The following is a 230,686-nucleotide window of genomic DNA, read 5'->3' as shown; positions in this document are numbered from 1 at the left end:
ATTTGAAAAAATACTCCTAACCTTAGGTCCCATATAAACAGAATAATTATCAGTTATAGATGAACCCTTTTTAATATTATGTTTAGAAACTAAATTAGCTATATGAAAATCATTTCTATATTCATTACTTGAAGGTTCAGAAAATGTCATAGTTTCAAAAACTGTGTCATTTGAATTTACAGGAGATGAAATAATAGCAAAATATCTATTATTTAATGCTGCCCATTTATCTTCTCCCTCATATATACGATATCTCATTTGATTAGTTTTAATTCCTCTGCTTGAAGAACCAAATAATCTTGTTATTATATTATCTTTTACTATATCTCCTGTAAGCAGTATCTTAGCTTTTCCATTCCCTTTTGTCAAATATTGGGCTCTGGTTGCATCTTCTCTTATAGAATTTTTATCAGTTCTATAAGGACCTATGCCTGTACCTAAAAAGTATGAATAAAACATATCCAAATCTTTTTCACCAATATTTTCTATTGTTACAGAATTTTTTAATTGATAAGGGTCCTCTCCAAAACTAAAAGTTTTTGTTATTCTTACAGCTGCATCATTTATAATAGTATCAGCAGCATAGCTTACAGAATTATCATTTGCAGAAACTAATTCATAATTTAAATTTTCAGGAACAGCAATAGAATTGGAAAGATTTTGAAAAGTTACTGTAAAAGGATATATATTTTCATATACCTGTTCAACCATATCTATAATTTCATTGGTATAATCTCTTCCCATATCCTGAGGATAATAATTTTTTAATTTATAAGAGTAAAGAGAACCATTTTGAAAAGCTGCTATAACATATTCATTTTCTAAAACTTTTTTAGTATCTGAAATAGTATTAGTATTTTCAATTTTTACGACTTTCTGCATTTGTGAAGTATCTAACAATGGATTTATATTATTACTAGCCGTATTTGTATTATTAACAGCAGTCGAATTTGAACTATATACAGGCTTAACTGTTTTAGCCTGATAGAACATATATAGAAAAAGTATTATAGCTGAAAGCCCAATTGCTATAACCATCCTTTTATTATTGCTCATAAACTATTTAAGCTCCTTAATCAATTATAAAAAATACAATATAACTACAAATAAGCAATTAAAAAATGAATATGGCTAGCATATAAAAAATTATGGCACTGGGTCATAAATTTTTTTTGCTAGAGGATTACATCTAAGTACTCTGGCAATTGCAAGAAAACTGCCTTTCACAGCCCCATGTTTTATCACCGCTTGTTTAGCATATTCAGAACATGATGGTATAAATCTGCATGAAGGCTTCAAATAAGGGGAAATAGCCTTTTGATAGACAAAAATTAAGAATAAAAGAACACTTTTCATAATTTAAACCTTCTGAAATAGTTTAAGCAAATTCTTTTTACAATTATTAAATGAATAGGAATGACTATCATCAAATTTATTAATAATAATAAAGTAATCATACCCCATTGGAATTTTACTCTTTTCCAGTCTATATACTTCTCTAACGATTCTTTTAGCTCTGTTTCTGCATACAGCATTAGCTTTATTCCTTTTAATAGCTGCAGCAAATCTAGAATATGAACGATTATTCTTTAATATAAAAATAGTATAATAGAAATTACTTAATCTCTTAATACTATTTTTTTTATTAAAGAATACTGATATATCATTTCTAAGTTTCAATCGTTCTTTACTATATAATTTTAATGAGTATTCCCTATCACAGTTTCCCATAAGTACTGTTTTGTCATTGCTTAATATTCTTACTCATCGGCAGCTGTTAAGCGGTATCTGCCTTTTCTTCTTCTGCGTTTCAAGACATCACGTCCATGTTTTGTTGCCATACGTTTAAAAAAGCCGAATTTTCTTGCACGACGCAACTTACTTGGCTGATAAGTTCGTTTCATTTTGTCTCCTTAAAGATTTGTATTTATTTTTTAATTATTTATCTTTATCAAAAAATTTTAAATGCAAATATATTATGTTCATTTTACTTTATAATAATTCTTTTGTCAAGTACATAATAAAATCTATAATATCATAGAAAATAGGCATAAACTATAAATTTGATATTATATCATTATAGTGCTATAATATTAGAAAAATTTTTAGGTATAATTGTGAAAGAATATATTCTTGAAAACAAATTAGAAGATATAACTCCTGTTATAGAAAATATATGCTATGAAGTAAAGAAATATATTAAAAGTGATGAAATAGATTTATTTGCTGCTGCATTGTATGAAGTTATAATGAATGCAATAGAGCATGGTAATTTAAATATATTATATGAAATGAAAAAAGAGTGGTTAAAAAAAAATATATATCATAAAAAATTAAATGAGCTTCTAAAAACTGATAAAGCAAAAAAAACGCATGTAGAAATTGCACTCAATGTAGAAGAAAATCTAATAACTATAAATGTTAAAGATCAAGGTTTGGGTTTTAAACCTAAACAGGAAATGAAAAAAATAAGCAATGAAGGATTTGCCAGAGAAAACGGAAGAGGAATGATGATGATTAAATCATATTTTGATGAAGTTAAATATAATAAAAAAGGCAATTCTGTAACGCTGATAAAATATTTAAAAAATCAATAAGAGTTTCTGATATGGATAATAATGATAATAAAAAAAAATCAAAAAGTGTAAAAGATACAAAATTTTTTCATAAATCTCCACCTATTAAATTGGATACGGGTTTTGTTAATTTGGAAAGATTTGTAGCTATAAATGAATATGATGACGGATCTTTTTCAAGAGAATATAATTGCGATATAATCAACAGAAAAGGACGGGATGCTGTTATAATAGTGCCGTATACATATATAGATAACCAAATACATGTTCTTATGATTAGCACATTCAGACCTGTTGTTTACTATAGAGAAAAAGTTATGACAGAAAAAAAGCCTGAAGATATAGATGAACATATAATGAGATTCTTAGAGTTTCCTGCTGGAATGCTTGAAGAAGATGAAATGAATGATAAAAATCCAAATCAGGGCGTTAAGAAATGTGCTCAGAGAGAACTTGAAGAAGAAACTGGATATTCTGTGCCGTTAAAAAATATAAATGTATTAGGACATAGGTATTACAGCTCTTCTGGAATTATCACAGAGAGAATAAACATTGCAACATGCGATATAACAGGAATAACTCCGAAAAAAGATATAAAAACTGACGGCTCTGTTATGGAAGAAACAATAGAATCTTTTTTTGTTCCTTTTAATAAGGCTATAGAATGGTGCAAAGATGGGGTTATAAAAAATGCTGGTACAGAAATAGGACTTAACAGACTTTATTTCTCTATACTATATGAGCATCAAAAAAATCATAATCTAATACTTCAGAAAAGACTTCATACTCTTTTAAACGAAATTAACTCGCTTAAAAAGAGTGCTGAACATTATAATAAACTTATAAGAGAGTTTAAGGCTACTGTTTCGCATGAACTTAGGCATCCTTTTACTGAAATTATGGGGTATATAAATTTATTAAAAAGGAATAATATAACAGAAGAAAGAAGAGAAGAGGCTTTTAATATAGTTTCAAGAAGCGTAAAAAAACTGTATGATACAAATAATAACTTAATACAAATAGCACTTAAAGATGATGAAAATTCAAAATATATATCAGAATTTAATACGGAAGAAGAAATAAATATAATAGTTGAAGGATACAAATTTATTTATCCCAAAAATATAAATGTTGAAATTAATATAGAAAAAAATTGTTCAGTTCTTATAGGATACCATGAAAGATTTAGGCTCATCATGGAAGGAATTATATCAAATGCATTCAAATTCACAAAATCTGGAACAATATCCATTAACATAAGAACTCTTGATACAATAGAAAAAAAAGCACTGGATTTCTCCCCAGATTTATTTAACTATCATACAATGCAGAATATAATACCAAATGAAATAGAAATAATGGTGAAAGATACTGGAAAGGGAATAAAACAAAGCCAATTAAAAAAGATATTTATACCATTTTATCAAGGAGATTCGAGATTTGAAAGAGAGTATGGCGGCATAGGTATAGGCTTATCAGTTGTAAAAGATTTGCTTGATACTATGCAGGGTACTATCAGCATAGACAGCTCTGAAGGTGCAGGTACAATAGTAAAATTAAGAATGCCCTTTGGAATACCAACAAAAAATTAACTCTGTTTAAATTTGTGTTTTTATATATCAAATATTATACTTGTTTCAAAAGTACTAGACAAGATCAACTGTAAAATTATAGATATAATGTTTTTATATGCTGTCAGCTGCCGCTATAAAAATTATTATATAATAACATCATAAAAAACTGCATATAAATTATTCTTCTCTGTCTTTTAACCCTTCAACCATATCCAATTTATTTATATAATGGGCACTCATAATAGACACCAATAATATTACAGTAACAAGTAAAATTATAGCAAGTCCATAGCTGGAGCCGTATACATGCGGAACAAATGAGAATAATTTGCTTGAGAATGGTCCTTTTACTAAATACAATATGCCGTATCCTGCAGCTATTCCAAGCGGTATTGCAGCTATAACCTGAGTTATAGTTTCTTTTAATGAAGCTATCATTATTTCTTTTGTGGTATATCCCATAACTTTAAGCAGCGTAAACTCATACCTTCTTGTAGCAAGAGTAATTACTCCGACACCGTAAAGAGATGTAGCACCAAGTAAAAATGCTATAAATATAAGTATTTGAACTAGAAGATATATTGTTGCTATTTGATTTTTATATGCCTCATACTCATCATTTCTAAAACTGTAATAAGAAACCTCTTTGCTGTCATCTAATATATTTTTAACATCTGAAATTGGAGTATTATTTGTTGTTGTAAGAAATAAAGTATTGTAAACATCCTGAATATCAAATGTTTTTTCAGCAAAATCCTTATCCATATAAACATAGAACATACCCTGCTGATCAACAAATTTGCTTACTTTAACTCTTCTTGATATACTGTTTCCAAGAGTATACAACTCTATGCCTATATAATCATTTTCTTTAACTTTAAGTTTATCCGCCAAATATTTAGGTATCATAACAGAATCTTCAATATCATCATTACTAGGTATATCAAGTGAAGAAAAACTGTCTTTACATATAAGTGTAGGTATATATAAACTTTCAGCATCATCTCTAAATGCTGGGTAAATTCTTGATTGATAAATGGCTGCTTTATCAAAATACTGTATGCATCTATTTGTTACTATATCAGAATTGCTTTCCCATTTCATAGGATTAATAGTAGCAGTGGCATCATACAAAGCAAATTTTTCATATAAAGTATACAAGAAATAATCAAAAGAATTATTAAACCCCTGAGCAAATACAGTCATACTAATAGCAGCAAACATCCCCCAAAGAGAAGCTAAATATCTAGTCTTACTCCTAGATGCATTTTTTATTGCATATCTAGTATTAAAAGAAAATTTATTCCATATTTTTAATTTCTCTATAAATGTTTTTCCGCCGCCTTTAGGAGGTTCTCCTCTCATAGACTGTGCAGGATTAAGTTTCAATATTGATAAAGCTGCCAAAAGATTAGAGAATATACATACAAGCAATATTATCACAGTAGATATAATCCATAAATCTATATAAACATTATATTTAAAATTAGGCATATCAAATATATTTCCAAGTGCCTTAAATATAGGAGGCAAAAGGAATTTACTTGCTATAAAAGCTAAAAGTATACCGAAAAAAGATACCAAAAAAGAATATTTTATATACATAAACATTATAGAAAAATCTGTAAGCCCTATAGCCTTCATTATACCTATCTGCTTTCTTTCAACAGCAACATTTCTTCTCTGTATTATATAAAGTAAAAGTATAGCCATAAATAAAAGTATTGAAGGACATATATAAGAAAAAGAATCTATCTGAAGTAAAGTCTGCTCATAATTCACATAATTAACAGACTGCTCTCTGTCAGTGAAGAAAAATATTTTCTGTTTTAACTTAGTTCTAATTAAGTTTTCTACATTTCTTTTATCAGCACCCTCTTCATACTTTATATAAATTGAATTATAAGGTATATAATTAAAATGATCTTCGTTAACTTCTATAACAGCAAAATCCTTAGCTTCAGAAGCAGTACTCGCCCCATCTTTAAAAAGAAATACATAATTAGGATAAGATACTAAAGCAGCTATTACAAAAGAATTAGTCTTATCATTAAATACCAATTCCACAGTATCGCCAATATTTAAAGAGTTTGCAATAGCAAAATTTTTATTTATAGCTATTTCATTTGTTTTTAAATTAGTGCTTCCTTCATATATAAAAGGCTTATTAATTCTATTATTGCTGTTATCTGTTCCATAAATAATAGCATCTATATTATTTATTTTACCCTGAAATCTATGCTTAGCCTCTACTTTATCAATACCATTTATTTCTTCTAATGTATCTATATCATTGGTATTAAACATTCCAAATAAAACTAAATCATCCAGCATATTATCTTCAAAATAATTCTCTGCAGACAATTTAAAATCTCTATATACAGTTTTTACAGCAACAAAGAAAAGAACAGCAAGTGTTACTATAAAAACGGCCGACATAAATATAGCTAATTGCTTATTAATTTTTCTGAATAAAAGTTTAGTTTTTATATTTACCATTATTTTATCATCTTATCCATTATTATTTATTACCACTCTATATTCTCTGGATTTAGAGGATTTTCTACATCATATTTATCAATAACTTCACCGCTTAGTATCTTTACAACAGTATCAGCCATTTTAGCTATTTCCTTACTATGAGTTATTAATACAATACTAGTTCCTAAATTTATATTCAAATCTCTAAGTATTTTTAATGCCATAACGCCAGTTTTATTATCCAATGCCCCAGTAGGCTCATCACATAAAACAACTTTCGGCTTCTTAGCTATAGCACGTGCAATACTCACACGCTGCTGCTCTCCTCCTGACAATTCTGTAGGATAATGTTTTACCCTATTTTCAAGTCCTAATAATTTTAAAGCCTCAGCAGCATTATCTCGTGAAAGACCTGTTATCTCAGTTGAAAACTCTACATTTTCTATAGCTGTTAAATTAGGAAGCAAATTATAGCTTTGAAAAACGAAACCAATATTTTCTCTTCTAAATTTAGCAAGCATTTTATTATTATAATGAGAAATATCCTCTCCCAAAAATAATACCTGTCCGCTGCTCGGTTTATCTAAAGCCCCTAATATATTGAGCAATGTACTCTTACCAGAACCGCTAGGTCCAAGTATAGCTGTAAGTTTTCCCTCTTCTATTGTAAGGTTAACTGATTTTAATGCCTGAGTAGCACCGCCCCCATGTCCGTAAACCTTACTAATCTCTTTTATTTCATAAAGATAACTCATCAATTAAATCCCGTCATTATAATTTCTTTTTGTCTATATATTACAACTGTTTTTTCTTCCATTCTTCAACAGCAATACTTACTATTTCTTTAGCACATTCCTTTTTACTCAAAACAGGAAATTTTTTATATCTCCCATCACTAAAAAAAATAGTTATTTTATTAGTGTCTTTTCCTATAGCATCTTTTATATTATTAGCCACTATCATATCAGCACCCTTCCTATTCATCTTATCAATAGCATAATTTTTAAGCTCATCATCAGTTTCCGCAGTTTCAGCAGCAAAAGATACTATCAATGTATTCTTATTTTTTTTATCTTTAGTAGAAGCTAGTATATCATCATTTGCAATTAATTCTACACTATTAATATTTTGTTTTTTTACTTTTTTGTCATAAACTAAAGATGGTCTGAAATCTAATGGAGCTGCAGCCATAAGAAGTATATCTGTATTAGGAAGTTCATTTAATACATTATCCTGCAAATCTTTTGTAGTATCTACTTTTATTTTTTTATCTTTAGATGATACAGATAAAGGACTATTAACTTCTCCCTCTATATATGCAGATATTCCCCCATGAGCATATATTTCCTCATATAAAGAAGCACCCATTTTACCGCTGGAATTATTTGTTATATATCTTATAGGATCTATCCACTCTTTAGTAGCTCCTGAAGTTATTGTAAATCTTATATTATCATATTCATTCGAAATGCTTGTTATCTGCCCTATTATAGTTTCTATATTGGCAAGTCTTCCTACTCCGTCATCCTTACAAGCCATAGAACCTTTTTCTGGCTCTATTAATTCATATCCTAAATCCTCTATCATATATTTAACATTCTTCTGCATTGCTTTATTAAGCCACATATAAGGATTCATGGCAGGTGCAAAATATTTTTTGTTTGTATATGCTAAAGCTATTGTGCTTATGCTGTCATCACATATACCATTGGCTATTTTACCTATAATATTAGCATCTGCAGGTGCTATAAGGAGAATATCTGTTTCTTTGTTAATATTTATATGAATAAGAGGATCATCATCTTTCCATATATCTGTTATAACATGATTGCCGCTCATAGTTTCTAAAGCCTTTACTCCAACCATATTTTCAGCATTTTTTGTAACGGCACAAATTACATTATGACCTTGTTTTTTTAACATACTAACTAACATGGGAGTTTTATATGCAGATATAGAACTAGTTATTGCAAGCAAAATTCTCATAACAATATACTTTAAAATATTATCCTTAATTAAACTTTGTAGTTAAACAACTATATAAATTATATAGTACTATAAATAAAAAAAATAGTCTATATATTTTTATAATTTTTTTATTATTATTTTTACATAATAATTATATATATAATATAAAATCATTTAATTTTAAATAAAAAAAAGAGCAAAGATTATTAATCAATGCTCTTTATAGTATAATAATAATTTTTATATATTAATTACTCTTTATAAGCATAAGTGAATTTATGCATAGATAAGGCATCATAATAAACATCTTTTAATTTAGGAGAAACTAATAATGGTTCTGTATAAAAATACATAGGTATTATAGCAAAACTATTTACAAGCAATTCTTCCGCTTTATGCATAGCATCCATTCTTACTTTTTGATCTCCTGTAGTTAAAGCTGTTTGAATATAAGCATCATACTGGGCATTACTGTAAGAACTGTAATTGTTAGGCGAATAGCTTGTATATAATGCCAAGAAGTTTACAGGATCATTAAAATCTCCAAACCATCCTCCGCGGCACATTGTTAAATTTTTATCATATCTTGTTTGTAAAAATACAGCCCATTCTTCCTGTACTATTTTAGTATCTATTCCTAAATGTTCTTTCCACATCTGCTGTACTGCTTCAAATATAGCGATATGAAATCCAGGATCTGCTTTAAACTCAAATACTGGAAAACCTTTTCCGTCAGGGTATCCTGCTTCTGCCATTAATTTTTTAGCCTCTTCTACATTTTTTTGATAATTATCAGGATTTATATCAAAATATCCACCGCCGTTTTCTCTAAAACTGCCCTCAGCATCATTTACACCATAAGGAACAAAAGCATTGGCAGGTGTTTCGACGCCTTTAGTAACCTGTTCTACTATATAGTTTCTGTCTATTGCTAAAGCTAAAGCCTTACGTACTCTTACATCGCTTAACACTTCATTAGTAATATTTAAACAATAAAAATATGAAGCAAGCATTGGTTTAATCTGTAATAATCCCTCTTCTTTTAAAGCTGGTATATCCTGTGTAGGTAATACTTTAGAAAAATCTATAGAGCCTTCTTTTATTCCTGCAACAGAAGCTGTTTCATTTTGCATAAGTATAAATTTTAACTGCTCAGGTACAACTTCTCCTGCATTCCAATAATTAGTATTTTTTACCATTATAATACTTTCATCCTGATTAATTTCAGCAGCAACAAAAGGACCATTTCCTATATATGTTTCAGCCTTCAAACTCCAGCTATCTCCGTACTGATCAACTATGTCCTTTCTAACTGGGTAGAATGTAGGAAAAGCAACTAAGTCTAAGAAATAAGCTGTAGGTGCTTCTAAAGTTACCTCTAATGTATAATCATCTATAGCTTTAACGCCTAGAGAATCAACAGGCATTTCCCCAGCAGTTATTGCTTTTGCATTCTTTACTGGCTCATGCTGGAAACTATATTGGCTTCCAACTGCAGGGTCTACTACTCTTTGCCAGCTGTAAACAAAATCTCCTGCTGTTACAGGCTTTCCGTCAGACCATTTGGCATTTGTTCTTAAATGAAATATATATCTAGTTCCATTATCAAACTCTTCCCAGCTCTCAGCTGCACCGCCTACTATTTTGCCTTCTTTAGATTTTGTAGTAAGTCCTTCAAAAGCATGCATTACATAATAACATGCATCCAATGCTGTATTAAGACTAGGGTCTATTGTTTTCGGCTGCGGTCCTGCATTTATAGTGATAACATTTTTATTATCTTTGCTGCCACTTCCTCCGCAGGATATCATAATAAATGACATTGCTGCAAAAAACAATATAAATATACGCTTACTCATTTTATGTACTCCGATTATTATAGTTTTGATTATTATATAATACCGATAATTACTGTCAATAATATTTTTTTATTAGTAAATTTAATTAATTAAAAGTATTAGATTTTTTTTTATATATATTGACAATACATATAATTTTGTATACTATTATAGATATAATTTATAATTTAATGAGATATAAAGGAAAAATACAATTAATAAAAAAATATTAGATAATAAAGTTAAATTTAAAGATAATGAATCTTTTATTTCAATATGCGGTATAAATGATAAAAATCTTGAAATATTAGAGGATAAATTTAATGTTTCAATATACCCCAAAGGAAATGAATTAACCATAGAAGGTGATTCAAATAAAATAGAGGATACTTTAAAAGCTTTATATACATTAAAAGATTTGTATAATTCTTCTGCTGAAATAACAGAGCAAAAAGTAGCAAGCATAGCAGATAATATACATAAAGATAAAGAAAGCCAATTAATATCAATGCGTATAAAACTGCCTTATCTAGGCAGAAATATAGAAATGAAAACAATATCGCAAGGGGAATATCTATATAAAATGCAAATAAATGATATAGTATTCTCTACTGGGGCTGCTGGTACTGGAAAAACTTTTCTCTCAGTTGCTTATGCTATAAATTTATTAGCGGAAGGCAAAATAGAGAGAATAATCATAACAAGACCTGTTGTAGAAGCTGGGGAGAGTTTAGGCTATTTGCCGGGGGATTTTAAAGAAAAAATTTCTCCGTATATGCGTCCTATTTATGATTCCTTATATAGTCTTCTATCAAATGATATAATATCAAGATATACAGAAGAAGGTAAAATTGAAGTTGCTCCTCTTGCATATATGAGAGGAAGAACTTTAAGCAAGGCTTTCATAATTCTTGATGAAGCACAAAACACAACTATATCACAGATGAAAATGTTTTTAAGCAGAATAGGAGAAAAGTCAAAGGCTATTATTACAGGAGATATTTCTCAAAGCGATTTGCCTAAGGATATAGAATCAGGACTTAAGCATGCTTTAAAAATATTAACTAATATAAAAGGTATTGGTTTTCATCATTTTGAAAAGAAAGATGTTATAAGACATTATTTAGTTTCTAAAATATTAGAGGCTTATGAAAATAATAATTAAGGGTATTTTATTATGAACACGAATAAAAAAATAATGAAATCAGTTATAAATAAAACTCCGAATATAGAAAGAATTTTTCAGGCTGTAATAGCTCTAATAATGTATGCTTTTACATTATTTTTAGTTTTTCCTAATTATATGCAAAAAGCAGATATACCTCCTGTTGGAAATATAGTTACAGAACCTTTAATAATAAAGCGTAATGTGAGATATGAAAATAAAGCAGAAACAGATAAAATAATATATTATGCTAAATCCGCTGTAGCACCTATATTTGATATGCCTAAAAATATAGAATATGAAACTATATCTAAAATAAGCAATATGTTTTCTTTTATTAGAATATCTTATGACAATAACGTTCCAATAGAAGATATGTACAATGAGTTTTTAACAAAATATAATGAGCCTATAAATAAATCTGTATTTTCAAATGCAGTGATTAATGATCTTAATATAGGTTATGAAAATAAAGTTATAGAAATAGTAAAAGAATTATTCGATATAGGTATAATATCAAGAGAAAATTTAAACTCAGATACATTAAGTTTGATATTAGATAATGGAATATTTTTATACAGATTTGATAATTATATCGTAGAAGAGAGAGTGCTTCCAAAAAATAGAGTATTCTTTTTAGAAGATTTAAGAATGGAGCTGCCTTCTATAGTAGGAGCAAAATATAGAAACTTAAACATTAATCATATAAATACTATATCTTCTATAGTTAATGCTTTTTTACGAGATAACTTAATATACAACTCTGCAAAAACAAAAGAAAAAATGGATGATGTATCTTCTTCCATACAGCCTGTATATAACACAATTAAAAAAGGATTCCAAATACTAAAAGTTGGAGAAAGAGTTACAGAGGATAAATATGAATTAATAAGATCATTATTCGGAAACAATTTTGAAAGCTATAATGTATATATATTATTAGGTCAGGCATTATTTATACTTCTCATATTTATATCGCTTGGATATATTATTTTTAAATATAAAATTCCTTTTTATATACATTTAAAGAATTATATATTGTTTTCTATAGAATATGTATTAATATTATCTATTACATACATTTTCCATAATCATATATCATACATGCTGCCTCATTATATACCATTTTATATATACACTTTTATACCAATGTTTGCTATGATTAATTCGCTTCTTGGTGCAAGAAAAGGCATATCTTCAATAATTACATTATGTATAACCATATTAGCTGCAAACGTTGCCCAAGCTAATTTGTTTGAAACATCTTCATTATTTATAATATCTATATGCGTATCAATATTATCTAAAAAAATAAACAGCAGAAATGCAGTTTTATGGATAGGATTTTATATAGGAATATATTTAAGCATAATGTCATTGATAGGAATGCTTTTAGATAATAACATGAATATAAATTATTTAACTTTTGTATTAGCATTTGCAAGCGGATTTATTCAGGCAATATTAGTTATGATATTTTTACCTATATGTGAATATATGCTCGAAACAGCAACTATATTCAGGCTTCAGGAACTTGCTGACTTAAATAATCCTCTTCTTAGACAGCTGCAGATGAATGCTCCGGGAACTTATCACCATTCTATAACTATGGCTAATTTAGTTGAAACAATAGCAGAAGAAATAGGAGAAGATGCAAGACTTGCATGCGTATCTGCATATTACCATGATATAGGAAAGATGGAAAACCCTCTCTATTATATTGAAAACTCTAATATAAACGATAACAGGCATAAAAAATTAAAACCTACATTATCTGCTTCAATAGTAAAAGCACATATAAGATTAGGTGTCGAAATAGCAAAAAAATACAGACTGCCTAAAGAGGTTATTGCTGCTATTAAAGAACATCATGGTACAAGTTTAATAAAATATTTTTATGTAGAAGCACTCAAAGAAAATCCTGAAGTTGATATTAATTTGTTCACATACCCTGGTCCTCGTCCTCAGTCTAAAATTACAGCTATTTTAATGATATTAGACTCCATAGAAGCTGCAAGCAGAAGTTTAGATTCTCCAAAAAGAGAAGATTTAGAGATGTTAATAGAGCATATTGTAGATGATAAAATGTCCCATGGCGAATTAAATGACAGCGGATTAACATTAAAAGATATAGAAATTATAAAAAGAATATCATTCCAAAAAATAATAGTTTCTTTGCATGAAAGAATAAAATATCCTGAACTTCCTGATGAAAAAAATGAACGAGAGGAAAAAGAAGCCAAAGAGATTAAGGATAATAAAGAAAACAAAGAGATTAAGGAAGTAAAAGAAAGCAAAGAAGAAAAGAAAGATACAAAGGATAATAAAGACAATAAGGAAGATAAAAAAGAGGAGAAAAAACAAACAGCAAAAGAAAGTAAAAAAGAAGAAGAAAAAATAAAAGAGAAAATTGCTAAAAAAATACCAATAAAACATAAAAATGAAAAAGAAGAATTAAAATATAATAATACTAAGGATACTGTAAAAAAATAATTATATTTATGAAAGTTAATATTTTTAATGAAACTGATTATGATATAAATTTAAAATATTATAAATATTTTCTGTACTGTTCATCAAAGACTGCAGGAATTGACGGAGATATAAATCTGCTCTTTTGCGATAATGAATACATAAAAATGCTTAATAATAAATTTAGGAATAAAAATAAAGCTACTGATGTATTAACATTTCCTATGGGAGATATTAATGAAGGCGGTGATATAGTTATTTCTTATGAATGGGTAAAAGAAAGGTACAAAGAAGAAAAAATAAAAAAAACTATATTAAAACTTATTATTCATTCTATACTGCACTTAAAGGGCATACATCATAATTATAGTAAAAAATCATTAATGGAAAACAATCAAAAAATGAAAGAATTATATTATGAAGTCATAAAATATATAAAGTTAGAGAAAAAAAAGAATCAATAAAGTAATTAAACAAGGATGTAAAAAATGCCTATAAAAAAATTAATATCTAAAATAATGAAGAAAAAAGAGGATGAAGAAGAAGAAAGCAGCTATATAAATCTATCAACATTAAGCGAAGCAGAAAGAGAAATTATAACTAACACAATAGCATTAAAATCAAAGAATGTAAGAGAGATTATGGTTCCTAGAGTGGATGTATGCATGATATCTATAGAATCTTCTTATGATAAAGTTATAAAGGCTTTTAATAAGGAGAGAAACTCAAGAATACCTGTGTATAAAGACGGCATAGATGATATAGTTGGGGTATTATATGTTAAAGATTTGGTAGAAACTGATGAGAAAACTTTTAGCTTAAAAAAGATGCTTCATAAACCATTGTTTGTTCCAATATCAATATCATTAATGGAATTATTAAAAAATTTCAGAGAGAAACAAATACATATAGCTATGGTAGTAGATGAATACGGCGGTTTTTCTGGAATAGTATCTATGGAAGATGTTTTAGAGCAGATTATAGGAGATATAAGAGATGAATACGATGAGGAAGATGAAGAGGTAAAAAGCAATGATGACGGCAGCTATCTTGTAGATGCAAGAGCAAGAATAGAAGATTTTAATAAATATGAGATACTTCCTCCAATACCTGATGATGAGGCAGACACTGTAGGGGGATTTTTATTCTCTTATTTAGGAAGACTTCCAAAAAGAAATGAGGCTATAGAATATAAAGATTATTCATTCACTGTTGTTGGAAAAAGCGGAAATATAGTAACAAAAATAAGAATAGAAAAATTAAAAAAAGACAAAAATAAAGAAGAAAATAGTAAAAATAATAATGAAGATGAAAAATAATTAATCTTTAATAACTTTAATAAGATAAAAAAGCCCCGTCTGTTTATAGGCGAGGCTTTATTATTTATTACTCTAAATAAGCATAATGAAATTGATATTCAAGCAACGGAGTTAATACATAATCTTTTAATCTTTTACTTACTAATATAGGATTTGAAGGATTATATATAGGTATAAGCAGATTATCCTCAGCTATTAATAATTTTTCTGCTTCATGCATTGCTTTCATTCTAACATTCTGATCAGATGTATTTCTAGCTGTTTCAATATATTTATCAAACATAGCATTGCTGTAGCCTGAAGAGTTTTGAGATCTGTAGCTTAAATAATTTTCTAAAAAAGTCATAGGATCGCTGTAATCTCCAATCCATAATGTTCTTATAAGCTGATAATTTTTTTCGCTTCTCATCTGTTGGTATGCTGCCCATTCCATAGATGATATTTTCAAATCCACTCCTAAATTTGATTTCCACATCTGCTGAATAGCCTCTGCCACTTGTATATAAACTAAATCAGCAGTAGTTTTATATTCTAATACAGGAAAACCCTCTCCATTTGTGTATCCAGCCTCTGCCATCAATTGCTTTGCCATCTCAACATTATTTGAATAAGCCTCTTTTGATAAATCTATATACTCTCCTCCATTCTCTCTGAAATCTCCTTCTACATCATAAGCCCCAACTGAAACCCAAGCACTTGTAGGAGATTTAGCAGTAGGAACAACATTTTCTACTATATAGTTTCTGTCTATTGCTAAAGATAATGCCTTTCTTATTCTAACATCTTTTAGAACTTCATCAGCAGCATTAATTCCAAAAGCAGCTGTAGAAAAATAAGGAGCAATATAAACTATTCCTTCAGCTTTCAATTTATTCAAATCCTGCTCTACAATATATACAGAAAAATCTAAAGAACCATCCTTAATGCCTGCAAGTGCTAAAGTAGGATCCTTCATCATAACAAATGTAATCTTTTCTGGAATTATACTGTCTTTATTCCAATAGTTAGTATTTTTTATCATAACTATTTTTTCATCAGGATTTCTCTCTGTCATAATAAAAGCTCCGTTTCCTATATAGCTTTCAGGATTTAAAGACCATTCATCCCCATATTTTTCTATTATATCTTTTCTTACAGGAGCAAATATAGGGTAAGTTAAAATATCTAAAAAATATCCAGTAGGTGCCTCCAAAGTAATCTCTAATGAAGCATCATCAATAGCCTTAACCCCAAGCTGTTCTAAAGGAAGTTCTCCAGACATTATTTTTGATGCATTTTTTACATATTCTAAAAATGAAGTATATTCAGCACCGCTTTCAGGATTTGAAGCCCTTTGAAGAGCATAAACAAAATCATTTGCTGTTACATTTTGACCGTCAGACCATTTTGCATTTGCTCTTAAATGAAATGTATATGTAAGTCCGTCTGCAGATATATCCCAGCTTTCTGCAGCTCCTCCCTGAAGGCTTCCGTCTTTGCCTTTAATGATTAAAGTTTCAAATACATGCCTAGGATATACAAAATCATTTCCTGAAATAGTAGGGTCTATAGTTTTAGGCTCTTCGCCTGCATTAATAAATAATTCTTTTGAAGTACGTTCTTTATTATTTGAAGAGCATGAAATCAAAAAAATATAAATTAAAGCACTTACAATTAATAAAATTTTTCTAATCATAGTAAAAAACCTCTTAAATATTATTAGTTATCATAATACTACAATAGTAAATATAATGCAATAAAATAATATTTTTATCATAATTATGCTATTGAAAAACGTATAATAAATATATATAATCTATAGCAAAAAAATTATGGATGGATACTAAAATGAAGCTAATAAAACAGTTTACAGTTATATTTTCTGTGTACTCAATAGCTGATATATTAAGCAAATCATTAAAACTGCCTATACCGGGAAATGTTATAGGAATGATACTTCTGTTTATACTTCTTTTAACTGGAATAATAAAAGAGCATCATATAGATGAGGCAAGCGATATATTAATAAATAATATGTCATTACTTTTCATACCTGGTACATTAGCTATAATGGATGAATATAAATATGTTAAAGATGAAATTATACCTTTTGTAATTATATGCGTATTTATGGTAGTAGTAATAATGGCTTCTACTGGCTTATCAGCACAATTTTTTGAAAAAGTATTTTCAAAATTAAGGAAATCAAAATGAAAGAATTATTTATTCAAAACCCTATAATACCAATAGTAATAACTTTAATAGCCTATATTATATCGTATATTATTTATATAAAAACAAAATTCCCAGTTTTAACTCCATTAGTAACCAGTGTAATATTGGTTGGATTTTCTCTGTACTTTATGCAGGTTCCTTATAGCGTTTATAATGAAAGCGGAGGAAAATTCATAAATGCTATGGTAGGACCAGCAACAGTTGTCTTGGCTCTTCCTATATATAGAAACCTTCCTATACTCAAAGCTAATCTCGCTGTTATATTAATAAGCATAGCAATAGGAAGCTCAATAGGAATAACTGGAATATTCATATCCGCTAAACTTATGGGAATATCTGAAGCATTATTTCCTTCGCTGCTAACAAAATCTGTTACTACGGCAATAGCTGTGGATATAACTGCAAACATAGGAGGAATGAAATCAATAACTGTTTTATCGGTTATAATATCAGGGGTTGTTGGAGCTATAATTGCCCCATTTGTATGCAGGATATTTAGAATAAAATCTCCTCTTGCTATAGGACTTGCTATAGGAACTTCTTCCCATGCTGTAGGTACAAGCAAGGCTATAGAACTTGGTGAAACAGAAGGAGCTATGTCTGGACTTGCCATAGGAGTGGCAGGAGCATTAACAGTTGTACTTCTTCCTATTCTTTATAAACTGCTTTTAATGATATGGGCTTAAATATTATCTTATATCAGATTCCATAATATTAACTATATCATTATTTCTAAAATATACATTAAATGCGGTATCCTCATCCCCGCATTCTATAACAGACTCTATACTAGAATCTTCATTAACTTTTATTAAAACTTTATATATATCTATAGAATTATACCAATCATCATCTACATCTTTAAACATGAAATCGCCGTATGCATTTTTTAAAGATTCCTTTGAATCAGACAATGTTGCAACATGTTCTTTTAAATTATCAATTATATCATCAAGTTTCAAAACTTTATGCACACCTATATCAAATAATGATTCTAATTTTTGTCCAAAAACATTCATAGGCTTAAATACCTTATACAGTTTCCAATCATCCTCCGATATATTTGCCTCTTCAACATCGAATAAATCTTCTTTATCTATCATAAATTAATCTCCATAAAATTATCTTAATCTATTTTTTTATTTATGATATACAAACATGGCAAAACAATACTAGAAAATAGTATGAAACTATAAAATATACCTTCTGCATCTATTTCGTAAGTATATCCAATATTTATAACAGTATTCTCTTTTCTAAAAGGAGTTGGTTTGCTATCCCCATCAGGTCCTTTGCACTCCTGCTCAGAAAATAAAACTAAAAGTATAAAAGGCAGTATTAATAAGTATTTTTTCATAAAAAATAATCTCTTTTTTAGTTTTTTCTATATAATTTTTAGTATATTAAAAAAAGCAAATAAGTCAATAGATTACTTTTGATAAAAAATATAAATTAATTTGCGATAATTAATAAAAAATAATTAGCAGAGTGTAAAAATGGTTAAAAAAATATTATTTTCATCAGCATCAGTTATACAAGTTCTATTTATGATATTGGCATTTACTTTGCATATATTATCAAAGAAAAAAATGGGGGTAATGAGGCATTTTGTATATACTAATAATAAATTAAACAGTATGCATAACATGGAAAATATTATGAATATAGCTTTATTTATAGTTCTAATAATAGTGATATTCTCTATACTGATGTTTTTTAGAATGGTATACAGCAGCAGAAGATTTAATAATGGTAAAATTTATACAAGCAGATATTTATATATATTAAATATTTCATTATTTTTACTTGGAATATTATTAATGATATTTATAAAATTATTCTCTGCAGCTACATTATTATCATATTATTATATGTCTTTAATATTTTTTATAGTTTATATGATAGAGTTTATAAAAACATGTATTTATTTTTTAATAAAAAAGATAAGTTCAAATACATAAATTTTATAATAATAAGCGGACAGTAAAAAATATGCTGCCCGCTTAAAAAAATTAATTATTTGTATTTTCTCTAGGATCTCCTAATTGAATAGGAAGTTCAGGATTCATCTGCCATACATACCATCCGCCGTCAAATAAAGTTACATTAGTCCATCCTTCCTGATAAGCTATTAAAAACGGTATAGCAGCTCTCCAGCCTGTTCCGCAATAGAAAGATATTTCATTATCTTTTGTTACCCCCCATTCATTCCATATATTTTGTGCTTCTTCTATACTAATAATTTTTCCATTATCATCAACATAATCAAATTCATCTTTTCCCCATACAGCACCTTTAGGTTCTCCTACTCTTTCAATATAACTATAACCGCTTACTTTTCCAGTAAACTCATCCCAGCTTCTTATACTTACAAGTTTAAAATTAGGGTCTTTCTGTTTTTCTATAATCTCTTCAGGCAATGATATAATATATTCAGGATGTGCTGGAACAGTAACTCCTACATTATCTATAGGCTGAGCTTTTTCAGTATTGCTTGAAGTAGCATATCCCATATCCGTCCATGCTTTTAAATTACCATCTAATACATGAACCTCATCAACACCAGCCCAAAGAAGAGTAGTAGCAACTCTTGCTGCAGGAGAAGGCTCTCCGTATACTATAACAGCAGTATCTTTTGATATCCCAAAATCTTTCATAACCTGTTCTATCTCTGCTGGAGTTCTTACATTCCAATAATTAGGTTCTTCTATCAAATCAGTATTTATATGCAAGGCACCAGGTATATGAGCTTTTTTATAATCAGCACTTGCCTCTCCCCAAGATGCTTCTAAAATTACATAATTTGATGACTGAGCCTGATTTCCGTCTATGACACTTTTTACCCAATCAGCATTTACATATACTCTATTCTTTTCTACTGGAGCTGCTGTTTGAGAAGATGTTTCAGTCGGAGCGGATGAAGTTTCTGTTTTGCCGCATGAAAATATAAAAATTAAAGATAATACAAAAATTAAAGATAATTTTTTCATTATGTTTTCTCCCAAAAAATATTTGTATATTGGAGTATTATATTATAATTAGTTATATTCGTCAATGATTAATAGTTAAATGTTATATAATTAATTTTTATAATTTATATATTTTTGCTTATAAACTCTAAATAATGCAAGATGTTTTTAAACTTTTTGCTGTTCAAACTTTCCTTTTTCTACACCTTCATTAAAACCTTTTTTATTTAATAAAAAACATTTCACATATTATTAGCATTTAAAGCAAAATCATTTTCGCTGTCTTTATCTTTTTTATCATAATCCTTAAGAGGTATTCTATTTCTTATTGCTGCGTAAATAGTAGGTACTATTATCAATGTAAACATAGTTGAAACAGAAAGTCCTCCAAGAAGTGCTGTAGCAAGAGGCTTGTACATTTCATTTCCGCTTCCTATACCAAGAGCCATAGGAAGTATACCTAATATAGTTGTAAGAGTTGTCATAAGAACAGGTCTTAATCTTCTTGTTCCTGCAATAACAGCAGCTTCATTTCCGTTTATATGTTTTTCATGCATAAGCTGATTCATATAATCAATTAAAACTATTCCATTATTAACTACAATGCCTATCAAAACAATACATCCTATAGCACTATAGGCACTCAATGTAGTGTTAGTAATTAATAATGCAATAAGAGATCCTGCAAAACCAAAAGGTATAGCAAAAGCTATAACGAAAGGGGCAATCAATGATTCAAACTGACTAGCCATTATTGCATAAACTAAAACTAATGCCAAAACCAATGCCTGTATCAGCTGCATAAAAGCTTCATTCATCTCTTCAAAATCGCCGCTGTAATTAATAATAAGTCCGTTTGGGACAAAAACATTTTTTTGTATGCTCTCTTTCACATCTGCTATTATTTCATTTAAAGCTCTTCCGTATGTGCTTGCTATTACAACTGTAAACCTTTTTCTGTCCTTTCTTTCTATTCTATTTGGTCCGTAACTTTTTACTATATCAGCTATTGATGATAATGGTATTAATACTCCTTTTACTGGTATGCTTATCTTTTCTACATCCTCTATGGTAACTCTTTCTATATTTTCTAATTGAACATTAACATCTATATCAGTATAATCAGAATTTTCAGGTGTAATTGTAGTAGCTGTTTTTCCTGCAAAACTAGTATTTATTATTTTTGCAACATCATTAACTTTAAGTCCCATTTTTGAAGCAATATCTCTATTAACATAAACCTGCAGCTCTCTGTTAGATTCATCTATATCAACCATAGCCCCCCTTATACCTTCTATATTGGATATGGCTGAAACTATTCTATTTCCAAGCTCCTCCGCCTGTACAATATCATCTCCGAGAATCTCAATCCTTATAGCTTCCCCTCCGCTTGAACTTGACATAGAACCTAAAAGCCTTACATTAATTTTAGCAGGATATAACTGCAGCTTTTCTCTAGCTCTTTCAACATAATCTTCTATATCTCCAACTCTGCCTGCATTTTTTCCTTTTAATTGTATTCTTATATTAGCACTATTAGCCTCGCTTCCTTTTCTTATTCTTGACTGAATCTTTTGCAAATCATCTTTTATAATCTCTCTTATATCATTCTCCATTAGGCTTACAAATGATTCAGTTTGTTCATATTTTGTACCTATAGGCATAGTTACCTGAACCATAAACTGCCCTTCATCAGTTCTTGGAAAACCCTCTTTACCTATAAACTTTAATCCTATTAATATAATAGAAAATACCAATATCATAGACGGTATTAATACAGTTTTTTTCCTTTTAATTGAAAATGATAAAAGTTTTGAGTATACAGCATTTATATTATTATGTATATATTTATTAGTTAAAATTTCCAACTTACCTAAAAGTTTTAATCTCTTATTTGTAATAAGTCTTGCACCAAACATAGGAACTATTAAAAGAGCAACAAGCAAAGAAGCAATCATTGATATTGTAACAGTAATACATAAATCCCTAAACATTTGACTTGTCATTCCTTCAATATAAAGGAAAGGAAGAAATACAGCTATAGTTGTAAAAGTAGAAGCAGAAATTGCAAGGGCTACTTTTGAAGTTCCGTTAATAGCAGATGAATATTTACCGTATCCGTTATTTCTATAATAAAATATATTTTCAAGCACTACAATAGAATTATCAACCATCATTCCTATTCCAAGAACTAATCCAGAAAGAGATATAACATTCAAAGTTATTTTCATAAAATACATTAATGTAAAAGTTACTATTATAGAAAGCGGTATTGATATAGCTATTATTGACACCGTTCTTATATTCCACATATAAAGCATAAGAACTATTACCGCAAAAAGCCCTCCCTGCCAAGCAGCATCAAGTACTCCGATTATAGCTTCATTTATACTGTCAGCTGTATTAAACATTATCTGATATTTTACACCATTTGGAAAATTATATTCTTCTAACTGGTTTATAACATTCCTTGATACTTCAACCGTATTTGCCCCTGATTCTTTACTTACAGCTATTGATATAGAATTCTCTCCGTTTACTCTTATAATATTAACATCATCATCATATCCCTCATAAACTTCAGCTAAATCCTGAACTTTTACTATTGTGCTTATATCCCCGTCAGTTTTTAAAGTAATAGCAGTATTTTTTATATCATCAATACTTGTTATCTCTCCCATAGTTCTTATTGTATATTTATAAAAACCCTGATCTGCCTGCCCTCCTACAAGATTATTATTATCACGTGAAAGAGCAGAAGCTATATCATTAATATCAATATTATATGCCTTTAATCTATTAAGATTAACATCTATTTTTATCTGAGTTTTTAATCCGCCCAAAACTTCAGCCTGTGCTACTCCTTTAGCCTGCTTTATCTGGGGAGCTATTTGATTGTCGGCTATATTGTATAATGTGGCTTGATCATCTATACCATAAATGGCAACTTCCATTAATGAAGTATCATCCATATCAAATTTTCTTATAACTGGCTTATCAGCATTATCAGGAAGAGAATCCGCAACCTGCTCTAAAGCCTCCCTAATATCCTCTGTTGCCTCTGTTAAATCTACACCCCAATTAAATTCTATTAATACATTTGAAGAATCTTCCCTAGATGTTGATGTAATATTTTTTATATTATTTACCGTAGCAACAGCACCTTCTATAATCTTTGTAACAGACTTCTCTATCTCTTCAGGTCCTGCATTTTTGTATCTTGTATTTATGCTTATATAAGGAACCTGCATACTAGGCATGAAATCTATTGAAAGCCTTGATAAACTTATAAGCCCCAATATCAATATTGAAACTATCACCATGAGTACAGTTACTGGTCTTTTTACTACTGTTTCTATTATTTTATTCATAAATATATTTTCTTATAATTATTAATTTTTATAATATATAATATTAAAAATGAAAGCTAATTATATATTATATCATGTTAGACGAATAATATGTAAAAAAAGTTTTAAATTTTCATAAAGGCAAATATAATTATTATAATAAATTGCTTTAATATTAAGAAATATAATAAAATATAGGCATAAATAATAAATAAAAATTTAAAGAGTTATACAACATATAAAACATTACATTTATATAATGTTTATAAGTAATCTTGTAAAGATAAGTCTAATAAATAATGCAGAGCTTTTTATTATTTTATCTGGTGAATAATTTGATAAATCTTTCTCTATATTTATAAGCTAATAGTTTTTTATTGTATAATTCAGCCAATCTTTTTATTTCCGTATCATCCATATTATCAGTGTCTATAGCATATATATAGCTGTCTTCTTTAAATCCTTTTATCATAATATTTAAATAATTATCGAACTTCTTATTTAAGAAAAATCTAAAGAAAAGTATAGAGCATGTTAATATTAATGAATTAACTATCACATATATAATTATAAACATATAGTAAGGATAAGTAAATTCCTTTCCGCTTCCTATAAAGAAAAATCCGTTTCCCTGCATAATAGCCGTTTCAAATAGTAAATGTCTGCTCTCAAAATCTTCCCAATCATCGCTTCTGTATTTAAGCTCATTATCATAATAAAGTATAGCCATATTATAGCTCTTAGCAAATCCTTCATATTCTAATTCATCAATATTTCCCTCTTTTGAGAAAGCCATTTCAGCTTCATATATTATATCATTTTTCTTATCAGCATAAGATGTAACTATTTTATTGTCAAAAACCCAGTTAATTATGGCATAAAGCACAACAAATATTACAGCCATAAGAATAGATACAACTATAATATAATAAGATGTTATCAAAGAATAAAAAGTATTTTTATTCTCTACAGAAAATAAATAAAAGAAATATATTATATGAGATATATAAAATATAAATAATACATGATATCCTCTTGTAAGAAAAGAAGATATTAAGTTCTCTCTTAAAAATACTCTATTTAAAGAAAAAAAGTTAGTTATATAAAAAAGTCCTAATATTGAAAGTATAAAAGGAATCAAATAAACTGTAAGATAAAAAAACATCTCAGTTCTTGAGTACTTTTTCATTTTATAAAAAAATACAGAAACAAAATAGAAAGAACATAAAAATTCCACAAACATCAATATTCTCATAACCGCAGTATTTACATTAACTATCATATAAGCACACATTGATATTATAGTTAAAGATGATACCGCAGATACTATGAAAGTAATATTGTATTTAGCTAGTTTCTCCACTTTATTTCTCCTGTTTTCGCTTTATCATATATCACCCTAATCATCTTATAATCCAAACCTAAAAATGATGCATTATTAACCAAATTATACACAGCACTTAAAAATATAGGCTGAGTATTTTCTATTATTTTATCTGTATACGGATATGATGCCATTATCCTAGAAAGATTAAAAAGTACTGCTATTAATTTAGATGAACTTGAAAGCTCATCATTTGTTACAGAATAAGGCAGTACACTCTTAGCAGCTATTGCTATGAATATTGGATTTATATGCTCCAATGTAGAAATATTTTCTACGGAATTATTTATCATATCTTTTGCTTTATCATAAAATTCTTTCTGGTCATATTTGTATTCATTGAATATTGGAAGAGATGCTATATAGCTTGTATGCATTATATCTCTAAGTATCAATAGTACAGATATGTAATTAACTAACTCATCATTTGAAAGTCCGAATTTGTCATCACTGATTATTCTTTCTTCTATTCCATTAGGCTTAATCCATGATATAGAAATGAGCTGATTTATAATATCATTTTCTAATATGGTATATGTATAGGATATATAATCTAAAAAAGCCTCATTTTTATTAAGACTTTTTATTAATCTTATTATAGACTGCCTCTGACTTTCTGCATCATCATCAAAACCCGGAATATGAGATAAAAACTCAAAATTTATTTTTTCCTGCAGATGTATTAAAAATTGCTCATAAGCATCATTTCCAAAAAGCACTTTATAATATCCTAAAATAATATTTTGTATTATCTTCGGAAAATTAAGAAAAATCACTAAATATTTTAAAAATTTTACTAGTTGATTTATTTAAATTTTATGATATTTTATTATAAATTACATTGATGAGATTTCTTATATGGATAATGAAAAATATAATCTTAATAATGATGAAAATGATGAATATGAAGAGATTAAAACTAATAAACATAGAAAAAAAATAAAGAAGAGAAGAAGAAAAAAAATAAAGAAAATCATCAAAAGAAAAAGAAAGCAAAAAAGAATCAACTATATAAACAGCATTCCATTAATAAAGTTCATGTCAAAAATAGATGACAAACTATTTCTAAAAATATTTAAAGATAATAGAAGAGGACCTGTAAAAAGCTTTATGAAATTTATGAGCAGAATGGGAGACGGCTATGTATGGGCTATGCTTTATTTGATATTTTATATGTTTAGAATAGATTATGCAGTTTTATATTTTTCAAGGGCAATTTCAGCTATATTTATATGTATTTTTCTATTTTTATATATAAAAAGTTTTTTCAGCAGAACACGTCCGTACAAAAAGCATGACAAAATACCAATAATGTACCCTCCTGATAAACATTCTTTCCCATCAGGGCATACTATGGTTGCATTTGCTGTATCTTTTTGTATGGGAAGCTACAGTGTCGGATCTGCTCTGCTATTCTATCCTATAGCATCTTTAATAGCTTTCAGCAGGGTGTACGTAGGACTTCACTATCCGCTTGATGTGATATGCGGTATAATATTCGGAACTATAATAGGATTTCTATCAAATTTAGCATTTTTTCATATAACAGGACTTCCTATATTCGGACATTTATAATTTCTTATTCATCTTAATTTCTTTTTTTAATCTATGTTTAATCTTATTTGAAGGAATACTATTACGTTTTTCAGATATAAATACATAGTATCCATTCTTATTTATTATTTTAACTCCTCCAAAAATCGAAGTTAATTTATTTTTATACCAATCCAGACGCTTAGTTACCATTACAAATCTGCCGTTAAGTATAAGTTTATAAAATCCTGCTTCTATAAAATGTTTAGGAACAGAAAAATCTGCATGATAAGGAGGATTAGATAGTATAATAGAAAAATCATTATAATATATATTTTTTAAACCATCGCTTTTTAAAACTTCTATATTTGCCTCATCATTTAAAACAGCATTATTCCTTGCAGTATTAACAGCATTATCATCTATATCACACATAACGACATTATTATCTCCTATAATTTTAGAGGCATATATACCAACAATTCCATAGCCGCATCCTAAATCTAAAACCTTGCTTTCTGAAGTAAAATCTATTTCTTCAAGCATAGACAATGTTCCCATATCTGCATTTCTAGGAGAAAAAAGTTTATCATTAGTATTTAATTTTAAATCAATATTATTAATTGAAACATCTATAATCATGCTTATATGATATAAGTGTTTTTGCAAATTGTCAATTTTTGATTTTTTGATATGGGCATATAAATTCAATAAAACCTCTTTCCGATAATTAATACATGTTTAAAGTAGATATAATATTAAAAGGAAGAGTTCAGGGCGTAGGCTTTAGATACTATGCAAAACAAGTAGGCGATGAAATGAAAATAGGCGGAAAGGTATGGAATAACTATGACGGTTCTGTGGAGGTTATAGGATACCTAGAAACAAAAACCGAGATTGAGGAATTTATTGAAAAAATACAGAAAGGTCCTCAAATGGCTAGTGTTAAAGAATCTGTAGTTACTGTTACGCCTGTTGATCCTCTTGTAGATGTAGTTTTTGAAATAGCTAATTAGATGCCTTTATTTGAACTGTAATAATTATGAAAAACATTCTTAAATATGCATCCATTATAGGATGTACATTTGCCTCTGTTAATTTTGGGGCTAATTATATAGATTATAAAGTAAAAAACGGCGATACTTTATACGGCATAGCATTCTCACATGATATGAGTGCAAGCGAATTCCTAAAACTAAATAATATTGATGATCCTGATAAATATAATCTAAAAATAGGAGAAACTTTAAAAGTAAAAGAAGCTGGATATAAATTAGTATATGATTCTGAAAATAAAATGTACGGATTAAAAGGAGAAGAATCTAAATCCTATAAAGATTATAAAGTAAAAAATGGAGATACTCTATACGGCATAGCTTTTGCACATGGTATGACTGCAAATGAATTCTTGGCTATAAACAATATAAAAAACTCAAGTGAATATAATCTAAGAGTAGGAGCGATTTTAAAAGTAGCTAATAATGATAAAACATCAGCAAATAACAATAATATATCAAATATAAATAATGATAATGAAAAAAAATCTTATGATACATATAAAGTAAAAAGCGGAGATACTCTATACGGCATAGCTTTTGCACATGGCATGACAGCAAGCGAATTCTTAAAAATTAATAATATTGATGATCCTAATACCTATAAATTATATGTAGGAAAAACAATGTATGTTGCAGGATCAAAAAAGGATAATACTTCTTCTTCTGAAAATAGAACATACAGCGATTCAAAAGAGATAGAATATTATACAGTAAAAACAGGCGATACTTTGTACGGCATAGCTTTTGAAAATGATATGAATGTTAATGATTTTTTGAAAATTAATAATATTGAAGACCCTTTAAAATACAAATTAAGATCAGGAGAAAAATTAAAAATATATGCTAAAAATAATAACTCCAATTCTTCAAGCAAAACTATAAAAACTTACAAAGTAAAAAACGGAGATACACTTGGAGAGATAGCATTAAAAAATTCAATGTCATTGAAAGAACTTCTTGAATTAAACAACCTAAATAATAATTATGTGCTTAAAGTAGGAGATACTTTAAAACTATATGACAATGTTAATATAAATACATCAAAACCTGCATACACAACTATAGAAAATTATAAAGTAAAAAGCGGAGATACTTTAAGTGAAATTGCCGTAGCAAGAGGAATGGATTTAGTTGAGCTTTATTCTATAAATAATTTAAATAATAATTACGTACTTAAAGTAGGAGATACTTTAAAGGTATATGCAAGCCCTAAAAAAACAAGCACTTTAGTTACATCAACATATAAAATTAAAAGCGGTGATACTTTATATTCTATAGCTAGAAATCATAAAATGGATTTAAGAGATTTAATGAGGCTTAATAATATAAAAAACGCCAATGAATATAAATTATTTGCGGGCAATTCATTAAAGGTACAAGTTTTAAAAATGATTCCTTATTCATTTAATGATGACAGCATTCTTCCTGAAAGTTCATTTATATGGCCGTATAAAGGTATAATAATATCAGGATACGGTGTTACTTCTGATAAACTTGCAAACAGAGGCGTTAATATATTAGGAGATGTTGGGGATAAGGTTGTAGCTGCTGATGACGGAATAGTTGAATATGCAGATGATATTAGAGGATTCGGCACTGTTATAATATTGAAGCATAAAAACGGATATAATACTTCTTATGCTCATCTATCAAAAGCAAATGTTAAATTAGGAGATGTAGTTTCTAAGGGTGAATATATAGGCAATATAGGGGACACTGGAATGATAAATAAAAGCGAATTATACTTTAAAATATCATATCAAGGAAGGGCGATAGACCCTGCTAAGCTGCTCCCTAGAGGATAGTAAATTAGACTTGTTTCAAAACTAATTTTATTCATTAATTGTTATGACTAGCCCTGTGAAGGACTGCATATTTATATACCAAAACAACAAGTTATACAACATATAAAACATTATTTTTATAATTTACAAATTACGAAAATTTCATATATAATCTGTCAAGTAGTTTTAAAACAAGTCTAATAACTTTTTATAACTTAAAACTCATAATGCTAAACAGCAAATAAATTTAAAAAATATATTGACATTTTTTTCATAAATGATATTATACAATCATATTAGCTCTTTGAAAGGGGATGCTCCGGCTTCGACTGCGATGGTTGGAACGTATTTTGCATAGCCGTGCTAGGTGTATGCACGTTAATATCATACTAAACAATAAGTGCAGACGAATACGCACTTGCAGCTTAATTAAAGCTGCCGCTGATTAGATGATTTGTCTATGGGTTATCTTTTCGGTGTCGAAACACATAGAACTTGTATTAGGTGCCGTATGAGCCTGATATTACGTATACTCATGCTAGTCTTATAGTTTTTCTGCTTGTCTTCTACCTATAAGGCGAATCTTTCGAAGATAAGCTATGCTATGTAGACGAATGCGGTACGCTTCGTAGGACGCGGGTTCGAGTCCCGCCATCTCCAATATTTATAATATAAAAATAAATAATCATTCAATTAATATGAAGCCTGAAGAGAAAGCAAGAGAAGAAATAGATAAACTGCTAATCAATGCAGGTTGGGAAGTTCTTAATAAAGATGAATTTGATATAACATCGAATAAAGGCATTGCATTAAGAGAGATTGTAATGTCAGATAATGGAAGAGCTGATTATATACTTATATATAAAGGCAAGGCATTGGGTGTTATAGAAGCTAAAAAATACGGAACTTCTTTAAGTATTGTAGAAGAGCAGTCTAAAAGATATTCTAATAAATTACCTAGTTATATAAAATCATATTCTGAAGAACTTCATTTTATATATGAAAGCAATGGCAAAGAAATATATTTTAGAGATACAAGGGATATAGATTATCGTTCAAGAAAAGTATTTGCATTCCATAAAGCAGAAACATTATTAAAATATATAAAAGACGATTCTACTTTAAGAAACAAATTAAAAAATAACATGCCTGTATTAGAGATTGGGGATTTAAGAGAATGCCAATTTAATGCAATAAACAGCATAGAAAAGTCATTAAGTGAGAATAATACTAGAACATTAATACAAATGGCCACTGGGGCAGGTAAAACTATAATGGCTATTAATTTATTTTATAGGCTTATTAAACATGCTAATGCTGAAAGAATTTTATTTTTAGTTGATAGAAATAATTTAGGAAGTCAGGCAAAAAATTCATTTGATGATTTTTATATTGAAAACAGAAAATTCTCTGAATTATATGGAGTACAGCATTTAAAAAGTAATGTCATAGATTATAAGAACAGCAAAATAGTAATAACAACAATACAAAGACTTTATTCTATTTTAAGTAATGAAGAGGAATATGATATTGCAAATGAAGAAAAATCATCTTTTGAAAATGCTGACAGTGATATAATGCATGATGTTTCTTATAATTCAAATTTACCTATAGAACTTTTTGATTTTATAGTAGTTGATGAATGTCATAGAAGCATATACGGAGAATGGCAGAAGGTTCTAAATTATTTTGATGCATTTGTTATAGGGCTTACTGCAACACCTTCAGCAAATACTATAGCTTATTTTAATGGTAATTTAGTTTATGAATATCCTCTTGAACGTTCTATAATTGACGGTATCAATGTAGGTGAAAAAGTATTTAGAATAAAAACTCAAATAGGGGAGCATGGAGCAACACTTAAAGAAAAAACTTATGTTCCTATTGTAGAGAAAAAAACAAGACGTGAAATATACGAAACTCTTGAAGAAGATATTATTTATGAGAAAAAAGATTTAGATAGAAAAGTAGTATCAGTTAATCAGATAAGAACTGTACTTGAAGCTTATAAAAAATCTTTATTTACTCAGCTTTATCCTGATAGAGAACCGACTTTTGTACCTAAAACTTTAATATTTGCTAAAGATGACAATCATGCAGAAAATATAGTAAGAATTGCAAGGGAAGTATTTAATAAAGGAAATGAGTTCTGTAAAAAAATAACCTACTCTTCAGATAATCCGCAGGGTTTAATAAAAGATTTTAAAAATGAGCCTAATTTCAGAATAGCAGTAAGTGTGGATATGATAGCCACAGGAACGGATATAAAACCTTTGGAAGTATTGATATTTATGAGAAATGTTTCATCTTCCGTATATTATGAGCAGATGAAAGGACGCGGAGTAAGAACTATAGATAATGAAACTTTAAAAACAGCTACACCAAATGCTAAGAGCAAAGATTTTTATTATTTAATAGATGCCATAGGAGTAACAGAAACAGAAAAAACACTTTCTCAGCCTTTAGATAGAAAAAATAGCTTAAGCACAGAAAAAATTATAGAGATGGTTAAATACGGCGGAGATGTAGAAGAAGATGTTTTAACTACATTAGTATCAAGAATTACAGCTCTTCAAAATAAAATAAAAGAAAGCGAGCATAAAACATTAAAAGAACTTGCAGGCGGAAAAACCTTGCATGAAATATGCAGCGATATTTATAATACTGTTGATGCTGATATTATAAAGGATAAAACAGAAGAAGAAATTTCTGATATGCGTTATGAAGCATTAAAGCCTTTTTATAAACCTGATTTTAGAAATGAATTGATAAAAGCCTTTAAAAATGCTTATCTTATAATTGATAATATAAATTCAGATGAAGTAATATTTACAGATTTTTCCGTAGAGAATGCTAATAAAACAGTAAAGAGTTTTAAAGATTTTATAGATAGCAATAAAGACAGTATAGAAGCATTAAAAATAATATATTCAAGCGATGACAGAGCCTTAACTTATGAAATATTAAAAGATTTGAGAGAAAAACTTCTTAATAATATGCCTCCTTTAAAAACTTCTATGATATGGGAAGCATATTATTTACTTGATAAAAAAAGAGTAAAAAGCAAAAAGCCTGAAGATATAATAACCAATTTAATTCAGTTAGTGCGTTTTGTGATAGGTAAATATGATGAATTAGAAGATTTTAGTATAACTGCAAATAGAAGATTTGAATTATGGAAAGGCAGACAGAAAAAAAATTATAATATAGAGTTCAGCGAAGAAGAGAATATTTTACTAAATATATTAAAAAATTATATTATAAGCAACGGATATATATCAGATAAAAAAGAAATACATGAAGCATTGACAGATGAGAACCATAGCTATAAGGAAGCTAAACTTTTATTTGAAAAACTTTACTCTTCTAAACATATCACTTTAGAAGAAATAGTATCAGATTTATCACTTAATTTGATATCATCTAAACTATCTTAAATAATTAGGAAAAAATAATGAGCACAAAGAAGTCGGTCAAAAAACAATCTGAAATGAAAACAGAAGCAGAGATAAATTCAGATGAAATCCCTTTCAAAATACCAGATAATTGGAAATGGGTAAGACTTTCATCATTAGCTGATATATATACAGGAAATAGTATTAATGAAGAAGAAAAAAAGAAGAAATATACAGGTTTATCTTCAGGGTATTATTATATTGCAACAAAAGATATAAGTTTTAATAATGAAATAAATTATGACAATGGAGTTCGAATACCTAATTCAAATACTAAATTTCGTATAGCACCTAAAAATAGTACTCTGCTTTGTATAGAGGGAGGAAGTGCTGGAAGAAAAATAGCTATTACAAATCAAGATGTTTGTTTTGTAAATAAATTATGTTGTTTTTCTCCATATGGAATAGATCATATATTTTTATACTATTATTTGCAAACTCCAACCTTCTTTTTTATTTTTAAAAAAAATATAAATGGTATTATTGGTGGAGTAGGGGTTAACAAATTAAGAGATACTATTTTACCTCTACCACCGCTAGAAGAACAAAAACTCATAGTAGAAAAAATAGAGAGCGAATTCCAAAAAATAGACAATGCTTTGAATAAATTAAATATCATAAAAGAGCAAATCAAACAGTATAAGCAGTCAGTTTTGAAATACGCATTCGATGAGAATAACAGCTTCGCTAAAGGCAGCAATTATGAACCTTATGAGTGGGAAGAAAAAATTTTAGATGATGTTTGTTATATAAATCCAACAACAATAATTCCAGAAGATTTTAATGATGATACAGAAGTATCTTTTTTACCTATGGCTAATGTAGAAGCTTGTACGAATAATTATACAGAAAATATTGAAAAATATCAAAAAGTAAAAAAAGGTTATACAAAATTTCAAGAAAATGATATTTTATTTGCTAAAATTACACCTTGTATGGAAAATGGAAAAATATGTGTTATAAATAAATTAAAATCAAAAATTGGATTTGGTTCTACAGAATTTCATGTAATAAGAAATAAAGATAATGTTTTTATAGATTTTATTTATTATTTTTTATCTAGTGAAGAATTTAGAATGAATGCTAAACAGAAGATGACAGGTGCCGTTGGACAAAAAAGAGTTCAAGCAGGTTATTTAATTAATCATATAATAAAATTACCTAATATAGAATTGCAAAAAACTATAGCCGATAATATACAGAATATTTTTGATAAAGTTGATAATATAGAGAATAATATAAATGAAAATATTGATAAATTAAATGTTTTAAAGCAGGCTGTTTTGAAAAAGGCTTTTGAGGGAAAATTAATTTAATTTTATTGAACAATTATTACTTGTTAATTTTTTATGATTTATATAAAAAATTATAAACTGTTGTAAAATATTATAACTATAGAGTAAGTCTTAAATTGTAAGAATGCAGTCCTTTTGCTTCTCGACGCAGGCGGGCTGTGCCTGGGTCACCACCGAGTAGGTGCCTATTCGGCAAAAGAAGTAGGGGGTTCGGGGACTAGTCCCCGAAAATAATAAAATATAAAATGTTTTTAACAAACTTAAAAATTTTTAGTATATAAGGATTTATTATGAATGAAAGCAGTTTAGTTACTAAAGTGTGGAATTTTGCTGAGGTGTTAAGACAAAGCGGTATGGCTTATACCGATTATGTTTCGCAGCTTACTTATATGATTTTTCTTAAAATGGATTATCAGAAATTTGAAGAGGGCTATGAAGAATCCATTATACCAGATGAATACAGATGGGATAAATTAAAAGAAAAAGAGGGTGAGGAATTAGAAAAACATTATGCAAGCACTTTAGAAAATCTTTCAAGGCAAAAGGGTATACTTGGAGTAATATTTTCAAAGGCTCAGAATAAGATTGATACTCCCGTTCATATTAAAAGAATGGTAAATCTTATAGATGGTATTGATTGGGTATCATTAAGTATTGATGTGAAAGGTTCTATATATGAGGGACTTTTGGAGAGAAATGCTACAGAGTCTAAGGCTGGTGCTGGACAGTATTTTACGCCTAGGGCTTTGATTAAGGCTATTGTTGAGGTGATGAGGCCTGATATAGATATGAATATAATTGATCCTGCCTGCGGTACAGGCGGATTTTTGATTGAGGCTTATGATTATATAAAAAAACATATAGGAAAAGACAAAGATAAAATTAAAAAATTAAAAGAAAATACATTATTTGGTATAGATATTACTCATATAGTTGTGAGTTTATGTGCTATGAATTTGTATTTGCATGGATTTGGAGGCTCTGAAGGAAATACCACAGTAAAACAGGGAGATTCTTTAGCTAAGAGAACAGATACATTATATAAAATGGTTCTTACAAATCCGCCTTTCGGTAAGAAAAGTGCTTTTAAGGTTTTTAGTGATGACGGTGAAGTTACAACAGAAAAAGAAGATTATATAAGAGATGATTTTACTGTAACAACATCAAATAAACAGATAAATTTTTTACAGCATATAATGAGTATTTTAGCCATAGGCGGAAGAGCGGCAGTTGTGCTTCCTGATAATGTTTTATTTGAGGGCGGTGCTGGAGAGAAGGTAAGAAGAAAGTTATTAAACAGCTGTAATTTGCATACTATATTGAGACTTCCTACAGGCATTTTTTATGCTCAAGGTGTTAAGGCTAATGTTTTATTTTTTGATAAAGTTACACCTGTAGAAGGTGCTGTAGCGACGAAAAATATTTGGATTTATGATTTTAGAACAAATATTAATTTTACTTTAGTTACTAATCCTTTAACTTTTGAAGATTTAGAAGATTTTATAAAATGCTATAATGCTGATGATATTAGCAAAAGAAAAGAAACTGACAGATTCAAAAAATTTTCTTATGATGAAATAATAAAAAGAGATAAAGTTAATTTGGATATTTTCTGGATAAAAGATGAAACTTTAGAAGATTTGGATAATTTACCTGAACCAGATGAACTATTAAAATCTATAAAGGAAAATTTTAAAGATACTATGGATATAATTGATAGTATTGATATTTAAGCACGGGCTACTGTAAGCAAACCTATTTTTTTAATGCATTCTAGTTTCTTAATCTCTTTAGAAATTTCATTTAAAGTGCTTCCTGTGGTAAGTACATCATCTATTATAAGAAGATCTATTTTATTATGATCTCTGTAGTCGGTATTTATCACAAAAGCATTTTTTATCATATTTAGTCTTTCTGTTTTACTGTTTAAAGAACTTAATGCTTTGGTTTCTTTTTGCCTGAATATTATATCATCTATTAATTTTATATTTAGAATTTTAGATATTGTTTCTGCTATTATTTCACTTTGATTGTATCCTCTTTCCAAAAATCTATTTTTACCAAGAGGCACAAAAGTAACGGCATCATAATTTTTTATGTAGTCTTTATAATAATAACTAAGCATAGCAGCAAAGTCTTTACAAATTAAATATCTATGAGAGAACTTCATTTTGTGAATCAAATTTATTGTATGATTATTATAATAAAGCATAGATTTACATTCATCAAAATAAAGTTCTTCATCTTTGCAAATGCATATTGATTTTTCACTTTCTAAAACTTTACCGCATTTAGGGCACCTTATATATTCATCTTTATGTATATAATCCAAATTTTTATTTATGCAGTCAATACAAACATAATTCATATTATTACTTTGCATTAACTCTCCGCATATTATACAATGATTAGGAAATATTAAAGAAAATATATTATTTATAATATGCTTGTAAAGTTTCATTTATTATTTAATTATTTTACTTGTATCATAGGGGTAACACCAGAGCCTGAAACCTGCGGCATTTTACCATCCCATTTCTCTATATACATTCTCTGTATTAAAAGAGGAGTTAAAGATTCCTGCATTATTCTGTTGGCTTCTGCTATACCTTTAGCTTTTGTTATTTCAGCTTCAGCTTCATATTTTACTTTTTCCAAATCATTTTGAGCAGTTAATGCATTTTGTGAAGCTATCAATTTTCTTTCTATTGCTTGATCAAATTCATCAGAAAAATCATGTTCTATAATAGAGCATGCAGCAACTGTGATGCCGTAATCTTGAAAATCACTCATAACTTCTTTTAAAAGCTCTCCAGCCATTTCATTTCTTTTTGTTATGAATTCTTCTATAGTGTATCTTGCAGAAACAGCATTCAAACTCTCTGATATTCTAGGATTAACTAATTTGTTTTTATAATCTGTTCCAAATTTTCTAAATAAATCCAAAGCATCTCCTGTTATAGAATACTGAACATTTAAAGTCATAGATATTGTCTGCATGTCCTTTGATGATACAGAATATGTTTTTTCAACAGTCTGTTCCCTCACTTCCATAATTTTCATAGTGTCTATAAAAGGAACCTTAAAATGAAGTCCAGGTTCTTCCTGAGCTATTGCTTTTCCAAGTCTGCTTCTTATACCTACCTCTCCAGTAGAAACAATAGTTACACTTGAAAATAGCAGAAACCCTACAACTAATACTACAGGAAGTAATATAAAAAGTATAGAATGCAATTTGTTTGAATGAATATTAATAATTCTCATAAACAACTCCTTTGGTAAATACTACTATATAAACAACTTTTTTGCAAGCAGTATAATAATATATTTATTAATCATTAGACTTGTTTCAAAACTAATTTTATTTATTGATTGCCTGCTACCACATATTTATTTTGCAGACACTGTCTGACTTTGGTGTTGTCAAGCGAAATACATATTATACAACATATAAAACGTTATTTTATAATTGATAAATTACAAAAATTTAATACATAATATTATCAAGTACTTTTTAAACAAGTCTAATATATGTTTTTAATATTATAAAATTTAGTTTTGAAGCAGTCTAATAAATAACCTTCCTACACATTTAAAAATTAATGCCGCAATATAAAAAATAAAACTAATAAAAGAAAAAACATAATCAGCAATAAATACATACAGATAATCAACTATAAAAACACATACAGAATAAGCAAATACAAATACACATATTATTAACATAAAAATAAAATCTACAAATAACTCTCTAAACTCTTCAAATAAAAATAATGTTATGATAGAAGATATAAGAATTATTAAAAGCATATAGGCAGTACTCCTTATTATAAAATTAATAATAAGAGTATAAGTAATTATAATGACAAAAAATGACGCATAAAATTTTTTTTGAAATTTTATTAAAATATTAGAAATTATTTATATAATTACATTATGTTTATATAAAATAAAAAAATATTGCAAAATTTATAATCTCATATATAGTATAACTTTCATAAAAAACTATGTTAAAATTATGAAAAAGAATATTAAAGGATATATTTATGGAAAAGTTTTTTAGGCTAAAAGAACATGGCACTAATGTAAAGACTGAAATCATAGCAGGCTTCACAACATTTATGACTATGGCTTATATATTAGCTGTAAATCCTGATGTGCTTTCAAGTACAGGAATGGATAAAGGGGCTATATTCACTGCTACAGTTGTTTCATCAATAATAGCTACATTAATAATGGGATTATTTGCTAATTTGCCTTTTGCTTTGGCACCGGGAATGGGATTAAATGCTTTTTTTGCTTATTCAGTCGTGCTTGGAATGGGATACAGCTGGCAGACTGCTTTAACTGCTGTATTTATAGAAGGTGTTATATTTTTAATATTAACTATATTTAATGTAAGAGAAGCAATAGTTAATAGCATACCTGTTAATATGAAAAGAGCTATTTCAGTTGGTATAGGATTATTTATTGCATTTATTGGATTGCAGAATGCTAAAATCATAATCAATAATGATGCTACATTGCTTGGAATAGGAAATATTACTTCAGGAAGTGCATTGCTTGCTATAATAGGGCTTATAATTACAGCTGTATTATTATCATATAATGTAAGAGGAGCTATTTTGCTTGGCATTCTAATAACAACTGTAATAGGAATACCTATGGGGCTGACTAAACTATCACCTCATGCTAGTTTTGTACCGCCTTCTTTGGAACCTATAGCTTTTAAACTTGATTTCAGTAATATATTAAGCCCAAACATGTTTATAGTACTATTTACTTTCCTTTTTGTAGATATGTTTGATACTGTAGGAACATTGGTTGGAGTATGTACTAAAGCTAATATGCTTACTAGGGGCGGAGAAGTTCCTAGATGCAAACAGGCTTTATTTGCCGATGCTGTTGGTACTGTTGTAGGGGCTTGCTTAGGTACTTCTACAGTTACAACTTATGTTGAAAGTGCTTCAGGTGTTGCTGAAGGAGGAAAAACAGGACTTACTGCTTTAGTTGTTGTTATACTATTTGCTGTATCATTATTCCTATCTCATATATTCTTAGCTATACCTAGTGCTGCTACTGCTCCTGCATTAATAATAGTAGGATTATTTATGATGACTCCTATATTAGAGATAAATTTTGCTGACTATACAGAATCTATACCAGCATTCATATGTATAATATTCATGCCTTTTGCATACAGTATAGCTGAAGGTATTACTTTCGGTGTATTATCATTTACTATATTAAAATTAATGTCAGGTAAAACAAAAGATATATCAGTATTAACTTGGATATTATCAGCTTTATTGCTGTTAAAAATATTCATGCCTTTAATACAAGGTGCTTTAGGATAATAAGTAATAAAATAAAAAAATAAAAAGGGTGGAATTATAAAATAATTTCACCCTTATTTATACAAGCACTATATAATCATCATATTATCTATCATACTACTTTTTATTTATTAAAATCTATAAAAAACAAAATTAACATAATTATTTTATTGACAAAACAATTTATATATAATACTATATTAGAACAGTTTATAATTGAACTTTATTTTTGTTTAAGGCTATTAATATACATGTTATATGAAATTTTTTATCCATTAAGAGAAACATTCTTTGGTTTTAATATATTCAGATATATTACATTCAGAACTGCTGGGGCTGTGGGTACTGCTTTAATATTAGTTTTGGTATTTGCACCAAATATTATAGAAAAATTAAAAAAACTCCATTTTGGGCAGGTAGTAAGAGATGACGGACCTGAAACTCACTTGGTAAAAACTGGAACTCCTACTATGGGGGGGATATTTATAGTTGGCAGTATTTTAATTAGTATATTATTATGGGGAAAACTGGATAATTTAAAGATTATACTCCTTAGTGTTTCTTTAATAATACTATCTATATCAGGATTTCTTGATGACTTCCTAAAAATAAAATATAAAAATTCTAAGGGACTTCCTGGTAAATATAAGATATTATTTCAAACTTTAGTAGGAATAATTATAGGAATTTATCTATACTATTTTGATAAATCTACATTTTTAATGACATTTGAGCTTAATCAGGGTATAGGAGTACTGGAGGCTGTAAAAGTGGCACAAGTACCCTCTTCTACTATATTCATTCCATTTGCAAGTACAATATATATAGACCTTAAATTGCTATATATACCATTTGCAGCATTTGTTGTTGTAAGTATGAGTAATGCTGTAAATCTTACAGATGGTTTAGACGGACTTGCAATAGGATTATTAGTAATAATGTCTATGGCTTTAGCTGTTCTCTCTTATGTATCAGGAAACTCACTAATAGCAACTTATTTAAAAATACCATTTATAGCGGATGCTGGGGAAGTTACAGTATTTGTTGGTGCTTTGATAGGTGCTGGTTTAGGATTCTTATGGTTTAATGCTCACCCTGCACAAGTATTTATGGGAGATGTAGGAAGCCTATCTCTTGGCGGAGTACTTGGAATTATAGCATTATTTATTAAGCATGAACTTCTGCTTGTTATAATAGGAGCGGTTTATGTATCTGAAGCATTTAGCGTAGTTTTGCAGGTATTTTCATATAAGATGTTTAAAAAGAGAGTATTTAAAATGGCTCCATTACATCATCACTTTGAAAAATCTGGATGGAAGGAAACGCAGGTTGTATTTAGATTCTATATTATAGGTATAATAGCTGCAATTATAGGGATAGCAACTTTAAAAATAAGATAATTTTTTATAGGGGTATAATATATGGCTGGAAAATTAATCGTATTAGAAGGTATTGATGGTTCTGGAAAATCTACAAATGGAATCATGCTTACCGATATATTAAATAATGCTGGTATAAAATCAATATATACCTTTGAGCCTACTCATGCATATTTTGGAACTAAATTAAGAGAAAGCATGTTTTCAAAAGATTTAAAACCAGAAGAAGAATTATCTCTTTTTATAGCCGATAGAAAAGAACATATAAAGCACATGATAAAACCTGCAATTGATGACGGTTATATAATCGTATTGGATAGATATGTATACTCTTCTGTGGCATATCAGGGTGCTAAAGGTATTGATAAAGAGTATATACAGGATTTACACAAGGACTTTATCATAGAACCTGATTTAGTATTCATTTTTCATTTACCTATAGAAAATGCTCTCAATAGAATCATGCAAAAGAGAGGATTCGTAGACAGATTTGAGAACGAAAACTATTTAAAAAAAGTAGATGAAATTTTCTCTTCTTTCAATGCTCCTTATATACACCATATAGATGCAGACAGAGATGAAAAATCTATCAATAATGACATTATAAAAATAATAAAGGATTCTAAAATACTTCCTCAAGACTTTCCTCTATAAAATCGGATACCATTTGATTATTTGCTGTATTTCGAGTATAAGTATTTTTTTCTGCAGATTTTTTATCCAAATTTTTTATTTCTAGTGCTAATATATAAATAGAAGTCTTTTTATTTCCTTCTTTAGAAATATATGAATTCTGTCTTAATTCTCCGTTAATTAGAACATGTCTGCCTTTAAACAAAGTAACAGCAGCCTTATCCGCATTATATCCCCAAGCTATAAAATCAAAAAAGTAAACTTCCTTTTGCAAAGAACCATTCATATAATAATATCTATTATTGGCTATAGAAAATTTGCATAAAGATTTACCATTTTTTGTTTTCATATAAGTAGGGTCTTTTGTTAATCTTCCTTCTATTACTATTATATTAGCATTTCCAGACATAATTATTTTCTCCTTAAAAGTAGTATACTAATAGTTAAACAAATTTTTTTTTATTTTAAGCCTAAAACTTAAATTTTTTTGATATTTTTACATTTTAATTATGTAAGCAGCATTCATTAATAAAATTATTTATTGCATTAAAGATGAAATGCTATATAATTTTTCCTAATTATAATAATTACTTAGAATATTCGGAGTATTTTATGAAGATGCTGAACAGGGTACTGATATTAGATGATGGTCATAGAATGTACACATATTTTTTTATTCCTGATTCAAAACCTAAAGCAATAGTTCAAATAGTTCATGGTCTTGGAGAGCATGCTGGAAGATATAGTGAATTCGCTTCAAAATTAACTGATGCAGGATTTTTAGTTTGTGCTGATGATCATAGAGGTTTTGGAAGAAGTACCGTAAGCAAGGATCAAATAGGACATATTTCTGACAAAGATGGTCATAAATTAATAATAGAAGATTTAAAATATTTAATGATGAATACAAAAGCCGATTATCCTAATATACCATATTTTATGTTCGGTCATAGTATGGGATCATTTTTGACAAGAGGATTTCTAATAAAATACCATAAAGATTTGGATGGTGCTGTAATAATGGGTACTAGAGGAAAGCCTAAAGGAATTGAAAATCTAGGAAAAACTATAGCTAATATTCAAAAATCTATATTCGGAGGAAGAAAAAGAGCATATCTTCTTGATAAATTATCGGTAGGAGGATACGGAAAAAAATATTTCCCTGAAGATAATTCCCCTCATGCTTGGCTTACTTCAGATAAAAAAGAGATTAATAAAGTACTAGAAGATGAATATTTTGCTGACAAGCCTGCAAGTATAGAAACATATATACAATTATTTGAGCTTATAGATAAAATTTCTGATAAAAATAACTATTCTTCTATGAATAAAAATTTTCCTATACTTTTAATCTCTGGAGATAAGGACCCTGTAGGAGATATGGGAAAAGGAGTCAAATGGGTGCATGAAATGTATCAATCATTAGGATTTAAAGATGTTAATATCAGCCTTTACAAAGACGGAAGGCATGAAATACTTAATGATGTTCAAAGAGAGGATGTTACAAAAGAAATTATAGATTGGCTTAATAATCATATAAAATAAACTATTCTTATAAATATAATAGAGAAGTGCTGCAGATATAACAGTACTTCTCTTTTTTATTTAACACAATAAAGAAATTTAGGGGCGGGTGGGCGGGCTAATTAGATTAATAAAAAAATAGCATGCTTTTTATTAATTGTAGCCGTCACTTCTTCCGAAAGATATTCCTAAAACCAAGCCTATTGAAAGATCAGAGAAATTATACTTATTATATACATTATATCCTATATTATTATTAATAACATCCGTTTTATACTGCATACCAAAATTGTACATAATGTATCCGCCTATATTAACAGCAAAATTAGGAAATAAATATAAAAATCCTTCAACAGTAAGTTTTATATAAGGCATTATAGGAGCTTTAAATAGATTTCTCATATCATTAACATTCCAATTATCTAAATCAGGTGCTGCCATAACTCCGCCGTATTTACTTGATGCCACAAGAGTGTATAAAGGAGCTATTATTCCTGTACCTAATCCTATAGACATTTTACTGAAATTTAATTTTACAGTAGCTCCAACACTCATAGAATAAAATGCCATCATTTCTGTATACTTTTTATCATTTTCTTTATAATCTGACATCAAAGCATTAATGCTGAAGCCTATATCACCGAATAAACTCACACCTTTTATAAGGCTTGTATAATCATTTTCAAATAATTTGAAATAATTTCCTATTTGAAAAAATACATTTCCTTCAAAACCTAAAGTGCCATCAGGACTGTCATAAATAGTATTTTTATAGCCGTCATTTACCTTTATAGAATTAAAAGGAAAAGCAATTCCATAATGCCCTTGAAAATTAACCTCTAAACTTGCAAATGCATTGTATGTAATTGCTGCAATCAAAACATTCACAAATAAAAAGTATTTTAATATTCTCATAACAGTTTCATAAAATCAGTAAAGATGCATAACTTTAATTAAAGCCGTAAAGCTAATCATTATAAATCTTAAAGAACTCAATGCTGCTTTCCAGAAACTTAGCTTTTTCAACCAAACTTTTTGATATTTCGCTTGAGTTTTCGGCTAAAGCGGCATTTTGAGTGGTAGCACTTTCCATGCTATTAACCTCATTGCTTATTTGATTGGTGCCTGATTCCTGTTCTAAAGCATTTGCAGTAATATCTTCCATAAGTTTTGAAGTTTCTGATACTTTATTTTGCAAATCTACAAATATTTCCTGAGATTGCTTTGCTGTTTTAGTTGCAACATCTATTTTCTGAGAGGTATTATCAACCAATGCTGTAATATCTTTAACTGAAGCCTGAGTAGTTTGAGCCAGATTTCTTACCTCAGAAGCAACAACAGCAAAACCTTTACCCTGATCTCCTGCACGTGCCGCCTCTACAGAAGCATTTAATGCAAGTATATTCGTTTGAAAAGCAATGTCTTCAATAATTTTAGTAATATCTTTTATCTTTTCACTTGAATGATAAACTTCTTCTATATTTAATGCAGTCTGTTTTATTATATCTGCAGCTCCTTCTATATATTTCATTGATTCTGACATCATCTCCTTACCCTGAAGAGATTTTTCTGCAGATGTTTTAATATTAGAAACCATTTCTTCTATGCTTGCTGCTGTTTCCTCCAAACTGGATGACTGCGAATCTGTTCTTGATGATAATTCGCTGCTGCTTTCCATCATATTTTCAGCTGCTGTAATTATTTCCCTTGAAGCATCATTGACATTTGAAACTACTTCGGCTAATCTATTGCTCATAATATCAAATACTTTTTCTAACTCTCCAAATTCATCTTTACTATAGACAGATCTGCTATTAATTTTTATATGTCCCTCTGATATACTTGTAGCATGCTGCATCAAAACTTTAAGAGGATGAGTTACTTTTTTAATATAAAGAAAAGCAAATACATTTATAGAAATAATAGATATTATACATATAATAATAGATATTTTTATAGAATCATTATTGGCCTTATAAATTACACTGTCATCCATAGCCATAATTAAATACCAAGATAAATTCTCAATTCTGCTGTAAACCGCTGTTCTAGAATCATGGCTTACAGAAGATATATAATTCATAACACCTGATGAAAGCCCTCTTTTTATAATATCTCCATAAGCCTCATTAGCTTTTGTATTAATCTCATTTTTAGTATCTAAAACAACCGTTTCATCATCATCAATTGCAAATATTCTAGTTCTCTCGGGAAGTTTAAGCTCCTGCAGCTTCATAGCCAAATCTTCCCAGTCTAAAATCATATATACATTTCCTATATACTCGCCATTATATTTCACTCCTGAAATAGCAGCCAATGACCATTTATTATCGGCACTTGATCTCTGTATGCTGTCATCGAAAGATGCACCATTATTATTATTTTTCAGTATATTTAATATATTAGGTCTTACTGTGGTGATATTCTCTCCTATTTTTACATTATTAACATTATCTAAAATTATTCCATTAGTATCAGTAATGCCTATATCAAGTACATATTCATTAATTAATTCAAACTCTGTAAGCGTAGTACGAATATCTATACTTCTATCTAATAAATAATTTCTTACTATGGGAGATACAGAATATGTCTGCACCAAATTTCTATTATCATCAAGCCAAACATCAAGCATATCATTATAGCCATTAACTGTATTATTAAAACCATTCAATGTTGCATCCTTAATTATAAGATGCGATCTATATGATAATATAACAACTATTAAAACTAAAAATATTGTGCTTAAAATACTGATTGCTATAGGCATCTTGACTCTTATAGAATGTCTTTTTTTCATATATTTTCCTCTTTTTTAATATATATTAATTAATAAAATTACAATAAATAGAATTTATATAAAAATACATTTAAATAATACTATAATAAGTTTGAATATTTTGATGCATTATAAATTATAATAATATAAAGTCAAATAAAAATATATTTTTTTTACCTTTACAGTATATAGAGTAAATTTATTTTAATAATTTCATATAATCTATAAAAAAGCTGCCCAACTAATTAAAGTCAGACAGCCTATATATATTAAATAAATTAATTACTTAACAATTTGATCAGCTATACCTAGCAGAGCCTGAATTTTTGGTGAGAATGAAACTACAGCACCTGCAAATACAACACTTATCAAGCTCATTAATTTAATAAGAATATTAATTGAAGGCCCTGAAGTATCTTTGAATGGATCTCCTACAGTATCGCCTATAACAGCAGCAGCATGGTTAGGGTTAGTAATTTTTTCTCCAGTTTTTGGATCTATGATTTTTTTACCGCCAAAATTACCAGCTTCAATGTATTTTTTAGCATTATCCCAAGCACCGCCTGCATTAGACATCATAACAGCCATAGCAAATCCTGCTGTTAATCCTCCTACTAACACACCTATAACAGCAGGTACTCCGAATAAGAAACCAACTATAACAGGTACTATTATAGCAAGTACAGAAGGAACAATCATCTCTTTCTGAGCTGATTTAGTACAGATTTGAACAGCTTTTTCATAATCAGCTTTTACACCTTTTTCACCAGCAAGTAAGCCTTTAATTTCTCTAAACTGTCTTCTAACTTCTTCCACAACACCTGCAGCAGCACGTCCAACAGCTTTCATAGTTAAAGCACAGAAGAAGAATACTAACATAGCACCAATAAATATACCTATTAATACTTTAGGATTCATCAAGTGAATATTAAAAGCATTCATAAACTCATTCATACCTAAACTATAAACAACTTTGTCGTATAATTCTTTAGCACTGTTAGCAGTATATTGAACAGTACCTATATCGATAGAAGTAAGGTTTCCGGAATTAATCATTCTTCCTAAAGCAGTTTTAATTTCCTCAATATAAGCAGCAATTAAAGCCATAGCAGTTAAAGCAGCAGAACATATAGCAAAGCCTTTGCCAGTAGCAGCAGTAGTATTGCCTAAAGAGTCTAAAGCATCTGTTCTTTCTCTAACACTTTCTGGAAGACCAGACATTTCAGCATTACCGCCTGCATTGTCAGCTATAGGTCCGTAAGCATCAGTAGCCAATGTAATACCTAAAGTAGATAACATACCAACAGAAGCTAAGGCAATACCGTATAAACCTTGAGAGAAAGAAGAAACTTCAGTACCGAAACCGCCTGCAAAACCAAATGAAAGCATTATTGATATAACTACTGTAACAACAGGTATTAAAGTAGACTGCATACCTACAGCAAGTCCGCCTATAATAACAGTAGCAGGACCAGTTTTAGATTGTTCAGCTACCCATTGAGTAGGTTTGTACTCAGCAGCTGTATAATATTCTGTGAAGAAACCAACCACATTACCAGCTATAAGTCCTACAATTATGGAAACAAATAATCCCAAATTGTTTGGAAGAAGTGCTTTTACAAGCAGGAAAGAAACAACTATAATAATAGCACTGCTTACATAAACACCAACTCTTAAAGATTTTAATAATTCTCCCATAGTAGCACCTTCTTTAGTTTTAACAAAGAATACACCTACAATAGAAGAAAGAGTACCAATAGCAGCAAGTATCATAGGAAGAGATACAGCATATATCGGGCTTATATCAGGGTTAATATATCCGAAAGCAGCAGAACCCAAACTCATAGCAGCAAGTATAGAACCAGCATAAGATTCATAAAGGTCAGCACCCATACCAGCAACGTCGCCTACGTTATCTCCTACGTTGTCAGCTATAACGGCAGGGTTTCTAGGGTCATCTTCAGGTATTCCTGCTTCAACTTTACCAACCAAGTCAGCACCAACGTCAGCAGCTTTAGTAAATATACCGCCTCCAACACGTGCGAATAATGCTTGGAAAGAAGCACCTACACCAAAGCTAAGCATTGTAGTAGTTACAAAGTGCATTTTAGCAGCAGTGTATTCTGCAGTACCTTTAGCTATTCCAGTAGCAGCTAAATTTAAAAAGTCTGTGCCGAATAAACTATTATCAAGCCATAAATTTAATACTATAAACCATAAAGAAATATCAAACAAAGCAAGACCAACTACAGTAAGTCCCATAACAGCACCGGAACGGAAAGCTATTGTTAAACCTTCATTTAAAGACTTGCTTGCTGCATTTGCAGTTCTTGCTGACGCATAAGTAGCAGTTTTCATTCCTAAGAATCCAGATAAAGTTGAGAAGAAACCGCCTGTTAAAAAGCCTATAGGAATAAAAGGATTTTGAACTTTTAATGCATAAGAAAGAATAGCAAAGATAATGAAAGCTCCTGCAAAGAAGAAAGCTATAACTTTATACTGTTGTTTAAGATAAGCTATAGCACCAGAGCGTACATGCGAAGCTATTTCTTTCATTGTGTCTGTACCTTCATCCTGTTTACGCATCCATTTGTAAAAATAGAAGGCAAAGGCTAATGTTAAAATCGCCGCTGATATTGTAAAAAAGCGGGCATTTTCAGCTAATATTTCATAATTCATACATATACCCTATTTTTTGAATTTTGTTAAAAATTGTATGGTTTTGGATTATATCATAAATTCATTATGCTGTCAATCAAATTTATGATTATTTTTAATACATACCGTACCTATATCAAAATTATTTTACATCTATATAAATAAAATATTATTGAAAAAAAACAAACTGCTATTATAATACTAATATATTTATGGAAATAAAAAGTTGGAGCGTTATTATGAGAATTTTATTTGTACGTCATGGTCAAACACAATTAAATGCTGAAGGAAGATGGTTAGGTTCTACTGACGCACCTTTATCTGAATCTGGAAAAAAGGCTTTAATAGAGAAAAAAGAAATTATAAATAAATATAAGCCTATTCAGAAATTATACTGCAGCCCTATGAAGAGATGCTTGGAGACTGCTGATATATATTTTGAGGGTATGAAAAAAGAGATTATAGATAATTTAAAAGAAAGAAGTTTCGGAGATTTTGAAGGTAAAAATCATGATGAATTAAAAGATAACCCATATTATAAAGAATTTTTTAAAACAGATTGGCAAAGCAACGTTCCTAATGGAGAAAGCTCAGAAGATTTTTTCAAAAGAACAGAAGAAGCATATCTCTATATAATAGATGATATGAAAAAAAATAATTTAGATTATACTGCTGTTGTACTGCATGGAGGCGTTGTTATGTCAATATTCAGCAGATATGATAATAAAAAACTTGGATTTTATGAATATTTGCTTAAAAACGGCGGAGGATACTATACAGAAATAGATGATAAAAATAATATAAATATTATAGAAAACTTTTAATTTTACGATGATTATTAGTAATAACTTTTATTGGAATAAGTGCTATGAGAATACTATTAATATTACCTATATCTTTTCTGCTAAATATATTTGTAGAAAAGTTTAAATTTGATCCTTTTGTTTTTATAAAAAGAATACATTTTATTGCTGAAGATTTATTTAGAAAAAAAATAGTAAATAAAAATAATATAATAGAATTTACTGTAGGCACTTTATCATCCATAATAATAATGGCTGTAATTTTTTTAATTCCATTTTTTATTCTAATGCTTTTATATAAAGTTCATTTTCTCCTTGGTTTAATAATAGAGCTTGCTTTATCATATATTATAATAGGAATTAGAAAACCTTTAGAGATAAGTTCACATATAAACAGAAGTCTTCAAAATAATGACATGAAAAAAGTAAAAGCATTGCTTAAAGAAAATGCTGAAATAGATACTGAAGATTTAGAAGAAGAACAAGCTGTTAAAAATACTATAGAATATACTGCTATAAGTATTGCTGAAGATTATATATATCCTGCAATATTTTTAACTTTGGGAGGAGCTCCTTTATGTTTATTATATAAAGTTATTTATGTTCTCTCTGAATCTTCATCAGATACTGTATACATAGATGAAGATAAAACTAATGATCTTTTTTCAATATTTAATGTTAAATTATGCTATATAATAAATATAATACCTTCTGTGCTTACTTCTCTAGTTTATATACTTGGCTCCGTATTCTTTAGATATGAATACAAAAATGCATTTTCTTCTTTAATAAAAGACGGCAAAAATAATAAGGCAAGATTGGAAGCAAGCATTGCTGGTGCATTAAATATAGAGCTAGGCGGAGAATATATGAAAGACGGAGAGATATATGACAGACCGCTTGTAGGAGAATATTTAGAAGATTTATCACCTCGTCATATAGAAAAAGCAAATAAGCTAATACTCACATCAGCTATATTTGCCTTATCTATAATGCTTATATTAAAACTTTTATCTATGGCAATTTTGGCAATTATTTTTTAATTACTCATTTTGATAAGCTATTTTATTAACAGCATTATTGTTTCTTTTGTTTGTAGCATAAAATATTATAATAAACAATAATATTAAAATAAATTGAGAAGAAGGCACAGCAATCCAAATACCATTGAGATTAAAAAATAAAGGCAGAATCATAATACATATAGGACTTACAACAAAAGGGTCTATATATGTTAAAATACTTGAATATATGCTTTCACCTGATGAATAAAAATATGCTGTTCCAAGTCTTACTATAGGCTGAAGTATAAATGCTATAGATATTATAGGAAGCCCTACACTTATTATATCATTAGTTTCTATAGAAGCACCAAATAATATTCCTAATTTATTTCTAAGTATGAATACTATAATTATAAGTATTAAACCTAATATAAAATTAAATAAAAGCCCTTTTTTTAATACTTTTTTCATAAGATCATTTTTGCAGGCACCTTTAAAATAACTAATCATAGGCTGGCATCCTTCTGCAACACCTTCAAATAAATATATAATAGAACCATAAATATAATTAATTACTGAATAGGCTGTTGTTCCTAAATATCCGCCGTATTTTATGCATTGCCAATTATTAAATATAACTATAAGAGAAGGTGCCATTACCATACCGAATGGAGATAAACCTATCTGCATGGCTCTTTTAGTCATAGATAAATTAAAATCCGATAATTTTATTTTTGTTCTATTTTTCTTTCTTATAAACAAATAATAAACGGAAATCAAAGCAACTATTGCCTGTGCTGTTATTGTAGCTAAAGCAGCACCGAACATTTCTAATTTAAAAACAATTAAAAATAAATAATCAAGAATAATATTTGTTACAAGCCCTAAACCCATAAAACTCATAGCATGTATAGTTTTACCCAAATTTCTTATTATAGGCATGCTTCCGAATGATATTATCTGAAATCCTCCTCCTAGAATTATAGTTGTAATATAAGCATCCGCATGATGAAAAACCTCCCCCTCAGCACCAAGCAGAACTATTAATTTATTTTTTAATAAAAAAAGCAGTGCTGTTAATATAATGCTTGCTAGAATTAAACTTATAAATGTATTATTTTTAGCCTTATTAAATCCTTCTATATTTCCCTCTCCTAAATATATGGACATTATTACAGAGCCTCCCATTCCAAGCATTACAGCTGCAGCCATAATCAAAGTACCTACTGGGTATATTAAATTAATAGCTGTAAGACCAATATCTCCCATAGAATTTCCTATAAAAAAACCGTCTACAACTATATAAAGCCCGCCTAGCATAGTAGAAACTATAGCTGGAATGATATACTTGAAAAAAGATTTTTCCATGATTTCTACAGTCATATTTTATATTCCTCCGTTATAGTACTGTACGATAATGGACGATTATATACGCTTTTTTATTTTTGTCAACAGAAAAGTACGGAATTTTACTTTTTATTCAATTGTATTTATTGAAGTATTTTGTTTTTAAATATATTATTAATATATAAGGATGAAATATAAATATGATAAAAAAAATAATATTATTAATTATAATATATATGATATCTGCTTCATTTATTGGATTTGATGATGGAAATGGATTAGAATTTATACCTTACAAATATTTACCTAATAAAGTTCAAGATTTTGTGAATAAATATTTTGAAGAATATGAAGTACATAGTGCTGCTCTTTCCTCATATTATATAGTGATTTTTAAAGGCGGATCATCAATATATTTCGATAGAAAATGCGAATGGAAAAGTATAATAGGAAATAGAAAAATAATACCAATTAATACAGCTGAAAAGTTTATAGACGGTAAAATTATAAATATAATCAAAGAAAGATATACAAGCATAAATAATATATACAAAAGAAGAAAAGGCTATGAGTTTAAAGTTGATAATAAAGAATATATTTATATAGGCTATGATGGAAATATAATAAAAATAAAAAAAGTTTAAAACAGAGGTAAAATTATGGATATTATCCCTTATAAAAAACTGCCTGAAAAAGCAAGAAATTTTATAGAAACATATTTCTCTGATTATTATGTATTTAAAGTAACATTTTCATCATCATATAGTACTGTATTTAAAGGAGGAAGCTCAGTAAATTTTAATACAAAAGGAGAATGGAACTCTATAATAGGAAACGGAAATGAAATAGTATTTAATATAATAGAAAAACTTGCAGAAGATGGAATTATAGAAAAAGAAGTAACAAAAACTATAAAAGAAAAATATAATAATATTAATATATACAGAATATTAAAGAAAAATAATAAATATGAAATAGAAATAAATGGCAGTATAATTATTATAGATAACAAAGGCAGTATCATTAAAATAAAAAATAAATAATTATAAATTACAATATAAGAAGCATATTTTTATCATTAACTATTATCTTTCTCTCCTCTATATTGTCTATATCATTAATATTCAAATCTGAAAGTATAGCATTATTAACATCATAATTTTTTAAAATATTTTTAGAATTAGCATAACAGTATATGCATCCGTTCTTACATGTATTATAAGAACCTATATCAATACTTTCTGCACAATTACACAATTTTCTCTGAGATTTATCTTTTTTCTCTTTTATGCTATAGCCTAATATTTTTTGTATTCTCTCTTTGTCTATACATGATGCTTTTTCTGTTAAATTAAAATCCTGAGAACATGACTTTAATTTAATATTATTTTTATCTGCTATATCTTTTAAACTATTTATTAAAAAAATTTTATCATTATCATCTACATATATATTTTTGATATTATTTTTTATTTTGCTGTATATTTGAATAAAACTAAATATGCATTCATCAGTGCAGGCATTTAATTGAGAGGCAAAGTTATTAAAATTATTTATATGATAATTAATATCAAATTCATCATTTAATATAATAGGATCATATCTCCAAACTATACTGTCTTTTCCAAATAAACTGCTTATATCAATAAATTTTTTTATTAATACATCCTTATTTGGAATATTTTTTTCTATTGTTTTGCCGTAAGGAGTTATAGTAAAATGAATATAAAACTTATATCCTAAATCTCTTACATTCTTTAAAAAATCAATATTGGGGTTTTTAGACCAAAATACTATTATGTCAGTGATATCTTTATTTAAAGGTATTCTGTAAAATTTATTCTTATTTATAGGGTTTTGCGTAATTATATATTTTTCTTTTAATCTATTTAAAAACCATTCGGTATGCAATGAAGGAATATCAGTTCTTCTGCTTGCACTTATTATCATTTATCAATAATCTTAAAAAACACCCATTTTCTTTCTCTGAGAAAGTTTGAATCCGTAAGCCTCATGTCCAGGGTATAATAATGTATCATCATCCAAATTAAATACCTTTTCTTTTATGCTCTTCTCTAATTCATTATAATCTCCAGTAGCTAAATCAGTTCTTCCTATTCCGTAAGCAAATATAGTATCTCCGCAGAATAAATGACCTTTTGTATAAAAACAAACTCCTCCCCTAGTATGTCCGGGAGTATGTATAACTTTAAACTCTATATCTTTTAATTTAAAAGTATCTCCATCATTGAATTTCTCTTCAGGGCTTTTGCATACTAAAACTTTTCCTAAATAAGCACTTACATTCAAATTAGGGTCTTGGAAAAAATCATAATCCAAACTATGAACACAATGAGGAGCATCTGGATATTCCTTTCTTATATCATCAGCACCAGATATATGATCGAAATGCCCATGAGTATATATTACTCTTACCAGCTTTTTGCCGTCTAATAATTTTTTATAATCATCATATCCGAATGATAAACTGGCTATATCTATAATCATAGCTTCGTCATCGGCAGATACTATATAAGAATTCATGCCGTACATATTTATATTTATGCAGTCTACTTTTAACTCGCTCATTATTTTATCTCCTATTTTTTATAATTATTTCTTTTCAGATGATGTAAGAAAAACATCCATAGTATCAAGCATTCCAGAAAATGTATTGTACTTTATTATCTTTCTGGTTTTATCATTCTCTTCTATATAAGCTGTTATTTTAGGCAGAAATATAGCAAAAGGTATGCCCTCAACTTTTATTTCCATTTCATAGCATTGTTTATCTTCGCCGTTTATTTTTATCTTTTTTACTCCGTTATTTAGAATTGAAACATTTATCTTATTATCTTTAGAGGCAGTAGGCATTATAATATTCATTTCATTAGTCATATCAATAGGAAAAGTTCTAGCTATCTGATATGCTCCGTACATAGAAAATATTGCTAATGAACCTTCAGCATTTGTATAATTTATTTTTCCTCTTATATCAAATGTATTTTCCATTGTGCCGAAATCATAATAGTCTATAGTTTTATTATAAACTGTACGCATATTCTCTAAATCTATTATAGAATGCATTTCAGATTTTCTAATATTTGTCATCATGCTTTCTTCTAATTGAAACGGATCTTTTAATTTGCTATTTGTTACAAAACCTCTTATATAAGTTTCTTTAATATTCCAATATCCGTTATTATCAATGGAAGTTTCAGTATATACTATAAGTGCATTATTCTTCTTACCCGATATGCCCTTATGAACTAAATACTCGTTACTTTGAAAAGCTGGTATATTAGTATAAGAATAATACTGGGCTAATAAAAATGAGTTTAATATAAAAAAAATTATTAATATGTTTTTCATACTTATATAATAAACTTAAAAATACAAATTTCAATAGATATATTATAATAAAATATTAATTATATATCAATATAATAGCTTGAATATAATTATAAAAAATAATATTATATACTTTATATTATAATATTATTAATTATGGTAATGTAAATGTTAAAAGAAACTGAAAAATTTTTGATAAGAAATATAGATAATATAGAAGGCAAAACTTTGGCTGTTGCCTATTCTGGAGGAATAGACTCTCAGGTTATGCTTAATTTAGCATACAGATTAAAAGAAAAATTATCATTTAACTTAATTATCATACATGTTAATTATAATCTAAGGGGCGAAGATTCAATAAATGATGAATTATTTGCACGCAGTATGGCTAAAAAATACAATATAGAAATATATGTAAAGGAAATAAAACCAAACAGCTATGATGGAAAAAATGTACAGCTTGAAGCTAGAAATGACAGATATAATTTTTTTAAAGAATTATATAATAAAAAAATATATGATTATTTGCTTATAGCACATAATAGGGATGATTTAGCTGAAACTATAATTTACAGAATGATTAAAGGGGCTGGAACTAATGTTTATAAAAGCCTTAGAGAAAAAAATGGGTATATTTTAAGACCTATTTTAAATTTTTATAGAAAAAACATTGAAGTATATGCTAAAAATAATAACCTTGAACATAGAGAAGATTATTCAAATAAAAAAAACTATTACGCTAGAAATAAAATAAGAAATTTAATAATACCAATGCTTGAAGAAATCAATACTAAAGCAAAAACAAATATTATAAGGTTTGCAAAAAGAAGCTATGATGAAAGTACAATATTAAGAAAAAAAACTAATCTTTTATATAAAAAAAATATTTCAAATAATAATAAAACTCTTAATATAGAAAAAATAAAAGACATGAATGATATTTTTACAAGCAGGATAATTATTAAACTGCTGGCAAAAAATAATATAGAAATAACTGAAAAAAGAGTTTCTGAAATAATAAATATAATAAAATCAAAAAATAACAATATAAAATTAAGACTTGATAATTTTTATTTGATAAAAGATTATGATTTTATTAATATAAAAAGTATAGAAAAGTTATCTGATCAAAATATAGATAATGACTATATAAAAATAGAAAAAGATGGAATATATAATTTTTTAGATAAAGAAGTTGAAATAAAAACTATTTTAAACAAAAATATTAATTATAAAGATAATTTTTATATAAAAAGAAAATACCCTATAATAATAAGAAAAAGAAGATACGGAGATATTTTATTTGCTTATCCTCATAATCGTAAAAAAAGTTTAAGGAAGATTTTTATAGATTTGAAACTTTCTTATAGAAAAGAAAAAATACCAGTAATAACTTCTGAAGATGATAATAATATACTGGCTTTATATTTAGAGCCTTACGGATTAAACAGAATATCAAATGAAGCGGCATGCAGCAAAAAAGATGAATATATATTAGAAATAAAATTCAATAAAAAAGAGGATACAGACAAATGGCATTTTCTACTAATGAAAGAATGATATTTGGCAAAGGTGTCGGATGTGTTGTTATAAAAGACGGCAAGGTATTGCTCGGACGTCATAATTACGGAAGAGGAAACGGACTTCTCATAATACCGGGAGGATTTATCAATGAGGGAGAGCTTCCTGCTGAAGCTGCAGAACGCGAGGTATTAGAAGAAACTAATGTGAAAGTTAAAGCATTAGAAATAGTGTCAATGCGTTTTACTGCTGATGATTGGTATTTAGCATTTAGAGCCGAATATATTTCTGGCGAGGCTAAAGTTAATGATGAAGAAAACAGCGAGGTTATTTGGCTTGATATTGAGGAAGCATTAAATAGAAAAGATGTTCCTCCTCTTACAAAAGAAGCTTTAAAATCATGTTTAAAGTTTATAAACTCTAAAGAAAAATATTCTATGAAATTAAAAGAAGATTATGATGCTTCAAGAGAAAGAGGAGTGTATGCTTATTATGACTGATTTATTATAAATGTATGATATGATTACTAATACAAAAAAAATCTAATATATTTAAGCAAAAAAATTAAAAATTTCTTCTTATATCTTGCTTGATAAATTTCAATATATAGTATACTATATATTTTGATAATCAAAAAATTAGGAGGTACTAACAATATGACAGATCAAAAAATAGAATTGTTTGAAAACTATCCCGTGTCAAAAGCTCTAATTACGCTAGCACTTCCAACTATACTAGGAATGTTAGTAAATGTTTTTTATAATATGGTAGATACTTTTTTTGTAGGACAAACTGGAGACCCCAATCAGGTAGCTGCAGTATCACTTTGTATGCCTATATATCTGCTTCTTATGGCTTTCGGTAATATTTTTGGTATAGGTGGAGGTTCTTATATATCAAGAAAATTAGGAATAAAAGATTATGACAGCGTAAAAAAAATATCTTCTTTTTCATTTTATGCAAGCATAATAGTTGGTTTTGTATCTATGGCGATATATATAATATTTATGAAAGATATATTAAAAATATCAGGGGCAAGCCCTAATACTTATCAATTTTCTAAAGATTATCTTATGATAGTAGCATTTGGTGCTCCTTTTGTAGTAAATCAAATGGCTATGGGACAGATTGTACGTGCTGAAGGCTCTTCAAAAGAGGCTATGATAGGTATGATGATAGGTACTGTAGTTAATATAGTATTAGACCCTATTATGATACTTTATATGAATATGGGAGTTGCTGGTGCCGCTCTTGCTACAATAATAGGTAATGCATGCTCTACTTTTTATTATATTTATCATATTGTAAGAAAGAAATCTTTTCTATCAATACATGTTAAAGATTTTTCTTTGCATCAAGATATACTTATCAATGTATTTTCTATAGGAATACCTGTTTCTATAAACAATATACTTATGAGTGCTTCAAATGTTCTTATTAATAATTTTGCAGCTGCATACAGCGACAATGTTGTAGCAGGTCTTGGTGTGGCACAAAGGATATTCACTCTTGTTATACTTGTATTCATAGGGCTTTCTCAGGGTCTTCAGCCTTTTGTAGGGTATAACTTTGCCGCTAAAAACTATAAAAGAATGAACTCTGCTATAAAATTATCTTGTGTTATAAGTGTCATAATAGGATTTTTACTTTTAGGATTATCATTAATATTCGGAAGATGGTCTGTAAGTGTATTTATTAATAATGAAGAGGTTATAGATTACGGATTTAAATTTTTAATAGCAAGTTATGCAATAGCTCCTATTATAGGATTTCAATTTGTATTTATGTCTACATTCCAAGCATTAGGAAAATCTATACCTTCTTTGGTGCTTTCATTAAGCAGACAGGGCATAGCATTTGTTCCAACTATATTGATAGGAACAAAACTCTTTGGAATTAATGGAATAATATGGTCGCAGCCTATAGCTGATATTGTCAGTGTAGCATTAGCAACTGTTATGTATATCTATATATATAGAAAAATGAAGAAAAAAGCTATGGAAGAAGAAAATAATAATACAGAACCTGCTTATGCTAATTGATTATAAATAAAAATAGCATGCCATTTTTATTTAATTAAATACTTGACATTTTTATTATAGCATGTTAATATATTTACACATTTCAATGAAAGGGCGATTAGCTCAGCTGGGAGAGCGGGTGCCTTACAAGCACTAGGTCGGCGGTTCGAGCCCGTCATCGCCCAATCTTTTATATATCCCGTTACTATCATTAATATTAATAAATATTACTATTTAAGTATTAATATTTTTTAACGATAATTAATAATTTAATTGAATTAAATTATAATATATGTTATTATTATGTTAACTTGATTTAACAAAAATTAGAGAGACTTTAAATATAATTTATGGAAATTTTACAATATGTATTATTAATAGCAGTTATACTAGTTATAATGGCACTTATAAGTTTTATTTTAAAAGCAAGTTCAGGATTCAAGTACAAACTTATAATTATAATATTAATAAGTATAGTAGTATCTTCAATAACAGCTGTAGGTGTTATATATATGAATAATACCGTAAGCATACTTCCTAATATAGCACTCGATATAGAGCAGAAAAAAATAGAAGAAGAAAAAAAGAGAATAAGACGAGATATGATAATAAGACCAGGTGCCATAGAAACTATATCTCTGCATTTGGCTTATTCAAATAGAATATCTCCGCCTATGATAAAAAATAGAGAATTAGGATTCTATTTAGACGGAATATGGTTTAATTGGGCTAATGGAAAATTACTTACAGATGAGGATATGACAAATCAGGATAGGTATATACCATTTGGTTTTTATCCATATCCAGTAAATGGTATGCCCGAACTCCAAGAAGAAACTCCTGAAAGAACAAAGGAACTTGAAGATTATTATAAAAAAAGAGTTAATAATAGAAAATATATAAACAATAAATTTTTAGATACATTATATGACGGAACAACAGAAAGAAGCATGATTAAACATATAAATACAGTAAGTATTTTGGGATATAAAGTAAGGGTGCATGATTATGTTTATGAACCGCTTTCAAATGTAAGTATGGAAGTAAAACTTATCGCACAAACAAATAAAGAAGTTGATGAGTTTTTAGATTCTTTAAAAATCGTAAGCGGATACGTTTGGAAAATAATATCAAAAAGTTCAAGCAGAAGCTATCATAGCTATGGTGTGGCATTTGATACTTTGCCTAAAAAGAATTATGGAAAACAAATATACTGGGTTTGGACAAGAGTTAATAATAAGGCTTGGTATGCTGTACCTTATGATAAAAGATGGCATCCTCCTAAAGAGGTTGTAAAAGTATTTGAGAAATATGGTTTTATATGGGGCGGAAAATGGCATAATTATGATACCATACATTTTGAATACAGACCTGAATTAATTATATATAATAAATTAAAAGATGATGAAGATTCCATATATGAACTTATAGAAAAGTATGGCATATTCTGATATAGCCAGAGCCTAAGATGAATAATAATATATTTAATAATAATTTAAAAGAGCTTCAAAAAAATAAATATAATTTTAGAGCTGTAAATAAGTTAAAAGATTATAAAAGTAATAATGAAAAATATAAAATTAAATTAACAAAGAATAATTTAATAAGCATATTATTCAATAACAAGCCATTAACATCAACTTATGCTCCAATTGAAGAAGCTAAAAAATTAATAGAACAATTTATAAAAGACAATAATACGCATATAGGAATATTTTTATCCATTGCTTCTTTTTATCATATAGAATATTTCTTATCCCTTAATAAAAATAATAAAGCTATAATAATAGAAAAAGATATCGAAATTGTAAAACTCATTTTAGAAAATATAGAATCAAAATATTTATGCAATGTAATTATTATCCTAAACGAAGATATAGAAACTACACTGGCATTTTTTAACTTTTACATGAATGATACAGACACAAAAAAAATAGTATATATAAGACATGTAAGAGCTTCAACTATAGATAAAGAAACTTCAGATTATTATGACAGAATTAATATATATTTAGCAAACAGCATAAAAGAAAAATTAATGTCGCTGACATCAAATTATTATTTTGCTCCTATATGGTCAAGAAATATATTATATAACATGCATTTCAATTCTGGGTATTCTATAAAAACATATCATAATATATTAAAAAAAGAAGTGCCTCTATTATTGATTTCAGCAGGTGCCTCTATAGATAATCATATAGAAGAGATAAAAGAATTATCAAAAAATCATTTTACTATTGTGCTGTCCCATGCTTTCAATACACTGATTAATAATAATATAAAACCTGATGCTGTAGTTTCAACAGATGGAGGATTTTATTCATCAATACATATAATGAATCTAATTAAAAAGCAAAATAGAGATATAAAAATATTTACAACGCATAGTGCCTACCCTTTTCCTTTAACTGATATTGAAGATGAAAGAATATTCTATTTCTCGCATGATGAGAGTTTAGAAAAAATTTTATATAATATAGATGACAGTGATGATAATAATAATATTTACTTCTGTATGGAAGGAAGTGTTATAATGCCTGCATTAAGAATAGCTTATATGCTTAATCCTAAATACATACTTCTTGCAGGGTGCGACTTTTGTCATATAGATGATAAAAGCCATTCATTATATTCTAATGCCATAGCACTAGATTTAATTAACAGCAATAAATTAAAAACTTTTGAAACTCTTAAATACAAACGTCTTAATGATAATCAGAAGCAGGAATGTTATGATAATGTTTTTAGAAGCACATCTTCTTCTTTAATGAGCTACAAAAACCATTTTGAATCATTAGTACAGGAAATTATTAATACAGTAGAAATATTTACCTTAACAAAAGAGTCCGCAAAAATAAATAATGTTAAAATATACAATTTTGATTATAAAGTATATGATAAAAATAATATAAAAATAGAAAATTACATAAAAGAAAATGTTAATAAAAATGAACTTATAAAAAAAATAGAGAATTTCATTGATAATGTTAAAAAAGGAAGCATAAATAATATTGAAGAAATAAAAGAATTAGGAAATATGATTTCACCATGGCATATAGATGAAATGGAGAAGTCAAGAATGGAATATTCGGATTTTAGAAAATACATTCTAAATTGGCATAATGATATAAAAAAATTATTATATTAATACTTTGACAAAAATAAACGAAAATTATACAATATAGTATATAATTATGAGGTTTATAAAGAATGAAAAAATTATCATTTATATTAATAACATTATTTATATTTAGTATACAATTATTTCCTGCAGCAGTAACTACATATTACAATAAATGGAAAGTAAGAAGTATAACTTATGATAATACTACCACAAAGACAGTTACAATGTCTTTTGATATTGATAAAATGCTTGAGCTTTATATAGCTTCAAGAAATAATCAGCTTAATATAACTTTGACATGGTATAAAGAAACTATAGATGAAAATGATCCTATAGTACAATATAAATTTGATGATTCTCAGTATTATTCTGTAGAGCCTATAATGAGATCAGCAAAAGATAGTTTTGATATTCTATATACTATTTCTCCAGCATTCGGATTAGTTCAGGAAAAAGAAACAATAGATTTCTTCAAAAAATTAGTAAAAAGTACAAATATGTCAATAAGACCTAATAATTACGGAGAGGAATATAATATTGATTTAACAGGATTAAAAGAAGCTTTAGAAAGCACAGATTTTACTGGAACTTTATTTGAAAAATATAAAAACAGCATATTAGAATAAAAAATTAAATTGCTGCAAAAAGTTTACAAATACTTTTGCAGCAATATTTAATTTTTAGAATCCTAATTCCTCATCTATAAATATAATATGTATTCTTTCTTTTATATGGCATTTATTAATTATAATTGTATAAGAACATAATCTTTTATCTATATCACAATTATTATTACAAATCATATCATTTACGCAGCATGGATTATCAGCCTTAAATCTTATAGAATTTTCAGCAGCAGCAATATTTTTGGCTCTTTTCAAAGCATCTTTTTCACTATTGCAAACCTTATTTCTTCCTACAACCAAAAATACTTTTTTAGGTCCGTAAATCATAGCAGCTACCCTATTACCAGTTCCGTCTATAGCTATAACATCACCATTTTTTGTTAAAGCATTGGCAGAACATAAATAAACATCACTGCTGAAAGACTTTAATTCAGCTTCTGCTTTTATATCTTTATTGTTTCTGTCAATAAAATTTTTATAGCTTTTTAATTCCTCAAGTATTCCCATCTGATTAACGGATGTGCTTCCGCCGAAAGTTATCACATCATCTTTTTTTATAAGAGATATAATAAACTTTTTAGCTTCTTCTTTATTAGGAAAACTATCAAATGCAAAGCCCTTACTATTGAATTTTTCTTTTAATATTTTTGATAAATTGGCAAAATATTCTTCTTGAACTGTCATAATAAAATCCTTCATTTATTAAAAATTAAACCATATCACAAGTTATACAAAAAAGGAGTCTTAAAGACTCCTTTTGATATTATATAAAAAATTAATAATTATTTTTTTGTAGATTTTTTAGCACAAGGTTTTCTTGTTGTTTTTTTAGCAGCAGTTGTTTTTTTAGTATCTTTTACTGCTTTTGAATCTTTATTTTCTAATTCCTTTAATACTAGCTCTGCTATCTGAACAGCATTTGTAGCAGCACCTTTTCTAATTTGATCTCCTGCACACCAGAATGTTAAAGAGTTTTTAGCACTTATATCATCTCTAAGTCTTCCTACAAATACTAAATCCTGATCTGAAGTATCAAGAGGCATAGGATATTTTTCTTTAAGAGGATTATCAACTACTTTAACTCCTGCAGCTTTTTCTAATAATTCCCTTGCTTTTTTAGCAGATATTTTCTTTTGTGTTTCTACTGTTATAGATTCGCTATGACTTCTTTCAACAGGAACTCTTACGCAAGTACAGCTTATAGCTATTTTAGGATCATGAAGCATTTTTCTTGTTTCATTAGTCATTTTTAATTCTTCTTTAGTATACCAATTTTTTTCATCGAAAGAATCTATACGCGGTATCAAATTGTATGCTATTTGATATGGGAATGTTTTTATAGTAGGTTTTTTACCTTGACTAAGCTCTTTAATTTGTTCTTTCAATTCATCCATACCAGCCTTACCAGCACCTGATACTGCCTGATATGTAGAAGCTATAACACGTGTGATTTTACCATATTTATGCAATGGTGCTAATACAACCAAAGCTATTATTGTAGAACAGTTTGGATTAGCTATAATTCCTTTTTTTCTATTAGCAATATCTTCAGGGTTTACTTCAGGAACAACTAGAGGAACATCTTTATCCATTCTAAAAGCACTGCTGTTATCTATAACTATACTTCCTGCTGCAGCTGCTAATGGAGAATATTTTTTACTTTCATCTGCTCCAACAGCAACCAATGTAATATCCATGTCTTTAAAAGAATCTTTAGAAACTTTTTCAATAGTATAACTCTCTCCCTTGAAAGAAACTTTTTGACCTGCTGAACTGTTTCCCAATAATTTTAATTTTTCAATAGGAAAATTTTTTTCTTCTAATACCTTAAGCATCTCTTGACCAACGGCGCCTGAAGCACCTAATAAACATAAATTGATTTTTTTCATAATAGTTACCATTTACTTTTAGATTTTTATTTTTTTTATTATATAACAATTAAATATTAAAAGCAACAATTTTATAAATTATGCTTGTAATTTTTATTAATATAAATTATGATTTTAAATTAAATAAAAACTTAAAAATAGAGAATAATTAAATATGGTAAAAATGAACATAATAATAGAAGAAGTAAAAAAGAAAAAAATATATTTTATAGCAGCTTTATTAATATTTATAGCTGATACTGTTTCAAAATATTTTATAGATAAATATTTGCAGGAAACTGTGATTAAAAGAGTTATAGGAGATGTATTGATATTTATATATACAAGAAATTACGGCGTGTCATTTGGAATTCTTAATAATGTACCTGAAGCCATAAGGCATATAATACCTGAATTATTAAAAGTTATAGTATTTGCTGCAATGATCATAGTTTTCTTTATTATGATATCTATAAATGTAAAAAATCAAAAGCTGTCTATGATAGGATTTACTATGGTTCTTGGAGGAGCTATGGGAAATTTGGTTGATAGAATTATGAGAGGATATGTAACAGATTTCATAAGTATGGGATTCAATGAAACTATCAGATTTCCTTATAATTATAATATAGCCGATGCATCTATAACAATAGGTATATGTATAATAGCAATAGGCGTATTTATATTCAAAGAAGATTTTGACAAAAAGAAAAAAACTGTTTCAGAAAATAATAATTAAAATATGAACGATGAAATTAATAAACAATCATTTATCATTACAGAAGAAGATGCTGGAAAGAGATTAGATATATTTATAAGTGAAAAAATAAATATTACAAGAAGCCAAGTAAAAAATTATCTCTCTTCTATAATGGTGAATGATTCAGAAAAAAAATTATCATACTCATTAAAACATAATGATAAAATTATAATTAATTTAAATGATATAGATGATGAAGAAACAGATATAGAATCTCCAATGCCAGAAAACATTGATTTAGATATAATCTATGAAGATAAATATTTGCTTGTAATAAATAAGCCTGCTAATATGAGCGTACATTGTTCATCATCAGAAATGAATGGTACTTTAGTTAATGGGCTTCTTTATCATGTAAAAGATTTTGATTTTATTGGAAACAAAAGCAGAGCTGGAATTATACATAGACTCGATAAAGATACTTCGGGGATTATGATTGTAGGGAAAAATGCTGACATAGTTGCAAAAATGCAGGAGCAATTTAAAGAGCGGACAATAAAAAAGATATATCATGCTGCTGTAATATCAGTGTTAAAAGATAATTTTCTTGAAATAAATTTGCCTATAGGAAGGCATCCTGTTTATAGAAAAAAAATGACTGTTAGAGAAGATGGAAAAGATGCTTTAACATATATAAATGTTCTAAAAAGATTTAAAAATCATACTCTAATAGAAATAAATTTAAAAACTGGAAGAACCCATCAAATAAGAGTGCATTCCTCATATAAAGGCTTTCCTGTTGCTGGTGATAAAATATATTCAAAAAGCTATAATAAATATAAGGGATTAATGCTTATAGCTAAAGAAATAGAGTTTAAACATCCTATTACACAGGAAATAATGAAATTTGAAATAGATTATCCTGAATATTTCAAAGAATTTCTATATTCTGATTATATATAATAAAAGAAAATATTTTTAAAATTATGTATTTATACGTCATTTTTTGTCATAATTATAACTTAATATATTTATATTAAAGGTGTTTTATTATGAGTTTTAATGATATAGATTTTAAAAGAATAATTGATTGGGCAATTAAAAATGATGCTTATAACATAGCTGATATGACTAAAGAAGATATTATAAATGCAAAAGAAATTAATTTAAGTAATTTGGATATAGAAAGTATTCCAAAAGAATTTTTTAAGCTTACTAATATAGAAAGCATGTATTTGTCTTTGAATAATATTGAAAAAATACCTAAAGAAATAGAAAATCTTAAAAATTTAAAAAATATTGATATTTCTGCTAACAGGATAAAAACTCTTCCTATTGAATTTTATAATTTAATTAATCTTGAATATTTAAATATATCAGAAAATTATTTAAAAAAAATAGATAAGCATATATACAAACTCATTAAATTAAAAGAACTTTATATAAGCGGATGCAATATTACTTATTTATCTAAAGAGATATTTTGTCTGTACAATCTTGAGTTTATGGATATATCATATAATAAAATAAAAAGTATAGACAAAGAAATACAAAAACTAAAAAAGCTGGAAGAAATAATAATAAACAATAATAAAATAGAAGCAGTACCAAAAGAGATTAAGGCAAAGATTATAAGCAGTTAATAATATTATCTTTTTTTATTAGTCTTTTTTATATTTTTCTTGTTTGATTGAGCTTTATTCTTTTTTGCTATTTTATCAAATGTTTTTTCTGCTGAAGATTTGCCTTTATATGTTTTTAATTTTGTGGTTAATCTTTTCTTTTTAGGTTTAGCTTTAGCCCATTTCGATTTATCATGTTTTTTTACTGGCTTATCTTCTGATATTTCATTTTCTATACTAATTTCTTCTTCTGTAATACTATCGTCATATTTATAAGCATCAGCAAATATATTCTCTATATCCTTTAATTTCTTATCTTTCTGTTTGAAGAAAAATTCTATTTCTTCTTCTGTAAGATCTCTAATATGTCCTGCCTCTAATGTACCTGATATTTCATTATATTTACTCACGCATCCTACAGATATTCTCTCCAAATCAATAACCTTGTATCCAAGATAATCAAAGATTTTTCTAATCTCTCTGTTTTTTCCTTCATTTATAGTAAGACGTATTTTACTTTGTATTCTTCCTTTAGAGAGTATTTTAAATTTAAAAGGAGAATAAGTTACATTTTTTATAGTAATACCTTTGCTTGCTTCCAATAACTTCTCAGAATCTATTTTTCCATTAACTGTAACATCATAAACTTTTAATATTTCATAGGACGGATGCGTAATAATATTAGCAAACTCTCCGTCATTAGTTATTATCATTATTCCTCTTGATTCAGAGTCAAGCCTTCCTGCATAGAATAAACGCTCTTTAATACCCTTAAAAAACTCTGTTATTATTCTTCTGCCTGGCAAATATTTTGTAGTGCTTACTACTCCTATAGGCTTATATAATGCCATGTATCTTTTAGTTTGTCTGTTTATTAAATTCTTATCAATAGAAACACTGTCTTCTTCTTTTACTCTGTAGGCAGGGTCTAATATAACCTGATTATTAACTCTAACTCTGCCTGACATTATAGCTTTTTCGCAGTTTCTTCTGCTTGCAAAACCAGATTCTAGTATAACCTTTACAAGTCTTACAGCCTCTTCATTCTCTTTCTTTTTCATTATTTATATATTAACTCCGTAATTTTATAGCTGTTATAATATACTAAAAAATCTATATTATGTCAAAAGTTTATTAATTATTTTTTATATTTATATTTTCTTATCATTTCTTCTATCTAAACAATCTAAACAATACATTCATTATATTTATTCGTATCGTACTTTTTTATCTCAAAAATAAATATCAATATTTTTTAATAAATCAAATTAATAAAACATAATTATATAATCTTTATTATCAGTAATATTGACTTCTTTATTTTAAATATATTTTATAATTAATTACACTCTTTTTTAAATCGCACGCAGATTAGAATTATAAATATATATTAATTAATAATCAAATTTTAACAGTAAGAAAATTATTGATCCAACGTGCGTTAATAGAAACTGTAAATTTAATTTCAGCTTGGGTGGGTATGCTTTTAATAATTAAACTTTAAATATTAAAAAAGTTATAATTTTAAATAAAAATAAAAAATTTTAAAGGGCGGGGTATGTAATTAAGTTTTAAAATTTATTTTGAATCCCACCCTTTATGCTTACTATTTTTATTTGTAATTATAATCTTTCATTTCTTTTTTATTTTATCTGTTATTTTTACTACCCACCCAAGATTTTTTTAAATTTATAATGCATTCACCGCACGCAGAGAAAAACTAAAAAGATAAATTTATTCGACATTCTAATTTTATTTACCGTGCGTAAAGTCATTTCAAACCATATTTATTTTGAATATTTTTTATATTATTTTTAGCTATGTTATTATTAGAATCTAATTCCAAAGCCTTTTTATAATCTTTTAATGCATCTTTATACTGTCCTAAATTTTCTTTAGATACTCCTCTGTTATTATAAACATCGCTATAACTAGGGTTTAACTCTATAGATTTATCAAAATCTTTAATAGCTTCTTTATATTGTCCTAAACTTCCTTTAGCAAGTCCCCTGTTATTATAAGCATTACTATCATTAGTGTCTAACTCTATTGCTTTATCATAGTCTTTTATAGCTTCTTCATACAGTCCTAAATTTTTTTTAGCAATTCCTCTGTTATTATAAGCATCACTATCATTAGTGTCTAACTCTATTGCTTTGTTATAGTCTTTTATAGCTTCTTCATACAGTCCTAAATTTTTTTTAGCAATTCCTCTGTTATTATAAGCATCACTATCATTAGTGTCTAACTCTATTGCTTTATCATAGTCTTTTATAGCTTCTTTATACTGTCCTAGATTATATTTAGCAATTCCTCTATTATTATAAGCATCACTATTATTAGTGTCTAACTCTATTGATTTGTCATAGTCTTTTATAGCTTCTTTATACTGTCCTAAATTTTCCTTAGATACTCCTCTGTTATAATAAGCATTACTATAATTAGGGTCTAACTCTATTGCTTTATCAAAAGATTCTATAGCTTCTTTGTATTTTCTCTCTTTATGATAATTAATACCTTCTTTATAATATTTTTCTGACGATGACATATTTTACCTCAAATAATTTTTTATTATAAAAATAATATATTTCGTTTTTTAGTATTTTTCAAGTTAATATTATTAAAAATCCTACCCTCTATGCTTATTATTTTTATTTGAAATTATGACTTTTTATTTCTTTGATGTTTAAAAGAAATTGTTAACGCCCACCCAAGATTTTTTTAAATTTGTAGCGTATTCACCGCACGCAGAGTAAAGCTAAATATATAGATTTATTTGCAATTCAAATCTTATTATATTGTTAATTTTGTTTACCGTGCGTTAAATAATTTTTAAATCTAATCAAAACTTGGTCAGGTACTGAAATTTATAATTATGAGTTTTAAAGTGATAAACGAGCAACAATAATAAATTAAATATACTTGCTTGCTTCTTTGATGCTTAGATTAGCCATATTATCTTTATGTCTTTCTATAAAATCTCTCACCCAGTCTGAATTAGTTTTGCTGTAATCTCTTAATGACCAGCCTATTGCCTTATTTATAAAAAATTCTTTGCTGTCTAAATTATTTAGCATGATTTTTTCTAATAATTCTATATTGGTTTTTTCTTTTCTTAAAAGCTGATGATTTATAGCTATTCTCCTAAGCCAAATATTATCAGATAAAGACCATTCTAAAAGTATGTCATTAACAGTTTCGCTATATCACCGATAATTCTATCTAAAAAATCTATAGTATCCCACCAAGATTTTGTGAGTGCATATTCTTTTAATTTTTCTATATGTGTTTTATTTAAATATTTATTTTTTAAAATAAGATAATCTATTGCAGCATACTGAAATTCTCTGTATTTATTATTATAGCATTTGTCGGTAAAACTAAAATCAATATATTCTTTTTCATCTTTTGGAATTGTTTTAAATACTTTTTTCTCAGCTTCCTTTCTCTCTTTTGAATGAATACCCAAAAACTCAAAATTATTCTTCATATACTTAGCTTCTTTATCATTTTTTAGAATATAAAATTCTTTTGAAATGCTTTTGTATAGATCAATCATTTAATTATCACTAAAGTTTATTTATCAAAAATATAATTATAAATATGCTCAGGTAAAGGTATTCCTTCTTTTAAATAATTATAAGAACAAGCCTCTTTTCTTTCACCTGGTACTGATATAGTTTCCCCATCTTTTAAAGCAGGCTCTTTTCTTATATCATCAATAAATGACTGAACCGTATTTAAATATGTATCTAAATCATTATAAACAGCAGGGTCTACAACAAGCATGAATGTAGAAAGATTCCTTTTTTTGTCCATATCTCCGTACATCTTGACTAAATTATTGCAGTAAGCCTGACCTATTAAAAGCCCAGTAAAAGCTTCAACCATAGTCATTATTAAATATCCTTTAACCCCACCGAAAGGCACAACATATTTTATCTCATGCGGATTAGAACTAGGATTACCGTTTTCATCAACACCCCAATGCATAGGCACTGTTTCATTATTCTCTCGTGCTGTGAATATGCGTCCCAATGATACCTCGCTTGTAGCCATATCACCAAGTATAAAATCTTTTTTGGCAGGAAATCCGTAGCTTATAGGATTAGTACCGAAGAAAGACCTTTTTCCTCCAAAAGGTATAACGCATGGATCTGTATTAACCATTATAAGAGAAACTTTATTCTGATCTATTGCCATTTTATTATAGTATCCTAAAGCCCCAGCATGACTATTATTCTTTATTCCTATTAAAGCTATTCCTTGTTTTTCAACAGTTTCTAAAGCCCATTCCATAGCATACTGACTTGCCACATGTCCGAATCCTCCGTCAGCGTCCATTAATGCAAATGACGGTCTTTTTGTTTCTATATTAAATTCAGATTTTAAATTTATTCCGCCTTGTTTTATTCTATTTATGTAATGCTCTACTCTTATTACCCCATGAGAGTGTATACCCCTTATATCCGCATAAATAAGTACATCTGTTACAATACCAGCATGTTCATTTGGCACACCTGCTGATTTGAATTTATTATATACAGCACCCATTAATTCTTCTGCTTTAACTCTAATCATAATAGAAAACCTTTTAATATTTAATTAACATAAACAAAGTTTACATAATTATAAATATAATGTCAATAACTATTAATCATATTAAATAAAAAAAGACAAGAAGATTATTTAATTTCTTCTTGTCTATTAGAAAAATCGAGTTTCTTATATGATAAAATCAATCATCATACTCTCTGCCTAAAAAAGCACCAGAACCGCTTATATAAAGCTCCATTCTATTATTTAATTTTAATTCAAAACGTCCGTTATCTCTCTCAGCTTTATATATTACAGCATTAGGATAATATCTTTTGGCTGTTCTGTAAACTGCAGGAGGAAATGCGGATGCTGGTATTCCATTATAACTTTGAATTTCTTTCCAATATCCTGAAGGATGATATTCTATTTGAGTACCATCTGATAGAGATACTTTTATCTCATCCCAATCATCATATCCTACATAACTTACTTGTTTATTAGGGAAAGATTTTTTTATATTATTTTGAACCACTGCTGGAAGAGAACTAAGAGCATCATAATTATTTGCTGCATAATAATCTGTAGTATCAGCAGTATAAGTATTATTATTTGTTGCTGCAGGTGATGAAGTATTATAAGGATAACTGTAATAAGGGTCATTGTTATTATAATACGGATCATTGTTGTAATAAGGATCGTTATTATAATACGGATCATTATAATAAGGATTATTATTGTTGTTATTAGGTCCGTTTACCTGATTAGAGTTATTTAATAAATTAAGCTCTACAATATCTTTCATTATTCCTTTATAAGAATTATATGTATTTGTATTAGTGCTTGAATTATTATTAATTTTATTAGTATCTGATGCTGCCTGTACTACACTATTATTGCTTTGAACATCTGTATCGAAACCGCTTGCTACAAAAGAAGTATCAGGTACATTTGCATTAGCTGTAGCATCAGCATTAAATAAACTTACTTGATTATTATTCATCATACTGTTTATCATATTAAGGTCATCTTCTGCTGTATATGTTTCTACATTAGAAGAATCTGAAGTATTTTCATTATTCTGATTGCTTGGTGTAATACCTGCTATTGATTCTGTTTTTTCTGTAACATATTGTAATCCTTCTCCAAAAGGATCATAATATAAATCACCTTGGTTAGTTAATACTGTATCAAATGGTCTGTTTTCTCCGTATTCTCCTCCGAAAGGATCATAATAAACATTTTCTTCTACAGGCTTATGCTCCTCATTCAATGTTGTATCATTAGTATTAAGAAGTTTAGATGTGAGATTAGTAAAATTTGTGTATGCTGTAGAACTTTGATATTTAGCAACAACAATACTGCATACCAAAATAATTACAGATAGTACTAATAAAATTTTTGATTTATCCATAAATAACCCCTAAAAATTGCTATTATAAGGTAAAGCCTTAATTACTATTGCTTTACCTTATTAAAAGATAATGAAAATTAATCAAAATCCTGACCTAATAAATTACCAGCTTTATCAATGTACAATTCCATCATATTGCTCATTTTTACTTTATAAACATTATAATGCTCCATTTCTACTGCCCAAATCTGTGCCTGCGGATATGTTTGTCTAGCTCTTGATATTACTGCCTGAGGAACTTGATTCAAAGGTATGTACCAATCAGCAAATAAAGCTGAAGAACCTAAAACTATTAAAGCTACTAATAAACAAAGTATTCTTTTCATTTATAAACTCCTTTTAATTAATATTAATCGTCCCATTCCTGACCTAATAAATTACCAGCTTTATCAATGTACAATTCCATCATATTGCTCATTTTTACTTTATAAACATTATAATGCTCCATTTCTACTGCCCAAATCTGTGCCTGCGGATATGTTTGTCTAGCTCTTGCTACTACTGCCTGAGGCACTTGATTCAAAGGTATGTACCAATCAGCAAATAAAGCTGAAGAACCTAAAATCGTTAAAGCCACTAATAAACAAAGTATTCTTTTCATTATAAAATCCTCCTATTTTTTTATAATTAATTTTTTATTTTTTATAATTAGTCATCCCATTGCTGACCTAATAATTGTCCGTTGCTGTCTATATATAATTCCATCATATTATTTAATTTTACTTGGAATGTAGTAAATTGCTTTTCTATTTTTACTATAGCTGCATTCGGATAAGTTCTTTTTACTGTATTCATAACATTGGCAGGAAGTATAGTATTAGGCATATTTCCGTAACATTTTACTTCTTTCCAATCTCCGTTAGGGAAGAAATCTATTTGAGTTCCGTTTGCTAAATAAACTTCTATATCATCCCAATCTCTTTCTATGAAAGTTACTTCAATACCTGAAAAATGTTGTTTTATAAAGTTTTGGGCATTCTGAGGTATAGATGATAATTGTACCCCATAACCATATTGCGGACTTCCTCCTTGCTGAGGCTGCTGACCATAAGGATTTTGAGCTGGAGGCTGACTATAAGGGTCTTGATATCCGCCTCCTTGTCCTCCCTGCTGCTGATCATAATATCCGTTATATTGAGCAAATAATAAACCTGAGCATATTGATAAAACAAAAGCTATTGATATAAATCTTTTTATAGCTGTCATAATAATCTCCTTATATTAAATTCTTATTATTTGTAAAGATACCTCATATAGAGGTAAATTATCTTTACATTTATATTATAGTATATTATAAATTATATGTCAAATTTATTTACTCTTTTTTTACTCAAAATTTACAGATTTTTTATATTTTTTTACAATTTTTATATATTTCATTCTAATTTTTATAAATTTATCAAAATATATTTATATTAAGAAATATTCATATTTAAAAATAAAGTAAAAATGAATAAATGGATATCTACAGAAACAATAGACCTCTGTTTTTAACAAAAACAAACATATAAAAAATTGTAATATTAACCAAAAACACCTATTAAAAACTATAATAGGTGTTGAAATAATTTTTTACTTTATAAAATAAGATTTTACTGTTCCGTATATTGACGAAGTAAATCTCTTATTAATTTCTAAAGGATTTATATATTCTTCTTCATTGCAGCTGCCATTTTCATCTAGTCTGTGGAAAGCAATATTTTTAAATGTTACTTTTTCGCTAGCCTCTATTCCAAACCACATATATTCAAAACTTATACGGCATGCAATATTTAATATAGAATCTTTTAATTCATAATAAGTGTAGCTTCCTCCGTCTTCAATATCTCTGCTTCTTTCAAATGACATTTTATTTGCCATTGACATTATTTCGCCTGCTGTTATTTCGCTATCTTCAAAAGAAATGATTTTGTTGTTTTTTATATACTCTTCTTTCACTTCTTCAAATAATAAATCAAGCTGATTTATAGGCTGTGATATTTCATAATCGCTTAATTGAGTTTTCCATTTTGATAATTTTTCACTATCCAATTCTATAGGGTGAATCAATGTAATATTCTTTTTATTTTTAATAGCATCATCAAATATATATTCCTCTTCATCATAAGTATTGAAACTTCCGTCTTCCATATATCTGAAACTCTCTATTAAATTATTTTTTTCATCATAAACACCCCATATAAGTTTTAAAGCAAATATATTCATTATAGGGTTATCAACAAAAAGCTCGGTAAAAGTTTTATAAGACCATTTACGAGCGTTTAATAATACTTTATTTAATCTTGTTATTTGATTAGAACTTATCATTTTAATATTTTTCTTTATCAAAGTTAATTCTTTTTTAGCTGCATCCGCTTTTTCTTTATCATCTTTACTGTTTGGAGCAGGAAGCGATTTTAAAACTTTATCGTTTGAATCTGTTAATTCTATAGTGAAATCATTTTTTATTTGAAGTTTAAATACTCTGTCGGCTTCTCCTCCATAATGAAGTTCTCTTACCCCTTTTTTATCAAAATCCAAATCTGGAATTATTTTATCTATAAGTTCATCTTCTGAAATATCTAATGCTTTGGCAGTCTTTTTTAATGCATCTTTAGCAGCATTTTTAACCTGATTATTTTTAACTTTTACAGACATAGTATCAACTAAAACTAATGCAAATTTGCTTGCTTTTAATGCTATAGCATATACGGAATATGCTGCTAATGCTCCTCTTGCATTCAATGCCCATTCTTCAATCTGAGCCTTTAACTTTAAGAGTTTATCTTCAGTTTGAAAAAGACAATATGGAATAAGTATATTTTTTAATTTTGTATCTGCCTTATTATCAAGCCAATTTGAGTATATATCATCAAGTGCATTTCTAAGTGAATCAATATCAAAAAACTCTGCTATTTTGTTGCAGTCTTTTAATATTGAAGGCTCTTTTAAAGCAATATATTCCATAAACACATACTTAACTATATTTAAAGGAGCTTTAGTTTTTTTATTCTTTAACAAAATATTAGAGAGTATATTTTCGTCTATATCTTTTATTAGAGCTTCATGTCCTTCATTATAGTATTTATTTAAATATTCGTTTATTTCGTCAACGCTTTTAAATTGAAAATCATCATCAAACTTTTGTAAATCCCAATATTTAATTATTTCTTTATAAACTGTTCTTGATGCTTCTTTTCCTTCATTAGCTAATTTTTCTACTTCGCTTCTTACAATGGTTTCATTATTATTTATTACTGATACACAATGCTTTTTTATTTCTTTTGATTTTGCTGTGTCTAGAACTTTGAAAACAAAATCAAATTTATTATCAATTAAACTGCTTAAATTATCACTGAAAATACAATTAATAAATGATATAGTACCGCTAATATTTGCTGTTATAGAAGTGATAAATGATTTCTCTTCCATAATAGATTTTGTTTCTTCTACATTATTTTTTATAAGTGTAATAATATTATTTTTTGAATCTAATAATGATAAATAAATATCTTTTAATGGCACTTTTTTATCATTAACTAATTTTTCTTTAGCTTCTAAAATACCTCTATTATAGAATATTTCCTGAATAGAAATATAAATTGAAATTTTGCCGTATATTCCGTAATATTTTAATAATTTAGTAGTAATTTCTGATGCCTCATCATTGATACCATCAAGCGACATTATAGCCGATAAATAATGACTATGATTGCTATAAGGGTTTTCTTTTACATATTTAAAGCTTTTAGAAGTTATTTCATCGAAACTTTTAATAGGTTCTTTTATTTTTAAAAACTCTACGCACATTGTTTTGAGAGTTTCTACAATGGAATTAGTATCTATATTATATTTGTTATCATTTGCTGCAAGCATAATTGATGAAAGCATAACATAGTCAGTATATAATTGTTCCAATTTTGATTTTGCTATTATCTCATAAAGTCTATAAAATGTTTCTCTATCTTCATTATATAATTTTTTTACTTCTACTGTTAAATATGAAATAAAAAGCGTGTTGTTGTTAACGATTGTGTTTAACAAAATACATTCTTTAGTGAAATTGCATAGTTCTAAATATTCAGGTATAAGTTTTTGTGTATAGTAATAATAGCCTTTATCCTCTGAATATCCTTTAAATAATCTTTTATATAGTTTTATAGTTCTTGTCATATCTTTGTATATATTCACAAGAAAATAAATGATGTTATTATCTTTATTTAAAATATTCATTAATCTTTTATAAACTTCTTCATCTTTATCAGCTATAGTGAAAAGTAATGATATAGTTTCTTCATCATTAATTTTTAGAGAATCTATATAATTTAATAATTGTTTGATGAGGCTTTTATCATCATCTCTATTTATGAGGTATACAAAAATAGTTAATAATAAATGAGGCTCTTTATTCAACAATGCTTTATTATCATTTTTTACTTTTTCTAAGTATTGATTAAACTCTTTAGGAATACAGCCTTCTAATTCTAAAAACTTATTAAAATTATTGACTTGTATTTTTATATATTTAGATGCTTCATTATTAGCTAAAGTTGCTTTAGAATATATTGTATCATATATAGCCCTTTCAGCCGTATTATTATAACTTTCTATCAATGCTTTTTCTAAATCTTCACCAGTGCATAACCTTAAAATTATATAGGCATTTTTACCTTTGTATATATCTTTTATTACAGTTTCAGCGTATCTTGACAGAACTTTTTTATCTTCTTCTTTAGTATTTTCATCAAAATAAAACCTAAAAATGTCTTCAGAATCATAACCATAATAATTTCTTAAAGTGGGGCAGCTGTTTGACTTTCCATAAAAATAATCAAGAAATGCATTCTTATTATTTTCATATTGGAATATTCTTTCAAACTTATTTCTTATTTGTTCTTCATTACTGATATTATTCTCCATAGTTAGTACCTCATCTTTTAATAGTATTTTTATATAGTATAATTAATTTTTTTCATTATGTCAAATTTTTATTACTGTTGCTATGTTCGCGACGAAGTCCGCCTTTGGTGCCGCCTATAATTAGCAAATAAATAAATTTATTTGCTGGCTTCGGCTCACTGTTTGGTTGATATGTTTATTAAGCAAATATTATTATTTTTTAATTGTATTTATATCAACTTTTCCCGTGGCAAAAGTTGCAAAAGCACTAATTAATTAAAAAAGCTCTATCTTAATATATAAAAATTTTAATTAATAATTTTTATTACATTAAGTATATTATTTCTCCAAAAAATGTTTATATCCTAAATCTTTTGACTTTTGAAGATACACATCACTTTTATTTTTGCATTCTTCTTTTGAGTAGCCATTTATATTGTTATCAAGTTTAGCATATTCATCGTATACAAGATATAAATAGTAGTAGGTTTCTACTATATTTTCTTTTATTCGACTGTCATCTATAGCTTTTTTCAAATATATTTCAGAATTATTTAAATCATTGATTGTTTTATTTTCTTTATATTTGAAATACAATAATATACCATAATCATTGTTATCAATTCTTAAAATATTATTATAATCATCTAATACTTTACTAAAATATTCTTCATTTTAAATTTCGTTTAACGTGCGTTAAAGAAATTATAAATTTAATTAAAACTTGGGCGGGTGCTAAAATTTCTAATGTAGTCATAAATATATTAAGATTAAAATTTCAAGTATAGTAATAAAGAATAATGGGCGGGGTATGTAATAAAAGTTAAAAAATTTCATTATATCTGCCACCATATATTGTTTTGTAATTTCATCAGCTTGCCAAAAAGTTTTTTATTTTATTATTTTCATTATCTAATATTAAAAAAGTTCATTTAAACATAGGCATTTTTTATCTATTAATAATATACTGTCATTTAAAAGATTTTAGTATATGTTATAATCTATAAAAAATAATTTTTTAATAATTATGGAATAAATAAATGGAAGAGTTCAAACTTATACAAAAAATAAAAGAATTAACTCAAAATAATAATACTAACAATTTAAATATAGGCGATGACTGTGCTGTTATAAAAGATATAAGCAACGATAAAGATGTTCTTGTAACTGCTGATATATTAGTAGAAAATATCCATTTTTCTTTAGAATATTATTCTTTTTATGATGTAGGATATAAATCTGCTCAGGCGAATATAAGCGATATTATATGCAAAGGTGCAAACCCAAAAAATGTGTTTATTTCGCTCTCTATTCCCAAAAAAATAAATGATGAAAATATATTGGAGTGGTACAAAGGTTTTATAGATGCATGCAATCCATATAATATAGAAATATCAGGAGGCGATACCACAAGCTCCAATGATTATTTTTTTATATCAATAACTTTAATAGGGGCAATAGAAAAAAATAAAGCTATATTAAGAAGCAATGCTAAAGAAGAAGATAATGTTTATGTACTTGGATTTGTTGGGGAAAGCGATTTAGGATTAAGAAAACTATTATCTGGGGATTTTAATTATGATAATGAAAGTATAAAAACTCATTTAAGACCTAAACTTTTCTATAATAAATGGCAGGAAATTATAAAAAAATACAAAATAAACTCTTCTATAGATATAAGTGATGGGCTTTTGCAGGATGCTTCTCATATTGCTGAAGAATCTAAGAAATCAATAGAAATATATGAAAATTCCAATTGGGGGCTTGTTAATAGATTTTTTAATGTAAATAATAAAAATTATAAAGAAATATTAAAATCTATACTTACAGGCGGTGAGGATTATGCAATTATATTTACTAGCAATGATGAAATACCAGAAGAAAATAATTTAATAAAAATAGGAAAAGTAAAAAAATATTCAAACTATTTCATTAAATTTTCAGATATAAATAATAAAGAAGTTCATTTTGATTCATTAGGTTTTATTCATTATTAAATTAAATATTAGCAATATACTTGTAAAATCAATTTTAAAGTACTATACTATAATATAATAATAGTTTAAATTATTTTTTAAGGAGAATATAATATGAGAGAAGTGGTTATAGCCAGTGCCGTTAGAACGCCTGTAGGTAAGTTTTTGGGTTCATTTTCTAATGTATCTGCTGTAGAATTAGGTACTATAGCAGTAAAAGAAGCTTTAAAAAGGGCAAATATAAAACCAGAACAAGTGGATGAAACCTATTTTGGCTGTGTTATACAGTCAGCACTTCTTCCTAATGTAGCTAGACAAGTTTCTATTAATGCAGGAATACCTGTAGACAAGCCTGCATTAACTATAAATATACTTTGCGGTTCTGGACTTAGAGCTGTATCAATGGCAGCACAGATGATTAGAGCTGGAGATGCTGACATAGTAGTTGCAGGCGGTACTGAAAATATGAGTATGGCACCGTACACTGCTTCAGCTATGAGAATGGGAGCTAGAATGGGAGAAACTAAAATGCAGGATACTCTTCTTAATGATGCTCTTATTTGTGCATTTGAACATTATCACATGGGGGTTACTGCTGAAAATATTGCTGAACAATGGGGTATTACTAGACAGGAACAGGATGAGTTTGCATGCAGAAGTCAGAACAGAGCTGAAAATGCTGTTAAAAGCGGAAGATTCAAAGATGAGATAGTACCTGTTACAATAAAAACTAAAAAAGGAGAAACAATAGTTGATACTGATGAACACCCTACTTTCGGAACTACTATGGAAACTTTAGCAAAATTAAAACCTGCTTTCAAAAAAGACGGTACTGTTACTGCTGGAAATGCTTCTGGTATTAATGATGCTGCTGCTGCTGTAGTATTAATGTCTAAAGAAAAAGCTCAGGAATTAGGAATAACACCTATGGCTAAAATATTAGGTTATGCTACTCATGGTGTTGAACCTAGAATAATGGGCATAGGACCTATAGAGGCAAGCAGAAAAGCTTTGAAAATGGCTAATCTTACTGTAGAAGATATGGATTTAATAGAAAGTAATGAAGCATTTGCTGCACAGTCTATTGCCGTTGCCCGTGAATTAAAGTTCAATATGGATATAGTTAATGTTAATGGAGGAGCCATAGCTATAGGACACCCAATAGGTGCTTCTGGAGCTAGAATACTTACTACTCTTCTATATGAAATGAAAAAAAGAGGTTCTAAAAAAGGTCTTGCTACGCTTTGTATAGGCGGAGGTATGGGTACTGCTTTAGTTGTTGAGATGTAATTTATTTAAAAGACTATTATCTTATTATACTGCCTAGATAATAGTCTTTTTTTATTATTTTATTTTCATTTTCTATATATGTTCTAGTATCATTCATTTTAAGCAACTTAATAGTTTCATTATATATTATTTGGGGATAAATCATCTGCAAGCATATATTATTACCTTCACATGAAACTTTATTAGTTAAATATAAGCATGGAGAACAATATACATTTGAGCTTAAATTTATTTCTTTATTATAATTGAGTAATCCATAATGCCAATATGATCCAGGTCCCCATATAGATATTATATTGACATTTTGTGCATAAGCAAAATGAAGAGGGCCTGAATCTGTTGTTATAAATAAGTCAAATTTAGATAACAAATATATAGAAGCATTTAAAGAGAAAATACCTGCCGTCAAAAATACTCCATTTTTATTATTTAATTTATTATATATCTCATCTTCCAAATATTTTTTTTCCGATGGTGAACCTATTAAAAAAATATTTATATTCTTATCTTCTATATTATTCAAAAGATTTTCTATAAGCTCTACAAAATACAAAGGCGGATATCTTCTCTCTAAAGCAAGCTCACTAGCATTTCCATTTATTCCTATATAAATATCATCTTCTTTTTTATTTTTCAAATTATCTAAAAAATATTTTTCTACCTCATTCTTATGCTCTTCTTTAAATATAAATTTAGGTATATTTTTATTGTACATATTACTCGATGTTAAATAATTAGATATTTGCAAATATATATCTGTAATATTCTTCTGACTATTAAAGTACAGCATGTGTGTATATATTCCTATATGTAAGTGTATATCATATCTAAAAAATCCATATCTATTTCTAGCACATGACATAACTGTAATGCAGCTGGAATATCTTGAATATACCTCTAAATCTATAAAAGCATCAACTTTAATCTTAAGCAATTGAATCACCAATCTTAAAGTAGAAAAAAACATACTGATTATTCCACTGTCGTCTATGGTTAAAATATTATCAACATTCTGTATTATCTCAAAAATTTTAATATTTTTTTTGCTAGTGAGATAATGTACCTTACAGTTCGGAAATGTATTTTTTATATCTTGAATAATAACCTGAGATCTTACTATACTCCCCAATCCTAGATATTTTGCTATAACAACATTTTTCATATTATCTTTAGCTATAGAATGATCCATATTTTTAAATTTTCCAACTATAAAAGCTAGTCTATCAAGTAAATATGCAGAAAATCCAAATAATATTCTATCTACTTTTATTTTAAAATCTAGAGAAAACATTGCTATCTCCTATTATTTTCTAAAAAAATAACCAATGTTAAAAATCTAATACCTAAATTCTTAACATTGGTTGTAATTTTTTATATATTAATATATTATCTTTTATATATTCTAACCAGATTTCAATTGGTCTGGTCTGGTCTGGTCTGGTCTGGTCTGGTCTGGTCTGGTCTGGTCTGGTCTGGTCTGGTCTGGTCTGGTCTGTAATACTGCCTAAATAGTATCTATTGTCCACGTATTTTTTAAATAATTCTTTATACATCATTACATATTCATCTCTATATATGTTTATGTACTTTATAGTTTTAATATAAACATTTTTTGGGTAAATCATCTGCAAACATATATTATTACCATTACAAGGTGGCCTTATTGTTAAATGTATACATGGAGAACAATATACCGATGAATTAATAGGAATATCTTTTTTATAATTTGGAAAAGAATAATGCAAATTAGAACAAGGACCCCATATAGATATTATATTGACATTTTGTGCATAAGCAAAATGAAGAGGACCTGAATCTGTTGTTATAAATAAGTCAAATTTAGATAACAAATATATAGAAGCATTTAAAGAGAAAATACCTGCCGTCAAAAATACTCCATTTTTATTATTTAATTTATTATATATCTCATCTTCCAAATATTTTTTTTCCGATGGTGAACCTATTAAAAAAATATTTATATTCTTATCTTCTATATTATTCAAAAGATTTTCTATAAGCTCTACAAAATACAAAGGCGGATATCTTCTCTCTAAAGCAAGCTCACTAGCATTTCCATTTATTCCTATATAAATATCATCTTCTTTTTTATTTTTCAAATTATCTAAAAAATATTTTTCTACCTCATTCTTATGCTCTTCTTTAAATATAAATTTAGGTATATTTTTATTGTACATATTACTCGATGTTAAATAATTAGATATTTGCAAATATATATCTGTAATATTCTTCTGACTATTAAAGTACAGCATGTGTGTATATATTCCTATATGTAAGTGTATATCATATCTAAAAAATCCATATCTATTTCTAGCACATGACATAACTGTAATGCAGCTGGAATATCTTGAATATACCTCTAAATCTATAAAAGCATCAACTTTAATCTTAAGCAATTGAATCACCAATCTTAAAGTAGAAAAAAACATACTGATTATTCCACTGTCGTCTATGGTTAAAATATTATCAACATTCTGTATTATCTCAAAAATTTTAATATTTTTTTTGCTAGTGAGATAATGTACCTTACAGTTCGGAAATGTATTTTTTATATCTTGAATAATAACCTGAGATCTTACTATACTCCCCAATCCTAGATATTTTGCTATAACAACATTTTTCATATTATCTTTAGCTATAGAATGATCCATATTTTTAAATTTTCCAACTATAAAAGCTAGTCTATCAAGTAAATATGCAGAAAATCCAAATAATATTCTATCTACTTTTATTTTGAAATCTAGAGAAAACATACTAAACCTTTTTTAATATCACCAAAGATTCTCCCAATTTAATATTAAATCTAAAATTATTAATTATAGGTATGTAATTTATAAGATTAAATATTTGTGTTATAGGAAATAATTTGTATACATTAAATTGATTTCTCATATACTGTATTGTCATAGTTTTTAATGCAGGTTTCATATATATTATTTCAAATCCAGTTTTTTTTGCTATAACTTCCATATTTGTTTTATTAAAATAAAATAGGTGCTCTAATTTATATTGAGTCCACTTTTCTTTCATAATATTATGAGTAAAAGAGGAAGTATCAGGAACAGTAATCAAAATATACCCCCCCCCCCCCGTATTATTTAATAATTCGTATGATATTTTTAATGTAGAAACTGGATCTTGAACATGCTCTAATAGATCTGTCATTGTAATTACATCAAAAAAATTTTTATCAAATTGAGATGTTTCTAATGTTCCATTATGTATTCTATCATCACCAAATTTTTTTTTAGCTATAGAACTAGAATATTCTGATAACTCTACTCCATAAGGTTCAAATCCAAGTTTTTTTGCCTCTTCAAGAAGAAATCCTGAAGCTGTTCCAATATCCAAAATATTTCCATACTTTTTATATGGAAGTATTTTTAATAACATATTATGAAACGTGCTTTTTTTCATGTATGAAACTTCGTTTGTTTCACCAGATTCCATTCCCCATGATTTATAATATTCATTCGAATATATTTTTCTTATTTCATCAAATGTTGGCTGATTATATATAAATTCTAATTTACATTTTGGGCATTCTACTATATCTCTTCCATTTACATTAGATTTTATTTTCATATCTCCTTCATAATCACATAAGTAGCATTTATACATTAAAATCTCCTTTTAAGATATTTTTTTCAAAATCACTATAAAATCACCAGAAGAAATAGGAAAATCTATATTATTTATTAATGGTATATTTTTAATTATTTTTATAATATCAAAAATTATTCCTTGATTATGCTCTTTCATTTGAAAATACATATAATCTAACCTCATAGTCTTTATTAAATCAGAATGAAATACCAATTCAAAACCAATTTTTTGACATAGTTTTTTAATACTTTCTAAATTAAAATAATATAAGTGCTCACTATTATAATGAGCCCATCTCTTACCCATAAGTTTATTTGTTAAAGAATCTGTATTAGGAGTTGTAATCAAAATATACCCCCCCCCGTATAAGTTATTTATAATTTTTTTGACATCTAATAATGTTGATATTGGATCTCTAAAATGTTCTATAACATCTATCATAGTAATTATATCAAAAAAATTTTTATCAAATTGTGATGTTTCTAATGTTCCATTATGTATTCTATCATTACCAATTCTTTTTTTAGCTATTGAGCTTGCATATTGAGATATTTCTAAACCATATACATTAAATCCAATAGATTTTGCTTCTTCAAGTAAAAGTCCGCTTGAACAACCTATATCCAATAAATTACCATTATCACAGTAAGGCAGTATTTTTTTTAGAATATTCTTAAACGTTTTTCTCTTCATATTAGTAATCAAATTATCATCTCCTGTATCAAAACTACAAGTTGGATAGTTTGTACTTGAATATATTCTATTTAATTCCTCATCACTTGTTTGAGGATGCATAAATTGCAGTTTACATTCAGGACATTCTACTATATCTCTTCCATTTACATTAGATTTTATTTTCATATCTCCTTCATAGTCACATAAGTAGCATTTATACATAATTACTCCCTACCTAAACATATCTTACATATAGGTAATTCAGCCATATTATCTTTTAATAATTTTTCCCTTATATCTTTATAAGAATTCCATATATCTAATATGTTTTTTTCCATAATATTTCCCATAACATATCTTCTAAAATAATCCTGACAGCATAAAATAACGTCCCCATTTCTTGTAATGATCAACGTTCTTATATCAGGACATCTTTTATAATTTGCTTTCCTTTTTTCATTACTAATATCTACCCCCCCCCCTATTTGTAAGATATAACTCATTTGAAGTTTGCAGACGCATCTTTTCTTTTAAAAATTCTTTTACTGGTTTTAATCTCTCCAAATTTTTTTGAGGATTTAGATCATGTACGGTAACTACAAATTTATTTATTCCAGCATCTGATAACTCACTAGCTTTTTCTATTGTTAATAAATCTCCATTACTTATTAATACCTGTATTACTTTAGGTAAATGCAATGATGTATATTTTACCAATTCAACCAATCTTTCATCATATAATGGTTCATTAAATAAATGGTACTGAAATATTCCTGTGTAATTTATATTTTTTAATTCTTCTACAGAATGTTTAAATATATCCCAACTCATAAATTCTTTTGGGGTTTCATTATCTTTATTTGGACAATAATGACACTTTCTATTGCAATAGGATGATATTTCTAATGATACACTATGAAAAAAGTATTTATCTTTATATTTTATTGAATTTACAATTTCTGAATATATTTTATTTGTATTATAAGTCATTAACCTATACAAATCAGGGTTAATTTTTTCTAATCCAGTTATAAAATATTTATCTAATAGAATTTTTATTTTTTTAATCATTATTATTTTTATCCTTTTCATTAAAATAATTACTAAAAGTTAATAGAAAAGTTATTATGGCAAAAAACAATACTATAAAATGTCTTGGTATTATATTAACATGAATCAAAGAATGCTGTTTCATTATAAGAACCCAAGCTGATGAGACAGCTATAGCACCTAGTAAAAAGAAAACTGATCTTTTAAAATAATCGCTTTTTATTAAAAATGAATTTATATTTAAATATATTTTTAAATATCCAAATATGGAATTCATCAATACTAATAATACTGATACCAATAAAATAGGAAAAGTAAAATATCTTTTTGTACCATCAAGATACTGGTATAATATTATAGAATACTCTCTTAAAAGGTTAAAGAAATATAAACCCTCTACTTTAAGATATCCTGAAGATTCTATATATTCTATAGAAGAAGATCTTCCTAAAAATGCCCCAAATAAATCATCAAAAGCCATTTTTACAGATCCAAAATACAAAGAATTTTGAATAAAATGTAATACAAAAGCTATACTCACTCCAATTATTAATAAAATAGAAGAATATAGAACTTTTTTATCAAAATATATTTTTTCATCCTTCGGAAAGAAGAAAAATAAAAATGATATTCCTACTCCAGGAAGTATAAAATCAAATGATAATCCTCCTTGTAAAAAACCAAATAATATCAATATAAATGCATATTTTTTATTGTTGGTAGTAATAAAATTATATATAAAATATGGAGTTGCCATTAATACAGCTGTTGCATAAGACATATAGTGAAGTCCAAATTTAAAATATAGCAATGCGGGCTGCAATATAGTTAATAATGTTGCAAGCATAGCTAAAAAAGGGTTATTGCTTATTTTTCTAAAGAAAGCCCATAGAAAAAAACATCCTATTGTATGCCATAAATAAGGAAATAATCTATACTTCCAAAGCATAGGTGATACATTTTCTATCCATAAATTTAAATTTTTACCATTGGCAGAATACCATTCCTCTTTTATATTTTTAGGCTCTGGTAATACCGTATACAAAATACCAAAAAAAATATCTGGAAGCGGCGGATAATGGGTATATATAGTAGTATCATTTTCATAAGGTAAAGTAAAATTCGGTAATAAATAATTTGATAATAAACCATATTTTCTAAAATTCATTCCAGCAGTATGTACATTTGCCTCACTAAAAAAATCACCATACATCTTTCCATTCTCACCAGCAATAAATATTATAATTAAAGAAGTAAATACAGCAGATATTATCTTAATTAATCTCTTATTATATATAGAATAAAGATCTTTCATTAATAAAATAAATGATAATACTATATAATAGATAAATGATAAGTAAAAACCTGATTCAAAAAGAAAATATAATATAAAAAATAATAATAATGTTATTATCTGATTCCTAATTATATGGTATATTTTACTTTCATTAAATTTATAAACTATGCTAAATTTTATTTTTTTTATTAAAGGAGTCAAACATATAAGGATTACATGCAATATAACTATATAGTAAGTTATATCAACTTTAATTGTGTAAGGTAAAAAGTAAATAAGCATATATAATAAATTGATTCTAATAATATACAAGGATTCTGAATTAAATCTATTATTTTTATATAAATATAAATAAATAATTATAAAAATAAATATGAATATTGAAGGATATAATGTATATGGTAAATAAGAAGTATAGTTAATCTTATTTATTAGTTTAGAAATTATAACATACCATATACTTATAAAAGCCCATAAAGAAGATATAGATAATAATATATCACATACAACATAATTATTTTCATAATCATTATATATATATTCTAATACGCATATTTTTCCATATCTAAATATTACTATATAAATAAATAAAATAGAAATTAATAAAAATAATACATACATTACTATATTTATATTTAATTTTAATGAATAACTAATATTATCAATTTTATCTTCATTAATTATTTTAGTGGAAATTAAATTACCAAAAGGACTTCCATCTTCACCCATTACAATTTCCTTGACGAATGAATTATCCTCTAACAATTTATTTGTATCTATATACACTCCATAAATATCACTATTTCTAAAAACTTTATCATAATATTTTATTCTAAAACCATAACTATAATTGGTAATGGCATCATTCGTTAATATAAAATTTTTTATAGCTTCTTTGTCTAACTTGCCATCAAGCATATAGTTTTCTTTTATATTCGTCAATCCATTTAATTCTAATGTTTTATCTATATGCTGCTCATAATCACCATAAAAATCAAATTCCCCTAAATATCCTACCCTGTTTTTTTTACCCAAAATAGAAAGAATTGAAAACACTAAAATGAAAACTATTAATAAAGAAATATATATCTTGAAAAATAAATTTTTATTTTTCATACAATACTCCATATAAAGATGTTAAGATTACACTTGAATTTATAAAATATTTTTTTGCAACGAGTATAGAATAGGTTATTATGGTAAAGTTTTGTTGCTTGTTGCTTGTTGCTTGTTGCTTGTTGCTTGTTGCTTGTTGCTTGTTGCTTGTTGCTTGTTGCTTGTTGCTTATAAAGGTACACATAATGCTGTTCATTGTATCATAATAATAAAAATAGTCAATTAGTAAAATTCAAATTGTTGAGTAGTGCTAGTTTTTGGAGATTTTTATAGTAAAAAAGCAGTATTTTTTTAATAATTTTTCATATAAAGTAAAAGTAAGCATATTAACTTGTTTCAAGAGTACTTGACAAATAATTTGATGGGTTTGTTATTTTATACTAAATTATATAATATTAATTATCATACAAATAAACGTTTTATATGTTGCATAAATTATATATTCAAGCTACAAAATGCAGTTCTTTCACCGAAGGCGTACTACCTAACAACGCCTGCATATGGCACGAATGTATACTTCTCAGCAAAGCCCAAACTAAATTTAAAAATATTAAATTAAAAACTTATAAATATTTAATAAATTTAGTTTTGAGGTAAGTATATTACTAAGAATAAAAATTCTATTTTTTAATTTAAATTATTTATAGTAAAAAAGCATTAAAAGTAAAAATATTAAACTCTATACGATGCAAACATTATATTAAATCATATTTAGAACGAGAAGTAATTAATATATGAGTTTCTGCTATTGAAAATATGCTAAATAATATATGTATGAGGGTGCAAATTAAATATATAATAATATATAATAAATATAAATTTATTTCTGTATAATATATGAGAAAAATATGTATTAAAAATTTAATTTTTGAATAAATGAATACAACTAACATAGTAAGTACCTTTATGTACTGCAGCGATGCTACATAATTGTATTAATAATTATAAAACAAATATTTTTAATAAATATCGTATTAAAAATCAATTAGAACGAAGATATATAGGTATAGTAAAAAGAGTACACAGTATATAAAGAATATACAAAAATGAAATCATAATAAAAAGTTATTGAAATAAAAAATAATTATGATAGAATAATTATAAAAATAAGGAATGAAGTCTCCTTAAATTATTTTTTAATGTTTAAAATTAATTAATAATTAAAACCGCTAAAATATAAAAGCTGATGACTTCTGCAAATTTTATGATTTTTATAATTTATTGATTTGCAGAAATAAGTTTTTATATATCTTTAATCTGCATTTCATAATAAAAAATCAAATTTTAATAAAAAAGGATTATATATTATGCTTCTCAGTTTAGCTTTAATATTTTTATGCGGAATGATATTAGGCAAAATATTTTCTATTTTAAAACTTCCATCATTGCTTGGACTTATAATAACAGGCATTATACTAGGACCATACTGCTTAAATTTATTAGACAATTCAATACTTTCAATATCAGCAGATTTAAGAGAATTAGCTCTTATTATAATACTCACACGTGCTGGTCTTAATCTAGATATAGAAGATTTAAAAAAGGTAGGACGTCCTGCTATATTGATGTGCTTTGTGCCTGCAAGTTTTGAAATAATAGGAATGATACTAATAGCTCCTAAATTTTTTAATATTACTTTATTAGATGCTGCATTAATGGGTTCTGTGGTTGCTGCTGTTTCTCCTGCTGTGCTTGTACCAAAGATGTTAAAACTTATTGATGAAAAATACGGCACTAATAAAAGTATTCCTCAAATGCTTATGGCTGGTGCTTCTGTTGATGATATATTTGTAATAGTGCTTTTTGCTTCTTTTACTTCTCTTGTTAAAGGCGGAAATATATCTGCTTTAGATTTTATAAAGATACCTACTGCTATAATATTCGGACTTTTAATAGGGGTATTAATAGCATTTATATTATCAAAATTTTTTACTAGATTTCATATAAGAGATAGTGCTAAAGTGGTTATAATATTAAGCATATCTTTCATACTTGTAACTATAGAAAATTCTGCTTCAAAATTTCTTAATGGGATAATAGGTTTTTCAGGACTTTTAGCCGTTATGAGTATGGGAGCATATTTAAAAAAATCAAAAGAAGAGTTATCAAAAAGGCTTTCTCTAAAATATTCAAAACTTTGGGTAGCTGCTGAAATTATATTATTCGTGCTTGTAGGGGCAGCTGTTAATATAAACTATGCATTAAAAACAGGATTTATAGGCGTCATACTAATATTATCAGTTTTAGTTTTCCGCATGCTTGGAGTACTTATATCATTGATAAAAACTAAATTAAATAAAAAAGAACGCATATTCTCTATGATGGCATATTGTCCTAAAGCAACTGTACAGGCTGCAATAGGATCAATTCCTTTGGCATTTGGATTTGCATCAGGCGAAATAATACTTACGGTAGCTGTACTTTCAATATTAATTACTGCTCCGCTTGGTGCTTTTGCTATAGAGTTTTTCTATAAAAGATTGTTAGAACATGAATAAATTAAATAATTAAGGCTTTGCTGTTTTTAGCAAAGCCTTAAAATATATTGAAAAAATCACTTGCCTGTAACATTTACAGTATCATAATTAGAGAAGTCATCCCTGCTTTCTCTGTCCTTTTTCTCATAATCTTTTAAAGGTATTTTATTTCTTATAGCAGCATAAACAGTAGGAACTATTACAAGAGTAAATGCCGTAGAAACTAAAAGCCCGCCAAGTATTGCAATAGATAAAGGCTGATACATTTCATTACCGCTTCCGCCTGATAAAGCCATAGGAAGAAGTCCCAATATAGTGGTAAGAGTAGTCATAAGTACTGGTCTTAAGCGTCTTGGTCCTGCCTCTAAAGCTGCTTCATCTCCATTAACATGGTTTTCATGCATAAGCTGATTCATATAATCTATCAATACAATACCATTATTTACTACAATACCAATCAAAACTATGAAACCTATTCCGCTATATACACTTAAAGTTTGTCTTCCTATAAATAATGCTATCAAAGAACCTGCAAAACCAAAAGGAATAGCTAATGCTATAACAAAAGGTGCTATAAATGATTCGAACTGACTAGCCATTATAGCATAAACTAAAACCAATGCCAATATTAAAGCCTGAAGAAGCTGCATAAATGCTTCATTCATATCTTCAAAATCTCCAGTATAATTTATATTAAAGCCTGAAGGTATAAATACATCCTTTGATATTTTCTCCTGAACATCAGACATTATTTCACTTAATGCTCGGTTATATCCTGATGCTAATATAGTAGTTATTCTTGTACTGTCTTTTCTCTCTATCTCAGTAGGTCCGTAGCTTTTTTCTACAGTTGCTATTGAAGAAATGGGTACTATGCCGCTTGTAGTTGGTATCATAAGCCTTGATATATCATCTATATTCAATCTGTCTGGCTCTCCAAGCTGAACATTAACATCAATATCTGTAACATCCGAATTGGCTGGAGTCATTGTTGTAGCAGTTGTTCCTGCAAAACTTGTTTTTATAATATTTGCTATTGTGTTTACATTGATTCCCATTTTAGCTGCTATCTGTCTATTAACATATATTTTTAATTCTGGATTAGAATCATCACGGCTTAATCTAGGATCTCTTATACCTTCTATATCAGATATTGCAGTTATTATACTATTTGCTATTTCTGCGGATTTCTCCAAATCATCGCCTACCAATTCTATATTAATTTCATTTCCCCCAGTTCCTCCTGATGCTCCTCCGCTGCTTCCTATGGCTGAAGTTGTTATAGCTGTAATATTTATCTGTGCAGGATATGATACTAATGCATTTCTTGTAAGCTCTATATATTCATCAACAGACTTCTTTCTTCCGTCGCTTTTCTCTCTTAACTGCACTCTTATCTCAGCCTTATTTTCCTCAGAACCAGATTTTACTCTAGACTGCATTCTGTCAAAATCATCTCCTATAACTGACTGTATATCATTCTCCATTCTAGTGATGAAAGCCTGTGTCTGCTCTGATTTAGTGCCAACAGGCATCTCTATATCTATTTTAAATTGCCCTTCATCAGAAGTCGGAAATCCTTCTTTTCCTATAAATATTAATCCTAACGCTATTATTATAAGAACAGCAGAAAGCGATGAAATCAGTACTTTCTTTTTATTTTTTATAGAGTAATTAAGTACAGATGTATACAAATTATTAACTTTATCATGGAATTTTTTATTGACAAAATTTTCTATAGGTATTAAAAATTTAGTTTTCTTATTAGTTACAAGTCTAGCTCCAAGCATAGGAACTATTGTAAGTGCAACAAATAAAGAGCCTATCATAGAAACTGTAACAGTAATACATAAATCTCTAAATAATTGTCCAGTCTGACCTTCTACAAATAAAAACGGCAAAAATACAGCTATTGTTGTGAGAGTAGAAGCAGATATTGCAAGTGCAACAGTTGAAGTACCATTTATAGCAGAAGAATACTTGCCATAACCATTATTTCTATAATAGAATATATTTTCTAATACTACGATTGAATTATCAACCATCATACCTATACCCAAAACAAGACCAGATAAAGAAATAATATTTAAAGTAATTCCCATAAAGTACATCAATGTAAAAGTAACAATTATTGATATTGGTATTGAAACGGCTATTATAGAAACTGTTTTTATATTCCATAAATAAAGCATTAATATTATAACGGCAAATAACCCTCCCTGCCAAGCTGTTTCCAACACTCCGTTTATAGATTCATTAACATTATCAGCATTATTAAATAATATCTCATATTCTACGCCTTCAGGAAGACTGAGATTAGCCAATTGTTTTTGAACAGCTTTAGATACATTTACAGAGTTTCCTCCTGATTCTTTATTTACAGATACTGATATTGCAGGCATTCCGTTAATTTTTACTATCTCTGAATCATCGCTGTATCCCTGATAAACTCTTCCAATATCCTTTAATTTTATAGGAGTATCATTAGTTTTTAATGCTACAACCGTATTTTCTATATCCTCTGCAGTTGTAAACTCTCCCATAGTTCTTAAAGTATATTTATAAACACCCTCATAAGTTTCCCCTCCCGATAAGTTCTGATTTTCAGATGAAAGAAGTGAAACTATAGTATTAATATCTATTCCGTAAGCATGAAGTCTATTTAAAACTAAATCAACCTTCATTTCTGTTTTGAGTCCGCCTCTAATTTCAGCTCTTGCAACTCCTGAAGCCTGCTCTATTTTATTTAATATCTGATTATCTATTAAAGTATATAATGCACCTAAATTATCAGTACCGAAAAATGCTATTTCCATAATAGGAGTCATGTCTGTAGAAAATTTCAATACCGTTGGGCTTTCGGCATCATCTGGAAGAGAATTTTTTGCAGAATCTATTGCCTCTCTGATATCCGCTGTAGCAACGGCTAAATCAGTTCCCCAGTTAAATTCTATAAAAACACTTGATTCTCCTTCCTTAGAAGTTGATGTAATTGTATTAATATCGCTTACTGTAGTTACAGCATTTTCAATTATTCTAGTTACTGATTTTTCTACCTCTTCAGGTCCTGCATTCTCATATTCTGTTCTTACTGTAATATATGGAAGTTCCATATCAGGTAAAAAATCTACTGCCAATTTTGATAGGCTTACAAAACCTAATATTAATACGGCTATCATACACATGAAAACAGCTACTGGTCTTTTAACTACTAATTCTATAAAATTCCTCATTTACACCCCTATTTTTCATATACAATAAATTTAGACGAATAACTTTAAAAAAAGTTTCAAATATCTAAATAATTATATATTAAAAATAGATTTTTTTTAATGAGTAAAAAATTATTTCTCAAAAGATTCCAATTCTTCGCAAAGTTTCAAAAAATTTTCATAAATAGTTATAGACTGCAAATATCTCAAATCAAGCATGTACCCAGAATCAATATGCTTGAAAAACTCAGCATCCCAAAGCTCTGTTTTTATAAAGCCCTCTTTATAATCATATTTATAAGGCTCAAATTTAAATGAATAAGCCCTAAAATATTTAACCTTAGCAAAACATAATTTATATATTCTAAATAATATGCCTATGGTATCATTCCTATTTAAAAATTTATCCGTAAATATTAATGTTTTATGAGAATTTTCCTTCTCCTGATACCAAGCATTATTTTCTTTTTTAAGATCATATTTCTTTATTATATTATCCTTATCTGAAGAATAAAGAGATGTAAAATCATAATCATATCTTACCTCTTCATTACTAAACTCTATATTATCGCATGCTATATAAAAAAAACTATTAGTATCATCAGGCTTAATCTTTATCATTATAGAATATTTATTATCTATTATATTCTTATAACTGCTATTAATATACTTTATATCATCATCAGTACATACATGAAAAACATCATATTCATTAGGACAAGCATTGAAATATTTTGAACATTGAACAAAACTGGCATTTTTAAAAATAACTTCTATACTATGATAACAGCTTAAATCATTGCTTCCTATAATATGCAAATCCTTTTCATAATCAGAAATCATAAAATCAAGCCACATATTATCTTTTATAGAATCATTTATACTCTTTATTTTGTTATTTATGTGCTCTAAATTAATATTTTCTATATAAGATTTAAACTCAGCTTCCATATATTTAAAATTTGTAAAAGCAACCTTATCATCATGCTCTAAAATTTCTATACAAATAGCATCATTTTCTATAATATAAAAAAGATACTTCCTTTTATCATTAAATAATAAATATCCATTTTCCATTTCTTTCATTTCAGCATTTATACTTGCTCTTATATGTTTTATTAATGAAAACATTGCCCTTTTATCATTAGAGGCATTATTATAAAGTATTTTGAATATTTTATTATTTTCATCTAAATATATTATTTTATACATTTCTTATACCCGAATTTTTATTTGTAACTATCATATTATAGTACAAAAATCTTATTTTTTAAAGTAATAATTTATTTAAGGAACTTTTTTTCTTTTTTATTCGTCTAAAAAGTTAAATTATATATTATATGGAGGTATTAATGATTTATGAAAAAGATAGCCTTTATTTTATTATTTATAGTTTTTAATATATGCAGCTTATATTCTGAAGAATACTACAAAATTAATGATAATTCTCTTAAAATATTAAAAGATGCAGGAATAGAAGTAAGCGAAGAACAAAAAGAAAGCATTAATATGATACTTAAAAAATATTCAAGAAACATAAAAAACGCTCTTAATGAACTTAATGATATTAATTCAAAACTTAATAATGAATATAAAAAATCTGACGTTAATATAAATATAATAAAAGAACTAATATTCGAGAGAAAAAAGAAAGAGGCTGATTTTGACTATTTGATTATATCATGTGATTTGGATATATTGGAATTATTTTCAGATATTGATATAAAAAAGATTAAATATTATATTTTGTTTAGTAAAAAGTAGGGAACTTTTTTGTATAAAAATCGTCTAATATATAAGATAATAGATGATATTTTAATTGAGAGAGAGGTGAATAAGGAGATTTTATGAATAAATTGTTTTATAGTATAACTTTGATATTAGTATTATCTTTATCGCTTTTTGGGCAGCCTGGACCAAAAGGTCCTGGTCATCATGGTCCTAGGCATAGAGGAAGACCAGAATCTGATAAAAGACTAGGGCATGATCCGCTTCAGTTTTTTAGAAGAATTGGAATAAATCTAACTGAAGCACAAGCGGATAAAATGTATGATATAGCCATTAAATTTATAACAGAAGAAGAACCTATTAGATTAGAAATTGAAAGAATAGAAAACAGCATAAGAATGGAGTTAATGAAAGAATATACAGACAGAAACATATTAAGAGAATTAATCAGCAGAAAAAAAGAACAGGAAGCTTTAAGAGATTATTTGAGAATAGTTAGGGATTTGGATATAATAGATGTGCTTACTCCTGAACAAAAAGCTCAATTAAACAGCAGAATGAAATAAGTATTTGTATTAGCGGTGTTAATATTATGGCTTATGAAGATAATATAGATGCATTTAAAATAGGCAATGAAGAAGCCTATAAAGAACTTATAGAAATGTATAAAAAACCATTATTCAATTTGGTTTATTCAATTATATCTAATAAGGAGGAAGCTGAAGAGATAGTACAGGATGTTTTTGTAAGTTTTTATATAAAAAGAGAAAGTTTTGAAGGAAGATCTAAGATATATACTTGGCTCTACAGAGTATCTTTCAATAGGGCTGTTGATCATATAAGAAAGAAAGAAAGAGAAAAAAAATACAGACTAAAGGAATACAGAAGCTGTGAGATTCAGGAATCGGATAATGAAAACAGTATAAATAAAATTATACTTGCAGAAGCACTTGAAAAATTAGAGGATGATTTCCGTATACCGCTTATGATGGCTGAATATGAAAATTATTCTTATAATGAAATCTCTGAAACACTGGATTTGCCTGTTAATACAGTGAGAACCAGAATATTCAGAGCAAGAAAAAAACTTTTATCTATTATGAAAAAAATGGGGGTGAGCTTATGAAAAATAATCATGAATATTATGAAATGCTTATAAGCAGATATATGGATAATGATTTGGATAGTGATGAAATTTTTGAAATGGAAAAGCATTTATCAAACTGCAAATCATGTCAGAAATTTAGAGATGAACTTAATTCTATGTCATCAATACTGTCTGGTAAAAAACCAATAATAGTACATAAAAAGAACATGTTTAATAAAAATAAATTTATAGCATATATATGTTCTGCAGCGGCAGCCTTATTATTATTTGCTGGAATATCTGTAATTTATAATAAACCAGCTTCTAATATTGACGATGACATGAAATTAATAGTTTCTGATTTAAATAACTCTATAGCAGATAAAAGCATAGATAATAGTTTTAATGATGATGATTATGCTCCATTATCCAGCTACTTTAGCTACAGCGATCAAAATGAAAGCGATGAAGGAAGCGGAGAAATATCTATAATGTCTGCATATATTTACTATATGGGAAAATAAATATTTAATTATTTTTTAGATAGTTTAATTACAGTTTGAGGAAGTATTTTATGTTCTTCTATCAGCACCCTTTTTTGTAAAGTTTCGGCGGTATCATCTTCTTTAACCTCTACCCTAGCCTGCATTATAATATCTCCTCCGTCTATAGTATCTGTAACATAATGCACAGTACATCCTGATTCTTTTTCCTTATTTTTAATAACAGCTTCATGCACATGAATACCATACATTCCCTTTCCGCCGTATTTTGGAAGAAGCGAAGGATGAATATTTATTATTTTGCCGCTCCACTTTGATATAAAAGCACTATCAACTATAGATAAAAATCCTGCTAAAACAACTAAATCTATATTATTTAAAAGCTCATCTATTTTTGAAAACAATTCATTTTTATATAATTTTCTATCCAGTAATACAGCTTTTATACCAGCATTTTCTGCAATATTTAAGCCTCCGCATTCTCTATCCGCTATTACAACATCTATACTATAAAAATTGTTATCCTGATTATCTATTAAAGATTTTAAATTACTTCCGCCTCCGGAAATTAAAACAGCTATTCTAAGCATATTCCGCTTTTTTCCTCATCATCATAATTTTTAGTAATATACCCTATCTCGCATGCATATTCATTCATAGACTGCAAATCATTAATAATGCCGTCTTTATCTTCTTTGGAAGCTATTATAACAAAACCAATACCCATATTAAAAGTATTGTACATCTCTTCTTCTTTTATATTTCCAAGATACTGAATATAATTAAAAATGGAAGGAGTTTTAAAGCTATCCTTTTTAATAACAGCCTTATATCCTTTAGCAACAGCACGAGGAACATTTTCTATCAATCCTCCCCCTGTAATATGAGCCATACCCTTTATATTGTACTTTTCTAATAGAGGAAGAACTTTTTTGACATATATCTTTGTAGGTATTAAAAGAGTTTCTCCTATTTTTTCTCCCTCAAATACAGCATTATAATCGCGTACTAACTTTCTTATAAGAGAAAAACCGTTGCTGTGAAAACCAGAAGAAGAAATACCTATTATTATATCCCCATCAGATACTTTTGAACCGTCAATAATTTTTTCTTTCTCTACAACACCTACACAAAATCCTGCTATATCATAATCACCGTCTTTATAAAAGCCCGGCATCTCAGCAGTTTCCCCTCCAACTAAAGCAGCACCAGCCTCATAACATCCATCTGCTATTCCTTTTACTATCAAAGAAGCAATCTCACCGTTTAATTTGCCGCAAGCAAGATAATCCAAAAAGAAAATAGGTTTTGCCCCATGACAAAGAACATCATTAACGCACATAGCTACAGCATCTATTCCAACTGTATCATATTTCTTCATAGAAAATGCTATCTCTAATTTTGTTCCAACCCCATCAGTTCCAGAAACTAGCACAGGATTGTTGTATTTACCCAACTCATACATAGCACCAAAACTTCCTATGCCGTTAATTACATTTGTATGCATAGTTTTGGCAACTACTTCCTTCATAAGTGAAACAGCTTTGTAGCCTTCTTCTCTGCTGACACCGCTGTCTTCATAAGAAATTCCCATAAATAATCCCTCTTTTTCTAATTGATAAATAGTATACCAATATTTTGTATATTTACAATATTATTTTTTAATTAAAAAAGCAATGAACTTAAAATATTAAGCTCATTGCTGTATATGTTCAAATAATTATAAATTATAACTCTTGTGCTATCTCTTCTATTTTGAATATCTCAAGTACATCGCCTTTTTTTATATCATTAAAGTTTTCTATAGAAGCACCGCATTCATAACCTGATGCTACCTCTTTAACATCATCTTTTATACGTCTTAAACTAGATATCTTACTTGTATATATAAGGACATTATCACGCATAACCCTTACACCAGCATTTCTCTCTATTTTACCAGATGTAACATAGCATCCTGCAATAGTGCCGACTTTAGGAACATGGAACACATCTCTTACTTCAACCGTTCCAATATCAACTTCTTTTTTGAGTCTTTCAAGAGAACCTTTCATAGCATTTTGTATAGATTCTATTGCCTCATAAATAATATCATATCTTTCTATAGGTATGCCTAATTTTTCAGCAAGCTCTCTAGCTTTGGCAGAAGGACGCACTCTATAAGCAATAATGATGGCATTAGAAGCATGTGCTAGGTTTACATCGCTTTCAGTAACAGCTCCTGAAGCACTGTATATTGAAACAAAACGTATTTTATCGCTTTGTATTTTATTCAAAGCATCTCTTAAAGCCTCCGCACTGCCCTGTACATCTGCTTTTATTATAACCTTAAACTCTTTCATAGATTCAGAAGCGATTTTTTCATAGAGGTTTTCTAAAGTAACTTTAACATTAGCCTTTAAAGCCTCCTGCTGTTTTAACTGAACTCTTTTATCAGCTATAGCCTTAGCTTCTTTTTCATCAAGCATAACATTAAATGATTCGCCCGCTTCAGGAGTCTTTTCAAACCCTAAAACCTCAACAGGAGTAGAAGGCAAAGCCTTTGTAACTCTCTGTCCCAAATCATTAACCATAGCTCTTACCTTTCCAACCGAAAGCCCGCATACAAAATAGTCGCCTATTTTTAAAGTACCATTTTGAACAAGAACTGTACCAACAGGTCCTCTTCCCTGATCAAGCGATGCTTCTAAAACTATACCTATAGCCTCTCTATTAGGATTAGCCTTTAATTCAAGCATTTCAGCCTGAAGTATGATAGCTTCTAATAAGTCATTAATTCCCTGCTTTGTTAATGCACTTACACCTATATATTGAGTATCTCCTCCCCATTCTTCAGGTGTAAGTCCATATTCTGACAATGCCGATTTAACTTTATCCATGCTAGCATTGGGTAAATCCATTTTATTAACAGCAACTATTATAGGCACATTAGCTTCTTTAGCATGATTTAAAGCTTCAATAGTCTGAGGCATAACTCCGTCATCTGAAGCTACAACAAGTATTACTATATCAGTACTTTTAGCACCTCTAGCTCTCATCATAGTAAAAGCAGCGTGTCCAGGAGTATCAATAAAAGCTATCTCTCCGCTAGGTATTTTTACTTTATAAGCACCAATATTTTGAGTTATTCCGCCGCTTTCTTTTGAAGTAATATTACTATGTCTTATAGCATCAAGAAGGGAAGTTTTACCATGGTCAACATGCCCCATGATTGTTACTACTGGAGGACGAGGTTTTAAATCTTCTTCTTTATCCTCTTTTACTTCAATAGTAGCCTCTTCCTGCAATGATACAACATTAACCTTACATCCGAAATCATCTGCTATAATTGTAGCAGTATCAGAATCTATTATATCATTAACTCTAGCCATAGTACCCATACCCATAAGTTTGGATATTATGTCTGATGCTCTTAAATTCATCTTTTTGGCTAAATCGCCTACAGTAATCGTTTCCATTATGCTGATTTCTTTTTCAACACTGGCAAGTCTTTGTTCCTGCTGACGTTTTTTAGCCTGCATTTTATTAAAGATTTTATTCTCCTGTCTTTGTGCAGCTTCAGCTTTAGAATCTTTTTGAGAAGATTTTTTATCATATTCTTTTTCTTTCTTCTCATAATCTCTTTTCTTACCATCTTTTTTATTATCTTTTTTAAAAGAAGATACATCCTCTACAGGAGAAGATATTTGTAATTTACCGTCTTTATTTTCCTTGTTAAAATCTTTATGATCTTTATTATGAGAATAATTCTTATTTTTATTTTCTCTATTATCTCTATTTTCTTTTACATCCTTATTATAAGGCTCTCTTACATTTTTTTGTTCTTCTGATGATTTTTCCTGCTTTTTATTGTTTTGCTTATCAGTTTTAATTATTATCTTTTTTATAACTTTCTTTACTTTTTTTACTGCTGTAGCCTGACTATCATCACTATTGTTATTATTATTATTAGATTTTTTTATAATAACTTTAGGTTTATCAGCTTGTGAGCTTTCTTGATTTATATTTTTTTCATTATTCTCATTTTTTTGAGACATTATTTTCCTTTCCCATTATTTAATTAATTATTTGTTCTTGGCAATAAATTGTTGCTTTGAGGCATCATAGCATTATTTGTTGCATTAGGATCTCCAACTTGAGGAGGAAGTATATTAGCTTCGCCTAGAACTGCTGTATTTCTTTCTATAACTGCTTTATCTTTTAAATCAGTTATATCTCTTTCCACTAATTGCTGAGCATAAGCATTTTTATATAATTGTGATATAGTAGGTGCTGTTTCTGTATTGTATTCTGTAATACCGTACATTTGAGCTATTTGAGGTTTAGCCTGTTCAAAAAATGCCTGAGCCTGTTCTGCTGTAGGTTCTGGTATTGTTTTAGCTGCATCTGTCATAAGTTTTTGCAAATAATATTGTGCTTTCATATTTCTTACAGCAACATCTATTACTGATTTAGCTTCATCACTGTCAAAAAACTTTTCTTCCTCAGCTTTTTTTAATAATAAAGCATCTCTTATAATCATTTCTGAATAATATTGTTTAAATTGATCATTATTAAGATATAAAGCCATTTGTTCTTCTGTAGCTCCCTGAGATATTAAAGAAGCTTTTAAATCTTTATTAAAATTAGTTTGATTAACTGTCATATCATCTATTTTTAGAACCCACTCTCCTTCGCCGCCTTTTAAATAAGCTAAAGCATCTGATGAGGATGAACTTCCGCTTTGTGTTTGCGAACATGCTATTATAGGCAAAGAAGTTATTGCAATAAATAATAGTCTTTTAAAGTTTTTCAAAGTCATAAAATTATACTCCTTGTAAATAAAGAACAGTTTAATAGTTGTATAGTTTATCATATATAAATATTTCTGCAAGTAAAAACAAATAAAATTTTATATAATAAAACTATATAAAATTTTTATTTTTTACCAGAATACATATTAATTACTAAATTAGGCAGCTCTTTTTCTATAATGCCATACCATATAGATTTGCGTCTTTTTAAAGTTTTACTGCTCATAGCAAAGTTCATAAGTTTATTATAAGTTTCATTAGCTTTTTGAACATTTTGAAATATTGGTATATGATTAGCTGGAAATATTTCTGATATATTAGCTTCTATATCCTTTTTAATAACTATATCATATACAGGAAGAATTTTCTCATAACCAGCACAAATACTTTCAGCATATTCCAAAACCATCTTATCAAATTCAGGTATGGTTTTTAATAACTTTATTATTAAAGCAAAAGTGTCTATTGCCTCTTTATAATTTTCTTTTACAACATACGCCCCATTTGCCTTATCGCATAAATCGCATATAGTTGAATTAGTATATCCTGATATATAATCATTAACTTTTTCATCTATTTGAAAAGGAGGCATTGATTTTGCAACTTTTGATATTAATTCCAAAGCAGCGGTAAACATTCTCTGCTTCCACAAATTACCTTTAACACTTTTAACAAGTTCTTCCATTTCATTAAAAAAACGTTCCTTATATTTCTCATCAGGATTAAATATAGCTTCAACTATTGGAATCTCAGTACCTTTAAATGATATCATTCCATTATCATAAAAAGATATAATGTTCTTTTCAAATATTTCACTTTTAGACTTGCTGTTTTCTTTAAGAAAGTTAAACTGAAGGTTTTTTGTAACTATAACTTTATTTTCTTTAGGAGCTAAAGTATTTGCTCTAGCCTGCATCCTAGCAGCATTATTAATTAAAAACCCAGATAAATCTCCGTCTTCTGTAATTATTAATGAACTATTTGTATTTCCCCCTGATATGCCTGCACTAATTTTAAACTCTGGCAAACCCGCTGTATCAACACTAGGATATTCATTTAATAATCTCTTTTTGCTCAAAACCCCTATAATAGCTATTGTAGCACTTAAAGCATCTGTAGCTGTAGGGCATACCATAATAATTTCATCGCCTTGTTTTCTATGAGATATTACATTATAAAATTTTGTAACTTCGCTTACTTTATTCTGCATTAAATCATCTAATGCATGAAGTTTTGATAAATTATTTTTATTCTCTTCGCAGAATTTTGTATAGCCATGTATATCAAGCATTGCTATATAAACATCTGCTATTGATAAACTCAGTTTTAAATCCCCAGCAAAATTATATTTAGGATTTTCCGCAACAAACTGCATCCATAACTTAGGATACATTTCCTTATCCAAATTATTAAAAAAACCCCAATTAATTTTACGTATAAGAGCAAATAAACTTTTTAATATTGATTTATGATCATGAACCTTTTCAAAATTAACATTCTTCGCATAAGTAAAAAGACCTGAAAAAGTTTTTATCTCCCCAGACACTATTTTATCACTTAAATGAGCATATAATTCATATTTAGAAGTAGATTGATTGTATTCCTCTATTTTATTCACTTTTTCCTCTTTTAGAATTAGAATCTTTTATTAAATTACCCTTATTATTACTTTAACTTATAAATAAAAAAAATCAATACTTTAATAAACAAAATACAAAACTAAATAAAACTAGTATAACTTGAAAAAAAATTAAACTATACTAAAATAAATAAAAAAAATAATGTAAATAAAATATTATGGAAAAAGTAAACAGTAATTTTAATGTATCAATAGCTTTATACAGACCTGAAATACCAGCTAATACTGGAAATATAGGAAGGTTATGCGTAGGACTTAATATATCTCTTCATATAGTTTCAAAACCGTCATTTATAATAAGCTCTAAAGAAGTAAAACGTGCTGGTTTGGATTATTGGGAGCATTTAAACATAATAAAACATGAAAATGAAGACACATTTCTTGAATACTGCATTAATAATAATAAACGTATAATACCTATTACAAAATTCGGAAAAAATAGATACGATGAATTTAATTATTCTAATAATGATATACTATTATTCGGAAGAGAGTCAACAGGACTTAGAGAATCATTATGGGAAAATGAATTAGAAAATTCTATATATATACCTATGAGTGATAATGTACGTTCAATTAATTTATCCAATACAGCAGCTATTATATCTTATGAAGCATACAGACATATTTGCCTTTCTATTTAATTATTTTAATTATTAAAACAGATAATGTACAAATAAAAAGCCCATCAGTATTTCTACCAATGGGCTTTATATCTACATTTGTAATAATCCGCTTTTTAAGAAAAATTATCCAATAATTCTCATTATAGATTGGTTTTTCATATTAGCATTAGCTAACATAGCTGCACCAGTTTGCTGTAAGATTTGTTCACGAGTATAAGCAACCATAGCAGAAGCCATATCAGCATCACGTATAACGCTTTCAGAAGCTATAGTGTTTTCAGTAGCTATCATTAAGCTTTTTACCATAGATTCCATTCTGTTTTGAACAGCACCTAATTCAGCTCTTTGAGCTACTACCATTTGTAAACCTTCGTCTATTCTTCCTAAAGCTTGGTTAGCAGTTTCAACAGAAGAAATAGAAATAGGAGTATCTCCTCCAACTTGTAAGTTAGCAGCAGTCATAGAACCTATGTTTATTGATACTCTTTGATCCATGTTAGCACCGATGTGGAAAGTCATAGGAGTTTGACTATCAGCAGCAAAACGTCCTGTTAACATGTTCATTTTGTTGAATTCAGCTTGAGAAGCAATTCTGTCAACTTCTGATACTAATTGATTAACTTCGATTTGTATTAAAGCTCTGTCAGTGTCAGAATAGATACCGTTAGCAGATTGAATAGCTAATTCTCTCATTCTTTGCATAATGTTAGTAGTTTCATTTAAGTAACCTTCAGTTGTTTGAATGAAAGAAATACCATTTTGAGCGTTTCTAGTAGCTTGTTGTAAACCACGGTATTGAGAACGCATTTTTTCAGATACTGCTAAACCAGAAGCATCATCTCCAGCAGTGTTAATTCTTTGACCGCTAGAAAGCTGAGCTATTGTTTTAGTCATTGAACTTCCTGTTAAGTTCAATTGTCTGTTTGCATTTAATGCAGAAATATTATTGTTGATAATCATAACTACCCTCCATGAATAGTGCTTAAAATATTTTTGTAATTTTTATTTTCTAAAGCCATTTATATTATGTTTCATCCCGCTATTTAGTCATCCCCTAAAAAATAGCAACATAATATTAACTTTCAATATATTATAATTATAATATCTTTTAAAAAAAAAGTAAAGACTAAATTTTTATAAAAAAATACCGATAGGGGCATTTTAGTATATAAAAATATAGTTATACTGACTATTTATTGACTTTTAACTTATACTATATTAGACTTATTTATATTTTCTATATAAAAAGGACTTATTAAGTTATGAAATATATATCAATCTTCATTGCGGTAACAATGATATTTTTATATTCATGCACTAATGCTAAAGCAAATACATCTGATGAAAAGCAGTCTAGAAACATAAATGAAAACTTATATTTTGATGTTGATAATGCATATAAATACATAAAAGCTCAAACTGATTTAGGACCTAGAAACTATGGAAGCGAAGCTCATAAAAAAGTAAGAAGTTTTTTTAAACAGGAAATTTCTAATATAGGATATGAAGTTTATAGTCATAATTTTGAAGCTCCATATATAAAAGGAAGAATCGGAGAAAATATTTATGCTTTCTTAAAAGGCAAAACAGATGATTATATAATTATAGCAAGTCATTTTGACAGCCGTTCTGTTGCAGAAAAAGACCCTATTGAATTTAACAGAGATAAACCTATAAGCGGTGCTAATGACGGAGCAAGCAGCAGCGGTGTACTTATTGAACTTATGAGGGCTTTAAAAAATCATAATGACCTGCCTTACAGTGTGTGCTTTGTTTTATTTGATTTGGAAGATGACGGAAATTTATTTGATGTATATGGCAGTTCTTTAATAGAAACAGATTGGATACAAGGGAGCATAGCATTTGTAAATGAGATTATATTAAGAGATAAAATAATAGATAAGCAAAAAATAAAATTCGGAATACTGCTTGATATGGTAGGAAGCAAAACTGCTAAATTCAAATATGAAAGTTTTGCACATACTTATTATTCATCCATATATAATAAAGTATGGCAATATGCCAGTGATTTGGGATACGGAAAATATTTTTTTGATGAACATTACGGAACTATAACTGATGATCATACTCCATTTTTAAATGAAAGAATACCATTTATAGATGTTATAGATATGGGATACCCTTTTCATCATACAAGCCAAGATACTATAGATAAATTGGATAAAAAAACTTTGGAAGCTGTAGGAAAAACTATTGAATACACTATAAAAAATTCTGATAAAATATTTTAATGCTATTATAGTAATAAATGTTTTTTAGTAATAAGTAAGTATATTATAATATTGTTAATATATTTTTAGCTTAAAATAATAAATTTTTATGCTGCAAATAAAAATAGATTTGTTTCAAAACTATTTTTATTTATAATTGCGGGGGCTAAACAGCCGTGCCGATCCCACACTTCTTTTGGAAGCAGCTAACAACTATATATTTATATACTAAAATAATAAGTTGTACAACATGTAAAACGTTATTTTTATAATTTATCAATATAACAATTTTATATATAGTCTTGTATAATATTGTCAAGTACTTTTGAAACAAGTATATTAATCATTATAAAAAATATAATAAACAAAATTTAATTATCAAAATTTGATAGTATAAAAAATTTATTCTGCTTGTTTTACAATGAAGCTATTAACATAGTTATAAAAAAATGTTATAATATATACACAAATAATAATGAAAAATACTAAAAAATAGGAGGTTTTTTCAATGTTTGGATATTTTGAATATTATTTCGGATATATATGGATACTGCTTCCGGGAATACTTCTTGGTTTCTGGGCTCAGATGAAAGTTAAAGGAACTTATGCTAAATATAGCAGAATGGAAAATAAAAGAGGAATAACAGGTGCTCAAACTGCAAAATATATATTAGAAGGCTATGGAATAGATATACCAGTTGAAAGAATAGCAGGAACATTAACAGATCATTATGATCCTTCTTCAAGAGTATTAAGACTTTCTGCTGGAGTTTATGACGGTACTGATGTTGCAGCTTTGGGTGTTGCCGCTCATGAGGTAGGACATGCAATACAGCATGACAGAGGATATGCACCGCTTTCTATAAGAAATGGTTTTTATCCTTTATGTGCTATAGGAGATCAATTCGGTCCATATTTGGTATTAATAGGATTGGTTATAGGAGGAGCTGGAAGTTTTTCATATTATATAATGATGGCTGGCATAATACTTTTTGCTTTTGCTGTATTTTTCTCGCTTGTAACATTGCCTGTAGAATTTGATGCTTCCAACAGAGCTATAAAGATACTCGATAAAGGCGGATTTTTGGATCAGGAAGAACTTTATGGTGCTAAAAAGGTTTTATCTGCTGCTGCTTTAACTTATGTTGCCGCTGCTGTTACTGCTATACTAACACTATTGAGATTATTAATGCTTGCTCAAAGAAGAAGAGATTAATTAAAAAATTAAAGAGGTATTAAAATTATTTAATACCTCTTTTTTTATTCCAATTTAGTTATTGAAGTATAATATCGTATATTTCCAAATCAGTTAAATCATCGTACATTATTCTTTTAATTTTTTCACTCTCATTTAATAAATCAGCTATCTCCTCTACTAAATCCTGATGATGATCATTATTTTCAGCTGCTAATGTGAATAATAAGAATACTTTATTTTTTTCATCAAAATCCACACCATCAGAAATTTTTAGCAAAGTGATACCGTTTTTTAAAACCCCATCTTCAGGTCTGGCATGGGACATAGCCATTCCATCTCCAAGTACAATATAAGGTCCTGTTTCCTTAATGTTTTTTATGATAGAATCTACATATCTAGGCTCTATACACTTATTGTCAAGCAATAACTGTGCACCTTTTCTTATAGCTTCTTCCCAATTAGAAACACTTTTAACAATATCTATTTTGTTTCTTATTAATTCTTTTAACATACACATACCCCCAGATAATAAACTGTTACTACTAGATAATATTATACTTTTATTTTATTTATTTGTCAAATTATATTTTTTATGTACATAAAAGTTTCAAAATAAATTGTTCATATAGAAATAAGTATAAATACAAAAATTCCGAAAATAAATAGTTCAGATATAACAAATTTTATATAAATAGGTTTTATTTTATAATACTTACTATATTTTTATTATAGTGTATAATAAATAAAAATGAATTAAAAAGGATTTTGTGAGTGCGTAAAACAGAAAAGTACTCGCGATTTAGAATGTACATAGCTACAACCTTGATAGCTTTTATAATACCTGCCATGTTTAGTATATCATTGGTATTATCTAATAAACAAAAATATTTGGATAATATCATAACTTATATAAATAAAGTAAGTCCTATTGACATATCTATATCAGATATAAGTATATCATACAGATTAGAGATAGTTTTAGACAATGTAAAACTTTATTCAAAAAATACTGATGATGCTTTCTTCAATATGGACAGAGCATCTTTAAGATTTAATCTATTAAGAATATTTATAAAAAGAGATCCTTTATATTTACTGAGCGATATAACTGTGAATAATGCTGAAATATACCCAACATTATTAGACATGTCAATATTCCAAAGCGGAGACACAAATAAAAATCTTTATGAGAAAGTAAAAAATACTGTAAATACTATAATTCCAATACTTATGGATAAAAATATAAATATAGCAAATTTCTCAACTAAAATAATAGATGATAATAATAATGTAACCGAAGCTTCTGCTAATTCGCTTAATGGAAATTTCAGATCGTACGGCTATTTTCTATCCTACAATATAAATCTTCCCGATGCTACCTTAGTTCATTTTTCATTAGAAAGCTCAACTAATTTATCTGAAATAATTTCAAAAATATATGCCAAAGATGAAAACGGAGATTTATTTAATTATACATTATTCGCCACTAATTATTCAGACAGGCTAAATGCAGGACTGCATAACAATAAAAAAGATGATTTTATAAAAGCAAATTATGAATACAGTACTCAAAGATTAGATTTTTCCATTACAAATATAAAATTAACAAAAGATACAATATATAAATTTATGAATATAGCTTTAGATACTCCTATAATACATAAATTTGTGAAATTAGATAATAAAACAATATCATCTATAAGCAATGCTATATCTACTTTCAGGGATGCAGATATAAATGCTTACGGACACTATTCTACAAATCAAGATTCATACGTGGATTTTAATTTAAAAGTCAGAGATAAATTATTTAATCTAGCAGTAAATGCAGAACTTACAAATAACAATATAATACTTTCAAATGCAAATATAAATGCTTTAGAAGGAAATATAATAGCAAGCGGTATAGTGCCATTAAGCGATCCTATATCAAGCGTACTTTCTGTAAGTGCAAATAATATAAAAGCAGGAGCAAATAATCTGTCTGCTAAAGTTAATTTAAGACCGACAAAGGTTGATGAAGAAGAAATAAGGTCTAGATTCACAATTTCATCATTAACTTATGCAAATACATTAGAAAAGCCGTTATCTTTTAATTTTATATACAATAGACCTGAAAAAAAGATATCTTTAAATTTGGCTGCAAATAAATATGAACAGCCTTTTAATGCCAGTTTTTCATTGGATAATACAGCACCTATATTGGCGTCTGCTAATGGAGTAATACCTCAGGATATATTTGTTGTATTATTAGGTCAAAATATTATAGATAATTTATCATCATTAAATATAGATTACAGCATGAGCAATGCTATGTACACTCAGGGAAAAGGCAAAGTTCATACATTAAAGGCTTCTTCAAGAAAAATATATACAGAAGAATATTTAATACGAATAGGAATGTCTGCTTATCAGAATATTATAGATATTGATGATATTTATTACAGACTTTCAGAAGACAGCGGTATAAATGCCAATGCAAAAATAGAATATGATAAAAATTTTAATGTAAAGATAAAAGGAAATTTAAATACACCAGCAGGAAATTACGGATTAAGCGGATTTAGTACAACTTCAACTAATGGAAGCAGAATCATATATGCCTCAACAGATAAATCAGAAATTATAGCTAACGGCTCAATATCTACAAATGGAATATTAGATTTGAATATAAATACTCCTAATGAATTAAAAATTAAAGATATAGACATTGATGTAGATGTTGATATAAATAATTATGTTCAAAAACCAATATACATATATGGAAATATTAAAGCTAAAAAGAATTTGGCACCGATATTTGCTTTAAATACTCAATTTGAATTATCAAATCAAAGCATAATGTTTACGAATATAGTATTAGATTATGGAGAAAACAGAGTATCAGGAAACGGAATATTAAGTTCAAGTGACGGAATAAATAAGTTCACAGCTTTATTAAAGGATATAGAAAATAATGGAATATTTGCTTTAGATTCATCTATAAATAAAAATAATATATACGGAAAAGTAACTGTAAGCCAGCTGCCATTTGATATTAATGGAAAATTTTACGGCATATTAACTGCCAATGCCACTGTAATAGGATTGATGAATGATCCTGTAATTTATCTTGAAAAAATAGATATCAAAGATTTTCAAATTCCGGGCGAGAGATTTGATATTTCTTTAACAGGATATTATAAATCAAGCGAATTAGAATTAAAAGATGTACTGGTAACCAAAACAGGAAGCAGCGGAAATGTGTTATCAAAAACATTCACTAAAAAACAGGAAGTAAAAATACCTTATGCTTATTTCTCTAAAGACCTTCAGAATATGAAAGTTGAAGTAAACAATTTATTCATCTTCAGTACATATTCAGGAACTATAGACTATAATATGAGAAGACTGGTTGATGGAAGACAGGAATTCAGAATACAAACAACTCCAATAACAATAAATAAAAGAAAACTTCCTGAGTTTGGTACCACTGTTACATACGACGGTGATAATATAACATTTACAAATACTAAAAAGCATGGTATTAATGGAACTATAACAAAAGAAGAAGGCTTAACTAGAACAGATTTAATTTACGTATATGATAATCTTAATATGCTCAATATAGACGGCGTAATAAAAAATACTAGAAGAGATCAGGTTGATTTGCTTATTACTTCAGATATTATAAATGTAGAGGTATTTGAGATATTTAATGTATTATTCACAGAGATACATTCATCGCCTACAAATTTTATGGTAGACGGAAAACCATATACACTATATGCACATGTTCATGGCGACAGCGATAATGTTGCCATAGACGGAAGATTTTTAGGACATGGCAGAAAAGTAAGAATAGCATATTTCAATGATGTATTTGATGATACTATAGTTGATTTTAATTTTGACGGACACATGTTCAATGTTAACAACTTAACATTTACCTCAAAGAAAAAGAAAAATTTGAGCATAACAGGAGAGGCAGAGATATTCAAAAACAGTATCAATTATATGGCTTTCGATCTGCTTTCTTCAGATGAACAATTAGGTTTATTAGACGGCAATTTAAACTTAGGCGTTACAAAAGTAAGAGGTCCTGTTCATGTTGATATTACAGTAGGAGGAAATATAGCTTCTCCTAGAATAGGAGGAATATTAACTTTAATGAAAAGCGATGTTCAGCTTACTATGACATCATCTCAAAATACATACAGACAGCGTGTTTACGGAATGCTTAGCAAAATATATTGGGATTTTACAATAGAGGCTTGGAGACAAGTAAGAGTAGCCCACAATTTAGTAGGAGATGTATATCTTGAAGAAGGCTCTAAAATGCGTGTATACAATACTCTTATGGACGGCATAGAATTGGCAGGAACTGTTAATGTTGATAGAGGAACTATATATTATCTTCAAAATATATATCAATTAGAAAGAGGCTCTGTTACATTCCCGCCTAATAATAGTTTGGATCCTATAATAGAAGCCACAGCATATACATATAAAAAATATTATCCTACTACAACAGTAAATACATCATCTCAATCATTTGAAAATGAATTAGCAGGAGAAAGCGTTACGCTGTACATGGAAATGGATGCAAGATTATCGCAGCTGGTATCTTCAAGCAATTCAAGAATTTCTCCTGTAAGATTCTATACAATACCTGCATTAGGACAATATCAAGTTAATCAGCTTGCAGGAATACCTCAAGGCTCATTTGGAAACAGGGAAGATCAAATGTTTGCAGAAAGCACTGCCAATAGAAGCACCGTGAATAATGATCAGCTTCAGCAGCTTACCATGAATTACAGCGACTTGCTCTTAAGAAGTACTGTATTAAGACCAGTAGAAAGATGGATAAGACAATTTTTAGGAATAGATTATATAAACTTAAGTCCTACAGTAGTGAACAATCTGCTGTTTGTAACAAATAACAACAATTTAAGCCCTACATCCGTATGGGATAATACAAGCGTTGGAATAGGCAAATATGTGTCTAAATATTTATATTTAAAATACGATGTTACATATAGAGTTAATGATACCACAAGACCTAGCGTAAACAATAAGCCTGTTGATCCATACTATTTTGACCATCAATTTGGTTTTGAAGTGTCATTATTAAAAAATTATAAACTTGCAAATTTTGTTTTTGAATATAAAATAAACCCTTTCGATATAAGAGGAAAAGGTCAAGATTTTAATATAGTTACACGGTGGAGATTTTAGTGAATTTTATCAAGAAAAATTGTATTATTTTATTTTCATTTACTGTGCTTGCTGCTGCTTTTGCAATATTAATAGCGGCAGAAAGCGACTTTGAAAATTTACAGAATGCTAGGAATATAGCTGTATATGAAGGCTTAGTGATAAAATCTATAGATGTTATAGGCGAGGCTAGGCTTACAAAAGATCAGATAAAAAACAGTTTCCCAATAAAAGTTGGAAGTAAATTTCAAAGAGCTCAGATAAATGAGGCTATAAAGAAGCTGTTTGATACCCAATTATTTGATAGGGTTGCCATTGATGCAAACAGAGAAGATGACGGAGTATCGCTTAATATTGTAGTTGCCGAAAGATATATCATAAAGAATATAGAATATATAGGCAATAAACGTTTAAGCAGAACAGCACTCAATGATGCCATAAAGCCTATTATGAAGGCTGGAGATCCGTATATACCTCAGAAACTTAATGATGCTGTAAATGCTATAATAACAAACTATCAGGATAAGGGTTATTTAAAAGCTTATGTAGAGCCTAAAGTTATAGAAAATAAAGATGCTTCAGATGTAACAATAGAGATGAATATTGTTGAAGGCAATGAGGTAAAAGTAGCAAATATAAGATTTCACGGCAATACTCATTTTTCTGATAATGAACTTAAAAGACAAATGTCCACTAAAGAAAACGGATTCTTATCTCTTGGTAAATTTAATGAGTTTAAATTTGAAGATGATAAATCAAAGGTTGTAAAATATTATGCCGACAGAGGATATTACAGAGCTAAGGTAGATAATGTTACATTTACATATCAATGGAGAGATCCTCAGGTAAAAAATGAACAGGACTTGATAATAGATGTATATATTACAGAGGGAGATAAATACTATTTCGGAGATATAGGATTTAAAGGAAACTTTATTATATCTTCTGAAAATATACAAAAGGACATAAAATCCCAAAAAGGTGCATTGTATAATTACACTTATCACATGACTGACTATCAGGGCATACAAAATAAATATTCTGAGAGAGGATATATTTTCAGACAAGTTATACCTGTAATTACAGTTAATGAAGAAAACAAGATAGTCAACATAATGTACGATATAGTAGAAAATGATAAAGCACATATAGAAAATATCACTATAGCAGGAAACACTAAAACTAAAGATTTTGTTATACAGAGATATGTTGATATAAAACCTGGTGAAGTATTCAATACTGCCAAAATACAAAGGGTACAGGAGAGATTATACAATACTCAATTCTTTGACAATATTAATATAGGAGTAAAACCTGGTTCTGCTGAAGGATTAATGGAATTAACTTTAAATGTATCAGAAGGAAAAACTGCTATGGTTTCAGGAGGAGGCGGTTTCTCTACTGGTTCTGGTTTTAAAGTATTTGCCTCTATAAGAGAAAATAACTTTTTGGGAAGAGGCTTGCAGTTAGGATTAAGCGGTGAGTTTGGAGAAACTCAAAAACGTATAGCTGTTAATTTTGCTGAGCCTTATCTGCTTAATCTGCCTATATATCTCGGTATTGACTTATCATACTTCAATGAAGGTGTAAATACAGGATATACTATAGACTATGATTCTTTCGGTATACCTAAATATTCATACTATACAAGACATGGTTTTGAAGGTATAGTAAGGCTTGGTTATTATTTTGCCGACTACTATTCTACTTTCTTAACATTTGACACAATAGTACAGCAGTATCAGCAATGGCATGATCAGGGGGCAACTGCTGCAGGTCCTGATTATGTACTTAGCGACATAAAAAAATATTTGGTTCATAGAATAAATAAAAAAGACGGTTCTTTCCAGAGATGGCAGAGTGATTGGTTTACAACATTTATTATATCATATTCATTGCTAAGGGACAGCAGAAACGACTATTTAAACCCTACAAGAGGAAGTTTCTTGAGAGGTATAGTTGATTTCTACTTTGGACATACTCAATTAACAAGATTAAATCTAACAGGATTCTTGGCTGTTCCTGCAACAGATTGGCTGTCATTTGCATTCTACGGGGAATTAGGACAAATAATTGCAACACCAGGACTTCCTCTGCAAAATGATGCTGATGTATTATATTATCTTAACCCATTTGAAGATGTACGCGGATGGGATACTTCTAAATACACTGTTTTTAAAGCTAACAGAGGATTATCAACTTATGATATGGTAGGAGATAATAATTCAATAGATTCTTGGAGTTACGGAAGAGCTAAAGTGAGATTCTTTGCTGAACTTCGCATACCTATAATACCAAAAACTATGGGCTTCGTTACATTCTTTGATGCTGGTCAGTTATGGCTTCCTGCAAGTACTGGACTTAACCGAGATGGAGATGCTTATACTTATCCTTCTCAATTTATGGATATCAAAGATATATTCGATCCTTCTCAGTATATATATTCCGTAGGTGTGGGTTTGAGACTTACTATACCGATATTTAATATAAGATTCTATATTGCTAAGAGATTCGTTTATAACAAAGAAGATACGCAGTATTACAAAAAAGGACTTCAAGATTTTGAAGGAGATGGTTATACGCCTCTTGGAAAATGGTTTGGTAAAGGATGGGGAATTGCATTCACTATGAATCACCCTTTCTATTAAGATATAATTTTTATAATAATAAGGAGCGAAAAATGAAAAAGTATTATATTATGAGTTTATTATTTGTGGCTGTTCTTACAGTTTCTATTATAAGTCCTAGAGTATTTACTCAATCCTATAGGCTTACTAAAGTAGGATATATTGATCTTGAAAGAGTAATAAAAGAGGTTACTGGAAATCAGGAGCTTAATGAAAAATTAAAAGAGAGATTAGAACAATATAAAAATCAGGATACTCAGGCAAATATGGAAGACACTTCTATAGCACAAAACAGAGATTATTCATTGAGAGGAGAGGTTAAAAGACAGGTGGCAGCTTCTCTTATGGCTATAGTAAAAAAAGAAGGATATACTTTAATACTAGAAAGAACTGAACATTCTATTCTTTATGCTGACAGAAATTTTGATATTACTGATGCTGTTATAGCTAATGTTAAAAGTTCTTTAATGAGATAATTTTCTAGTGTATAAATCAAAATAATAGGAGGCATTTTGCATTATGAAAGCTAAAGATATATTTAATCTTTTACAGGCAAAAAATATTATAGGCAACGGAGATAAAGAAATAACTACCCTCTCTCCTATAAATAGTATAATAGAAGGCTCTATTGTTTGTATTGATAATAATAAATATTTACAGGAAGCTTTAAATAGTAATGCTAATGCCTTAATTTTGAGAGAAGAAACTGCAAATGAAATAAAAGATTTCAAAAATAAAACAGCTATTATATATAATAATCCTAAAGAGGCATTTATTAAATTATTATATATAATGTTTGAAGATAAAAAATATACATTGGGAGTTATAGAAAAAACTGCTGTTATAAAAGAAAATGCAGAAGTATCTGATAATGCTTATATTGGGGATAATGTACATATTGGAAAAAATACAAAGGTAGGAAGCGGAACAATTATAGAGGCTAATGTATTTTTAGGAGATGATGTTGTTGTAGGAGAAAACTGCACTATATATTCAAATGTATCCATACATGACAGATGCATAATAAAAAATAGAGTTATAATAGGCTCATCAACTGTTATAGGAAATGACGGATTCGGATTCTTTGAAGTAAACGGCAAACAGATGAAAATACCTCAAAGAGGAAATGTTATTATAGAGGATGATGTGGAGCTTGGGGCAAATGTATGCGTTGACAGAGCTACTTTGGGCTCTACAATTATTAGAGAAGGCGTAAAAGTAGATAATTTAGTACAGATAGCACATAACTGCGATATAGGAGATCATTCAATAATAGTATCTCAAGTTGGTATAGCAGGAAGCAGTAAAATTGGTCATCATTGTATATTGGGAGGTCAGGCTGCTTTAGCTGATCATGTTGTGCTTGGGGATAGAGTAATACTTGGAGGAAGAGCTGCTGTAATGTCTAATGTGAAAATAGATTCTAATTCTATTATGCTTGGAGCACCTGCACAGAATATAAACAGAGAAAAATTAAAAATGATAGCTGAACAGAAATTGCCTGAACTTATAAGTTTAGTAGAAGAACGTTTTGGGGTAAAAATAAAAAGAGTAAAATAATATTATATATTTTCATTTTTATTTTTTAAATAAAATATAGTATACATATCACTTTTTTATGTTGTTATTTTTTTAAATTAAATGTATATTTAATTTAATATAAAATATTGTGTATTAAAGGTTTAATTTATGAATAATAATAAGAAAAGATTAGGTCTTCAATTTAAAATCTTTGTACTATTAACAGTATCAATATTAATAATGTTCATTGCTATAATAGGATATATGGTAAGTCATAATATCAGCACTTCTAAACAAAAAGGATTTGCCTCTGCAGAATATATGGTTAGTACATACGCTAAAGATATAGAAAAAGAAATTATGTCTTATATAGCAATGCTTCAAACTGTAGCATATTCTTTAAAAAATGATATTTCAAGCGGCACAATTACTAGAGAATCCCATGCTGCTGTATTGGGAGAGCTGTTAAAAAATAAGAACGGACTGTTTGCTATATATGAAATGTGGGAAAATAATGCTTTTGACGGAAGGGATAATGCTTTTATTGATACCGATTATGGTTCTGAAAGAGATGGAAGATACGGACCTGCTTTTTTCTATGATGATAATACTGTTACTTATGATAAAGTTTATCAGGATGAATTTGATGCAAATCCTGATTATTACACAATACCAAGAGATACTAAACAGCTTTATATAAGTGATGTTGAAGTCGATGATACTTATGTGGGTGCTGATACTGTACTTACTGTAAGCATAGTAGAGCCGATATTAGATAACTCAAGTAAATTTTTAGGAATGATAGGTGTTGATTTTTCAGCTGATAATTTAGTTAGAATAGTTTCTGATATATCTACTAATAAAGGAATGTCTGGATATTTAATAAATCAGTATGGCATAATACTTGCTTCTACAAATTCTCAAAACATAGGACAGGAAATTTCATCAATATATACAAAGAATGCTGGAAATATAGTAAATAATATAAAAAATAATACCAAATTTTCTTTTATAAATAAAATTGATAATCAAAAAATATTTAATGTTTTAATACCATTATCATCATTAAAAGACAATAATAATGCAATAGGTTTATTAGTAAGCGTTCCTGAAATAGTTATATTAAAAGAAAATATACAAAATGCCATTATCACATCCGTTTTAGCTATAGCTATACTTATAATATTTTTAATTATAATAAACATTTTAATAAAGAAAAGTTTAATAGACCCTATATTAAAAGTATTATTCATGTCAGAAAAATTAAGCAGCGGAGATTTAAGCTCTTATGACAACAAAACATTAAACAGCAGAAAAGATGAAATAGGCATGATATTTAATTCGCTTCAAAACACACAGGATAGATTATCCAATATAATAAAGCAAATATTAGATTCTACTAATGCTATGGAAAATGCAAGCAAAAATGTTACAGCAGGAAGTATTGATTTATCCAACAGAACAGAAAAACAAAGAGATGATTTAAAACTTATAAATGAAACTATGACAAATACATTAAAAGTTATTGATAAAACTACTAATGATATAGTTAAAACTAATGATAAAATACAAGTATTAACAAATTCAAGTGAGCATTGCTACAGCTTATCAAGAGAGTCTATGGATTTAATGGAAGACATAACTAAAGCAACCGCTGAAATATCCAATATAACAAAAATGATAGATGATATCGCTATGCAGACGAATATACTTGCTCTTAATGCTTCTGTTGAGGCGGCACGTGCTGGAGAGCAGGGAAAAGGATTTGCTGTTGTTGCTGCTGAGGTTAGAAATCTTGCCCAGACATCTCAGGAATCTGTAAAAAATATTACAAATATAGTTAATAACAGCATAGAAAAAATAAAAGAGGGAAATTTAAAAATAAAAGAAACTATGGAGGCTTTGGAAGATATTACAAATAAAGCCAAAGAAAGCAGCTATATAGTAAATCAGATGGTTGAATCTTCCACTCAGCAGGATGCATCTGCAAGAGAAGTTCAAAGTGCTGTAAGCAGTGTTGATATAAGTGCTGAGCAGAATACTAATTTAGTTAAAACAAATGCTGATATAGTAATTGATATGGAAAAGGAAACTGAGAAACTTGCTGATTTAATGAAATTCTTTCACTTTGGAAAATAATTTCCTATGAGTAAAAAAGTTTTAGTAATAGGAAGCATTAATAAAGATTTAGTAATAACAACTCCACGTTTTGCAAAAGAAGGAGAAACAATACTTGGCAATAACTTTTCTACAAGTAATGGAGGAAAAGGAGCTAATCAAGCATGTGCCATTGGAAAACTTGGAGGAAATGTCAGCATGCTTGGCGCTATTGGAAATGACAGTTTTGGAAAAGATCTAAAAGAGGCTTTATCTTCAAACAATGTAAATATAGATAATCTAATAATCAAAGATAATGTATCAACGGGCATAGCAGTAATTACGGTAACGGAGAGCGGAGCTAATCACATTATAGTAGCACAAGGGGCTAATGCATTAATAAATAAAGATGATATAAAAGAAGAATTATTAAACAGCTATGATATTATTGTGATGCAGCTTGAAATACCTTTAGAAATTGCAAAATATGCAGCTAAAATTTCAAAAAAACTTGGAAAAACTGTAGTTCTTAATCCATCGCCTGCTGTAAAAATTGATAAAGAGTTTTTAAATTGTATAGATATATTAATACCTAATGAAACAGAGATAGATATTATAGGCGGTATAGATTATGCTTTTGAATGCGGAGTAAAAAATATAATATTAACACTTGGTGCTAATGGATGTGATTTTATAAGTAATAATAATAACAAAATAGAAAGAAAGCATTTTGATGCGTATAAAGTTGATGTTACTGATACCACTGCTGCTGGGGATAGTTTTTTAGGCGGTGTTTTAAGAATGATGGCAGATAATAAAACAATAGAAGAAGCTATTATTTTTGCAACAAAAGTTTCTAATATAACAGTTACTAGAAAAGGAGCAATAGATTCTATACCTTATTATGATGAAGTTATAAATAAAAAATGGTAAAAAAATAATTAAACGCTTGACTTTTTTTATGTTTATAGTATAATGATAATCACTTCGCTGGTGTAGCTCAATTGGCAGAGCAGCTGATTTGTAATCAGCCGGTTGCGGGTTCAAGTCCCATCACCAGCTCATCTTTTCAATTCCAAATTCTCTTTTTCAAGTCAAAACATATTATACTAATAATTAATTTTGATATTTCGATAATATAAACAATACATAACTTATAGGGATATAAAATATATGGCTAACTTAAAATTAAAAGATTTAATCAATAAGAAAGGCTGCTTTGTAATAGCTGAAGCTGGATGCAATCATGAGGGCGATTTAAAAATGGCTGTAAAAATGGTAAATGAAGCCGCAAAAGCAGGTGCAGATGCTATTAAGTTTCAAAGCTTTACTCAAAAAACTCTATTTGCATCAAAAGAGTATACTAAAATTCTAAAATTAAAAGAAAATGCTCTTGATGAAGTGGATAATATAGTATTTAAAAAAGAATGGTATGAAGTATTAATAAAAGAAGCCAAAAAAAATAATATAATATTTATTACAACCCCTTTTTCAATAGATGCTGTTAATGATATAAATTATTATGATATTCCAATAATAAAAATAGCTTCATGTGATATCGATAATTATCCTCTTTTAAATGCTGTAGCAAAAACAAAAAAACCTGTAATACTTTCTACTGGACTTGCTTTAAATAAGGATATAAAAGAGGCATTAAAAATACTGCATAATAATGAAGTTGCACTTTTACACTGTTCTGTAGAGTATCCTACCCCTATGAAAAATGCAAGATTAAACAGAATATCCGTAATGAAAAATCTATTCAAAAAAAATATAATAGGATATTCGGATCATACCATTGGAATAGAAGCTCCTATTATAGCCGTTAGTTTGGGAGCAAAAATAATAGAAAAGCATTTTACTGTTACGCCTGAAAAAATGACTGGAGATCATGTTATTAGTTTAGATATGATTGGAATGGGAAATTTAGTAAAATCTTTGAATGATACTTTAATCATGCTCGGAGGAAAAGAAGCTCTAAAAAAAGAACATATTTTAAGCAAGCAGGAAAAAAAAGAACTTGTATATGCCAAAAGAGGAATATATCTTAATCATTCAATGCTTAAGGGTGAAATTATAGAAGAAAAAGATTTAATAGCATTAAGACCATGCATAGGAATAGCGGCAAAAAATTATAAAAAAGTTGTAGGCAAGGTTTTAAAAGTTGATAAAAAATCTTATACTGCTTTGAGTCTTAAAGAGTTAAAAAATAAATAAATATTACAATAATAAAAACTATAATATTACTTGTATTATATATAAAAAATAATTATAATATTTATCACAATTAATATATGGGGTAAAATTATATGCAAAGTTTTATATTTAACTGTCCTACAAAAGTAATATTCGGAAAAGATACAGAAATAAATACTGCTAAAGAAATAAAAAATTATAATGGAAAAAGAGTATTTATAGTATACGGTTCTAAAAGCGTAAAAGAAAGCGGACTATTAGAAAAAGTAGAAAATATAATAAAAAGCGAAAATATAGAATATGAACTATTCGGCGGAGTACGCGCCAATCCTACCCTATCTTATACAAAAGAAGGCGTTAAAAAGGCAATAGATTTTAAAGCAGATTTCATACTTGCTGTAGGCGGCGGAAGCGTTATTGACAGTGCGAAAGCTATAGCACATGGAGCTGCTAATCCAGACACTGATATATGGGATTTTTGGACTGGAATAAAAAAGGTTGAAAAAAGTCTTCCTATAGGATGCATACTTACAATATCTGCTGCTGGAAGTGAAACAAGCATGTCTGCAGTATTGACTAATGAAGAGACTCTTGATAAAAGAGGACTTGCAACCGATTTTAACCGTCCTAAATTTGCCATAATGAATCCATGCCTTACATTTACTTTGCCTTATTATCAAGTGGCATGTGGTATAGCTGACATGCTTATGCATACATTTGACAGATATTTCGGAGACAGCGAAGGATCGGCAAACGGAGATAATAATCAGACTACGGATGCTATTGCTGAGGCTGTTTTAAGAACTATTTTTAAAAATGGCTTAATAGCTATGAAAGATAAAAATAATTATGATGCTATGAGCGAGCTTATGTGGTGCGGAAGTTTATCGCATAATACTATAACAGGTTTGGGACTTAACTTTGATTTTATAGTTCATAAATTCGGACATGAATTAAGTGCTAAATTTGATGTAGCACATGGAGCAAGCCTATCTGCAATGTGGGGTTCTTGGGCTAAATACTGTTTTAAAGATAAAAAAGAAAGATTTATTCAATACTCAAAAAATGTTTGGAATATTGATGACGATGATACTGGAATTAAGGCAATAGAAAAAACAATAGAATATTTTAAACAAATAAATATGCCTACTAACTTCACAGAATTAGGGATTGGAGTGCAAAGCGAAGAGGTTTTACAAGATTTAACAAGAAGATGCATAAAAGACGGCAAACTAGAGTTTAAACATTTCAGAGCTTTGAGCAAAGAAGATGTTTATAATATTTTTAAGATGTCTAATGTTTGACAAATAAATAAGATATTGTAATTAAATCTCTTATAAAAATTACTTAAAATACACTTATTTTATAGCTTGACATACTGAAAATAATGTTATATGTTTTTTAAATAATTCCTTTCAAATTAAAAATAGGAGTTATTGGGAGTAAACTATTAAAGGATTGTATTATGAAAACGAAAGAAGAATTAATAGAATTTTTAGATAAAAAAATTAATAATAATCAGAACTTGGAAGAGATGCATAATTACATATTTATTAAAGCCTATTTAGAAGATATGGTTGAAAATGAAAAAAAAGAAATGCATAAATAAAATAAAATTATTATTATAAAAATCAAAAACTCTATAGAAAATAAGTTATATGAGCATTATGAAATGCAAATAAACTTTTTAATCAATAAAATCATTATATTTATATAAGTATATTAATTATTTTTATACTTGTAACTTTGTTTTTATATGATATAATTTTCTTTACAATGTATTAAAGTTTTTTTTAATTAAGGATTTATTTAATAATGGAAAAAATTAATATAACTAAAATAATGGAGCTTCTTCCTCATAGATACCCATTTCTGCTTGTTGATAGAGTAGAAAGTATTGAAGAAGGCAAAATACATGCTGTAAAAAATGTTACATTTAATGAGCCTCAATTTACAGGGCATTTTCCTGAAAGTCCTATAATGCCGGGTGTTTTAATGGTTGAGGCATTAGCTCAGACATCTGGAATATACTGCTATACAAAATTATTAAAACCTGATGAATACGGCAAAAAATTTATGTTCTTTGCTAAAATAGATAATGTAAAGTTTAAAAATCCTGTTATACCGGGAGATATTATGAATATGTTTATAACAGTTGATGCCTTTAATGGAACTTTACTTAAAACACATGGAGAAGTAAAAGTAAATGATAAATTAGCCTGCTCTGCTGATTTGGGTTTATTTTTAGTAGACAAAGAAGCCATGAAAATAGAGAAATAGGAAATAAAATGTCAAATAATATACATAAAACTGCAATTATATCAGAATCAGCAAAAATAGCAGATAGTGCCGTAATTGGTCCTTATGCTGTAATAGAAGGAGAAGTAAGTATTGGAGAAAATACTACTATAGGAGCACATTCTGTAATAAAAGAATATACAACTATAGGAAAAAATAATATAATACATGATCATGCCGTTCTAGGAAATTTACCTCAGGATATACATTTCGATAGAAAAACAGTAACTTTCCTAGAAATAGGCGACGGCAATGAAATTAGAGAGTTTGCCAATCTTCATAGAGCATCTAAAGAAAATGCCAAAACTATTATAAGAAATAATTGCTACATAATGGCTACAGGACATGTTGCACATGACTGTGAGATACAGGATAATGTTATTATATGTAATGGGGCTTTAGTTGCAGGTCATGTAAGAGTTGAAAAAGGGGCATTTATATCTGGAAACTGCGTAATACATCAGTTCTGTGCTATAGGGCAATATGCTATGATTAGCGGTATGTCAGCAGTTGGGAGAGATATACTTCCTTTTGCTTTAACTGCTCATGCAGGAGAGGCTATTATTTATAAACTAAATTTAGTTGGTATGAGAAGGGCGGGGTTTACATCTGAACAGATATCTCAGGCTGAAGAGGCTTATGATATGTGGTACAATTGGAATAAAACTAAACAGGAATTTTTAGATACATACTTAAATGATAATTCATTAAATGATATAGCTAAAGAAATTGTAATATTTATATCCAAGGCAAAACGTGGTATTACCCCAAAAAAGACTGTATAAAAAAATTAAACAAACGTAAAAACATGAGAATATTTATAGCTACTGGCGAAGTATCAGGGGACATTCAGGGTGCCTTATTAGCAAAAAAAATAAAAGAATTAAAACCAGATGTTATTTTAGATGGTTTTGGCGGTGTGGAAATGCAAAAGGCAAATGTAAATATTTTGTCTGATATGTCTACACTATCAACTATGGGAATATTTGAAGGAGCTAATCCTGTTTATGCATTTAAAAAACTTGGAGCATTTAATATTTTGCAGGACTATCTTAAAAAAAATAAGGTAGATATAATGCTGTTAGTTGATAATCAAGGCGTTAATCTTTTATTGGCTAAATATTGTAAGGCTAATAATATAAAATATATATATTATTTTCCTCCTCATGTAGGTATATGGGGTGCTTGGAATGCTAAAAAACTTCTTTCTGCAAGAAAAATAATAACGCCATTTTTATTTGATTATGAAGTATATAAAAAATACGGATGCAATGTTATGTGCAGCGGGCATCCTTTTGCTGATTTAGACTATGATAAGCCTATACCTGAACTAAATATGCCTAAAAAAGAATATACAGTGGGCATATTGTTTGGAAGCAGGTATCAGGAAATAAGAAAATTAGCCCCTGTTTTTATAAAATCTATGAAAATACTAAACGATATGCTTTCTTCAAATATAAGATTTGTAATACCTATAGCATATCCTGAATACAAAGAACCTATAGAAAAAATATTAGGAGAATATAGTAATATTTTAAAAGGAATATCATATTCTTTATTATGCGGAGATGATAAAGACTATGTTTATTCATATTCTGATGCTCTAATAATGTCAAGCGGTACATCAAGTCTTCTAGCTGCATGTTACGGCAAGCCTATGGTTATATGCTATAAAATTTCTTATATTACATTTTTTCTAGGTAAATTGCTTACAAATATAAAATATGTCGGTATGCCTAATGTACTTCTTAATGAGGAAGCCGCACCTGAATTGCTGCAAAACGACTGCAATCCTAATGCTATTACAAGCTATATTATAAAATACTTAACGGATAAGGAATATTATACCAAAATAAGCAGTAATTTACTTAGAGTGAGAGATACTTTAGGTGAAAAAAATGTGCTAGAACGAGTAGCAAAAGAGATTATAGAATCATGACAAATTTGGATGATATAAGAGAATATATAAAATCTAATAAAAAATCTTCTTTAGAATTTGATATTATTTGGCTTAATAATGAAACCAAACAAAAGGTTATGGTTATAATAGAAGAGGTGTTAAAAAAAAATAAGATAGAAAAGTATTGCGATGATGCTTCTTACATTATAATGGAGCTTATATCAAATGCTATTAAAGCTAGATATTTGCATATAATAACAATAAAAATTTTAAGACAAAAACATAAAGAGTTTAATCCAAAGATAGATACTGATGAATATTTTTATGATTATAATATAATGAGTGAATATTCTGATATATTTAAAGACGATGAATCTAAAAAAATATTAAAAGAAATTATAAAATTGGAAAATAATTTAATAAAAGATATGGACAGCAATATAGAAATAGATGAAGAGAAATATAAAAAACTTCTTTCATATAGAAATGATACAAAAAAGAAATTCATAATAAAATTATCCGTAAAATTAAATAAAAATAATTTAGAGTTTCAAGTTATAAATGATGCTCCTCTTATAATGATAAGCAGAACTAGAATAGATTCAAAAAGACTCACATTTGAAGAATATTATAAAAAAAATATGGTAGAAAATTTCTTTATGGAGCAATTAGATAACAGCGAGAGTGCAGGTTTTGGACTTGCTTTATGTGATTTAAGACTTTTCAATCAGAATCTAGATCCGCATACTTGCTTAAAAATATTCGATGAAAACAATAAAACACATTCAAAATTAATTCTTCCAATAAAACAGCAATTCAGCTTCACAGTTTATAATAAATATTAATTATCATTATTAATATGCAAATATATTATTTTAGCACCGCTTCCTCCAAGATTTGAAGGAGCATCGGAGGAATATTTGATATAATGCTTTCCCTCAGTTGCAATATAATATTCAACTAAATCCTTGAGTACAGGTATTCCATTTTCACTTCTAAAACCTTTACCATGTATTATTAGAACAGGGCTTAGCTTATTTTTTTTTGATTCTAATATAAATTTTCTTATTCTATGTAATGCTATTTCTCTAGTACATCCATGCAAATCAAGTCTGTCTTTTGGGGATGCATTTTTTACATTAGGCTTAAATTTATAATTATTTCTTTTATCGTAAATAGATTTTTTAGAATGATTAGTGCAATCGAGATTTTCAATTGCACTTAAAAACATTTCCTCATCTTCTTTCGTATATGCTTCTTTTTTTGCATATTCATCATTATAATTTTTAGTATTTTCTGACTTTTTTATATTTTCCTTTTTTTTATCATCAGGAAAATATCCATGTTTCAAATAGAACTCAAATAGTATTCTATTTTCTTCTTCAGAATTTTTTGCCATAATGATAAAATCCTAAAAAAAGAATTATGAATTTAATACTTTTAAAAATTCAGAATTATTAGTAGTATTTTTCATTTTGGCTATCATCTTTTCTATAAATTCATATTCATCAATATTAATACTTTGTCCGTAGGCACTTCTAAGCAGATTCATTTTAGCAAGTTCTTCATCATTAAGAAGTAAATCATCTCTTCTAGTAGAAGAAGAATCAATATCAATGGCAGGGAAAATTCTTCTATTGGCAAATTTACGCTCTAAATGAAGCTCCATGTTACCAGTACCCTTAAACTCTTCATAGATATAATCATCCATCTTACTTCCAGTATCAACCAATGCAGAAGCAATTATAGTAAGAGATCCGCCCTCTTCTATATTTCTTGCAGCCCCAAAGAATTTTTTAGGTTTATGAAGAGCATTAGAATCTACACCGCCTGTTAAAACTTTACCGCTTGCTGGAACAACTAAGTTATAAGCTCTTGAAAGTCTGGTTATAGAATCTAATATTATAACAACATCATGTTTATTTTCTACTAATCTTTTAGCTTTTTCTAATACCATTTCTGAAACTTGACAATGTCTTTCAGGAAGTTCATCAAATGTAGAAGCTATAACTTCAGCTTCTGGAACTTGTCTTTTCATATCTGTAACTTCTTCAGGACGCTCATCAATAAGTAAAATAAACAATTTAATATTAGGATAATTTTTACAAATTGCATTAGCAATTTCCTGAAGCATCATAGTTTTACCTGCCTTAGGAGGAGCTACAATTAATCCTCTTTGTCCTTTACCTATAGGTGAAACCAAATTAATAATACGGGTAGAAATCTTATTTGGAGCAAACTCTAAATCTATACGTTCATTAGGAAAAATAGGTGTAAGTTTGTCAAATAAAGGTCTTTTATATAAATTATTCGGCTCTTCTCCATTAACACTTTCTATCCTAAGCAATGCAAAGAATTTTTCTCCCGCATTATCTTTAGGAGGTCTAACTTCACCAGTAATAACATCTCCTGTTCTAAGTCCGAAAAGTCTTATCTGAGCAGGTGAAATATATATGTCATCAGGTCCAACCAAGTAATTGCTGTTTTTAGAACGTAAGAAACCGAAACCATCCTGCAAAGTTTCTAAAGTTCCCTCAGCAACAATTTTACCTTCCATAGATATCTGTGCCCTCAGTATGGAATGCATTAATTCCTGACGCCTTATGTTATTGTTTGTATCTTTTTTTATTCCATAACTTTCAGCAAATTCTAAAAGCTCTTCAAAAGTCAAAGAACTTAGTTTACTAATATAAAGTATATCATGAGGTCTATTAATAACTTTATCATTTTCTATCGTATCTTTCTGAACATTTAATTCTTCTTTATCAGAAGTATTTGACTCTGTATTATTTTCAGTATTAGCGTCCAATTTTACTACTTTTTTTCTTATAGCTCTATGCTTCACAGGTTGTTGTACAGCAGCAGCACTATTTTCCAATTCCTCATTTTCAACAGATGTTTTAGCATGTTTCTTTATAGAAGCCATAATAATCCTCCATAAATAATATATAATGTCTAGTTATAGCGAATAACGCTATAACTTAAACATAAATATTATTTATTTTTTAAATTGCTATATTATATATTGATTTATAATTTGAATTATTTAATTTATTTATTTTCAGTTTTAACAGAAGAGCTGTCAGATTCGCAAAGCATAACTACACACATATCAGCTGCATCACCGAATCTTTTATATGATAAAATTTTTCTTACGTAACCGCCATTTTTAGCAGCATATCTAGGAGCTATATCTTTAAAAAGTTTTGCAAGTACTGCTTTATCTTTAACATATTTAGCAACCGTTCTTCTATTATGAACATTATCAACTTTAGCTTTGTAAATAATTTTATCAGCTAATTGTTTTATAGCTCTTCCCTTTTCTTTAGTAGTTTCTATTTTTTCATATTTTAAAAGAGAAGTAAGCATATTAGAAAGCATAGCTTTTTTATGTGCACTTGTTCTATTAAATTTTTTTACTGTAACTCTATGTCTCATTTTACTATCCTTAAAAGTTTATATTAACCTCTCATACCAAGATGAGCACCATATTCAGCAAGTTTTTCTTTAATTTCTTCTATGATCATCTCAGTAGCACCAGCAAGTCTTAAAAGATCAGCATCTGTTTTAACGGCAACCTTATCCAAAGTTTTTAAATCGGAAGACATTAAGAAATTAGCAGTTCTAACTGAAAATTCAACTTCCTCTATGTGTTTACCCTTTAAAGAATCAAGAACAGAATCTTTAGGAGCTTCTTCTATTTTTCCATCATCTCCATTAGCCTCTTCAGGCTGCATAAAGTGAGTGAGATTTTCTCTTAATATCTTAGCTGCCCAAGAAAGAGCTTTGTCAGGTGCAACATTACCTTTAGTTTCTATTTCTAAAGTAAGTCTGCCGTAATCTATACGCTGTCCAACTCTTATGTCATCAACACTATATTTAACACTTAAAATAGGTGAATATATAGCATCTATGGCAATAGCATTAACATCTTCCACAAGCTCCATATTCAATTCAGCAGGAACATAACTGTATCCTCCTTCAATTTGAATATCCATTTCAAAAGTATACCCTTCAGCAATAGTAGCTATATAATAATCAGGATTATGAACCACAGCTTCAGAATCTGATTCTACTAAATCTCCAGCTGTGATAACACAAGGACCTTCCTTTTTCATGTGTATAGTCTTAGTATCCAAATGCTCTGGAAGTGAAACCACTACATTTTTAAGATGCATAATCATCACTATAGTGTCTTCCTTCATTCCGGGAACATTTTCAAATTCATTACTAACACCATAAATTTTAATTGCAGCAATAGCATATCCAGGTATAGAAGATAATAATACTCTTCTTAAAGCATTTCCAACTGTAACCGCATATCCTCTTTCAAAAGGCTGAGCTATAAATTTACCGTAACTAGGTGTCAAATCTTTAGCTTCAAAAGTAACTCTATGAGGACGTCTAATAGATTCTAATATTTCTTTTAATGCCATTCTTATAATACCCCTTATAAAAGAGTTCCATTACTTAGAATAGTACTCAATGATGAGCTGTTCGTTAATAGGATACTCTATATGTTCTCTTATAGGTAAAGTAACTATTTCACCTGTTTTACTAGAAAGGTCTAAACTTAACCAAGCAGGAACATATTCACTTTTTAAACCTTCAACTATAGTTTTTACTTCAGCTATGGCATTTCCTCTTTCTGTTAAAGAAATTTTATCTCCAACTTTAACGCAGTATGAAGGAATTGTCATGCTTTTACCATTAACTGATATAAAACCATGAGCAACAAATTGTCTAGCCTGATTTCTGCTTCTAGCAAAACCAAGTCTGTAAATAACATTATCCAAACGTAATTCTAATAATCTGAGCAAATTTTCACCTGATACGCCAGCAACACGTACAGCTTCATGATAATAATTTCTAAATTGTTTTTCTAACACTCCGTAAATACGTTTTACTTTTTGTTTCTCTCTCATCTGAATACCATATTCTGATAACTGTTTCATTTTACGGTTAGCAGGACCAGGTACATCTCTTTTTTTTGTTATAGCACATTTAGCAGTAAGACATCTCTCGCCTTTTAGCATAAGTTTAGTTTTTTCACGGCGACATAATCTACAACTAGCATCTCTATATCTTGCCATAATTATTTATCTCCTATTTTACAACTTAAATACAAAATTATATTCTTCTTCTTTTTCTAGGACGGCATCCATTATGAGGCATTGGAGTAACATCCTTAATAAGTTTAACTTTAAGTCCTGCAGCTTCAACCGCTCTTATAGAACTTTCTCTTCCCATTCCAGGACCTTTAACATAAACTTCAACTTCTCTAACACCCATTGCAAAGGCCTTTTCAGATGCTTTCTGACTAGCCACCTGAGCTGCAAAAGGAGTAGATTTTTTACTGCTTTTATACTCTCCATCCAAACCAGCACTAGCCCATGATAGAGTATCGCCGTTTCTATCAGTTATAGTAACTATTGTATTATTAAAGCTAGCTTTTATATGTACTATACCAAAAGCTTCAACTTTTCTATCTTTTTTAATTTTTTTATCTTTTAGAGTTTTTTTACCTTTTTGAGTAGCCACTATTCTCCCCCATTAATTATTTTACTTCTTACCTGGTGCTTTTTTCTTACCAGCTATAGCTTTTCTAGCTCCGCCGCCTCTAGCATTACGAGAGTTAGTGCGGGTACGCTGACCATGTACAGGAAGCCTTTTAATATGACGCATTCCACGATATGAGTGAATGTCTTTTAAACGCTTTATATTGTTATAAAGCTCTGTACGTAAATCACCTTCTACTTTAGTAGTTGCTTCTATAGCATCTCTTAAAGCAGTAATTTGAGCATCTGTTAAATCTTTAGCTTTAATAGAATAATCTATATTAGCCTTATCACAAATAACATGAGCAAGAGTACGGCCTATACCATATATATCAGTAAGGGCTATTTCTATTCTTTTATTATTTCTTATTTCAACACCCATTAAGCGTGCCATATTAATTATCTCCTTAAATTAATTACTTCTGTTTTTGTTTATGTCTTGGGTTTTTCTTACATATAACTCTAACTACGCCTTTTCTCTTAACTATTTGACAGTCATTACAGCGTTTTTTTATAGAACTTTTTACTTTCATTGTAACTAATCTCCATTTACTTTATTTACTTATAACGATAAATTATTCTACCCTTTGTTAAATCGTAGGGAGACATTTCTATAGTTACCTTATCACCTGGAAGTATACGTATAAAATTCATACGCATCTTTCCTGATATATGTGCTAATATCTTATGACCATTCTCTAATTCCACTCTAAAAGTAGCATTCGGAAGAGGTTCTACTACTATACCCTCTATCTCTATATTTTCTTTTTCAGCCATTTTGATTACCTTCTAACCTTAGATTTCTTTAATATGCCGTCATAGTTATGCATTTGTAAATAGGATTCTATTTGTTTTAATAACTCAACAGCAACACTAACACTAATCATCACTGAAGTTCCGCCCATCAAATATACAAGTGAATTATTCGTACCTCTGAAAGGAGCAAATATAGGAATCTTAGACATCAAATCAGGAAATACTGCTATAGCTGCTAAAAATATTGAACCGCCTATAGTTATTCTGCTTAATACTGTTTTAAGATATTCAGCAGTTTGAGTACCAGGTCTATAACCAGGTATAAAACCTCCTGATTTCTTAAGATTCTCTGCTATATCATCTGGATTGAACTGTACTGATGTATAAACATACGCAAACATAATAACCAAAAGACAATAAAGAATGATATACGCCCAGCTTCCATAAGAGAAAAATCTAAGCAATGCATCAAGCCATCTCCATTGAACACCTCTAGTTAAGCTTGCTACCTGAGCAGGAATAGCCATTAAAGCTGAAGCGAATATTATAGGTATTACACCAGACGGATTGATTTTGAAAGGTATATGAGTTGATTGAGCCCCAAATACTTTTCTTCCTACAACACGTTTAGCATACTGTACTGGAATTCTTCTCTGTCCGCTTTCCTCATAAACTACACAGAATATAACTATTGCAAAAATTATGAAGAAAAGAACTATAACTAAAGAATTCAAATATTCACTATCTCTCTTCTGTATAACATCATAAACACCAGCAGGAATACGAGCAACTATACCAGCAAAAATTATAACAGATATACCGTTACCAAGGCCGCGTTCTGTAATTTGGTCACCTAGCCACATTAAGAACATGGTACCAGCTGTAGCCGTTACAACCACTAATAGTATAAATCCAATTCCAGGATTCATAAAGATCATAGCACCTTCATTTATACTCTGTATCCAGCTAGCCATAGCTGCAGATTGTATCATACAAAGAACAAGCGTTAGATATCTAACATACTGATTTATCTTTTTACGACCGCTTTCACCTTCTTTTTGCATTCTTTCGAGTGCTGGTATTACCACACCCAAAAGCTGCATAATAATGGAAGCAGAAATATAAGGCATTATACCTAGTGCCAATATAGAAAATCTGAATAAAGCACCGCCTGAAAATAAATCCATTATAGTCAAAAGTCCTGCACCGCCCTGCGATGAGGATAAAAAACTTAATAAAGCGGTAGGATCTATACCAGGTGTCGGAATATGACTTCCTATTCTGTAAACCAATATGGCTAAAATAGTAAATAGGATTCTGCTTCTTAATTCTTGTACTTTAAATATATTAGTTAATGATTTCAGCATTATAATTTACCTTAAGATTTTTTATCTTCTTTTTTTCTAATATATTTTTTACGTTCGTTTATTATAACCTTACCGCCTGATTTTTCAACTTTTTCTATAGCTTTTTTGCTAGCCATATCAACGGTAATAGTAATAGCACTTTTTACTTCGCCCATAGAAAGCAATTTTATATAATCTCTTTTAGATGATAGAAAACCTAATTTTAATAAAGTTTCTCTGCTTATTTCATTACCTATGGAATCTAAATCACCTACATTGATAATATTTACAAATTTTTTGAAAGCTGCATTAGTGAATCCGCTTTTTGGAATTCTTCTATGCAAAGGCATTTGTCCGCCTTCAAAACCAGCTCTTCTGCTGTATCCTGCACGAGATTGTGCACCTTTATCACCTCTGCCTGCAGTACAGCCCCATCCAGAACCCTGACCGCGTCCTACCCTATGACGCTTTTTACTTGAACCTTTAGGAGCTCTTAATATTTTTGTATTTTCTTGTGCCATTTGCTAAGCCCTCACTTATACTCTACTTTAAGAAGATGTGATATCTTATTTATCATTCCATTTATCTGAGGAGTTGCTTCATGTTCTACAACTCTTTTTCCTCTTTTGAAACCTAAAGCTACAACTGTATCTCTTTGAGATTTTTCATAGCCTATAGGAGATTTAACTAATGTTATTACAACTTTAGCCATTATTCAGTCCTCCCATAAATTTGGTTTATACTAATTCCTCTTTTATTAGCCATATATTCTACAGTTTTTAAAGATTTCAAACCTTCAAATGTAGCTTTAGCTAAGTTCATAGAATTGTTATTTCCAAGAGATTTAGAAAGAATATTTTTAACTCCTGCTAATTCTAATACTGCACGAGCAGGACCGCCTGAAATAACTCCAGTACCTTTAGAAGCTGGTTTCATTATTATTCTGCTGCTTCTAAATACTCCAACCGTATTATGAGGTATAGTTTCACCTTTTAAGTTAACTTCTATCATGTTTTTCTTAGCTTGCTCTATAGCTTTTCTAATAGCATCTGGTACTTCATTAGCTTTACCATAACCTAAACCAACATGACCATTTTTATCACCTAAAACCATTAAAGCGGCAAATCTAAAACGTCTTCCGCCTTTCATAACTTTAGCTACTCTGTTTAAAGTTATAAGGCGTTCTTCATACATACTTTTTTCTTCGTTGTTGTTCATATCGTGTGCCAAGGTAATACTCCTTAAAATTTCAATCCTGCTTCACGAGCACCGTCAGCTAAGGATTTTATTTTTCCATGATATATATAGCCGTTTCTATCGAATACAACTTCACTAATATTCTTCTCTTTTGCTCTAGCAGCTAAAACTTTACCTATCTCTTTAGCTACATCAACATTTTTACCACTTTTTAAATCTTTTTCCTGAGAAGATGCTGATACTAAAGTTACACCCTTACTATCATCTATTATTTGAGCAGATACATATTTAAGACTTTTATAAACTGTAAGTCTTGGACGCTCTGAACTTCCTTCTATTTTTATACGTATACTTCTCTTTCTTCTTTCACGTTGAGCTTTAATTTTTTCTCTTAAACCCATAGCTTACCCCTTACTTAGCAGCTTTTTTACTTTCTTTCATTTTTACATGCTCGCCATCAAATCTAACACCTTTGCCTTTATAAGGTTCAACAGGTCTTTTTTTCTTGATATTCATAGCAAGCTCGCCTACTTGTTCTTTATCATTACCTTCGATAATGATTTTAGTGTCTTTCTCTACTGTTACTTTAATACCTGCAGGTATTTTCATTTTTACATCACTTGAAAAACCTAATTGCAATGTTATAATGTCCCCTTGTACATTAGAACGATAACCTGTACCTTCTAACTGAAGAACTTTTTTATATCCAGCAGTAACACCTTCTATCATATTAGAAATAAGTTTCCACACTAAACCTAATTGTGCAGAATATTTAGCTCTATTTTCTTTAATAGCTTTCTCGTCAGTACTTTCAATCTTAGGAGGTTTAACCCAAAGAGAATTATTTTCGAGTTCAAGTATTATATAATCAAAAAACTCTCTTGTCAACTCTCCTCTTTTACCTTTTACGATTACTTTATGACCGTCTATTTTAACTTCAACATCTTTAGGAATCGCTATAGGTTTGTTCGCTAATCTACTCATTATTAATACCCTCTTAATTTATTACCAAACATAGCATAAAACTTCGCCGCCGACATTCTCTTTTCTGGCTTCTTTATCAGTCATAACGCCTTTGCTAGTAGATATCACAGATATACCAAAACCATTTTTTACCTGAGGTATAGTGCCTACTGAAGTATAAACTCTCAAACCAGGAGTTGATACTCTTTGAATGCCCTCTATTACTGAGCTTCCTTCATAATATTTTAAGTCTATCTCTATGCGGAAGAAATTTTTATCTTTTACTTCTACTTTTTTGAAGTCATTAATATATCCTTCTTTCTTCAAAATTGCAAGTATATTTTCCATTTTTGTAGAAAAAGGTATAGTTACAGCATCTTTTTTTGCTCTGCATCCATTTCTAATTATAGTTAAAGCATCTGCTATTGGATCATGTACGCTCATTTATACTCTCCTTAAATTACCAACTAGACTTAGTTACACCCGGTATTAAACCTTTATTAGCTAAATCTCTAAAACATATTCTGCACATCTTGTACTGTCTTATATAAGCTCTTGGTCTACCGCATATTGGGCATCTGTTATATTGTCTTGTTTTATATTTTTGTTTTTTTGTAGCTTTAACTTTAAGTGCTAATCTAGCCATTATTTATTCTCCTGACTTTTAGGTGCAGCACGAAATGGTAAACCAACTCTCTCTAATAATGTGCGTGCCATTTCGTCATTATCTGCAGTTGTTACTATTGTTATATTTAAGCCTTTTACAGCATCTGTTTTATCAAAACTTATTTCTGGAAATATTGTATGCTCTTTTATTCCTAAATTGTAATTACCGTTTCCGTCAAATCCTTTTCTAGGAATACCTTGAAAATCTCTTACTCTTGGCAAAGCGATAAAAATTAATCTCTCAAGAAAATCGTACATTCTATCGCCTCTCAATGTTACTCTACATCCTATAGGCATACCTTGTCTTAATTTGAAGTTAGCTATAGACTTTTTAGCTCTTGTTACTACTGCTCTTTGTCCAGCTATTTGGCTAAGTTCTTCTACAGCAGAATCAACATATTTTTTATCTGATACTGCCTGAGTTACTCCCATATTGATTATAATCTTTTCAATTTTAGGAATAGCCATTGTAGAGCTTAAATTCATATCTTTTAGCAGAGATTGTTTAATCTCTTTTTCATACCTATCTTTTAATACTGACATAATTTACTTCTCCTGCTTACTTATCAAGAACTTCGCCCGATTTTTTGGCATATCTTTTTAATTTACCATCTACTTCTTTTCTTCCAACTCTAGTAGCTTTTCCGCCTTTATTCACTACCATAACATTAGAAATATGTATTGAAGCTTCTCTTTCAACTATACCGCCTTTCTGATTTTCCTGACTTTTTGGCATAGTCTTTTTAACCATATTAATATTTTTTACGAAAACTCTGCCTTTTTCTCTGTCTATAGATAATACTTCGCCGCGTTCTCCGCTTTGTTCTCCAGCTATTACCTCAACAGTATCGCCTTTTTTTACTTTGTATTTTGTCTTACTTAAATCTTTTTTCTTTATCATATTATATTACCTCTGGTGCAAGTGATACTATCTTCATAAAGCCTCTATCTCTAAGCTCACGTGCTACTGGTCCGAATATACGTTTACCGCGAGGCTCTTTTTTATCATCTACTATAACAGCAGCATTCTCATCAAAACGTATATATGAACCGTCTGGACGTCTAACTTCTTTTTTAACTCTTACTATTACAGCTTTAACTACTTTACCTTTTTCTATAGAGCAAGTAGGAATTATATCTGTTACAGAGCAGATTATTACATCGCCTAAAGTAGCGTATCTGCGTCTGCTTCCTCCTAATACCTTAATACATTTTAATTTTTTTACGCCAGTATTGTCGGCTACATTAAGAGTAGTTGGTACTTGTATCATAGTTCTTACTCTCCTTCAACCTGTGAAACTGATGCTTCTGGAGCATGTTTTTCACGTTTTAATACGCCTTCTACATCACTATCCATAGAATCTTTCTCTATACGCTCAGCTTTCTTAACTATTTTTGTTAATCTGAATTTTTTATCTTTACTAAGAGGTCTGCACTCTATTACTCTTACTAAATCGCCTTCTACACATTCATTTTTTTCATCATGAGCTTTATAGCGTTTATTTTTACTAATAGTTTTACCATAAAGAGGGTGTTTCTGCTTGCTTTCTACTTTTACAACTATAGTTTTATCCATTTTATCAGAAACTACAATTCCCTCAAGTACTCTTTTATATTTTTTTGCTTTGCTTTCCACTGTAGTAATACCTCACTATTTTTTTATACCAAGTTCATGCTGACGAATAAATGTCTTAACTCTAGCTATATCTTTACGAGCTTTTTTTAGCTGATGTGTTTGTCTTGCATCGCCAACAACTTTTTCAAATCTATGCTCTTGATATTCTTTTTCTAATTTTAGAAGTTCACCTTTAAGCTCTTCTAAACCTAATGACTTATAATCTTTTTTATTTTTAGCCATTATATAGCCTCCCTCTTAATGAACTTAGTTTTTATAGGAAGCTTAAAACCAGCTAGTCTGAAAGCTGATTGAGCTAACTCTTCTGGAACACCTGCTATTTCAAATATTACTTTTCCAGGCTTAACTACAGCTACCCAATATTCAACGTTACCTTTACCTTTACCCATTCTAGTTTCAGCAGGTTTTTTAGTATAAGGCTTATCTGGAAATACTTTTATCCACATTTTACCTACACGTTTAACATGTCTTGATATAGCAATACGTGCAGCTTCAATTTGTCTGTCTGTTAACCATACAGGCTCTAATGCCATCAAACCGTAATCTCCAAAAGTTAAATTACTTCCTCTTTTTGATTTACCTTTCATTCTGCCTCTATGCTGCTTACGATACTTAGTTCTTGATGGTTGTAACATTATCTATCTCCTTTGGCACTGATAACTTTACCTGCATCATCTTGCTTATGTTCTTTTTTATCAAGAATTTCTCCCTTATAGATCCACACTTTTATTCCGATAATACCAAATGTAGTTAGGGCTTCTGCAGTGCCATAATCTATATTAGCTCTTAAAGTATGTAAAGGTACTGAACCATTTTTATATTGTTCTGTTCTAGCAATATCAGCTCCTGCTAAACGTCCAGAACACATAACTTTTATTCCTTTAGCACCTTTCTTCATAGCTTGAGTTATAACACTTTTCATAGCTCTTCTGAAAGCAATACGCATTTCTAATTGACGTGCTACGCTTTGAGCTGCTAATGTAGCGTCTAATTCAGCATCTCTTATCTCTGTGATAGAGAAGTGAACTGGTTTTTTAACCATTTTTTGTACTGCTGTTTTTATAGTTTCAACTCTTTGACCTTTAGGTCCTATAACTACTCCAGCTCTTGCAGTTGCTATGAATATATTAATTCTATCTGGGAAACGTACTATTTCTATATTAGATATAGCAGGGTCAAAAGACTCTTTTTTTCCGCCGATTTTTTTCTGCTCTTCTTTTAATGTTTTATAATAATAATTCATTATATAGCGTCTAATAGATAAATCTTCATGCAAACTGTCTGCATAAGTTCTTTTGTCTTCAAACCATCTGCTAGACCAAGTTTTATTAATTCCGAGTCTTAAGCCTATTGGACTAACTTTTTGACCCATAGTTTATACCTCCGCTGCTTTAGGTGCTTCTTCTGATTTAGCACTCTTAACTTTAATTTTTTTCTTTTCAGGTTTTTTATCATCACTTAATACTATAGTAATATGTGAAAGTCTTTTTAATATTGGATCAGCACTGCCTCTGCTTGCTGCACGTATTCTCTTTAATGTTGGAGCTTTATCTACAAAAGCAGTTTTTACCCATAATGTATCTGGATTGATATTTCTTGATTGGAATATAGCATTAGCTATTCCGCTCTTAATAGCCTTTCTTAGAACTACTGATGACATCTGCGGCATTGTCGCTAAATTAGATATAGCATGATTAACATATTCGCCTTTTACAAATGGAAGTAATCTTGCTACTTTTCTGCGACCAATGCGTAAATAACGTACCTTTACTTTATAATCCATAGTCTAAATCCTTATTTCTTACCTACTTTAGCGGCACCTGCATGAGATATAAATTTTCTTGTTGGTGCAAATTCGCCTAATTTATGACCTATCATATTTTCCTGTATATAAACAGCTACAAATGTTTTACCATTATGCACGTTTATAGTAAAACCTATCATCTCTGGAATAATTGTTGAAGCACGGCTATAAGTTTTTATTTGGTGCTTATTATCTCCAGCCTGTATTTTCTTAAAAAGATTCTTATCTACAAAAGGTCCTTTTTTTATAGAGCGAGACATTATTTCTTACCCCCTCTTCTTTTTAATATTAATCTATCAGAATACTTATGTTTCTTTCTTGTTTTGTAACCCTTAGTAGGTACTCCTGTTGGTGAAACTGGATGCGGATTACCTTGTCCGCTTTTACCCTCACCACCACCATGTGGGTGATCTACTGGGTTCATTACAACACCTCTAACTTTTGGTCTTCTGCCTTTATGTCTAGTAGTACCAGCTTTGCCATCTGTAGTATTGAAATGATCTAAATTGCCAATTTGACCTATAGTAGCATAACAATTTTCTAGTATTCTTCTTTCTTCACCTGAGCGAAGTCTTATTACACAGTAACCGCCTGATTTAGCTGTTATCTGTGCACCGCCGCCTGCTGCTCTAACAAGCTGACCGCCTTTTCCAGGTGTAATTTCAATGTTATGTATTATAGTACCTAATGGAATTTTTTTCAATGGCAAAGTACATCCAACTTTAACTTTTGCATTTTCTCCGCTTACTACTCTATCTCCTACATTTAATCCCAATGGCCATATTATATATCTTTTTTCGCCATCTGTATAGTGTAAAAGTGCTATACGAGCAGTTCTGTTTGGATCATACTCTATAGAAACTACTTTTGCTTCTATATCATGCTTATCTCTTCTAAAATCTACAAATCTAAAAAGTTTTTTATGTCCGCCTCCGCGACGACGCATAGTGATACGACCATTAGAACCGCGTCCGCTTATACGTTTTTTTCCGCATACTAATGATTTACAAGGCTCATTTGTCGTAATATCCGAAAAGTCCACTACTGTACGATAGCGTAAACTTGGTGTTGTCGGTTTAAATTTCTTAATAGCCATCGGTGTCCCTCATTATTTTACTATATCTATTGATTCTTTGCCGTCAAGAACTATTATCGCTTTCTTATAACTGCGTGTATATCCGCGTCTGCTCATTCTGCGATTTTTCTTTTTTGGCTTAACATTTATTATCTTGCAATCCAACGGATGAACATTAAATATTTTTTCAACCGCTTTCATTAACTCTTGCTTATTAGCATCCTGTCTTACTCTAAATACATAATAACGCTTTTCTGTTCCTTTTGGCTCAGTTCTTAGCATATTACTTTTTTCTGTAAGTATAGGCTCAATTAAAAGTGAATACATGCTCATATTTTTTAACCCTTAATTCTAGCATTTAATTTAGATAAAGCTGTTTTAGTAAAATATACTTCATCAGCATAAAATAAAGGATGTATAGACATACTGTCTGCATTTACAAGCTTTAAATCTTTGATGTTTCTTAATGACAATAATAATTTATTATAATTATCACCTAAAGATTCATCTTTACCTACTACAAATGCTACCTTTCTTGTATTTGGTTCTTTAACCTTACTTATAAAACTAGCCATTCTTTTTGTTTTTGGTGAATCAAAAGTGAAATCTTCAAAAACTTTAAGAACATTGCTTCCATATTTTAAAGATAAAACAGACAATAGAGCCTTACGCTTCATTTTCTTTGGCAATCTATAGCTATAATCACGTGGTTTAGGAGTATGTGTTTTACCACCGCCTACCCAAATTGGTGAACGTGTAGAACCTGCTCTTGCTCTGCCAGTACCTTTTTGTCTCCAAGGTTTTTTACCGCCACCTGAAACTTCTGCTCTGGTTTTTGTGGAGTGTGTTCCCTGACGTCTGTTAGCTAATTCATTTTTGATTGCTTCGTAAAGTAGATTATTGTTAACTTCTGATTTAAATATCTCGTCAACAACCTCTAAATTGCCTACGCTATCTCCATTTTCATTTAGTATTACTACTTCCATTTTATCATCCTGTCATAATTAATTCATTGAGTTCTTTTTCTTATTGCGTTTTTTTACAGCTGATGTCAATTTAACTATGCTGTTAATAGCACCTGGTATAGCACCTTTAATCATAATCAAATTATCATCTGGTCTTATTTCAACTACTTTCAAGTTTTGTATAGTAGTTAAAGCATTGCCCATGTGTCCAGGCATACCTTTACCTTTCCATACTCTTGCAGGATAACTGTTACATCCTATAGAACCTGCTCTTCTTCTGAAGTTAGAACCATGGCTCATAGGACCGCCGTCGTAGTTATGTCTTTTCATTACACCTGCAAAACCACGACCTTTACTCAAAGAACTAACATCTATAAAATCGCCTGCTTGAAATATATCTACTTTAAGCTCCTGACCTACTGTATAAGAACTAGCATCGTCCATTCTGAACTCTTTCAAATATTTCTTAGGCTCTAAATTTGCTTTTTTAAATTGCCCTATTTGCGGCTTATTTAAATGCTTTTCTTTAACGGAACCATATCCTAATTGAATAGCACTATAGCCGTCTTTCTCATTATCTCTTATCTGCATAACTGTGCATGGACCAGCTTCTACAACTGTTACTGCTATAGCATTGCCAGTTTCATCAAAAACTGTTGTCATGCCCAATTTTTTGCCAATTATTCCTACCATCGGCGAATCCTCTATAATGATTTTACTTACTACTTTCTTACTATATCAAACTATTACAGATAAAACGTAGTAAAGCTTTATCTTTAATATTTCATTAAACGCTTATTTAAGCTGAACATCAACCCCAGCTGGAAGCGCTAATTTTTTAAGAGAATCTGTAGTTTGAGAGTTTACATCAAATATATCTATTAATCTTTTGTATATACGCATCTCAAATTGTTCTCTTGATTTAATATTTACATGCGGACTTCTTATTACTGTTACCTTACGTATGCTTGTAGGCAATGGTATAGGTCCTGATACTCTAGCACCTGTTTTCTTTACACTAGCAACTATAGACTGAGCTGATTGATCTATAAGCTCAATATCAAAGGCTTTTAGTTTAACTCGTATTTTCTGTTCTTTCATAGCTTGAATTACTCGCTTTCTCTTAATTTAATTAAAGGGTATATCTTTAATTAATCAAAGGTATACCCTCATTATTTTTCCTATTATTCTAATATTTTTGTTACAACACCGTTACCTACTGTTTTACCGCCTTCACGTATAGCGAATCTTTGTTTTTCTTCCATAGCGATAGGAGTAATTAATTCAATAGTTAAGTTAGCATTGTCGCCAGGCATAATCATTTGAGCACCTTCTTGTAGGTTGATTACTCCTGTTACGTCTGTTGTTCTGAAGTACATTTGAGGTCTGTATCCTGTTACAAAACCGCTGTGTCTTCCGCCTTCTTCTTTTTTCAAGATATATACTTCAGCTTCGAATTTTTTATGAGGTGTAATTGTACCTGGTTTAGCCAATACCTGTCCTCTTTCTACTGCTTTACGTTCAATACCTCTTAAAAGACATCCAACGTTATAACCAGCTATACCTTCTACCTCTTTTTTGAACATTTCTACACCAGTACAAGTTGTTTTTTGAGTATCTCTAATACCAACTATTTCAACTTCATCACCTTTTTTGATTTTACCTCTTTCAATTCTTCCAGTAACAACTGTACCTCTTCCAGGAATTGAGTATACATCTTCGATTGACATTAAGAAGTCTTTATCTACTTCACGTACTGGATCTGGAATATATGTATCTAATGCATTTAATAAGTCTATTATACATTTACAATCTGGATCAGTTCTTGGATCCTTACCTGCTTCAATAGCTTGAATAGCTTTAATAGCTGAACCTCTAATAATAGGAGTTTTAGAACCATCAAAACCATAGTGATCTAATACGTCTATTACTTCTGCTTCTACTATTTCTGCCATTTCTGGGTCATCTAATTTATCACATTTATTTAAGAATACTACGATGTAATTTACACCTACTTGTCTTGAAAGAAGTACGTGTTCTTTTGTTTGAGGCATTACACCGTCTTCTGCTGATACTACTAATATAGCACCGTCCATTTGAGCAGCACCTGTAATCATATTTTTAATGTAGTCAGCGTGACCTGGACAGTCTACGTGAGCATAGTGTCTGTTGTCTGATTCATATTCAACGTGTGATGTTGCTATTGTTAATATTTTTGTTGGGTCTCTTCTACCTTGACTTTCAGAAGCTTTTGCTACTGAGTCATAAGCAACTTTCTGTACTGTTGCTGGGAACATAGCAGATGATACTGCTGTTATTGCTGATGTCAATGTTGTTTTACCATGGTCAACGTGTCCGATAGTACCAACGTTAACGTGTGTTTTTTTACCTTCGTAAGTTCCTTTAGCCATTTTAATCCTCCAATTATTTATACTTTAGGAATTATTTTTTATTTTACTAATCAGTAACCTTTTATTTATGTTACTTACTTATTATTACCCATTCTAGCACCTATTATTTCATCTGCTACGTTTTTAGGTACTTCCTCGTAATGAGAGAACTGCATTGTATAGCTTGCTCTACCTTGAGATACGTTTCTGATACTTGTTGTATATCCAAACATTTCAGCAAGAGGTACTGTAGCATTAATTGATTTATAACCTGATTTATCTGTAAATCCGTGAACCTGTCCTCTTCTTGAAGCTAAATCTCCTATTATATCACCCATATAATCTTCTGGAGTTACAACTTCTACTGTCATCATAGGCTCTAATAAATATGGATCTGCTTTTTTACATCCATCTTTGAATCCCATTGAAGCTGCTATTTTAAATGCCATTTCTGATGAGTCTACTGGGTGGAATGAACCGTCATAAGCTGATACTATAACATCAAGCATTGGATAATTAGCAAGAACACCTGTATTCATAGCTTCTACACAGCCTTTCTCTACTGCTGGTATATATTCTCTTGGAACAGCACCGCCTACGATTTCATTATTAAATTTAAATCCTGCATTAGGTTCATTAGGACCTATTCTCAACCATACATCTCCGTACTGACCTTTACCGCCAGACTGACGTACAAATTTTCCTTGAACTTCAACAGTTTTCTTAACACCTTCTCTATAAGATACTTGAGGACGTCCTACATTTGCCTCAACTTTATATTCTCTTTTCATTCTGTCGCAGATAATTTCTAAGTGTAATTCACCCATACCTGCAATAATTGTCTGACCTGTTTCTTCATCAAATGTTACTCTGAATGTTGGGTCTTCTTCAGCAAGTCTTGATAAAGCTACTGACATTTTATCTCTGTCGCCTTTTGTTTTAGGCTCTATAGCAACATTGATTACTGGCTCTGGGAAATTGATTGCTTCTAAAATTATAGGAGCATTTTCAGGACATAAAGTATCACCTGTTGTTGTTTCTTTAAGACCTACTGCTGCTGCTATATCACCAGCATATACTGTATCAATTTCTTCTCTTTTATTAGCATGCATCTGAAGTATTCTTCCGATACGCTCTCTTTTTCCTTTTGTTGCGTTAAACACATAAGAACCAGCTTCTAATATACCAGAATAAACTCTGAAGAATGCTATTTTTCCTACATGAGGATCTGTCATTATTTTAAATGCTAATGCACTGAATTTTTCATCATCTGATATTTTTCTTGTTATTGGATTACCATCTAAATCTGTACCTTCTATTTCTGATCTGTCTACTGGAGATGGCAAATAGTCAACTATACCGTTAATTAATACTTGAATACCTTTATTTTTGAAAGCAGTTCCGCAGAACATTGGAAAGAACTCTGCTGATAAAGTAGCTGTTCTTATAAGTCTTTTTACAGTAGGAACATCTATTTCCTCACCTTCAAAAAATTTATTCATAGCATCATCATCGTATTCAACGATTGCTTCTAACAATGAATTCCTGTATTCTTCTGCTTTTTCTTTTAATTCAGGTCTGATTTCTCTCTCTTCCATTTTCATGCCGTCTTCAGAAACCCAAATTACTTCTTTCATATTTACTAAGTCAACAACACCCTCGAAATTACTTTCTGCACCTATAGGTATAACTACTGGGTGGCTGTTAGCTTTTAATCTTTCTCTTGTTTGTTCTAAAACAGCATAGAAGTTAGCACCTATTCTATCCATTTTATTAACGAAAATAGCTCTAGGAATTTTATAATTGCTTGCCTGCCTCCAAACTGTTTCACTCTGAGGCTGAACACCGCCTACTGAACAGAAAACACCAACGGCACTATCTAATACCCTCAAAGATCTTTCTACTTCTACAGTAAAGTCAACGTGTCCCGGAGTATCTATCAAATTAATTCTGTTTCCATTCCAAAAACATGTTGTTGCTGCTGAAGTAATTGTAATACCTCTTTCTCTCTCCTGTTCCATCCAGTCCATCTCTGCTGCACCTTCATGAACCTCTCCTATTTTATGGGTCTTACCAGTAAAATAAAGAATACGCTCACTTAAAGTAGTTTTACCAGCATCAATATGAGCCATAATACCAATATTACGTGTGTTTTCTAATGAAATTTGACGTGCCACTTTTTACTTACTCCTTAAAAACTACCACCTAAAGTGTGCGAATGCCTTGTTACCTTCAGCCATTCTATGAACTTCATCTCTCTTAGCTACTGCCTGACCTTTTCCGTCTATAGCATCTACAATCTCATTTGATAAACGTTCAACCATACTTCTGCCGCCTCTTTTTCTTGAAGCGTTTATAAGCCATTTGAACGCCAATGATTTTTGTCTGTCTTCTCTTACATCTACTGGAACCTGATAAGTAGAACCGCCTACTCTTCTTGATTTTACTTCTACACGAGGCTTAATATTTTCTATAGCTTCATTAAAAGCTTCTAAGCCGTCTTTATTTGTTTTTTCTTTAACTACATCTATAGCTTTATAAAATATATTTTCAGCCTTACTTTTCTTTCCATCATACATTAATTTATTAATAAATTTACTTATATCAACACTGCCGTATACAGGATCAGCGTCTATTTTTCTAGATTGTGCTCTTCTTCTTCTAGCCATATTACTTTACTCCATTAAGCCTTTGGTTTTTTAGTACCATATTTACTTCTAGCTTTCATTCTTTTTTCAACACCTGTAGCTTCACGGCTTCCGCGAACTATGTGATAACGGCATCCAGGTAAGTCTTTAACACGTCCGCCTCTTATAAGAACGCGGTTATGTTCCTGTAATGTGTGATCTATACCAGGAATATAAGCTGTTACTTCCATACCATTTGTTACTCTTACACGAGCAATTTTACGCATAGCTGAGTTAGGTTTTTTAGGAGTTGTTGTTGTAACACGAGTACATACTCCTTCTCTTTGCGGACATTTCATTAATGCAGGCGATTTTGTTTTATTTATTATACGCTTGCGACCTTTTCTTACTAATTGATTAATTGTAGGCATAAAATACTAAACCCTCTAATATTTATTTTTTACAAATTTTTTATTTCTTAAAATTCCTAATCCTAACGGAAAGGCGATAAATTAAACACAGTTTTTACTTCAAATACGAAACAGCATTAATACACTGAGCACTATAGTATTAAAACATAAGAAAAACTATACTATACGCTTTAATCGCTTTTATGAAAGTTCTAGCATTATAAAGCAGCTATACAAAAAAATCAATAGCATTTAATATTTTTTTTTACTTTTTTATGAAAATTATACAAAAATTAAAAATAAAAGCGATGTATACTAAAATAATTTCTACATCGCCTTTAACAATATAATCATTTAATATCAATTATTAAAAACATTATCAATCATATATTTTATCTGTACATACTTACTAATATCACTAGTATTTGTAATAGTTTTGGTATAAATAAATACATTCTGCTGAGATTTATACCACTCCGCTGCTTTTCCATTAAGATATGCTTCTTTTACATTTTGACCTGAAAACCATAAAGCAGTTTCTTTTTCTAAAGCAACAGTTTCAATTGGGGAATTATTTTGTCTTGCAACTATTTCAACAGCCTCATTCATATTATTAGCTCTATAATCCATAGCTTTAAGTATAGCTCTTGAAAATCTATTAACTATATCAGGATTAGCATTTTGATATTCGGGAGTAACTACCCAGCTGCTTGGGAATGCACCAGAATCTGAATAATCTATAATTGAAGCAATAGGTACTGCTTCATCTCCAAGCGTATTCAATATTGAAAATGTATAAGGAGCTTGTACAGATGCTGCATCAATAGTTCCATTGGTCATAGCAGACACTATATTAGGACCATTCATATCTAAAATATTTAATTCATCTTTATTGATTCCAAGTTTATTAATTGCAAGATTTAAAAATATTTCTGATGAAGTTCCAAACTGTGCAGCTACTGTTTTGCCTTTTAAATCTAAAATTGTATTTATTCCTGATGATTTTCTTGCTATAATCTGTTCTGATTTACTTAAGCCGTTAGGAAATAATACATTAACTTTTCCTTGAATAGCTAGAGAATGTGCTCCATGTCCAATATATGCAAAATCTAAATTATTTGAAAGCATGGCATTAATTTCAGAAGGACCGTCTAAAAATTTGAGTAATACAACATTTAAGCCTTCTTCCTGAAAATATCCTTTCTCCTGTGCTATAGCAGCAGCTGATGTTCCTGAAAAATCAGGCATATAACCTACTCTTATAATCTCTGTTTTAATCTCATCTGCAGTATTTGAAGTTTTCTCTTTACATGAAATTGACAATGCTGCAAATAATACTAAAAATACGATTCTAAATTTCATCATAATTACATATCCTTAAGTGATTAATAAAATTTATTTTATTAAAATATCGGAATTATCAGCTATTATTACTGTGAAAGTGTAAATAAAAAACGAATTCTATTTACATTACATAAATATAATTTACTTAAGTTAAATATATATTTATCAAATGTTTTTTTACTTTCATTATCATTGTCGACTCTTACAAAATAACATAAAAGATATTACAAATAATAAATAATATATATGAAGTATTTTATATTGTACCCTAATTTTTTATATTTCATTAATAATTATAGTAAATATATACGATAACATCAAGATTAAAATGAATTTATTTTAAATAAATATACTTGTTTAAAGATTAGCTTTAAATTATAAAATAATTGTTATATATTGTAAAAACTTTAATTTACAGTATTTTTTCAAAAACAAATTGTAGTTATTATAAAAATACAGCAGCAAAAGAAACATACGCTTTGTAATTCAAAATTATTATATTATAATGTCGTAAATATTCCTAGTTTCCAAAACTCTAACACCAACCTCATATTCACGCATATATTTAGCAAGTCTGTATCCGTTTATAAGTATTATTTTTACATCTTTTAATTCTTCTACAACCTTTTTAGCCTGCTGAGTATAATCGGAAGTTGTTATAAATATACCTCTGTTTATACCATTAACATTTTTAAGCCCATGAGCAAATTTTGTTATTTCAGTATCATTAACTTTACTATTTTCTTTATAGCATTTGCATTGCACACCTATGATGTCAAATCCGAATTTATCCATAGTAAGTGTACCATCTATTCCTCTGTCTCCGCTTCCTCCAGTTCTATACTTTTTACCATAACCCATTTTTTCAAGCAGTTCCAAGCATATATTCTCAAATTTAGTGCCTTTATCAACAGAGCTTTCTCCCATAGACTGAAGCCTGTCAAGTATATCTTTTTCTACGCTTTCATAATACTCTTCAATGCTTTTTTCTATTTCGTTTCTGTTTTCATCTTCTTCTATTTCTTCAATTTCATATATATCGTCATGTGAATTATTTTTGCTGTTTTCTAAATATGGTGTTTTTTCTTTTAAAGTTTTAAAATCAAAATCTGGATTTTCTTCATAGAATTTTTTTCCGAAGTCAGTTATTTGATAAACTCCCTTATCCACATTTTCTATTAACTGAGCTTTTTTTAAAACAACCAAAGACCAATGAATTCTTGAATTAAATTTATTATATCCATTTTTAGTTATCATACTGAAATCTTCATCAGATGTATCGGTATACTCTTTTAATTTATCGTATGTATCTTTTCTATGCATTGGTTTATTTACTTCATAGAAGAATTTTAATACATATTTATCATAATCTCTGTATTTTAAAAGTGCCATGATAAAAAACTCCGAATTACTGAGGGATATCTATAGCTTTAGGATCGCTTTCTTTTTTCTCTACAAACCAATCCTCTTCATTATTAGGATCCATCTCAGCTATTTTATCAAGCCCCATACAAAGATAAGTTCCTTTAGCCGTTGCAGCAATCTTTCCGTCATTTAAAAGTATATAACCTTCTCCTTCATAAATTCTGCCATCTCCTGATGTAATTTTTCCTACTATTCTTATTTGTTCATTAATAGGAACAGGCTTTTTGTATTTAGTTGTAAGAGTCATAGTAACGCCCCATTTCTCCTCTCCTGTGTACGGCATCATAGCCCTCCCTATAGTTTCATCCAATATAGCAGCAAGTATTCCGCCATGAACTCTGGAAGGATATCCCTGATGAACATCTTTAAAAGTTACTAAAGCACATAATGATTTATCTTCAAGTTCATAAAACTCGGCTTTCAAACTTAAATCATTTTTAAATCCGCATACTAAACACATTCTTGAATTATTCTGCTTATTCAATACCTTTAATTCCATATAAATAATCTCCGTATTATAATTTTAAATTACATATTAATACTTTTGTATAAAAAAACAATATTACTATTTATTTTTTATTACTTTTTATGCAAAAATAGGGTTTATAAAATGTTTTATTTAGTTGACAAAAACGTAAATTAAATTTAATATTAAAATAAAGCATATAACCTAGGAGGATATTTTATTATGTCTAAAGAAGTATCAGGAATATTTTCATTCTTATTGGGTATAACAACAGGTGTAGCATTAGGTATACTATTTGCTCCAAAAGCAGGTGAAGAAACAAGAGAAGATATTAAAGAAACTGTAGAAAATATTAAATATAAAGTGGATGATATTTATCATAGAGGTGTTTTGAAAACTTCAGAATTTGTTGAAAAAGGCAAAGAAAAAACTAATGATTTCTTTGACAAAAGAAGAAAAAAATCTACTGAAGAAGCTGAAGATTAATGCAGGATATTACATTTCAAATAAATGTTATAGCTATATCATTAGCTTTTATTGCAATATCGGTGCTTATACTAGTATTAGCTATGTTCTTTGTATTGCTTGCTAGTTATTTTAGATTCACTAATAGATTTGATAAGATATTAGAAAATGTTGAATCTATTAGTGAAAAAATTAACAATATATCTAACACAATAGATGAAGAAACAAATAAGGCAAAAAATACTTTAGATATTGTACATGATACTTTTAATAATTTGGCAGAGAGTGCTAATAGTTTTAGTGCAATAACTAAAGACTTTATGAATAATTTTAGCATGTTTAATATTATTCAATCTATATTCAGTTTGTTCATGGGAAAAAATAAAAGAAATACAGATGATGATTTTGATTTATAATAGGATTTTTTATATATGTTGAAAAAGTTATTGTTCATAGTTTCACTTACTACATTATTATTTAATTTTTTATATTCTCAGGATGATTCTAATTGGGTTATAAGAATAAGAGATGCTCAAGGTAATGTAAAAAAACTTATTACAGTTGAAACTTGTCTGTCCGAACTTTCAAATCTTTCTATATTAAGAGGTGCACCTGAAGAGGCGGTAAATATTATTCTTACAAATGATCTTCAATTATGGCAGTTTGCCTCTCAGCTTATAGAACAGGAATTAGTTTATATGAAAGCTGTTGAAGAAGGATATGATAAGGATGAAGAAATTGTTAATTTAATCTCAAAAGAAAGGGATAATCAAATATCTCAGTTATATATGCAGGAAAAAGTCAGTGATGACTTTGGAGTAGTTTCTGATGAAGAAAAAAGAAGATTTTTTAACAATAATAAAGCAAGAATACAGGCTGCTGTAGGTCCTAGTGTAACTTATGAACAGGTTGCTATGGATATAGAAACTACTATTTTGCAGGAACGAATGCGTAATGAATATGATAAAATCATAGAGTCAGCAAAAACCAATTATAATTTGGTATATTCTGTTAATGGAGATCCATGCCTTACTATAGAAGAATATACAGTTCCTTTATCAGAATTTAATGATATGTTTAATGAATCATTAAAACAGGCTGGAGGAAATATACCTGCTGCATTAAGAATACAGGCAAGAGATGGTATGTTCAAAGCATTTGTGGCAAGAGAGGTTATGATTTATGAAGCTAAAAAAACAGGTTTTTATGATACACCTCAGGCTAAATCTATAGAAAACTTTTTAACTAGAAGTGCTGTTACATCTCATTATATAGATAAAGTTATAAGATCAACTATACCTAAACCTACTGAAGAAGAGATTAATTTAGCGTATGAACAATACGGCAAAGTATATAATATAGACTCTCTTCCTTATGCTGATGCTCAAAAAGCACTTGAAACATTGGTTATAGAGGCTAAAACTCAGCAAAAATATCAAATATTAGTTACGGATTTGAGATATAGACATAATATAGAAAAAAATCTATCATTATTAAATCCAAAAAAGGACTAATTAAAGTCTTTAAATTTTTTATGAAAAATAGATTTTTAATTATATATTTATCTTTCTTGATACTTTTATGTTTTTCTCAAATTTCATTTGCACAAAGAAATGATTATTATTTTGATATATCTCCGCTTATAGAAAAAAATAAAATGTTTTCTGTAGGATTAGGCGGAATATTCAGCGAATACAATTCTTGGTTTAACGGACAGCTTTATACATTAGATCCATACAATCAGAATATAAGCAGAAGAGATATATATTTCACATTTATGCCGTATTTCAAATTCAGACCAATAAAATTTATAGAATTAGGTGTTTCAACAAGTTTTATATATCAAAGACAGGATTCAAGAAATGATTTAACAAGTGCCACAAATATGAATGACAGCTTTGGATTTGATGCTATCAATGCCTCAGTAAAAGCAACTCTTTTGGATTGGTACTTATCTATAGGTGCTAAGTTTGGAGTAGGATATACATTTAGAAAAAATAACTTTTTATATCAGGATGTGAAAGACCCTCTGAATATATACGGAACTATAATGATAGCTGGAATACCTAAAGTTATACCTGTAAATTTTCTATTTGCATATACATTTGATACAAGAGATAATCTGCTTGAAGATATATTTAATATAGGAGAGATAGTAGGTGCAATAGAGATAATAACATCCCCATTTATAACATTATACACAGGTGTTACCTATGTATTTCCATATACAAAAGATAATAATATGACTTATTTAGAACCTTTTGTAAAATTTAAAGCAACAATATCAGACTTTTTATATATGACGGTATCATATCATAAAGTTGTATGGGGACAGGGATATGTACCTAATACATCAACATTTAATTTTGCCATAGAATATATGTTCTATTCACCTAAATGGGATTGGTGGCAGGGTAAATTCGTCAAATAGAAAATATTACATTTATAGATTTACCCAATAAATACTGGGACATATTTTGTATAAATCCTAATACCGTTCTTAATATTCCAAAAAACAGCAAAGCATAAAGTATTAAAAATCCATAAGGATATATTTTATCATAAGTACTTTTGCCTTTGTCTGATAAAAAGAATCTAAGTATCCATCCGCCGTCAAGAGGAGGAAATGGAAGAAGATTAAAAAACATAAGCATTATATTAATCATATAAAACATAAAAAGCATTGTTAAAATTATAGGAAGTCCATTAACAGCAAAATTTGAAAAAGCATTATTATAAGACTCTAATGTCATTAATATTTTATATACAACAAAAGTACCGTCTATAGGCATTGTAAGTATTTTCATTATTATGAAAGATATAGATGCTATTATAAGATTAGCAAAAGGTCCTGCAAATGAAACCAATGCCTGATCTCTCTCATAATTCTTAAAATTATACGGATTTACTGGCACAGCTTTCATCCATCCTATAACAGGTATTCCTGTAACAGCAGCTATTAAAGGCAGTACTACACTTCCTAATATATCAATATGAGCAAAAGGATTAAGAGTAAGCCTTCCAAGATTAAATGCTGTTTCATCGCCAAGCATATATGCTGTTCTTGCATGCGAGTATTCATGAGTACTTGCAGATATTATAAATACCATATAGGATATTAAGCCTATGGACAATTTATTTGTAAATATATCATAAACCATTAATTGTTTCCTTCTCTCTTTTTTATCATATTATAGGAATTATTTTAGTATAAATAATTTTTTTTGCAAATTTAATTTGTAGGCCAGCCGTTTATTTTTATGGTATTATTATCTATAATAAATTCAACAGAAATATATCCATTATAATTATCAAAGTCTTTTTGGCTGTATGTATTACTAAAGAAATATATTTTCTGATTAGATGAACCTATAAAGCCCCTATCCTCATCATAAAGCTCATCAATATATTCTCCGTCTATTAATACATCAGTATAATTTAATAATTCCATAGCACCTTCAAAATTACCTGTTTTAATTTCTTCTAAAGTATATCCGCTGAAGAGTATTACAGATAAATTATTTTCTTTGCACCATTTAGATATATAAGCAAGCCCTTTAGACTGAAGTATAGGCTCTCCTCCAAGCAAAGTAATGCCTTCTATATTATACTTTTCTTTACTGCATTGTATCTGCTCTATAATATCATCGCAATTTACTATATGTTTTTTTATAATAGGCTGCATATGAGTATTACAGCAATTTCTGCATCTTTTCATGCAGCCTTGTGTCCATAATGCAAATCTTTTACCTATACCTTCAGATTCTGTACATTCTCTTATACTATTAATATTTAATAACATATTATTCTAATTCAAATTCAAAATCTGCTCTTTTAGGATTAAGCTGAATTATTTTTATAGTCCTTCCCTGAAGAGAATCTATATTTTCAAATACAAAATTAGAAAGCGGATTTACGATTTTACTTTCAAGCACATTTAAAACTCCTCGTCCGCCGTTTTTTATATCAACAGAATTAGATATTGCCAAATATGAACTCTCATCATTTTCAAACTTTATTTCAGCTTTGTATTTTTCTTTAATAAATGTTTCTATAGACTTAAATTTGCCTCTTGCTATATTATTAAGGAAATCAGCACCATCTATAAAGTTAAAAGGCACTATATTATCTCCAACCCTATTTAGAAGTTCTGGTCTTTTTAATTCTTCAACAAAATGTTTTTTTACATGCTCTAAAAACTGCTGATACACTTGTTTTTTATCAGTACTGTAATCTATTTGACTAGCTCCTATATTTGAAGTAAATATTATAACCGATTCTGAAAAAGATACTGTTTCTCCTTTACCGTCAGTTAATCTTCCATCTTCAAGTATTTGTAAAAACTTATCAAGTATTCTTCCATGTGCTTTCTCTATTTCATCAAATAAAAGTACGCAGAAAGGCTTTTCTTTTATAGCATTAGTAAGCTGACCTCCTTCCTCATAGCCTACATATCCAGGAGGAGCCCCTACAAGTCTTTGATCGCTGTGTTCATGATTAAACTCTGACATATCAAATCTTATACATGCTGTTTCATCACCAAATAAAAACTCAGCCAAAGATTTTGCAAGTTCTGTTTTACCAACTCCTGTAGGACCTACAAAAAATAATACTCCTTTAGGCTTTTTTTGCTTTGCTGAATGCTGTATTCCAGAAAAACCTGTAAATGCTCTTATTATTACATCTTTTACTTTTTCTATAGCCTCATCCTGACCTTTTACTCTTAAAGCTAAAGTTTTTTCTATATTAGCTAATTTATTTTTACTTAAATCCTCCCAAGGACTTTTTTTCTCACCGTATTTATATAGATTAATTATTTTATCAGCACTGAGTTTAGGCTCTGTCTGCATTGAAAGCTTCATTATCTGAGCTATATCTTTTAATTTAAATCCTTCCAAAGAATCTATAAAATCATTTCTTCTGTTCTCATCTAAAGGCGGATCTAAATTTATTAAACTTTCATTATTTAATATAAAACTTTCCCTTTCTGGTCTTGCTGGAGAAGGTATATTGATACAACTTACATCAGGATTATTTAAATAGTATGATGAAGGTATTGCTGAAAGTTTATTTGTAATTATGATTATGCATCTTTTTTGTTCTTTAAAATCATTATCAAACATATCATAATTCATAGATTCTCTTAAAGCCTTTCCTATTATGGCAAGCCAATTCCTTTCATTTTCACTTAAAGAAGCATTAGAGCCGAATATATAATCAGAATAATCTATAATAAAACAAATTTTATTATTTGCTTTTGATTTTATCTGCTGAAGTACATAATTAAAAAACTCATCTATATCTTTATATTTAGGTCCTTGATTGTTGTTTTGATTATCTGCCATCTCATCATCATCGCCCAAATCATAAGCATTGCTTGGTGCTTGATTTGTTTTCTCTTCTGCAAATGTCAAATTAGATATTTTTGAAACATCATAATCAATGCCGTCAACTCTATCCCATTTTATAACATTATTAAATTTACTCTCTTCATTTAAGAGTTTAATAATATAATTTGAAATATATTCATACTTTCCAGTTTTTCTGTTTCTTATTATATCAGAAGAATTTCCGCTTAAAATAACAGAGCCTTTTAATTTAGAATCTCTTATAAATCTTTCAATCCATAAATCCATTTTTCTCTCTTCCATAAATAAAGCTCCTTATAATGTTCTTTTATCTGTATTATTAATATCCAAAGCACCTTTAGATATTTTATCAGGGTTTTCCCATAATACTTTTCTATCGGACAATTTTATAGAGTAAATTTCTTCCAAATCTTTATTAAATTTATCTATATCTTTAACGCATGTTAAACCTTCATAATTATCAAAAATATATTCTAATTTTCCATTAAGTCCTACTTTACAAACGGCTCTTTTTCCAGAAGGTTTTTTAGCTATGATTTTTACTATTCCTCCATTATCATCTTTTATGAGTTCTGGTGCTGAAACTTCAAACTCATTTCCTTTTAATGATTTTATTATAGATTTTACAACATCTTTTCTTACTTCTTCTGTTATTCGTATGTCCTCTGTTTCTTTATCTATTATTTCAACATCTTTTACTATGCTCTCAATATTTTCTGAAACATTATCATTATTTAAAGACGCTTTGGCTGCTTCTATCTGTTTTAATAATTTCTCTCTCTTTTCAATATTCTCTTTGTTTTCAATATTTTCTTTTTTTAGATTATCTTCAATATCTTCTATTTTTGTCTGCAATACTCTTTTTTCTCTCTCTTTTTCTTTTTTTGCTCTCCATTCGCCTGCATTTGCATTAGCTTCATCTATAATATTTTTTACTCTGCTTTCTATTTTTTTACTATAAACATTCATCTCACTGTCTGTAACGCCTTCATCATTTAATAATTCATTTCTTAAATTATCAAATTTATCTCTGGCAAAATCAATTAAAATAATATCATCTATACTCATTATAGTTTTATTGAAATAATCCAAAACAGCTTGTTTATTTTTATTTTTTTGCTCTTTTATTATTCTTTCTTCTTCTCTTTTTCTGATTAATGCCTCATTTCTTAAATAATTTATATCAGATTCTACTCTGTAACTTAAATCTCTTGCTGAAAAAGGATTTGAACTAACAATTCTTTCTATATTTTGAATTTCTATGTTTATATTTTGTAAGGATACATATTTATTAAGTCCTTCATTAATAATATTTTGTACAGACTGTCTATGTCTTGCAATAGCATTCATTACATCTCTTTTAGCATTCTCTCTTGCTATTTGCTCTTGTCTTCTTCTTTCTAGTTCATAATAGTATTGATCATTATGGCTCATAACAATACCCCCTAATATTATTTTTTATTATTATTACTATCTTTTTGATTTGAATCTTTCTTATTCAAATTATTATTTTTAAAATCTTCTAAAGAAATATATTTTATACTCTGAGAATCAGCTTTAACTTTTAAATTATTATCATCTGTTATAAGAACAACATCTTTAGCTAAAAACTTCATTGCAGCGGCTAATATTTTATTATCATTTTTATTTTTATCAAAACCTTCTGGAAGTATGCTGTTGTCATAATCTTCTTTTCTTATATTTGCTTTATTATTATTAGCTTCTATATTTCTTATAGCTTCTCTAGCTTTAAATTTCATATCTTCATCTGACTTCTCTTTTAATTTATCTAATTCTTCTATAACTGTAATTGGTATTATTAAAAGAGTTTTACTATCTATATAATCAAATATTTTAGGTTCATTCAAAAGAACATTAGTATCAACAGCATAAACTTTAGTAAAATTATTTATTGATTTATCATTAAGTTTATAAACTGCTGACTTTATACTCTCCAATGCTGCATTTATTATACCATTATTTTTAAAGTCTTCTTCTGTAATTTCAAGTTTTGATGATATATCTTTTAATATTTTATCTATATTATTTAAATTATTGAGTATTTTATCCTTATCTTTAGAGGTTTTATAGTATTCTATTATTTTAGGACTTAAAGATGAAGCTGATATATTATTATAAATATCTCCTATTTTTAATTTTAAACTTTCTTCTATACTTTTTATATTATTAGCAAAACTATTAATAGATTTTTCTATAGATGAAAACTCTTCAAATCTGTATTTAGTATCAGACATATATTTTTTCATCATATCAATAAATGCATTCTGATATAAGTTTTTAGATACACTGTCAATATCTTTAATTTCTGCCTTTATATGTTTTAGATAATCAAATAAAGTATTTAAATCATTATAATCTAAAGACTTTATATTATTTCTTTTAATAATACTTAAATATAATTTTGAAATTGAATTATTATCAAGTGTTTTACTATTAACTATAGGCATCAAATACGCTATTAATAAGTTTATAGTTTTTGTATCATTAACTTTTTTATTGTTTGAAAGTATATGATTAAGAATATTTTTAGCCTGATTATCATCTAATTTTAACGCTTTAGCATTATTAATAATATCTGATATAAAGTTTAAAGCATCATCAAAGTTTTCTATTATATTAAACAAATACAAAACATTATTTCTGAATGCTTCAATTCCTCCTATAATTAAAGATATCAATAATATCCTTGCATCTTTTATCTGGTATTTATTTATTAACTCTGAAACAATTTCATTAAAATCAATTTGATGAGAAATAGAATATCCTAAACTAATAACACCATCTCCGAAATCATTATGAACTCTGAAATTTGATATACATACATTAGTTTTATCTTTGTTTAATGCTATACAATTTTTTAATATCATATCATCTTCAATATATAAAGTCATTTTTTTATCTTTTATATCTATAGAAAAATCATCGCTTCCGAATACCAATAAAAGATTAGAACTTATTTTTATTTCATCTTGATAAAGTTTTTTATTTACTATAACAAAATCTTTACTGCCTAATATATTTTTTAATTTTTCATCAATTTTTGAAGTTTCATATATATTAAGTATTTTAGAGAAATTATTGTAATTAAAATCATATAAGTCTAAATCATCATCATAATTGTTTTGTAATGTTTCTACACTATCTATATTTTCTATTAGTAATTTATTAAAATCATCATCATTTTTTTTATCTTTTAATTCTATTTTGCCGTCTTCAAGTAAATTTATTCTGTCATTAAAATTTCTCCAAAGAACCTGAATATCGCCTCTATCAATATCCCTTATTTCTGATGTAGGCTGAAGCCAAGAGAATTTATTTTTATTTTTTAATTCTTCTAATATTGATTTAGCTTTATTAAAATCAAATATATATTCATCATCATCATCGTCATCTTCTTCGTCATCATCGTCATATTCTACCAATTTTATACCTTTTGGAGAATTATCAAATTTAAGTTTATCATCATATAATTCAAATATATTTTCACTTATATCATAAATAAAAGAAACAATGTCCTCTGCTTCTTTTCCCGGTATTAATCCTTTTGCCTGAAGTTCTTTTCCTGAATCTGTAAGCCTTATTTGAGATAAAGAAATACTGCTTAAAGATGTATTTTCGTTTATATAAAAATCGCTTTCTAAAGCTCTTAAATTAATTAATTCTATAATAGAAGGCAGTACCAAAGAATCTGTATCAGGTATAAAAAGCATATTCTCGAGTATTGTTTTAATAGATATAGAGCCATATTCATTATCATTACTATATCTGTTTATTAATTCTAATATAACCCATTCTATAGCAATAGATTTTCTTGATGTAAAATGGTATACAATAGAATCATATTTAATATAAGGCTTAGAAAAAGATATTGATGATATTTCCATAAATTATTTCCTCTATATTTATTATCTATCTTTTAGAACTGCTGTTATATTCATTTAATATTGTATTTGCTCTTTTATAATCTATTACAGTATCGCTTTCAAAAATGCAGGCATTTATGTTTAAATATTCAAGGATTTCTTTATATACTTTTCTTTTTGTTATTCCTTTTCTATTCATATTAGGAAGTTCAACATCTAATTTTTCATACATATTTTTTGCCCCTACTACTATTAAAGCATTCTGTGCCCTTGAAAAAGCAACATTTACCCTTTCAAAAGCAGTAATATGTTTAGATTTTGATTTTCCAGTTTGCGGATTTCTTACTAAACTTACTATTACTATTTCTTTTTCTTTACCCTGAAATCTGTCAACAGTATTAATATCTATATTTATAGCAGAAAAATCAAATTTCCTTCTTTCATTTTTTAACATAGCTCTTATTTTATTAACCTGAAGCTGATATAAACTTATAACACCAACCTGAACTTTTTCTTCTAAATTCAATTTTTTATATTCTGAAGCTATTTGCTTTAATAACTCTATCACTATATATGCTTCAAGTACATTATGAATAGAGGTGCTTGTCTGAGTTGTTGATTCATATATAGGCTTTCTTTGATTTTGAGATAATTTTATTTCGGAAGAATCTATCCAATATGCATGCCTATCTCTTTTAATAAATGAAAGTCCGTTTGTTCTTTTTATTTCTAATTGATGATCTTTAGCTGTACCTTCTTTATCTTTAGGAATACCAGCATTCAATCTGTTTTCATAGAATCTGTTTATTATTTCCATAATATCGCTATGCATTCTAAACTGTGTTAATAATGAATGCTTTATTTCTTGAGGAGCCTGCTCAAAATAAGTTTTAAATATTGAAGAGGTTACCATATTCTCATATTTATTAAAATTTTCTTCTGTAAGAATGCTTTTTACTTGTCTGTTTTCATCAGTATCTTCTATAGTGTCAATAATCTCTTTATACGATTTTTCATATTCTCCGAAAAGAGGAGGAAGCTGTCTATGGTCGCCTACAAGTATTACTTTTTTTGCCCTAAGCATAGGCATTAACAATTCAGGCGGTGTAGCTTTACTTACCTCATCTATTATAACAACATCAAATGCATTAAAGCCTTTATCTTCTAATGTTTTTATATTTTCTGTGCATGACATACCTACTACATTACATGAGTTTATATATGTATCTTTAAAATATTCATTTTCATAATTAATATCTACATGTTCTAATCTTTCATTAAAATCTTTTATAAAAGAACCAAATTTATCTCTAAACTCTTTTTGATTTTCTAAAATATTTTTAGCTTCATCTCTTTTTGAGGATAACAAATTATATATTTCATTATTGGGAGTATCTTCAGCAATATTAGTTTCTCTTTTTATATTTCTTATTCTTTTATAGTCTTCATTTAAGCTGTTTCTTAAATTTTCCTCTTCTTTATCTATTGTCTTTATTCTTCCCTGTGCTGTTTTTAATTGATTCTCAATTTCTTTTACGTCTTCTGCTTTTAATGAATCTTTATAATTATTGGAATATTCTTCTATATTATTAAATACATTTTTTATTTTCTCTATTTTTGAAACATTTTTATCTATATATTCTTTTATAATATTAGTATTTTTAGTATCATTATATTCTTTTATTATACTTTCATCTAATAATGCTTTATATGTTTCTTTCAATTCAAAACTATTGTTTTTTAATTGAGATATCTCTTTTTTAATTTTCCTAAACTCTTTTGAAAGTTTATCATAATCATCATCAGATATATCAGCATCATTCATTTTATCTTTTATCTCATTCATTTGTCTTTCTAAAAGTATACTTTCAGGAGATTTTTCAATACCGCTGGAAGATGCTATATTTTCTTTTAATTCATAAAAATAATTAATATTTTTATATATTTCTTTTACGCCTTTTGTAAGTATATCTTCTGACATATTATCATTAATATTAATAGAATCTATTTTTATATTCTCTAAAGAATAAAGTTTATCATTTATATTATTTAATATTAAGTTAATATAATCTTTAGGAAGTACAAAGTCTGTATCATTATTTTCTTTTATAAATTTATTAAAAAGATTAATTTGATGTTTTATTCTGTTTAAATCATTATTTTTATTTTTTACATTATTAATCTTCTCATTAATATCATTTATCTGATTATTCAGTCTATCCTTTTCTTCATTCAAATTAGTTAATTGCTTTTTATGCTGTTCTATTCTTGAAGTATACTGATTAATATCTCTTAAATATAAATCCAAATTATTTACAAGTTTCTCGCTTGCTTCCCATTTATTTAAGTATTCATTTTTTAATTTGTCAGATATATTTTTAAAGAAAAAACTTAATACTTTGTTTTCAGTCATGTGAGCTATATCATCTGTGCTTTTTTGAGCATTAAGTCTTATAGCCCTTATAATAGGCTCTTTTGCTAGTCTTTCTAATGCATTATCAACCGCTAAGTTTGTCTGAGAAGCTATTAATACTCTCTCCCCTCTTAAAGCAAATTGATATATTGCCTCAGCTATAACTGTAGTTTTTCCTGTACCCGGAGGTCCCTGTATAAGACAAACATCTTTAGCGGCAAGCATTTTTCTTACAGCAATATTTTGTTCTCTGTTATTTTCTATTGATTTATTTAGCCATTTATCTATTTTTACACTATTAATATTTGGTCTTTCTGCCTTTGAAATATCAAAAAGCCATAATGCCAGATTAGGACAGTATCCCTCATCTCTTTCCAGACTTGCTATTGATTCTCTAAGTCTTCTTATCAATACAAAATCACCTACTGCAGATAATGCTATAAAACCGTCATCATTAAAATATTTAAATATATTGTCATAAACATACTGCCTTATTTCTTCTTTTGATAAATCTCTGTCTTTTATATCATCTAAAGTATCTTCATCTAATTCAAATGCCATCTCTATAAAATAAGGATTATTAGAAACGGCTTCTATATCTTCTTTAAAATTTTCAGGTACTTTAAAATCAATTCCTTTTTCTTTTTTATTTTGTAACTGCTTATTTAATTCTTCTACTTCCTTTTCTGAAGGTTTAGATGACATTTCTTTTATTATCATAGAGAACTTGCCCAAACTAATAGCATTTTTTGGAGTATCAGGATTTTTTATAATAAAATACATTGAAAATACTTATGAATATATATTTATAGCCATTGGTGTTATAACGGCATTATTCAATTTAAATGAAGATAATATAAAAAAGACATTAATTGCTGCTTTTGTATTTTTTCTTATACTTTTATATGCATCATTTTTTAATGCCCCTAAAACTATAAATGATACAGCTATGAACAATCAAAACATTACAAATAATTATACTAATGATTTAAAATCAACTTTATCTGCTAAAAAAAATATTGCTGACTTATTATTAGGATATAACAATCTTTTTGCTTCGGTTTTATTCGGGGATATTACATTAAAAGAGTATATAATTATAGGATTAATTTTCATCTTATTTACAATTGTAATTATTTATATAATTAAAAGAATTGAAAAGAGAAAATCAAAATAGATATAAGGAGAAAATATAATTTCTTAATTTTGTATAGCTAATAAATTTTATTAACTTCTATATTTTATAATTTTTTATGCACACACAAAAATGAATCTCACAAGATTTTCTGCATCAGTTATACAAGCATTAATTTATTATGATTATTAATTATTTTTTTTATTATCTTTAGATCTAAGGTATTTACTAATTAATAATCCTATAAATGATATTATACCGCCGCAAAAGAAAGCTGATAATTCTAATATGCTTTCTGTACTTCCATCCATATTAAATATAGCCAAGTTTTCATGTATTTTATAAATAATAACCGAACTTATTACAAGAATTACTGCAAGTAGAATAATATAAAATTTATAAGAGGTGTTTTTAAAAAATAGTATCTCCATTAAAACACCTATAATAGCACATCCAATCGTAAATATTATTATTAATCTCACATATAAATCTTTTGAATCCTCTTCAAAATCTACATTAGGATGCTCTCTATCTCTCCATCTGAGGTAGCTGCGGCGAATTTCTTTAATTTCTATACTATTATTAAAATCATAACCATTTTCTAAAATAATATCATTATCACTTACTATATAGTTACCATTATAAATAATGTTTTCTTCAATTTCTTCTATTACATTCACATTATATACATTATAATTATGTTTTGTCATTTCAGTATAGAATATAAAAGAAATAATAATTAATACAACCGCTAATATACTAATCTTCATATAAACCTCTTTAAAAAAATGCTTAAGCAAATAATACATTTTTATCATAAATTGATTTTTATTTCAAGTTATTTGTTAGTACCTAGATAGTGTATTAATAAAATAATATTAACGCACGGTAAATGAAGCCTTAAAATAAAGTATTTTAATAATTCTAATTTTACTATTTTTTTAAATCAGTTAATCGTGCGGTTAGTAAATTTTTTAATTCTAAATAAATCTTGGGCGGGTGCTAAAAACTTAATATAAACTTTTAAATCTAAATAAAGTTTGATAGAAAAAGAGATTAACAATTCTTAAAGGGCGGGGAATTAGAATAAAATTTAAACAAATATATTATTTTTATTTAAATAATAATCTTCCCAATACAAAGCCTATTATAAAACCTATAGGTAAAGATAAATACTCTAATATGTTTTTTATATTCTCATAATTTATAAAAATAATTATCCCTGTAATTATAACAGATAAAATGAGTATTATTTTGGCAGTAATTAATTCTTTTTTAGAAAATTTATTTTTTGATAATAATATAAGACTAAGTAAAAAACCTATGATCAGAGAACCTATAAACATAATAAATACTCTATCTTCTTCAAGGTCAAGATCAACATCTCTGTATCTTCTTATGTTTTGATACTTAATATCAGAGTCTGTATTATAATTATTTTCTATAATATAGTTATTTTCTATATAGTTTAATTTATGAATATTGTTTTCTAAGTTTTTATTATTATTTTTTATCAAATCATTATAAAATATGTAAGAAATTATAATGAATATTAGTATAATAGTTAATTTATTTTGTTTTACAAATTTCATTTTATTTCCAAAATATGCCTTATCAATATAATTATACTATAATTTAAAACTTATTTTATTTCAATACAAAATAAGTTTTACATTCTTGAATAATAAGCGATTTTATTATATAATAGTAATTTCTGTAGTTGAATTATTTAAAAAATTATATTATTATGTAAAGTTATATAAACTAATAGATAATAAGTATTTGCACTTTTTGGTACTTTTTGCGGCGGGAAAAAGTACAAAATAACTTCATTGCCGCATATATCCAAAATACAACAATCGAAAACTATTAAATATATAATAAAATAATAAGAGGAAATAATTAATGGCAAAACTTTCTCATCTGGAAAAAGAGTATATCAAAGCTAATTATAAAAATAAAAGCATTGATGAGCTTGCAAAAAAGCTGGAAAAAGACAGAGAGTTAATAGAAGAATATATTAATAATCTGCAAAGTAATAAAAAAAGCAATACAAAAGTTAATAAGAAGGAAAAAGCAAATAGCAGAAACGAAAGCAGAGGAAATATAATCTCCAAACTGTTTTCTAAAAAAGATAATCAAGAGCCTATTTTTAAAAGATATGAAATAAAACCATATCATCTTTCAAAAATAGATGCTGTATTTGCCGCTGTTTCTTTTCTTTTCACATTCTTTTTGTATTTGTTTACACTTACTCCTTCGCTTTCTGCAGGAGATAACGGAGAGCTTACAACTGCCGCTTACTTTTTGGGTGTAGGTCATGCCCCTGGATATCCTTTCTATACATTAATGTCCAAATTATTTACTTATATACCTATAGGAAATATAGCTTGGAGAACAAATTTGTTTTCTGGTACTTGTGCCGCATTTGCAATGATTTTCTTCTATCTTATTATGGTAAAAGTATTAGGGCAAAACAGGATAGAAAGAGGATTTTCTCCAATAGTTCATATACCAGCTTTACTTTCAAGTGTTGCCTTTGCTATATCTGATAATATGTGGGCTCAGGCTACAATGGCTGAGGTTTACAGCTTAAATATACTTCAAATAGCCTCTATGCTTTTAATATTAGTTTATTGGCTTGAAAATGTATGGAAGCATGCAGATGATGATGTTCCATATTACGGAAGCAAACATCTAATGGCTTTCGGATTCCTTTACGGAGTAGCACTTGCTAATCACCATGTAACTTTGCCTTTCGCTTTTGCTCCGCTTTTGTTTATAGCTATAGTATTATTTTTGGTGCATAAAGACAGATATATCAATAATATAGAAACTTCTTTTATATCAATATTTGTATTTTTAGTACTCTTATTTATAGGAGGATTTGGTTATTACAGATTTATTATGAATTATGAAGCTTATTTATACTTCCCTCCTGGAGTAGCTTCTAATGATTCAATATTTTCTATAATATTTAAGCCTTTCGCTGATATGGATATATTAAGCGACATATTTACAGCTCTTGCAAATGGTTCTTATTTAAGACCTGATATGCTTGTGAATTTAAAAGCTCCTACATACCCTACTCTTTATAAAGGAATGTTTTTAGTATTCTGGCCTTTATTCTTAGTTGTAGTTTGGTGTTTAGTTTATAGATACTTCTTATGCAAAATAGATAAATTTAATAATGACAATGACTTTATAACAGGAATATCAATAGTTTATTATAAAATGCTTTTAATGCTTGCAGTTGGCGTTATGATATATGCCTACATGCCTATAAGAGCAAGAGCTTTGCCTCCTCTAAACTGGGGACAATTAAATGAACCTTCAGGATGGGAGAATTTAAGCTACTTATTTAGTATGATACATAGAAAGCAGTATGGAGCTTCTGGAAATGATGTTGCAGCTGCATTCATACTTCATCCAGAACAGGTTAGTGCATTAATAAATATATTCAAAACTCAATTAACAGCTTTGGGACTTTTATTCTTAATACCTGGATTATTTCAAATATTTAAGAAAAATAAATTTATAGGTATATTCTCAGTATTCGGACTTTTAAGTTTTGCCGTATCGCTCATGGCATATACTAATCCTCCTCCAAGTGTAAGAACTTTATCATTTGTAGAAGTATTTTTCTTGCCTGCTACTTTATATATGATTGTGATAGTTGGATTCGGTATTCAGTGGTATATGGAATACTTTAATACTAATATAAAAAATGTATTGAAGCCTGCTAAAGAAGAGAGTGCCGATACTAAATTAAAGCCTTATCATGCAATATCGCTTATAGCAATATTTGCGATAATGATACCTATATTTGTTATGAATCTAAGCCGTAATAATAACTCAAAAGATTACAGCAACCATGACTATTCATACAATATGATGAACTCTCTTCCTGATAATGCAATATTTGCTACAGAGGGAGGCGATAACCAAGTATTCGGACTTGTATATTACACTATGGTTGAAAGAAGAAGACCAGATTTAAAAATATATGACCAAAAGGGTAATGTATTTGAAAGGATATATGGAAACCTTATGAAAACTGACGGCAGATGGCTTGGAGATATAAGCGATGCTGTTGATAAAGATTTTATAGATTCTGGCAGACCTTATTATATGGCTTGGAGGCGTGACGGACTTTACAGATTAGGAGATTATTACTTTAAGGCTTACGGATTAGTATTTAAAGTACAGCCTATAAAATATGCTTTAGTTGATGAATTAGAGTTCTTTAAAGTTCTTACAGTTAATGATTATAAAAATATAGCATTTGAACATTTAAAAAGGGATTATGAGAATGAAAAAGTTGCCGCTGATTTAAATGCTTTACTAGATGAGGGATTAATTTCTGTTGAAAGAAAGAATATTTATAATGGTAATGAAGAGATAACATTTGTGAAAATGTATGAACTTCCTTTCCCTCAATTTAAAACAGAAGAAGATTACTGGAACAGCTACACTATGCAGGGAACTGCTGAAGAGATTTCTCATTATGATTTTCTTACAAGAGAAATATTTGTAAGTTCTTATTCCCTTGCCAAAATAGATATGTACAATAGAAAAATAAAAATGTACCAAAAATTATTAGGCTTTATAGGAAACGGAGATACTGCCAAAAATGGAATAACCAGAGCGGAAGCTAATCAAAAAATAGAAGAGTTTAAAAACTTAAAAAGAGAAGAAGAAGAGAGAATGCTTACAATAGGCTTTGATATGTCCAATGTTTATTTTGCTGTGGGCAATCAGGCTATTATGGATAATGATTATGAAAGAGCTGCTTTGATGTTTGAAGAGCTTATCAAATTAGAAAAACTTATTTATCCTGCATACTTCAATTTAGCTGCTTCTTATGAATATTTAGCACGTTCAAAAGATACTCCTTATGAGAAAGAGGCAGTATATTTGAATAAAGCTAAAGATGTACTTGTCAGAGCAGAAAAAACTTTCCATAGAGGAAAAGATATGGGAGATGCTGCAAGAGAACAGAATCAAACCTATCAGCAGATAAAACAATTTATGGCTAGAATAGATGCTCAGCTTCAAACTACAAGACAGCAGGCAGATAATCTTAAAGAGCAGGCTATGAAAGAAGATTCTTTTGAAAGCTATTCTTCTTATGCCAATTATATATATCAAAACAGACAGGATATAGAAGAAACTTTATGGGCTAAACTTGAAGCCAAAAAAAGAGCAAGAAGCAGAGATCATTTAATAGGTGTTAATAAAGATATATCCATACTTTATGCTAATATAGGAGATACAGCAAACTCCATTAATACATTGAATGAAACTTTAAGAATGCCTGATCTTACAAAAGAAGAAAGAACAGGGCTTGAATTTGATTTGGCTAATATTTATCTTAATAATAAAATGTATGATGAAGCTGTATATACTTATTCAAAATATACCAATGACTTAACACAGGATGGAGCTTTTGCACTATATGCTATAGGTCATATATATATAGAGCAGAATAAAATTATAGAAGCATTAAATGTATATAATGACTTCAAAAAAAGAATGTCGCCTTTAGCTTCAACTAATGAGGTTATATCCAATTTAGATAAGGATGTTGAAAGCAGAAGAGTTCAGATAATGCAGTATATAGGAACGGTAGGAGTTCCTAATCAATAATATAAATAGACAATGAATAAAAGGCTTACTATTCTATTTAGTAAGCCTTTTTTATTAAATTAAAAAATTTACTTTAATGAAAAGAAAATGAATTATATATTGTTTATTTTATAGATATATAAAATATAATAAACACTATAAACTCAAAATAAAGGAGTATCATTATGAATAACAATCAATGGTTTTTATTTTCTGGAATAGAACATAAAGAAATAAAAACAGCATCATATTGTTTAGATTATCTTACTTGGGATAATACTAACTGGACTGCTATTTTTTCATGACGGATATTTTGTCCATTATAGAAATGGTGATAAAAATAATTGTCATACTGAAGATTTTTTATATTATAAAGATATAAATTATAATAACTTCAGATTGGATATAAAAGGTGATAAAATATTGATATCCCCAAATGGTGATATATCTAAGTCTAGAGAGGTTGATGCAATAGAATACATCGGATGGGATAGAAAAAAATGGAGAGCTGAATTGCTTAAACTTATAAACCATTTACATCCTGATCTGTAATTATGATTGTTTTAGGCTTGCTGTTATGATATAATAGCGAGCCTTTTAATTTGTAAATATCTGAACCCAATACAAAGTATTATTATATTCAAATACTCCTACACCTATTTTTCCAAATTTGCCGTTTAATATATTTGCCCTATGACCTGGGGAATTAAGCCAAGATTTCATTACATCATCTGCATCTGCCTGTCCATTAGCAATATTTTCTCCAGCGGTAGTGTATTCAACTTTATAATCTTTTAAAACTGTTATGAAAGAAGTATTATTAGGTCTTGTATGAGAGAATAATTTTATAAGTTCTTCAGCCCTTTTCTGTGCAGCCTCGCTCAATTTTGAATCAAGTATAAGCGAAGAAGAAACTCTATTATCTTTTCTAGCAATATTAGCAAGCTCTGTAACCCTTTTTCTCTCCTTATCTATATCTAATTTTTCTCTTGTTATATCATTATTTCTTGATGCAACATACATCATCACCCAGTATTTTTTTCCATTATTTTCATAAACACCAACAGCCGCATGCGTGAAAGTTTTGCTTAATATAAGACTTCTATTATTTTTCAATACCTGATTAAATATATCATTAACATTCATATTAGCTATTATAGAGTTCTCAGAATATGAAGAAAATTGTATATTATTATCTTTCAATGCCGTAGATTTACCAACTCCATTTGCTATTTCTCTAACCCTTTGATTAGCAGCATTTTGAAGACTATTCTCTGTTTTATATTCTGTAAGTCCTGCTTTTTTTCTCTCTTCATTTATCATCTTCAATATTTCATCTGCCTCATTATTATTCTGAGAATATGCCTGATGAATACATATTATTAAATTAAATACTATTATAAATAATACATTGTATGATTTCATATTTAATCCCCCAAAAGATAATATAATGCTATATTTTTAAGTATATCATAATCATATTTAATTGAAAGTTAAAAAATATAGATAAAGGGTAAAAAATAATAGACTAAAATCACTTTTTAGTATATTATATAGCTTCTTAATACAAAAAATTACGGATTGAAATTATGGAAAACGAAGAATACAAAATATCATTTATAACTATATTGGTAATTTGTTCATATATAGCTTGTCAAATGATATCAAATATAGCCAGTGTAAAAATAGCAAATGTATTAACTTTGGCTGTAGACGGAGGAACATTTTTATACCCATTAGCTTTTACAATAAGAGATATGGCCCATAAAACAATAGGTAAAAAAAACACTCAAAAACTTATAATAATTTCTGCTATCATAAATATTTTCTCACCTATATATTTCTATATAGTTTCTCAAATACCTGCAGATGCAAGCTGGGAATTTAATGAGGCTTTTAAAGCAACATTAAGCCCCGTACTTAGAATATCAATAGCTTCTATATTAGGTTCCACTTTATCAGAACTTGTTGATACAGAAATATACCATCTATTTGTTACAAAAATTACAAAAAAATACCAATGGCTTAGGGTATTAATAAGCAATGCATTCAGCATACCTGTGGATAATTTGGTTTTTGTACTTATAGCATTCTGGGGTGCTTTGCCTTTTGATGCTTTGGTTGGAATATTTATATTTAATTTTGTTGTAAAATATGCTGTTACTGTAATAAGCGTACCTATGATTTATTTAGTAAAAGATAAGAATTAACTATAACAAAAAATACTATTGACATAAAATGATATAATTGTTATCTTTTGACATTAATGCAATAAAATAAATGAATGAGAGTGAAAAAATATGAAGGCTAATATAAAATATTTATCATCGTATTTACCTAAAAACGTACTTACTAATTATGACTTAGAGAAAACATTGGATACAAATAATGACTGGATAGTCAGCAGAACTGGTATTGAGGAGAGAAGAATTGCTGACAAAAATGAGAGTTCTGGTGATATGGCAATAAAATCTGTAGAGAATTTAAAAGAAAAGGGAGCTGTTATAGAGGATGCTGATGCAATAATTGTAGCTACTTCAACTAAATCATATACTTTTCCTTCTACGGCAGGACTTATTCAAAAGGCATTTAATATAAAAAATTCATGTCTTGCATTCGATATATCGGCTGCATGTTCAGGATATATATATGCATTGAACACAGCTGCTTCATTAATAGAAAGCGGAGAATGTAAAAAGGTTTTAATTGTTGCTGCTGAGAAATGCTCTGATATACTTAATTGGGATGACAGAGGAACAGCAATACTTTTCGGAGATGGAGTAAGTGCTGCTTTATTAGAGGCGGAAGATACTAATAAAGGGATTATATCTACTGATATAGGTGCTGAATCAAATGATGAAATACTTATAGTTAAAGGAGGTGGCAGCGTTTCACCTATTACTGAAGAAAATGTTGAAAATAAAACCAATACCATACAAATGGCAGGAACTGAAGTATTTAAAAAGGCTGTAAAAACATTTGATGATACTATAAATAAAACTGTAAAAAATGCTGATTTAGAATTAAAAGATTTATCATTGATAATAACTCATCAGGCTAATACAAGAATAATGAATGCTGTTGCTAAAAATTTGGGATTAGGCGATGATAAGTTCTATGTTAATATACAAAAATACGGCAACACATCTGCTGCAAGTGTAGGAATAGCATTTACAGAAGCATTTGAATCAGGAACTATAAAAAGCGGAGATTATGTACTTCTAACTGCATTCGGTGCTGGTCTTACTTGGGGATCTACACTAATTAAATTTTAGGAGTTTTTATTATGACATTATATGAATATTTATCTTCAGGATTCGGTAAAGCAGAAGATTTAAATTGTGCTGAAAAAATGCTTTATGGTGCAAATGATGTATACAATTTAGGAATAAATAGAAATGACTTAAAATTAGCCGCAGGGTTTGGAGGAGGAATGGCTGTTGGAATAACATGCGGAATATTAACTGGCGGAATAATGGCTTTATCTAAGGCATTCATAAAAGAAAAAGGACATGAGGGAACACTTTTAAAAGAGATTGAGGCTGAATTTATAAATACTTTTAACAATAAGATGAAAAGTATTAACTGCGATACTTTAGTTGAAAAATACAGACATCCTGAAAACGGATGCAGCTACTTAATATTTGAAGCAGCCAAAATATTCGATGATTTAATGGAAAAATATAAGGATTATAGAAAAATATAAAAATCATTTAATTGGAGAATAATTATGAAATCTTATAGAAAAGTATTAGAGATTAATTATCCTAAAAGAAGAGGCTATATTAATATAACTCCAGAGGTTCAGAAATGTTTAGATGAAAGCGGCATAAAAGAGGGGTTAGTTTTATGCAATGCCATGAATATTACGGCAAGCGTATTTATAAATGATGATGAAAATGGTCTTCATAATGATTTTGAAGTTTGGCTTGAAAAATTAGCTCCTGAAAAACCTCATAGTCAGTACAAGCATAATGGTTTTGAAGATAATGCTGATGCTCACATGAAAAGGCAGATTATGGGAAGAGAGGTTGTAGTTGCTGTTACAGATGGAAAACTTGATTTCGGAACTTGGGAGCAGATATTTTATGGAGAATATGATGGAAAAAGATTAAAAAGAGTGTTAATAAAAATAATAGGCGAGTAATTTAAAATTATAAACAATAAAAAACAATGAGATTTTTTATATCCCATTGTTTTTTATTAAACTTATTTATATATTAAATATTAATCAAACAGCAAATAAATATTTCTTGAATTATACTGTTCTTCTCCTGTATATATAGCCCAATCTGTAAGTCTTTCTATACTATGCATACCTCTGTCGCCCTCATGCATACCCAAATCTTTATAAGGTTCATTAAGCAAAGTAGCATCAAAATATCCGTCATCTGTAAAATCATGCACATCAAACCATAAATGTTCTAAATCATTAGGGTTTTCTTCTGTTTCTCCATATCCTAATTTTACTAGGAAAGAAATTTCTTCACTGCCTTTATTTTTATTTAATAATTCTAAAAAGTATTCTATTTTATCAAAAGCAGCCTCTCTCATAAGTGAAGTTTCAAAGTTGCTCATCATAAACATAGGATTATCTGTAAGTTCTTTTTTATAAAAATCAAGCGTGTGATAATTTCCTTCTTTATCTACTGCAACTAATATTCCTGAAGGAGTATTATGCACACCGTCATTTCTATCTTTAGCACTTCCTGACACATCATCAGAAATATTAAGTTTTTTCAAAGCCTCTTCCCAAGGAAGCCAGCAAACATAAACATTATATGCAGGATTAAATTTAAATCCAGGCTCAGGAACTCCTCTTTCTATAAACATTTTAGCACATGTATTTAATAATTGTCCATAAGCAGCATTTGAATCTTCAACACCTACTATCTCCAATTCTATAGAGCCTACCCTATAAAGTCCATGCGTATGAAACCAATATTCTATTTTATTAGGGTCTTTATCATCATCATAAACGGCATGTATAGTATAAAGATAATCCAAAGATGAAGGCAAAGCAAAAGTAGAAGTGTATGAAAGCCAATCTCCTGAATGTGCTGTATAGCATGACATATCCAAAAATATAGAGGCTTCAGGAACTAAACTGTCCAATAATTTTAATTGTCTTTGATAATCCGTAAGCTGAAAATTATCAAATGTTGTAGATATATGCACAGCGTATTTGCATTTGCAAGCTTCATTATAATCTTCTTCTCTTACTGTATTTACAGAAAATATTTCTGGAACATTCTCTGTAACGCTTGAAGCATCAACTAAAGCAATATAGAAATTAAGTTCATCATTATTCTCTTCGTTACCCTCCTCTTCACAATGACATCCGCATCCGCATCCTTCATCGGAATTACTGCATCCGCATTCATGCCCTTCTTCATCTATAACCATAGGCAAATACTGAAGCTTTACCGATACCTCCCATTTAGATTTATCCCTTATGAAATTAGACTCATCTATCTCTTTTAAATCCATTACCATATACTCATCAGATTCAGACAATATCTCTCTAAGCTCATCAACAGTCATATTATGATCATACTCTTTATTAAATACAGCAGCCATCCATGATTCTAATCTCTGTTCGCCGCTTGAAAATACATTATATAATTTTTCATTGTAATCCATTAGTATGTAAACCTCTGATATAAACTTTTTTCATAATTATACATTATAAAAAAATAATTTTATATAGCATTTTTATATTTTTTACAAAATTACAAACTTAATAAAAGATAGAGTGAGATACTTTTTACAAATTATTAAAAAATGTGTCCAGTATCTTTTTTTCTTTTTTCCATTCAGGCATATAAAGACTTACAATATCATAAAATTGTTTGCTGTGATTTGCCTGCAAAAGATGTGCCAATTCATGGAGAACTATATACTCTACAGCATGAACAGGGTACTTCATAAGCTCTAAATTAAATGTTATATGTTTTTTCTTAACATCGCATGAACCCCATTTGCTTTTTAATTTTTTCACACTGAATGTATTAACTTGCAATTCCATAAGGGAGCTGTACTTTTTTATCAATGAATCAAATAATTTCAAAGCCTCTTTTTTATACCAAGTATCAAGCAGTATATGTTTTTTTCTTATATCGCTGTTTTTGTAATTCTCATCATCTTTGATATTAACGTACATATACATAATTCTGCCTGCAATAATTATATTCTCCTTTCTGCATTTTAATACCTTAAGCATATAGCTTTTTCCAAGATAATATATCTCATTGCCGCTTGATAATTCTTTAAGGCTTATATCATAAATATTTTTCTTTTTTATCTCTTCTTTTTTATCTTCTATCCAATCTTTTCTCTTTTCTAAAAGATCATATATATATTTTTTGGCAACCTTTTTAGGTGCTGTTACATATATATTTAAATCAGGCTTCACTCTTATATATATATTCTTAATCCTCTTGTATTCTATTATAACTTCACTCATCTTCTACCTTGTATTTTTATTACTATAATTTGAATATATGTTAAGTCCTATTTTTAAAAGCACATTTAAAAATGATGTCATTTCATTGTTGCTTATGCTTAATATTTTTTCATCCTTACTCTCATTTCCCAATTCAAATAATTTTACATCTATATCGCCTTCTATATTATCCCTTACAGATTTAATATTCTGCCAATCAGGCAAAGTGCTGTTTGATTTAAACAATTTATCAACAAATAAAGAGAAATCTATCAATGCATCATCATTATCTATATACTTCTTTGAATTATCATAAACTGATCTGGCACATTTATTATCCCTTATTCTCTCATCATATTTCATATTCTCTTTTTCATTTTCTCCTTTCACTGTCAATGCTATTTCCATAGCCTCTTCAAGTTTTTCTTCTACTGTTATCCTATGATTTTTATATCTCTCTATTATATCAGATATCTTTTCTGAGAGTTTAGTATAAAGTTCTGGGTTCTCTTCCATTCTTTCTTTTATTACACTGCTTGCTGCATTTAATACAGCATCAGATTTTTCTTCATTTAAAGAATCTATTTCAGCTTCAAAATCTGCATCAAATATACTTGGTATTCTATTTAAAACTTTTACCTCGCTTTCTGTACCTATAAACTCATCATAAAGTTTCTGCATCTTAGATTCATATTCTTTAAAATCTATTGCCTCATGATATTTAATTCTCAAACGTTTTCTAAGCTCTATACATGTTTTAAATAATTCTTTATATTTTGATATCTCCTCATAACTAAAACTCTCTAAAAAATGCATGCTAAACTGACATATATTTAAAAGCTTTGAATAATTCAAAAATAATTCATAAAATTTTTTTCTCTTATTTTCTTCATGTAAAATTAAACTGCATTTATTTATTTTATCCTTATCATTCAAAATAAGCTCTGGCAGAAAATTTACCAATTCATCATAAGCAGCTTTAAACTCTTTTATTTTTTCTTTTATGTCAAATACAGCATCTTCTATATCTTCTAAATCATAATTTGCTAATATATCATAAGCATTCAAAGCCTTATCTAAATTTTGAAGAAGTCCCCTGTAATCTATTAATACTCCGTTATCCTTTCCTGTATATGTTCTATTTACTCTAGCTATAGCCTGCAAAAGTCCATGATCCTTTAACTCTTTATCTATATATAAAACCTGAGCCCTAGGTGCATCAAATCCTGTAAGAAGTTTATCAACCACTATAATTATATCTATATTGCCGTCTTTAAAGCTGTCTGTAACTTTTTTAGTATAATTATTTTCATCATTTGAATATTTACTGTATAGCTCTTTCCATTTTTCTGATACATATTTTTTCTTTTCTGCATTATTTTTATTATCTTCCCCTTCATCATACTGAGATGATATAACAACGGCAGTTTCAAGATTATGATAAACATCAAATATTTCCTTCATCTTCATAGCCTGATACTTACTTGAAACGGCAAGCATGGCATTAAAATCTGTATTTAGCAAATTTTTATTATAATGCTTAACTATATCATCAGCTAACAATACCAATCTCTGCTCGCTTTCTAATATAACTTTTTCCGTAACTTTTTTATTTTTTAAATCCTCTTTTTCCTCTTGAGTTAAATTTTTTGTAATTAAATCGTATCTGAAATCAAGTCCTTTTTTATCATGTATTTTCTGTTCTATAAATCTGCTTTCATAATATAAAGGCACTATTACATTGTCTTCTAATGCATCCCTTATAGTATAAGAATCTATAAAGCCTCCGAATTTTTCTGCCGTACTTTTTTCAGATTTGTATAAAGGGGTTCCTGTAAATCCTAAATAACATGCATTTGGAAAAATTTTTCTCATCTTAAAAGCAAAATCACCATACTGACTTCTATGACTTTCATCTACCAAAATAAAAATATCAGAAGAATCTATTATAACTTTTTTTTCAAATACCTTATCAAATTTATTTATTACAGTAGTTATCACACTTTTTCCGCTTTCTATTAATTTGACAAGATTAGCCCCCGTTTCTGCCCTTGCCACTGAAATATCAGTATTTAAAAAAGTATCATGTATCTGCTCATCTAATTGAACTCTATCGGTAACAACAACTATTTTTGAATTCTTTATTTTTTTGGATATCATTTTTGTAAGCATTGACATTGTAAGACTTTTGCCGCTTCCCTGAGTATGCCATATAACTCCGCCTTCTCTTTTTTCTTTGACTATATTTTGAATACGCTCCATAGTCTTTTTTACTGCAAAATACTGATTATATCTTGTTACTTTTTTTACAGCTCCGTCAAATATTATAAAATATTCCAAAATCTCAAATAGTCTTTCTTTTTCAAATAATGAATATAATGTTATATCTATTTCATTTATTATTCTGTCTTTTATTATTTTATTAAGCTCTTTCATTACCTTGCTTTGTTCTTTATTTGAAGCCTTTAATCTTTTATTATCATTATTTTCTTTATCTTTCCATATATTATATAATTTTTCTGGAGTACCTGCCGTACCATATTTTACAATATCATCGTTAGCACAAATAAGAATCTGAGAGAATTTGAATAGCTGTCTTATTTCATTTTCATTTTGGTTTCTTACCATCTGCTCTACAGCATTTATTGAATCTACACTTCCTTTTTTTAATTCTATAACTCCTATTGGTATTCCGTTTATAAATACTACTAAATCAGGTCTTCTCGTTTTTTCTCTCTCTTCTGTGCAGTTTCTGCTTACCATAAACTCTTCTGTTATATGAAAAACATTATTATCTATATTATCAAAATCTATATATCTTATATTAAAACTTTCCTGTTTATTTCCTATTTTTTCTTTATACGATTCTCCCCTTATAATTTTTGAAGTTATCTCTTCATTAGTAATTAAATACCCTTTTATTAAAGGCATGTCTAAATCATTTACAGCTTTTTTTATATTATCATCAGAAAAATTAATCTTCTTGCCGTCATAAACAAAATAATTAAACTTTTTCATTTGTTCTTCTAATATATTTTTTAAAAGCACATTATTGGTATCATTATCCCTTTCTGTCAATGCTTCTTCTGGACTTATATATTGATACCCCATATTCTTAAAAAGCTCTATTACTTTATCCTGTAAAAATCTTTCGCTGTATTCTTTAGGCATAATATTTCTCCAATTTTTTAATTTTGGACATAAATTATTATAATGTAATTATATTTTTATATCTACTGTAATATTTATACAAGAAAAAAACTTAAACCCTAACTTTACCTGTAAGAAGCCTTTGCATAAGCCCTTTCTTCTGAAGTTTGCGTAATTCTAACTGTTTTTTTATATTATCTATTTCAGCATCTATCACAGAAAGAAGTTCAGCTATTCTTTTTTGCTCTTCAATACTAGGCAATTTTATTTCCATATCGGTTAATGTACTTATAACTATATATGGTGTATTACCTTCATGTCTTTCCTTCTTTATTCTATATTTTAAATATTCGTCAAGATAGTATTTTATATATTTAATGTTTTCTGTAAAATCCATTAATACATAAGTTCTCTGATAGGCATTAAACTTGCCGTTATAGTAGTGTATATAACCAACATAAGCACCGTTCCCAGATATTAATAAAGCCTCTCCGTCAAAAGCATAAGTGTTTATTTTATAATAATCTTTGGCACAAGTGTAAAATCTATACTTACCATCCTGCTCCATAGCATTAGCATCCAATTTTCCAGTCTTTATAGTTTTGCAAATATCAGACAATTTTTTTATTTTCCAATCATCATTAAAACCATTAAATCTAGCCTTGCCTGTTAAAACCCTCTGCATTACACCCTTCTTATAAAGTTCTTTTTTTTCTATAAGTTTAGTAAGATTCTCTATAATATCATCGCATAATGAAAGTATGTTGACTATGCGTTTTTGTTCATCAATAGGAGGAAGCAGCAATTTACATTCGCCTATTTCTCTCAAATTTATTTTTTTTGGAAATGCAGCATGAAGAGTTCTTGAATATAATGCCTTTTGAAAATAATATGACTGCATTGCATAATAAAGATAGAGATAATAAACTTCTTCGCTTATATTTGTAAATAAACTTATTGTAACATAATAGGCTAATTTTTCATCTTTAGTGATGACTGCGGGGGTTCCTATATCGCCTATTCTTGTCATAAAAATATCATTTTTTTTTGCTTTAATTTTATATAAATTATTATAATCTTCTTCTGATATAAATTTATTGCTTGCATATATATTATTAATATTTTCTGCACTTATAAATCTTATTCCGCTATCCGTATAATTTGGCGTAGTATGTATTCCGTCCTGTATAGTACAAATATCTTTTAACTTCTTTTCCTGCCAGCCTTTCGGAAGCCATTGAGTCATTGTATCTCCTATAGTTTTATACTATAAATATCTTCTTTCAATTTAGGAATATCTCTATTTACTGTTGCCCATATTATATCATTACAAACATCATGGTATTGATGTATTAAAAAATTCCTCATATCCGATAATAAACGCCATTCTATTTGAGGATTATTGTTTTTTGTTGCTGATGATATTTTATTACTAGCCTCTCCTATAATAATTATTTCGAACATCATTAGCTTCTGCATCCTTTCATTATTCATAAAATCATCTTTATCTTTTATTTCTAATAAATATTTCTCTATTGAATTTATACATTTTTTTATATCATTAATAAAATAAACATCACTTTTTTTCATTTTGTTTTACCTAGATTACTGTAATAATACTTCTTTATTGTCTTCTATTGACTCAGCAATATAATCTTTTATATTATTTTCTGTAACCAAATCAACTTTTCTTGAAAGCATCTGTTCTAATTCATTTTTTATCCTCATTATCTCAAATATGCTCTTAGTTTCTTTAAAATCAACTAATATATCAATATCGCTTTTATCATTGAAAGCTGCTTTTCCTTTTTTTACAAATGATCCAAATATGGTTATTTTGCCTGCTCCCTCTTTCTCCAACTTTTTTAATATTATTTGTTTCTGTATATCTGGTATTTTTTTTCTTTGCTCATTTATAAACCTTAATCTTCTTTCACATATTTCTTCAAAATGATCATATTTTCCTTCTGCTATTCTACATAATGTAATATATATCGGACCGCTGTCTATGTTTTCGCCTGCTGCTTTATTATATAAATATGCTATTTTTTCAGAATCGCTGTAGTCAGGGCTTAATCCAAATCCATTTCCTATTGAAATTTCTAATAGTTTTAATAAATTTTCTCTGCTATATATTAAATTATCTTTTTTTAGTTGATCTGGTATATAATATCCATTTACAAATGGTATTTTAAGCTCTTTCAGCCTTACCTCAAGCATAAACTCTGTTATACCAAAATACTTTCTTATAATTGAAGATTCTCTTAAAATATCTATAGTACCTATTATTTCATTTTTACCAAGAAATTTATTTAATTCATCTTTAGGAACTAATAAATTTCTTGCATATTTATTAGCAAATACCTCATTGCTGAACATTATATTGGAATATTCATCAACATAATAAGCTTTATCAAAAAGCTCTCTGCTGTCTATATTTACATATTTAACATAATGCCCAATTTCATGAGCTATAATTTGATTTTCAGATTCTTCTATATACAGCTCTTTAGGTACTACGAAATCTCCTATTTTAAAATCTTCTCTTTTTGGATTAATATTTATAATAGATTTTTTTATATTTATCATTCCTGCCTTATTCTTATATTTAGAAAATAGTTTTTCATCATATATTACATTTAAACCAAAAGTTCTAATAGCAAAATCTGCAACAGGGAATGGATATTTTATTATTCCGCCTTTATTTATATAGTTTGTTAAATTTTTTTCGATTATATCTATAATTTCACTATTTTTCATAATTATCTACCAAATTTTTCAAAAGTTTTAAAATATGTTTCTTCATAATAGTCTGCATCTTCATCTATACTATTATCTATTTTTGAATGTTCAAGTATATCAATTATTTCATTTAAATTATAATTTACATTTAATGCTTCTAATATACTTATAACTTCATCTTTAGAGGGTATTATCCTGCTGCATTCTATATCACTTAAATATACATGTCCTTCATTTCCTAAATTCATTTTTTCAGATAAATCTCTTAAACTTAAAAATTTACTTATTCTAAACTCACTCAAAATTTCGCCAATATTTTTTTTCATAAAGCTTTCCTAAAAAAATAAATTTCCAATAGTATAGATTGATACAAAATAAATCTAATTATAAAATATAATTTACTATATAATTGAATTATATCACTATGATAAAATTAAGTAAACCAGTATTATATATTATGGTATTATATTCTAAATGCATTAAATTAAAGCTTTATATCCTTTAAAATACTTCCTAATTTCATGCTTAAATCATCATGCTCTTTATACAAAACATCTATTTCTTTATTGATGCTTTTTAAATTAACATTGTCTTCATCTTCAAATGAATCTATGTATCTAGGTATATTTAGATTGTACTCATTTTCTTTTATTTCTTCTATTGACGCTCTTCTGCAGTACTTTTCTATGTCTTTTCTGTCTTTATATGCCTGTGCTATCTTTTCTATATCCTCTTCTCTTAAACGGTTTTGATTCTTGCCTTTCTCATATTCCACGCTTGCATCTATAAATAAAATATCCTTTTCTTTTCTGTCTTTTTTTAATATTAATATACATGCAGGTATAGAAGTGCCGTAAAATAAATTATTAGGCAAACCTATAACAGCATCAAGCAGATTATCCTCTATTATTCTTTCGCGTATAGTACCTTCGCTTGCCCCTCTGAATAATACACCATGAGGCATTACAACAGCAGTTATTCCATTGGATGACATGCTGTTTATCATGTGAAGTACAAAAGCATAATCTCCTTTGCTCTTAGGCGGTATCCCGTACTCGAATCTTTTGTAATTATCCTTTTCTACTATTTCTTCGCCCCATTTATCCAAACTAAAAGGAGGATTCGCTATCACTATATCAAATCTTTCCAAATTGCCATTTTTATCTAAAAATTTAGGCTCTTTAATAGTATCTCCCCACTCTATTATTGCCTTATCTCTAATCTCATGCAAATACATATTCATTCTGCATAAAGAATACGTTTGACTGTTCTTCTCTTGACCGTATATAGTACAGTTATTTCCTCCAAGCTCTTTATACACCTTTACAAGCAAAGAACCGCTGCCGCATGTAGGATCATATACCTTTAATCCGCCCTCTCTATTATAGCTTACTATCTTTGCCATTAACATAGACACTTCAGGGGGCGTAAAGAATTCCCCTCCCTTTTTACCCGCATCGCCTGCAAAGTTCTTTATTAAATATTCATAAGCATCACCCATAACATCATTATTATCTAATGCACTTGGACTTAAATCTAAGGCAGGATCATTGAAGTCTTCTAATAAATTTTTTAATATGGAATTTCTGGTCTTTGTATTTCCGAATTTATTTGAATCATTAAAATCTATATTGTTAAAAATACCTTCAAATTTATCAGGGTTCTGCTTTTCTATTTCACGCAATGCAGTATTTATTATCTCTCCTATATTGTTCTCCTCACGCATAGAATAAAGATAATCAAAACTGGATACCTCGCTTATTTTATATGCCATTCTTAATAAACTTCTCGATAAAATACCTTCATTTTCTCCATATTTCTTTTTTAATTCTGCAGTTTTTTCTTTAACAAAATCTGATAAATATTTAACAAAAAGCATACTCAATATATAATCTTTATAAACAGAAGAATCTATTGAACCCCTAAAAGTATCGCATGCCTTCCATACTATATTTTCAACAGTTTCTTTTGTAGTTTTCATATTTAATTTCTCCTTAAAATCAGCGGTTTTTTAGTAATTAGTCATATTAAAATATAATAGTCAATCATAATATTTTTTGGTATTGTCAGTATAAGAATAAACATTGTATATTAATTTTCATATAAAAGCTATGATGTAATAATAATATTTATGATAGATTCATATAAAAAATAAGACTTATGTATATAATAAATATGAAATTATAAAAATCAGCGGATATAACACATATTATATCCGCTATTAAGGTAAATTATGAAGAAAAAAATTTATAAAATTAGATACAAATCAATTCTGATATATTGTAAATATACAAAAGTTTTTAAAAAAGTGTAATAAAAAAATAATAAAATTTAAATTTTTTTATAAAATTTGATTTTTATTTTTCATAAAAAATTAGTATAAAAAATCTACACTTTATTTTTTTTTGATATATAATTATTAACCAATATTAATGTAAAATTTAATCTAAATCGTTTATTTGGAGTTTTTTATGAAAAAAATAAATAGTTTATCTTTCAGGATACCAGTTATTATAACATTGATATCTATTGTACTTATAGTGATTATATTATCAATAGCAGTAAACTTTGCTAATATAGGAATAAGCAAAAGCCGATTTGAAGGCTTCCAAAACACTGTACAGGCTTATGCAAAATTATTTGATTCTATATTGGTAAGTCAAATTGCATTGGCAAAAACATATTCTGTGGCACCTGCAATTATTGACTCATTAGTAAACAGAAATGAAAACACATTAAGAAATCTTTTGAACTCCCTAAAACAATTTAATAATGCTAATGAATATTCTATAAATACAGTAGTTACTGATTTGGATGGAAATGTTGTTATGGATGCTATTGGAAATACATCGGGAAGCATGACTGACAGAAGACCTACCTTATGGGGCAAGTTAAAATCTAATAATTATGAGTTTACATTTGATGATAAATTGGTTACTTCAAAAGATACTGGAGTACATTCTATAGCTGTAGGAGGAGGAATAAAAGATTCATCTAATAATTTAATAGGAGTTGTATTTGTTATAATAGATTGGAAGTTAATACATAATAATTATTTCACAGATATAGCACTTGGAAAAACAGGAAGAATACTAGCAATAGATTCTACTTTAACTGATATGATGGATAATTTATACGATCAAATAGGTTCAACAGCAGTTTCAGCATACAAAACAGTATTTGATAATAATTTATCACAAGGAAGATTATCATACATATATATGGGTCAGGATAGAACTGGATCATACACTAAAATGAAAAATATGAACTGGATTGTAGCTATGAGTATGTTTGACAGTGAAATATATTCTACAAATAGAGATTTAATAATAATAAGTTCTATAGTAGCTATAATAGCTATTGCTTTATTAGCGGCATTTGTTTATTTATTTATTAAAAGATTAATGGGACATTTGAATAGTATCATAAGAGAAGCTAAAGAAATAGAAATAGGTAATTTGACTTATGTTGCTAATGAGCATAAAAGAAAGGATGAACTTGGAATATTGTTTGAGTCATTCAAAGGAATGCGTCAAAAATTAACAGAAATCATATCTAAAGTTAATGATTCTTCTCAAAAAATAACTTGTGCTGCTCAGGAATTATCAAATGGAAATGCTGATTTATCTAGAAGAACCGAAGCACAGGCTGCAAGCCTTGAAGAAACAGCAAGTTCTATGGAAGAGATGGCATCAACAATAAAATCTTCAACTTCACATTCTGTAGAGGGTAATAATATGATGAAGGAATCTATGGATTCTATTAGAAATGCAGGCTCTATAATAGCAGAAACTACAAAAAGTATAGAAGAAGTTAATGAAGACAGTGAAAAAATAAAAAATATTACAAAAGTTATAGAAGATATAGCATTCCAAACTAATATACTGGCTTTAAACGCTGCAGTTGAAGCAGCCCGTGCTGGTGAACAGGGTAAAGGTTTTGCTGTTGTAGCAAGTGAGGTTAGAAACTTGGCACAAAACTCTCAAACTTCTGCAAAAGACATAACAAATTTAATTAATGTTATATATGAAAAAATTAATAAATCAGCAGAAAAAGCAAAAGAATCTCAGCAGATATTTGAAGATTTAGAGAAAAAGATAGAAGAAACTTCAAATATAATGCGTGATATAAGCGAAACGGCCGTTGAACAGCAGGTTGGTGTTGATCAGGTAAATACAGCAGTTGCACAAATGGATACGGTTACACAGCAGAATGCTGCATTAGTTGAACAGTCATCTGCAGCTGCTGACTCATTATTAAATGAAGCAAAAGAACTTGAACAGGCAATGCGTTTCTTTAAATTAAGATAATTTTATAAAAATATAAAAACTTAAATGCCTGATAGTTTTTATCAGGCATTTTTTTATAATAACATTTATATATCAAAAGATAATTTAAATGATGCAAATTTAAAAATTTAAGTCTGTATCAATTATATTTTCAGTTTTAAAAACTATCTCATCGCCGCATTTTACACTTTTCAAATTATAAGGATCATTGTCTAATATACCTCTAAAATTATCCCCATTTATATTTGTAATTTTTACCCACATTCTCTCAGGTACAGCATTTTCTTCAGTAAAAATTAATTTAACATAATCATCAGTTTTTAAAGAATTAATTTCTTTTTTAGATGGGATTTTAAAAGTGTCTGGATACTCTTTATTTAATTCGAATGCATTTTCTAAATAATATTTACTCATAATAAAAATTCCTATAAATTAATTAATCATTTAGGACAATATTTGATATCTATACAAGCTCCAATTTTCTGATATTTTTTATATTAATATTGTTTTTTGAAAGATAGCTTTTTATGTCCCGTACCCTAACAGCCTTTTCACTGCTTTCTAAAAGAGTTATAATTAAGTCATTATCTTTATTTATAATTAAATAATCGCCTTTTCTCTCTTCGCTTACTTTTAAATCTTCTTTATTTGAAAGTATATCAAAAGCATTTTTATCATCGTTTGTTATAAGTTTGTAAACCGTATTTTTTGGAAGTGCTTGTATATTTTTAGCATTTACAGGTGCAGAAACGGCATTAATTATTTCAATACCTATATGAGCAAGCAAATTATTAATTTTATTTTTTAATAAATCTATGTCTATGGCTTCAGTTAAACTCACTTCCATATACTCTGCCTCACTCTCGCAGGCAAAAGGAGTAGGAGGCGTAAATACTACTTTCTCCAATGGGTGAAAACCTTTGCTTAATGATATGCTAGCCCCTGCAATTTTTAAAGCACATATCATAACACGAGATAAATCATGCATACCTAATAATGATGATATACCCTCTTTTTTGAATTTCATTAATACTTTATAATTTACAGCAAATATATCGCGTTTTTTTAATGTTTTTAATTCTTCAGCCATTTGAGTGAAGTTTGTATTTAAAACTTCTTTTTTGTATTTATGGCAGTATTTTTTATAATCTATACCGCAGTTTTGACAATTCCCTGTAAAACAGTAGTCTGTAAACTTACCGTTTTGAAATCTATCATATTCTTTATCAAAAAACTTCTGACTTACAAGAGTATCAATACATTTCCAAGGCATATTTATTTTTTTGCTTAATAATTCTTTTATAGTATATCCGCTTTCTTCTATAGTTTCTTTCCAAATATCATAATTAAAATGCTCAACCCAAGCATCGAATCTGGCACCTTTTTTATAAGCTTTATAAATAATATCGCCTATTTTCTCATCGCCTCTAGATATTATTCCCTCAATTTCTGCCATTCTAGGAGGATGATACTTTATAGCAACCTTCGTACCTTTGAAATGATCTCTGATTTTTCCTATATATTTTATAGCCTCCTCATCTGTAAGCTGATTAGTATTTTCTAAAGGGGTATGAGGCTTTGGAATAAATACATTAATTGCCGCATTGATTTTTACCTTATTTTTTGACACTTTAATCATCTTCTCAAGTGCTTCTATTATCTCATCTGCTTCTTTCTCTGGATTATCAGTAAAACCTATCATAAAATATATCTTTACTATTTTCCAGCCCATCTTCTGAACATCAGCAAGTATATTGTATATGGCATCTTCGTCCATTTCCTTATTGATTTTTTCTCTTAATTCATGACTTCCTACCTCTAATGCAAATGTTAACCCAGTCTTTCTAAACTGTGCTATTCTATTGGCAGTTTCTTTATCAAATGAATCTATTCTAAGAGATGGAAGAGATAAAGAAAACCCCTTATGCTCTCCAAGTGTCTGCAGATATTCTATCAAATCAGCAATATGCGGATAATCGTCAGCAGAAAGAGAAAATAAATTTAAAGTATTAGCTCCAGTAGCTTCTAATGATTCCATAGATATTTCTACAATTTTTTCTATAGTACGGTTTCTTACAGGGCGATAAGTAATACCAGCCAAACAAAATCGGCAGCTATGAGTACAGCCCCTAGCTATTTCAACAGATATTCTGTTTTGTATGCCCTCTACAAGAGGAACTAAAGGTTTTTTAACATAAGGCATATCATTAATATTTTCTACAAATATTCTTTTTACATGCTCTCTTGGGTATTTCGGCACATAAGCATACTCAAGTTTTGAAAGCTCTTTTAATATATCATCTCTTTTTGCTCCATTTTTTTTGAGATTATAAATTATATCAACGAAGTTCTTCATCTCAATATCAAACTCGCCGAATAAAAATACATCTATAAAATCAGCAAGCATGAAAGGATTAAATACGCTAGGTCCTCCTGCCGCTATTATAGGTACATCTTCTCCCCTCTCATCTCTATGTATAGGTATTTGGCTTAATTCTAGTACCTGAAGTATATTTGTATATATAAGCTCATACTGCAAAGTAAACCCCAAAACATCAGCATCTTTTACCCTGCTGAAAGTTTCCAAAGTATAAAGCGGTATATTTTTTTCTCTTAAAAGTTTTTCAAAGTCTTCGGCAACAGCATACACCCTCTCGCATGATGCATACTCAATAGAGTTAATAACCTCATAAAGTATAGAAAGCCCCAAATTGCTTATAGCTATTTCGTACATATCAGCAAAGCACATAACAAATTTAAAAGGCATGTCTGGTTTTATTATAGCATTTATCTCGCCGCCTAAATATCTGGTTGGTTTTATTATATCCTCGCTTTTAACAAGTTCTAGTATTTCATTTTTTAAATTTCCGCTCATTTTATTATAATTATCCTAATTATTTTTTGAATTAGTATTATATAGTAAAGTTTATTATTATACAAATTTATAAAAAATATCTAAATTTTTGGTATTTATTAAATATTTATTATTAAATAATTAATATTAAATATATATTTAAGGAGTTAATAATTATGGATAATTTTATTAAAGAAATTGAGAGATTATTAAAAAATAATGATATCCAAAAAGTTAAAGATAAATGTAATGATATTATAGAAAAAGAAGAAAAAAATATTGAACAAAAGCAAACTAATGCTAATACTTTTTATAATTTAGCCTTATCATATTATTATTTGTATAGAGCTGATTACAATGAAGATTATTATAATAAAGCAATAAAATTTTGTGATGAATCCATTAATAAAGAAACAAATAATAAGGCTAATGCACATTATATTAAAGGATTTGTAAATTATTATGCTGGAAAATATGCAGATGCTATTGAAGAATATGATCAAACACTGGTATTATATAAAAATCATTATTATGCTATATATGCTAAAGCTATGTCTTTATCTATGTTAAAAAAATATGATGAAGCTATAAATATAATTGAAGAATATAAAAAAAGTACTGCTAATCAGGACAATGAATATTCTAATATCATATAGAATATTTTTATTACTGTAAAATTATATTAGAATTAAAAAATAATATATGTAATTATGAAAATATATTAAACTATCTCGATAAAATTGATAATTTTGCAACAAATGCTGTTATGAGTATTATAAATATAGTTAGCGGAATGGAGAAAGGAGAAAACTATATAGATAATATTTTTAAAATATTAATAAATAAGGATAATATATGGAAAAACAATAAAATATTTGCAAGTATAATGAAATGTATCAATAATGATTCACAATTTAATATAATAAAAAACAATATAAAAACTAATTTACTTTATCAATATAGACTGCTTTCAGTACTTTCTTTCAATAATCCTTTATTAAGCGAATATTATAGTAATAAAATTAATATAAACCATTATTTAACACTAAATACATTAATGATATTATTGAATGAAAATCAAAATGATAAAGTAAATTCAAATAATATGAGAATAACGAATATAATAACAGCCAATGATTCAAAAGAAGGAAAAATGTTAGAAGATATTTTTGCCAAAAAAGGAAAAAAGGTAAAAATGAAAAATATAGATAATTTAATATCATTTCAAACATCCTTTTCAAGAAATACAGATTCTTTAACTATGTTCAGATTATACGGAAAATCAAATAATCAGGAATTTACAGGTGCATCATTGGTAATAAAAAATGATTATTTCAATAGTGATGATGATAATTTCCAATACAATTCCAATGATATTTTTAGTAAAAATATTAATTTCAAGAAAAATTTATATTGGATTTTATATTATAATGAAGAAGAAAATATATTAATTTTTAATCCTACCAATTCTAAATATACAAATGTTGTAATAGATCTGAATAAAATTGACACAAAAGAATATGAAGATAAAAGATATGAGTATATAGTTAATATTATAAAAAGTGTTTTTAATAATATTTTTGAAACTATAGATTATATAAACAATAATATAAAAGGTGAAAATATTAAATCAGATATATTTAGTTATTTATTTGAAAATATAAGATATCTCATTAAACATGAGGCTTTTTTGAAGAGCAGGAACTAAGAATATTAACTATATCTGATATTGAATCAGAAAATATAAAATTAGATACAAATATAAAAAAATTATATCTTGATTATATTAAATTATTTGATAATAAATCAAACTATATAAAAAAAATTATTATAGGGGCTAAAGTTGAAAATCCAGAATCCTATACTGAATATATTAGAAAATTATTATCAAATAAACTAAATAAAGAATTACACACTATACCTGTAACTTTTTCAAAAGCACCATTAAGATAAAATAATAACTTATTATTACTGCTAGCGGTAAACTTGCTAAAATATTTGTATATTATAAGATGCATGTTTATCGCTTTAAAAATTATAATTAATATTTAATATGATAAAAAGAGGTTCGTATTTTTTTACAAACCTCTATAATTTTTATACACAAAAATATACTATTTAAATAATTGTGTTATATCATTAATAGTTATGAATATAGCAAGAGTTATTAAGAATGCCGCACCAACAGTTTGTATTTTGGTTAAAACTTTTCTGTCTATAGGTCTTCTCATAACAAGCTCTATAAATGAAAACACTATCATGCCTCCGTCTACTACAGGAAGAGGAAGAAGATTCATTATAAATAATATTAAACTTATAGTAGCTGTAAATGAAAGTATAGTTCTCAATCTGTATTCTATATCAACAGAAATAACCTGAGAAGAAAGCTGTATTATTCTTACAGGTCCTCCTAAATTTTCGCGTACTGACAGCTTTCCAGTGAAAAGAAGTTTAAGTCCGTTTATATAGGAAACTAAATAATTTCCAGTTTCTTTAAAAGCCTCTGGTATGCATTTAGGAAAAGGAACTCCATCTACTCTTTCAACTCTCATAGGAGTACTTTCAAATTCCACACCTAAACTTCCGTAAGTGCCTATAGTTTTTGAAGTTAAAGGAACTGGTATAGCCTCTCTTGTAATCTCCTCTCCGTTTCTAATCACTGTTATATTAATCTTCTGAGAGGCATTATCCATAACTATAGGTCTGAAATCAGCTATATTTCTTGCATTCATTCCGTTAATAGCAATTATTTTATCTCCAGCCATAAGCCCAGCCTCAGAAGCAGCAGAATCAGCTATAACATTTTTTATTATAAGATCATCTCCGAAGTATAAACCTAATACTCTCTCTCCGCTTAATGCCTTAAGCATTTCAACAGAAGGTACTGTTACATTAATGGTTTCTCCGTTTCTGTTTAATGTAAATGTTATCTCATTTGCAGCCTTTTGTATAGCTTCATCATTAATAGTTTTTAATATATCATTATCAGAGTTAACAGCTCTTCCGTTTATAGCAGTAATAGTATCTCCGCTTTGTATTCCGTATTCATAAGCCAATGTCATTCCAGATTCTGCATGCATATATCTTCCGTCTTTAAATACCGAAACTGTAGGCGAATACAATTCCAATTTTGAAGGCAATGATACCAATACAGCAAGAAGCAGAAAAGCAAATAAATAATTAAATAATGGTCCTGCAAAATAAACTATTATTCTTTTAAGAGGGGACATATTTAAAAAATCTCCCTCTTCTGTTTTTCCATCCTCAGAAATCTCGCCTTTAAACTTGCAGTATCCTCCGAAAGGTATAATTGAAAGCCTAAAATCTATTCCTTTTATTTCTTTTTTAAAAATTATAGGACCAAATCCTATAGAAAAAGCCTCAGCCTTTATTCCAACTGCTAAACCAGCAAGTAAATGACCCATTTCATGAACGAATACTAATACGCTTAATAGTATAATAGCACCTATCCAACTCAAGTTGAACCTCCTAAAATTTTTTATATTATTAATAATAATTACTAATAAATATATATTTAATGTAAAATTATTGCAATAATATATTAACATAATATGTTATATTATTTTTAAAATTTTACAATAGATTTACATTTACTATTATTTAAATATAACAAAGATATTGACAAAAACTATCAAATTTGTTAGATTTTTTAGATGAAGAAACTATTAATTATAAGTATACAATGATAAAAATACTAATGTAACTTTTAATGGATATATTTGGATTTTAAATTCAGGAAAAGGCTTTTGTAGAAATAATTTCTCTGTTACTATACCTATAACTAACTTTGATGAAGACAAATATAATAATACAGCTTTAATATCTATAGTTTTATATCCTGATAATGATACATATAAATGCACTTTTGACGGATTTGAAACAAAATAATTTATGTCTTATTATTCATTATTTGATAAACATTTTATTTGATTATATAAAAAATTATTATATAATAATTTATCAGTGTAAAATATAAAAATTAAAATTTATGGAAGAAAGTAAATCGTATATTGTAACTCAAAACAGAGATTATTTTTTATCTCATAATATGGAATATATATCTTTAAAAAATTCATCTCTAAAAAAGATTCTAAAAATAATAAAGAAAGATAATAACCATGTAAATATATTTTTATATGATAATGAAAAAAATAAATTATACGGATATTATGAAATAGATTTAAAAAACAATATACAAGAAGATAAAGACTATACAAATATTTATATATCAGATAATTACAAAAGAAGAAGAGGAATATACTATAATCTTGAAAATAAGTATTCTGACTTTTCAATATATGAGATAGATTATAAAACGTTTTCAAAATTAAAAGACAGATTAATTATTTTAAATGACAATATATCTCAAACATTTTTTTCATGCTCTATAGAAAATAATATTTTTAAATATAAAGCCATAGAAACATATCCTTCTTTATATGTTGCCGATTATGAAAAAAGTTTTGATTATCAGGCTTATGAAAGTATATACAAAGAATACTTACGTTTAATAAAATATTCCAACAGCGAAAATGATAATTCAGGCAAATATATAGAAATCGGAAGCTATTTAATGAATATGCTGATACCTGAAAAAGATTTTAGAAAGCATCTTTTAGAAGGCTTTAGAATAGTTTATCTTCATCTTGATGACAGCACATATAATATACCTTGGGATATACTTTCCTATAACGGCAAATTTATATCTGAGAATATAATTTTCTCATACAATAATGCTTCAAATGTTATACATAAAAATAAAAGCAGAATATCCAATAAAAAAATAAAAATGGCTGTTATTTCTATACCTAATGACGACATTGATGATAAAAATGAAATAGAATATATAAGCCGTATTAAAAATATAGAAATAGATATATACAAAAAAGAGCATAATTATTTAGAGTTTATAAAAGTATTAGAGAACTATGATATTGTTCATATAATTACGCATGGATACAAAAGCGGTATAAAATTAAGCGATGATTATTTATTAAACTCTATAGGAGCATTAGAAAATCCTCCTTCTTTAGTTTTTATTAATGCATGCAATATGGAAGAGATAAATAATAAATTGTCAAAATCATTATTATCTTCTGGAGTTAATACGGTTATATCAGGCGTAGGGTCTTTAGCTGACGGATTATACATAAATTTTATATATAGTTTCTACAGCAACTTATTTCATAAACATGCCAGAATAAATACGGCACAGGCTTATTATTTTGCCTATCTTGAAATAAAAGATTTGTATAACGGATTTATGCGTTATAGATTTAATGGAGTTCCTGCTTATGTATAAAATATTTAAAAGAATTATTTTTATATTAATATCATCAATTCTGATTCTCTCATGCAGTAATTCTTATGATATGACGCCCATAAAACAAAGAAAAATAGCTCCTAAAATTTCAAGCGTATATAAAGCTCAGTCATATAATCTTAGAATAAATTATATTATAATGCATTATACAGCTTTGGATGATGATCTATCATTAAAAATACTTACAGGCCCTGGAGTATCGGTACATTATTTAGTAACTACAAGAGAAGATGATCCTATATATAAACTTGTAGATGACAGCAACAGAGCTTGGCATGCGGGCATAACGATGTTTAATAACAGATACAGCATGAATGACAGTTCAATAGGAATAGAAGTGGTAAACTTAGGATTTTTACAGAAAGTTACTAATACAAGACAACAATTAAGAAGAATGACTAAATTACAGAGAGAAAATTTATTTTTTATACCTTATGATGAGTATATAGACTATAATGAAAGCCAAATAGAAAAGATAGCATACCTTCTTAAAAATTTAATAAAAAAATATGATATAAAGCCTTATAATATATTGGGACATTCCGATGTAGCACCATTTAGAAAGAAAGACCCAGGTCCTAAATTCCCTTGGAAAAGACTTTATGATGAATATGATATTGGTATATGGTATGATGAAGAAGACTATACTAATTTTCTAAATGATAATAAATACAGAAGAGCAACTGTAAAGCAAATAAAAGATGAGTTTATAAAATATGGTTATACAAGCATGCCTACAAATAATATTTGGGATTTTGATTCAAGGAAGGTATTATATGCATTTCAATGCCGTTTCAGAACTAATGAAATGGACGGAAATATAGATAATGAAACTTATGCTATAATAAGAGCATTAAATGAAAAAGTAAAGAAAATAAATGAAAGAGAAGAACGATCCAAAGCTAATAACTTCCTAACTAATACATTCTTTACAAATATTTTTATAAGCAATTATATGATAAGCACTAATTGGAATTATATGTATACAAATAGTTTATTAAAAAGGAAGTAGTATAAAAAATGGTTACTGTTTATATTGCAGCAAGAGATATAGGAAATTATAAAGATAATACAGAGAGATTAAAAGAGGTACTTATAGAAAGTGATATTATACTAGCTGAAAGTTTCAGAGAGGCTACTACACTTTTTAAGGCTTTGAATATAAAAAAGGATAGAGAATGCTTAATAGAGTTCAGCGAGCATACTAAAAAATCAAAGGATATTGATGACATAATAACGAAAATTATAAACTGCAAAACCGTTTCATTAATAAGCGATTGCGGTACACCTGTTTTAGAAGACCCTGGGAGGCTGCTTTTGGAATACTGCTATTCTCATAATATAAAAGTAAAGCCTGTAGCAGGTGTAAGCAGCGTTACAGCAGCTATTATGTGCCTGCCTTTTAATTTCAAAGAGTTTTATTATGCTGGGCTTTTACCTAGAGATGACAGAGAAAGAGAAAAAAAATTATCATACTTAAAAAAATTAAATGTACCTGTTATTATTTTAGATACTCCATACAGACTTTCAAAGGTATTAAATGCCGTAAAAAAAGTGTATTCAAAAGATAAAACAGCAGCATTATGTTTGGATATTACAACTGATAACGAAGAAATAATAATAGATGAAATAAATAATATATGCAGTAAATATCAGGATAATAAAAAAAGAGAGTTTGTATTGGTTATAAGCTAGCTAGCAATAATGAAAAATAATCAGTATACTCTCGCCGTAGCTTTTTATATCATATTCCATTTTATCTTTTATAATACTCTTAAATGCTTCATCTTCCAAAAACTTTTTATAATAATCAGCACCAAACTCTGCAGCAAAAATACCATTATCATTTAAAAGTTTTCTCTCTATTACAAAACTGATTACATCCAAATAAATCTTTGAATGATAAGGAGGATCGAAATATATAATATCAAATTTATCATTAGTTTTTTTTACATAATCATCAGCCGATACTCTTTTTATTTTGCATATATCATTATAGTTTTCAAATATAATTTTTGCATTTTCAAATATAGTTTTAACAGCCTCTCTGTCTATCTCTATAAAAACGGCATATTTAGCATTCCTGCTTAATCCCTCAAACCCAATAGCACCGCTTCCAGAGCAAAGATCTAATAATGTTTTACCTTCAATATCAACTATGTTAAAAAAAGCCTCCCTAACCTTAGCCTGAGTAGGTCTGAAATCCCTTTTAGGAGTTAGTATCTTTCTTCCCTTTTTGCTTCCAGATATAATATGCATAAAACAAAACTGCCTTAATAATTATTTATATAAAACCCTAATTTGAGCAAAAGCTGCATTTACATTTAAATATAATATTTTATCAGAGCTTCCAATAACAAAATTAGTTTCTCCAAAACTTACGCTGTCCCCAGTAGGAAGAGAAACACTGCCGAAAGCACTGGACGCTTTTATATGAACCTGAATAGAATCATTAATCAATATTACCGTATCAGAAAATGCAGTATTAACACTTATTTTTCTATTTCTGTCTATTTCTAAATCATACAAATCTATTGTAGTAGTCTTGAAATAAACATCGTACTTTCCGCTTCTAGGAACACTGTCGCCTAAATAATGCTTTCCTACTAATATATAAACTCCCAAAAATATTATTATCATTCCTATAATCATTCTAAATATAGGAGTATATAATATAAAAGGCATATTTACATTAAAGCAGTATCTTATAAGAATGTATATGCCTAAACATATAACTACCAACCCTAAAAGTACTTTTGAAGCATAAAATCCTCTGCCTAAAATCATTGCAAATCCCCAAGCTATTATCAAAAGAGAAACTATTATAGTAAATACTGGAGTATATGCCAAAGCAGGAATATAAATATGAAAAACATACTGCATTAGTATATATGCACCTATTACTATTATTATACTGCCTATCAAAAATCTTGAAAATATAAATTTCATAGCTAAAAACCTTAAATATATATTTGTATATACTAACTAATATTGATAAAAAAACAAGACTTTTATAAAAATAATTAACATAATTAACCTTTTATTATATAATCTGTTATTATTCATTATAATCATAAATGCATTGGAAATAATATCTATGATCATATTTGATATGCTTTATAATATCACAATTTACCCAATAGAATTTATTATAGAAACTTTATTTTTTATATTTAATAGAGTATTTAATTTTTCTTTTAGTACAAGCATATTCTTTTTAAGTTTATCTGTAAATTTCATATCTCTTCCTCTATATAATATAGCAGAAAATTGGCAGCAAAAAGAGAGAGATATTCAAAATAAAATGAAGCCTATGATAAATAACATTAAAGCAGTGTATAAAGGAGATCAAAGATATTTGCTCATAAAAACCTGCCATAAAATAAACGGATATAAAACAATATATGCTTTTAGAGGTATTTTAGGACTATTAATACAAATACCTTTCTTTATGGCGGCATATTACTTTGTCTACGGATTAAATAATTTACCAGAAGGACATTTCCTTTTTATAAAAGATTTCTCAATGCCTGATAATTTAATAAATATATCAAATATTCATATAAATGTGCTTCCTATAACAATGACTATACTAAGCATAATGTCTGCAATAGTATACAGCAAAAAATTAAACTTTAAAGAAAGCATGCCTATATATATAACATCACTTATATTCTTAATTCTTCTATATAATTCGCCGTCAGGACTGCTTTTTTATTGGAATATTAACTGCCTATTTTCATTAATAAAAAATATAATACTAGAATATAAATTCTACAGAAAAATTAAAATATCAATACTTTTAAATATTTTATCTATTTTATTGATAGTAGTATTGATTATAAATAAATATGATATAAAAAATATATTAACATTTTCTGTTATAATATTATTAACATTAAACTTTAACTATATACAAAAAATAATATTCAAAAATAAAAACTTATATTATCACTTCATAAAAAATAGATTCAAACTTCTTATAATATCATCTTTAACAATATCCATACTATCAGGATTATTCATACCAAGCTCTCTTATAAATAGTTCAATATCAGATTTTGATAATCATTTTAATCTGATATTAAATAATTTCTCAATAAGTTTAGGAATGTTTTTATTTTATCCAATATTTATATATATTCTGTTTTCAAGCAAAGTAAAAAATTATATAAGTTTATTATTATCATTTGCCGCATTAATATTTATATTAGAAACATTTACTTCATCAGCAAGCTATTCAAATATGACATCGGATTTCGTATTTGAGAATCAAATGTCTATAATAGCAGATAAAAAAGATATAATCATAAATATAATATTGATATTTTTTTCTGCTGCTTTCATATATATAATAATAAAAAAAATAAAATATAATTTATTAATTAATATTTATTTAGTGATAATATTGGCATTAATAAGCATATCTGTTTTTTATATGGTAAATATATTTAATTATAATTCATACTATAATTTAATAAGTACTAAAGACAAAATAGATAAAAATGAAAAAATATTTAATGTGTCTGAAGAAGGAGAGAATATATTTGTTATAATATTAGACAGAGCAATACCTTCATACTGGTATGATGCTTTTAAAAGACATCATAAATATAAAAAGATATTTGAAGGCTTTGAATTTTATCCAAACACAGTATCATATAATTACAATACAATAACAATAGCATCTCTTTACGGAGGATACGATTATCTGCCTTATGAAGTAAGTACAAATGGAAATTATAATATAACTAATATTCATAATCAGTCAATACTGACTCTGCCTTTGGCTTTAGAGAAATACGGCTATAAATCATATATGCTTGATCCTGTTTATGCTAATATGTCATATAAAGGAGATTTAAGTATATTCTCTAATTACAAAAATATAAAAGCATACAGCGAAGATTATATTTACGATTACAGTATAAATGAATATACAAATAAAAATAATATATACCTTTATAATTTAGACAGCGACAGAATGATACGTTTTTCAATTTTTAAGATGATTCCTGTATGGCTTAGGAATGCTTTATACAGCGATAAAGAATGGCTTATAAATAAAAATAATATAATAAATACAAGCTTAAGTACTTATGCCATGCTAAGTTCAATTAAGGATTTAATAAATATAAATAAATACGGAAACAATTATAATATACTTCATAATAATGTTACACATGAGCCTCATTATTTTCTGCCAGATTATACGCCTTCGGCTTCATCAAATTATATAAATAATAATGATCTGATTATATATAAAGATACAAACAGCGTAAAACATTTTTATGCCAATACTGCTTCTATCAATTGTATTGCTGAGATAATACAGTTTTTAAAAATAAATAATGTTTATGATAATACAAAAATAATAATAATTTCAGATCATGGATATAGAATAAACTCTCAGTATTTAAAAAATGATAATATGAAATTTATAGGATTATACAATGCCTTATTAATGTATAAGGACTTTAATTCAAGAGGCAAAATAAAATTAAACACCAACTTTATGACAGTAGCTGATATGCCGTATTTAGCCGCAAAGCATATAGATAATATAAAAAATCCATTCAATAATAAATTAATAACCAATGACTATAAAACTAACGGAGCAAATATAGTACGCATAAGAAGCTGGAAGCCTGAAAATCAGGAAAGAAATTCTTATGACTTTGACACATATTATCATGTGCATGATAATATATTTAATATAAATAATTGGAAACTTTATCAATGGTATCCCAAAAGCAATTACAGCAAAGAAATAGATCTCTCTCTAGGTTTTAGACCGTAAATAATTATTAATTATTTAAAAACTCTTTAATAAACTTTGTCTGCTCAGCATTCTTTATTAAAAAAGCATCATGTCCGTAATTGGATTCTATCTCATAGAATAATGTATCTATATTAGCATTTCTATATGTAAGCACCATATCAGCTGACTGAGAGCTGGGATAAAGCCAATCCGATATAAAAGATATCACCAAAACCCTTTTAAGAGAAACATTTTTTTTATTTTTAATTTTTTTTATCTCATCTTTAACATCAAAAAAATCCATAGCTTTGGTAAGGTATAAAAAGCTGTTTGCATCGAATCTTGATGTAAATTTTTCTCCGTTATAGTGAAGATAATTTTCTACCTCAAATGAAGGAGTAAAATATTTGAGAGCCTTCTTTCTCTTTCTTCCGAATTTCTTTCTCATATACTCTTCGCTCATATATGTAATATGTCCAAGCATTCTAGCCAAAGCAAGTCCCCTGTCAGGAGATGACATGCCGTAATATTTTCCGCCGTACCATTCAGTATCTTCAGTTATAGCCTGTCTTGCTATTTCATTTAAAGCTATTTGCATAGGAGAATGACACATAGAACTTGCTATTATAATAGCTTTCTCCATCATATTAGGATAAGAAGCTGTCCACTGTAAAGCCTGCATGCCTCCCATAGAGCCTCCTACAACACAATAAAGCTTCTTTATTCCAAGTGAATCAACTAATATCTTCTGAACATTAACTATATCCCTAATAGTAAAAGTAGGAAAATCAGTTCCATAGCATAAATTACTGTCAGGTTTTTTGGATGAAGGTCCTGTAGTTCCAGAGCATCCTCCTAGAACATTTGAACATATTACAAAATATTTATCCGTATCTATAGCTTTTTTCTTACCTACAAAATTGCTCCACCAAGAAAGAACATCCGAATCCCCTGTAAAAGCATGGCATATCAAAATAGCATTATCTTTGTTAATATTTAAATGTCCGTTTGTAGTATAAGCTATAGTTAAATCTTCTATAAAAGCACCGTTTTCAAATTTAAATTTTTTTTCATAATTAAAAAATTTAAGTTCGGGAGAAATACTTTCTTTATTACTATTTGTATCTTTTTTATTATTTATTATTTTTTTCATAAATTATCCTTCATTATCCTTAATTCATCTTATTATTTGCTTGCTATAGATAAAGCCTCATCCAAATAATAAAGTATATCGTCTATATGCTCTATACCAATAGAAAGCCTTATAAAGTTTTTGCTTATTCCTCCTTTTATAAGCTCCTCTTCTGATAGTTGTGAATGAGTAGTAGAAGCAGGATGAGCCACCAAACTCTTAACATCGCCTACATTAACCAAATGTGAAAATAACTTTATATTATCTATAAACTTAACAGCAGCTTCATAGCCACCTTTAATACCAAATACCACCATACCGCCGAATTTATCTTTTAAATATTTGCTTGCTGTTTTATATGAAGGATCATTTTGAAGTCCTGGATATCTCACCCATTCAACTCTGCTGTCTTTTTCCAAGAACTCTGCTACTTTCAATGCATTATATGAATGTCTTTCCATTCTTAAGGCTAAAGATTCTATGCCTTGAATGAATATCCAAGAATTATCAGGTGAAAGACATGCACCTAAATTTCTAAGAGGCACAGTTCTAACTCTTAAAGCAAACGCTATACTTTTAAGTTCATCAGGCAGATCATAAGCCCAGCGAAGTCCATGATAATTAGAGTCTGGCTTTGAAAATAGAGGAAATTTATCGCTTTGCCAATTAAAGTTTCCAGAATCAGTTATAATACCTCCTATAGCATTGCCGTGTCCTCCTATCCATTTAGTAAGAGAATTAATTACTATATCAGCACCATGCTTAATAGTCTGAAGCAAATACGGAGTTGTAAATGTGGCATCAACTATTAAAGGTATTCCTGCATTATGAGCAATTTTGGAAACTTCTTCTATATCTGTAAAATCTAATGAAGGATTTGAAATCGTTTCTATATATATTGCTTTAGTCTTATCTGTAATTGCTTTTGCAAAATTTTCAGGATTTCTAGCATCCACAAAAGTTGTATTAATACCTAATTTTGGAAGTATAGCAGCAAACTGAGAATAAGTACCGCCGTATAAACTATATGAAGAAACTATCTCATCTCCAGCCTCACATATAGTAATTATAGTATAAAATATTGCATTAGTACCAGATGAAACTGCTATTGAAGCCTTGCCTCCTTCTAATGCTGTTATTCTTTTTTCAAGAACATCTGCAGTAGGATCTCCAAGCCTTGTATAAATATAGCCTAATTCTTTTAATCCAAATAGATCAGCGGCATGTTTAGAATCTCTGAATAAATAAGAGCTTGTTCTGTAAACGGGTACTCCCCTGCTTGCAAATGTATCGCTGTAATCCTGCCCTGCATGTGCTGCTAATGTTTCAAACTTTAATTCTCTTGACATTATTAATTCTCCTTAAAATATAAATTCATAATTTAAAAATAAAAAAGCCGTCAAAACTATGACGGCTGAAACAACTAAACAAAATATAAATTATACTATACAGCCATCATTATAAAAAGACGCATTTGCATGAGGCAAAACATTTTGTTTATAACGATAAGGCTTTTCATTTCTATTATTTCCTAATATGTATATATTACGAGTAACATTATATATTAATAAAAAATATTTTCAATAGTAATTTTATATTTTTTATTAAATTATTAATTGATATTTCCTCCATACCAATCTACATTACGTGTAAAGTACATGGCAAGGGCAATAACAGCAAACAATCCCAATGTTCCCATAAGCAATGCATAGTCCGTAAGCTGAAGTATACCGAATAAGAATATATAGATTAATGCATTTACTAAAGCCATTGAAAAAGCATATTTATTAGATTTTATAATGTAGCCTATATAAATTGAAGTTAAGGCTGTTACCATTAATGCACTTAAAAAATAGCTTAAATTAAATATCAAATGCTCTGATATAGCTAATAAAAGCAAATAGAATACTGCATTTGCTATACCTATTAATATATACTGCACTGGGTGTATGCGTTTCTTTGAAAGAACTTCGCATAGAAATAATACAAAAAACGGTATGAATATAAAAAGTATTGCATACTTTACACTTCTTGAAGTTTTCTGATAATTGTCATTGAGAAGAAGAAAAGATACTAATACATTATTAGAATTTTCATCACCAACTCTCAAATATTCATTATCATTTATTCTATTGGCATTCTCATCGCTAGTCCAGTACTTTGTAAATGCCGTATTAAAACTTGCTATATTCCACTCAGCATTAAATCCTTCATTGTTAACTTCTCTTTTTGTAGGAAGAAATCCGCCTGTAAAACTAGGGTCTTTCCATTTTGAAGATATTTTGAAAGTGTTTTCAGAAGCTAAAGGTGTTATTATAAGAGAGTTTCCACCTTGAATATCCATTGTTATATTAAAATCAAAACCGTTTAATATTTTATCTCTTGAAATAGTATATAAAAACTTATTATTAAACATATTCAAAGATATATTAATGTTTTTCTCATAATATTGAAGCTCTTCATTTTGATTAACTGATATATTAGGAAGTTTCATAAGATTTTTTTTATTTCCTATACCTAATATAAGCATAGCCTCATCATAAAGTATGGTATTATTATTTTCATCCAAATTAAATATTTCAGCATTATATTTATCGAATCTTCCTGTAATATTTAATTTAGAATTAAAAATAGGAGCTTTAAATATTCCTCTGCTTAAACTAGAAACTTCAATATCCCCTTCAACATTATACTCATTAGGCATATAGAAAATATATTTTCTTATGTAGCTTATTTCTTTTGTTTCACTATCAATAACTATATTTAAATACGGAATAGCTATAACAATACCCTGTATATTGGCACTATTTCCAACAGGCTCTATTATTGAAGATACTGCCTCATTCTGATATCGTATTCTATCTCTTACAACACCATTGATAAAACTCATAGGAATTAAAAGCAAAAGACCCAATATCACTATTATAAGTATTTTAAATCCTAAAGTCTTTGTAATCTCATTAATATTTTTTATCATAATAACCTCCATAAAAATACTAAAACATTATTATAAAAATATGGAGCTTGAAAAAATTTCCAAACTCCATACATATTTTTTAATTTATTACCATTTAAGAACAAACTCAGTATAAATCTCACCATCTTTAGTAGATTTACTTATTTCCATAGTAGCCCTAATATGCGTAATAGATTCAAGCAATAGACTAGCCCAAGCAAGTATTGCAAGCTCAATAACTTCAGGGTTTTCATTGAAATTAGTAAGATGTACAACTAATAATTTTTTTCTAGCCTTTATAAGTTCTATTTTTGCAGGGTCGAACAAATTAGGGAATATATGTTCTGCAGCATAAGCTAAAGCAACATGTTTAGGCACCAAAAATAATATAGGTCTTAAATATTTAGGTATTATCTGACTAAAATGGTATTCTGATATTTCTTTAATACCAGTATTAGTTCCAGCATAGAACATATCGCATACCAATTTATAAGTTTTATGGAAAGAAGTCATATAAGGATACCATTCTTTACTTGATATTTCATTTTTAAATATTAAAGCAGATGAAGGCTCCATTGCTGCAAGCCATTTTTGATATCCCTCTTCACCAAATTTAGTTTTAACAAACTCTTTTAATATAATTAAAGTAATACCTCTTACCCTCTGAGTTACAGCATCTTTTTTGCCTTTAACATCTTTGATTTTGTATTTTGATATTTCAGATTCGAGCTCTGATAATAATCTATTATTGTCAGAAGCAAATTTATTCATTGTATTTGCAGAAGTAGAAAGATCATTAGAACTCTCAGAAATATTTTCTACACTACTATGAATAGACTCAGATATTGCTTTAAGTTTATTCATAGTCTTAGAAGCATTTACAGATATATTATTTAAAGATTCAAGATTTTCTCTTATATTAGTAAGTTTATCAGCCACATCTATGTATTGAGTTTTAATATGTTCACTATATTCAGAAATAGTTGTAATAGAACTTACTATTTCATTGATAGCCTTTAATTGTTCTACAGAAGATAAATGAACGCTTCCCATAATCTCTGTAACCTCTTGAACATCTCTTGTTAAAATATCAAACTGTTCAGTAGATTCTGTTAAATCATTGGTAGTGATTATTATTTTATCTTCTATGTTTTGAAGAACTTTATTTGCATTATCTGCCTGTTCATTGGATACTTCTGATAATTTACGTATCTCTTCAGCAACTACAGCAAAACCAGAACTATATTTACCAGCATGAGCAGCCTCAATAGCAGCATTCATAGCCAAAAGGTTTGTTTGATGGGCTATATTTCTAATGGAGCTTACGAAATTAGAAATGAAGCCAAGAGCATTTCTTAAATCGCCTGTAGCCATAGAAGTAGCCTGCATTTTCTCTTTACTTTTAATAGAAGCTATGGACAAATCTTTAGCCTTATTAGTGGCTTTAGAAATAATCGAATCTATATTTTCAATAGTTTTGCTCATCTCTTCTACAGCTGTTGCTATCTGTTCAATACTTTCGCCTTCTTCTATAATTTTATTTTGAAGCTCTCTTGTATCTCTTTCTATATCATCAATATTGCTTGTATTAGTTGCTATATATTCCTGAATGTTTTTATTGCTGCTCTCTACAACTTCAACCTGAGTTAATTCATCATTTACATTATTTCTAATTGCTTCTATGCTGTTATTAATTCCGTATATTACTTCTAAATTTGTACTTAATTTTTCTGAAAGCGTATCACTCTGTTTTTTTGAAGTCAAAATAGTTCTTTTTACGCTGGAAAGTACAGACTGAAGAGAATTATTTAAAAGCACAACCCATTTAGTCATCTCTCCTATTTCATCGCTTCCTGAAATCTCTGGTATATCAATAGTTAAATCTTTATTATTTACAGAATCTCCTATGGCATCTGATATCTTTGTAATAGATTTAAATAGCATTTTTATAAAGAAAATTATAGCCACTATTGCCATTAAAAATGCTATAATTATAGTATAGAATATAGAGTTATTCATATCCTTAATTTGAGAAGTATAATATAAATTAGGTATAAGCATTACAATATTTATAGTGCCTGATATAGTTGCAATATATGATTTGTAAAGAACATCGCCTATCATAATATCTTCAACTTTAATATTTCCTGCTGACAGATTAGAATTCAAAATATCATAATCATCTGGATATAATATATCTAATTTTACATTATTTAATTTTCCATTTTTAGAATTAATAATAGTTAAATTTGATTTATCTACAATTAATAATTCAGCACCATCTATATTAAATATTTCTTTTATATCATCTGTATTATAATTAAATACTATACCAATATTTGCTATACCAATAATTCTATTATTGGCAAGATCGGATATAGTAGAAGCCATATTCAATGTAGTTATATTATTTTCGTTATTAATATAAGGCTTTAATAATTGATGTGCTAATATTCTTCTGCTTTCTAAATTATAATTAGTTATTAAATAATTATATATTATTTCATTAGTATTAACATTCATATATGAATATTGATTATCAATAGTTGAATATCTATATGCTGTAAAAACTCTGTTTGCATTGCTTATAGCAGAAGGATGAATTAATATATCGATAGTTCTATTAAAATAGAGCTGAGATTCGCTTATTGAAGCTGAAAGGAAATCTTTAAAATAATTATTGATATAAGCAGAATCAGCATTTCTAATATTATTATAATTTATAGAGAGAGCAGCAGATATTTTTGAAATTTCCTCTCTTGCTGCTATAATATTATATTCAAACTCTTTTTCTATGAGCCTGAATCTATTATCAAGACTTCTTTCTGTTATAGAATAAAAAGTTTCTGTATTTAAAGTATTACTTAGAAAGTTAGTACTTAATGCTACTAGAGCCATTACCCCAACTATCATTAAAATTATACGAATTTTTATACCCATTGCAAAATGCTCCTATGAACTTTAGTATCGGCATTATAAGCATATTTTTTAAAGATTTGTTCTATAATATATACTTAAAAACAATAACTGTAAAGAGATATTATAAAAAAAGATAATATTTTACTTAAAAATAAATCAGTAAATTTCATATAAAAAGGCGGCATCCTAATAAAAGACACCGCCCATCAAAAAATTTATATAAAACTTACACACCCATTCTGTTAATCACAACATCAAGGAGCTGATCCATCACACTTACAACCCTAGCAGAAGCATTATATCCATGCTGATACATAGCCATCTGTGCAACTTCCTCGTCCAAATTAACACCTGATACAGATTGTCTTAATTTTTCAAGATATTCCATAACAACAGTTTGTTTTTCTGTTTCTGCATTTGCTGTTTCTGTTCTTGAGGCTATTCTTGCTATGCTTCCTGTATAGAAATCATTGAATGTAGATTTGCTTTCTACCATTATTTCTTTATTTTTTAAGTTAGCAATAGCTAAGGCATTAGAACCATCTCCAATACCATTCCATTTATCATTAAATCCGTTTCCTGTGGTATCTATACCTTTTGAAGCCGCTATATAATTTACATCATTTCTTATAATATCATTAACCGCAATAGCTGATGCAGGATGTCTGTAAGGAGTAGTAGTAAAGTTTCTAAAATCGCCTGCTAATTGATTCACCTGATCAGTTGTCTGCCAAGTATAAGCACCAGCAGCACCTGATTGATTTAATACTCCTGTTATACCTACCAAGAAATCCCCTGAATCTTCTATATGTTTAATGAAATATGAAGGTCGCATATAATCATCAAAGCCCCTTGCTTTAAGTACAAGTCTGTTTTTATCATCCAAATAAGCTGATACATTAGCTTCACTTGAATTAATTTTATCTATTAAATCGCCTACTTTCATTTGAGCAGTATAATCTATTGCTACATCAGCACCTTCTCTAGATCTGTTTCCGAATATTAAAGTTCCGCTGCTTCCTATACTGTCTGTAGAATCTACAGAATTAACACCGCTTACTTTAAACATTATAGTAGAATCTTCCTGTCCGTCATTATTAATATCATAATTTCCTATTACAGAAGGAGATGCTTTTGTCATTGTAAAGAAATCAATACCAGTTTCCTGATTAAGTCCGAAACCGCTTCTATGAACTTCATTTACGCTGTCAGCCAAATTCATAGCAAAAGTATCCAAATCATTAAGAGCATCAACTGTATCAATATCTCTTAATTCTAATAATGCTTTTAATTCTCCTCCCTCAAATTGAACTTGAACATGATCTTTTTTCCAATAAATATCATACATTCCTTCATTGTTTATATTTCTTTCAGCACTCAATTCACTTACAATATTTCCTTGAATCAATGCCCTTCCGCCTATATAAACCATAGTTTCATCGGGGTCTATAGATTTTATATCAACATTGGCAAGGGAAGAAAGTTCATCTACAAGCAAATCTCTTCTATCTAAAAGATCATTAGGACTTTGACCTAAAGCCTGCTGCTTAACTATTTCAGTATTTAAATCCTTTATAGAATTGGCAATATTATTTATTCTGTTTACTTTATTTTCAACAAGATTATTCAAATTAATACGCATTCCATTCATTTGATCAAACATCTGATTTAAAGAATTATTTATTCTGTCTGCTCTCTCTACTAAAACCATTCTAGTTCCTCTTTCAGTAGGATTAGTAGCCATTTCCTGCCAAGCATCCCAGAAAGCATCTAAGTCGCTTCTCAAATTAGAATTTCCAGGTTCATTATAAACTGCTTCTAATTGCTTAAGATAATCAGATTTAGTTTTCCAATAGCCGTCAGTTCCAAGTTCAGTCATAATTTTTGCATCTATAAACTGATCTCTTATTCTTTCAACTGTAGTAATTTCAGCACCCTGACCCAACTGACCAGCACGCTCCGCTCTGTTTAAGCTTGGTTCATCAAGAGGCTTATCAAATGTACGCATCACAACTCTTTGTCTGCTGTATCCTTTAGTTGCAACATTATTTATATTATGACCTGTAACTTCCAAAGCTGTTTTGAAGTTCTGAAGTGATCTTTTACCTAATTCTATACCGAAAAATGAGCTTGTTGACATTATTATGCTCCTTAAAAAATAGTTTACTTCTAATTACTATAATTATCGTATTTATAAAAAAATTTATTACATTTTTTTTATTATTATTGTAACAAAAGGTAACATAATCAAATAAAAATATAGACTTGAAAACTAAATATAAATGAAGATTTATGAATTAAATAATTAAACTTTGCTATATTTGAATTACGGGCAAAAACATATAATTTCTGCCCGCTTTATAAATAATTTTATTTAGTTCTTAAAATCATTCTTGTCATATTCATCATCTGTAATCTTATAAACATAATCATCTTTATTATATTGTCTCTCTCCTAATCCTATATCTGATATCTCCATTTTAGGATAATTCTTCCAATCAGAACCTGCTACTCTCCATTTATAAATTTCAGAAATATAATCATTTGACTCAAGATATACTCTAAAAAGCTTTTTATCTTCAGATAAAGTTATAAGTGTATATGCATCTACGAGTTTCTTTCCCTCTCGTATTTTTCTTGTATATACAGCATAGTTATTGTACATACCTATAAAAATTAAATCACCTTGTAGAACAGGCTCATGGTAACGGCTTGCTATATCTCCATTATCCTTAAAATACCCAGCAGGAAATCCTCTTATAGATCTTAAAGGTACAATAGCTTTTCCTTTAACTGCCTTCAAAAACTCATAAGCTTCTTTACTATTTTTCTCAACTCCAGGTACTGAAACTTGCTCTTTTGCATTTGCAGCGCATGCGGCTATAAAAACAAAAGAAAAAATAATTAAAAGTTTTTTCATTTTTACCTCCTAATTTTTTTATAAATAAAAAAACTTTTTCAATACTACAATACAATATATAACTTGTCAAGTTTTTTAATATACAATACATAAGTATTGTATATTTGATATTGAAAAATAATAGGCCGCCTTTAAAAGACAGCCTATTATTATAATTTTTTATATTTTTAAAAATTTAAACTTTAAAGAAACTCATAGCATTAACAAGCTCTACCGCCTGATTAAGAAGCGAATTAGAAGATGATGATACCTCAGCAACCAAAGCAGCATTCTGCTGTGTTACTGTATCCATATTAGAAACCGCCTTATTAACCTGCTCTACTCCAGACTGCTGTTCTATAGCTGTTGAAGTAATATCCTGCATAATTTTCGAAGTTTCTTCTATTTTCTGCTGAATATCATTAAATATCTCCTGAGATTCTCTTGCTGATTCTGTAGCCTTATTAATTTTATCATAAGCATTATCAACCAAATGAGTAATATCTTTTACAGAAGTCTGAGTTGTCTGTGCTAAATTTCTAACCTCGCTTGCTACAACAGCAAAACCGCGTCCCTGTTCTCCCGCACGTGCCGCCTCTACAGCAGCATTTAAAGCAAGTATATTAGTTTGAAAAGCAATATCTTCTATTATCTTAGTGATATCTTTTATCTTAGCACTAGCTTCATAAACTTCCTCTATATTTTTTGTAGTTTCTAAAATTATCTCTCCCGCATTTTGAATAGAATCTCTTGAATCTATCATCATTTTATTACCTTCAACAGACTGCTCAGTTGATGACTTAATAGTAGATGCCATCTCCTCCATTGAAGAAGCTGTTTCCTCCAAACTTGCAGCCTGTGATTCTGTTCTATGAGATAAATCTTCACTGCCGCGTGAAAGTTCTCCTGCACTATTAGTTATTTCATCAGCTGATATTCTTACTTTAAAAATGATTTCAGATAATTTATTTTTCATATTAAAGAAAGAATTAAAAAGTATGCCTAATTCATCTTTTCTGTCAGTGCTTTTATATTCAGCAGTTAAATTACCGTTTGATATTTCGCTTGCTATCGAAACCAAATTATTTAAAGGTTTTGTTATACTTTTTATATATAGAGCCACTACAATACTAGCTAATATTATAAAAAAAGGACCTATTGTAGATGTACGGAAAATTATACCTCTTATATCTTTGTATATTTGAGCATTATAATTTGCAAATATAACAGACCAAGGCATAATATTAATATTTTTATAAGCAGCTGAACGTTTAGCACCATTTTCTCCATAAGTATAGGATTCTATAATGCCTTCTGATGTAGTTTTTGTTATATGATAAACATCAGGAAGCTCAGTTCCTATTCTTTTTACATCAGATGAAAGCATAATAATACCGTCATTATTTGCTATTGTAATATCTCCGTCAAAAGCAATATTTGCTATAAAATCGTTATTAACCTTTCCCAAATCTATATTTATATAAAGAATACCTATCAGTTTACCGTCTGAAGATCGTATTCCTTTGCTAAGTAGAACAGACTGAGAATCTATTGTAGTTTTATTTCCATAAGTATTGTCATAATTATTTGATTTTAATCTTGCAAACATTTCAGAATCAATATCTGCTATGGATGTTCCTTCAAGATTAGGATAATCACTGTCTGATATTATTCTGCCGTTAATATCTGCAAGCCCCATATTAATAGCATATCTATTAACAGAAGCAAAATCTTTTAATCTATCTCTGCTTTGCTGTTTTAAAATAGTATCATTTGTATTAAAAAGAACATTAAATACTGTTGATGATTTAGCATAAGTATCAATAGCTAATAACTGTTCATGCAATACCATATCTATCATCGAAGAATAACCTGAAACTGTAGATCTAAAACCATTTAAAGTTGATCTTTTTACTGCCCTTGTAGATGATAATACAGAAAGTGTAGCCAATATTGCTACAGTAATAAAAATAATTAATGATATAATAAATGGAACTTTAAAAGATAAGCTATCTGTTTTCTTCATAATATAAACCTTTATTAAAATATAATTTACATTTTCTTAATATATAATTAATTAGAATAATTAAAATATTAAACTAAAAAAAATTATCGTTTTTTTTACAAAAAAATTGAAATTTGATGTTTTTTTTATTTAATATCATGATAATTTCATAACATATACAAAATTATAACTTAAAAAATAAAGGACTATCTCCGTATAGAAAACAATCCTTTATTAAAAAATATATATTGAGAACTATTAAACTTTGAAAAAACTCATAGCATCAACAAGTTCTACAGCCTGATTTAATAAAGCTGTAGATGAAGCTGATGCTTCTTCTACTAAAGCAGCATTCTGCTGTGTAACTGTATCCATATCTGAAACAGCCTTATTAACCTGATCTACACCTGCCTGCTGTTCCACTGCTGTAGAACTAATATCCTGCATTATTCTAGCTGTATTTTCTATTTTTTGCTGAAGATCATTAAATATCTCCTGAGATTCTCTTGCTGATTCTGTAGCTTTATTAATTTTATCATAAGCATTATCAACCAAATGAGTAATATCTTTTACAGAAGTCTGAGTTGTCTGTGCCAAATTTCTAACCTCGCTTGCTACAACGGCAAAGCCCTTACCCATATCTCCAGCACGTGCCGCCTCTACAGCAGCATTTAAAGCAAGTATATTAGTTTGAAAAGCAATATCTTCTATTATCTTAGTAATATCTTTTATCTTAGCACTGGCATCGTAAACTTCTTCTATATTTTTTGTAGTTTCTAAAATTATTTCTCCCGCATTTTGAATAGAAGTCCTTGAATCTATCATCATCTTATTGCCCTCTACAGACTGATCAGTTGATGATTTAATGGTAGATGCCATCTCCTCCATTGAAGAAGCCGTTTCCTCCAAACTAGCAGCCTGTGATTCTGTATGGCGTGAAAGGTCCATACTTCCCTGAGAAAGCTCCTTAGCATTCATTCTTATTTCATCAACTGATGTTCTAACCTTAACAATAATTTCTGATAACCTATCTCTCATATCAAAGAAAGAATTAGCCAATATCCCTAATTCATCCTGACGTTTAATATTTCTATGAGTAGATGTCAAATCGCCATTAGAAATTTCTTTTGAAATAGAAACTAAATCATTCAAAGGTCTAGTTATAGTTTTTATATACATAGCTATTATTATAGTACATAATATTATAAATAAAGGACCTATTATAACCGTACGTAATATAATGTAGCTAATCTCTTTATATATCTCGCTGTCAGACTTGGCAAATATAACAGACTAAGGCATTATACTTACATTTTTATAGGCAGCAGAACGCTTTCCATTATCTCCTTCATAATAATATGATTCTATGATGCCTTGAGAACTTGTTTTTATAACGCTGTATACATCAGGCAAAGTATCGCCTATTCTTTCACTATCTGATGATAATATTACATTTCCGTCATTATTTGCTACTGTAATACGTCCATTTAAATTAAGATTTCCTATAAAATCTTCATTAACACTAGACAAATTCAAATTAATATATATTAAACCGATTACATTTCCTAAAGAATTTTTTAATCCTCCGCAAAGTAAAAGTGCCTGTCCTCCTGTAGTAGATGATACGCTCGTAGAATTATCAAAAGTAAATTTATAATTATCAGCCTTCATTTTATTAAATAAATCAGGATGTACATCTGCTATAGAAACACCTTCAAGATTAGAATTAACATCATCAAGTATAATACGTCCGTTAATGTCGGCAAGACCTATATTAATAGCATAAGTATTAACTGAACCAAAATCTTTTAACCTCTTTATAGCTTCATTTTTTATGTTTATATCATTAGTATTAATAACAGCATTTACCACAGCAGCAGACTGAGAATATGTTGCTATTGCTAATAATTGTTCATGGAGTATCATATCTATCATTGAAGAATAACCTGAAACTGTAGCTGTAAAGCCTTCTAATGTTGCTTTTCTTATACCTTTTGAAGATGAAATTATTGATATAATTGCTAATATAGTTATTGTTATAAAAATAATAGAACTTATTATTATAGGCACTTTAAAAGATAAGCTGTGCATTTTTTTCATTGTGAAAAACCTCTGTATAAAATTATTTAATTATGACAACAATCGAAAATACAAATTTAATATAACAATTAAATTATCAAAGTCAAACTAAATTTGAGTAATTTTTTTATTTTTTAATAATGAAATATCTTTATTTATATTAAAAATAATATATAATTTATTATCAAAAAATCTATGAAAGGATTTTATTATATGAATAAATTTTTAAGTGATAAAGCAAAATCTATAGAACCGTATACTCCAGGAGAACAGCCTAAGGATAAAAAATATATAAAATTAAATACAAATGAATCTCCATATCCTCCTTCTCCTTTGGTAAAAAAAATTATATCAGAAGCAAACTTTGATGATTTAAGATTATACCCTGATCCTAATGTCGGAGATTTAAAAAAAGAAATAGCAGACTTCTATAATGTAAACGAAAATAATATTTTTATTGGGAACGGTTCCGATGAAATACTGGCATTTTCTTTCATGGCTTTTTTTAATAAGGGAGATAAAGTATATTACCCTAATATAACATACAGCTTTTACACTGTATATTCAAATCTTTTCGATTTAAACGAAGTAAAAATACCATTAAAAGATGACTTTACTATAGATATAAATGATTATAAAAACTTGGACTCTGGAATATTTATAGCAAATCCTAATGCACCTACTGGAATAATTTTAACTATAGAAGAGATAGAAGATATAGTTAAAAGCAATAAAGATAATATAGTGATAATTGATGAAGCATATATAGATTTTGGAGGAGAAAGTGCTGTTAAACTCATAAATAAATATGATAATATATTAATTATACAAACATTTTCTAAATCAAGATGCTTGGCAGGAATGCGTTTAGGCTTTGCAATAGGAAATGAAAATCTTATACAAGGACTTAAAAATATAAAATATTCTTTTAACTCATATACAATAAACAGACTTTCAATACTGGCAGGAATAGAATCTATAAAAGATAAAAAATACTTTGAAGATACTGTTTCTAAAATCATTAATACAAGAGAAAGAATAAAAAAAGAACTTAAAGATTTAGGCTTTAATGTACTTGATTCAAAATCTAATTTTTTATTTATATCATATAAAGAGATATTCGCTGAAGAAATATATTTCAAACTAAGAGAAAAAGGCATATTAGTAAGATATTTCAAATCCAAATTAATAGACAATTATATAAGAGTAACTATAGGAACGGATGATGAAATGAATACATTTATAGAAATAACAAAAAAAATAATAGAAAAATAAATTACAAAATCCTATATTTGTTTTTTTAATTCTTCATACCTTTCAAAATCTTTTTTAGCCTCTTCGCTTTTATTTAGATTTTTTTTGACGCTGCCTCTGATAAAATAAGCGAAAGCATCATCAGGGTTAAGTTCTATAACTTTGTCAAAATCTTCCATCACTTCATCATTTCCATCAAATCCTAATTTAGAAAATCCCCTATGATAATATGCTTCAGAATAATTTGAATTAAGTTCTATAGCCTTGTCAAAATCTAATACAGCTTCCTCCCTTTTATTTAACGATTTTTTAGAAAGCCCCCTAAATAAATAGGCTTTTGAATAATTAGGATCTAATTCTATGGCTTTATCAAGGTCTAATATAGATTCTTCTTTTTCATTCAGTGCCATTTTGCAAACACCTCTGTAAAAATAGAACTTTGCACAATTAGAATTCAATTCTACAGCTTTATCAAGCTCAAGCATAGCTTCTTTATTTCTTCCCAATACTAATTTTGAAACTCCTATATATAAATAAATCTTAGCAAAATTAGTATTATATTCTAAAGCCTTATAAAATGAATTCAATGCATCTTCATATTTTTTATTATTATAAAAACTTACCCCCTCTTCATAATATTTCTCAAATAAATTATTTTTTTCCATAAAAAATCCTAATCATGTTTTATGATTTTCCATTATATCATAAAATTATGATATAACACTGCTTATCCATTTTGAAAGTTCATCAGGTGTAATGGCTGCAACTTTAGCACCAATTTTCGCAAAATGTTTTGCTGCCTCTTTATCATAGCTAGCACTCGCACTATAATCCAAAGCAGGAAGTACAAAAAGTTTAGTTCTTGATTCTATTATATCTTTTGCACTTTTATACATACTTTTATAACTGCCGTCATATAAATCGCTTATAAGAAGAACTATAGTTTTATCTGGAACTGTAGTTATTTTTTTAGCATATTCTAAAGCCATAACAATATCAGTACCGCCTCCTAATTGAACTTTAAATAATATATCTATAGGGTCTTTTACATAATCGGTTAAATCTACTATAGATGTATCAAATATTACAAGTTTTATAGATAAAAAAGGAAGATTTGAAAATATAGAAGCCATTATTGAAGAGTATATAACAGAATCAATCATAGAACCGCTTTCATCTATAAGTATTATTATATGCCAAGGATTATATTTTTTTATATTTTGATTGAAGTAAAGTTTATCTACAAAAATTGTTTTATTTTCAGTATTATAATTTTTTAGATTATTACGTATAGTTTTTTTTATATCTAGGTTTTTGAATATTTTATTTTGAGTTGTTGAATTAGGCAGCTTTTTACCGTAAAATACTTTTTTTATATCGCTTTCCATTTTCTTTTTAATATCTTCAACAACCTTCCTCACTATATCATAAGCAAGTCTTTTTACATTTCCATCCATCATGTCCTTAAAGGCAAGAATATTTTTCAAAAGCCCCATATTAGGTTCCATTTCTTTTAAAATATCCTCATTGGTAAGCATCTCTGTCATATTGTATTTTTCTAATGCCTGATTTTGCATTATCTCTGCAGTTTTTTTAGGGAATAATTTTTTTACTTTAGACACCCAAGTAGGAACAGTTAAATTACTTTTGCCCCTGCCTCCCCTATCTTTGTTTTGACCATTTAAGCTTTCAAAGTCAGCATATCCTGATTCTTCACTGTACTCTCTGTCATATAAAAAACTTAAAGCGTCATCTATTTCAGAATATTCTCTTTCCAATTCTATATTATCATCAGCAAAACTTCCAAGTATTAAACGCCATCTATTTAAATTCTTATAATCTATATTATTTTTCTCTTTCATAATATTTATATCTTATAAATAAAATACCAAAAAAGCAATACGAATTTACATATTGTAATCTTTTTTGTTATATTAAGTATCAATATATAAAATATTTTATAACTAAAAAGAGAATTCACTATGCTGCTGAAATTTAGCCTGTCAAATTACAGATCATTTTATAATGAAACATCTATCAGCTTCAGAGTATCAGAAAGCATCACAAATCCATATATAAAAAAAATCAAGGATGAATATATATCTAAAATATGTCTTCTATACGGACATAACGGATGCGGAAAAAGCAATTTAATAAATGCATTGAAATATTTATTCTATGCAAATAACGGATATATATCATCAAGTAATGACAGCATTAATAAACTATTAGACCCTAATATGATTTACGGCAAATATGATAAAAGCAAATTCTATATAGAGTTCTTCTCATACGATGAAAGCTGCTTATGCAAATATGAATTAATATTGGATAATGAAAATAAGGCTGTATATTCAGAAATTTTAATAAAAGATAATAATATAATATTTGAAAGAAAAAAGTATAGTATAACAGACGGCATATTTAAATATGACGGCAATATACCAAGCACAAATACCGTATTGAGTTTTTTCAATGATATACAAAATAATGAAATAATAGATAAATATAGAGAAGAAGCTAATTATTATATATCATTATTTACAAATCTTTGTTTTTTATTTCCTTTTACTAATGAAGCTGATTTTTCATCTTATGCTATAATGAGTGCTTTTAATTATTTCAGTAAAAATAATGTTTGGGAAACTTATAAAAAGCTGCTTAATATGGCAGATATTGATGATTTAAATATAGCAGAAGCAGAAGATAATAATGATTTTTCATTTGTATTTGATAATAAAAAACTGCTTTCAAGACATGACTGCTACAGCAATGATTTTGATGAAGTTGAATCTGAGGGTAATAAAGTTTATGCCATAAATCTTATATATATATTATACTCCATTATGAATGGAACATTATCAATATTGGATGAGTTCAATGCCATTCAATCTGAGCTTCTTAAGTTTACTGTCAGTTTATTTAGAAATAATGCTTTTAATGATATTGAAAAAGAAACTTCTCAGTTAATACTTTCTACGCATGATGTAACTTTGATGAGTATGGAAGATATGGAGCTTCATAATTATTTTTTTATAAATAAAGAAGATAATATGAGCGTACTTTACAATACTGATGATATTAAAAAATTTAATAATGCATTAAATATGAATAATTTAGAATTTGAATATAGAAAAAATAATTTAGGAATAAGAAGAAAAAAAATAGAGATTCCAAAAAATATAAGAAATTAAATTTATTTAAATATGATATCTTATAGACTATAACAAATATTATGATTTATTCATTATAAAACACAATATAATAAAATAATTAAAAAATATAATTTTGATTTACTTTATTTTGATACTTGATATAATATTAAAAGACTATATTGATTAGGTAAATAAAAATGAGAAAGTTTTTATTATCAATAATTACTTTATTATTTATAATGAGTTCATATATATTTGCTATGTATGGAAACAGCGAGGATTGGATAGATTTTCTTACAGACGGAAATCAATTAAGGGCAAGAATGGATCAATTCGGATTTGTACTTGGAAATGAAACAGTTAAAGGAACATTCGGATTTAGAACAGATATAGGGTATTTATCATCAATATTAAGTTCATCTTTAAATAACATAAAATTAGATTCAACATTATCTGCCGCAGTGGGATATACTTCTCCTGATTTCAGTATAGGTTTAGGATATAACTTTACTTATATGTATAATGATTTGCAAGTGCATACCCCAGTACTTACAATTAATGCTTTAAATGATAATCTTAGAATAGCAATACCAATACAGGCTGCCGTTTTTGATACAGATCAATTAGGTGCATATACAGGCGTGAGTACATCGGCACAAATAAGATATTATACAGGTGCAGATTCAATTAATGCTCTAAGGCTGTATATTAACTATGGATATAATTCATTTAAAAATATGTTTCTAGCTCAGTCTTTAGGTTTTGAGTTCAGACTGTATTTTTTAAACAGTCAAATAAATAATGTAAATATTAATCCTTTTATTAAGGTTCAATATAATACAGCATTAGGAAGCGAAGGTAAATCTGTAGCATCAACTCATGTTTTATCAAGCAGTATTATGTACTATAGAGATAAGATATTTGATATTGTAAAGTATGATTATAATATGTATGACATAACAATAACACCAGTATTATCTTTAGCAGCAAACGGCGATATAGTTTCTCTATACTTTGAACCTTCTATAGGATACAAAATCGCAGGAACAGGATATAAAAATCAATTAGTTGAATATTATTTAGTATGGGGAGCTTATGCTGAAATGTATGTGCATCCAGTTCAGGATTTGGAATGGTATTTCGAGATGGATATTAATAATAATTCTCCTGCAGATAATATTATTCCAATATATTTTGAAACTACTACAGGCATAACTTGGTACTTGCCTTCACTTGGAGGAGATACTGCTCAGTAATTTATTATTAAGATAAAATAGAGTTTGGGAGGATGTTAAAAGCCCTCCTTTATTTATTTTAAGAAAAATTATAAACTTAATAAAAACTTGGGTGGGGGTGCTTTTTTAAGTAAATAACAAAATTAGTTGAAATGCTGTTTTTTATAAAGACAGTAAATTTATGAGGGCGGGGTATGTAATTAATTTTTTAAATTTATTTACATTTTCCCACCCTCTATGTTTTTAATTTCATTTGCAATTTTTATTTTATTTTTCTTTTTCATTTTATTCTGTTCTTTTAACTGCCCACCCAAGCATTTTTTAAATTTATACTTTATCACCGCACGCAGAATAAAATCAAAGATATAAGTTTATTTGCAATACACATTTTGTTATGTTACAGAAATTTATTCACCGTGCGTTAATCAAATTTCAAATCTAACCAAAACTTTGGCGGGGGTGCTTTTTTAATTAAATAACAAAATTAATTAGAATGCTGTTTTTTACAAGGCTGTAAATTTATAAGGGCGGGGTATATAATTAAAATTTATATATATAAAGAGAGCCAGTATTATCGTACAATGCTTCAGAAGAATTGATTTTAAATGCAGTGTTACAGTCTTCAATAGATTTATCAAAATATGCCTTATCACCTGAGTACTTATATTTATTGAAGAAAAGAGCACTTCTGTTATTAAGGGCATATATATTATTATAGTCTATTTCTATTAAATCATTATAATCTTTCAATGCTTTTTTAAATAAATCATCATCACCTTTTATCTTATATTTGACAGCATATAAAGTAGCTCTATTATTCAATAAGTCTGAATCTAAATAATTGGAAGATAATATATCATTAAACATCATTAATCCCTTTTCATAATCATCTTCCATTTTTTTTATTTCATATCTTATAGAATACAGTATGCCTTTATTATTCTGTATGTTATCATTACTTCCGAATAATGATAATGCATATTCAAAATACTGATCTGCTTTTTTAAATTGTTCTTCTTTACTATCTCTGCTGTATATTTTAGTATGAAGTACCCCAGCTCCATTTAAAGCTAAATAATTTCTATCATCAATTTGAAACATCTTCTCTAATATTTCTAATGCTTTTTCATCTCTGGAATTTTTTATTTCAGCAACAAGACTTTTATACATCTCTTCAATTTCAGCTTTAACATTATCGCTGAATGAGTTATCTATTACATTATTTATTGCTTTAGGCTTTTCTTTTATTTCATTTATATTTTCAGATTTATTATTTTTAGCTGCATCATTAGAAGCAGGAACTGAACTAAAATTATTATTAGTAAAATTAAGTACTAAAGTTAATATAAACATCAAAACAGCTATAAATAATATAGAGTATGTTGTATTTCTTATATTCTTTTTTATAGTATAATCTATAGAGAATTTAAGTGAATTAAAATGAGGTGTAACTCCTAATCTTACCTGTTCTTTTACTAAATTTGTAAATTCATTCGCTATTGTATAATTATTTAATTCATCTTTAAAATACAAACTCATCATATCCATATATTTGCTTTCCATTCTAAGAGAAAGAGAGTTAGTAAAATTTTCCAGTTCATTTTTTATTCTATTTGTAGTACCTACACTATATATATTATATGTTATCGAAAATATAAGCAGCATTATTGGGAATAATATTAATACTATAAAATTCAACTTTCTAAAATTTTTTTCTTTCATACAATCCAAAATACCTTATTTTCTTAAATTAAGAAAATATATTTTATATTTTAACATATTTAGTTTAAATTATCAATAAATTTATATGCGTCTGAGAGGACTTGAACCCCCAACCGACGGAACCGAAATCCGCTGCTCTATCCAATTGAGCCACAGACGCTAATTACTGTTAATATTATCGGAAATAGTTTATATATTTTTATAAATAAAAAATTAGTGAATATTAGGATGAAAAACTGCGTACTTGAATGGGCGAAAGACGGGACTTGAACCCGCGACATCCAGATCCACAATCTGGCGCTCTAACCAACTGAGCTACATTCGCCATATATGTTATATAAAAACTTCTGTGCGCCAGACAGGAATCGAACCTGTAACCTACTGCTTAGAAGGCAGTTGCTCTATCCAATTGAGCTACTAGCGCGTATCGGGATGGTGAGACTCGAACTCACAACCACCTGCTCCCAAAGCAGGTATGCTAACCAATTGCAATACATCCCGCAATCGTTTTCAGTTAAAACCATTATATAATAATTATTTTTTTTGTCAATATGTTTAATTGTGAAAATTATAATTTAATTTTTCTAACTTAATTTAGGAATATTTTACATTTTATATAGATTAATCGACTTTTTTGTATATAATTGTTAATATCTATTATTATTTGGGAGGTCAAATTATGAGAGATAAAGATTATTTAGAATTACTCTCAAAAAAATACCCTACTATAGATGATGCATCTGTAGAAATTATTAATCTTAAAGCTATTTCAAAACTTCCTAAAGGAACTGAATACTTTCTAAGCGATATACACGGAGAATCTGATGGTTTTGAATATTTACTTGGAACTTCATCTGGGGTTATTAAAGAAAAAATAGAGATATTATTTAAAAACACTATACCTGAACATGACAGAGTAGAACTTCAAATTTTAATAGTAGATACTAAAAACACAATAAACAATAGAGCAAATATGGAAGATTTTGCAGATTGGTGCAGAATAACTATATACAGACTTATCAGAATATGCAAACTAGTTACAAGCAAATATACTAGATCAAAAATAAGAAAAAAAATGCCTCAGAACTTTGCATATATATTAGATGAGCTTCTTCAAACAGATGCTGAAGAAAATAAAGAAAATTATTACTTCTCAATTATAGATTCAATTATAGAAATATCTGCTGCAGATAAATTCATAACAGCCCTCTGTCAGCTTATACGTCAATGCAGTGTAGATAGACTTCATATTGTAGGAGATATTTATGACAGAGGTCCTCATCCTGATAAAGTTATGGAAAGTATAATGACATTTAATGAAGTTGATATAGCTTGGGGAAACCATGACATACATTGGCTTGGAGCCGCTAAAGGAAGTTTAATATGCGTTGCTAATGCCGTTCGTTTGGCTGTAAGATATAATAATTTTGACTTGCTTGAATACAGTTATGGAATTAATTTAAGATCATTATCATCTTTCGCTAATGATGTTTATAAAGATGATCCATGCGAAGTTTTTAAGCCCAATACATTAGATAAAAATATATACGATGAAGTAGATAAAGATTTGGCTGCTAAAATGCATAAAGCTATATCAATAATACAATTGAAATTAGAATGCCAGCTTATAAAAAGACATCCTAATTACGGAATGGATGAAAGGATACTGCTTGATAAAATAGATTATGATAAAGGAACTATTACAATAGAAGGAAAAACTTATGAACTTAAAGATAAAAACTTTCCTACAATAGACAAAAATAATCCTTTTGAACTTACAGAAGGGGAAAATACATTAATACAAACCTTAGCATTTTCATTTATAAACAGTCCTACTCTTCAAAGACATACTAATTACATATATGCTAAAGGAGGAATATACAGAATATTTAACGGCAATCTTCTTTATCATGGATGCATACCTACTAAAGAGGATGGTACTTTCGATGATGTTTATATAGACGGAAAATATTTATCTGGTAAAAAATATTTAAAGCAGGTTGAAGATAAGGTAAGAAAAGCATTCTACTGTGAAATAGGAAGCGAAGAGCAATTAAATGCATTAGACTATTGCTGGTATTTATGGTCTGGTCCTAAATCTCCTCTATTTGGAAAAAGCAGAATGACTACTTTTGAGAGATATTTTATAGAAGATAAGGAAACCCATAAAGAACATTATAACCCTTATTATTATCATATAGACAGTAAAGAGTACTGCCAGAAAATTCTAAAAGAATTCGATTTAGATATTGAAAATTCCCATATAGTTAATGGACATGTACCTGTAAAAACTCATAAAGGGGAAAGTCCTATAAAAGGAGGAGGCATACTTCTTGTAATAGACGGAGGGCTTTCAAAAGCATATCATAAAAACACTGGTATTGGCGGATATACTTTAATATCAAACTCCAATAGAATGGTAATAGCTGAACATAGACCTTTTACTGAGGTTGTAGAATCAGGATTTAAATTACAGCCTAAATCAATAATAGTAGAAAGATTTATAAAAAGAATAACTGTAGGGGAAACTGATACAGGAAAAGAATTATATAAAAGAATAAATGATCTTTCTGAACTTTTGGAAGCATACAGAAGCGGTATTGTAAAAGAAAAAATTAATTAATAAAAAATTAAAGCTGATATCATGATTTTTGATGTAAGCTTTCTACTATAAGATTTTTTTAATTTAAAATCTGCTTACCGCACGCAGAGCAAAACTAAAAATATAGTATTATTTGAAATATAAATTTTTATTATATTGATTATTTAACTAACCGTGCGTTAAAGAGATTGAAAATCCAATCAGCACTTGGGCTGGTGCTTTATTTTCTGATTAAATATAAAAACAATTTAAATTATAATCATATAGAAAGTAATATAAAATAAAGGGCGGGGGATAAAAATAAAGTTTTAAAATTTACTTACACTTACCCACCCTTTAGGCTTTCAATCATTTTTGTTATTTTTGTATTTTTATTATTTAAAAATCTTAACTGTTATTTTAGCTTCCCACCCAATATTTTTTAAATTTATAGTTTATACACTGTACGGCTTTGTGTTTTGTAGCAAAGTAAAAACTATAATTAAAAGAATATAAATTAAAAAATTATAAGTATTAACAAATGTTTAGTATATATTATAAAATTAATATTATAGTATTTACATTTTTTAGAAATAAATCATAATGACAAAACTTTTATAAATCCTTTATAACTGTGTGTATTAAATTTTAATTAATACTATAACTTTAAAAAAGCTGATTTTATGCTTAAAATATAATTAAATATTAAAAAGTATGCTATAGTATATTGATTTTGTTAATAATATTTATATACTTAAGTAATATATAATTTTACTTTAAGGGGGCAATATGAGATATTGGGTATTTAAACATGGTAATGATGATTATGCTGAAGAAATTATAAATAAAGCTCTTGAAAATAATTTTTGTATGTGTCAATATGAATATAGAACCTATGATGAAATAACGAATGGAGATAAAACATTTCAAGATCCTGCTACGGTTACTAGAATATGGCATTTATTAAAAGAAATAAAAGAAGGTGATATAATAATATTGGGGGCTTATGGTAACAGTTATAAATATTCTTGGGGATATGCTATAAAACCTAGATTTGAAAACAATTTAGAAAAAGTACAATTAAATTGCGAAGAAGTTATAAATACTAGACATAATAATTTTAAATATCGTTCTGATAACTATAATGGTTATATAGAATTTGAAGACTGCCAATGTTTTTATGAAAATTTGGAAGATGGAGAATCAGGATGGGGACAGAGAATAGATATAGATAAATGGCGTGATATAGAACGAGAGTCAATAGAATATACCCATGAATATAAATTAGCACTTGATACTATACAAGAAATTTCTAAAGAAGATGCTTTAAATATAGTAAGAGCATTAAAAAATGAGCCTCATTTTGAATTTAAGGAAAATATAATGGAAGACTATAAAACATTATTAGAAAATAGTTACAACCTCATACTCACAGGAGCACCCGGTACAGGAAAAACTTATTTAGCAAAACAGATAGCAGCTAAGATTATTTTTGGTGATGATAAAAAAGAGTATACAGAAGCTTTAGAAGAAGATGAGAATTTTAAAAATCAATATGAGTTTGTGCAGTTTCACCCATCTTATGATTATACCGATTTTGTTGAAGGGTTAAGACCTATTAAAGACAGCAGTGGAAATATTGGCTTTGAAAGAAAGGACGGAGTTTTTAAAGAGTTTTGTAGAATGGCACTTAAGAATTTAATTGATAGTAAAAAAGATATTTCACAATTGAATGAAGATGCTATAATAAAAAAATATTTGATTAAATTTGCAAATGAAAAATATGAAGAATTTAATAAAAATAATGAACTTATATTAACTGGTATTAGTAATAAACCAGTTGCACCATATATAAATATATATTTTGATGAAGAAGAAGAAATACTATTAATGACAGCAAAATCAAAATATGAATACGCTATAAATGGTAAAATGTATCAATATGTGGAGTGGTACAAAATATATAAAAAGCAAAAAGACAATGGAAGTTTAACTACAGCCAATATGGAAAAAGCGGTAGGATTTGCAGGTCGTGTAACTTATTTATGTGCTTTCTTACATAATTTTTATATAAAATATAATTCTGCTATAGAAGAAGAATTAAAAAATAGTAGTACTAATACAATAGAAAAAGTTGAAAGGAAAAATTTTGTATTCATCATAGATGAGATTAACAGGGGAGAGATTTCAAAAATTTTCGGGGAATTATTTTTTGCTATAGACCCCGGATATAGAGGCGTTAAAGGAAAAGTACTTACTCAATACTCTAATTTAATAGATGAGGAATCAGAAAAATATTTTTATATACCAGAGAATGTTTATATAATAGGCACTATGAATGACATTGACAGAAGCGTTGAAAGTATGGACTTTGCTATGCGTAGGAGATTCGCTTGGAAAGAGATTAAAGCGGAAGATACGCAAGATATGCTTGATAGTATGTTTGATGATAATAAAGAAATTACAGAAAAAGATAAACAATCATTTATAGATGAAGCTAAAGAAAGAATGGATAATTTAAATAAGGCAATTAGTGAAATAGAAGGCTTTAATTCTTCATATCATATAGGAGCTTCTTATTTCTTGAAACTAAAAAATTATTATAAGAGTTCAAGTGATAATAAAAAAACAGCATTTAAAAGCCTATGGGAGAATCATTTGAAAGGGCTTTTGTTTGAGTACTTGAGAGGTATGCCTGATATAAATGATAAACTTAAAAAGTTAGAAAATGCTTATTGTATAGAACAAGATACTACTAATATAGATGATAATAATATAGATAATTGATAAATTTTAAAATAAGTAAGAGCCAAAAATGCAGTTTTTTTGGTTCTTTTATACCAATAAAAGAACTGGGGTGCGGGGCAAAGCCCTGCAATAATAAATGAATACAAACAATAAAATTATTAAATTAAAAGATAATAATGATTATGATATATCACAATTATCAAACGATATAGATAAAAGCAATATTCAATATATAGCTAGCCATTCTATTGAAAATATTTCAGATAATATTTTAATATTTCCAAATAGTTTTGATGAGACTAAAGATATAAATAAAAAAAGTACAATATTCAATTTACTTGATGATAAAATACGTACTAACAATATAATGGGATTTATAAGCTACAATAATACGCAAATAAAAATCTCTTCAAGGTTCGCTGTAAATGATAATGAAGATTATTTTTTGCATTATATGCTTATGAAAGTACTTTCTCTTAATATTGTTAATTTAGAGCATAGTAAGGATTATGATGATTCGTTTGATTTTTTAATTTATATGTTTATTAGTTTTTTTAAGAGAGCATTGAGGCAGGGGCTTTTTAAGCAATACAAATTAATAAAGCATAATGATTCTAATGTTAAAGGCACTATTGATATTAATAGATACATCAAAAACAATATTCCTTTCAATGGTAAAATTTCTTATAATACAAGAGAATACAGCTATGATAATAATATCACTCAATTAATAAGACATACAATAGAATATATAAACAATAAAAACAGATATATTTTAAGCTGTGATAATGAAATAAAAGATTATACTCATCAGATATTTTATTCTACACCCAGCTATGAGAGAAATAAAAGAGAAAGCATTATAAATAAAAACTTAAAAAAATTATCGCACCCCTACTATTATGAATATGAGCCATTAAGAAAAATATGCATTCAAATATTAAGGCATGAAAAGTTAAAGTATGGTAGAGAGGATAATACAGTGTATGGATTATTGTTTGATGGGGCATGGCTATTTGAAGAATATTTAAACAGTTTTTTAAGCAAAGAAAATTTTGTTCATGCTGAGAATAGAAATTCAAAAAACGGTATCAAACTTCTTGATAATGGATGGAGGGTGTATCCTGACTTTTATAAAATAGAAAATGATAATAACATAGTTCTTGATGCTAAATACAAAAGACTTAATTATTCAGACAGTGAAAGCATAGACAGAAACGATAAACATCAAATAGTCTCTTATGCCTATACACTTAACGCTAAAAAGGCTGGTTTTATTTATCCTATTGAAAGTAATAATTATAAAAACAATTTTTATATAGGAAAGCTAAATAGAAAATATAATAAATATAATAATGCAGATTGTAAAATATATAAATACGCTCTAAAAATTCCTAATCAGAATTTTAGAAACATAAAAGAATTTGCTGAGGTGATGAATAATATAGAAAATAAATTAATAAAAGACTTAAAATAAATTTTAATTGACGCACGGTTAATGAAATTGTTAATTTAATCAAAATTTAAATTAACAATAAATAAATATTTTTAATTTTGTTTAAACGTGCGGTATATACACAATAAATTTAAAAAAATCTTGGGTGGGCAGCTAAAGATTCTAATTAAACAAAAAAGAAAATAAAAATTACAATTACAAATGAAAGTCATAAGCCTAAAGGGTGGGAAAATGTAACTAATTTTTTTAACTTAAATTACATACCCCGCCCATTATTTTTTATTATTAATGATTAGAAATATAACTTCATCATTTTTTAATTGTTTAAATAATAAAAGCACACCCGCCCTAGTTTTATTTAAATTATAATACACCTTTGACAATATAATGTTTTTAATATATCATCTTATACTAAAATCTATTAAAAGAGAAATATTATATATGAATAATAAGTACGATGTAATAGTTGTAGGTGCAGGTCATGCAGGAATAGAGGCAGCACTTTCCTCTGCAAGACTAGGAATGAACACTTTAATTATATCTATAAATCTTGATACTATAGGGCAAATGTCATGCAATCCTTCTATAGGAGGAGTAGCAAAAGGAACTATTGTAAAAGAGATAGATGCACTAGGCGGAGAGATGGGGCTTTTAATAGATAAAACTATGATGCAGTTTAGAATGCTTAATAGAAGCAAAGGTAAAGCTGTATGGGCACCGAGAGCTCAGGCTGATAAATATGCATACAAGGAAGAAGCTGCTAAAACTCTTTATGATCAAAATAATCTCACACTTCATCAGGATATAGTAACAGAAATAATTGCGGAAAATAATGTGCTTAAAGGATTAAAAACAGAAAGAGGCAGAGAGTACGAATGCCAAGCAGTTATACTTACTACAGGAACATTTTTAAACGGACTTATTCATATAGGAACATATCAAAAGCAGGCTGGAAGGATTGGAGAGCTTCCTGCTATAGGACTTTCTGATAATTTGAGAAGTTTGGGACTTGAAGTAGGAAGATTAAAAACAGGAACACCAGCAAGAGTAGATTATAATTCTATTAATTTTGATATATTAGAAATTCAGAAAGGCGATGAGGAAATAGTACCTTTTTCTTTTTTAGATGAAAAAATTGATATAGTTCAAGAGCCTTGCTATATAACATACACTGATACTAATATTCATAAACTTATACAGGATAATATACATTTATCCCCAATGTACAGCGGTGCAATTACTGGAATAGGTCCTAGATACTGCCCAAGTATAGAGGATAAAGTTGTAAGATTTGCAGATAAACCAAGACATCAGCTTCATTTAGAGAGAGAAAGCTATAGGACTAATGAAGTTTATATAAACGGATTTTCTTCAAGTTTACCAGAAGAAGTGCAGATAAAGATGATAAGAGCATTAAAAGGACTTGAAGAGGTGAAAATATTAAAGCCAGCTTATGCAGTAGAATATGACTATGTAAATCCTATAGAATTAAAGCCCACGCTTGAAACAAAAAAAATAGAAGGATTATTTCTAGCAGGTCAGATTAACGGCACAAGCGGATATGAAGAAGCTGCATGTCAGGGTTTAATGGCTGGAGTAAATGCAGCATTAAAAATAAAAAAAGAAGAGCCTTTTATACTCAAAAGAAGCGACGGATATATAGGAGTTTTAATTGATGATTTAACTGCTAAAGGAACTAAAGAGCCTCATAGAATGTTTACATCTCAGGCAGAACATAGAATGCTTTTAAGACAGGATAATGCCGATGAAAGACTTACAGAACTTTCTTATAATATAGGACTTGCCAGCAAAGAAAGACTTGAGAAAGTAAAAGATAAAAAAAGAAAAACTCAAATACTCGTTGAATACTTAAATAAAAGAACTCTCACGCAGAAAGAAACTGAGGATTTAGGATTTACAAAAGAGGCTAAAGAGTACCGTACTATGAGTTTAGCTTCTATAATAAAGCGTCCAGAATGCAGTATTGATATGCTAGCATCTTTAATAGATGATGAGTATAATAAAGAAGTTTTAAACAATGCTGAAATATATATAAAATATGAAGGATATATCGTAAGATATTTAAATGAAATAAAAGACATTGAAAAATATGAAAACATGCTTATACCAGAAGACTTTGATTATTCTAGTTTAAAAAGCGTAAAGATAGATGCTATTAACAAATTAAAGCAGTACAAGCCTTATAATATATCGCAGGCATTAAGAATACCTGAAGTAGATAAATCAGTAGTGCATATTCTTATATTGGCACTTACAAATAAAAAGAAGTAGCAATTTTACGCACGGTTAATAAATTTTTACTCTTAATTTCAATTCAATTTATTAATTTATTTTATATAAAAAATAAGTTCTGCGTGCGTGAATAATAGCTTTTAATCTAAAAAACACTAGGGCGGGTACAGAAATATCTATTTAAACAGTAAAGAAACGAAAAACAAAAATGACTAATTAAATTATAAGAAATGATGGGCGGGGTGTGTAAATAAAATTTTAATTAC

203 protein-coding genes, 6 tRNA genes, 1 other RNA gene and 3 pseudogenes (1 of these 213 cut by a window edge) are annotated in these 230,686 nt (G+C 28.2%); 83 read left to right on the top strand and 130 right to left on the bottom strand.

What is annotated here, in order from left to right; all coding sequences use genetic code 11:
• The 4 genes from yidC to rpmH form a co-directional block, all read right to left on the bottom strand.
• Nucleotides 1-1,056, bottom strand: the 5' portion of a protein-coding gene (yidC, locus tag Q0J69_RS03320) for a membrane protein insertase YidC (RefSeq protein WP_297204307.1). The gene continues 789 nt to the left of window position 1, outside the view; only the first 1,056 of its 1,845 coding nucleotides appear in the window; its start codon is at nt 1,054-1,056; its stop codon lies beyond the left edge, outside the window.
• A gap of 90 nt (nt 1,057-1,146) precedes the next feature.
• The gene (gene yidD, locus Q0J69_RS03315) at nt 1,147-1,356 is read right to left on the bottom strand and encodes a membrane protein insertion efficiency factor YidD (RefSeq protein ID WP_297204306.1); all 210 of its coding nucleotides are present in this window, start codon (nt 1,354-1,356) and stop codon (nt 1,147-1,149) included.
• A gap of 3 nt (nt 1,357-1,359) precedes the next feature.
• On the bottom strand, nt 1,360-1,731 hold the full coding sequence (rnpA, locus tag Q0J69_RS03310; RefSeq protein WP_297204305.1) for a ribonuclease P protein component: 372 nt from the start codon (nt 1,729-1,731) through the stop codon (nt 1,360-1,362).
• 29 nt (nt 1,732-1,760) lie between these two features.
• Nucleotides 1,761-1,904: a 50S ribosomal protein L34 gene (rpmH, locus tag Q0J69_RS03305; protein ID WP_008723263.1), complete on the bottom strand. Its 144-nt coding sequence runs from the start codon at nt 1,902-1,904 to the stop codon at nt 1,761-1,763.
• A 213-nt stretch (nt 1,905-2,117) separates the two neighbouring features.
• On the opposite strand from rpmH, the gene Q0J69_RS03300 reads away from it, so the two are divergent.
• Both Q0J69_RS03300 and Q0J69_RS03295 read left to right on the top strand, forming a co-directional pair.
• Nucleotides 2,118-2,597 (top strand): ATP-binding protein, encoded by a 480-nt coding sequence (locus Q0J69_RS03300; protein ID WP_297204304.1) that lies wholly within the window; start codon nt 2,118-2,120, stop codon nt 2,595-2,597.
• Nucleotides 2,598-2,608: 11 nt separating this feature from the next.
• Nucleotides 2,609-4,168 carry an ATP-binding protein gene (locus Q0J69_RS03295; protein ID WP_297204303.1) on the top strand — a complete coding sequence of 520 codons (1,560 nt, stop codon included), beginning with the start codon at nt 2,609-2,611 and terminating at the stop codon, nt 4,166-4,168.
• 159 nt (nt 4,169-4,327) lie between these two features.
• Here the strand turns inward: Q0J69_RS03295 and Q0J69_RS03290 are convergent, their stop codons facing one another.
• The 4 genes from Q0J69_RS03290 to Q0J69_RS03275 form a co-directional block, all read right to left on the bottom strand.
• Nucleotides 4,328-6,649, bottom strand: a complete 2,322-nt coding sequence (locus Q0J69_RS03290) for an ABC transporter permease (protein ID WP_297204302.1) — start codon at nt 6,647-6,649, stop codon at nt 4,328-4,330.
• A gap of 29 nt (nt 6,650-6,678) precedes the next feature.
• The gene (locus tag Q0J69_RS03285) at nt 6,679-7,386 is read right to left on the bottom strand and encodes an ABC transporter ATP-binding protein (RefSeq protein WP_297204301.1); all 708 of its coding nucleotides are present in this window, start codon (nt 7,384-7,386) and stop codon (nt 6,679-6,681) included.
• A 40-nt stretch (nt 7,387-7,426) separates the two neighbouring features.
• Entirely contained in the window at nt 7,427-8,617 is a 1,191-nt protein-coding gene (gene coaBC / locus Q0J69_RS03280; protein ID WP_297204300.1) for a bifunctional phosphopantothenoylcysteine decarboxylase/phosphopantothenate--cysteine ligase CoaBC, read from the bottom strand.
• Nucleotides 8,618-8,850: 233 nt separating this feature from the next.
• Nucleotides 8,851-10,458, bottom strand: coding sequence for a peptide ABC transporter substrate-binding protein (locus Q0J69_RS03275; protein ID WP_297204299.1), 1,608 nt, complete (start codon nt 10,456-10,458; stop codon nt 8,851-8,853).
• A gap of 397 nt (nt 10,459-10,855) precedes the next feature.
• Between Q0J69_RS03275 and Q0J69_RS03270 the strand changes: the two genes are divergently transcribed.
• Genes Q0J69_RS03270 through tlyC form a run of 4 tightly spaced genes read left to right on the top strand, consistent with a single transcriptional unit; the run spans nt 10,856 to nt 15,393 of the window.
• Nucleotides 10,856-11,602, top strand: a complete 747-nt coding sequence (locus Q0J69_RS03270) for a PhoH family protein (protein ID WP_297204298.1) — start codon at nt 10,856-10,858, stop codon at nt 11,600-11,602.
• Between the two features lie 12 nt (nt 11,603-11,614).
• Nucleotides 11,615-14,095 (top strand): HDIG domain-containing metalloprotein, encoded by a 2,481-nt coding sequence (locus Q0J69_RS03265; protein ID WP_297204297.1) that lies wholly within the window; start codon nt 11,615-11,617, stop codon nt 14,093-14,095.
• 8 nt (nt 14,096-14,103) lie between these two features.
• Entirely contained in the window at nt 14,104-14,538 is a 435-nt protein-coding gene (gene ybeY / locus Q0J69_RS03260) for an rRNA maturation RNase YbeY (RefSeq protein WP_297204296.1), read from the top strand.
• Between the two features lie 24 nt (nt 14,539-14,562).
• Nucleotides 14,563-15,393 carry a hemolysin C gene (gene tlyC, locus Q0J69_RS03255; RefSeq protein WP_297204295.1) on the top strand — a complete coding sequence of 277 codons (831 nt, stop codon included), beginning with the start codon at nt 14,563-14,565 and terminating at the stop codon, nt 15,391-15,393.
• Nucleotides 15,394-15,460: 67 nt separating this feature from the next.
• Here tlyC and Q0J69_RS03250 read toward each other — a convergent pair whose 3' ends face one another.
• Nucleotides 15,461-17,068 (bottom strand): peptide ABC transporter substrate-binding protein, encoded by a 1,608-nt coding sequence (locus Q0J69_RS03250; protein WP_297204293.1) that lies wholly within the window; start codon nt 17,066-17,068, stop codon nt 15,461-15,463.
• Between the two features lie 152 nt (nt 17,069-17,220).
• Here Q0J69_RS03250 and Q0J69_RS03245 point away from each other — a divergent pair, with 152 nt between their 5' ends.
• Complete coding sequence (locus Q0J69_RS03245; protein ID WP_297204292.1) at nt 17,221-17,586, top strand: CidA/LrgA family protein; 366 nt, start codon at nt 17,221-17,223, stop codon at nt 17,584-17,586.
• On the top strand, nt 17,583-18,293 hold the full coding sequence (locus Q0J69_RS03240) for an LrgB family protein (RefSeq protein ID WP_297204290.1): 711 nt from the start codon (nt 17,583-17,585) through the stop codon (nt 18,291-18,293). Before Q0J69_RS03245 ends, Q0J69_RS03240 begins: the two co-directional genes overlap by 4 nt.
• 3 nt (nt 18,294-18,296) lie before the next feature.
• Here Q0J69_RS03240 and Q0J69_RS03235 read toward each other — a convergent pair whose 3' ends face one another.
• Both Q0J69_RS03235 and Q0J69_RS03230 read right to left on the bottom strand, forming a co-directional pair.
• Nucleotides 18,297-18,710 (bottom strand): hypothetical protein, encoded by a 414-nt coding sequence (locus tag Q0J69_RS03235; RefSeq protein WP_297204289.1) that lies wholly within the window; start codon nt 18,708-18,710, stop codon nt 18,297-18,299.
• A 23-nt stretch (nt 18,711-18,733) separates the two neighbouring features.
• Nucleotides 18,734-18,964, bottom strand: a complete 231-nt coding sequence (locus tag Q0J69_RS03230; RefSeq protein ID WP_297204288.1) for a hypothetical protein — start codon at nt 18,962-18,964, stop codon at nt 18,734-18,736.
• A gap of 139 nt (nt 18,965-19,103) precedes the next feature.
• On the opposite strand from Q0J69_RS03230, the gene Q0J69_RS03225 reads away from it, so the two are divergent.
• Nucleotides 19,104-19,568, top strand: coding sequence for a hypothetical protein (locus tag Q0J69_RS03225; RefSeq protein WP_297204287.1), 465 nt, complete (start codon nt 19,104-19,106; stop codon nt 19,566-19,568).
• A gap of 51 nt (nt 19,569-19,619) precedes the next feature.
• Here Q0J69_RS03225 and Q0J69_RS03220 read toward each other — a convergent pair whose 3' ends face one another.
• The 4 genes from Q0J69_RS03220 to Q0J69_RS03205 form a co-directional block, all read right to left on the bottom strand.
• Nucleotides 19,620-20,597 (bottom strand): rhodanese-like domain-containing protein, encoded by a 978-nt coding sequence (locus Q0J69_RS03220; RefSeq protein WP_297204285.1) that lies wholly within the window; start codon nt 20,595-20,597, stop codon nt 19,620-19,622.
• 221 nt (nt 20,598-20,818) lie between these two features.
• Nucleotides 20,819-23,947 carry an efflux RND transporter permease subunit gene (locus Q0J69_RS03215; protein ID WP_297204284.1) on the bottom strand — a complete coding sequence of 1,043 codons (3,129 nt, stop codon included), beginning with the start codon at nt 23,945-23,947 and terminating at the stop codon, nt 20,819-20,821.
• 298 nt (nt 23,948-24,245) lie between these two features.
• Entirely contained in the window at nt 24,246-25,289 is a 1,044-nt protein-coding gene (locus Q0J69_RS03210) for a hypothetical protein (protein ID WP_297204282.1), read from the bottom strand.
• Nucleotides 25,277-26,029, bottom strand: a complete 753-nt coding sequence (locus Q0J69_RS03205; protein WP_297204281.1) for a pyridoxine kinase — start codon at nt 26,027-26,029, stop codon at nt 25,277-25,279. The genes Q0J69_RS03210 and Q0J69_RS03205 overlap by 13 nt, the downstream gene beginning before the upstream one ends.
• 139 nt (nt 26,030-26,168) lie before the next feature.
• On the opposite strand from Q0J69_RS03205, the gene Q0J69_RS03200 reads away from it, so the two are divergent.
• Entirely contained in the window at nt 26,169-26,885 is a 717-nt protein-coding gene (locus Q0J69_RS03200) for a phosphatase PAP2 family protein (RefSeq protein WP_297204280.1), read from the top strand.
• On the opposite strand, the gene Q0J69_RS03195 is transcribed toward Q0J69_RS03200, so the two are convergent.
• A complete protein-coding gene (locus Q0J69_RS03195) occupies nt 26,880-27,554 on the bottom strand; it encodes a methyltransferase (protein ID WP_366030122.1) in 675 nt (224 codons plus the stop codon). The two genes, Q0J69_RS03200 and Q0J69_RS03195, sit on opposite strands and share 6 nt — an antisense overlap.
• Before the next feature lie 26 nt (nt 27,555-27,580).
• On the opposite strand from Q0J69_RS03195, the gene Q0J69_RS03190 reads away from it, so the two are divergent.
• From Q0J69_RS03190 to Q0J69_RS03165, 6 genes are all read left to right on the top strand, one after another.
• Nucleotides 27,581-27,859 (top strand): acylphosphatase, encoded by a 279-nt coding sequence (locus Q0J69_RS03190; protein ID WP_297204278.1) that lies wholly within the window; start codon nt 27,581-27,583, stop codon nt 27,857-27,859.
• 26 nt (nt 27,860-27,885) lie between these two features.
• Nucleotides 27,886-29,706, top strand: a complete 1,821-nt coding sequence (locus tag Q0J69_RS03185) for a LysM peptidoglycan-binding domain-containing protein (protein WP_297204276.1) — start codon at nt 27,886-27,888, stop codon at nt 29,704-29,706.
• A 289-nt stretch (nt 29,707-29,995) separates the two neighbouring features.
• Nucleotides 29,996-30,348, top strand: a transfer-messenger RNA (tmRNA) gene (gene ssrA, locus Q0J69_RS03180).
• 35 nt (nt 30,349-30,383) lie between these two features.
• Complete coding sequence (locus Q0J69_RS03175) at nt 30,384-33,122, top strand: DEAD/DEAH box helicase family protein (RefSeq protein ID WP_297204274.1); 2,739 nt, start codon at nt 30,384-30,386, stop codon at nt 33,120-33,122.
• A 17-nt stretch (nt 33,123-33,139) separates the two neighbouring features.
• Entirely contained in the window at nt 33,140-34,456 is a 1,317-nt protein-coding gene (locus Q0J69_RS03170; protein WP_297204272.1) for a restriction endonuclease subunit S, read from the top strand.
• Between the two features lie 269 nt (nt 34,457-34,725).
• A complete protein-coding gene (locus Q0J69_RS03165; RefSeq protein ID WP_297204270.1) occupies nt 34,726-36,168 on the top strand; it encodes a class I SAM-dependent DNA methyltransferase in 1,443 nt (480 codons plus the stop codon).
• On the opposite strand, the gene Q0J69_RS03160 is transcribed toward Q0J69_RS03165, so the two are convergent.
• From Q0J69_RS03160 to Q0J69_RS03150, 3 genes are all read right to left on the bottom strand, one after another.
• Complete coding sequence (locus Q0J69_RS03160) at nt 36,165-36,896, bottom strand: ComF family protein (RefSeq protein ID WP_297204267.1); 732 nt, start codon at nt 36,894-36,896, stop codon at nt 36,165-36,167. The genes Q0J69_RS03165 and Q0J69_RS03160 overlap by 4 nt on opposite strands.
• Before the next feature lie 11 nt (nt 36,897-36,907).
• Nucleotides 36,908-37,699: a prohibitin family protein gene (locus Q0J69_RS03155; protein ID WP_297204265.1), complete on the bottom strand. Its 792-nt coding sequence runs from the start codon at nt 37,697-37,699 to the stop codon at nt 36,908-36,910.
• 288 nt (nt 37,700-37,987) lie between these two features.
• Complete coding sequence (locus Q0J69_RS03150) at nt 37,988-38,245, bottom strand: hypothetical protein (protein ID WP_297204263.1); 258 nt, start codon at nt 38,243-38,245, stop codon at nt 37,988-37,990.
• Between the two features lie 236 nt (nt 38,246-38,481).
• Here Q0J69_RS03150 and Q0J69_RS03145 point away from each other — a divergent pair, with 236 nt between their 5' ends.
• The 3 genes from Q0J69_RS03145 to tmk all read left to right on the top strand — a co-directional run bounded on the left by Q0J69_RS03145 (nt 38,482) and on the right by tmk (nt 41,804).
• On the top strand, nt 38,482-39,792 hold the full coding sequence (locus tag Q0J69_RS03145) for an NCS2 family permease (RefSeq protein ID WP_297204260.1): 1,311 nt from the start codon (nt 38,482-38,484) through the stop codon (nt 39,790-39,792).
• Nucleotides 39,793-40,022: 230 nt separating this feature from the next.
• Nucleotides 40,023-41,171: a phospho-N-acetylmuramoyl-pentapeptide-transferase gene (gene mraY / locus Q0J69_RS03140; protein WP_297204257.1), complete on the top strand. Its 1,149-nt coding sequence runs from the start codon at nt 40,023-40,025 to the stop codon at nt 41,169-41,171.
• 21 nt (nt 41,172-41,192) lie between these two features.
• Nucleotides 41,193-41,804, top strand: a complete 612-nt coding sequence (gene tmk, locus Q0J69_RS03135; RefSeq protein WP_297204255.1) for a dTMP kinase — start codon at nt 41,193-41,195, stop codon at nt 41,802-41,804.
• Here tmk and Q0J69_RS03130 read toward each other — a convergent pair.
• The gene (locus Q0J69_RS03130; RefSeq protein WP_297204253.1) at nt 41,773-42,192 is read right to left on the bottom strand and encodes a single-stranded DNA-binding protein; all 420 of its coding nucleotides are present in this window, start codon (nt 42,190-42,192) and stop codon (nt 41,773-41,775) included. The two genes, tmk and Q0J69_RS03130, sit on opposite strands and share 32 nt — an antisense overlap.
• A 203-nt stretch (nt 42,193-42,395) precedes the next feature.
• Between Q0J69_RS03130 and Q0J69_RS03125 the strand changes: the two genes are divergently transcribed.
• The gene (locus Q0J69_RS03125) at nt 42,396-43,328 is read left to right on the top strand and encodes an alpha/beta fold hydrolase (RefSeq protein ID WP_297204251.1); all 933 of its coding nucleotides are present in this window, start codon (nt 42,396-42,398) and stop codon (nt 43,326-43,328) included.
• 132 nt (nt 43,329-43,460) lie between these two features.
• On the opposite strand, the gene Q0J69_RS03120 is transcribed toward Q0J69_RS03125, so the two are convergent.
• The 3 genes from Q0J69_RS03120 to Q0J69_RS03110 form a co-directional block, all read right to left on the bottom strand.
• The gene (locus tag Q0J69_RS03120; RefSeq protein ID WP_297204249.1) at nt 43,461-44,222 is read right to left on the bottom strand and encodes a hypothetical protein; all 762 of its coding nucleotides are present in this window, start codon (nt 44,220-44,222) and stop codon (nt 43,461-43,463) included.
• Between the two features lie 52 nt (nt 44,223-44,274).
• Entirely contained in the window at nt 44,275-46,107 is a 1,833-nt protein-coding gene (locus tag Q0J69_RS03115; protein ID WP_297204247.1) for a methyl-accepting chemotaxis protein, read from the bottom strand.
• Nucleotides 46,108-46,368: 261 nt separating this feature from the next.
• Nucleotides 46,369-48,765, bottom strand: coding sequence for a sodium-translocating pyrophosphatase (locus Q0J69_RS03110; protein ID WP_297204244.1), 2,397 nt, complete (start codon nt 48,763-48,765; stop codon nt 46,369-46,371).
• A 218-nt stretch (nt 48,766-48,983) separates the two neighbouring features.
• Here Q0J69_RS03110 and Q0J69_RS03105 point away from each other — a divergent pair, with 218 nt between their 5' ends.
• Nucleotides 48,984-49,568, top strand: coding sequence for a histidine phosphatase family protein (locus Q0J69_RS03105; RefSeq protein WP_297204242.1), 585 nt, complete (start codon nt 48,984-48,986; stop codon nt 49,566-49,568).
• 44 nt (nt 49,569-49,612) lie between these two features.
• Nucleotides 49,613-50,590 carry a cobalamin biosynthesis protein gene (locus Q0J69_RS03100; RefSeq protein WP_297204240.1) on the top strand — a complete coding sequence of 326 codons (978 nt, stop codon included), beginning with the start codon at nt 49,613-49,615 and terminating at the stop codon, nt 50,588-50,590.
• On the opposite strand, the gene Q0J69_RS03095 is transcribed toward Q0J69_RS03100, so the two are convergent.
• Nucleotides 50,591-51,934: an MATE family efflux transporter gene (locus tag Q0J69_RS03095; RefSeq protein ID WP_297204238.1), complete on the bottom strand. Its 1,344-nt coding sequence runs from the start codon at nt 51,932-51,934 to the stop codon at nt 50,591-50,593.
• 164 nt (nt 51,935-52,098) lie between these two features.
• Here Q0J69_RS03095 and Q0J69_RS03090 point away from each other — a divergent pair, with 164 nt between their 5' ends.
• Complete coding sequence (locus tag Q0J69_RS03090; protein WP_297204234.1) at nt 52,099-52,542, top strand: PepSY-like domain-containing protein; 444 nt, start codon at nt 52,099-52,101, stop codon at nt 52,540-52,542.
• Nucleotides 52,543-52,557: 15 nt separating this feature from the next.
• Nucleotides 52,558-52,941, top strand: coding sequence for a PepSY-like domain-containing protein (locus Q0J69_RS03085; protein ID WP_297204233.1), 384 nt, complete (start codon nt 52,558-52,560; stop codon nt 52,939-52,941).
• 7 nt (nt 52,942-52,948) lie between these two features.
• Here Q0J69_RS03085 and Q0J69_RS03080 read toward each other — a convergent pair whose 3' ends face one another.
• Genes Q0J69_RS03080 through Q0J69_RS03070 form a run of 3 tightly spaced genes read right to left on the bottom strand, consistent with a single transcriptional unit; the run spans nt 52,949 to nt 55,270 of the window.
• Nucleotides 52,949-53,848: a DUF1848 domain-containing protein gene (locus Q0J69_RS03080; RefSeq protein ID WP_297204231.1), complete on the bottom strand. Its 900-nt coding sequence runs from the start codon at nt 53,846-53,848 to the stop codon at nt 52,949-52,951.
• Between the two features lie 12 nt (nt 53,849-53,860).
• Nucleotides 53,861-54,487 (bottom strand): MBL fold metallo-hydrolase, encoded by a 627-nt coding sequence (locus tag Q0J69_RS03075; protein ID WP_297204229.1) that lies wholly within the window; start codon nt 54,485-54,487, stop codon nt 53,861-53,863.
• A gap of 24 nt (nt 54,488-54,511) precedes the next feature.
• Nucleotides 54,512-55,270 carry a hypothetical protein gene (locus tag Q0J69_RS03070; RefSeq protein ID WP_297204227.1) on the bottom strand — a complete coding sequence of 253 codons (759 nt, stop codon included), beginning with the start codon at nt 55,268-55,270 and terminating at the stop codon, nt 54,512-54,514.
• A 147-nt stretch (nt 55,271-55,417) separates the two neighbouring features.
• Between Q0J69_RS03070 and tilS the strand changes: the two genes are divergently transcribed.
• From tilS to Q0J69_RS03035, 7 genes are all read left to right on the top strand, one after another.
• Entirely contained in the window at nt 55,418-56,809 is a 1,392-nt protein-coding gene (tilS, locus tag Q0J69_RS03065; protein ID WP_297204224.1) for a tRNA lysidine(34) synthetase TilS, read from the top strand.
• On the top strand, nt 56,782-57,270 hold the full coding sequence (locus Q0J69_RS03060; RefSeq protein ID WP_297204222.1) for an NUDIX hydrolase: 489 nt from the start codon (nt 56,782-56,784) through the stop codon (nt 57,268-57,270). The genes tilS and Q0J69_RS03060 overlap by 28 nt, the downstream gene beginning before the upstream one ends.
• Before the next feature lie 156 nt (nt 57,271-57,426).
• Nucleotides 57,427-58,812, top strand: coding sequence for an MATE family efflux transporter (locus tag Q0J69_RS03055; protein WP_297204220.1), 1,386 nt, complete (start codon nt 57,427-57,429; stop codon nt 58,810-58,812).
• 91 nt (nt 58,813-58,903) lie between these two features.
• A tRNA-Val gene (locus Q0J69_RS03050) sits at nt 58,904-58,976 on the top strand.
• A 165-nt stretch (nt 58,977-59,141) separates the two neighbouring features.
• A complete protein-coding gene (locus Q0J69_RS03045; protein WP_297204217.1) occupies nt 59,142-60,242 on the top strand; it encodes a M15 family metallopeptidase in 1,101 nt (366 codons plus the stop codon).
• Between the two features lie 17 nt (nt 60,243-60,259).
• The gene (locus Q0J69_RS03040) at nt 60,260-61,942 is read left to right on the top strand and encodes a 6-hydroxymethylpterin diphosphokinase MptE-like protein (protein WP_297204216.1); all 1,683 of its coding nucleotides are present in this window, start codon (nt 60,260-60,262) and stop codon (nt 61,940-61,942) included.
• Nucleotides 61,943-62,004: 62 nt separating this feature from the next.
• Nucleotides 62,005-62,544 (top strand): hypothetical protein, encoded by a 540-nt coding sequence (locus Q0J69_RS03035; protein ID WP_297204215.1) that lies wholly within the window; start codon nt 62,005-62,007, stop codon nt 62,542-62,544.
• Between the two features lie 54 nt (nt 62,545-62,598).
• Here Q0J69_RS03035 and Q0J69_RS03030 read toward each other — a convergent pair whose 3' ends face one another.
• Both Q0J69_RS03030 and Q0J69_RS03025 read right to left on the bottom strand, forming a co-directional pair.
• Nucleotides 62,599-63,228, bottom strand: a complete 630-nt coding sequence (locus tag Q0J69_RS03030; RefSeq protein ID WP_297204214.1) for a lactate utilization protein — start codon at nt 63,226-63,228, stop codon at nt 62,599-62,601.
• A 98-nt stretch (nt 63,229-63,326) separates the two neighbouring features.
• The gene (locus Q0J69_RS03025) at nt 63,327-64,433 is read right to left on the bottom strand and encodes an aspartate-semialdehyde dehydrogenase (protein WP_297204213.1); all 1,107 of its coding nucleotides are present in this window, start codon (nt 64,431-64,433) and stop codon (nt 63,327-63,329) included.
• A 154-nt stretch (nt 64,434-64,587) separates the two neighbouring features.
• On the opposite strand from Q0J69_RS03025, the gene lspA reads away from it, so the two are divergent.
• The 3 genes from lspA to Q0J69_RS03010 all read left to right on the top strand — a co-directional run bounded on the left by lspA (nt 64,588) and on the right by Q0J69_RS03010 (nt 66,755).
• On the top strand, nt 64,588-65,151 hold the full coding sequence (gene lspA / locus Q0J69_RS03020) for a signal peptidase II (RefSeq protein WP_297204212.1): 564 nt from the start codon (nt 64,588-64,590) through the stop codon (nt 65,149-65,151).
• A 3-nt stretch (nt 65,152-65,154) separates the two neighbouring features.
• Nucleotides 65,155-66,075: an RluA family pseudouridine synthase gene (locus Q0J69_RS03015; protein ID WP_297204211.1), complete on the top strand. Its 921-nt coding sequence runs from the start codon at nt 65,155-65,157 to the stop codon at nt 66,073-66,075.
• A gap of 89 nt (nt 66,076-66,164) precedes the next feature.
• Nucleotides 66,165-66,755, top strand: a complete 591-nt coding sequence (locus Q0J69_RS03010) for a leucine-rich repeat domain-containing protein (RefSeq protein WP_297204210.1) — start codon at nt 66,165-66,167, stop codon at nt 66,753-66,755.
• Nucleotides 66,756-66,760: 5 nt separating this feature from the next.
• Here Q0J69_RS03010 and Q0J69_RS03005 read toward each other — a convergent pair whose 3' ends face one another.
• From Q0J69_RS03005 to Q0J69_RS02960, 10 genes and pseudogenes are all read right to left on the bottom strand, one after another.
• Nucleotides 66,761-67,795 carry a pseudouridine synthase gene (locus Q0J69_RS03005; RefSeq protein ID WP_297204209.1) on the bottom strand — a complete coding sequence of 345 codons (1,035 nt, stop codon included), beginning with the start codon at nt 67,793-67,795 and terminating at the stop codon, nt 66,761-66,763.
• A gap of 710 nt (nt 67,796-68,505) precedes the next feature.
• Nucleotides 68,506-69,282, bottom strand: coding sequence for a tetratricopeptide repeat protein (locus Q0J69_RS03000; protein WP_297204208.1), 777 nt, complete (start codon nt 69,280-69,282; stop codon nt 68,506-68,508).
• Nucleotides 69,283-69,646: 364 nt separating this feature from the next.
• Nucleotides 69,647-70,293, bottom strand: a pseudogene (locus tag Q0J69_RS02995) (DNA alkylation repair protein).
• Nucleotides 70,294-70,310: 17 nt separating this feature from the next.
• Nucleotides 70,311-71,315, bottom strand: coding sequence for an Ldh family oxidoreductase (locus Q0J69_RS02990; RefSeq protein WP_297204207.1), 1,005 nt, complete (start codon nt 71,313-71,315; stop codon nt 70,311-70,313).
• A 157-nt stretch (nt 71,316-71,472) separates the two neighbouring features.
• The gene (locus Q0J69_RS02985) at nt 71,473-72,684 is read right to left on the bottom strand and encodes a PepSY-like domain-containing protein (RefSeq protein ID WP_297204206.1); all 1,212 of its coding nucleotides are present in this window, start codon (nt 72,682-72,684) and stop codon (nt 71,473-71,475) included.
• 77 nt (nt 72,685-72,761) lie between these two features.
• On the bottom strand, nt 72,762-73,010 hold the full coding sequence (locus Q0J69_RS02980; protein ID WP_297204203.1) for a PepSY-like domain-containing protein: 249 nt from the start codon (nt 73,008-73,010) through the stop codon (nt 72,762-72,764).
• Between the two features lie 23 nt (nt 73,011-73,033).
• Nucleotides 73,034-73,285, bottom strand: a complete 252-nt coding sequence (locus Q0J69_RS02975) for a PepSY-like domain-containing protein (RefSeq protein WP_297204201.1) — start codon at nt 73,283-73,285, stop codon at nt 73,034-73,036.
• Nucleotides 73,286-73,332: 47 nt separating this feature from the next.
• On the bottom strand, nt 73,333-73,890 hold the full coding sequence (locus tag Q0J69_RS02970) for a PepSY-like domain-containing protein (RefSeq protein ID WP_297204199.1): 558 nt from the start codon (nt 73,888-73,890) through the stop codon (nt 73,333-73,335).
• Between the two features lie 366 nt (nt 73,891-74,256).
• Nucleotides 74,257-77,583 carry a DUF4132 domain-containing protein gene (locus tag Q0J69_RS02965; protein WP_297204197.1) on the bottom strand — a complete coding sequence of 1,109 codons (3,327 nt, stop codon included), beginning with the start codon at nt 77,581-77,583 and terminating at the stop codon, nt 74,257-74,259.
• A 318-nt stretch (nt 77,584-77,901) separates the two neighbouring features.
• Nucleotides 77,902-78,159, bottom strand: a complete 258-nt coding sequence (locus tag Q0J69_RS02960; protein WP_297204194.1) for a hypothetical protein — start codon at nt 78,157-78,159, stop codon at nt 77,902-77,904.
• 443 nt (nt 78,160-78,602) lie between these two features.
• On the opposite strand from Q0J69_RS02960, the gene thiL reads away from it, so the two are divergent.
• Together thiL and Q0J69_RS02950 are read left to right on the top strand one after the other, a co-directional pair.
• Nucleotides 78,603-79,559: a thiamine-phosphate kinase gene (gene thiL / locus Q0J69_RS02955; protein WP_297204190.1), complete on the top strand. Its 957-nt coding sequence runs from the start codon at nt 78,603-78,605 to the stop codon at nt 79,557-79,559.
• A 93-nt stretch (nt 79,560-79,652) separates the two neighbouring features.
• Nucleotides 79,653-80,828 (top strand): acetyl-CoA C-acetyltransferase, encoded by a 1,176-nt coding sequence (locus Q0J69_RS02950; RefSeq protein WP_297204188.1) that lies wholly within the window; start codon nt 79,653-79,655, stop codon nt 80,826-80,828.
• 16 nt (nt 80,829-80,844) lie between these two features.
• On the opposite strand, the gene Q0J69_RS02945 is transcribed toward Q0J69_RS02950, so the two are convergent.
• Genes Q0J69_RS02945 through Q0J69_RS02915 form a run of 7 tightly spaced genes read right to left on the bottom strand, consistent with a single transcriptional unit; the run spans nt 80,845 to nt 88,590 of the window.
• Entirely contained in the window at nt 80,845-82,119 is a 1,275-nt protein-coding gene (locus Q0J69_RS02945; protein WP_297204185.1) for a glycosyltransferase family 9 protein, read from the bottom strand.
• A 52-nt stretch (nt 82,120-82,171) separates the two neighbouring features.
• The gene (locus Q0J69_RS02940) at nt 82,172-83,599 is read right to left on the bottom strand and encodes a glycosyltransferase family 9 protein (protein ID WP_297204183.1); all 1,428 of its coding nucleotides are present in this window, start codon (nt 83,597-83,599) and stop codon (nt 82,172-82,174) included.
• 1 nt (nt 83,600) lies between these two features.
• Nucleotides 83,601-84,467: a class I SAM-dependent methyltransferase gene (locus tag Q0J69_RS02935; RefSeq protein ID WP_297204181.1), complete on the bottom strand. Its 867-nt coding sequence runs from the start codon at nt 84,465-84,467 to the stop codon at nt 83,601-83,603.
• 12 nt (nt 84,468-84,479) lie between these two features.
• The gene (locus Q0J69_RS02930) at nt 84,480-85,349 is read right to left on the bottom strand and encodes a class I SAM-dependent methyltransferase (protein ID WP_297204179.1); all 870 of its coding nucleotides are present in this window, start codon (nt 85,347-85,349) and stop codon (nt 84,480-84,482) included.
• Between the two features lie 2 nt (nt 85,350-85,351).
• Complete coding sequence (locus tag Q0J69_RS02925; protein WP_297204177.1) at nt 85,352-85,630, bottom strand: SPASM domain-containing protein; 279 nt, start codon at nt 85,628-85,630, stop codon at nt 85,352-85,354.
• On the bottom strand, nt 85,590-86,198 hold the full coding sequence (locus tag Q0J69_RS02920) for a radical SAM protein (RefSeq protein ID WP_297204175.1): 609 nt from the start codon (nt 86,196-86,198) through the stop codon (nt 85,590-85,592). Before Q0J69_RS02920 ends, Q0J69_RS02925 begins: the two co-directional genes overlap by 41 nt.
• Complete coding sequence (locus Q0J69_RS02915; protein WP_297204173.1) at nt 86,191-88,590, bottom strand: hypothetical protein; 2,400 nt, start codon at nt 88,588-88,590, stop codon at nt 86,191-86,193. The genes Q0J69_RS02920 and Q0J69_RS02915 overlap by 8 nt, the downstream gene beginning before the upstream one ends.
• A 1,307-nt stretch (nt 88,591-89,897) precedes the next feature.
• On the opposite strand from Q0J69_RS02915, the gene Q0J69_RS02910 reads away from it, so the two are divergent.
• Nucleotides 89,898-91,088: a cation:proton antiporter gene (locus tag Q0J69_RS02910; protein WP_297204171.1), complete on the top strand. Its 1,191-nt coding sequence runs from the start codon at nt 89,898-89,900 to the stop codon at nt 91,086-91,088.
• 56 nt (nt 91,089-91,144) lie between these two features.
• Here the strand turns inward: Q0J69_RS02910 and Q0J69_RS02905 are convergent, their stop codons facing one another.
• On the bottom strand, nt 91,145-94,300 hold the full coding sequence (locus Q0J69_RS02905) for an efflux RND transporter permease subunit (RefSeq protein ID WP_297204168.1): 3,156 nt from the start codon (nt 94,298-94,300) through the stop codon (nt 91,145-91,147).
• Between the two features lie 111 nt (nt 94,301-94,411).
• Nucleotides 94,412-95,491: a hypothetical protein gene (locus tag Q0J69_RS02900; protein WP_297204167.1), complete on the bottom strand. Its 1,080-nt coding sequence runs from the start codon at nt 95,489-95,491 to the stop codon at nt 94,412-94,414.
• 147 nt (nt 95,492-95,638) lie between these two features.
• Here Q0J69_RS02900 and Q0J69_RS02895 point away from each other — a divergent pair, with 147 nt between their 5' ends.
• The 4 genes from Q0J69_RS02895 (at nt 95,639) to Q0J69_RS02880 (ending at nt 97,618) form a co-directional block, all read left to right on the top strand.
• On the top strand, nt 95,639-96,043 hold the full coding sequence (locus Q0J69_RS02895; RefSeq protein ID WP_297204166.1) for a hypothetical protein: 405 nt from the start codon (nt 95,639-95,641) through the stop codon (nt 96,041-96,043).
• Between the two features lie 83 nt (nt 96,044-96,126).
• A complete protein-coding gene (locus tag Q0J69_RS02890) occupies nt 96,127-96,573 on the top strand; it encodes a periplasmic heavy metal sensor (protein ID WP_297204165.1) in 447 nt (148 codons plus the stop codon).
• A gap of 26 nt (nt 96,574-96,599) precedes the next feature.
• A complete protein-coding gene (locus tag Q0J69_RS02885) occupies nt 96,600-97,133 on the top strand; it encodes an RNA polymerase sigma factor (RefSeq protein ID WP_297204163.1) in 534 nt (177 codons plus the stop codon).
• Nucleotides 97,130-97,618, top strand: coding sequence for a zf-HC2 domain-containing protein (locus Q0J69_RS02880; RefSeq protein ID WP_297204162.1), 489 nt, complete (start codon nt 97,130-97,132; stop codon nt 97,616-97,618). The genes Q0J69_RS02885 and Q0J69_RS02880 overlap by 4 nt, the downstream gene beginning before the upstream one ends.
• Nucleotides 97,619-97,626: 8 nt before the next feature.
• Here Q0J69_RS02880 and purN read toward each other — a convergent pair whose 3' ends face one another.
• From purN to Q0J69_RS02855, 5 genes are all read right to left on the bottom strand, one after another.
• Complete coding sequence (gene purN, locus Q0J69_RS02875; protein WP_297204160.1) at nt 97,627-98,187, bottom strand: phosphoribosylglycinamide formyltransferase; 561 nt, start codon at nt 98,185-98,187, stop codon at nt 97,627-97,629.
• Entirely contained in the window at nt 98,175-99,191 is a 1,017-nt protein-coding gene (purM, locus tag Q0J69_RS02870) for a phosphoribosylformylglycinamidine cyclo-ligase (RefSeq protein WP_297204159.1), read from the bottom strand. The genes purN and purM overlap by 13 nt, the downstream gene beginning before the upstream one ends.
• A 133-nt stretch (nt 99,192-99,324) precedes the next feature.
• Nucleotides 99,325-101,634 (bottom strand): translation initiation factor IF-2, encoded by a 2,310-nt coding sequence (infB, locus tag Q0J69_RS02865; protein ID WP_297204158.1) that lies wholly within the window; start codon nt 101,632-101,634, stop codon nt 99,325-99,327.
• A 23-nt stretch (nt 101,635-101,657) separates the two neighbouring features.
• The gene (locus Q0J69_RS02860; RefSeq protein WP_297204157.1) at nt 101,658-102,398 is read right to left on the bottom strand and encodes a hypothetical protein; all 741 of its coding nucleotides are present in this window, start codon (nt 102,396-102,398) and stop codon (nt 101,658-101,660) included.
• A gap of 116 nt (nt 102,399-102,514) precedes the next feature.
• Nucleotides 102,515-104,008, bottom strand: coding sequence for a hypothetical protein (locus Q0J69_RS02855; protein WP_297204156.1), 1,494 nt, complete (start codon nt 104,006-104,008; stop codon nt 102,515-102,517).
• A 179-nt stretch (nt 104,009-104,187) separates the two neighbouring features.
• Here Q0J69_RS02855 and Q0J69_RS02850 point away from each other — a divergent pair, with 179 nt between their 5' ends.
• Entirely contained in the window at nt 104,188-104,673 is a 486-nt protein-coding gene (locus Q0J69_RS02850) for a tRNA (cytidine(34)-2'-O)-methyltransferase (RefSeq protein WP_297204155.1), read from the top strand.
• Nucleotides 104,674-104,778: 105 nt separating this feature from the next.
• On the opposite strand, the gene Q0J69_RS02845 is transcribed toward Q0J69_RS02850, so the two are convergent.
• Nucleotides 104,779-105,615, bottom strand: coding sequence for a flagellin (locus Q0J69_RS02845; RefSeq protein ID WP_297204153.1), 837 nt, complete (start codon nt 105,613-105,615; stop codon nt 104,779-104,781).
• Between the two features lie 302 nt (nt 105,616-105,917).
• On the opposite strand from Q0J69_RS02845, the gene Q0J69_RS02840 reads away from it, so the two are divergent.
• Together Q0J69_RS02840 and Q0J69_RS02835 are read left to right on the top strand one after the other, a co-directional pair.
• Nucleotides 105,918-106,907 (top strand): M28 family peptidase, encoded by a 990-nt coding sequence (locus Q0J69_RS02840; protein ID WP_297204152.1) that lies wholly within the window; start codon nt 105,918-105,920, stop codon nt 106,905-106,907.
• Nucleotides 106,908-107,394: 487 nt separating this feature from the next.
• Entirely contained in the window at nt 107,395-108,102 is a 708-nt protein-coding gene (locus Q0J69_RS02835) for a zinc metallopeptidase (RefSeq protein ID WP_297204151.1), read from the top strand.
• Between the two features lie 58 nt (nt 108,103-108,160).
• On the opposite strand, the gene Q0J69_RS02830 is transcribed toward Q0J69_RS02835, so the two are convergent.
• A complete protein-coding gene (locus tag Q0J69_RS02830; protein WP_297204150.1) occupies nt 108,161-108,595 on the bottom strand; it encodes a PTS sugar transporter subunit IIA in 435 nt (144 codons plus the stop codon).
• Nucleotides 108,596-108,888: 293 nt separating this feature from the next.
• Between Q0J69_RS02830 and Q0J69_RS02825 the strand changes: the two genes are divergently transcribed.
• The 14 genes from Q0J69_RS02825 (at nt 108,889) to Q0J69_RS02760 (ending at nt 126,764) form a co-directional block, all read left to right on the top strand.
• Complete coding sequence (locus Q0J69_RS02825; RefSeq protein WP_297204348.1) at nt 108,889-113,301, top strand: hypothetical protein; 4,413 nt, start codon at nt 108,889-108,891, stop codon at nt 113,299-113,301.
• Nucleotides 113,301-115,928: an outer membrane protein assembly factor BamA gene (gene bamA / locus Q0J69_RS02820; protein WP_297204148.1), complete on the top strand. Its 2,628-nt coding sequence runs from the start codon at nt 113,301-113,303 to the stop codon at nt 115,926-115,928. Before Q0J69_RS02825 ends, bamA begins: the two co-directional genes overlap by 1 nt.
• A gap of 32 nt (nt 115,929-115,960) precedes the next feature.
• On the top strand, nt 115,961-116,383 hold the full coding sequence (locus Q0J69_RS02815) for an OmpH family outer membrane protein (protein ID WP_297204147.1): 423 nt from the start codon (nt 115,961-115,963) through the stop codon (nt 116,381-116,383).
• Nucleotides 116,384-116,426: 43 nt separating this feature from the next.
• Complete coding sequence (gene lpxD / locus Q0J69_RS02810) at nt 116,427-117,467, top strand: UDP-3-O-(3-hydroxymyristoyl)glucosamine N-acyltransferase (protein ID WP_297204145.1); 1,041 nt, start codon at nt 116,427-116,429, stop codon at nt 117,465-117,467.
• A 129-nt stretch (nt 117,468-117,596) separates the two neighbouring features.
• Nucleotides 117,597-119,567 (top strand): methyl-accepting chemotaxis protein, encoded by a 1,971-nt coding sequence (locus tag Q0J69_RS02805; RefSeq protein WP_297204144.1) that lies wholly within the window; start codon nt 117,597-117,599, stop codon nt 119,565-119,567.
• 6 nt (nt 119,568-119,573) lie between these two features.
• The gene (locus Q0J69_RS02800; RefSeq protein ID WP_297204143.1) at nt 119,574-120,458 is read left to right on the top strand and encodes a ribokinase; all 885 of its coding nucleotides are present in this window, start codon (nt 119,574-119,576) and stop codon (nt 120,456-120,458) included.
• A gap of 56 nt (nt 120,459-120,514) precedes the next feature.
• Nucleotides 120,515-120,587 (top strand) — tRNA-Thr (locus tag Q0J69_RS02795).
• Between the two features lie 111 nt (nt 120,588-120,698).
• Entirely contained in the window at nt 120,699-121,742 is a 1,044-nt protein-coding gene (locus tag Q0J69_RS02790) for an N-acetylneuraminate synthase family protein (protein ID WP_297204142.1), read from the top strand.
• A 92-nt stretch (nt 121,743-121,834) separates the two neighbouring features.
• A complete protein-coding gene (locus Q0J69_RS02785; RefSeq protein WP_297204141.1) occupies nt 121,835-123,025 on the top strand; it encodes an iron-containing alcohol dehydrogenase in 1,191 nt (396 codons plus the stop codon).
• Between the two features lie 161 nt (nt 123,026-123,186).
• Nucleotides 123,187-123,330 (top strand): hypothetical protein, encoded by a 144-nt coding sequence (locus Q0J69_RS02780; protein ID WP_297204140.1) that lies wholly within the window; start codon nt 123,187-123,189, stop codon nt 123,328-123,330.
• Nucleotides 123,331-123,536: 206 nt separating this feature from the next.
• A complete protein-coding gene (gene fabZ / locus Q0J69_RS02775) occupies nt 123,537-124,001 on the top strand; it encodes a 3-hydroxyacyl-ACP dehydratase FabZ (RefSeq protein ID WP_297204139.1) in 465 nt (154 codons plus the stop codon).
• Nucleotides 124,002-124,009: 8 nt separating this feature from the next.
• Nucleotides 124,010-124,804 carry an acyl-ACP--UDP-N-acetylglucosamine O-acyltransferase gene (gene lpxA, locus Q0J69_RS02770; protein ID WP_297204138.1) on the top strand — a complete coding sequence of 265 codons (795 nt, stop codon included), beginning with the start codon at nt 124,010-124,012 and terminating at the stop codon, nt 124,802-124,804.
• 23 nt (nt 124,805-124,827) lie between these two features.
• The gene (gene lpxB / locus Q0J69_RS02765; protein WP_297204137.1) at nt 124,828-125,958 is read left to right on the top strand and encodes a lipid-A-disaccharide synthase; all 1,131 of its coding nucleotides are present in this window, start codon (nt 124,828-124,830) and stop codon (nt 125,956-125,958) included.
• Nucleotides 125,955-126,764, top strand: coding sequence for a DUF2299 family protein (locus tag Q0J69_RS02760; RefSeq protein ID WP_297204136.1), 810 nt, complete (start codon nt 125,955-125,957; stop codon nt 126,762-126,764). The genes lpxB and Q0J69_RS02760 overlap by 4 nt, the downstream gene beginning before the upstream one ends.
• Here the strand turns inward: Q0J69_RS02760 and Q0J69_RS02755 are convergent.
• The 38 genes and pseudogenes from Q0J69_RS02755 to Q0J69_RS02570 all read right to left on the bottom strand — a co-directional run bounded on the left by Q0J69_RS02755 (nt 126,761) and on the right by Q0J69_RS02570 (nt 150,580).
• The gene (locus tag Q0J69_RS02755; protein ID WP_297204135.1) at nt 126,761-127,318 is read right to left on the bottom strand and encodes a Smr/MutS family protein; all 558 of its coding nucleotides are present in this window, start codon (nt 127,316-127,318) and stop codon (nt 126,761-126,763) included. The genes Q0J69_RS02760 and Q0J69_RS02755 overlap by 4 nt on opposite strands.
• Nucleotides 127,319-127,342: 24 nt before the next feature.
• Nucleotides 127,343-128,845 (bottom strand): transcription termination factor Rho, encoded by a 1,503-nt coding sequence (rho, locus tag Q0J69_RS02750; RefSeq protein ID WP_297204133.1) that lies wholly within the window; start codon nt 128,843-128,845, stop codon nt 127,343-127,345.
• A gap of 125 nt (nt 128,846-128,970) precedes the next feature.
• On the bottom strand, nt 128,971-129,357 hold the full coding sequence (rplQ, locus tag Q0J69_RS02745; protein ID WP_297204131.1) for a 50S ribosomal protein L17: 387 nt from the start codon (nt 129,355-129,357) through the stop codon (nt 128,971-128,973).
• Nucleotides 129,358-129,380: 23 nt separating this feature from the next.
• Nucleotides 129,381-130,355: a DNA-directed RNA polymerase subunit alpha gene (locus tag Q0J69_RS02740; protein ID WP_297204130.1), complete on the bottom strand. Its 975-nt coding sequence runs from the start codon at nt 130,353-130,355 to the stop codon at nt 129,381-129,383.
• Nucleotides 130,356-130,385: 30 nt separating this feature from the next.
• Nucleotides 130,386-131,012: a 30S ribosomal protein S4 gene (gene rpsD / locus Q0J69_RS02735; protein WP_297204129.1), complete on the bottom strand. Its 627-nt coding sequence runs from the start codon at nt 131,010-131,012 to the stop codon at nt 130,386-130,388.
• A gap of 37 nt (nt 131,013-131,049) precedes the next feature.
• Nucleotides 131,050-131,418, bottom strand: coding sequence for a 30S ribosomal protein S11 (gene rpsK, locus Q0J69_RS02730; protein ID WP_366030145.1), 369 nt, complete (start codon nt 131,416-131,418; stop codon nt 131,050-131,052).
• Nucleotides 131,419-131,481: 63 nt separating this feature from the next.
• A complete protein-coding gene (rpsM, locus tag Q0J69_RS02725; RefSeq protein ID WP_008723417.1) occupies nt 131,482-131,871 on the bottom strand; it encodes a 30S ribosomal protein S13 in 390 nt (129 codons plus the stop codon).
• Nucleotides 131,872-131,893: 22 nt separating this feature from the next.
• Nucleotides 131,894-132,010, bottom strand: a complete 117-nt coding sequence (rpmJ, locus tag Q0J69_RS02720; protein WP_008723415.1) for a 50S ribosomal protein L36 — start codon at nt 132,008-132,010, stop codon at nt 131,894-131,896.
• A 25-nt stretch (nt 132,011-132,035) separates the two neighbouring features.
• Nucleotides 132,036-132,254: a translation initiation factor IF-1 gene (gene infA, locus Q0J69_RS02715; protein ID WP_297204126.1), complete on the bottom strand. Its 219-nt coding sequence runs from the start codon at nt 132,252-132,254 to the stop codon at nt 132,036-132,038.
• A gap of 5 nt (nt 132,255-132,259) precedes the next feature.
• Nucleotides 132,260-133,600 carry a preprotein translocase subunit SecY gene (gene secY, locus Q0J69_RS02710; protein WP_297204125.1) on the bottom strand — a complete coding sequence of 447 codons (1,341 nt, stop codon included), beginning with the start codon at nt 133,598-133,600 and terminating at the stop codon, nt 132,260-132,262.
• 11 nt (nt 133,601-133,611) lie between these two features.
• Complete coding sequence (gene rplO, locus Q0J69_RS02705) at nt 133,612-134,100, bottom strand: 50S ribosomal protein L15 (RefSeq protein ID WP_297204124.1); 489 nt, start codon at nt 134,098-134,100, stop codon at nt 133,612-133,614.
• 11 nt (nt 134,101-134,111) lie between these two features.
• Nucleotides 134,112-134,291, bottom strand: a complete 180-nt coding sequence (gene rpmD, locus Q0J69_RS02700; protein ID WP_297204123.1) for a 50S ribosomal protein L30 — start codon at nt 134,289-134,291, stop codon at nt 134,112-134,114.
• Nucleotides 134,291-134,797, bottom strand: coding sequence for a 30S ribosomal protein S5 (rpsE, locus tag Q0J69_RS02695; RefSeq protein ID WP_297204345.1), 507 nt, complete (start codon nt 134,795-134,797; stop codon nt 134,291-134,293). Before rpsE ends, rpmD begins: the two co-directional genes overlap by 1 nt.
• Before the next feature lie 23 nt (nt 134,798-134,820).
• Nucleotides 134,821-135,177, bottom strand: a complete 357-nt coding sequence (rplR, locus tag Q0J69_RS02690) for a 50S ribosomal protein L18 (RefSeq protein ID WP_297204121.1) — start codon at nt 135,175-135,177, stop codon at nt 134,821-134,823.
• Nucleotides 135,178-135,187: 10 nt separating this feature from the next.
• Nucleotides 135,188-135,760 carry a 50S ribosomal protein L6 gene (gene rplF / locus Q0J69_RS02685; RefSeq protein WP_297204118.1) on the bottom strand — a complete coding sequence of 191 codons (573 nt, stop codon included), beginning with the start codon at nt 135,758-135,760 and terminating at the stop codon, nt 135,188-135,190.
• Between the two features lie 21 nt (nt 135,761-135,781).
• Nucleotides 135,782-136,183 (bottom strand): 30S ribosomal protein S8, encoded by a 402-nt coding sequence (gene rpsH, locus Q0J69_RS02680; RefSeq protein WP_297204114.1) that lies wholly within the window; start codon nt 136,181-136,183, stop codon nt 135,782-135,784.
• A 16-nt stretch (nt 136,184-136,199) separates the two neighbouring features.
• Nucleotides 136,200-136,385 carry a type Z 30S ribosomal protein S14 gene (locus Q0J69_RS02675; RefSeq protein WP_008723403.1) on the bottom strand — a complete coding sequence of 62 codons (186 nt, stop codon included), beginning with the start codon at nt 136,383-136,385 and terminating at the stop codon, nt 136,200-136,202.
• Nucleotides 136,385-136,948 carry a 50S ribosomal protein L5 gene (gene rplE, locus Q0J69_RS02670; protein WP_297204110.1) on the bottom strand — a complete coding sequence of 188 codons (564 nt, stop codon included), beginning with the start codon at nt 136,946-136,948 and terminating at the stop codon, nt 136,385-136,387. The genes Q0J69_RS02675 and rplE overlap by 1 nt, the downstream gene beginning before the upstream one ends.
• Before the next feature lie 16 nt (nt 136,949-136,964).
• Nucleotides 136,965-137,306, bottom strand: coding sequence for a 50S ribosomal protein L24 (gene rplX / locus Q0J69_RS02665; protein WP_297204107.1), 342 nt, complete (start codon nt 137,304-137,306; stop codon nt 136,965-136,967).
• Nucleotide 137,307: 1 nt separating this feature from the next.
• Nucleotides 137,308-137,676 carry a 50S ribosomal protein L14 gene (rplN, locus tag Q0J69_RS02660; protein WP_028330942.1) on the bottom strand — a complete coding sequence of 123 codons (369 nt, stop codon included), beginning with the start codon at nt 137,674-137,676 and terminating at the stop codon, nt 137,308-137,310.
• Between the two features lie 104 nt (nt 137,677-137,780).
• Nucleotides 137,781-138,041: pseudogene (gene rpsQ / locus Q0J69_RS02655) on the bottom strand (30S ribosomal protein S17); the annotation flags it as partial.
• Nucleotides 138,042-138,056: 15 nt separating this feature from the next.
• The gene (gene rpmC, locus Q0J69_RS02650; RefSeq protein WP_028330944.1) at nt 138,057-138,263 is read right to left on the bottom strand and encodes a 50S ribosomal protein L29; all 207 of its coding nucleotides are present in this window, start codon (nt 138,261-138,263) and stop codon (nt 138,057-138,059) included.
• The gene (rplP, locus tag Q0J69_RS02645) at nt 138,263-138,676 is read right to left on the bottom strand and encodes a 50S ribosomal protein L16 (RefSeq protein ID WP_014933897.1); all 414 of its coding nucleotides are present in this window, start codon (nt 138,674-138,676) and stop codon (nt 138,263-138,265) included. Before rplP ends, rpmC begins: the two co-directional genes overlap by 1 nt.
• Nucleotides 138,676-139,413, bottom strand: coding sequence for a 30S ribosomal protein S3 (gene rpsC, locus Q0J69_RS02640; RefSeq protein WP_297204099.1), 738 nt, complete (start codon nt 139,411-139,413; stop codon nt 138,676-138,678). Before rpsC ends, rplP begins: the two co-directional genes overlap by 1 nt.
• Nucleotides 139,414-139,416: 3 nt before the next feature.
• Nucleotides 139,417-139,824 carry a 50S ribosomal protein L22 gene (gene rplV, locus Q0J69_RS02635; RefSeq protein WP_297204097.1) on the bottom strand — a complete coding sequence of 136 codons (408 nt, stop codon included), beginning with the start codon at nt 139,822-139,824 and terminating at the stop codon, nt 139,417-139,419.
• Nucleotides 139,825-139,835: 11 nt separating this feature from the next.
• Nucleotides 139,836-140,105, bottom strand: a complete 270-nt coding sequence (rpsS, locus tag Q0J69_RS02630) for a 30S ribosomal protein S19 (RefSeq protein ID WP_008723378.1) — start codon at nt 140,103-140,105, stop codon at nt 139,836-139,838.
• On the bottom strand, nt 140,105-140,941 hold the full coding sequence (gene rplB / locus Q0J69_RS02625) for a 50S ribosomal protein L2 (protein ID WP_028330947.1): 837 nt from the start codon (nt 140,939-140,941) through the stop codon (nt 140,105-140,107). Before rplB ends, rpsS begins: the two co-directional genes overlap by 1 nt.
• Nucleotides 140,942-140,953: 12 nt before the next feature.
• Nucleotides 140,954-141,247 (bottom strand): 50S ribosomal protein L23, encoded by a 294-nt coding sequence (gene rplW / locus Q0J69_RS02620; protein ID WP_297204343.1) that lies wholly within the window; start codon nt 141,245-141,247, stop codon nt 140,954-140,956.
• A gap of 11 nt (nt 141,248-141,258) precedes the next feature.
• On the bottom strand, nt 141,259-141,906 hold the full coding sequence (gene rplD / locus Q0J69_RS02615; RefSeq protein WP_297204090.1) for a 50S ribosomal protein L4: 648 nt from the start codon (nt 141,904-141,906) through the stop codon (nt 141,259-141,261).
• Between the two features lie 18 nt (nt 141,907-141,924).
• Nucleotides 141,925-142,578 (bottom strand): 50S ribosomal protein L3, encoded by a 654-nt coding sequence (gene rplC, locus Q0J69_RS02610; RefSeq protein ID WP_297204087.1) that lies wholly within the window; start codon nt 142,576-142,578, stop codon nt 141,925-141,927.
• A gap of 102 nt (nt 142,579-142,680) precedes the next feature.
• Complete coding sequence (gene rpsJ / locus Q0J69_RS02605; RefSeq protein ID WP_028330951.1) at nt 142,681-142,986, bottom strand: 30S ribosomal protein S10; 306 nt, start codon at nt 142,984-142,986, stop codon at nt 142,681-142,683.
• An 83-nt stretch (nt 142,987-143,069) separates the two neighbouring features.
• On the bottom strand, nt 143,070-144,296 hold the full coding sequence (gene tuf, locus Q0J69_RS02600) for an elongation factor Tu (RefSeq protein ID WP_297204083.1): 1,227 nt from the start codon (nt 144,294-144,296) through the stop codon (nt 143,070-143,072).
• A 74-nt stretch (nt 144,297-144,370) separates the two neighbouring features.
• The gene (gene fusA / locus Q0J69_RS02595; protein WP_297204080.1) at nt 144,371-146,452 is read right to left on the bottom strand and encodes an elongation factor G; all 2,082 of its coding nucleotides are present in this window, start codon (nt 146,450-146,452) and stop codon (nt 144,371-144,373) included.
• A gap of 21 nt (nt 146,453-146,473) precedes the next feature.
• On the bottom strand, nt 146,474-146,944 hold the full coding sequence (gene rpsG / locus Q0J69_RS02590; RefSeq protein WP_297204077.1) for a 30S ribosomal protein S7: 471 nt from the start codon (nt 146,942-146,944) through the stop codon (nt 146,474-146,476).
• A gap of 14 nt (nt 146,945-146,958) precedes the next feature.
• Nucleotides 146,959-147,333 carry a 30S ribosomal protein S12 gene (gene rpsL, locus Q0J69_RS02585; protein ID WP_020064458.1) on the bottom strand — a complete coding sequence of 125 codons (375 nt, stop codon included), beginning with the start codon at nt 147,331-147,333 and terminating at the stop codon, nt 146,959-146,961.
• A gap of 339 nt (nt 147,334-147,672) precedes the next feature.
• The gene (locus Q0J69_RS02580) at nt 147,673-148,677 is read right to left on the bottom strand and encodes an ABC transporter substrate-binding protein (RefSeq protein ID WP_297204074.1); all 1,005 of its coding nucleotides are present in this window, start codon (nt 148,675-148,677) and stop codon (nt 147,673-147,675) included.
• 474 nt (nt 148,678-149,151) lie between these two features.
• Entirely contained in the window at nt 149,152-150,048 is an 897-nt protein-coding gene (locus Q0J69_RS02575; protein WP_297204072.1) for a restriction endonuclease, read from the bottom strand.
• 16 nt (nt 150,049-150,064) lie between these two features.
• Complete coding sequence (locus tag Q0J69_RS02570; RefSeq protein WP_297204070.1) at nt 150,065-150,580, bottom strand: PaaI family thioesterase; 516 nt, start codon at nt 150,578-150,580, stop codon at nt 150,065-150,067.
• A 189-nt stretch (nt 150,581-150,769) separates the two neighbouring features.
• Here Q0J69_RS02570 and Q0J69_RS02565 point away from each other — a divergent pair, with 189 nt between their 5' ends.
• Genes Q0J69_RS02565 through Q0J69_RS02550 form a run of 4 tightly spaced genes read left to right on the top strand, consistent with a single transcriptional unit; the run spans nt 150,770 to nt 153,443 of the window.
• Nucleotides 150,770-151,033 (top strand): YtxH domain-containing protein, encoded by a 264-nt coding sequence (locus Q0J69_RS02565; protein ID WP_297204068.1) that lies wholly within the window; start codon nt 150,770-150,772, stop codon nt 151,031-151,033.
• Entirely contained in the window at nt 151,033-151,428 is a 396-nt protein-coding gene (locus Q0J69_RS02560; RefSeq protein WP_297204065.1) for a DUF948 domain-containing protein, read from the top strand. Before Q0J69_RS02565 ends, Q0J69_RS02560 begins: the two co-directional genes overlap by 1 nt.
• A 15-nt stretch (nt 151,429-151,443) precedes the next feature.
• Entirely contained in the window at nt 151,444-152,526 is a 1,083-nt protein-coding gene (locus tag Q0J69_RS02555; protein WP_297204063.1) for a peptidylprolyl isomerase, read from the top strand.
• Between the two features lie 20 nt (nt 152,527-152,546).
• A complete protein-coding gene (locus Q0J69_RS02550) occupies nt 152,547-153,443 on the top strand; it encodes a hypothetical protein (protein WP_297204062.1) in 897 nt (298 codons plus the stop codon).
• Here Q0J69_RS02550 and Q0J69_RS02545 read toward each other — a convergent pair.
• From Q0J69_RS02545 to Q0J69_RS02520, 6 genes are all read right to left on the bottom strand, one after another.
• Nucleotides 153,436-154,173, bottom strand: coding sequence for a site-2 protease family protein (locus tag Q0J69_RS02545; RefSeq protein ID WP_297204060.1), 738 nt, complete (start codon nt 154,171-154,173; stop codon nt 153,436-153,438). The genes Q0J69_RS02550 and Q0J69_RS02545 overlap by 8 nt on opposite strands.
• Nucleotides 154,174-154,244: 71 nt before the next feature.
• Nucleotides 154,245-154,814 (bottom strand): 4Fe-4S single cluster domain-containing protein, encoded by a 570-nt coding sequence (locus tag Q0J69_RS02540; protein WP_297204059.1) that lies wholly within the window; start codon nt 154,812-154,814, stop codon nt 154,245-154,247.
• A gap of 1 nt (nt 154,815) precedes the next feature.
• Complete coding sequence (locus tag Q0J69_RS02535) at nt 154,816-156,663, bottom strand: AAA family ATPase (protein WP_297204056.1); 1,848 nt, start codon at nt 156,661-156,663, stop codon at nt 154,816-154,818.
• Nucleotides 156,664-156,675: 12 nt separating this feature from the next.
• Nucleotides 156,676-157,815, bottom strand: a complete 1,140-nt coding sequence (locus Q0J69_RS02530; protein WP_297204054.1) for a hypothetical protein — start codon at nt 157,813-157,815, stop codon at nt 156,676-156,678.
• A gap of 17 nt (nt 157,816-157,832) precedes the next feature.
• Nucleotides 157,833-160,286 carry a PIN domain-containing protein gene (locus Q0J69_RS02525; protein ID WP_297204052.1) on the bottom strand — a complete coding sequence of 818 codons (2,454 nt, stop codon included), beginning with the start codon at nt 160,284-160,286 and terminating at the stop codon, nt 157,833-157,835.
• Nucleotides 160,287-160,311: 25 nt separating this feature from the next.
• Nucleotides 160,312-163,398, bottom strand: coding sequence for an AAA domain-containing protein (locus tag Q0J69_RS02520; protein WP_297204050.1), 3,087 nt, complete (start codon nt 163,396-163,398; stop codon nt 160,312-160,314).
• Nucleotides 163,399-163,405: 7 nt separating this feature from the next.
• Here Q0J69_RS02520 and Q0J69_RS02515 point away from each other — a divergent pair, with 7 nt between their 5' ends.
• Nucleotides 163,406-163,855 carry a hypothetical protein gene (locus tag Q0J69_RS02515; RefSeq protein ID WP_297204048.1) on the top strand — a complete coding sequence of 150 codons (450 nt, stop codon included), beginning with the start codon at nt 163,406-163,408 and terminating at the stop codon, nt 163,853-163,855.
• A gap of 146 nt (nt 163,856-164,001) precedes the next feature.
• On the opposite strand, the gene Q0J69_RS02510 is transcribed toward Q0J69_RS02515, so the two are convergent.
• Nucleotides 164,002-164,583, bottom strand: coding sequence for a hypothetical protein (locus Q0J69_RS02510; protein WP_297204045.1), 582 nt, complete (start codon nt 164,581-164,583; stop codon nt 164,002-164,004).
• Nucleotides 164,584-164,925: 342 nt separating this feature from the next.
• A complete protein-coding gene (locus Q0J69_RS02505) occupies nt 164,926-165,405 on the bottom strand; it encodes a hypothetical protein (protein WP_297204042.1) in 480 nt (159 codons plus the stop codon).
• A gap of 313 nt (nt 165,406-165,718) precedes the next feature.
• Here Q0J69_RS02505 and Q0J69_RS02500 point away from each other — a divergent pair, with 313 nt between their 5' ends.
• A complete protein-coding gene (locus Q0J69_RS02500) occupies nt 165,719-169,462 on the top strand; it encodes a DUF2723 domain-containing protein (RefSeq protein ID WP_297204040.1) in 3,744 nt (1,247 codons plus the stop codon).
• Nucleotides 169,463-169,864: 402 nt separating this feature from the next.
• Nucleotides 169,865-169,993 carry a hypothetical protein gene (locus Q0J69_RS02495; RefSeq protein ID WP_297204038.1) on the top strand — a complete coding sequence of 43 codons (129 nt, stop codon included), beginning with the start codon at nt 169,865-169,867 and terminating at the stop codon, nt 169,991-169,993.
• A gap of 45 nt (nt 169,994-170,038) precedes the next feature.
• Here the strand turns inward: Q0J69_RS02495 and Q0J69_RS02490 are convergent, their stop codons facing one another.
• A complete protein-coding gene (locus Q0J69_RS02490) occupies nt 170,039-170,866 on the bottom strand; it encodes a CAP domain-containing protein (RefSeq protein WP_297204035.1) in 828 nt (275 codons plus the stop codon).
• A gap of 164 nt (nt 170,867-171,030) precedes the next feature.
• Here Q0J69_RS02490 and Q0J69_RS02485 point away from each other — a divergent pair, with 164 nt between their 5' ends.
• The 4 genes from Q0J69_RS02485 (at nt 171,031) to Q0J69_RS02470 (ending at nt 173,588) form a co-directional block, all read left to right on the top strand.
• A complete protein-coding gene (locus Q0J69_RS02485; protein ID WP_297204033.1) occupies nt 171,031-171,651 on the top strand; it encodes a queuosine precursor transporter in 621 nt (206 codons plus the stop codon).
• 90 nt (nt 171,652-171,741) lie between these two features.
• Nucleotides 171,742-172,716 carry a beta-ketoacyl-ACP synthase III gene (locus Q0J69_RS02480; protein ID WP_297204030.1) on the top strand — a complete coding sequence of 325 codons (975 nt, stop codon included), beginning with the start codon at nt 171,742-171,744 and terminating at the stop codon, nt 172,714-172,716.
• Nucleotides 172,717-172,727: 11 nt separating this feature from the next.
• The gene (locus Q0J69_RS02475; RefSeq protein WP_297204028.1) at nt 172,728-173,147 is read left to right on the top strand and encodes a C-GCAxxG-C-C family (seleno)protein; all 420 of its coding nucleotides are present in this window, start codon (nt 172,728-172,730) and stop codon (nt 173,145-173,147) included.
• Between the two features lie 24 nt (nt 173,148-173,171).
• Nucleotides 173,172-173,588, top strand: a complete 417-nt coding sequence (locus tag Q0J69_RS02470) for a secondary thiamine-phosphate synthase enzyme YjbQ (RefSeq protein ID WP_297204025.1) — start codon at nt 173,172-173,174, stop codon at nt 173,586-173,588.
• Between the two features lie 80 nt (nt 173,589-173,668).
• Here the strand turns inward: Q0J69_RS02470 and Q0J69_RS02465 are convergent, their stop codons facing one another.
• The 8 genes from Q0J69_RS02465 to Q0J69_RS02430 form a co-directional block, all read right to left on the bottom strand.
• A complete protein-coding gene (locus Q0J69_RS02465) occupies nt 173,669-175,084 on the bottom strand; it encodes a DUF4026 domain-containing protein (protein WP_297204023.1) in 1,416 nt (471 codons plus the stop codon).
• A 124-nt stretch (nt 175,085-175,208) separates the two neighbouring features.
• Nucleotides 175,209-175,907 (bottom strand): SprT family zinc-dependent metalloprotease, encoded by a 699-nt coding sequence (locus Q0J69_RS02460; RefSeq protein WP_297204019.1) that lies wholly within the window; start codon nt 175,905-175,907, stop codon nt 175,209-175,211.
• A gap of 3 nt (nt 175,908-175,910) precedes the next feature.
• On the bottom strand, nt 175,911-179,057 hold the full coding sequence (locus tag Q0J69_RS02455) for an HsdR family type I site-specific deoxyribonuclease (protein ID WP_297204017.1): 3,147 nt from the start codon (nt 179,055-179,057) through the stop codon (nt 175,911-175,913).
• A 91-nt stretch (nt 179,058-179,148) separates the two neighbouring features.
• Nucleotides 179,149-180,282: a restriction endonuclease subunit S gene (locus Q0J69_RS02450; protein WP_297204015.1), complete on the bottom strand. Its 1,134-nt coding sequence runs from the start codon at nt 180,280-180,282 to the stop codon at nt 179,149-179,151.
• 8 nt (nt 180,283-180,290) lie between these two features.
• Entirely contained in the window at nt 180,291-180,626 is a 336-nt protein-coding gene (locus Q0J69_RS02445) for a HepT-like ribonuclease domain-containing protein (RefSeq protein WP_297204012.1), read from the bottom strand.
• A 15-nt stretch (nt 180,627-180,641) separates the two neighbouring features.
• The gene (locus Q0J69_RS02440) at nt 180,642-181,796 is read right to left on the bottom strand and encodes a nucleotidyltransferase domain-containing protein (RefSeq protein ID WP_297204010.1); all 1,155 of its coding nucleotides are present in this window, start codon (nt 181,794-181,796) and stop codon (nt 180,642-180,644) included.
• 2 nt (nt 181,797-181,798) lie between these two features.
• On the bottom strand, nt 181,799-182,104 hold the full coding sequence (locus tag Q0J69_RS02435) for a helix-turn-helix transcriptional regulator (RefSeq protein ID WP_297204008.1): 306 nt from the start codon (nt 182,102-182,104) through the stop codon (nt 181,799-181,801).
• A 158-nt stretch (nt 182,105-182,262) separates the two neighbouring features.
• On the bottom strand, nt 182,263-183,759 hold the full coding sequence (locus tag Q0J69_RS02430; protein WP_297204005.1) for a type I restriction-modification system subunit M: 1,497 nt from the start codon (nt 183,757-183,759) through the stop codon (nt 182,263-182,265).
• Nucleotides 183,760-184,249: 490 nt separating this feature from the next.
• Between Q0J69_RS02430 and Q0J69_RS02425 the strand changes: the two genes are divergently transcribed.
• The gene (locus Q0J69_RS02425; RefSeq protein WP_297204003.1) at nt 184,250-186,088 is read left to right on the top strand and encodes a methyl-accepting chemotaxis protein; all 1,839 of its coding nucleotides are present in this window, start codon (nt 184,250-184,252) and stop codon (nt 186,086-186,088) included.
• Nucleotides 186,089-186,187: 99 nt separating this feature from the next.
• Here Q0J69_RS02425 and Q0J69_RS02420 read toward each other — a convergent pair whose 3' ends face one another.
• Complete coding sequence (locus Q0J69_RS02420) at nt 186,188-186,481, bottom strand: DUF2314 domain-containing protein (RefSeq protein ID WP_297204001.1); 294 nt, start codon at nt 186,479-186,481, stop codon at nt 186,188-186,190.
• A gap of 49 nt (nt 186,482-186,530) precedes the next feature.
• Nucleotides 186,531-188,942, bottom strand: a complete 2,412-nt coding sequence (locus tag Q0J69_RS02415) for a TIGR03960 family B12-binding radical SAM protein (protein ID WP_297203999.1) — start codon at nt 188,940-188,942, stop codon at nt 186,531-186,533.
• A gap of 155 nt (nt 188,943-189,097) precedes the next feature.
• On the opposite strand from Q0J69_RS02415, the gene Q0J69_RS02410 reads away from it, so the two are divergent.
• A complete protein-coding gene (locus Q0J69_RS02410) occupies nt 189,098-189,577 on the top strand; it encodes a CDC27 family protein (protein ID WP_297203996.1) in 480 nt (159 codons plus the stop codon).
• 110 nt (nt 189,578-189,687) lie between these two features.
• Nucleotides 189,688-190,629 carry a hypothetical protein gene (locus tag Q0J69_RS02405; RefSeq protein WP_297203993.1) on the top strand — a complete coding sequence of 314 codons (942 nt, stop codon included), beginning with the start codon at nt 189,688-189,690 and terminating at the stop codon, nt 190,627-190,629.
• Between the two features lie 406 nt (nt 190,630-191,035).
• Here the strand turns inward: Q0J69_RS02405 and rseP are convergent, their stop codons facing one another.
• The gene (gene rseP / locus Q0J69_RS02400) at nt 191,036-192,400 is read right to left on the bottom strand and encodes an RIP metalloprotease RseP (protein WP_297203990.1); all 1,365 of its coding nucleotides are present in this window, start codon (nt 192,398-192,400) and stop codon (nt 191,036-191,038) included.
• Nucleotides 192,401-192,930: 530 nt separating this feature from the next.
• Between rseP and Q0J69_RS02395 the strand changes: the two genes are divergently transcribed.
• From Q0J69_RS02395 to Q0J69_RS02385, 3 genes are read left to right on the top strand one after another with little or no spacing between them, the layout of a single operon-like run.
• Entirely contained in the window at nt 192,931-194,244 is a 1,314-nt protein-coding gene (locus tag Q0J69_RS02395) for a CHAT domain-containing protein (RefSeq protein ID WP_297203987.1), read from the top strand.
• 1 nt (nt 194,245) lies between these two features.
• Nucleotides 194,246-195,277 (top strand): N-acetylmuramoyl-L-alanine amidase, encoded by a 1,032-nt coding sequence (locus Q0J69_RS02390; protein WP_366030143.1) that lies wholly within the window; start codon nt 194,246-194,248, stop codon nt 195,275-195,277.
• Between the two features lie 8 nt (nt 195,278-195,285).
• Nucleotides 195,286-195,960, top strand: coding sequence for an SAM-dependent methyltransferase (locus Q0J69_RS02385; protein WP_297203983.1), 675 nt, complete (start codon nt 195,286-195,288; stop codon nt 195,958-195,960).
• On the opposite strand, the gene rsmD is transcribed toward Q0J69_RS02385, so the two are convergent.
• Nucleotides 195,961-196,524, bottom strand: coding sequence for a 16S rRNA (guanine(966)-N(2))-methyltransferase RsmD (gene rsmD / locus Q0J69_RS02380; RefSeq protein WP_297203982.1), 564 nt, complete (start codon nt 196,522-196,524; stop codon nt 195,961-195,963).
• 21 nt (nt 196,525-196,545) lie between these two features.
• Nucleotides 196,546-197,214, bottom strand: a complete 669-nt coding sequence (locus Q0J69_RS02375; protein ID WP_297203980.1) for a hypothetical protein — start codon at nt 197,212-197,214, stop codon at nt 196,546-196,548.
• Between the two features lie 148 nt (nt 197,215-197,362).
• Here Q0J69_RS02375 and Q0J69_RS02370 point away from each other — a divergent pair, with 148 nt between their 5' ends.
• The gene (locus Q0J69_RS02370) at nt 197,363-200,065 is read left to right on the top strand and encodes a YidC/Oxa1 family membrane protein insertase (RefSeq protein WP_297203977.1); all 2,703 of its coding nucleotides are present in this window, start codon (nt 197,363-197,365) and stop codon (nt 200,063-200,065) included.
• Nucleotides 200,066-200,072: 7 nt separating this feature from the next.
• On the opposite strand, the gene Q0J69_RS02365 is transcribed toward Q0J69_RS02370, so the two are convergent.
• From Q0J69_RS02365 to Q0J69_RS14210, 8 genes and pseudogenes are all read right to left on the bottom strand, one after another.
• Nucleotides 200,073-201,179, bottom strand: a complete 1,107-nt coding sequence (locus tag Q0J69_RS02365) for a homoserine O-acetyltransferase (protein ID WP_297203974.1) — start codon at nt 201,177-201,179, stop codon at nt 200,073-200,075.
• A 32-nt stretch (nt 201,180-201,211) separates the two neighbouring features.
• Nucleotides 201,212-202,507 (bottom strand): O-acetylhomoserine aminocarboxypropyltransferase/cysteine synthase family protein, encoded by a 1,296-nt coding sequence (locus Q0J69_RS02360; RefSeq protein ID WP_297203971.1) that lies wholly within the window; start codon nt 202,505-202,507, stop codon nt 201,212-201,214.
• Between the two features lie 263 nt (nt 202,508-202,770).
• The gene (gene creD, locus Q0J69_RS02355; protein WP_297203969.1) at nt 202,771-204,135 is read right to left on the bottom strand and encodes a cell envelope integrity protein CreD; all 1,365 of its coding nucleotides are present in this window, start codon (nt 204,133-204,135) and stop codon (nt 202,771-202,773) included.
• Nucleotides 204,136-204,222: 87 nt separating this feature from the next.
• Nucleotides 204,223-207,054, bottom strand: a complete 2,832-nt coding sequence (locus Q0J69_RS02350) for a methyl-accepting chemotaxis protein (RefSeq protein WP_297203967.1) — start codon at nt 207,052-207,054, stop codon at nt 204,223-204,225.
• Between the two features lie 205 nt (nt 207,055-207,259).
• Nucleotides 207,260-209,173 carry a flagellar hook-associated protein FlgK gene (flgK, locus tag Q0J69_RS02345; RefSeq protein ID WP_297203964.1) on the bottom strand — a complete coding sequence of 638 codons (1,914 nt, stop codon included), beginning with the start codon at nt 209,171-209,173 and terminating at the stop codon, nt 207,260-207,262.
• A gap of 234 nt (nt 209,174-209,407) precedes the next feature.
• Nucleotides 209,408-209,953, bottom strand: coding sequence for a hypothetical protein (locus tag Q0J69_RS02340; protein WP_297203961.1), 546 nt, complete (start codon nt 209,951-209,953; stop codon nt 209,408-209,410).
• 175 nt (nt 209,954-210,128) lie between these two features.
• Nucleotides 210,129-211,958: a methyl-accepting chemotaxis protein gene (locus Q0J69_RS02335; RefSeq protein ID WP_297203959.1), complete on the bottom strand. Its 1,830-nt coding sequence runs from the start codon at nt 211,956-211,958 to the stop codon at nt 210,129-210,131.
• Nucleotides 211,959-212,195: 237 nt separating this feature from the next.
• Nucleotides 212,196-214,037: pseudogene (locus Q0J69_RS14210) on the bottom strand (methyl-accepting chemotaxis protein).
• Between the two features lie 192 nt (nt 214,038-214,229).
• Here Q0J69_RS14210 and hisC point away from each other — a divergent pair.
• Complete coding sequence (gene hisC, locus Q0J69_RS02320; RefSeq protein WP_297203948.1) at nt 214,230-215,291, top strand: histidinol-phosphate transaminase; 1,062 nt, start codon at nt 214,230-214,232, stop codon at nt 215,289-215,291.
• Nucleotides 215,292-215,302: 11 nt separating this feature from the next.
• On the opposite strand, the gene Q0J69_RS02315 is transcribed toward hisC, so the two are convergent.
• Together Q0J69_RS02315 and Q0J69_RS02310 are read right to left on the bottom strand one after the other, a co-directional pair.
• Nucleotides 215,303-215,935: a tetratricopeptide repeat protein gene (locus Q0J69_RS02315; protein ID WP_297203945.1), complete on the bottom strand. Its 633-nt coding sequence runs from the start codon at nt 215,933-215,935 to the stop codon at nt 215,303-215,305.
• A 45-nt stretch (nt 215,936-215,980) separates the two neighbouring features.
• The gene (locus Q0J69_RS02310; RefSeq protein WP_297203942.1) at nt 215,981-217,132 is read right to left on the bottom strand and encodes a VWA domain-containing protein; all 1,152 of its coding nucleotides are present in this window, start codon (nt 217,130-217,132) and stop codon (nt 215,981-215,983) included.
• 120 nt (nt 217,133-217,252) lie between these two features.
• Between Q0J69_RS02310 and Q0J69_RS02305 the strand changes: the two genes are divergently transcribed.
• Nucleotides 217,253-218,464, top strand: coding sequence for an AAA family ATPase (locus Q0J69_RS02305; protein WP_297203940.1), 1,212 nt, complete (start codon nt 217,253-217,255; stop codon nt 218,462-218,464).
• Between the two features lie 158 nt (nt 218,465-218,622).
• Nucleotides 218,623-219,681, top strand: a complete 1,059-nt coding sequence (locus tag Q0J69_RS02300) for a cell surface protein (protein ID WP_297203937.1) — start codon at nt 218,623-218,625, stop codon at nt 219,679-219,681.
• A gap of 519 nt (nt 219,682-220,200) precedes the next feature.
• Here Q0J69_RS02300 and Q0J69_RS02295 read toward each other — a convergent pair.
• From Q0J69_RS02295 to Q0J69_RS02275, 5 genes are all read right to left on the bottom strand, one after another.
• Entirely contained in the window at nt 220,201-221,382 is a 1,182-nt protein-coding gene (locus tag Q0J69_RS02295; protein WP_297203935.1) for a hypothetical protein, read from the bottom strand.
• Between the two features lie 86 nt (nt 221,383-221,468).
• Nucleotides 221,469-221,542, bottom strand: a tRNA-Arg gene (locus tag Q0J69_RS02290).
• Between the two features lie 90 nt (nt 221,543-221,632).
• A tRNA-His gene (locus Q0J69_RS02285) sits at nt 221,633-221,708 on the bottom strand.
• A 24-nt stretch (nt 221,709-221,732) separates the two neighbouring features.
• Nucleotides 221,733-221,806, bottom strand: a tRNA-Arg gene (locus tag Q0J69_RS02280).
• 3 nt (nt 221,807-221,809) lie between these two features.
• Nucleotides 221,810-221,883 (bottom strand) — tRNA-Pro (locus Q0J69_RS02275).
• A 178-nt stretch (nt 221,884-222,061) separates the two neighbouring features.
• Here Q0J69_RS02275 and Q0J69_RS02270 point away from each other — a divergent pair.
• From Q0J69_RS02270 to mnmG, 4 genes are all read left to right on the top strand, one after another.
• Complete coding sequence (locus Q0J69_RS02270) at nt 222,062-224,005, top strand: fructose-1,6-bisphosphatase (protein ID WP_297203932.1); 1,944 nt, start codon at nt 222,062-222,064, stop codon at nt 224,003-224,005.
• A gap of 747 nt (nt 224,006-224,752) precedes the next feature.
• Nucleotides 224,753-226,750, top strand: coding sequence for an AAA family ATPase (locus tag Q0J69_RS02265; RefSeq protein ID WP_297203930.1), 1,998 nt, complete (start codon nt 224,753-224,755; stop codon nt 226,748-226,750).
• A 97-nt stretch (nt 226,751-226,847) separates the two neighbouring features.
• On the top strand, nt 226,848-228,188 hold the full coding sequence (locus tag Q0J69_RS02260; RefSeq protein ID WP_297203927.1) for a restriction endonuclease: 1,341 nt from the start codon (nt 226,848-226,850) through the stop codon (nt 228,186-228,188).
• 420 nt (nt 228,189-228,608) lie between these two features.
• The gene (gene mnmG, locus Q0J69_RS02255) at nt 228,609-230,459 is read left to right on the top strand and encodes a tRNA uridine-5-carboxymethylaminomethyl(34) synthesis enzyme MnmG (RefSeq protein WP_297203925.1); all 1,851 of its coding nucleotides are present in this window, start codon (nt 228,609-228,611) and stop codon (nt 230,457-230,459) included.
• The last annotated feature ends 227 nt before the right edge of the window (nt 230,460-230,686 follow it).

It is taken from the genome of uncultured Brachyspira sp. (assembly GCF_944388875.1).
Lineage (GTDB): Bacteria > Spirochaetota > Brachyspiria > Brachyspirales > Brachyspiraceae > Brachyspira.
Note: the sequence above shows the minus strand (reverse complement) of the source record. Positions and strands in the feature narration are given on the sequence as shown.

What these genes read in the sequence shown, in the direction of transcription:
- secY (WP_297204125.1), bottom strand. Translation starts at nt 133,600, where the DNA reads ATGCTGAAATCATTAACTAATATATTTAAAGTACAAGAATTAAGAAGC.
- rplE (WP_297204110.1), bottom strand. Translation starts at nt 136,948, where the DNA reads ATGTCAGTATTAAAAGATAGGTATGAAAAAGAGATTAAACAATCTCTG.
- Q0J69_RS02940 (WP_297204183.1), bottom strand. Translation starts at nt 83,599, where the DNA reads ATGTTTTCTCTAGATTTCAAAATAAAAGTAGATAGAATATTATTTGGA.
- Q0J69_RS02850 (WP_297204155.1), top strand. Translation starts at nt 104,188, where the DNA reads ATGGAAAAAGTAAACAGTAATTTTAATGTATCAATAGCTTTATACAGA.
- rpsL (WP_020064458.1), bottom strand. Translation starts at nt 147,333, where the DNA reads ATGCCTACAATTAATCAATTAGTAAGAAAAGGTCGCAAGCGTATAATA.
- rplB (WP_028330947.1), bottom strand. Translation starts at nt 140,941, where the DNA reads ATGGCTATTAAGAAATTTAAACCGACAACACCAAGTTTACGCTATCGT.
- Q0J69_RS02470 (WP_297204025.1), top strand. Translation starts at nt 173,172, where the DNA reads ATGAAATCTTATAGAAAAGTATTAGAGATTAATTATCCTAAAAGAAGA.
- Q0J69_RS02265 (WP_297203930.1), top strand. Translation starts at nt 224,753, where the DNA reads ATGAGATATTGGGTATTTAAACATGGTAATGATGATTATGCTGAAGAA.
- Q0J69_RS02780 (WP_297204140.1), top strand. Translation starts at nt 123,187, where the DNA reads ATGAAAACGAAAGAAGAATTAATAGAATTTTTAGATAAAAAAATTAAT.
- purN (WP_297204160.1), bottom strand. Translation starts at nt 98,187, where the DNA reads ATGCTTAGAATAGCTGTTTTAATTTCCGGAGGCGGAAGTAATTTAAAA.
- creD (WP_297203969.1), bottom strand. Translation starts at nt 204,135, where the DNA reads ATGATAAAAAATATTAATGAGATTACAAAGACTTTAGGATTTAAAATA.
- Q0J69_RS02395 (WP_297203987.1), top strand. Translation starts at nt 192,931, where the DNA reads ATGGAAGAAAGTAAATCGTATATTGTAACTCAAAACAGAGATTATTTT.
- Q0J69_RS03220 (WP_297204285.1), bottom strand. Translation starts at nt 20,597, where the DNA reads ATGAAAAAATTATCTTTAATTTTTGTATTATCTTTAATTTTTATATTT.
- Q0J69_RS02505 (WP_297204042.1), bottom strand. Translation starts at nt 165,405, where the DNA reads ATGAAATTTGTAAAACAAAATAAATTAACTATTATACTAATATTCATT.
- Q0J69_RS02895 (WP_297204166.1), top strand. Translation starts at nt 95,639, where the DNA reads ATGAAAAAGATAGCCTTTATTTTATTATTTATAGTTTTTAATATATGC.
- infA (WP_297204126.1), bottom strand. Translation starts at nt 132,254, where the DNA reads ATGGCTGAAAAAGAAAATATAGAGATAGAGGGTATAGTAGTAGAACCT.
- Q0J69_RS03175 (WP_297204274.1), top strand. Translation starts at nt 30,384, where the DNA reads ATGAAGCCTGAAGAGAAAGCAAGAGAAGAAATAGATAAACTGCTAATC.
- infB (WP_297204158.1), bottom strand. Translation starts at nt 101,634, where the DNA reads ATGTCTCAAAAAAATGAGAATAATGAAAAAAATATAAATCAAGAAAGC.
- Q0J69_RS02575 (WP_297204072.1), bottom strand. Translation starts at nt 150,048, where the DNA reads ATGGCACTTTTAAAATACAGAGATTATGATAAATATGTATTAAAATTC.
- rpsJ (WP_028330951.1), bottom strand. Translation starts at nt 142,986, where the DNA reads ATGAAAGAACAGAAAATACGAGTTAAACTAAAAGCCTTTGATATTGAG.
- rpmC (WP_028330944.1), bottom strand. Translation starts at nt 138,263, where the DNA reads ATGGCTAAAAATAAAAAAGATTATAAGTCATTAGGTTTAGAAGAGCTT.
- Q0J69_RS03170 (WP_297204272.1), top strand. Translation starts at nt 33,140, where the DNA reads ATGAGCACAAAGAAGTCGGTCAAAAAACAATCTGAAATGAAAACAGAA.
- rpmJ (WP_008723415.1), bottom strand. Translation starts at nt 132,010, where the DNA reads ATGAAAGTAAAAAGTTCTATAAAAAAACGCTGTAATGACTGTCAAATA.
- Q0J69_RS02310 (WP_297203942.1), bottom strand. Translation starts at nt 217,132, where the DNA reads ATGAAAGAGAAAAATAATATAGATTATAAGAATTTAAATAGATGGCGT.
- Q0J69_RS02845 (WP_297204153.1), bottom strand. Translation starts at nt 105,615, where the DNA reads ATGATTATCAACAATAATATTTCTGCATTAAATGCAAACAGACAATTG.
- Q0J69_RS03160 (WP_297204267.1), bottom strand. Translation starts at nt 36,896, where the DNA reads ATGAAACTTTACAAGCATATTATAAATAATATATTTTCTTTAATATTT.
- Q0J69_RS03145 (WP_297204260.1), top strand. Translation starts at nt 38,482, where the DNA reads ATGGAAAAGTTTTTTAGGCTAAAAGAACATGGCACTAATGTAAAGACT.
- Q0J69_RS02980 (WP_297204203.1), bottom strand. Translation starts at nt 73,010, where the DNA reads ATGAAAAGAATACTTTGTTTATTAGTAGCTTTAATAGTTTTAGGTTCT.
- Q0J69_RS03295 (WP_297204303.1), top strand. Translation starts at nt 2,609, where the DNA reads ATGGATAATAATGATAATAAAAAAAAATCAAAAAGTGTAAAAGATACA.
- Q0J69_RS02465 (WP_297204023.1), bottom strand. Translation starts at nt 175,084, where the DNA reads ATGGATTACAATGAAAAATTATATAATGTATTTTCAAGCGGCGAACAG.
- Q0J69_RS03115 (WP_297204247.1), bottom strand. Translation starts at nt 46,107, where the DNA reads ATGAAAAAAAGACATTCTATAAGAGTCAAGATGCCTATAGCAATCAGT.
- Q0J69_RS02990 (WP_297204207.1), bottom strand. Translation starts at nt 71,315, where the DNA reads ATGATTAGAGTTAAAGCAGAAGAATTAATGGGTGCTGTATATAATAAA.
- Q0J69_RS02920 (WP_297204175.1), bottom strand. Translation starts at nt 86,198, where the DNA reads ATGATTAAAAAAATAAAAATTCTATTAGATAAATATTTTATAACTGGA.
- Q0J69_RS02360 (WP_297203971.1), bottom strand. Translation starts at nt 202,507, where the DNA reads ATGTCAAGAGAATTAAAGTTTGAAACATTAGCAGCACATGCAGGGCAG.
- Q0J69_RS02260 (WP_297203927.1), top strand. Translation starts at nt 226,848, where the DNA reads ATGAATACAAACAATAAAATTATTAAATTAAAAGATAATAATGATTAT.
- purM (WP_297204159.1), bottom strand. Translation starts at nt 99,191, where the DNA reads ATGGGAATTTCTTATGAAGACAGCGGTGTCAGCAGAGAAGAAGGCTAC.
- lspA (WP_297204212.1), top strand. Translation starts at nt 64,588, where the DNA reads ATGGTAAAAATGAACATAATAATAGAAGAAGTAAAAAAGAAAAAAATA.
- Q0J69_RS02545 (WP_297204060.1), bottom strand. Translation starts at nt 154,173, where the DNA reads ATGGTTTATGATATATTTACAAATAAATTGTCCATAGGCTTAATATCC.
- Q0J69_RS02540 (WP_297204059.1), bottom strand. Translation starts at nt 154,814, where the DNA reads ATGTTATTAAATATTAATAGTATAAGAGAATGTACAGAATCTGAAGGT.
- Q0J69_RS02800 (WP_297204143.1), top strand. Translation starts at nt 119,574, where the DNA reads ATGAGTAAAAAAGTTTTAGTAATAGGAAGCATTAATAAAGATTTAGTA.
- Q0J69_RS02785 (WP_297204141.1), top strand. Translation starts at nt 121,835, where the DNA reads ATGCAAAGTTTTATATTTAACTGTCCTACAAAAGTAATATTCGGAAAA.
- rnpA (WP_297204305.1), bottom strand. Translation starts at nt 1,731, where the DNA reads ATGGGAAACTGTGATAGGGAATACTCATTAAAATTATATAGTAAAGAA.
- Q0J69_RS02375 (WP_297203980.1), bottom strand. Translation starts at nt 197,214, where the DNA reads ATGAAATTTATATTTTCAAGATTTTTGATAGGCAGTATAATAATAGTA.
- Q0J69_RS02755 (WP_297204135.1), bottom strand. Translation starts at nt 127,318, where the DNA reads ATGGCAAAAAATTCTGAAGAAGAAAATAGAATACTATTTGAGTTCTAT.
- Q0J69_RS03130 (WP_297204253.1), bottom strand. Translation starts at nt 42,192, where the DNA reads ATGTCTGGAAATGCTAATATAATAGTAATAGAAGGAAGATTAACAAAA.
- rpsE (WP_297204345.1), bottom strand. Translation starts at nt 134,797, where the DNA reads ATGAACAACAACGAAGAAAAAAGTATGTATGAAGAACGCCTTATAACT.
- Q0J69_RS02500 (WP_297204040.1), top strand. Translation starts at nt 165,719, where the DNA reads ATGGCAAAACTTTCTCATCTGGAAAAAGAGTATATCAAAGCTAATTAT.
- Q0J69_RS02975 (WP_297204201.1), bottom strand. Translation starts at nt 73,285, where the DNA reads ATGAAAAGAATACTTTGTTTATTAGTGGCTTTAACGATTTTAGGTTCT.
- Q0J69_RS03200 (WP_297204280.1), top strand. Translation starts at nt 26,169, where the DNA reads ATGGATAATGAAAAATATAATCTTAATAATGATGAAAATGATGAATAT.
- rplR (WP_297204121.1), bottom strand. Translation starts at nt 135,177, where the DNA reads ATGGGTTTAAGAGAAAAAATTAAAGCTCAACGTGAAAGAAGAAAGAGA.
- Q0J69_RS02910 (WP_297204171.1), top strand. Translation starts at nt 89,898, where the DNA reads ATGCTTCTCAGTTTAGCTTTAATATTTTTATGCGGAATGATATTAGGC.
- Q0J69_RS03030 (WP_297204214.1), bottom strand. Translation starts at nt 63,228, where the DNA reads ATGACAGTTCAAGAAGAATATTTTGCCAATTTATCAAAAATATTAAAA.
- Q0J69_RS02520 (WP_297204050.1), bottom strand. Translation starts at nt 163,398, where the DNA reads ATGATAATAAAAGAAATGTCATCTAAACCTTCAGAAAAGGAAGTAGAA.
- Q0J69_RS03080 (WP_297204231.1), bottom strand. Translation starts at nt 53,848, where the DNA reads ATGATAATAAGTGCAAGCAGAAGAACTGATATTCCTTCATTGCATACC.
- mnmG (WP_297203925.1), top strand. Translation starts at nt 228,609, where the DNA reads ATGAATAATAAGTACGATGTAATAGTTGTAGGTGCAGGTCATGCAGGA.
- Q0J69_RS02475 (WP_297204028.1), top strand. Translation starts at nt 172,728, where the DNA reads ATGACATTATATGAATATTTATCTTCAGGATTCGGTAAAGCAGAAGAT.
- rplD (WP_297204090.1), bottom strand. Translation starts at nt 141,906, where the DNA reads ATGGAAGTAGTAATACTAAATGAAAATGGAGATAGCGTAGGCAATTTA.
- Q0J69_RS03240 (WP_297204290.1), top strand. Translation starts at nt 17,583, where the DNA reads ATGAAAGAATTATTTATTCAAAACCCTATAATACCAATAGTAATAACT.
- lpxA (WP_297204138.1), top strand. Translation starts at nt 124,010, where the DNA reads ATGTCAAATAATATACATAAAACTGCAATTATATCAGAATCAGCAAAA.
- Q0J69_RS02510 (WP_297204045.1), bottom strand. Translation starts at nt 164,583, where the DNA reads ATGAAGATTAGTATATTAGCGGTTGTATTAATTATTATTTCTTTTATA.
- Q0J69_RS03275 (WP_297204299.1), bottom strand. Translation starts at nt 10,458, where the DNA reads ATGAGTAAGCGTATATTTATATTGTTTTTTGCAGCAATGTCATTTATT.
- rplF (WP_297204118.1), bottom strand. Translation starts at nt 135,760, where the DNA reads ATGAGTAGATTAGCGAACAAACCTATAGCGATTCCTAAAGATGTTGAA.
- Q0J69_RS02340 (WP_297203961.1), bottom strand. Translation starts at nt 209,953, where the DNA reads ATGAAAAAACTTTTAATTATTTTTTCTTTTGTTTTTATAGCCGCATGC.
- Q0J69_RS02295 (WP_297203935.1), bottom strand. Translation starts at nt 221,382, where the DNA reads ATGAAAGAAAAAAATTTTAGAAAGTTGAATTTTATAGTATTAATATTA.
- Q0J69_RS02945 (WP_297204185.1), bottom strand. Translation starts at nt 82,119, where the DNA reads ATGTTTTCTCTAGATTTTAAAATAAAAGTAGATAGAATATTATTTGGA.
- Q0J69_RS02675 (WP_008723403.1), bottom strand. Translation starts at nt 136,385, where the DNA reads ATGGCTAGATTAGCACTTAAAGTTAAAGCTACAAAAAAACAAAAATAT.
- Q0J69_RS02860 (WP_297204157.1), bottom strand. Translation starts at nt 102,398, where the DNA reads ATGACTTTGAAAAACTTTAAAAGACTATTATTTATTGCAATAACTTCT.
- Q0J69_RS03015 (WP_297204211.1), top strand. Translation starts at nt 65,155, where the DNA reads ATGAACGATGAAATTAATAAACAATCATTTATCATTACAGAAGAAGAT.
- Q0J69_RS03025 (WP_297204213.1), bottom strand. Translation starts at nt 64,433, where the DNA reads ATGAAAAAAATCAATTTATGTTTATTAGGTGCTTCAGGCGCCGTTGGT.
- Q0J69_RS02950 (WP_297204188.1), top strand. Translation starts at nt 79,653, where the DNA reads ATGAGAGAAGTGGTTATAGCCAGTGCCGTTAGAACGCCTGTAGGTAAG.
- Q0J69_RS03000 (WP_297204208.1), bottom strand. Translation starts at nt 69,282, where the DNA reads ATGTCATCGTCAGAAAAATATTATAAAGAAGGTATTAATTATCATAAA.
- Q0J69_RS03225 (WP_297204287.1), top strand. Translation starts at nt 19,104, where the DNA reads ATGGTTAAAAAAATATTATTTTCATCAGCATCAGTTATACAAGTTCTA.
- Q0J69_RS02565 (WP_297204068.1), top strand. Translation starts at nt 150,770, where the DNA reads ATGTCTAAAGAAGTATCAGGAATATTTTCATTCTTATTGGGTATAACA.
- rpsC (WP_297204099.1), bottom strand. Translation starts at nt 139,413, where the DNA reads ATGGGTCAAAAAGTTAGTCCAATAGGCTTAAGACTCGGAATTAATAAA.
- Q0J69_RS03010 (WP_297204210.1), top strand. Translation starts at nt 66,165, where the DNA reads ATGAGTTTTAATGATATAGATTTTAAAAGAATAATTGATTGGGCAATT.
- Q0J69_RS02880 (WP_297204162.1), top strand. Translation starts at nt 97,130, where the DNA reads ATGAAAAATAATCATGAATATTATGAAATGCTTATAAGCAGATATATG.
- Q0J69_RS02830 (WP_297204150.1), bottom strand. Translation starts at nt 108,595, where the DNA reads ATGTTAAAAGAATTAATAAGAAACAAAATAGATATTGTTAAAAGTGTT.
- rpsM (WP_008723417.1), bottom strand. Translation starts at nt 131,871, where the DNA reads ATGGCACGCTTAATGGGTGTTGAAATAAGAAATAATAAAAGAATAGAA.
- Q0J69_RS02935 (WP_297204181.1), bottom strand. Translation starts at nt 84,467, where the DNA reads ATGTATAAATGCTACTTATGTGATTATGAAGGAGATATGAAAATAAAA.
- Q0J69_RS02300 (WP_297203937.1), top strand. Translation starts at nt 218,623, where the DNA reads ATGAGAAAGTTTTTATTATCAATAATTACTTTATTATTTATAATGAGT.
- Q0J69_RS03055 (WP_297204220.1), top strand. Translation starts at nt 57,427, where the DNA reads ATGACAGATCAAAAAATAGAATTGTTTGAAAACTATCCCGTGTCAAAA.
- Q0J69_RS02350 (WP_297203967.1), bottom strand. Translation starts at nt 207,054, where the DNA reads ATGGGTATAAAAATTCGTATAATTTTAATGATAGTTGGGGTAATGGCT.
- fabZ (WP_297204139.1), top strand. Translation starts at nt 123,537, where the DNA reads ATGGAAAAAATTAATATAACTAAAATAATGGAGCTTCTTCCTCATAGA.
- lpxD (WP_297204145.1), top strand. Translation starts at nt 116,427, where the DNA reads ATGAAAGCTAAAGATATATTTAATCTTTTACAGGCAAAAAATATTATA.
- Q0J69_RS03150 (WP_297204263.1), bottom strand. Translation starts at nt 38,245, where the DNA reads ATGCTTTTAATAATTCTTATATCTTCTATCATAACATTATTTTTATTT.
- Q0J69_RS02405 (WP_297203993.1), top strand. Translation starts at nt 189,688, where the DNA reads ATGAGTATTATAAATATAGTTAGCGGAATGGAGAAAGGAGAAAACTAT.
- Q0J69_RS03100 (WP_297204240.1), top strand. Translation starts at nt 49,613, where the DNA reads ATGAGAATACTATTAATATTACCTATATCTTTTCTGCTAAATATATTT.
- rpmD (WP_297204123.1), bottom strand. Translation starts at nt 134,291, where the DNA reads ATGGCTAAAGTTGTAATAACATTAGTTAAATCTCCTATAGGCTATGAA.
- tlyC (WP_297204295.1), top strand. Translation starts at nt 14,563, where the DNA reads ATGCCTATAAAAAAATTAATATCTAAAATAATGAAGAAAAAAGAGGAT.
- Q0J69_RS02840 (WP_297204152.1), top strand. Translation starts at nt 105,918, where the DNA reads ATGAAATATATATCAATCTTCATTGCGGTAACAATGATATTTTTATAT.
- Q0J69_RS03005 (WP_297204209.1), bottom strand. Translation starts at nt 67,795, where the DNA reads ATGAAAAAGAAAGAGAATGAAGAGGCTGTAAGACTTGTAAAGGTTATA.
- Q0J69_RS02570 (WP_297204070.1), bottom strand. Translation starts at nt 150,580, where the DNA reads ATGGAATTAAAGGTATTGAATAAGCAGAATAATTCAAGAATGTGTTTA.
- Q0J69_RS02815 (WP_297204147.1), top strand. Translation starts at nt 115,961, where the DNA reads ATGAAAAAGTATTATATTATGAGTTTATTATTTGTGGCTGTTCTTACA.
- Q0J69_RS03190 (WP_297204278.1), top strand. Translation starts at nt 27,581, where the DNA reads ATGTTTAAAGTAGATATAATATTAAAAGGAAGAGTTCAGGGCGTAGGC.
- rho (WP_297204133.1), bottom strand. Translation starts at nt 128,845, where the DNA reads ATGGCTTCTATAAAGAAACATGCTAAAACATCTGTTGAAAATGAGGAA.
- Q0J69_RS03215 (WP_297204284.1), bottom strand. Translation starts at nt 23,947, where the DNA reads ATGAATAAAATAATAGAAACAGTAGTAAAAAGACCAGTAACTGTACTC.
- Q0J69_RS02760 (WP_297204136.1), top strand. Translation starts at nt 125,955, where the DNA reads ATGACAAATTTGGATGATATAAGAGAATATATAAAATCTAATAAAAAA.
- tuf (WP_297204083.1), bottom strand. Translation starts at nt 144,296, where the DNA reads ATGGCTAAAGGAACTTACGAAGGTAAAAAAACACACGTTAACGTTGGT.
- rpsH (WP_297204114.1), bottom strand. Translation starts at nt 136,183, where the DNA reads ATGAGCGTACATGATCCAATAGCAGATGCTTTAACTATAATTAGAAAT.
- Q0J69_RS03285 (WP_297204301.1), bottom strand. Translation starts at nt 7,386, where the DNA reads ATGAGTTATCTTTATGAAATAAAAGAGATTAGTAAGGTTTACGGACAT.
- hisC (WP_297203948.1), top strand. Translation starts at nt 214,230, where the DNA reads ATGAATAAATTTTTAAGTGATAAAGCAAAATCTATAGAACCGTATACT.
- Q0J69_RS02315 (WP_297203945.1), bottom strand. Translation starts at nt 215,935, where the DNA reads ATGGAAAAAAATAATTTATTTGAGAAATATTATGAAGAGGGGGTAAGT.
- Q0J69_RS02305 (WP_297203940.1), top strand. Translation starts at nt 217,253, where the DNA reads ATGCTGCTGAAATTTAGCCTGTCAAATTACAGATCATTTTATAATGAA.
- Q0J69_RS02825 (WP_297204348.1), top strand. Translation starts at nt 108,889, where the DNA reads ATGTACATAGCTACAACCTTGATAGCTTTTATAATACCTGCCATGTTT.
- ybeY (WP_297204296.1), top strand. Translation starts at nt 14,104, where the DNA reads ATGAAAGTTAATATTTTTAATGAAACTGATTATGATATAAATTTAAAA.
- Q0J69_RS02790 (WP_297204142.1), top strand. Translation starts at nt 120,699, where the DNA reads ATGGCTAACTTAAAATTAAAAGATTTAATCAATAAGAAAGGCTGCTTT.
- Q0J69_RS03040 (WP_297204216.1), top strand. Translation starts at nt 60,260, where the DNA reads ATGAATAATAATATATTTAATAATAATTTAAAAGAGCTTCAAAAAAAT.
- mraY (WP_297204257.1), top strand. Translation starts at nt 40,023, where the DNA reads ATGTTATATGAAATTTTTTATCCATTAAGAGAAACATTCTTTGGTTTT.
- Q0J69_RS02430 (WP_297204005.1), bottom strand. Translation starts at nt 183,759, where the DNA reads ATGAAAACTACAAAAGAAACTGTTGAAAATATAGTATGGAAGGCATGC.
- rplC (WP_297204087.1), bottom strand. Translation starts at nt 142,578, where the DNA reads ATGGTAGGAATAATTGGCAAAAAATTGGGCATGACAACAGTTTTTGAT.
- Q0J69_RS02415 (WP_297203999.1), bottom strand. Translation starts at nt 188,942, where the DNA reads ATGAGCGGAAATTTAAAAAATGAAATACTAGAACTTGTTAAAAGCGAG.
- Q0J69_RS03230 (WP_297204288.1), bottom strand. Translation starts at nt 18,964, where the DNA reads ATGAAAAAATACTTATTAATACTGCCTTTTATACTTTTAGTTTTATTT.
- Q0J69_RS02420 (WP_297204001.1), bottom strand. Translation starts at nt 186,481, where the DNA reads ATGAGTAAATATTATTTAGAAAATGCATTCGAATTAAATAAAGAGTAT.
- yidD (WP_297204306.1), bottom strand. Translation starts at nt 1,356, where the DNA reads ATGAAAAGTGTTCTTTTATTCTTAATTTTTGTCTATCAAAAGGCTATT.
- Q0J69_RS02925 (WP_297204177.1), bottom strand. Translation starts at nt 85,630, where the DNA reads ATGAGTTATATCTTACAAATAGGGGGGGGGGTAGATATTAGTAATGAA.
- tilS (WP_297204224.1), top strand. Translation starts at nt 55,418, where the DNA reads ATGTTAAAAGAAACTGAAAAATTTTTGATAAGAAATATAGATAATATA.
- Q0J69_RS03250 (WP_297204293.1), bottom strand. Translation starts at nt 17,068, where the DNA reads ATGATTAGAAAAATTTTATTAATTGTAAGTGCTTTAATTTATATTTTT.
- Q0J69_RS02915 (WP_297204173.1), bottom strand. Translation starts at nt 88,590, where the DNA reads ATGAAAAATAAAAATTTATTTTTCAAGATATATATTTCTTTATTAATA.
- rpsG (WP_297204077.1), bottom strand. Translation starts at nt 146,944, where the DNA reads ATGGCTAGAAGAAGAAGAGCACAATCTAGAAAAATAGACGCTGATCCT.
- Q0J69_RS02270 (WP_297203932.1), top strand. Translation starts at nt 222,062, where the DNA reads ATGAGAGATAAAGATTATTTAGAATTACTCTCAAAAAAATACCCTACT.
- Q0J69_RS03245 (WP_297204292.1), top strand. Translation starts at nt 17,221, where the DNA reads ATGAAGCTAATAAAACAGTTTACAGTTATATTTTCTGTGTACTCAATA.
- Q0J69_RS02365 (WP_297203974.1), bottom strand. Translation starts at nt 201,179, where the DNA reads ATGAAAAAAATAATAAATAATAAAAAAGATACAAATAGTAATAAAGAA.
- Q0J69_RS03120 (WP_297204249.1), bottom strand. Translation starts at nt 44,222, where the DNA reads ATGAGAATATTAAAATACTTTTTATTTGTGAATGTTTTGATTGCAGCA.
- Q0J69_RS02555 (WP_297204063.1), top strand. Translation starts at nt 151,444, where the DNA reads ATGTTGAAAAAGTTATTGTTCATAGTTTCACTTACTACATTATTATTT.
- Q0J69_RS02530 (WP_297204054.1), bottom strand. Translation starts at nt 157,815, where the DNA reads ATGAGCCATAATGATCAATACTATTATGAACTAGAAAGAAGAAGACAA.
- Q0J69_RS02985 (WP_297204206.1), bottom strand. Translation starts at nt 72,684, where the DNA reads ATGGATAAATCAAAAATTTTATTAGTACTATCTGTAATTATTTTGGTA.
- Q0J69_RS02965 (WP_297204197.1), bottom strand. Translation starts at nt 77,583, where the DNA reads ATGGAGAATAATATCAGTAATGAAGAACAAATAAGAAATAAGTTTGAA.
- lpxB (WP_297204137.1), top strand. Translation starts at nt 124,828, where the DNA reads ATGAGAATATTTATAGCTACTGGCGAAGTATCAGGGGACATTCAGGGT.
- rpsD (WP_297204129.1), bottom strand. Translation starts at nt 131,012, where the DNA reads ATGGCAAGATATAGAGATGCTAGTTGTAGATTATGTCGCCGTGAAAAA.
- Q0J69_RS02550 (WP_297204062.1), top strand. Translation starts at nt 152,547, where the DNA reads ATGAAAAATAGATTTTTAATTATATATTTATCTTTCTTGATACTTTTA.
- Q0J69_RS02410 (WP_297203996.1), top strand. Translation starts at nt 189,098, where the DNA reads ATGGATAATTTTATTAAAGAAATTGAGAGATTATTAAAAAATAATGAT.
- Q0J69_RS02460 (WP_297204019.1), bottom strand. Translation starts at nt 175,907, where the DNA reads ATGAGTGAAGTTATAATAGAATACAAGAGGATTAAGAATATATATATA.
- rplN (WP_028330942.1), bottom strand. Translation starts at nt 137,676, where the DNA reads ATGATACAAGTACCAACTACTCTTAATGTAGCCGACAATACTGGCGTA.
- rplQ (WP_297204131.1), bottom strand. Translation starts at nt 129,357, where the DNA reads ATGAGACATAGAGTTACAGTAAAAAAATTTAATAGAACAAGTGCACAT.
- Q0J69_RS02525 (WP_297204052.1), bottom strand. Translation starts at nt 160,286, where the DNA reads ATGGAAATATCATCAATATCTTTTTCTAAGCCTTATATTAAATATGAT.
- Q0J69_RS02480 (WP_297204030.1), top strand. Translation starts at nt 171,742, where the DNA reads ATGAAGGCTAATATAAAATATTTATCATCGTATTTACCTAAAAACGTA.
- Q0J69_RS02740 (WP_297204130.1), bottom strand. Translation starts at nt 130,355, where the DNA reads ATGGCATTAAAAGAAATATTAGAATCTATTAGACGTCCTCATAGAGTT.
- coaBC (WP_297204300.1), bottom strand. Translation starts at nt 8,617, where the DNA reads ATGAGAATTTTGCTTGCAATAACTAGTTCTATATCTGCATATAAAACT.
- rplV (WP_297204097.1), bottom strand. Translation starts at nt 139,824, where the DNA reads ATGGATTATAAAGTAAAGGTACGTTATTTACGCATTGGTCGCAGAAAA.
- Q0J69_RS02335 (WP_297203959.1), bottom strand. Translation starts at nt 211,958, where the DNA reads ATGAAGAAAACAGATAGCTTATCTTTTAAAGTTCCATTTATTATATCA.
- Q0J69_RS03165 (WP_297204270.1), top strand. Translation starts at nt 34,726, where the DNA reads ATGAATGAAAGCAGTTTAGTTACTAAAGTGTGGAATTTTGCTGAGGTG.
- Q0J69_RS02560 (WP_297204065.1), top strand. Translation starts at nt 151,033, where the DNA reads ATGCAGGATATTACATTTCAAATAAATGTTATAGCTATATCATTAGCT.
- Q0J69_RS02425 (WP_297204003.1), top strand. Translation starts at nt 184,250, where the DNA reads ATGAAAAAAATAAATAGTTTATCTTTCAGGATACCAGTTATTATAACA.
- Q0J69_RS03090 (WP_297204234.1), top strand. Translation starts at nt 52,099, where the DNA reads ATGATAAAAAAAATAATATTATTAATTATAATATATATGATATCTGCT.
- Q0J69_RS03265 (WP_297204297.1), top strand. Translation starts at nt 11,615, where the DNA reads ATGAACACGAATAAAAAAATAATGAAATCAGTTATAAATAAAACTCCG.
- Q0J69_RS02455 (WP_297204017.1), bottom strand. Translation starts at nt 179,057, where the DNA reads ATGCCTAAAGAATACAGCGAAAGATTTTTACAGGATAAAGTAATAGAG.
- rplP (WP_014933897.1), bottom strand. Translation starts at nt 138,676, where the DNA reads ATGTTACAACCATCAAGAACTAAGTATCGTAAGCAGCATAGAGGCAGA.
- Q0J69_RS02890 (WP_297204165.1), top strand. Translation starts at nt 96,127, where the DNA reads ATGAATAAATTGTTTTATAGTATAACTTTGATATTAGTATTATCTTTA.
- Q0J69_RS02905 (WP_297204168.1), bottom strand. Translation starts at nt 94,300, where the DNA reads ATGAGGAATTTTATAGAATTAGTAGTTAAAAGACCAGTAGCTGTTTTC.
- Q0J69_RS02535 (WP_297204056.1), bottom strand. Translation starts at nt 156,663, where the DNA reads ATGGAAGAGAGAAAAATGGATTTATGGATTGAAAGATTTATAAGAGAT.
- rpmH (WP_008723263.1), bottom strand. Translation starts at nt 1,904, where the DNA reads ATGAAACGAACTTATCAGCCAAGTAAGTTGCGTCGTGCAAGAAAATTC.
- Q0J69_RS03235 (WP_297204289.1), bottom strand. Translation starts at nt 18,710, where the DNA reads ATGATAGATAAAGAAGATTTATTCGATGTTGAAGAGGCAAATATATCG.
- rpsS (WP_008723378.1), bottom strand. Translation starts at nt 140,105, where the DNA reads ATGTCTCGCTCTATAAAAAAAGGACCTTTTGTAGATAAGAATCTTTTT.
- Q0J69_RS02450 (WP_297204015.1), bottom strand. Translation starts at nt 180,282, where the DNA reads ATGACTCAATGGCTTCCGAAAGGCTGGCAGGAAAAGAAGTTAAAAGAT.
- Q0J69_RS03155 (WP_297204265.1), bottom strand. Translation starts at nt 37,699, where the DNA reads ATGAGAATTATTAATATTCATTCAAACAAATTGCATTCTATACTTTTT.
- Q0J69_RS03085 (WP_297204233.1), top strand. Translation starts at nt 52,558, where the DNA reads ATGGATATTATCCCTTATAAAAAACTGCCTGAAAAAGCAAGAAATTTT.
- Q0J69_RS02900 (WP_297204167.1), bottom strand. Translation starts at nt 95,491, where the DNA reads ATGTATAAAATAATATATTTAGATGAAAATAATAAAATATTCAAAATA.
- Q0J69_RS02930 (WP_297204179.1), bottom strand. Translation starts at nt 85,349, where the DNA reads ATGTATAAATGCTACTTATGTGACTATGAAGGAGATATGAAAATAAAA.
- flgK (WP_297203964.1), bottom strand. Translation starts at nt 209,173, where the DNA reads ATGTCAACAAGCTCATTTTTCGGTATAGAATTAGGTAAAAGATCACTT.
- rplO (WP_297204124.1), bottom strand. Translation starts at nt 134,100, where the DNA reads ATGGCACAAGAAAATACAAAAATATTAAGAGCTCCTAAAGGTTCAAGT.
- Q0J69_RS02485 (WP_297204033.1), top strand. Translation starts at nt 171,031, where the DNA reads ATGGAAAACGAAGAATACAAAATATCATTTATAACTATATTGGTAATT.
- Q0J69_RS02580 (WP_297204074.1), bottom strand. Translation starts at nt 148,677, where the DNA reads ATGATGAAATTTAGAATCGTATTTTTAGTATTATTTGCAGCATTGTCA.
- Q0J69_RS02835 (WP_297204151.1), top strand. Translation starts at nt 107,395, where the DNA reads ATGTTTGGATATTTTGAATATTATTTCGGATATATATGGATACTGCTT.
- Q0J69_RS02435 (WP_297204008.1), bottom strand. Translation starts at nt 182,104, where the DNA reads ATGAAAAAAAATATTGGCGAAATTTTGAGTGAGTTTAGAATAAGTAAA.
- Q0J69_RS03060 (WP_297204222.1), top strand. Translation starts at nt 56,782, where the DNA reads ATGGCATTTTCTACTAATGAAAGAATGATATTTGGCAAAGGTGTCGGA.
- thiL (WP_297204190.1), top strand. Translation starts at nt 78,603, where the DNA reads ATGGAAGAGTTCAAACTTATACAAAAAATAAAAGAATTAACTCAAAAT.
- Q0J69_RS03035 (WP_297204215.1), top strand. Translation starts at nt 62,005, where the DNA reads ATGAAAAAATTATCATTTATATTAATAACATTATTTATATTTAGTATA.
- Q0J69_RS02805 (WP_297204144.1), top strand. Translation starts at nt 117,597, where the DNA reads ATGAATAATAATAAGAAAAGATTAGGTCTTCAATTTAAAATCTTTGTA.
- Q0J69_RS02440 (WP_297204010.1), bottom strand. Translation starts at nt 181,796, where the DNA reads ATGAAAAATAGTGAAATTATAGATATAATCGAAAAAAATTTAACAAAC.
- rsmD (WP_297203982.1), bottom strand. Translation starts at nt 196,524, where the DNA reads ATGCATATTATATCTGGAAGCAAAAAGGGAAGAAAGATACTAACTCCT.
- Q0J69_RS03125 (WP_297204251.1), top strand. Translation starts at nt 42,396, where the DNA reads ATGAAGATGCTGAACAGGGTACTGATATTAGATGATGGTCATAGAATG.
- Q0J69_RS02490 (WP_297204035.1), bottom strand. Translation starts at nt 170,866, where the DNA reads ATGAAATCATACAATGTATTATTTATAATAGTATTTAATTTAATAATA.
- Q0J69_RS03105 (WP_297204242.1), top strand. Translation starts at nt 48,984, where the DNA reads ATGAGAATTTTATTTGTACGTCATGGTCAAACACAATTAAATGCTGAA.
- Q0J69_RS03185 (WP_297204276.1), top strand. Translation starts at nt 27,886, where the DNA reads ATGAAAAACATTCTTAAATATGCATCCATTATAGGATGTACATTTGCC.
- Q0J69_RS03110 (WP_297204244.1), bottom strand. Translation starts at nt 48,765, where the DNA reads ATGAATTATGAAATATTAGCTGAAAATGCCCGCTTTTTTACAATATCA.
- tmk (WP_297204255.1), top strand. Translation starts at nt 41,193, where the DNA reads ATGGCTGGAAAATTAATCGTATTAGAAGGTATTGATGGTTCTGGAAAA.
- Q0J69_RS02445 (WP_297204012.1), bottom strand. Translation starts at nt 180,626, where the DNA reads ATGAAAAAAAGTGATGTTTATTTTATTAATGATATAAAAAAATGTATA.
- Q0J69_RS03045 (WP_297204217.1), top strand. Translation starts at nt 59,142, where the DNA reads ATGGAAATTTTACAATATGTATTATTAATAGCAGTTATACTAGTTATA.
- rplW (WP_297204343.1), bottom strand. Translation starts at nt 141,247, where the DNA reads ATGTATTCACTTTTAATTGAGCCTATACTTACAGAAAAAAGTAATATG.
- Q0J69_RS03290 (WP_297204302.1), bottom strand. Translation starts at nt 6,649, where the DNA reads ATGGTAAATATAAAAACTAAACTTTTATTCAGAAAAATTAATAAGCAA.
- Q0J69_RS02385 (WP_297203983.1), top strand. Translation starts at nt 195,286, where the DNA reads ATGGTTACTGTTTATATTGCAGCAAGAGATATAGGAAATTATAAAGAT.
- Q0J69_RS02370 (WP_297203977.1), top strand. Translation starts at nt 197,363, where the DNA reads ATGATCATATTTGATATGCTTTATAATATCACAATTTACCCAATAGAA.
- Q0J69_RS03095 (WP_297204238.1), bottom strand. Translation starts at nt 51,934, where the DNA reads ATGACTGTAGAAATCATGGAAAAATCTTTTTTCAAGTATATCATTCCA.
- rplX (WP_297204107.1), bottom strand. Translation starts at nt 137,306, where the DNA reads ATGATAAAGAAAAAAGATTTAAGTAAGACAAAATACAAAGTAAAAAAA.
- Q0J69_RS03075 (WP_297204229.1), bottom strand. Translation starts at nt 54,487, where the DNA reads ATGAGCGAGTTAAAAGTAGACTGCATAAATATAAATATGTACGGCATG.
- Q0J69_RS02970 (WP_297204199.1), bottom strand. Translation starts at nt 73,890, where the DNA reads ATGACAGCTATAAAAAGATTTATATCAATAGCTTTTGTTTTATCAATA.
- Q0J69_RS03070 (WP_297204227.1), bottom strand. Translation starts at nt 55,270, where the DNA reads ATGAAAAACATATTAATAATTTTTTTTATATTAAACTCATTTTTATTA.
- Q0J69_RS02885 (WP_297204163.1), top strand. Translation starts at nt 96,600, where the DNA reads ATGGCTTATGAAGATAATATAGATGCATTTAAAATAGGCAATGAAGAA.